Source organism: Formosa sp. S-31 (assembly GCF_051172795.1).
In the GTDB taxonomy this organism is placed as follows: domain Bacteria; phylum Bacteroidota; class Bacteroidia; order Flavobacteriales; family Flavobacteriaceae; genus Formosa.
The window spans coordinates 150,545-381,230 of record NZ_JAENDK010000008.1; the positions used below are offsets into that span (position 1 = coordinate 150,545).

203 protein-coding genes, 4 tRNA genes and 1 pseudogene (2 of these 208 cut by a window edge) are annotated in these 230,686 nt (G+C 36.9%); 78 read left to right on the forward strand and 130 right to left on the reverse strand.

Features of this window, described 5'->3' with window-relative positions; genetic code table 11:
* From I3217_RS10295 to mraZ, 5 genes are all read right to left on the reverse strand, one after another.
* Nucleotides 1-1,348, reverse strand: partial view of a UDP-N-acetylmuramoyl-L-alanyl-D-glutamate--2,6-diaminopimelate ligase gene (locus tag I3217_RS10295; protein WP_435049676.1) — the 5' portion only. 116 nt of this gene lie to the left of the window's left edge; only the first 1,348 of its 1,464 coding nucleotides appear in the window; the start codon lies at nt 1,346-1,348; its stop codon lies off the left edge, out of view.
* Nucleotides 1,345-3,297: a penicillin-binding protein gene (locus I3217_RS10300; RefSeq protein ID WP_435050301.1), complete on the reverse strand. Its 1,953-nt coding sequence runs from the start codon at nt 3,295-3,297 to the stop codon at nt 1,345-1,347. Before I3217_RS10300 ends, I3217_RS10295 begins: the two co-directional genes overlap by 4 nt.
* A 62-nt stretch (nt 3,298-3,359) precedes the next feature.
* Entirely contained in the window at nt 3,360-3,677 is a 318-nt protein-coding gene (locus I3217_RS10305) for an FtsL-like putative cell division protein (RefSeq protein WP_435049677.1), read from the reverse strand.
* The gene (gene rsmH, locus I3217_RS10310) at nt 3,674-4,570 is read right to left on the reverse strand and encodes a 16S rRNA (cytosine(1402)-N(4))-methyltransferase RsmH (protein WP_435049678.1); all 897 of its coding nucleotides are present in this window, start codon (nt 4,568-4,570) and stop codon (nt 3,674-3,676) included. The genes I3217_RS10305 and rsmH overlap by 4 nt, the downstream gene beginning before the upstream one ends.
* Entirely contained in the window at nt 4,557-5,027 is a 471-nt protein-coding gene (mraZ, locus tag I3217_RS10315) for a division/cell wall cluster transcriptional repressor MraZ (RefSeq protein ID WP_435049679.1), read from the reverse strand. The genes rsmH and mraZ overlap by 14 nt, the downstream gene beginning before the upstream one ends.
* A 293-nt stretch (nt 5,028-5,320) precedes the next feature.
* Between mraZ and I3217_RS10320 the strand changes: the two genes are divergently transcribed.
* Together I3217_RS10320 and yihA are read left to right on the forward strand one after the other, a co-directional pair.
* Nucleotides 5,321-6,085 (forward strand): alpha/beta fold hydrolase, encoded by a 765-nt coding sequence (locus I3217_RS10320; RefSeq protein WP_435049680.1) that lies wholly within the window; start codon nt 5,321-5,323, stop codon nt 6,083-6,085.
* A 6-nt stretch (nt 6,086-6,091) separates the two neighbouring features.
* Entirely contained in the window at nt 6,092-6,697 is a 606-nt protein-coding gene (gene yihA, locus I3217_RS10325; protein ID WP_435049681.1) for a ribosome biogenesis GTP-binding protein YihA/YsxC, read from the forward strand.
* Here the strand turns inward: yihA and I3217_RS10330 are convergent.
* Nucleotides 6,694-7,785 (reverse strand): ABC transporter permease, encoded by a 1,092-nt coding sequence (locus I3217_RS10330; protein WP_435049682.1) that lies wholly within the window; start codon nt 7,783-7,785, stop codon nt 6,694-6,696. The genes yihA and I3217_RS10330 overlap by 4 nt on opposite strands.
* A 6-nt stretch (nt 7,786-7,791) precedes the next feature.
* Nucleotides 7,792-9,930, reverse strand: coding sequence for a carboxy terminal-processing peptidase (locus I3217_RS10335; RefSeq protein ID WP_435049683.1), 2,139 nt, complete (start codon nt 9,928-9,930; stop codon nt 7,792-7,794).
* 154 nt (nt 9,931-10,084) lie between these two features.
* Between I3217_RS10335 and surE the strand changes: the two genes are divergently transcribed.
* The 5 genes from surE to I3217_RS10360 are packed head-to-tail and all read left to right on the forward strand — an operon-like array spanning nt 10,085 to nt 14,868.
* Complete coding sequence (gene surE / locus I3217_RS10340; protein WP_435049684.1) at nt 10,085-10,861, forward strand: 5'/3'-nucleotidase SurE; 777 nt, start codon at nt 10,085-10,087, stop codon at nt 10,859-10,861.
* On the forward strand, nt 10,854-11,138 hold the full coding sequence (locus I3217_RS10345) for a hypothetical protein (protein WP_435049685.1): 285 nt from the start codon (nt 10,854-10,856) through the stop codon (nt 11,136-11,138). The genes surE and I3217_RS10345 overlap by 8 nt, the downstream gene beginning before the upstream one ends.
* Nucleotides 11,138-12,256 carry a lipid-A-disaccharide synthase gene (gene lpxB / locus I3217_RS10350; RefSeq protein WP_435049686.1) on the forward strand — a complete coding sequence of 373 codons (1,119 nt, stop codon included), beginning with the start codon at nt 11,138-11,140 and terminating at the stop codon, nt 12,254-12,256. The genes I3217_RS10345 and lpxB overlap by 1 nt, the downstream gene beginning before the upstream one ends.
* A gap of 1 nt (nt 12,257) precedes the next feature.
* Nucleotides 12,258-12,824, forward strand: coding sequence for a C40 family peptidase (locus I3217_RS10355; protein ID WP_435049687.1), 567 nt, complete (start codon nt 12,258-12,260; stop codon nt 12,822-12,824).
* Nucleotides 12,825-12,843: 19 nt separating this feature from the next.
* Nucleotides 12,844-14,868, forward strand: coding sequence for a ComEC/Rec2 family competence protein (locus I3217_RS10360; protein ID WP_435049688.1), 2,025 nt, complete (start codon nt 12,844-12,846; stop codon nt 14,866-14,868).
* A 9-nt stretch (nt 14,869-14,877) separates the two neighbouring features.
* Here I3217_RS10360 and I3217_RS10365 read toward each other — a convergent pair whose 3' ends face one another.
* The 4 genes from I3217_RS10365 to I3217_RS10380 form a co-directional block, all read right to left on the reverse strand.
* The gene (locus I3217_RS10365) at nt 14,878-15,423 is read right to left on the reverse strand and encodes a thioredoxin family protein (protein ID WP_435049689.1); all 546 of its coding nucleotides are present in this window, start codon (nt 15,421-15,423) and stop codon (nt 14,878-14,880) included.
* An 83-nt stretch (nt 15,424-15,506) separates the two neighbouring features.
* Complete coding sequence (locus I3217_RS10370; protein ID WP_435049690.1) at nt 15,507-17,093, reverse strand: peptide MFS transporter; 1,587 nt, start codon at nt 17,091-17,093, stop codon at nt 15,507-15,509.
* Nucleotides 17,094-17,108: 15 nt separating this feature from the next.
* Nucleotides 17,109-18,518, reverse strand: coding sequence for a peptide MFS transporter (locus I3217_RS10375; RefSeq protein ID WP_435049691.1), 1,410 nt, complete (start codon nt 18,516-18,518; stop codon nt 17,109-17,111).
* Nucleotides 18,519-18,565: 47 nt separating this feature from the next.
* Nucleotides 18,566-20,731, reverse strand: coding sequence for a S9 family peptidase (locus I3217_RS10380; protein WP_435050302.1), 2,166 nt, complete (start codon nt 20,729-20,731; stop codon nt 18,566-18,568).
* Nucleotides 20,732-20,940: 209 nt separating this feature from the next.
* Here I3217_RS10380 and I3217_RS10385 point away from each other — a divergent pair, with 209 nt between their 5' ends.
* A complete protein-coding gene (locus I3217_RS10385; protein WP_435049692.1) occupies nt 20,941-22,257 on the forward strand; it encodes a hydroxymethylglutaryl-CoA reductase, degradative in 1,317 nt (438 codons plus the stop codon).
* Nucleotides 22,257-23,162 carry a GYDIA family GHMP kinase gene (locus tag I3217_RS10390; RefSeq protein WP_435049693.1) on the forward strand — a complete coding sequence of 302 codons (906 nt, stop codon included), beginning with the start codon at nt 22,257-22,259 and terminating at the stop codon, nt 23,160-23,162. Before I3217_RS10385 ends, I3217_RS10390 begins: the two co-directional genes overlap by 1 nt.
* 54 nt (nt 23,163-23,216) lie before the next feature.
* Here I3217_RS10390 and I3217_RS10395 read toward each other — a convergent pair whose 3' ends face one another.
* The 7 genes from I3217_RS10395 to I3217_RS10425 form a co-directional block, all read right to left on the reverse strand.
* Entirely contained in the window at nt 23,217-25,340 is a 2,124-nt protein-coding gene (locus I3217_RS10395; RefSeq protein WP_435049694.1) for a SurA N-terminal domain-containing protein, read from the reverse strand.
* Nucleotides 25,341-25,448: 108 nt separating this feature from the next.
* Complete coding sequence (locus I3217_RS10400) at nt 25,449-26,738, reverse strand: hemolysin family protein (protein ID WP_435049695.1); 1,290 nt, start codon at nt 26,736-26,738, stop codon at nt 25,449-25,451.
* Nucleotides 26,739-26,933 carry a hypothetical protein gene (locus tag I3217_RS10405; RefSeq protein ID WP_435049696.1) on the reverse strand — a complete coding sequence of 65 codons (195 nt, stop codon included), beginning with the start codon at nt 26,931-26,933 and terminating at the stop codon, nt 26,739-26,741.
* Between the two features lie 40 nt (nt 26,934-26,973).
* Nucleotides 26,974-27,495, reverse strand: a complete 522-nt coding sequence (gene lptC, locus I3217_RS10410; protein WP_435049697.1) for an LPS export ABC transporter periplasmic protein LptC — start codon at nt 27,493-27,495, stop codon at nt 26,974-26,976.
* 31 nt (nt 27,496-27,526) lie between these two features.
* On the reverse strand, nt 27,527-28,906 hold the full coding sequence (locus I3217_RS10415; protein WP_435049698.1) for a tetratricopeptide repeat protein: 1,380 nt from the start codon (nt 28,904-28,906) through the stop codon (nt 27,527-27,529).
* Between the two features lie 22 nt (nt 28,907-28,928).
* On the reverse strand, nt 28,929-30,245 hold the full coding sequence (locus tag I3217_RS10420; RefSeq protein WP_435049699.1) for a hypothetical protein: 1,317 nt from the start codon (nt 30,243-30,245) through the stop codon (nt 28,929-28,931).
* Complete coding sequence (locus I3217_RS10425) at nt 30,242-30,973, reverse strand: type III pantothenate kinase (RefSeq protein ID WP_435049700.1); 732 nt, start codon at nt 30,971-30,973, stop codon at nt 30,242-30,244. The genes I3217_RS10420 and I3217_RS10425 overlap by 4 nt, the downstream gene beginning before the upstream one ends.
* A gap of 100 nt (nt 30,974-31,073) precedes the next feature.
* Between I3217_RS10425 and I3217_RS10430 the strand changes: the two genes are divergently transcribed.
* Both I3217_RS10430 and I3217_RS10435 read left to right on the forward strand, forming a co-directional pair.
* Nucleotides 31,074-31,149 (forward strand) — tRNA-Phe (locus I3217_RS10430).
* Nucleotides 31,150-31,307: 158 nt separating this feature from the next.
* Nucleotides 31,308-32,831, forward strand: a complete 1,524-nt coding sequence (locus tag I3217_RS10435; protein ID WP_435049701.1) for a GH3 family domain-containing protein — start codon at nt 31,308-31,310, stop codon at nt 32,829-32,831.
* On the opposite strand, the gene I3217_RS10440 is transcribed toward I3217_RS10435, so the two are convergent.
* Both I3217_RS10440 and I3217_RS10445 read right to left on the reverse strand, forming a co-directional pair.
* The gene (locus I3217_RS10440) at nt 32,828-33,415 is read right to left on the reverse strand and encodes a hypothetical protein (RefSeq protein ID WP_435049702.1); all 588 of its coding nucleotides are present in this window, start codon (nt 33,413-33,415) and stop codon (nt 32,828-32,830) included. The two genes, I3217_RS10435 and I3217_RS10440, sit on opposite strands and share 4 nt — an antisense overlap.
* Before the next feature lie 51 nt (nt 33,416-33,466).
* A complete protein-coding gene (locus tag I3217_RS10445; RefSeq protein ID WP_435050303.1) occupies nt 33,467-34,363 on the reverse strand; it encodes a mechanosensitive ion channel family protein in 897 nt (298 codons plus the stop codon).
* A gap of 179 nt (nt 34,364-34,542) precedes the next feature.
* Between I3217_RS10445 and I3217_RS10450 the strand changes: the two genes are divergently transcribed.
* Nucleotides 34,543-36,867, forward strand: coding sequence for a patatin-like phospholipase family protein (locus I3217_RS10450; protein ID WP_435049703.1), 2,325 nt, complete (start codon nt 34,543-34,545; stop codon nt 36,865-36,867).
* Nucleotides 36,868-36,872: 5 nt separating this feature from the next.
* Here the strand turns inward: I3217_RS10450 and I3217_RS10455 are convergent, their stop codons facing one another.
* Nucleotides 36,873-38,114, reverse strand: a complete 1,242-nt coding sequence (locus tag I3217_RS10455; protein ID WP_435049704.1) for a cation:proton antiporter — start codon at nt 38,112-38,114, stop codon at nt 36,873-36,875.
* A 227-nt stretch (nt 38,115-38,341) separates the two neighbouring features.
* Here I3217_RS10455 and I3217_RS10460 point away from each other — a divergent pair, with 227 nt between their 5' ends.
* The 3 genes from I3217_RS10460 to I3217_RS10470 all read left to right on the forward strand — a co-directional run bounded on the left by I3217_RS10460 (nt 38,342) and on the right by I3217_RS10470 (nt 42,873).
* Nucleotides 38,342-39,154: a purine-nucleoside phosphorylase gene (locus I3217_RS10460; RefSeq protein WP_435049705.1), complete on the forward strand. Its 813-nt coding sequence runs from the start codon at nt 38,342-38,344 to the stop codon at nt 39,152-39,154.
* A gap of 235 nt (nt 39,155-39,389) precedes the next feature.
* The gene (locus I3217_RS10465) at nt 39,390-40,928 is read left to right on the forward strand and encodes a carboxypeptidase-like regulatory domain-containing protein (RefSeq protein WP_435049706.1); all 1,539 of its coding nucleotides are present in this window, start codon (nt 39,390-39,392) and stop codon (nt 40,926-40,928) included.
* A 448-nt stretch (nt 40,929-41,376) separates the two neighbouring features.
* Nucleotides 41,377-42,873 (forward strand): cellulose synthase family protein, encoded by a 1,497-nt coding sequence (locus tag I3217_RS10470; RefSeq protein WP_435049707.1) that lies wholly within the window; start codon nt 41,377-41,379, stop codon nt 42,871-42,873.
* 207 nt (nt 42,874-43,080) lie between these two features.
* Here the strand turns inward: I3217_RS10470 and I3217_RS10475 are convergent, their stop codons facing one another.
* The 29 genes from I3217_RS10475 to I3217_RS10615 all read right to left on the reverse strand — a co-directional run bounded on the left by I3217_RS10475 (nt 43,081) and on the right by I3217_RS10615 (nt 75,814).
* Entirely contained in the window at nt 43,081-43,860 is a 780-nt protein-coding gene (locus tag I3217_RS10475; protein WP_435049708.1) for an RMD1 family protein, read from the reverse strand.
* Nucleotides 43,861-44,005: 145 nt separating this feature from the next.
* Nucleotides 44,006-44,239: a hypothetical protein gene (locus tag I3217_RS10480; RefSeq protein ID WP_435049709.1), complete on the reverse strand. Its 234-nt coding sequence runs from the start codon at nt 44,237-44,239 to the stop codon at nt 44,006-44,008.
* A 15-nt stretch (nt 44,240-44,254) separates the two neighbouring features.
* On the reverse strand, nt 44,255-44,557 hold the full coding sequence (locus I3217_RS10485) for a hypothetical protein (protein WP_435049710.1): 303 nt from the start codon (nt 44,555-44,557) through the stop codon (nt 44,255-44,257).
* A 17-nt stretch (nt 44,558-44,574) separates the two neighbouring features.
* Complete coding sequence (locus I3217_RS10490) at nt 44,575-45,549, reverse strand: deoxyhypusine synthase family protein (RefSeq protein ID WP_435049711.1); 975 nt, start codon at nt 45,547-45,549, stop codon at nt 44,575-44,577.
* The gene (gene speB / locus I3217_RS10495; RefSeq protein ID WP_435049712.1) at nt 45,539-46,477 is read right to left on the reverse strand and encodes an agmatinase; all 939 of its coding nucleotides are present in this window, start codon (nt 46,475-46,477) and stop codon (nt 45,539-45,541) included. Before speB ends, I3217_RS10490 begins: the two co-directional genes overlap by 11 nt.
* Complete coding sequence (locus I3217_RS10500) at nt 46,467-47,867, reverse strand: arginine decarboxylase (RefSeq protein WP_435049713.1); 1,401 nt, start codon at nt 47,865-47,867, stop codon at nt 46,467-46,469. The genes speB and I3217_RS10500 overlap by 11 nt, the downstream gene beginning before the upstream one ends.
* A 347-nt stretch (nt 47,868-48,214) precedes the next feature.
* Nucleotides 48,215-49,072: a pseudouridine synthase gene (locus tag I3217_RS10505; protein WP_435049714.1), complete on the reverse strand. Its 858-nt coding sequence runs from the start codon at nt 49,070-49,072 to the stop codon at nt 48,215-48,217.
* Nucleotides 49,073-49,135: 63 nt separating this feature from the next.
* Nucleotides 49,136-50,041 carry a geranylgeranylglycerol-phosphate geranylgeranyltransferase gene (locus tag I3217_RS10510; protein WP_435049715.1) on the reverse strand — a complete coding sequence of 302 codons (906 nt, stop codon included), beginning with the start codon at nt 50,039-50,041 and terminating at the stop codon, nt 49,136-49,138.
* A 48-nt stretch (nt 50,042-50,089) separates the two neighbouring features.
* On the reverse strand, nt 50,090-51,019 hold the full coding sequence (locus I3217_RS10515) for a mevalonate kinase family protein (RefSeq protein WP_435049716.1): 930 nt from the start codon (nt 51,017-51,019) through the stop codon (nt 50,090-50,092).
* Between the two features lie 146 nt (nt 51,020-51,165).
* Nucleotides 51,166-52,266 (reverse strand): diphosphomevalonate/mevalonate 3,5-bisphosphate decarboxylase family protein, encoded by a 1,101-nt coding sequence (locus I3217_RS10520; protein ID WP_435049717.1) that lies wholly within the window; start codon nt 52,264-52,266, stop codon nt 51,166-51,168.
* 4 nt (nt 52,267-52,270) lie between these two features.
* Entirely contained in the window at nt 52,271-52,807 is a 537-nt protein-coding gene (locus I3217_RS10525) for a DUF1697 domain-containing protein (RefSeq protein ID WP_435049718.1), read from the reverse strand.
* The gene (locus tag I3217_RS10530) at nt 52,804-54,021 is read right to left on the reverse strand and encodes an NAD(P)/FAD-dependent oxidoreductase (protein WP_435049719.1); all 1,218 of its coding nucleotides are present in this window, start codon (nt 54,019-54,021) and stop codon (nt 52,804-52,806) included. The genes I3217_RS10525 and I3217_RS10530 overlap by 4 nt, the downstream gene beginning before the upstream one ends.
* A complete protein-coding gene (locus I3217_RS10535) occupies nt 54,018-54,707 on the reverse strand; it encodes a glycerophosphodiester phosphodiesterase (RefSeq protein ID WP_435049720.1) in 690 nt (229 codons plus the stop codon). The genes I3217_RS10530 and I3217_RS10535 overlap by 4 nt, the downstream gene beginning before the upstream one ends.
* 10 nt (nt 54,708-54,717) lie before the next feature.
* Nucleotides 54,718-55,584 (reverse strand): acyl-CoA thioesterase, encoded by an 867-nt coding sequence (locus I3217_RS10540; RefSeq protein ID WP_435049721.1) that lies wholly within the window; start codon nt 55,582-55,584, stop codon nt 54,718-54,720.
* Nucleotides 55,585-55,880: 296 nt separating this feature from the next.
* Nucleotides 55,881-56,222, reverse strand: coding sequence for a YtxH domain-containing protein (locus tag I3217_RS10545; RefSeq protein ID WP_435049722.1), 342 nt, complete (start codon nt 56,220-56,222; stop codon nt 55,881-55,883).
* Nucleotides 56,223-56,330: 108 nt separating this feature from the next.
* Nucleotides 56,331-57,287 (reverse strand): aldo/keto reductase, encoded by a 957-nt coding sequence (locus tag I3217_RS10550; RefSeq protein ID WP_435049723.1) that lies wholly within the window; start codon nt 57,285-57,287, stop codon nt 56,331-56,333.
* Between the two features lie 69 nt (nt 57,288-57,356).
* Entirely contained in the window at nt 57,357-58,928 is a 1,572-nt protein-coding gene (locus I3217_RS10555; protein WP_435049724.1) for a protein adenylyltransferase SelO, read from the reverse strand.
* Nucleotides 58,929-58,934: 6 nt separating this feature from the next.
* A complete protein-coding gene (msrA, locus tag I3217_RS10560) occupies nt 58,935-59,474 on the reverse strand; it encodes a peptide-methionine (S)-S-oxide reductase MsrA (RefSeq protein WP_435049725.1) in 540 nt (179 codons plus the stop codon).
* Complete coding sequence (msrB, locus tag I3217_RS10565) at nt 59,467-59,922, reverse strand: peptide-methionine (R)-S-oxide reductase MsrB (RefSeq protein ID WP_435049726.1); 456 nt, start codon at nt 59,920-59,922, stop codon at nt 59,467-59,469. The genes msrA and msrB overlap by 8 nt, the downstream gene beginning before the upstream one ends.
* Before the next feature lie 78 nt (nt 59,923-60,000).
* Nucleotides 60,001-61,524: an alpha-amylase family glycosyl hydrolase gene (locus I3217_RS10570; protein ID WP_435049727.1), complete on the reverse strand. Its 1,524-nt coding sequence runs from the start codon at nt 61,522-61,524 to the stop codon at nt 60,001-60,003.
* A 66-nt stretch (nt 61,525-61,590) separates the two neighbouring features.
* Nucleotides 61,591-63,267 (reverse strand): alpha-amylase family glycosyl hydrolase, encoded by a 1,677-nt coding sequence (locus I3217_RS10575; protein WP_435049728.1) that lies wholly within the window; start codon nt 63,265-63,267, stop codon nt 61,591-61,593.
* A 1-nt stretch (nt 63,268) separates the two neighbouring features.
* Complete coding sequence (locus I3217_RS10580) at nt 63,269-65,161, reverse strand: alpha-amylase family protein (protein WP_435049729.1); 1,893 nt, start codon at nt 65,159-65,161, stop codon at nt 63,269-63,271.
* 27 nt (nt 65,162-65,188) lie between these two features.
* Nucleotides 65,189-66,124, reverse strand: a complete 936-nt coding sequence (locus I3217_RS10585; protein WP_435049730.1) for an alpha/beta hydrolase — start codon at nt 66,122-66,124, stop codon at nt 65,189-65,191.
* Between the two features lie 3 nt (nt 66,125-66,127).
* Nucleotides 66,128-68,023: a glycoside hydrolase family 13 protein gene (locus tag I3217_RS10590; protein WP_435049731.1), complete on the reverse strand. Its 1,896-nt coding sequence runs from the start codon at nt 68,021-68,023 to the stop codon at nt 66,128-66,130.
* Between the two features lie 80 nt (nt 68,024-68,103).
* Nucleotides 68,104-70,218 carry a glycoside hydrolase family 97 protein gene (locus I3217_RS10595; protein WP_435049732.1) on the reverse strand — a complete coding sequence of 705 codons (2,115 nt, stop codon included), beginning with the start codon at nt 70,216-70,218 and terminating at the stop codon, nt 68,104-68,106.
* A gap of 42 nt (nt 70,219-70,260) precedes the next feature.
* Entirely contained in the window at nt 70,261-72,567 is a 2,307-nt protein-coding gene (locus I3217_RS10600) for a glycoside hydrolase family 65 protein (protein WP_435049733.1), read from the reverse strand.
* A 76-nt stretch (nt 72,568-72,643) separates the two neighbouring features.
* Nucleotides 72,644-73,300, reverse strand: coding sequence for a beta-phosphoglucomutase (gene pgmB / locus I3217_RS10605; protein WP_435049734.1), 657 nt, complete (start codon nt 73,298-73,300; stop codon nt 72,644-72,646).
* A complete protein-coding gene (locus I3217_RS10610; protein WP_435049735.1) occupies nt 73,293-74,642 on the reverse strand; it encodes an MFS transporter in 1,350 nt (449 codons plus the stop codon). The genes pgmB and I3217_RS10610 overlap by 8 nt, the downstream gene beginning before the upstream one ends.
* Nucleotides 74,643-74,773: 131 nt before the next feature.
* Complete coding sequence (locus tag I3217_RS10615; RefSeq protein ID WP_435049736.1) at nt 74,774-75,814, reverse strand: LacI family DNA-binding transcriptional regulator; 1,041 nt, start codon at nt 75,812-75,814, stop codon at nt 74,774-74,776.
* A gap of 238 nt (nt 75,815-76,052) precedes the next feature.
* Between I3217_RS10615 and I3217_RS10620 the strand changes: the two genes are divergently transcribed.
* The 13 genes from I3217_RS10620 to I3217_RS10680 all read left to right on the forward strand — a co-directional run bounded on the left by I3217_RS10620 (nt 76,053) and on the right by I3217_RS10680 (nt 92,273).
* Nucleotides 76,053-78,977 (forward strand): SusC/RagA family TonB-linked outer membrane protein, encoded by a 2,925-nt coding sequence (locus I3217_RS10620; protein WP_435049737.1) that lies wholly within the window; start codon nt 76,053-76,055, stop codon nt 78,975-78,977.
* Nucleotides 78,978-78,988: 11 nt separating this feature from the next.
* Nucleotides 78,989-80,566 (forward strand): RagB/SusD family nutrient uptake outer membrane protein, encoded by a 1,578-nt coding sequence (locus tag I3217_RS10625; protein ID WP_435049738.1) that lies wholly within the window; start codon nt 78,989-78,991, stop codon nt 80,564-80,566.
* A gap of 16 nt (nt 80,567-80,582) precedes the next feature.
* On the forward strand, nt 80,583-81,896 hold the full coding sequence (locus I3217_RS10630; protein ID WP_435049739.1) for a SusE domain-containing protein: 1,314 nt from the start codon (nt 80,583-80,585) through the stop codon (nt 81,894-81,896).
* A gap of 67 nt (nt 81,897-81,963) precedes the next feature.
* Nucleotides 81,964-84,819, forward strand: coding sequence for an alpha-amylase family glycosyl hydrolase (locus I3217_RS10635; protein WP_435049740.1), 2,856 nt, complete (start codon nt 81,964-81,966; stop codon nt 84,817-84,819).
* 366 nt (nt 84,820-85,185) lie between these two features.
* On the forward strand, nt 85,186-86,025 hold the full coding sequence (locus I3217_RS10640; protein ID WP_435049741.1) for a hypothetical protein: 840 nt from the start codon (nt 85,186-85,188) through the stop codon (nt 86,023-86,025).
* A 178-nt stretch (nt 86,026-86,203) separates the two neighbouring features.
* Nucleotides 86,204-86,590, forward strand: coding sequence for a hypothetical protein (locus I3217_RS10645; protein ID WP_435049742.1), 387 nt, complete (start codon nt 86,204-86,206; stop codon nt 86,588-86,590).
* A gap of 25 nt (nt 86,591-86,615) precedes the next feature.
* The gene (locus tag I3217_RS10650) at nt 86,616-87,455 is read left to right on the forward strand and encodes a helix-turn-helix transcriptional regulator (RefSeq protein ID WP_435049743.1); all 840 of its coding nucleotides are present in this window, start codon (nt 86,616-86,618) and stop codon (nt 87,453-87,455) included.
* A 96-nt stretch (nt 87,456-87,551) separates the two neighbouring features.
* Nucleotides 87,552-88,082, forward strand: coding sequence for a YceI family protein (locus tag I3217_RS10655; protein WP_435049744.1), 531 nt, complete (start codon nt 87,552-87,554; stop codon nt 88,080-88,082).
* Nucleotides 88,083-88,097: 15 nt separating this feature from the next.
* Nucleotides 88,098-88,988, forward strand: a complete 891-nt coding sequence (ygiD, locus tag I3217_RS10660) for a 4,5-DOPA dioxygenase extradiol (protein ID WP_435049745.1) — start codon at nt 88,098-88,100, stop codon at nt 88,986-88,988.
* A 40-nt stretch (nt 88,989-89,028) separates the two neighbouring features.
* Nucleotides 89,029-89,601: a YceI family protein gene (locus I3217_RS10665; protein WP_435049746.1), complete on the forward strand. Its 573-nt coding sequence runs from the start codon at nt 89,029-89,031 to the stop codon at nt 89,599-89,601.
* A gap of 182 nt (nt 89,602-89,783) precedes the next feature.
* On the forward strand, nt 89,784-90,899 hold the full coding sequence (locus I3217_RS10670; protein WP_435049747.1) for a DUF2914 domain-containing protein: 1,116 nt from the start codon (nt 89,784-89,786) through the stop codon (nt 90,897-90,899).
* 112 nt (nt 90,900-91,011) lie between these two features.
* Nucleotides 91,012-91,782, forward strand: a complete 771-nt coding sequence (locus tag I3217_RS10675; protein WP_435049748.1) for a threonine/serine ThrE exporter family protein — start codon at nt 91,012-91,014, stop codon at nt 91,780-91,782.
* A 2-nt stretch (nt 91,783-91,784) separates the two neighbouring features.
* On the forward strand, nt 91,785-92,273 hold the full coding sequence (locus I3217_RS10680; protein ID WP_435049749.1) for a threonine/serine exporter family protein: 489 nt from the start codon (nt 91,785-91,787) through the stop codon (nt 92,271-92,273).
* A gap of 305 nt (nt 92,274-92,578) precedes the next feature.
* On the opposite strand, the gene katG is transcribed toward I3217_RS10680, so the two are convergent.
* The 3 genes and pseudogenes from katG to I3217_RS10695 all read right to left on the reverse strand — a co-directional run bounded on the left by katG (nt 92,579) and on the right by I3217_RS10695 (nt 95,505).
* Complete coding sequence (gene katG, locus I3217_RS10685) at nt 92,579-94,801, reverse strand: catalase/peroxidase HPI (RefSeq protein WP_435049750.1); 2,223 nt, start codon at nt 94,799-94,801, stop codon at nt 92,579-92,581.
* Nucleotides 94,802-95,151: 350 nt separating this feature from the next.
* Nucleotides 95,152-95,295: pseudogene (locus tag I3217_RS10690) on the reverse strand (T9SS type A sorting domain-containing protein); the annotation flags it as partial.
* 128 nt (nt 95,296-95,423) lie between these two features.
* A tRNA-Leu gene (locus I3217_RS10695) sits at nt 95,424-95,505 on the reverse strand.
* A gap of 101 nt (nt 95,506-95,606) precedes the next feature.
* Here I3217_RS10695 and I3217_RS10700 point away from each other — a divergent pair.
* Nucleotides 95,607-96,995, forward strand: coding sequence for a dipeptidase (locus I3217_RS10700; RefSeq protein WP_435049751.1), 1,389 nt, complete (start codon nt 95,607-95,609; stop codon nt 96,993-96,995).
* A gap of 124 nt (nt 96,996-97,119) precedes the next feature.
* The gene (locus tag I3217_RS10705) at nt 97,120-97,980 is read left to right on the forward strand and encodes a DMT family transporter (RefSeq protein ID WP_435049752.1); all 861 of its coding nucleotides are present in this window, start codon (nt 97,120-97,122) and stop codon (nt 97,978-97,980) included.
* An 11-nt stretch (nt 97,981-97,991) separates the two neighbouring features.
* On the opposite strand, the gene I3217_RS10710 is transcribed toward I3217_RS10705, so the two are convergent.
* On the reverse strand, nt 97,992-99,362 hold the full coding sequence (locus tag I3217_RS10710; RefSeq protein ID WP_435049753.1) for a M28 family peptidase: 1,371 nt from the start codon (nt 99,360-99,362) through the stop codon (nt 97,992-97,994).
* Nucleotides 99,363-99,595: 233 nt separating this feature from the next.
* Between I3217_RS10710 and I3217_RS10715 the strand changes: the two genes are divergently transcribed.
* Nucleotides 99,596-100,696: a DUF4407 domain-containing protein gene (locus I3217_RS10715; protein WP_435049754.1), complete on the forward strand. Its 1,101-nt coding sequence runs from the start codon at nt 99,596-99,598 to the stop codon at nt 100,694-100,696.
* Between the two features lie 52 nt (nt 100,697-100,748).
* On the opposite strand, the gene I3217_RS10720 is transcribed toward I3217_RS10715, so the two are convergent.
* The 7 genes from I3217_RS10720 to I3217_RS10750 form a co-directional block, all read right to left on the reverse strand.
* Nucleotides 100,749-101,327: a PhnA domain-containing protein gene (locus I3217_RS10720; protein ID WP_435049755.1), complete on the reverse strand. Its 579-nt coding sequence runs from the start codon at nt 101,325-101,327 to the stop codon at nt 100,749-100,751.
* 148 nt (nt 101,328-101,475) lie between these two features.
* The gene (locus I3217_RS10725) at nt 101,476-102,702 is read right to left on the reverse strand and encodes a M24 family metallopeptidase (RefSeq protein WP_435049756.1); all 1,227 of its coding nucleotides are present in this window, start codon (nt 102,700-102,702) and stop codon (nt 101,476-101,478) included.
* 1 nt (nt 102,703) lies between these two features.
* Entirely contained in the window at nt 102,704-104,002 is a 1,299-nt protein-coding gene (locus I3217_RS10730) for an aminopeptidase P N-terminal domain-containing protein (protein WP_435049757.1), read from the reverse strand.
* Nucleotide 104,003: 1 nt separating this feature from the next.
* Nucleotides 104,004-105,251 (reverse strand): NAD(P)/FAD-dependent oxidoreductase, encoded by a 1,248-nt coding sequence (locus I3217_RS10735; RefSeq protein ID WP_435050304.1) that lies wholly within the window; start codon nt 105,249-105,251, stop codon nt 104,004-104,006.
* A 15-nt stretch (nt 105,252-105,266) separates the two neighbouring features.
* Nucleotides 105,267-106,277, reverse strand: a complete 1,011-nt coding sequence (locus I3217_RS10740) for a 4-hydroxyproline epimerase (RefSeq protein ID WP_435049758.1) — start codon at nt 106,275-106,277, stop codon at nt 105,267-105,269.
* A gap of 3 nt (nt 106,278-106,280) precedes the next feature.
* Nucleotides 106,281-107,861 (reverse strand): aldehyde dehydrogenase (NADP(+)), encoded by a 1,581-nt coding sequence (locus I3217_RS10745; RefSeq protein WP_435049759.1) that lies wholly within the window; start codon nt 107,859-107,861, stop codon nt 106,281-106,283.
* Nucleotides 107,862-108,146: 285 nt separating this feature from the next.
* A complete protein-coding gene (locus tag I3217_RS10750) occupies nt 108,147-109,073 on the reverse strand; it encodes a dihydrodipicolinate synthase family protein (protein ID WP_435049760.1) in 927 nt (308 codons plus the stop codon).
* Nucleotides 109,074-109,225: 152 nt separating this feature from the next.
* Here I3217_RS10750 and I3217_RS10755 point away from each other — a divergent pair, with 152 nt between their 5' ends.
* The gene (locus I3217_RS10755) at nt 109,226-110,068 is read left to right on the forward strand and encodes an AraC family transcriptional regulator (protein ID WP_435049761.1); all 843 of its coding nucleotides are present in this window, start codon (nt 109,226-109,228) and stop codon (nt 110,066-110,068) included.
* Here the strand turns inward: I3217_RS10755 and I3217_RS10760 are convergent, their stop codons facing one another.
* The 7 genes from I3217_RS10760 to I3217_RS10790 all read right to left on the reverse strand — a co-directional run bounded on the left by I3217_RS10760 (nt 110,069) and on the right by I3217_RS10790 (nt 114,948).
* Nucleotides 110,069-110,893: a hypothetical protein gene (locus tag I3217_RS10760; protein ID WP_435049762.1), complete on the reverse strand. Its 825-nt coding sequence runs from the start codon at nt 110,891-110,893 to the stop codon at nt 110,069-110,071. It lies immediately after the preceding gene.
* A gap of 156 nt (nt 110,894-111,049) precedes the next feature.
* Nucleotides 111,050-111,415, reverse strand: coding sequence for an MmcQ/YjbR family DNA-binding protein (locus I3217_RS10765; protein WP_435050305.1), 366 nt, complete (start codon nt 111,413-111,415; stop codon nt 111,050-111,052).
* The gene (locus I3217_RS10770) at nt 111,415-111,777 is read right to left on the reverse strand and encodes a DUF4260 domain-containing protein (RefSeq protein WP_435049763.1); all 363 of its coding nucleotides are present in this window, start codon (nt 111,775-111,777) and stop codon (nt 111,415-111,417) included. The genes I3217_RS10765 and I3217_RS10770 overlap by 1 nt, the downstream gene beginning before the upstream one ends.
* Nucleotides 111,778-111,793: 16 nt before the next feature.
* A complete protein-coding gene (locus tag I3217_RS10775; RefSeq protein WP_435049764.1) occupies nt 111,794-112,546 on the reverse strand; it encodes a cyclase family protein in 753 nt (250 codons plus the stop codon).
* Nucleotides 112,547-112,558: 12 nt separating this feature from the next.
* On the reverse strand, nt 112,559-113,683 hold the full coding sequence (hemW, locus tag I3217_RS10780) for a radical SAM family heme chaperone HemW (protein WP_435049765.1): 1,125 nt from the start codon (nt 113,681-113,683) through the stop codon (nt 112,559-112,561).
* A 42-nt stretch (nt 113,684-113,725) separates the two neighbouring features.
* Nucleotides 113,726-114,280, reverse strand: a complete 555-nt coding sequence (gene ruvC / locus I3217_RS10785; RefSeq protein ID WP_435049766.1) for a crossover junction endodeoxyribonuclease RuvC — start codon at nt 114,278-114,280, stop codon at nt 113,726-113,728.
* Entirely contained in the window at nt 114,280-114,948 is a 669-nt protein-coding gene (locus I3217_RS10790) for an outer membrane beta-barrel protein (RefSeq protein ID WP_435049767.1), read from the reverse strand. The genes ruvC and I3217_RS10790 overlap by 1 nt, the downstream gene beginning before the upstream one ends.
* Nucleotides 114,949-115,029: 81 nt before the next feature.
* Between I3217_RS10790 and I3217_RS10795 the strand changes: the two genes are divergently transcribed.
* Both I3217_RS10795 and I3217_RS10800 read left to right on the forward strand, forming a co-directional pair.
* Nucleotides 115,030-115,947 carry a hypothetical protein gene (locus I3217_RS10795; RefSeq protein WP_435049768.1) on the forward strand — a complete coding sequence of 306 codons (918 nt, stop codon included), beginning with the start codon at nt 115,030-115,032 and terminating at the stop codon, nt 115,945-115,947.
* A 4-nt stretch (nt 115,948-115,951) separates the two neighbouring features.
* Entirely contained in the window at nt 115,952-117,079 is a 1,128-nt protein-coding gene (locus tag I3217_RS10800) for a glycosyltransferase family 2 protein (protein WP_435049769.1), read from the forward strand.
* 3 nt (nt 117,080-117,082) lie between these two features.
* On the opposite strand, the gene I3217_RS10805 is transcribed toward I3217_RS10800, so the two are convergent.
* From I3217_RS10805 to I3217_RS10815, 3 genes are all read right to left on the reverse strand, one after another.
* On the reverse strand, nt 117,083-117,559 hold the full coding sequence (locus tag I3217_RS10805; RefSeq protein ID WP_435049770.1) for a hypothetical protein: 477 nt from the start codon (nt 117,557-117,559) through the stop codon (nt 117,083-117,085).
* A 165-nt stretch (nt 117,560-117,724) separates the two neighbouring features.
* The gene (locus tag I3217_RS10810) at nt 117,725-119,152 is read right to left on the reverse strand and encodes a M56 family metallopeptidase (RefSeq protein ID WP_435049771.1); all 1,428 of its coding nucleotides are present in this window, start codon (nt 119,150-119,152) and stop codon (nt 117,725-117,727) included.
* 2 nt (nt 119,153-119,154) lie between these two features.
* Nucleotides 119,155-119,514 (reverse strand): BlaI/MecI/CopY family transcriptional regulator, encoded by a 360-nt coding sequence (locus tag I3217_RS10815; RefSeq protein WP_435049772.1) that lies wholly within the window; start codon nt 119,512-119,514, stop codon nt 119,155-119,157.
* A gap of 121 nt (nt 119,515-119,635) precedes the next feature.
* Between I3217_RS10815 and I3217_RS10820 the strand changes: the two genes are divergently transcribed.
* Entirely contained in the window at nt 119,636-120,145 is a 510-nt protein-coding gene (locus I3217_RS10820; RefSeq protein WP_435049773.1) for a DUF456 domain-containing protein, read from the forward strand.
* Between the two features lie 217 nt (nt 120,146-120,362).
* Here the strand turns inward: I3217_RS10820 and I3217_RS10825 are convergent, their stop codons facing one another.
* The 3 genes from I3217_RS10825 to I3217_RS10835 all read right to left on the reverse strand — a co-directional run bounded on the left by I3217_RS10825 (nt 120,363) and on the right by I3217_RS10835 (nt 123,312).
* A complete protein-coding gene (locus I3217_RS10825) occupies nt 120,363-121,037 on the reverse strand; it encodes a DNA-binding response regulator (protein ID WP_435049774.1) in 675 nt (224 codons plus the stop codon).
* Between the two features lie 11 nt (nt 121,038-121,048).
* Complete coding sequence (locus I3217_RS10830; RefSeq protein WP_435049775.1) at nt 121,049-122,803, reverse strand: tetratricopeptide repeat-containing sensor histidine kinase; 1,755 nt, start codon at nt 122,801-122,803, stop codon at nt 121,049-121,051.
* A 356-nt stretch (nt 122,804-123,159) separates the two neighbouring features.
* Nucleotides 123,160-123,312, reverse strand: coding sequence for a hypothetical protein (locus I3217_RS10835; protein ID WP_435049776.1), 153 nt, complete (start codon nt 123,310-123,312; stop codon nt 123,160-123,162).
* 580 nt (nt 123,313-123,892) lie between these two features.
* Here I3217_RS10835 and I3217_RS10840 point away from each other — a divergent pair.
* The 4 genes from I3217_RS10840 (at nt 123,893) to I3217_RS10855 (ending at nt 128,761) form a co-directional block, all read left to right on the forward strand.
* Entirely contained in the window at nt 123,893-124,327 is a 435-nt protein-coding gene (locus tag I3217_RS10840; RefSeq protein ID WP_435049777.1) for a VOC family protein, read from the forward strand.
* 10 nt (nt 124,328-124,337) lie between these two features.
* Nucleotides 124,338-124,724, forward strand: coding sequence for an STAS/SEC14 domain-containing protein (locus tag I3217_RS10845; RefSeq protein ID WP_435049778.1), 387 nt, complete (start codon nt 124,338-124,340; stop codon nt 124,722-124,724).
* A gap of 199 nt (nt 124,725-124,923) precedes the next feature.
* Entirely contained in the window at nt 124,924-125,943 is a 1,020-nt protein-coding gene (locus tag I3217_RS10850; protein WP_435049779.1) for a serine hydrolase, read from the forward strand.
* The gene (locus I3217_RS10855) at nt 125,921-128,761 is read left to right on the forward strand and encodes an NTP/NDP exchange transporter (RefSeq protein WP_435049780.1); all 2,841 of its coding nucleotides are present in this window, start codon (nt 125,921-125,923) and stop codon (nt 128,759-128,761) included. Before I3217_RS10850 ends, I3217_RS10855 begins: the two co-directional genes overlap by 23 nt.
* A 3-nt stretch (nt 128,762-128,764) precedes the next feature.
* On the opposite strand, the gene I3217_RS10860 is transcribed toward I3217_RS10855, so the two are convergent.
* Both I3217_RS10860 and I3217_RS10865 read right to left on the reverse strand, forming a co-directional pair.
* Complete coding sequence (locus I3217_RS10860; RefSeq protein ID WP_435049781.1) at nt 128,765-130,021, reverse strand: serine hydrolase; 1,257 nt, start codon at nt 130,019-130,021, stop codon at nt 128,765-128,767.
* A gap of 10 nt (nt 130,022-130,031) precedes the next feature.
* Entirely contained in the window at nt 130,032-132,926 is a 2,895-nt protein-coding gene (locus tag I3217_RS10865; RefSeq protein ID WP_435049782.1) for a PEP/pyruvate-binding domain-containing protein, read from the reverse strand.
* A 215-nt stretch (nt 132,927-133,141) separates the two neighbouring features.
* On the opposite strand from I3217_RS10865, the gene I3217_RS10870 reads away from it, so the two are divergent.
* From I3217_RS10870 to I3217_RS10880, 3 genes are all read left to right on the forward strand, one after another.
* Nucleotides 133,142-133,840: a DUF2490 domain-containing protein gene (locus tag I3217_RS10870; protein ID WP_435049783.1), complete on the forward strand. Its 699-nt coding sequence runs from the start codon at nt 133,142-133,144 to the stop codon at nt 133,838-133,840.
* Between the two features lie 281 nt (nt 133,841-134,121).
* Nucleotides 134,122-139,032 carry a translocation/assembly module TamB domain-containing protein gene (locus I3217_RS10875; RefSeq protein WP_435049784.1) on the forward strand — a complete coding sequence of 1,637 codons (4,911 nt, stop codon included), beginning with the start codon at nt 134,122-134,124 and terminating at the stop codon, nt 139,030-139,032.
* Entirely contained in the window at nt 139,033-141,354 is a 2,322-nt protein-coding gene (locus tag I3217_RS10880; protein WP_435049785.1) for a BamA/TamA family outer membrane protein, read from the forward strand.
* 6 nt (nt 141,355-141,360) lie between these two features.
* Here I3217_RS10880 and I3217_RS10885 read toward each other — a convergent pair whose 3' ends face one another.
* Nucleotides 141,361-141,900, reverse strand: a complete 540-nt coding sequence (locus I3217_RS10885; protein ID WP_435049786.1) for a sigma-70 family RNA polymerase sigma factor — start codon at nt 141,898-141,900, stop codon at nt 141,361-141,363.
* A 132-nt stretch (nt 141,901-142,032) separates the two neighbouring features.
* Here I3217_RS10885 and I3217_RS10890 point away from each other — a divergent pair, with 132 nt between their 5' ends.
* The 7 genes from I3217_RS10890 to deoD all read left to right on the forward strand — a co-directional run bounded on the left by I3217_RS10890 (nt 142,033) and on the right by deoD (nt 153,878).
* Entirely contained in the window at nt 142,033-143,166 is a 1,134-nt protein-coding gene (locus I3217_RS10890; protein WP_435049787.1) for a FecR family protein, read from the forward strand.
* A 221-nt stretch (nt 143,167-143,387) separates the two neighbouring features.
* Nucleotides 143,388-146,909 carry a SusC/RagA family TonB-linked outer membrane protein gene (locus tag I3217_RS10895; RefSeq protein ID WP_435049788.1) on the forward strand — a complete coding sequence of 1,174 codons (3,522 nt, stop codon included), beginning with the start codon at nt 143,388-143,390 and terminating at the stop codon, nt 146,907-146,909.
* 12 nt (nt 146,910-146,921) lie between these two features.
* Nucleotides 146,922-148,325: a RagB/SusD family nutrient uptake outer membrane protein gene (locus I3217_RS10900; protein ID WP_435049789.1), complete on the forward strand. Its 1,404-nt coding sequence runs from the start codon at nt 146,922-146,924 to the stop codon at nt 148,323-148,325.
* Nucleotides 148,326-148,338: 13 nt separating this feature from the next.
* Nucleotides 148,339-149,337, forward strand: a complete 999-nt coding sequence (locus I3217_RS10905; RefSeq protein ID WP_435049790.1) for a hypothetical protein — start codon at nt 148,339-148,341, stop codon at nt 149,335-149,337.
* Nucleotides 149,338-149,484: 147 nt separating this feature from the next.
* A complete protein-coding gene (locus I3217_RS10910; RefSeq protein WP_435049791.1) occupies nt 149,485-152,340 on the forward strand; it encodes a M16 family metallopeptidase in 2,856 nt (951 codons plus the stop codon).
* 167 nt (nt 152,341-152,507) lie between these two features.
* The gene (gene deoC, locus I3217_RS10915; RefSeq protein WP_435049792.1) at nt 152,508-153,176 is read left to right on the forward strand and encodes a deoxyribose-phosphate aldolase; all 669 of its coding nucleotides are present in this window, start codon (nt 152,508-152,510) and stop codon (nt 153,174-153,176) included.
* Nucleotides 153,177-153,179: 3 nt separating this feature from the next.
* Nucleotides 153,180-153,878, forward strand: a complete 699-nt coding sequence (deoD, locus tag I3217_RS10920) for a purine-nucleoside phosphorylase (RefSeq protein WP_435049793.1) — start codon at nt 153,180-153,182, stop codon at nt 153,876-153,878.
* On the opposite strand, the gene I3217_RS10925 is transcribed toward deoD, so the two are convergent.
* The 11 genes from I3217_RS10925 to dnaE all read right to left on the reverse strand — a co-directional run bounded on the left by I3217_RS10925 (nt 153,870) and on the right by dnaE (nt 167,411).
* Nucleotides 153,870-154,721: a biotin-dependent carboxyltransferase family protein gene (locus I3217_RS10925; protein WP_435049794.1), complete on the reverse strand. Its 852-nt coding sequence runs from the start codon at nt 154,719-154,721 to the stop codon at nt 153,870-153,872. The two genes, deoD and I3217_RS10925, sit on opposite strands and share 9 nt — an antisense overlap.
* On the reverse strand, nt 154,714-155,445 hold the full coding sequence (pxpB, locus tag I3217_RS10930; RefSeq protein ID WP_435049795.1) for a 5-oxoprolinase subunit PxpB: 732 nt from the start codon (nt 155,443-155,445) through the stop codon (nt 154,714-154,716). Before pxpB ends, I3217_RS10925 begins: the two co-directional genes overlap by 8 nt.
* Nucleotides 155,446-155,449: 4 nt before the next feature.
* Nucleotides 155,450-156,190 (reverse strand): 5-oxoprolinase subunit PxpA, encoded by a 741-nt coding sequence (gene pxpA / locus I3217_RS10935; RefSeq protein ID WP_435049796.1) that lies wholly within the window; start codon nt 156,188-156,190, stop codon nt 155,450-155,452.
* Nucleotides 156,190-157,422, reverse strand: a complete 1,233-nt coding sequence (locus tag I3217_RS10940; RefSeq protein WP_435049797.1) for an Nramp family divalent metal transporter — start codon at nt 157,420-157,422, stop codon at nt 156,190-156,192. Before I3217_RS10940 ends, pxpA begins: the two co-directional genes overlap by 1 nt.
* Nucleotides 157,423-157,511: 89 nt before the next feature.
* Complete coding sequence (gene ppgK / locus I3217_RS10945) at nt 157,512-158,255, reverse strand: polyphosphate--glucose phosphotransferase (RefSeq protein ID WP_435049798.1); 744 nt, start codon at nt 158,253-158,255, stop codon at nt 157,512-157,514.
* Nucleotides 158,256-158,470: 215 nt separating this feature from the next.
* Nucleotides 158,471-158,544: transfer RNA gene (locus tag I3217_RS10950), tRNA-Asp, on the reverse strand.
* Between the two features lie 284 nt (nt 158,545-158,828).
* Nucleotides 158,829-158,902: transfer RNA gene (locus I3217_RS10955), tRNA-Asp, on the reverse strand.
* Between the two features lie 81 nt (nt 158,903-158,983).
* The gene (locus I3217_RS10960) at nt 158,984-159,913 is read right to left on the reverse strand and encodes a DUF58 domain-containing protein (RefSeq protein ID WP_435049799.1); all 930 of its coding nucleotides are present in this window, start codon (nt 159,911-159,913) and stop codon (nt 158,984-158,986) included.
* Nucleotides 159,910-162,483, reverse strand: coding sequence for a M1 family metallopeptidase (locus I3217_RS10965; protein WP_435049800.1), 2,574 nt, complete (start codon nt 162,481-162,483; stop codon nt 159,910-159,912). The genes I3217_RS10960 and I3217_RS10965 overlap by 4 nt, the downstream gene beginning before the upstream one ends.
* 90 nt (nt 162,484-162,573) lie before the next feature.
* Nucleotides 162,574-162,891 (reverse strand): thioredoxin, encoded by a 318-nt coding sequence (trxA, locus tag I3217_RS10970; RefSeq protein ID WP_435049801.1) that lies wholly within the window; start codon nt 162,889-162,891, stop codon nt 162,574-162,576.
* A gap of 131 nt (nt 162,892-163,022) precedes the next feature.
* Entirely contained in the window at nt 163,023-167,411 is a 4,389-nt protein-coding gene (gene dnaE, locus I3217_RS10975; RefSeq protein ID WP_435049802.1) for a DNA polymerase III subunit alpha, read from the reverse strand.
* A 266-nt stretch (nt 167,412-167,677) separates the two neighbouring features.
* Between dnaE and I3217_RS10980 the strand changes: the two genes are divergently transcribed.
* Nucleotides 167,678-170,452 (forward strand): T9SS type B sorting domain-containing protein, encoded by a 2,775-nt coding sequence (locus tag I3217_RS10980; RefSeq protein ID WP_435049803.1) that lies wholly within the window; start codon nt 167,678-167,680, stop codon nt 170,450-170,452.
* A 2-nt stretch (nt 170,453-170,454) separates the two neighbouring features.
* Here the strand turns inward: I3217_RS10980 and I3217_RS10985 are convergent, their stop codons facing one another.
* Nucleotides 170,455-170,949, reverse strand: a complete 495-nt coding sequence (locus I3217_RS10985; protein ID WP_435049804.1) for a DUF6252 family protein — start codon at nt 170,947-170,949, stop codon at nt 170,455-170,457.
* Nucleotides 170,950-171,100: 151 nt separating this feature from the next.
* Here I3217_RS10985 and I3217_RS10990 point away from each other — a divergent pair, with 151 nt between their 5' ends.
* From I3217_RS10990 to I3217_RS11015, 6 genes are all read left to right on the forward strand, one after another.
* Nucleotides 171,101-171,628 carry a 30S ribosomal protein S16 gene (locus I3217_RS10990; protein WP_435049805.1) on the forward strand — a complete coding sequence of 176 codons (528 nt, stop codon included), beginning with the start codon at nt 171,101-171,103 and terminating at the stop codon, nt 171,626-171,628.
* 63 nt (nt 171,629-171,691) lie between these two features.
* On the forward strand, nt 171,692-172,216 hold the full coding sequence (gene rimM, locus I3217_RS10995) for a ribosome maturation factor RimM (RefSeq protein WP_435049806.1): 525 nt from the start codon (nt 171,692-171,694) through the stop codon (nt 172,214-172,216).
* Between the two features lie 39 nt (nt 172,217-172,255).
* Nucleotides 172,256-172,606: a four helix bundle protein gene (locus I3217_RS11000; RefSeq protein WP_435049807.1), complete on the forward strand. Its 351-nt coding sequence runs from the start codon at nt 172,256-172,258 to the stop codon at nt 172,604-172,606.
* Between the two features lie 35 nt (nt 172,607-172,641).
* Nucleotides 172,642-173,355 carry a tRNA1(Val) (adenine(37)-N6)-methyltransferase gene (locus tag I3217_RS11005; protein ID WP_435050306.1) on the forward strand — a complete coding sequence of 238 codons (714 nt, stop codon included), beginning with the start codon at nt 172,642-172,644 and terminating at the stop codon, nt 173,353-173,355.
* An 81-nt stretch (nt 173,356-173,436) separates the two neighbouring features.
* Nucleotides 173,437-174,615 carry an acyl-CoA dehydrogenase family protein gene (locus tag I3217_RS11010; protein ID WP_435049808.1) on the forward strand — a complete coding sequence of 393 codons (1,179 nt, stop codon included), beginning with the start codon at nt 173,437-173,439 and terminating at the stop codon, nt 174,613-174,615.
* A gap of 85 nt (nt 174,616-174,700) precedes the next feature.
* Nucleotides 174,701-175,600: a serine/threonine protein phosphatase gene (locus I3217_RS11015; protein ID WP_435049809.1), complete on the forward strand. Its 900-nt coding sequence runs from the start codon at nt 174,701-174,703 to the stop codon at nt 175,598-175,600.
* On the opposite strand, the gene I3217_RS11020 is transcribed toward I3217_RS11015, so the two are convergent.
* The 7 genes from I3217_RS11020 to trmB all read right to left on the reverse strand — a co-directional run bounded on the left by I3217_RS11020 (nt 175,597) and on the right by trmB (nt 180,311).
* Nucleotides 175,597-175,929, reverse strand: a complete 333-nt coding sequence (locus I3217_RS11020) for a ferredoxin (protein ID WP_435049810.1) — start codon at nt 175,927-175,929, stop codon at nt 175,597-175,599. The genes I3217_RS11015 and I3217_RS11020 overlap by 4 nt on opposite strands.
* Before the next feature lie 6 nt (nt 175,930-175,935).
* Complete coding sequence (locus tag I3217_RS11025; RefSeq protein ID WP_435049811.1) at nt 175,936-176,997, reverse strand: NAD(P)/FAD-dependent oxidoreductase; 1,062 nt, start codon at nt 176,995-176,997, stop codon at nt 175,936-175,938.
* Nucleotides 176,998-177,031: 34 nt separating this feature from the next.
* Nucleotides 177,032-177,271, reverse strand: coding sequence for a NifU family protein (locus I3217_RS11030; protein ID WP_435049812.1), 240 nt, complete (start codon nt 177,269-177,271; stop codon nt 177,032-177,034).
* Between the two features lie 48 nt (nt 177,272-177,319).
* Complete coding sequence (locus I3217_RS11035) at nt 177,320-178,453, reverse strand: Mrp/NBP35 family ATP-binding protein (protein ID WP_435049813.1); 1,134 nt, start codon at nt 178,451-178,453, stop codon at nt 177,320-177,322.
* A gap of 213 nt (nt 178,454-178,666) precedes the next feature.
* A complete protein-coding gene (locus tag I3217_RS11040) occupies nt 178,667-178,999 on the reverse strand; it encodes an MGMT family protein (protein WP_435049814.1) in 333 nt (110 codons plus the stop codon).
* Nucleotides 178,999-179,589, reverse strand: a complete 591-nt coding sequence (locus I3217_RS11045) for a LysE family transporter (protein ID WP_435050307.1) — start codon at nt 179,587-179,589, stop codon at nt 178,999-179,001. Before I3217_RS11045 ends, I3217_RS11040 begins: the two co-directional genes overlap by 1 nt.
* 47 nt (nt 179,590-179,636) lie before the next feature.
* Nucleotides 179,637-180,311 (reverse strand): tRNA (guanosine(46)-N7)-methyltransferase TrmB, encoded by a 675-nt coding sequence (trmB, locus tag I3217_RS11050; protein WP_435049815.1) that lies wholly within the window; start codon nt 180,309-180,311, stop codon nt 179,637-179,639.
* A gap of 173 nt (nt 180,312-180,484) precedes the next feature.
* On the opposite strand from trmB, the gene I3217_RS11055 reads away from it, so the two are divergent.
* The gene (locus tag I3217_RS11055) at nt 180,485-181,531 is read left to right on the forward strand and encodes a glycosyltransferase (RefSeq protein ID WP_435049816.1); all 1,047 of its coding nucleotides are present in this window, start codon (nt 180,485-180,487) and stop codon (nt 181,529-181,531) included.
* Here the strand turns inward: I3217_RS11055 and I3217_RS11060 are convergent.
* Together I3217_RS11060 and I3217_RS11065 are read right to left on the reverse strand one after the other, a co-directional pair.
* Nucleotides 181,514-182,557 (reverse strand): sensor histidine kinase, encoded by a 1,044-nt coding sequence (locus I3217_RS11060; RefSeq protein WP_435049817.1) that lies wholly within the window; start codon nt 182,555-182,557, stop codon nt 181,514-181,516. The genes I3217_RS11055 and I3217_RS11060 overlap by 18 nt on opposite strands.
* The gene (locus tag I3217_RS11065; RefSeq protein ID WP_435049818.1) at nt 182,557-183,240 is read right to left on the reverse strand and encodes a response regulator transcription factor; all 684 of its coding nucleotides are present in this window, start codon (nt 183,238-183,240) and stop codon (nt 182,557-182,559) included. The genes I3217_RS11060 and I3217_RS11065 overlap by 1 nt, the downstream gene beginning before the upstream one ends.
* Nucleotides 183,241-183,437: 197 nt before the next feature.
* Between I3217_RS11065 and I3217_RS11070 the strand changes: the two genes are divergently transcribed.
* The 3 genes from I3217_RS11070 (at nt 183,438) to I3217_RS11080 (ending at nt 185,795) form a co-directional block, all read left to right on the forward strand.
* Nucleotides 183,438-183,770: a T9SS type A sorting domain-containing protein gene (locus tag I3217_RS11070; protein ID WP_435049819.1), complete on the forward strand. Its 333-nt coding sequence runs from the start codon at nt 183,438-183,440 to the stop codon at nt 183,768-183,770.
* Nucleotides 183,771-183,868: 98 nt separating this feature from the next.
* The gene (locus tag I3217_RS11075; protein ID WP_435049820.1) at nt 183,869-184,729 is read left to right on the forward strand and encodes a T9SS type A sorting domain-containing protein; all 861 of its coding nucleotides are present in this window, start codon (nt 183,869-183,871) and stop codon (nt 184,727-184,729) included.
* Between the two features lie 85 nt (nt 184,730-184,814).
* On the forward strand, nt 184,815-185,795 hold the full coding sequence (locus tag I3217_RS11080) for an acyl transferase (protein ID WP_435049821.1): 981 nt from the start codon (nt 184,815-184,817) through the stop codon (nt 185,793-185,795).
* A gap of 178 nt (nt 185,796-185,973) precedes the next feature.
* On the opposite strand, the gene tyrS is transcribed toward I3217_RS11080, so the two are convergent.
* Nucleotides 185,974-187,278 (reverse strand): tyrosine--tRNA ligase, encoded by a 1,305-nt coding sequence (tyrS, locus tag I3217_RS11085; RefSeq protein WP_435049822.1) that lies wholly within the window; start codon nt 187,276-187,278, stop codon nt 185,974-185,976.
* A gap of 86 nt (nt 187,279-187,364) precedes the next feature.
* Between tyrS and I3217_RS11090 the strand changes: the two genes are divergently transcribed.
* On the forward strand, nt 187,365-188,375 hold the full coding sequence (locus I3217_RS11090; protein ID WP_435049823.1) for an NAD-dependent epimerase/dehydratase family protein: 1,011 nt from the start codon (nt 187,365-187,367) through the stop codon (nt 188,373-188,375).
* A gap of 63 nt (nt 188,376-188,438) precedes the next feature.
* Here I3217_RS11090 and I3217_RS11095 read toward each other — a convergent pair whose 3' ends face one another.
* From I3217_RS11095 to I3217_RS11105, 3 genes are read right to left on the reverse strand one after another with little or no spacing between them, the layout of a single operon-like run.
* Entirely contained in the window at nt 188,439-188,909 is a 471-nt protein-coding gene (locus I3217_RS11095) for a DUF4296 domain-containing protein (protein ID WP_435049824.1), read from the reverse strand.
* Nucleotides 188,906-190,252, reverse strand: a complete 1,347-nt coding sequence (locus tag I3217_RS11100) for a dihydroorotase (RefSeq protein WP_435049825.1) — start codon at nt 190,250-190,252, stop codon at nt 188,906-188,908. Before I3217_RS11100 ends, I3217_RS11095 begins: the two co-directional genes overlap by 4 nt.
* A gap of 8 nt (nt 190,253-190,260) precedes the next feature.
* Entirely contained in the window at nt 190,261-190,983 is a 723-nt protein-coding gene (locus I3217_RS11105) for a polyprenol monophosphomannose synthase (RefSeq protein WP_435049826.1), read from the reverse strand.
* Between the two features lie 103 nt (nt 190,984-191,086).
* Here I3217_RS11105 and I3217_RS11110 point away from each other — a divergent pair, with 103 nt between their 5' ends.
* On the forward strand, nt 191,087-191,734 hold the full coding sequence (locus I3217_RS11110; protein WP_435049827.1) for a DUF4271 domain-containing protein: 648 nt from the start codon (nt 191,087-191,089) through the stop codon (nt 191,732-191,734).
* 22 nt (nt 191,735-191,756) lie between these two features.
* Entirely contained in the window at nt 191,757-192,506 is a 750-nt protein-coding gene (locus tag I3217_RS11115; protein WP_435049828.1) for a uroporphyrinogen-III synthase, read from the forward strand.
* Between the two features lie 94 nt (nt 192,507-192,600).
* Here the strand turns inward: I3217_RS11115 and pckA are convergent, their stop codons facing one another.
* Nucleotides 192,601-194,217 carry a phosphoenolpyruvate carboxykinase (ATP) gene (gene pckA / locus I3217_RS11120; protein WP_435049829.1) on the reverse strand — a complete coding sequence of 539 codons (1,617 nt, stop codon included), beginning with the start codon at nt 194,215-194,217 and terminating at the stop codon, nt 192,601-192,603.
* Nucleotides 194,218-194,270: 53 nt separating this feature from the next.
* Nucleotides 194,271-194,672: a DUF423 domain-containing protein gene (locus I3217_RS11125; protein WP_435049830.1), complete on the reverse strand. Its 402-nt coding sequence runs from the start codon at nt 194,670-194,672 to the stop codon at nt 194,271-194,273.
* A 101-nt stretch (nt 194,673-194,773) separates the two neighbouring features.
* Between I3217_RS11125 and I3217_RS11130 the strand changes: the two genes are divergently transcribed.
* Nucleotides 194,774-196,138 (forward strand): saccharopine dehydrogenase family protein, encoded by a 1,365-nt coding sequence (locus tag I3217_RS11130; RefSeq protein ID WP_435049831.1) that lies wholly within the window; start codon nt 194,774-194,776, stop codon nt 196,136-196,138.
* 64 nt (nt 196,139-196,202) lie between these two features.
* Nucleotides 196,203-196,673, forward strand: coding sequence for an Lrp/AsnC ligand binding domain-containing protein (locus I3217_RS11135; protein WP_435049832.1), 471 nt, complete (start codon nt 196,203-196,205; stop codon nt 196,671-196,673).
* Between the two features lie 55 nt (nt 196,674-196,728).
* Here I3217_RS11135 and I3217_RS11140 read toward each other — a convergent pair whose 3' ends face one another.
* From I3217_RS11140 to leuS, 4 genes are all read right to left on the reverse strand, one after another.
* Nucleotides 196,729-197,430 carry a Bax inhibitor-1/YccA family protein gene (locus tag I3217_RS11140; RefSeq protein ID WP_435049833.1) on the reverse strand — a complete coding sequence of 234 codons (702 nt, stop codon included), beginning with the start codon at nt 197,428-197,430 and terminating at the stop codon, nt 196,729-196,731.
* Between the two features lie 99 nt (nt 197,431-197,529).
* On the reverse strand, nt 197,530-198,225 hold the full coding sequence (locus tag I3217_RS11145) for a zinc metallopeptidase (RefSeq protein ID WP_435049834.1): 696 nt from the start codon (nt 198,223-198,225) through the stop codon (nt 197,530-197,532).
* Between the two features lie 67 nt (nt 198,226-198,292).
* Nucleotides 198,293-199,405, reverse strand: a complete 1,113-nt coding sequence (ald, locus tag I3217_RS11150) for an alanine dehydrogenase (RefSeq protein ID WP_435049835.1) — start codon at nt 199,403-199,405, stop codon at nt 198,293-198,295.
* Between the two features lie 179 nt (nt 199,406-199,584).
* Entirely contained in the window at nt 199,585-202,404 is a 2,820-nt protein-coding gene (leuS, locus tag I3217_RS11155) for a leucine--tRNA ligase (protein ID WP_435049836.1), read from the reverse strand.
* A 126-nt stretch (nt 202,405-202,530) separates the two neighbouring features.
* On the opposite strand from leuS, the gene I3217_RS11160 reads away from it, so the two are divergent.
* The 6 genes from I3217_RS11160 to I3217_RS11185 all read left to right on the forward strand — a co-directional run bounded on the left by I3217_RS11160 (nt 202,531) and on the right by I3217_RS11185 (nt 206,816).
* Nucleotides 202,531-203,409, forward strand: coding sequence for a cell division protein FtsX (locus tag I3217_RS11160; protein WP_435049837.1), 879 nt, complete (start codon nt 202,531-202,533; stop codon nt 203,407-203,409).
* 7 nt (nt 203,410-203,416) lie between these two features.
* A complete protein-coding gene (locus tag I3217_RS11165; RefSeq protein ID WP_435049838.1) occupies nt 203,417-204,064 on the forward strand; it encodes a hypothetical protein in 648 nt (215 codons plus the stop codon).
* A gap of 81 nt (nt 204,065-204,145) precedes the next feature.
* Nucleotides 204,146-204,400, forward strand: a complete 255-nt coding sequence (locus I3217_RS11170; protein WP_435049839.1) for a DUF3098 domain-containing protein — start codon at nt 204,146-204,148, stop codon at nt 204,398-204,400.
* Entirely contained in the window at nt 204,400-205,194 is a 795-nt protein-coding gene (locus tag I3217_RS11175) for an undecaprenyl-diphosphate phosphatase (protein WP_435049840.1), read from the forward strand. The genes I3217_RS11170 and I3217_RS11175 overlap by 1 nt, the downstream gene beginning before the upstream one ends.
* A gap of 87 nt (nt 205,195-205,281) precedes the next feature.
* Complete coding sequence (gene truB / locus I3217_RS11180; RefSeq protein WP_435049841.1) at nt 205,282-205,977, forward strand: tRNA pseudouridine(55) synthase TruB; 696 nt, start codon at nt 205,282-205,284, stop codon at nt 205,975-205,977.
* Between the two features lie 53 nt (nt 205,978-206,030).
* Nucleotides 206,031-206,816 carry a hypothetical protein gene (locus tag I3217_RS11185; RefSeq protein ID WP_435049842.1) on the forward strand — a complete coding sequence of 262 codons (786 nt, stop codon included), beginning with the start codon at nt 206,031-206,033 and terminating at the stop codon, nt 206,814-206,816.
* Here the strand turns inward: I3217_RS11185 and I3217_RS11190 are convergent.
* Nucleotides 206,813-207,433, reverse strand: coding sequence for a thioredoxin family protein (locus I3217_RS11190; protein WP_435049843.1), 621 nt, complete (start codon nt 207,431-207,433; stop codon nt 206,813-206,815). The two genes, I3217_RS11185 and I3217_RS11190, sit on opposite strands and share 4 nt — an antisense overlap.
* 97 nt (nt 207,434-207,530) lie before the next feature.
* Between I3217_RS11190 and I3217_RS11195 the strand changes: the two genes are divergently transcribed.
* The gene (locus I3217_RS11195) at nt 207,531-208,094 is read left to right on the forward strand and encodes a DNA-3-methyladenine glycosylase I (protein ID WP_435049844.1); all 564 of its coding nucleotides are present in this window, start codon (nt 207,531-207,533) and stop codon (nt 208,092-208,094) included.
* 4 nt (nt 208,095-208,098) lie between these two features.
* On the opposite strand, the gene aat is transcribed toward I3217_RS11195, so the two are convergent.
* The 3 genes from aat to I3217_RS11210 all read right to left on the reverse strand — a co-directional run bounded on the left by aat (nt 208,099) and on the right by I3217_RS11210 (nt 210,102).
* Nucleotides 208,099-208,722 carry a leucyl/phenylalanyl-tRNA--protein transferase gene (aat, locus tag I3217_RS11200; RefSeq protein ID WP_435049845.1) on the reverse strand — a complete coding sequence of 208 codons (624 nt, stop codon included), beginning with the start codon at nt 208,720-208,722 and terminating at the stop codon, nt 208,099-208,101.
* 99 nt (nt 208,723-208,821) lie between these two features.
* Nucleotides 208,822-209,196 (reverse strand): DUF3127 domain-containing protein, encoded by a 375-nt coding sequence (locus I3217_RS11205; RefSeq protein WP_435049846.1) that lies wholly within the window; start codon nt 209,194-209,196, stop codon nt 208,822-208,824.
* Between the two features lie 33 nt (nt 209,197-209,229).
* Entirely contained in the window at nt 209,230-210,102 is an 873-nt protein-coding gene (locus I3217_RS11210; RefSeq protein WP_435049847.1) for a flavin reductase family protein, read from the reverse strand.
* 121 nt (nt 210,103-210,223) lie between these two features.
* Here I3217_RS11210 and I3217_RS11215 point away from each other — a divergent pair, with 121 nt between their 5' ends.
* Nucleotides 210,224-211,372: a sensor histidine kinase gene (locus I3217_RS11215; RefSeq protein WP_435049848.1), complete on the forward strand. Its 1,149-nt coding sequence runs from the start codon at nt 210,224-210,226 to the stop codon at nt 211,370-211,372.
* 5 nt (nt 211,373-211,377) lie between these two features.
* Here the strand turns inward: I3217_RS11215 and I3217_RS11220 are convergent, their stop codons facing one another.
* Complete coding sequence (locus I3217_RS11220; protein WP_435049849.1) at nt 211,378-211,767, reverse strand: HIT family protein; 390 nt, start codon at nt 211,765-211,767, stop codon at nt 211,378-211,380.
* Nucleotides 211,768-211,880: 113 nt separating this feature from the next.
* Nucleotides 211,881-212,354 carry a transcription elongation factor GreA gene (greA, locus tag I3217_RS11225; protein WP_435049850.1) on the reverse strand — a complete coding sequence of 158 codons (474 nt, stop codon included), beginning with the start codon at nt 212,352-212,354 and terminating at the stop codon, nt 211,881-211,883.
* A 150-nt stretch (nt 212,355-212,504) separates the two neighbouring features.
* Between greA and I3217_RS11230 the strand changes: the two genes are divergently transcribed.
* On the forward strand, nt 212,505-212,948 hold the full coding sequence (locus tag I3217_RS11230; RefSeq protein ID WP_435049851.1) for a hypothetical protein: 444 nt from the start codon (nt 212,505-212,507) through the stop codon (nt 212,946-212,948).
* Nucleotides 212,949-212,981: 33 nt separating this feature from the next.
* Here the strand turns inward: I3217_RS11230 and I3217_RS11235 are convergent, their stop codons facing one another.
* From I3217_RS11235 to I3217_RS11270, 8 genes are all read right to left on the reverse strand, one after another.
* The gene (locus tag I3217_RS11235) at nt 212,982-215,171 is read right to left on the reverse strand and encodes a TonB-dependent receptor (RefSeq protein ID WP_435049852.1); all 2,190 of its coding nucleotides are present in this window, start codon (nt 215,169-215,171) and stop codon (nt 212,982-212,984) included.
* A 290-nt stretch (nt 215,172-215,461) separates the two neighbouring features.
* Nucleotides 215,462-215,866 (reverse strand): alternative ribosome rescue aminoacyl-tRNA hydrolase ArfB, encoded by a 405-nt coding sequence (gene arfB, locus I3217_RS11240; protein ID WP_435049853.1) that lies wholly within the window; start codon nt 215,864-215,866, stop codon nt 215,462-215,464.
* A 4-nt stretch (nt 215,867-215,870) separates the two neighbouring features.
* Complete coding sequence (locus I3217_RS11245; protein ID WP_435049854.1) at nt 215,871-217,424, reverse strand: DUF4301 family protein; 1,554 nt, start codon at nt 217,422-217,424, stop codon at nt 215,871-215,873.
* 2 nt (nt 217,425-217,426) lie between these two features.
* Complete coding sequence (locus I3217_RS11250) at nt 217,427-217,987, reverse strand: AAA family ATPase (protein ID WP_435049855.1); 561 nt, start codon at nt 217,985-217,987, stop codon at nt 217,427-217,429.
* A complete protein-coding gene (pnuC, locus tag I3217_RS11255) occupies nt 217,948-218,580 on the reverse strand; it encodes a nicotinamide riboside transporter PnuC (RefSeq protein ID WP_435050308.1) in 633 nt (210 codons plus the stop codon). The genes I3217_RS11250 and pnuC overlap by 40 nt, the downstream gene beginning before the upstream one ends.
* Complete coding sequence (locus I3217_RS11260) at nt 218,564-218,824, reverse strand: YkoF family thiamine/hydroxymethylpyrimidine-binding protein (protein WP_435049856.1); 261 nt, start codon at nt 218,822-218,824, stop codon at nt 218,564-218,566. Before I3217_RS11260 ends, pnuC begins: the two co-directional genes overlap by 17 nt.
* A gap of 108 nt (nt 218,825-218,932) precedes the next feature.
* Entirely contained in the window at nt 218,933-219,661 is a 729-nt protein-coding gene (locus I3217_RS11265) for a geranylgeranylglyceryl/heptaprenylglyceryl phosphate synthase (RefSeq protein ID WP_435049857.1), read from the reverse strand.
* Nucleotides 219,658-220,287 (reverse strand): 4'-phosphopantetheinyl transferase family protein, encoded by a 630-nt coding sequence (locus I3217_RS11270; protein ID WP_435049858.1) that lies wholly within the window; start codon nt 220,285-220,287, stop codon nt 219,658-219,660. The genes I3217_RS11265 and I3217_RS11270 overlap by 4 nt, the downstream gene beginning before the upstream one ends.
* Nucleotides 220,288-220,441: 154 nt before the next feature.
* Between I3217_RS11270 and ahcY the strand changes: the two genes are divergently transcribed.
* Nucleotides 220,442-221,758 carry an adenosylhomocysteinase gene (gene ahcY, locus I3217_RS11275; protein WP_435049859.1) on the forward strand — a complete coding sequence of 439 codons (1,317 nt, stop codon included), beginning with the start codon at nt 220,442-220,444 and terminating at the stop codon, nt 221,756-221,758.
* A gap of 169 nt (nt 221,759-221,927) precedes the next feature.
* Here ahcY and rpmA read toward each other — a convergent pair whose 3' ends face one another.
* The 4 genes from rpmA to I3217_RS11295 all read right to left on the reverse strand — a co-directional run bounded on the left by rpmA (nt 221,928) and on the right by I3217_RS11295 (nt 224,245).
* On the reverse strand, nt 221,928-222,188 hold the full coding sequence (rpmA, locus tag I3217_RS11280; protein ID WP_435049860.1) for a 50S ribosomal protein L27: 261 nt from the start codon (nt 222,186-222,188) through the stop codon (nt 221,928-221,930).
* Between the two features lie 23 nt (nt 222,189-222,211).
* On the reverse strand, nt 222,212-222,694 hold the full coding sequence (gene rplU / locus I3217_RS11285; protein WP_435049861.1) for a 50S ribosomal protein L21: 483 nt from the start codon (nt 222,692-222,694) through the stop codon (nt 222,212-222,214).
* Nucleotides 222,695-222,770: 76 nt separating this feature from the next.
* The gene (locus I3217_RS11290; protein ID WP_435049862.1) at nt 222,771-223,226 is read right to left on the reverse strand and encodes a DUF4199 domain-containing protein; all 456 of its coding nucleotides are present in this window, start codon (nt 223,224-223,226) and stop codon (nt 222,771-222,773) included.
* 140 nt (nt 223,227-223,366) lie between these two features.
* Nucleotides 223,367-224,245 carry a DMT family transporter gene (locus tag I3217_RS11295; RefSeq protein ID WP_435049863.1) on the reverse strand — a complete coding sequence of 293 codons (879 nt, stop codon included), beginning with the start codon at nt 224,243-224,245 and terminating at the stop codon, nt 223,367-223,369.
* A 92-nt stretch (nt 224,246-224,337) separates the two neighbouring features.
* On the opposite strand from I3217_RS11295, the gene I3217_RS11300 reads away from it, so the two are divergent.
* A complete protein-coding gene (locus I3217_RS11300; RefSeq protein WP_435049864.1) occupies nt 224,338-224,835 on the forward strand; it encodes a heavy-metal-associated domain-containing protein in 498 nt (165 codons plus the stop codon).
* A gap of 80 nt (nt 224,836-224,915) precedes the next feature.
* Here I3217_RS11300 and gldD read toward each other — a convergent pair whose 3' ends face one another.
* From gldD to mutY, 4 genes are all read right to left on the reverse strand, one after another.
* Complete coding sequence (gene gldD / locus I3217_RS11305; RefSeq protein ID WP_435049865.1) at nt 224,916-225,503, reverse strand: gliding motility lipoprotein GldD; 588 nt, start codon at nt 225,501-225,503, stop codon at nt 224,916-224,918.
* 2 nt (nt 225,504-225,505) lie between these two features.
* Nucleotides 225,506-226,810: a gliding motility-associated protein GldE gene (locus tag I3217_RS11310; RefSeq protein WP_435049866.1), complete on the reverse strand. Its 1,305-nt coding sequence runs from the start codon at nt 226,808-226,810 to the stop codon at nt 225,506-225,508.
* Nucleotides 226,811-226,833: 23 nt separating this feature from the next.
* Entirely contained in the window at nt 226,834-227,283 is a 450-nt protein-coding gene (locus I3217_RS11315) for a single-stranded DNA-binding protein (protein ID WP_435049867.1), read from the reverse strand.
* Nucleotides 227,284-227,374: 91 nt separating this feature from the next.
* Nucleotides 227,375-228,415, reverse strand: a complete 1,041-nt coding sequence (gene mutY / locus I3217_RS11320) for an A/G-specific adenine glycosylase (RefSeq protein ID WP_435049868.1) — start codon at nt 228,413-228,415, stop codon at nt 227,375-227,377.
* Nucleotides 228,416-228,550: 135 nt separating this feature from the next.
* On the opposite strand from mutY, the gene I3217_RS11325 reads away from it, so the two are divergent.
* A complete protein-coding gene (locus tag I3217_RS11325) occupies nt 228,551-228,844 on the forward strand; it encodes an HU family DNA-binding protein (RefSeq protein WP_435049869.1) in 294 nt (97 codons plus the stop codon).
* A gap of 372 nt (nt 228,845-229,216) precedes the next feature.
* Nucleotides 229,217-230,686 carry the 5' portion of an Rne/Rng family ribonuclease gene (locus tag I3217_RS11330; RefSeq protein WP_435049870.1) on the forward strand. The gene runs 75 nt beyond the window's last position, so only the first 1,470 of its 1,545 coding nucleotides appear in the window; its start codon is at nt 229,217-229,219; its stop codon lies beyond the right edge, outside the window.

Sequence of the window (230,686 nt, forward strand, 5' to 3'; positions counted from 1 at the left end):
CGTTTGAATTCGCTAACTGACAAGCTGTTTTAATTGCCTGTTTTCTATCTACTATAGACATGGTTTTCTTAAAATGCTGCGGTTCCACACCAGCTTCTATATCTTCTATAATAGCTTCAGGAACTTCACTTCTGGGATTATCGCTGGTAAAAATCACCTTTGTACTTAAAGTCGCAGCGATATTTCCCATTTTAGGACGTTTGGTTTTATCACGATCTCCACCACAGCCTACAACAGTAATTAACTCTTCATTTTTAGTGCGAATACTGTTTATGGTTTCCAATACATTTTTTAAAGCATCCGGAGTATGTGCATAATCCACTATAGCAGTAATTTTAGTCTCAGAAATCAGATACTGGAATCGGCCACTCACACTTTCCAGACTACTAATCAACCTTAAAATCTCTTGTTTTTCTAAACCAAGCAATTCGGCCACACCATAAATAGCCAGTAAATTATAAGCGTTAAAAGCACCGATTAATCGCGTCCAAACCTCACTATCATTCACTTTCAGCAATAAACCTGTAAATTGATTTTCAAGAATCTGCGCTTTATAATCAGCATAGGTTTTCAAGGCATAAGAAAATTGCTTAGCCCTGGTATTTTGTAACATCACAGCCCCATTTTTATCATCTGCATTCACCAAAGCGAAAGCCGTTTTAGGCAAGTGATCAAAGAATGATTTTTTAACGTCACGATATTCGGCGAATGTATTATGATAATCTAAATGATCGTGAGAAAGATTAGTAAACACACCACCTACAAAATGAAGCCCTTCAGTTCTTTTTTGATGAATGCCATGCGAACTCACTTCCATAAAACAATACTCCACACCCGCATCAGCCATTAAACTCAAATACTTATTTATAGCTAGCGAATCCGGCGTGGTATGCGTAGCTTTATACTCGGCATCGTCTACCAGAATTTTTACGGTAGATAACAAACCTACTTTATAGCCCGCTTTTTTAAACAACTGATACAACAACGTAGTAACAGTTGTTTTTCCATTAGTACCAGTAACACCAACCAGCTTTAAATTTTCAGAAGGATTCCCGTAAAAATTTGAAGCCATTATCGCCAGAGCCGTTTTCGTGTCGACCACCTGAACATAAGTTACACCATTGACTTTATTTTTCGGAATGCGCTCACAAACCACAACTAAAGCACCTTGCGCAACTGCCTTATCTATAAATTTATGACCATCTGCAACCGTACCACTGATAGCTACAAAAACATCGTTCAATGCCACAAGACGAGAATCGAACTGAATATGAGCCACCTGCACATTGGTATTCCCAACAACAGCATCTATTGGCACTTTATACAATATGTCTTTTAGTAAACTCACGATACTTCTAAAACAACTTTTTGATTTTTCTTAATTTTTTGCCCCTCAGGAATAGACTGACGTTTTACTTTTCCTAAACCGGAAAACTCCACATTTAAACCTAAATTCTCTAATAAAGCTATAGCGTCCATAGCCGGTAAACCAACTACTTTTGGCATTATGGTTTTATAGGTTTGTGCCGTTTTATAGAAGCCTTCGAACTCCTTATTTATAGCTTCATCTGCTACTTCCAGGCTTTCCACTTCATCTATAATAGGCGTATCTGTAAATATTTTCTGCGCTATACGTTTAAATACCGGTCCGGAAACATCCGCACCATAATAACCTTTTTTTGTACTCGGCTTATGAATAACCACAATACAGGAATACTTTGGGTGATCTGCCGGAAAATACCCCGCAAAAGAAGACACATAACGCGGCGACGATTTCCAGTCTTTCATCCAGTACTCGGTTAGAGCCGTTCCTGTTTTACCCGCCATAGAGAAATACGGATTATATAACGATTTCCCGGTTCCTCTAACCACAACATTTTTCAGTATTTCACGTATTTCTCCCAAAGTTTTGTCTGAACAGATTTTTTCGTTAATCACTGTTTTATCAAACGTTTCGATTTCCTTATTCAACTCTTTAACCTCTCTGATAAATCGAGGCTTCACCATCACACCATCATTTGCAATAGCATTATAAAAAGTCAATGTCTGCAATGGCGTTAATTCCATATTATAACCATAAGCCATAGACGGCAAAGCATTTTTACTCCATTTTGCATGCCCTGGCTCAGGAATAACCGGCTCTCCTTCACCGATAATGGAAATACCAAAAGGTTTAGTCAACCCCCACTCTTTTATATGATTTAAAAACTTGTACGGTTGCTTAGAATACCCGTCATCAATAATTGTTGCCAACCCAATATTTGAGGACACCTCTAAAGTTCTGGCCGCAGAAATTTTACCAAATCCACCATGATGAGAATCTGTTATTGTACGCCCGTAAAACCGTTTTTTTCCGCTTTTTGTATCAATAACCGTGGCTGTGTCCACCACTTTATCTTCTAAAGCTGCCATAAGCGCCATCGTCTTAAACGTAGAGCCCGGCTCATGCGACTCTCCCACCGCATAGTTTAACTTTTCGTAATAATTACCGTTTTTAGTTCTACCTAAATTCGAAATAGCACGAATTTCCCCAGTTTCCACTTCCATCACAATCACACACCCATGATCTGCTTCGTAATACTCCAGTTGCTTCAATAACGCATGATGCGCTATATCCTGAATATTTACATTTATAGTAGTATACACATCATAGCCATCTTTAGGCTCCACCTGGTTGTAATCTGCAATAGGCTTCCATTGCCCCTTACCTATATTTTGCTTTAAACGCTTACCATCTGTACCACGCAAATATTTCACTCCAAAAGCACCATCTATCCCCGGACGCGTAACATTCCCCTGATCATCTATCCGCTCATAACCAATGGTACGCTCCGCAATGCCTCCCATTGGATGCTCTCGCTTAGTATTCTGTTCTACAATTAAACCGCCTTTAAAAGCCCCAAGATTTAACAACGGAAAATTACGAAGACGGATATAATCCGAATACCCTATATTTCGAGCCAGTAAATGATATCTGTTTTTATTAGCTCTGGCCTGACGTAAGGTTTTCTGATAATAAGCAGACGATTTCTTACCGTAAACAGCAAGAGAATCGCAGAGTGGTTTTAAATATTTTTCAAATGTTTTTGAAGTAGGCGTAAGCGCATCAAATCTAATATCGTATTTAGGCACCGAAGTCGCCAGCAAACTCCCTTCCGAATCGTAAACATTTCCACGATTCGCAGGAATCACCACCGTTTTAACAGCTCTTTTTTCTGCCAGCCCTCTGTATTTCTCCCCATGAATAAATTGAATAGAAAACAATTTAAACATAACAGCTATAGCAAAAAGGAACATACATCCCGCTATAAAATACAATCGCCTAATTATGTTCTTCTCGTTAGTTGCCAAGCCAGAACTTACCTTTTAGATTTAACTTTAATTTTTCTTGGCGGAATTTCCGAAGGCTCCAAACCTTTAACCGCCATTTTATTTACTACCGAAGACTCCATTTTAAGCCGCATTAACCTGGACCGCCCATCTACAAAAGCCGACCTAAGCTCCTTAACTTCATTATTGAGTCTTGCTATTTCATGCACTTTCTTGTCCGCACGATGAGAGCTCGCAATCATTACAAATGCCAGAAAAAAACCAAAAATCAGTGCCCTCCAATTCTTATAAGAATTATCGCTTACCAAAAAGGTTCCTTTTAATATGCTATAAAACCGTTTTTTCATAGTTTTTCTGCAATTCGCAATTTCGCACTACGCGCCCTGTTATTAATTTTAATTTCTTCTCTTGTCGGAACTATTAACCCGCCTACTTTTTTTAACGGAACTTCAAAATTCCCAAAGACATCACGCTCAGGCTCCCCTTCAAACATCCCGCTTCTTATAAAGCGTTTCACCAACCTATCTTCTAAAGAGTGATACGAAATAAAACTTAACCGCCCTTTAGGCTTTAATATCTCCGGCGTTTGCAACAGAAACTCCTTCAACACTTCTATCTCCTGATTCACCTCTATTCGTATTGCCTGATAAATCTGAGCCAATATTTTATTTTCCTTTCTTGCAGGCAAAAATCGCTTCAACACTGCTTTCAACTGCTCACTGGTCACTATCGGATCCGGATTTCTACCACTTACAATTTCTCTAGCCATTGCCGGAGCAGACCGTAACTCACCATACTGCCAGAGTACATCTCTAAGCTGAGACTCTTCATACTCATTAACCACATGATACGCAGACAGCTTATTATTCTGATTCATTCGCATATCGAGATCAGACTCAAATCGCGTCGAAAAACCACGCTCTGCAACATCAAACTGATGCGAAGACACTCCAAAATCAGCAAGAACACCATCCACTTCTTTTACTCCATAAAACCTTAAAAACCGTTTTATATATCTAAAATTTTCATGGATCAACTGAAAGCGACTATCATCTATTGCATTTTCCAAGGCATCAGCATCCTGATCAAACGCATACAATCGACCTTTCGGCCCCAGTCGCCTTAAAATCTCCCTGCTGTGTCCGCCACCTCCAAAGGTTACATCCACATACACACCATCCTCTTTTATATTAAGACCATCAACAGTCTCCTTTAGTAAAACCGGGTTATGATATTCCATATTCTTCATCGTCTTGTCCCATAACCTCTTCAGCTAAATCAGCAAAATCATCAGCCGAACCACTTATGCTTTGTTCATATTTATCCTTATCCCAGATTTCAACAATATTAACAGCCGAAGCCACTACTATCTCTTTTGAAATCCCACCAAAAACCGCAAGATCTTTCGGTATCAGCAAACGCCCTGTCCCATCCACTTCAAGCAACTTTACACCCGCAGTAAACTTTCTAATAAAATCGTTGTTCTTTTTCTTGAACCTGTTAAGTTTGTTAATTTTTTGCATTAACACATTCCACTCCTGCATCGGATACAATTCCAGACAGGAATTAAACACAGAACGCTTTAACACAAACCCATCTTCCAAAACATCACTCAACTGCTTTTTCAGCGGACTAGGCAACATAAGACGCCCTTTCGCATCCACTTTGCATTCGTATGTTCCTATTAATGAGTTCAAAACAATTTCTGGGAATTAGATTCTTTGTTTTTCAAATATATTGAAAAATATACCACTTTTTACCACAATATACCACTTTGTTGATAATTTTTCGATAATCAACCTATTAGCATACACACCAACCACCTCAAAGCCCCTTTAGATCCTGATATTAAATCGCTTAAAAGTCCCCTAAGCCATAGTGTTAAAATTGTTGATATCTCTACCTGAAAACATTTTAACGGAATCGCATTAAATTGCCCATTATACAAAGGAAATACCTATATTTGTTTTTTGACGACAATGAATAATTAATGACGCATCGCTTAAAAAAAGAGAACAAATTTAGTTACATAGAAGTAGGAGAAGGTCAACCAATCATCGTACTTCATGGACTAATGGGTGGCTTAAGTAATTTTGACGCAGTTACCGATTTTTTCAGTTCAAGAGGTTATAAAATTCTAATCCCTGAACTCCCAATTTACTCCATGAGTTTATTAAAAACGAACGTAAAAAGTTTCGCTAAATATCTGCATGACTTTATCGCCTTTAAAGGTTTCGAAGAGGTTATTCTTCTTGGAAATTCTCTTGGAGGACATATAGGACTATATCACACTAAACTGTACCCGGAAAAAGTAAAAGCTTTAATTATAACCGGAAGTTCCGGATTATACGAAAGTGCTATGGGCAGCGGATACACTAAAAGAAGTGATTACGAAGTCATAAAAAAGAAAGCTCAGGATGTATTTTACGATCCAGCGGTTGCAACGAAAGACATTGTAGATGAAGTTTACGAAACCGTAAACGACAGAAACAAACTGATAAAAACATTAGCTATTGCAAAAAGTGCCATAAGACACAACATGGCTAAAGATCTCCCCAACATGAATATCCCCACCTGTATTATTTGGGGAAAAAATGATATTGTGACACCACCGGAGGTTGCCGATGAATTTAATCAACTATTACCTGATTCTGATCTGTACTGGATTGACAAATGCGGACATGCAGCCATGATGGAACATCCGGACGAATTCAACACCATTTTAAGCACTTGGTTAACCGAAAGAAAACTATAAAGCATCATGTTAATTAAATCTGCAGAATTCGTAATGAGCAATTCTGATGTCGCAAAATGTCCGAAAGACAGATTGCCGGAATATGCATTTATAGGTCGAAGTAATGTTGGCAAATCATCCCTTATAAACATGCTAACCAACAGAAAAAGTCTGGCCAAAACATCGGGGCGTCCAGGAAAGACACAGCTTATTAATCACTTTTTAATTAATAAAAACTGGTATCTGGTAGATTTACCGGGTTATGGCTATGCGCGTGTATCTAAAAGCACCAAAAAGGTTTTCCAAAAGTTTATTACAGCCTATTTCGCTAAGCGCGAACAATTAATTTCTGCTTTTGTTCTGGTAGATATCAGACACACCCCACAACCTATAGACTTAGAATTTATGCAGTGGCTTGGAGAAAATGGAATTCCTTTCTCCATTATATTCACAAAAGCCGACAAATTAAAACCCAAGGCGATAGAAAACCATATTAACGCTTATAAAGATATTTTAATGGAAACCTGGGAAGACATGCCTAATTACTTTATTACGTCATCCTCTAAAGAAATCGGAAAAGAAGAGCTTTTAAATTATATAGACAATACCAATTCTAATTTAAAGCTGGATTAAGCCTTAACATCCAAAGCATCCCTTAGGGCATTTCCAATTAGCATAAAGGCCATTACAAGACTCATTATACAAAGTCCCGGGATAAGTGCTAAATACGGTTTTCCTAATATTATATAGTTGTAATGATCTTTAATCATAGCACCCCAGCTTGCCATTGGTGGTTGCGCTCCAATTCCTAAAAAACTAAGTCCGCTTTCTATTAATATCGCTGAAGCGAAATTCGCTGCACATATAACAATTACCGGAGCCATTATATTAGGTAAAATATGCTTAAAAATAATCCTGCTATCTGTATAACCTAAAGCTCTGGCAGCCGTAACATACTGCATCTCCTTAGCACTAATAATCTGCCCGCGTACAACACGAGCCACTTCTACCCACATAGTTAAACCTACAGCAATAAATACCTGCCAGAATCCTTTACCCAAAGCCAGAGTTATTGCTATCACCAATAATAACGTTGGAATAGACCAGGTAACATTAATAATCCACATAATCATGGCATCTATTTTTCCCCCATAATATCCGGCAAGACTGCCTAAAAACACCCCTATAATTAAAGAAATAAACACCGCTACAAAACCGATAAAAAAAGAAATTCTGGCTCCAACCAATACACGACTTAACACATCCCTCCCGTATTTATCGGTGCCCAGATAAAAGGTTCGCTCCGCTATTAAGTTTGAAATTTCTTCGGAAGTATAATCAGATAAGCTCAACTCCTTTTCCTCTCCTTTTAAACCATCGGAAGCATACTCAACGTAATGCAACTGATTGTTTTCAATATTATAAGAAGACAATGGTATTTCCGTATCTGTATTTTTTACACCAAAAAATACTTTATCAAAACGAGTTTGGTTATCTTTCTGGTGAGACGGCATACTGAGCATTGCTACTTTAAAGCCCGGCTTTTTAGAATGGATAGCCAAATGCATCTGATTGGCATATTGAGAATCATCAGGAGCAAGAACATAAGCAAAAATTGCCACTAACCCGACAATCAAAACAAAAGCTAAACTAAAAACGCCCCAAAAATCGTGTTTAAATTTTTGGAGCGCTAAGTCTTTTAACGACTGTGTTTTACCCATGCACTATTAATTTTTCATTTCGGCAGATGCCATCTTCTTAATAGCGTAGGTCATTTTTAAATCTTCAAGCACATGTACTGCTTCTTCCATATACACATCCTGAGTTAGACTTTCGTGCCAGCGTGATCTGTTTTCTTTTAACACAGAATCATTTGCAAACAGCTCCTTTTCATAAGGTAACGATTCGTAAGTCAAATCAGATTTATAATCTGAAATTTTATCGAAACGCTTGGCTTCTTCGTTGTTTAACTCTAATTGCGCTTTATATTTTTCATAGTTTAAACTAAAGGTATTTTCATCCATTTTTAGTTTAATCCATTTTGCATTTTCTTCAATTAATTTCAACTGCGGATTATTACTCATACGGTCTTTGCTTTTTTGTACCGTAGATTCATAATCGAAGTAATTCCCCCATTGTGTATAGTCTGCTGCTGCGATTTTATCCCATGGCAACGGATTCTCCTGGTCCTTTTCACCTATATCGATAAAACTATAACGATCCGGCACAGTAACATCACTTTTCACTCCTTCTAACTGCGTAGAACCTCCATTGATTCGGTAAAACTTCTGAGTAGTTAATTTTAAAGCTCCTAAATCGCCACTACTGTTATTACGCACAATTCTGTTTAGATCTAAAACGTTTTGCACGGTACCTTTTCCATAAGTTTGTTTGCTACCTATTATTATAGCACGTTTATAATCCTGCATTGCAGCCGCAAGAATTTCGGATGCAGAGGCCGATAATTCGTTAACCAGAATTACCATAGGACCATCCCATTCGATAGAACGATCGGTATCCCGTAATATTTCTTTTGGCCCTCCTGTAGAACGCACCTGCACTACAGGACCTTCTTCTATAAACAATCCGGCCATATCAACTACAGTTTGCAAAGATCCTCCTCCGTTGTTTCGAAGATCGATTACAAGACCTTCCATACCGGATTCTTTTAACCTGTCTATTTCTCTTTTAATATCGGAAGCTGCATTTCTATTATTGTAGTTTTCGAAGTCCACATAAAACTTAGGCAGATTAATCACGCCATAAGTTGCGCCGTCTTTCTTTACAATAGAAGACTTGGCATAGGTTTCATCTAACTCAATAACATCTCTAACAAGCACTACCTCTTTAAAAGAACCATCTACTTTCTTAATTGTTAAGTTTACTTTGGTTCCCTTTGGGCCTTTTATATATTTAATAGCATCGTCTAAACGCATGCCTACTATATTAACCGCTTCTTTTTCGTCTTCCTGACGCACTTTTACAATAATATCGCCAACTTCAAGCTTTTTACTTCTCCATGCCGGACCTCCTGAAATAAGCTCTACGATTTTAGTATTATCCATTTTCTTTTGAAGCTTGGCTCCGATACCTTCCAGCTTTCCAGACATTTGCTGATCGAAACGATCTTTATCTTCCGGCGCAAAATAAAACGTATGCGGATCGAACTCTTCCACTATTGCGTTTACATACATCGCAAACCAGTCTTTACGCTGTAAATCATCTATATAATCGGTATAGTAGTTATCTATATTCTTTAAAGTAGATGCACGAGCTTCGGCTTCCATTTCAGCATTACTCTTTAACTTATGCTTTGGCTCCTTTTGTTTTTTAAGGTGCTCATCGGTCTGTATATCGTCGTAATTAGTAATAGTCGTAAACTTTAACTGCTTTCTCCAACGGTCTTTTAATTCCTTTTTATTCTTAGCATAAGTCGTTTCCTTATAGTCTGAATTAAATTCTTCGTCAATAGTATAATCAAAAGGTGTTGCTAAAACCTCTTTATACATAGCTTTAGACTCTTCGATACGCTTATTTAACCGTTCGTAAGTTAAATTGAAAAATGATATATCGAATTCTCTTAACTGATCATCTATAACGTCTTTATATTTCTCGAATTCTTTAATATCCGACTCATAAAAATAACGCTTTAACGGATCCAGCGCTTCCAGATAATTAGCATACACTTCTTCAGAGAACGTATCATCGATAGTTTTAGGATCGAAATGAGCCGTTTCCAATACGTGAGTTATAATCTGAATTAATAATTTATCCTTATCGGGGTTGGTAAATGTTTTGGTTGTGAAACTACAGGACGCAAACGCCAAAAGTAGTAATAAGACTAAATATTTATAATTCCTTTTCATAAGCCTATAGAGATGCATAATATATTTTTCACTAAAGTAGAGAAAAAACCATGCCAATAAAAATCAATTGCCCCTATTTTTTTGTTAAACCCTATAAAACGTAGATTTCCTTTAGATTTTATGTATTTTAGCCATGCAATTTTACACTGTAATTATGGCTAAAAAACCTCTTATTTTGGTAATTAACGACGATGGTATTACCGCACCCGGAATCAGAACTTTAATCTCTATTATGAATACTATTGGAGAAGTTGTAGTTGTGGCTCCAGACAGTCCGCAAAGCGCCATGGGACACGCCATTACCGTAAATTCAACATTATATGTTGAAAAAGTGACTATAGACGATGGCCCACAAACGGAATACAGTTGTTCCGGAACCCCTGCCGATTGTGTGAAATTAGGAGTAAAAGAAATATTAAAACGCAAACCAGACCTTTGTGTTTCCGGTATTAACCATGGTTCCAACAGCTCGATTAACGTCATTTATTCGGGTACCATGAGTGCCGCAGTTGAAGCCGGTATGGAAGGCATTCCTGCCATTGGGTTTTCACTATTGGATTACAACTGGAATGCAAATTTCGAACACACGAGAGACTTTATAAAAACCATTACAGAGAACACTTTAAAACAAGGCTTACCCAAAGGCGTCGTTTTAAATGTAAACATTCCTAATGTCTCAAAAAAAGACATAAAAGGTATTCGCATTTGTAGACAGGCCATGGCCAACTGGGAAGAAGAATTCGATAAGCGCAAAAATCCGCAAGGAAAAAATTATTACTGGCTTACCGGAAAATTTGTAAACCCAGACAAAGGAGAGGACACAGACGAATGGGCTTTAGCGAACAACTATATTTCTATTGTACCGGTGCAGTTTGATTTAACAGCCCACGAAACCATAAAACATTTAAACACCTGGAATTTTAATGATTAAAAAAGAAGTATTCATTGGATTTTTTGTTGGTATTATTGCCAATGCCATAGGATTATTTTTAGCAGCCAACTTATTAGGTCGTGGCGACGATGCTATAACCGTAATTAAAGCTGCAGATGCTGAAGGCTTTTTAGGAAAACTAGTTAGCCTGGGGGCCTTATTAAATTTAGTTGCTTTTTTTATCTTTATAAAAAAGAAAGAAGATTACAGAGCTCGCGGTGTACTATTAGCAACTGCCGCTATCGCCTTGTTAACATTTCTATATAAGTTTATATAATGAAATACTACATTATTGCAGGGGAAGCGTCCGGAGACTTACACGGTTCGAACCTCATGAAAGCGTTGCAAAAACAAGATGTTAATGCCGACTTCAGGTTCTGGGGTGGAGATCTTATGCAAAATGTAGGAGGAACATTAGTTAAACACTATAAAGAACGCGCCTTTATGGGATTTGCGGAAGTTATTATGAACCTCTCTAAAATCTTTAAAGACATTGCCTTTTGTAAAACCGATATTAGTGCATACCAACCGGATGTTATTATTTTTATAGATAATTCCGGATTTAACCTGCGTATAGCTAAATGGGCCAAACTAAATAAATTTAGAACCAACTATTACATTTCTCCGCAGGTCTGGGCATCTCGTGCCAAACGCGTTCACGCAATAAAACACGACATCGATAACATGTATGTTATACTTCCTTTTGTGAAGGACTTTTATAAAAAGTTTGATTATGATGTAACATACGTGGGTCACCCGCTTATAGACGCCATTGCCGACAGGCCTCAGATTAGCGAATATGAATTTAGAGCCCAGCACGAACTCAACGAAAAACCTATAATAGCACTTTTACCGGGAAGCAGAAAACAGGAAATTAGTAAAATGCTTACTGTTATGTTAAGTGTGGTTAACGACTATCCGGACTATCAATTTGTAATTGCAGGAGCGCCCAGTCAGGACTACAGTTTTTACGAGCAGTTTATTACCAATCCTAACGTTCATTTTGTAGCCAACAAAACCTACGATTTATTAAGCGTTTCTTTTGCTGCTCTGGTTACCTCTGGAACAGCAACTCTAGAAACTGCCTTATTTAAAATTCCACAGGTAGTATGCTATAAAGGCAACTGGATATCTTATCAGATAGGAAAACGCCTTATTACTCTAAAATACATCTCTCTGGTTAATCTGATTATGGATAAACCTGTGGTAAAAGAACTTATTCAGGACGAGCTAAACACCAGGAATCTCAAACACGAACTGGATATTATTCTGGATGAATACGAGCGCACCAAATTCTTTATTAATTACTACGAGTTAGAAAAAAAACTAGGTGGTAAAGGCGCCAGTCGGAAAGCTGCTGAACATATTTTCAAGTCCCTAAAACAAAATTTTTAACATGCGAAAATCCATTTACCTACTTAGCCTCCTACTAATTATTGCAAGTTGCAAATCAACAAAAGTTAAGAGTCCTTCTCCAACCACCTCTGTTTCGGAAGTGCAGCAGATTGAAGGCGATATTCCCACGGAACCACATGAAACCAATGCTGAACTTGCCCCGGAATCTGAAAATGATCTTGTGATACTCAGTAATGAAATTATAGATTACGCCAAACAGTTTGAAGGTGTGCGCTACAAATATGGAGGCACAACCAAATCGGGTATGGATTGCTCAGGATTAGTTTACGAATGCTTTGGAGCCTATAATATTGCTTTACCCAGAAGTTCGCGAGATATGGCCAGCAAAGGCACTAAAATAGCAATTGAAGATGTACAACCCGGCGACCTGCTCTTTTTCGAAACCAACCCTAAGCGGAAAACCATTAACCATGTCGGCCTGGTTATTTCTGCACGAACAGGAAGTATAGAATTCATTCATTCCACAACCAGCAAAGGCGTGATAACCTCCTCTCTTGCAGAAAAATACTGGTACTATTCTTTTAAAGAAGCGCGCCGTATATTATAAAAATCAGTAACTTACAATAATGAAGGTTCATCGCTTTATTATTGTAAAACTCACCTATTTCCTCATTCTTGGTATTTGCATTGGTTATTACACACAAATACCACTCTTATGGTGCTTTTCATTAAGCTTCATTGCCTTACTTACGCTGTTTATCCTTTACCTGACAGAAAGGAACAACTTCTCAAAAAGCACCTATTTTGGAATTCTAGCATTTTTGCTTACCACATCCATTGGTATAACTGCTCTTAGAATTCACAATCAACGCATATACAAACAGCATTACTCCAATTACAATAATCCCATACAAACTGTCACGTTACAGATTCAAGAAAAGCTGAAACCCAGCCGATATTACAATAGATATGAAGCCAGAGTTCTGGCTTTAAACCATGAAACCTGTTCAGGAAAAATTCTTTTAAATATTAATAAAGATAGCCTAAAAGAATCACCCCATGTTGATGACATCTACATAACCAGCTCAGCACTAAAGCCTATTTCAGAGGCTTTAAACCCTGGCCAGTTTAATTATAAAACCTATTTAGAACGCAAAAACATTTTTGCTCAGATTTCCACATATTCAAATAGTTTATACAAAATCTCCCCTGATAAAACAAGTGTTTACGGAATAGCAGACCGGCTCGTCACTTTCTTAACCTCTCAATTAAAACAAGCGCAATTTGGTCAGGAAGAATTATCAGTGATTACAGCCTTGTTATTGGGACAACGTCAGGATGTTTCGGATGTTTTATACGACAATTATGCCAAAGCAGGTGTAGTACATATTTTGGCGGTTTCCGGGCTTCATGTCGGAATATTACTCTTGCTAATCCATTTCATTTTAAGCCCACTTCACTCTTTAAAATATGGAAAACTACCAAAACTTATTACAACCTTAATTCTGCTTTGGGGCTTTGCTTTTCTAACAGGCTTATCACCTTCGGTTACCCGAGCAACTACAATGTTTAGTCTCATTGCCATCGCTTTAAACTGGAACCGAAAAACCAATATTTACAACACCATTGCAATTTCCGCTTTTATTTTACTACTATCAAACCCGATGTACCTTTTCGATGTTGGTTTCCAATTAAGTTATCTCGCAGTTCTTAGCATTGTAACCATTCAACCGAAACTTTATGCCCTCTGGATTCCTAAATATTCAATTATAAAATTTCTTTGGAGCACACTCACTGTAACGATTGCCGCCCAAATAGGAGTTTTACCTTTAAGCTTGTTTTATTTTCATCAATTTCCCGGTTTATTTTTTATTACAAACTTAATAGTTGTTCCTTTTTTAAGTCTGCTTCTCGGTCTTGGACTACTCGTTTTAATATTAGCAGGGTTTCAAATACTACCTTCAGTTCTGGGGCAGTTATACAACGGTTTAATTAAAAGTTTAAATGTATTTATTAATTGGGCAGCACAACAAAACTATTTTATTTTCGACAATATTTCTATACAATTCAACACCCTAATAGCTATGTACTTTTGTATTAGCTGTATTATCCTTTTCAGTATAAAGCCACGGTTTAAATCGGCTGTATTTCTTCTACTTAGTTTTATTGGTATTCAGACTTCTCTTATCTATAACTCCATTACAAAAGGTAAAACTGAATGGGTCATATTTCACAAAACCAGAAATACCTTAATTACCAAAAATACACACAACACGCTAGAAGTGCATAGTAATATCACTTCTGATTCATTAAAAACAGATTACAATCTTAAAAATTACAGTTTACAAAAAAACTCAAAACAACTGCTTTATTCTAAACTAGCATCAGCCTACAACATCAAGAGCCATACACTTTTTGTTATCGACAGCACCAATATTTACAATGTACAAACTATTACTCCTGAATATATTTTACTTCGGAATTCACCAAAAATCAATTTAAACCGTGTAATTGACAGTCTAAAGCCCAAGCTTATTATTGCCGATGGAAGCAACTATAAATCTTATATAAAGCGCTGGAAAGTAACGTGTGAAATCAAAAAGCTCCCTTTTCACAACACGGGTGAAAAAGGAGCCTTTATCTTCAATTAACACATTAATTTATTCTGAAAATTCTGGAACGAAAGCTTCATAATAAGTATTGAAACTATCCTGAGTTTTCATAGTCTTATAGTCGTCACTGTAAAATAATTTTAAATACAACTCCAATTGCCGTGGTTGCTGATACCCTCTAATTGGTGCAATAAATTGTCCAGCTTCATCAAAAAACACAATGGTTGGGTAGGCAGATACTCCCAATGACCTCGTAAAATTATGAACTCCATTTCTTCTATTTGCATTAGCCGGATTGTAATCGGGATTATTGTAAACTTTATCATTAAAAGTTATTTCCTCGTTCCCTTCTGCATTAAACTTTACCGCGTAATAATGTTCGTTTACATAGTTTACCACATCTTTATTATGAAACGTATTTTTATCAAGCATTTTACAAGGACCACACCAGTTTGTATACACATCCATCATAATTTTTTTTGGATGCTTTTTCTGTAAATCCAATGCTTCGCCTAATGACACCCATTTAATTTCCTGAGCCGTCACAAACGATGAACACAACAGCAGTAAACCAATAATCAGCTTATGTTTCATTTCTAATTTCTTTTAAGTTCTAAATATACAAAATAAAAAAACGCTTCAATAGAAGCGTTTTTTTATTATAGTTTAATACCGTATTATTTAATACCGTGCATTAATTTCTTAACAACTGGAGTTAAAGCCATAACCAGTAAACCAGCAACAATAGGAACAATGGTAAAGATTAAGAAAAATGTAGTCATATCGTAGGCTGCTGTAATCTTATCAATTAAACCTCCCATAGACCCTGCTGCTTTATTTCCAAGTCCGATAGCGATATACCAAAGCCCGAACATTAGCCCGATTTTAGCAGCTGGAACTAATTTACTCACATAAGATAAACCTACGGGAGATAAAGACAATTCTCCTAAGGTATGGAACAGATAGGCCAGTATTAACCAGATTATACTAACAGATGCCGTTTGTGCTCCCTGTGGAATTGTAGATGATCCATACGCCAACACACCAAAACCAACACCTAAAAGCACCAATCCCATCCCGAATTTAACGGTTGCCGGCGGGTTAAATCTGCTCTCCCAGATTTTAGAAACCAGCGGAGCAAAAGCAATGATATAAAATGAGTTTAGAATTCCAAACCATGATGCTGGTATTTCTGTAGATTCATCGGCGTACTGATTTTTAAGCATCCAGATGACGATACACCAGATAATAGTAAAACTTAACCCCAAAGCCAGGTTGGAAAACTTATATTTACTGAACGTGATTTTAAATAACTGAAGCAACACAAAAGTGATAATCATTAAAGGCACTATAGTAATCAGCGTATTGGCTATTCTAAATGCATTTGCAGCGCCGCCCTCCAGCACACGATTGGTATAATCGGATGCAAAAATAGTCATGGAACCTCCTGCCTGCTCGAAAGCTGCCCAGAAGAATATGGTGAAAAACGCCAGTATTCCAACAACAATATAACGATCGCGCTGTACATGAGAAGCCACCTCGGCTGTTTCTTCAACTTTTTCGCTCTGTGTTTCAATATTAACAGGTTCCTCAACATCAGCAGCTATTTCTTTAGGTGATAAACCTATACGCCCGAAAATATTCTGAGCCAGATAAAACTGTACCATCCCCAGGAACATAAAGATTCCTGCAAGTCCGAAACCATAATGCCAGCCTAGTTTTTCGCCTATATAGCCACAAAGAAGTATCCCCAGGAAAGACCCTGCATTTACCCCCATATAGAAAATGGTAAACGCCCCATCTTTTTTATCCTGAGCATTTTTATAAACACCATTGATTATTGATGTAATATTTGGTTTAAACAACCCGTTACCTGCAACCAGTAAAGCAATTCCCAGATATAAACTCCAAGGCGTATCAAAAGCCATCGCAGCATGCCCTAGTGTCATAATCAAGGCACCGATAGCTACAGCTTTTCTATACCCTAATAATTTATCGGCCAGATAGCCTCCCAAAATAGGAGAAAAGTATACTAACATGGTATAGGTTCCGTATAAGCCTAAAGCATCTTCTCGACTCCAGGCCCAACCGCCGTCAACCAAAGCGGAAGTTAAAAACAATACTAAAATGGCACGCATTCCATAATACGAAAAACGCTCCCACATTTCGGTAAAGAATAACACAAATAATCCCGACGGATGTCCCATCAATAATTTGCGATTCATCTCGGAACCTTCAAATCTGTATTTCACAGTACTACTCATATGCAATAATAAATTTTAGTTTTCAGCCAGTTCGTAACCTTCAGTTTCATCTTCAATAGTGCGTTCATTATCTTCGGCTCCATGAGTTAAAACTTCAAGTTTCTTTCTAAACATCATAACCAGAATTCCAAAAACAATACTAAACACAGCAATACCTGTGAAAATAGTATACTCTCCCATACTCTCTGAAGCTTCACCTAATAGTCCGGCCACTTTATTTCCGAAACCAGTCATAGCAAAATAAACCCCCATCATTAAAGACGCGTACTTTACTGGGGCTAATTTTGTAATGTAAGACAAGGCCACTGGTGAAATACATAATTCACCAACGGTATGGAACATATATGCCAACACCAACCAGTACATCGCCGAACCACCATGACCGTCTACTATAGGGCCATTAGCACTATACTGAGCAGCTGCGGCTGTCATAAAGAAAAACCCAGTTCCCATAATTATAAGTCCTACAATCATTTTAAATAATGAAGTAGACACTTTTCCCTGAAGTTTGCGCTTTGCCCAGAATCCGGCTACACCTGTACCTAATAAAATTATAAACATGGCATTTAAAGACTGAAACCAGGATGCCGGTACCTCAAAGCCCATTAACATTCTGTTGGTTTTCTCTGAAGCATAAATGTTCATTAAGCCTCCGGCCTGCTCAAATGCCCCCCAGAACACGATAACTAAAAGGAATGAAATAAATAATACAATTACCCGATCCTTTTCAATTTTAGTTAAAGGCTTATTTAAAGCCTCTTTATCTAAAGCGTTTTCCGATTCGCCAAGGAAGTTACCTACGTGTTTTAAATATCTTTGTCCGGCAACATACTGAATTAAACCTAAAGCCATACCAATACCTGCCAATCCAAATCCGTAGTGCCAGCCGTGAACTTCTCCCACGTATCCAACGATTAAACTGGATAAAAAGGCCCCAACATTAATTCCGATATAAAAAATAGTAAATCCTTTATCTCTTCTAATATCACCTTGCTTATACAAACCACCGACCATAGTAGAAATATTAGGTTTTAGCATTCCCACACCGGCAATAATTAAGGCTAGACCGGTATAAAAGGCCCACATTTCCTCTACTGCCAGAATACCGTGACCGGCAACTAAAAGTATTCCTCCATATAAAACTGATTTTTTCTGCCCTAAGAATTTATCGGCAATCCAACCTCCCGGTATAGACGCCACATAAACCAACATGGTGTACCAGCCATACAATGCCAAAGCTTCTCCGTTTGTCCATCCAAGCCCTGCATTATCACTTTTAGTTTCTGCCACTAAATACAACACTAAAATGGCACGCATTCCGTAATAGGAAAAACGTTCCCACATTTCTGTAAAAAATAATACGTAGAGTCCAATTGGATGTCCGAATAGTTCCTTTTGCTTAGGAATTGAAGCTGAGTTTGACATAAGTATTGTTATTTAATTTTTGTTATAGTTTAATTCGTTTAGAAAAATTATTTAGCATTCGACTCTAATTTATCGCCTAAAGTCTTATCGATAAAATTAGTCATTTTAGTATATAACTGTAATCTGGTATTCCCACCGTAAATCCCGTGATTTTTATCCGGGTAAATCATTAATTCAAACTGTTTATTAGCCTGTACTAAAGCTTCTACCATGCGCATGGTATTCTGTACATGCACATTATCATCGCCAGTTCCATGAATTAATAAAAAGTCACCTTTTAACTGATCTACGTAGTTAATAGGTGAATTATCGTCGTAACCAGATGCATTTTCCTGTGGAGTAGTCATGTAACGTTCGGTATAAATAGAGTCGTAAAATCTCCAGCTCGTAACCGGAGCTACGGCAATCGCCATTTTAAACACATCGTTTCCTTTAAAAATGGCATTACTACTCATGAAACCACCAAAGCTCCATCCCCAGATTCCAATGCGCTCAGCATCGATATAAGATCTGCTACCCAATTGTTTCGCTGCTTCAATCTGATCTTCCAACTCATACTTACCTAACTCCTTTTGCGTAGCCTTCTTAAATGCAGCTCCTTTAAAACCAGTTCCACGTCCATCTACACACGCTACGATATAACCTTTTTCTGCTAGCATTTGGTACCAATAATCGTTAGAATTTAACCAGCTGTTAGATACACTTTGAGATCCCGGCCCTGAATACTGGAACATGAATAACGGATAAGTTTTTGAAGCATCGAAATTCGCCGGCTTAATCATCCACATGTTTAAATCGTTTCCATTAACGCTTATCGTACTAAATTCCTTTGGAGAGATAGCGAAACCAGCCAACTTATCTTTAAGCGCTTTGTTATCTTTAATTCCTTTGATAACCTTACCTGTTTTAGCACTATTTAAAGTATATTCCGGCGGTGTTGAAGCACTTGAGAATGTATTAATGAAATATGTGAAATCTGCACTAAAAGCAGCAGAGTTTGAACCTTCCTTCTCTGTTAAACGGGTCTTCTTTTTTCCGTTTAACCCGATACTGTATACATCGCGATTTACAGAACCGTTTTCTACTGACTGATAAAAGATTTTCTTTGATTTTTTATCGTAACCGTAATAATTGGTTACTTCCCAGTTTCCTTCGGTAATCTGATTAATTAACTTACCGTCTTTTTTATAATGATAAATGTGATTATATCCATCCTTTTCACTGGTCCAGATAAAACTGTTATCGTCTAAAAACGTTAAGTTATCTGTGACATCCACATAAGCAGGATCGGTATCAGATAATACTTTTTTCGAAGTCATATCCTCAGCATTTATCATCCAAAGATCCAGTTCGTTCTGGTGTCTGTTCATGTATTGCGCACTTAAAACATCGGCTTCGTTAGTCCATTCTATTCTTGGAATATAGAAATCTGAATATTGTTTACCTAAAGTTACAGCCTTTGTTACTTTACGTTCTATATCAAAAATATGCAAAGACACTTTTGAGTTTGGTTCTCCTGCCTTTGGATATTTAAACACTTGCTTAGACGGATATAAATTGGTTCCATACACATCCATAGAGAATTCAGGAACTTCAGTTTCATCAAATTTAATGTAGGCTATTTTAGTTCCTGTAGCGTTCCAGTCGAAAGCACGAACAAAAGAGAATTCTTCTTCGTACACCCAGTCTGTAATACCGTTTATTAGTTTATTTTTAACGCCGTCTGAAGTAATCTGACGTGTTTCTCCCGATTTTAAATCTTTAACAAATAAATTATTGTTTAAACCATAAGCCACTTTAGCTCCATCTGGTGAAAAAGTAGGTTCCTGAATTTTATCTTCAGCAACTTTGGTTAGGGTATTGGTAGCAATATCTAATACATAATAGTGTCCTAAAGAAGAACGTCTGTAAATAGACTCAACATTAGTCGCTAACAACACTTTTGCTTCATCTTCACTAAATGTGTAATCAGTAAAATAATCTACTTCCGATAAGTCGCCCGAACTCACAATGGTTTTTACTTTTTCCAGAGTTTTATAATCGTAAATATCAATACTGGTGGTTCTGGCTTGTCTGTTAAAATCTAACACAGAATATTGCTGACCATTGGCCATAGAATGTAAGGACTGCATTCTTTCCGTACGAAAGGTTCCATTGTTCCAGATATCAGCTAAAGAAATTTGTTGTTTTTGGGCAGTAAGTACCCCTGTCATTAAGAAAAATGACAGTAAAAAGTGCGTATAATGCTTCACGTTTAAAAGTTTAATAATTAGTTAAAATTGGGAATTTTAAAAATGTTGTCAAGTTTACTAAAAATTAAGTAAAAAACCGCTACTATTAACAGTTTATATAGATAATACAAGCGTTAAAACCACCATTTTACTGTATTAATAGTATCTTTGTCTTGCTAAATTTAAATTACATGAGCAAAACGATTTCCGGTTTTTCAAAACTTTCAAAATCAAAAAAAATTGACTGGATTGCCAACACTTATTTTTCCAATCAGGAAAATGCGAAGTCCATTATGAAACAGTATTGGAATTCGAACGAAAAGCTACAGCAATTACACGACGAATTTATAGAAAACACCATAACTAATTACTATTTACCCCTTGGTGTTGCTCCCAATTTTTTAATCAACGACAGACTTTACACTATTCCCATGGCTATAGAAGAAAGTTCTGTGGTTGCGGCAGCAAGTAAGGCTGCAAAATTCTGGCTGGAACGTGGCGGTTTTAAAACCGAGGTTATTTCGACTACAAAAATCGGCCAGGTTCATTTTATTTACAAAGGCAAAAAATCGCATCTGGAGACCTTTTTCGATGTTGTAAAACCAGTGTTACTAAAAGAAGTAAAACTCCTTTCTAAAAACATGGAAAAACGCGGCGGAGGGATTCTGGACATCGAACTGAGAGACAAAACAGAAGACATTGCCGATTATTATCAGTTACATGTTTCTTTTGAAACGGCTGATGCTATGGGAGCCAACTTCATTAATTCGTGCTTAGAGTTATTTGCAAAAACCTTTAAGGCTGAAGCAATGAATTTTGAAGGGTTCAACTCCGAAGAAAAGCAGATTCAAATCGTGATGAGTATCCTTTCTAATTATGTACCTGATTGTCTGGTTCGTGCCGAAGTAAGTTGTAAGGTTGAAGATTTAACCGAAAACGAAAACATCTCGGCCGAAGAATTTGCCAATAAATTTGTTCAGGCTGTTAATATAGCTGAAGTTGAGCCATACCGAGCGGTAACCCATAATAAGGGTATTATGAACGGTATTGATGCTGTTGTATTAGCTACGGGAAACGACTTTAGAGCCGTAGAAGCCGGCGTGCATGCTTATGCATCTCGCAAAGGCAAATACAGTAGTTTATCTCACGCAAAAATAGAAAACGGTGTATTTTATTTCTGGACCGAACTGCCTTTAGCTCTAGGGACTGTTGGTGGACTTACGAATTTACATCCACTGGTAAAATTATCGTTAGAAATGCTGCACAAACCTTCTGCTAAAGAATTAATGCAGATTGTTGCCGTTGCAGGCCTCGCACAAAATTTTGCTGCTTTACGTTCGCTAACCACAACGGGCATTCAGCAAGGCCATATGAAAATGCACTTAATGAATATTTTAAATCAGTTTAAAGCCAGCCCTGAAGAGAAAGAAACGCTGGTTAACCACTTTAAAACACATACAGTTTCTCACAGCGCTGTTGTAGAGGCTCTGGAAAAACTACGTCAATAATGACTAAATATTACAGTAACGGCAAGCTTTTAATTACAGCTGAATATCTGGTTTTAGATGGTGCAGAAGCTCTCGCACTACCCACAACTTTAGGTCAATCCTTACAAATTGAATCTAATAAGGAACAAAAAATAAAATGGACAAGTTTAGATTACAAGAATCTACCTTGGCTTGATACAGCTTTTCATTTCGAGAATTCTAATTTAATCTGTGAGGACAAAAATGACCTAACTAAACGTTTAGCTGAAATTCTTAATACCGCTAAAACATTAAATCCGGAGTTTTTAAAAGACAATAAAGGATACGCTATTACAACCAAATTAGGCTTTCCTCAAAACTGGGGATTAGGCACGTCTTCTACCCTTATAAACAATGTTGCTAGTTGGGCCAAAGTAAACCCTTATACGCTTTTAGAACTCACTTTCGGGGGCAGTGGATATGATATTGCCTGCGCGTCGAATAACTCGCCTATTACGTTTAAATTACAAGAAGAAACACCTGCTGTTACTCCCGTAGTATTTAATCCTGATTTTAAAGATCAGCTTTATTTTGTGCATTTAAATGAAAAACAAAATAGCAGAGACGGAATAGCAGCATATCGAAAGAATACCAAAGATAAACGCCATACTATCACTAAGATAAATGAAATAACAGGGAATATAATTTCATGTGATTCTATAGATGATTTTAACTCCTTAATTAATGAACACGAAAATATAATATCTGAAATCATCCAATTAACTCCAGTAAAATCAAGACTGTTTCCTGACTTTCAAGGCAGCATAAAAAGTCTGGGGGCCTGGGGTGGCGATTTTATTCTGGTAAGTGCTAAAAACAACCCCACGCCTTATTTCAAGAACAAAGGCTATAACACCATCCTCCGTTACGACGATATGATACTATAAAAAAAATCCTCATCTATTAGATGAGGATTTTTTTTTATAGTTAATCGGTATTAATTATTGTACCGTTTCTGCTCTGTTATCTTCAATATCAGCAGCATCTTTTAATGCTTCATATAATCTAGAGTTTACAGCTCCAGCCTTTTGTTGGCCAACACGGTTAGCATAAGCCTGGTAGTTATCTAAATCATCGGCTGGAATAACTTTTGTCACTTTAACCATATACACGCCGTTATCACCAACTAATAAAGGTGAAGTCTCTCCTTCTTGTAATCCAAAAGCGGCTCCAACAATTAAAGGCTCTCTTCCTGCACCAGAAATTGTAGGGTTCTTCATATTTACAGCTGATGCTGTTCTAACTGTTTGCTTTTCTGCTGCTGCTAAAGCATCTAAATCTGTAGCATTGATACGTCCTTTAATAATTTCTGCTTTTTTCTCCTTACGGATTTCAGGTACTACAATGGCAGATGCATTTTCAACCGACATTAAACCAGCTTTGTTTTTTGCAGCTAACTGAACGATAGCATAACCTCCAGGAATATTAAAACGCTTTACATCTCCAACATTAGTTTCTTCATTAAAAGTCCAACGTACAATTTGACGCTGATTGCTTAATCCTGGAATATTTTCCTGTAAAATTTCAATACCTTTTACCGGACGAACAGTATAGTTGCTTTCTTTAGAAACGGCTTGGAAATCTTTATCAGCTACTGCGATTTCAAATTTAGAAGCATCTCTAAATACTTTATCAACCGTTGCTTCAGATGGCTCGATTTTTCTTGCTACCGTAGCTATTTTCACTGCTTTCTCTTTAGCTGTCTGATCTAAAATTTCGATAACATGATATCCGAAATCTGTTTTTACTACACCTATATCACCTTTATTGTTTTCAAAAGAAAAATCTCTGAACTCAGGAACCATCGCATTATAAGTATACCAGTCTAAGACTCCTTCTTTTTCATTACTAACACTATCAGCAGATAAATCTAATAAATCAACGAATTTAGATGGGTTAGCTTTTACAACCGCCATAACACTGTCAGCAGTTTTCTTAGCCTCTACCTGTGTTTGTGTTGTTTCGGCAGTTGCTGCACGAGATCCTAGGAAAGGAATTAAAATATGTCTTGATTTTACAGAGTCCGGCATTCTAGTCTCTGCTACTAACTTAGAAAGTTTAAAGTAACCTGCATCTTTATACGGTCCGTAAACGTCACCTACATTTTTATCGAATAAGTTTTCTGCTAACACATTTGGAGCAGCCGACTTAAACATAAAACGATCGTCGTATTTAATATCTGATTTTTCGTTTACAAATGCTGCATTGTCTTTAACATTTGCAAATCCAAGTACTGTATCGTTTGCTTTAGTAAGATCGTTGTAAACCACAGCATCTTTTAACAAGTTAGATAAACCAGCAGAAATTTCCTTTTCATCCTCTAAAGAAGCAACTTCTTTAAACTCTACATAATTGATATCTCTTGACGCTTCAACTGTGAATTCTTTTTTGTGTTCATCGATATAAGATGAAATTTCTGATTTAGATACTGTAATCGTACTGTCTGCGATTGAAGAAAAAGGCACTTGAACATATTTAATATCAACCTTGTTATTTTCTAAATCGTATTCTACTTTACCTTCAGCCAGAGTTCCGGTAACACCAGCTTTAACCATATTTACATACTCCTGTTGCATACCGCTGGTCGCAATAGAGTTTTCGTAATCGATCCATTGCTGATAAGCTTCGGCAGATGTCGCTTTTAAATTAGCAATGTATTCGTTTAATTTATTCTCGTCGAATAAACCGGCTTCATTCTGGAATTCAGGGCTGCTTGCTAAACTTGTTTTTAACAAGTCTCTCATTTGGTCGCGCTCTACACTAAACCCTAATTTTTCAAATTGAGACTCCATTACGGCTTGTCTTACTTCCTGCTCCCAAACACGGTTCATAGCCTGAGTATTGGTTACTCCTTGCCCCATTTGTCTTTGAGCATATTCTACTTTACGTAAAAAATCTTCTCTGGAGATTTCTTTACCGTTTATAGTTGCTACTACATTTTGAGCTTTAGAAGATAAAGCCCCGCTTTTTTGGAATAAACCTGAAAGCACAAAAGAGAATAATGCTAACGCAATAATTAAGATTAAGAAAAGCGAACGTTGTCTAATTTTATTTAAAACTGCCATCTGTCAATTAAGTTTTTATGAAATATCGGTCGCGAAAGTACCAATTTCTATTTAATAAAAAAAGGAGAAAATTGCAATAATTAATTTAATTTCTTGGATTTAAGAAAATTAGTCTGCTTCCACTATTTTCAAGGAAACCAGGTCTATTTTAGTATTGGAAACCTCAAGAATCGTAAACTGAAAATCGTCGATAACCACGAGTTCATCCTTAGTTGGAATCTCTTCTGTATAATTAACAATAAAGCCTCCAAGAGTTTCGTAATTTTCACTTTCTGGGATATCTAATTTATAATTTTCATTCAGATAATCTACTTCCAGTCTTGCCGAAAACGTATAGGTGTTTTCATCGGTCTTTTCCTCAACCAAAACCACTGTATCGTGCTCATCTTCAATTTCTCCAAACAATTCTTCCACAATATCTTCAACGGTCATAATACCTGAAGTCCCACCATATTCATCCAAAACAACAGCAATACTTTTTCGCTTTTTAATCAGCACACTCAACACATCTTTAATTAACATGGTTTCCGGCACGAGTTCTACCGGCATTAAAATGGATTTTATAGTCTTTGGTTTTTTAAATAATTCGAAGGAATGTACATACCCCAGAATATCATCTATAGTATCCTTAAAAACCAGAATTTTAGACAAACCGGTTTCGGTAAACATGACATTCAGATTTTTTGTAGACTCATGAAGCTCTATTGCCTTTATTTCGGTTCTGGGCACCATAACCTCTCGGGCCTTAACCTCGGAAAATTCCAAAGCATTTTGAAAAATCTGTATTTCGGTATCTACCTCATCATGCTCTTCAACTGACTGCATTTGTTCAGAAATGTAATTCCCCAATTCCACCTTCGAAAAGGCCAGTTGCACCTGATCGCCTTCGGTTTTAAAAAACTTCTTTAAAACAAAATCGGAAATCCATAATACAAATTCAGACACCAGAGAAAATAACCAGTAAAATGTATACGCCGGTATAGCCAGAGCTTTTAGAAGTGTATTGGCATAGATTTGAAAAAAAACCTTTGGCAGAAATTCTGCTGTAATTAATATTATTAAAGTAGAAATTATGGTTTGTGTCAATAAACTAAGCTCTACAAAAAGATAATTTACAAGAGTCGACCCCGAAGGCAACATAGACTGAAACCAGGCTACCAAAAGATCACCCATAAAAAAACCATAGATAACCAAAGCAATATTGTTACCGATTAACATTGTCGCAATAAACTTAGACGGTTTGGCCGTTAACTTTGTTAGCACCTTGGCTAAGAATCCTTTTTGCTTTTTCTCAATTTCTATGTGAATTTTATTGGAAGACACATAGGCAATTTCCATGCCCGAGAAAAAAGCAGAAAGAATTAAGGAGGATATGATAATGATGATTTCCTGAGTCATCTATTTTTTAGGATCTCTGTTTTCGAACTTTTTACTAAAGCGCTTTCTAAAGAAAAACATAAAAACGGCTAATCCTGCCAAAGCGAAAGAAATATAAGCTCCGTTTCTGTTTACAGGCCATTTAGTTACTCCGTCATAAATAAACAATACTGCAAATACGACATAAGCGTATTGAAAAATCTTAAACATTTTCATGTGTAAAGGGTAAATTAAATTTTAAAGTAAAGGTAACGAATTATTCTTCAAGTGTAATAATTCCGTTTATTTCTAGCACCTCTGCTTCCTTAAAGTGAATATCAGAATCGAAACCCTTTCCGTTTATAAGGTCACCGCCTGTTCTAAATGTTACTGGTAAGTTTGTAGACAACCACTGCTTGTTCTGGTCGTAATACAATTGCTCTGCAAATAGGGTATCTTTATTATAAGTTGCAAGGATAACATTGCCCTGTAGATCAATAAGACCTGTTTTATCATAAACTATGGCATAATCGGATATTACAGTGCTTTTATTTTTATCGTCGTCGTAGATATACAGATGAATACCCTCATTAAATTCTGAGAAAGAAAAATCCCTGTTGGAATAATCCAGCATTTTAGGACTTATTAAATTGGCTTTTAATCGTCCGGAATCGGTATATTTTAAATTAATATCGAGGGCTTCTCCAATGGGTTCGTTAGCCGAAAGCCCTATTTTATTAACTTCATTTAAACCTTTTCCACACGAAAAAAACATGGTCATAACAAATGCTATGACCATGATATAAACTGTATGTTGTTTTAGTAACATCTTAAATACTAGGAACCGTTACACTAGAACCGATCCAACATCCGATACTAATTTTTGAACCTGCATTACCTTCTGCGAAGATATCAGATTTTTGTGGTGCCTTAGCCTTGTAACTTGCAGCAGATTGTGCAGCATGCGATTTTAAAGTAGGATCTACACGACCAGCTTTAGCAGCTTCGTCGGCAGCTAACCAGAATACGGCACGTTTGTTAAACGCTGAGTCTCCACAGTTGTTAGCACTTGCAGCATACATAGATGCAATTTGTAAGTGCGGACGACCATTAGATGGATTTAATTTTAAAGCCTCTCTATAGTAAGTTCTCGCTTTAGGATAGTTTCCTTTTCCTTTTAATTTATCACCTATTCTGCTGTATAATTTAGCTTTCTTGTAATCGTCTGTTTCTAAGCTTAAAGCCTGCTCATAATACTTAAGGGCCTCGTTAGATTTACCTTCTTTATCTTTTAAGATACCTAAATAGTAAGCTGAATTAGCTGAAGGATTTAAATCGTGATAAGCATTTACTAACTTAAAGAATAACGGATCGCTCGTACATTCTTTCTCAGACATTTTAGCTGCAGCCCTTTGTAACCAAACAGCATCTGTTTTATGAGCTTCGAAATCTTTTGTATATAACGGAATTAAGTTTTCACAATTTGCACGCTCACCTAATTTACTATTGATACTTCCTCCAATTTTATCGTAAGCATCTAAGTAACTAGAGTAATATTTTTTATACTTCTCTTCTTTGCTTGTTAAGGCAGTTCCAGCTTCTTCCTTTTCGATTAACTCGTTTAAATCTTCTGAATAGTTAGCTACTTCTTCGTCTACTTTCTCTACAACGTCGTCGTATTTATTAAATAAATCCTGAGCCGATTTTTGGTCAGCATCGTATAAATCTACCATTAAAGAGAAGTAAGTATATAATCCTTTTGGATTTTTAAAGTTAGCTTTATCCTTAGTGAAGGCTTCATCAAAAGCATTGTAAACTTCTAAATCAGATAATCCTAATTCTTTTCTATAGTCGTACATTAACTGAGCTTTATCAGCCAACACTTCTCCTTGTTTTGCTTTAGCCGGGAAGTTAACCAGTTTTTCATCCCAAAGCTTCATTAAGTCATTAATGTAACCTGCTTGTTCTGCTCCGGTAGAATTATCTATTTTGTGTTTTAATATTTTTTCTCCGTCAATATGGATGGCGTTGTTAAACTTAGGACAGGTTGTTCTCACAAACATCCAAGGCTCATAAGCCGCATCGTAGTTTTTAGCTTTTACGTATTCATGGAATATAGACAACTTTGTTCCACATTCCGCCTCATTTTGGGCAAAGCTATTTAGCCCCAGACATAGCAGTGCTACTAATAAAGTAACTTTCGATTTCATAATTTTTATATTTGCGCAATTGTTAATCATATTTTCTTTTTACAAACCATCTATCGTTTAAAGACAAACTCAGGCTAAAGTTAAAAAAGTTTTCTTGAATAAGCCCTTGGTTAGTTGTTCCTCTTTTTCCGAACTCAAACCCCAGGTTAGCGTTCGAAAACATAGTTCCCAATGGTAAACCTGCTCCAAAAGATATGCCAAACTCTTTAATTGACTCTCCGTTAACAACTAACCCCGTACTTTCCGTTCTAAAACCAGCACGGTAAACTACGTGATTCCAGTACCCGTCAAAGGCATTGTATTTCGGAATATAAAACCCTCCTACAGACAAACCAAACGCATCTTCGTAGGCAATACTGTTACCTTGGTACAACTCATTTTTAAAACTTCCTGTTTGTAAAAACCGGGTTTCAACCCCAACAAACCAGTGTCTTGGCTGCCCAACTCCTGTACCTATAGAAAACTCTGAAGGCACATCTACAGAAGACTCCTTTAAGCCCTGATTTTCTAATGACTCATTACCGTCTATAGTTTCAACAATACCTTCTGCTCCGGTTGACGAACTAATTACTATAGTTGAAAAATAACGTTCATTTTTCGAAGTCAAGGTATTCCCAGGGTTATATGTTACGGAACTCACCCACTCAAAGCGGTCTTTAATCATGGTTTTATAAGTCGCCCCGAAATTAAAACTAACGCCACTTAAATCGGAACGATCATTTTGTCTGGTCTGGTAACGCGTTACATTTCCATCGGTATCGTAACTATATTCCACAATACTGTTTCTAACCGAACCAAAATCGTATCGCGCATCAACCCCCACACTTAATCCTTTCATTACCAAGTATCCTACAGAAAGGAATACTTTATTCAAACCACCTTCTCCTGAAAAACGGTTTTGTATATCGCCGTTTTCAAAATTGGTTTTCAACTTATATCCTACAGAAGTATATGGCATTAAACCTATACCAACACCAAACTTTTGAATTGGAATAGACAGGGCAATATAATCAAATGTAGAAGACGAAGCGTTATCTGATCCTGAATCGCTTTTAAATTTTACATTGGAGTGACTTCCGCCCACAGCGAATTTAACCGGACGGCTTTCTCCGCCGTAATAATTTAAATTTTCTGAAGCGTACGAGGCCGGGTTTCTCAGGTTCACATGAATACTATCTGTATAAACACTTAGTCCACCCATACTTTTATTTTCTACTGTTCCTTTAAACTTAAGGCTACCGATTCCGTAAAATGAATATGGCGATGCGGTTCCGCCATCCTGGGCATAACTATTAATTGCGTATATGGCAATAAAAACTAATACAAGTTTTTTAATCATTCGTGTGAATTAAATTGTAAAATTGAGTTCAATCCTTCTAAAAGAAAATTCGAGTTGGCAAATATGCTACTTTTTAATTGTTTAGACAAGAAATTAGCATCGCCACCTGTTAAAATTATTGTTAAATCTGGAAATTTACTTTGATAATTTGCAACAACTCCCTCGATTTCCTGTACCATGCCATTTACAATTCCGGAGTGAATTGAGCTTACTGTAGAATCTCCAATAAGATTAAGAGGCACTTCTTTTTCTAATAATGGTAGTTTAGCAGTATAATCGTGAAGCGCTTTATATCTCATGGTTATTCCGGGAGAAATAGCCCCACCTAAATAGGCACTGTCTTCAGATATAAAGTCGTAGGTTATACAGGTACCGGCATCCATTACCAAAACATTCCGATTTGGAAACTGGCTAGCTGCAGCACTAACCAACGCAATACGATCAATTCCCAAAGTCTTTGGAGTAGCGTATAGGTTTTTAAATGGTACTGGAGTATCGCGATCCAGAATCAACACTTGAAGTTCTTTTTTAAGGACATTCAGCAGGTCTTCATCCAGATTTACCACCGAAGAAAGGATGCATTTCTCGATTTCCGGATAGCTTTTTATTTTTTTTTTAATTTTTTTAAAAAAATCTTCAAGCAGGCATTTTTCCTTATCTAAAATTATATTCTGTTCAAAAACAGCAAGTTTCACAAACGAATTTCCGACATCTAAAATTAAATTCATGTTCAAAATTTAGAAATGCTAAAGTACAAAAGCATTTTTTATAAAAATTGTTTTGGAGAACAATAAAAAGCTCTTATATTTGCACTCGCAATTACGCACTGGTGCCTTAGCTCAGTTGGTAGAGCAAAGGACTGAAAATCCTTGTGTCCCTGGTTCGATTCCTGGAGGCACCACCAGAAAACCCTGAAAACACACTGTTTTCGGGGTTTTTGCTTTTTATACCTCTCCTGTTTCATTTAGCATTCTATCATTTCAAGTTAGTCTTTTGCGCTTTAGAGTTCATCTAAGTGGTCGGCTTTAATTAGTTTTAAAATTATTTTAAACTACAGAACTCATGGCTATTATAGGCAACATTATAAAAGGCGTAATTCAAATTAAAGACACATTAACTCCGGAACCTGACCCAATAAAGGAACAGGAACAAGTTTTACAGTCTCTGCTGGAAACAGCAAAAGATACTGCCTTTGGCAAACATTACAACTTTGATGCACTTTTAAAAAGCCCAACTCCACAAGAAAATTTTTCTAAAACAGTTCCCTATCACGATTATAATGACATGCAGGAACAATGGTGGCACAGATTATATAATGACGAATCAGATGTAACCTGGCCGGGCAATCCGGATTATTTTGCTCTAAGCTCGGGAACAACCGGAAAAAGCAGCAAACGTATTCCTGTTACTAATGCCATGCTGGACGCTATTAAAAAAGCAGGAATCGCTCAGGTTTTTGCTTTAAGCAATTTTGACCTCCCGGCTGATTTTTTTGAAAAAGAAATCATGATGCTGGGGAGTTCGACCGATCTTACCGAAAAACAGCATCATCTGGAAGGCGAAATTAGCGGCATTAGCGCCAGTAATATTCCCTTCTGGTTCCAGGGCTATTATAAACCTGGTGTTGAAATTGCAAAAATAGACGACTGGGACGAGCGCATACAACATATTGCAGAGCATGCCAAAAACTGGGATATTGGCGCTTTAAGCGGCATACCGTCCTGGCTGGAGCTTATGCTAAAAAAAGTTATTGAATATCATAACGCAGAACACATCCATGACATCTGGCCAAACCTTCAGGTTTACACTTCTGGTGGTGTTGCCTTTAAACCCTACGAAAAAAGTTTCAATGCTTTGCTTGGCAAACCCATAACGGTTATCGACACCTATCTGGCCTCCGAAGGTTTTTTGGCTTTTCAGACAAGACCGGAAACAGCTTCCATGCAATTAATTACCGATAATGGCATTTATTTTGAATTTATCCCTTTTAAACCCGAGTATATAAATGAAGATGGTTCTTTAAAGAAAGAAGCTCCCAGTCTTACTTTGGCCAATGTAAAAGAAGGAACCGATTACGTACTAATTATCAGTACTGTTTCGGGTGCCTGGCGTTATCTTATAGGAGACACCATTCAATTTACAGATGTAGATCGCGCCGAAATAAAAATTACGGGTAGAACCAAATTCTTCTTAAATACTGTTGGCTCTCAGCTTTCAGTAAATAAAATGAATGACGCCATGATGCATCTGGAAGAAAAATTCGGTGTAAAAATCCCTGAATTCACCATTTGTGCAAAACAATTTAAAGATGGATTTTATCACTGCTGGTATCTAGGCACTGAAGACACCCAGCAAGACACAAAAAAAATAATTGAAGCATTAGATACCTTTTTAAAACAAGCCAATAAAAACTATAAAGTAGCCCGGTCTAAAGCTTTAAAAGGTGTTAAAGTAACAATGATTAAACCAGATCTTTTCTACGAATGGAATGCCAAAAACAAAAAGAAAGGCGGACAGGTAAAAATGGAACGCGTTATGAATGAAGAAAAATTTAAAATCTGGGAAGATTTTGTAAGTCACTTTTAATTACTTTCTGACAGATGCAATTCCTGATTCTTTTCCTCCACTAACATCATGATTTCTTCTGGAGATAAATAATATTTCTGAATTCTTCTTTTATAAGATCTCGGAATATCGGCATGATCGAGAATAAAGTTTTTGGTTGCCAAAATATACCGATGCATACCGTTACTAATTGCAAAAGTGTCGGCAGAACGTTCTGCCGCTCTTAAAAAAGCACCAGAAAACAAATACTTTAATCCGAAAACAATCAATCCAAAACTACTTCGGTTTTGGTAATCACAAATGTGCCCTAATTCATGTCCCAGCCAACCAATAATTATATTGGAAGGAATAAATTTTGTAGAAAATTCATGCCCTGTAATCTTTACCTTCTTACTGATGTAAATTACATATCCCCTGTCTTTTTTCTGTCTTAAAACATCAGAAAACACTGGCTGAGCCTGCATGGTAGACTTTCTAATATGCTTTTTAAACCGAACATCGATATTCACATTAGCCAATTGCGGAAAATGAGACAAGGCCGTTTTAGCCTCTTCCAAAACTGATTTAGGCGCCGAATGATGTTCAGAAATATGAATAATACACATAAAATAAAGGTTTCTTTTTTGTTAAACTAGTTTTTTAATAAACAGTTGATTCTATTCTGATTCTCCCTTAACACCAAAATCCAGACTATTAAATCCTTTAGGAAAATCGAGCGTGCGAATTGGAAATGGAATAATAATATTATTCGCATCGAAAGCCTCCTTAATAGCCATTATAGCTTCCGACTTCGCTTTTGCCACCTCCAGTGCAGAAGTTGAATGAATCCAGAATCGGACTTCAAAATTTATAGAACTATCGGCAAACTCTTTATACATAAACAACACATCGCTTTCGCTGGTTACAGCTTCAAAAGTTTGCATAATCGTATCCATAACAAGCTCCTTAACCGCTCTTAAATCAGAATCGTAATGTACCCCACAATTTAAAATCACTCGGGATTGTGCCGTAGTTGAATAATTTTTAATAGGTTGCTCTACCACCATCCTGTTAGGTATATACACTAAATTATTGTCTATCTGTTTTAAAGTTACCGAACGCAAATCTATGTTTACAACTTCACCATCAAAGCCATTACTTTCCACCCAATCTCCAAACTTTACAAAATGCACATACGATAAAATTATGCCCGAATAAAAATTTGCAAGCGCTCCCTGTAATGCCAAACCTACAGCCAGACCAACGACTCCGGCACCTGCCAATATGGTATTTAAAGCCTTACTTAAATTTAAAATACCCAGCACCACAAATAAACCAAACAACACTATAACCGTTGAAGTTAACTTAGCTATTAAGTTTTTCATTGAAGCCTGCAGACTACTTCTGTTTAACACCTGTACCAACAGCTTGGTTATGTATTTTGAAATAAGCAGTACCACTAAAAAAACAAAAACAGCTAAAATTAAATTCGGCAAAGCCACAACCAGACCATCGAACCATGCATCCAGCTTGTCCAGCATTTTATCCCAGGCCTGAGAAAATTTCAAATCCATACTTATCATAATATTAGACGGTTAAATTAGTTTTAATTGACTAATCTTAAAGTTACAAATACTTTAATTGTTAACGCTATCGGAAATCTGTAAACCCATTAAAGAAAAGCTTCTTACTCCATTTTTTATTTAAAAACTAAAAATCAATATATTACCTTGCATAAAATTTCCATGACCAGATGAAATACCAGCTTGCATTAAAATCTTCGCTTTTTCTCTTAGTCTTAAACCTTTCACTCACAACATCATTAGCACAATCCACCGAAAAAAAACGTCCTAAAATAGGGATAGTATTAAGTGGCGGAGGTGCGAAAGGCATGGCTCATATTGGCGTATTAAAAGCGCTTGAGGAAGCAGGCATTTATCCCGACTACGTTACAGGAACCAGCATGGGAAGTATCGTAGGAGGACTTTACTCTATTGGCTGGTCTCCCGACGAAATAAAAAAAATGGCTTTGGGAATAGATTGGGATTTTGTGCTATCTAACAACATTCTTCTTAATAAAGTCGCTTTTGAAGAGAAAGACTTTTACGGCAGATATATGACGGAATTCCGGTTACAAGGCAAAAAAATATACCTGCCAAAAGGAGCAATAGAAGGTCAGGAGCTCACCCTGTTATTAAGCAAACTTACAAGGGAAGCCCATAATATTAAAGATTTTAATCAATTCCCGACACCTTTTGCCTGTATTGCCACGAACATAGAAAATGGAGAACCGGAAATCTTAAATTCAGGCTCCTTACCAGAAGCCTTACGCGCAAGTATGTCCATCCCCTCCATTTTCACTCCAATGGAAATTGGCGATAAATTATATGTAGACGGTGGTTTAACCCGAAATTTTCCAGTCCAGGAAGTGATTGACATGGGAGCAGATATCGTCATTGGTGTATTTGTTAGTTCTGACCTTTACAAAAAAGACAAACTTTCGTCTATGATTGATGTACTTATGCAATCGGCTTTTGTAATGAGCGCTCACGACTCAAACAAACAAAAAGAATTAGTTGATATTTATATTGAACCAGACTTAGAAGGCTATTCTACAGGAAGTTTTAAAGATACACCAGACATCATTGAAATTGGAGAAGAAACCGGAGAAAAATTCCTACCTGCATTTAAAAAGCTTGCAGATTCTTTAAAACCATTTGGCTTACGTAAAAAGCCGGAAATATTAAAAACAAGAGATTCCTATTTTATAACAGAAATTGATGTAGAAGGCAATAAAAACATACCCGTAAGTCTGATATTGGGAAAAATGGAACTAAAACCTAATACAGAAATCAGCATTGAGGAACTGGAACAAAAAATTGTTAGGCTTTACGGTTCGCAATATTTCGATAAAATTGTATACACTATAGAAGACGACAGTAAACTAATCTTAAAAGTTAAGGAGGGACCACATGGCGCTGTAAAAATTGCAGGGCATTACGACTCCGAGAATTATGCCAGCCTACTTTTTAATATGACTTTAAGAAATATGCTGCTGCCTAATTCCAGATTTGTTACAGAATTAAATTTTGCTCAAAACCCGGGAATTCGGGTAAACTATTTAAAATACACAGGACAGAATCAGAACATTGCACTCACTCTATCTACTACTGCATTCAAATCTGAAACACCATCCTATTCAGACATAACTCATGAGGACAAAATTGAAATTCAGAAAACGGGATTACTGGATCAAATAAGTTCGTCCACCTATTTTGGGCTACAAACTACCAATAACACGAATAGTACTACCGGAACAAGAATAGGATATAATTACGAACGCTTTACTCCGACAATTCAAGAAGCCTTTTCCATAGATGACAATCTGGAGTTTTATGTTAATGAAATAAAAAGTAAATCGGTGTATCTTCAGGCATTTTACACAGCGAACACCCTTAACAAATTGTATTTCCCTACTCGAGGCATATTCTTTAATGCCAATTTAAACTATTACCTCTCTTCAAAAACCAGAATTAAATTTTTTTCTTACGATAATGAAGGAGAAACTGCTGATTTTGCAGAAACCATAAATCCGGAACCCATTTGGAAGTTCGAAACTCAATTTGCAAGCGCTATACCTATTACACACAAACTTTCAGCATTAACCAATCTTAGAATTGTAATGAACGATTCAGAATCCGATTTAGAAAACTTCTCTCAAAACACGCTTATCGGAGGGTTTTCACCTTTAGGACTTTATGTACAACCCTTTTGGGGCATTGAATCTAAATACGTTTCGGCAGCCAATTTCATGTATGCATCTGCACAATTGCAATGGAATCCGCTATCGAAAATTTATTTCAACCTAGGCGTGAACTATCTGGATCTGGAACATCCTATGAAATGGATTCATGAAGACATTGTCATCGCCGACGAATCACATAAAAACCAATTTGGCGCCATGCTAACCGGAAGTTACAATTCCTTTATAGGCCCCATTTCTATCGGGATATCTAAAGGACAATACACTTCTGGGGTAAAAGGTTTTATAAGCATTGGCTTCGAACCAAAATATTAAGCTTATTAAGACATTAATTTTCTTACTAAGCCACCTACAGTAAGCCCTTGGACTATTATAGAAAACACAACGATAATATAAGTTATAACGAGAAAAAGTTCGCGATGCATTTCTGTAGTCAGGCTTAATGCCAGCGCTATGGAAATTCCACCTCGAAGACCTCCCCAGGTCATAATTTTATTGGTCTTAGGAATAAAATCCAGTCGTTTTTCAAACATACTAATGGGTCCATGTAACGACACATATCGACTAATTAAAGCTATAGGAATAGCCAGTACTCCGGCAAGAATATAACTCCACTTAAATTCTAAAACCAGCATTTCCATCCCAATTAAAACAAACAGAATCGTATTTAAAAGTATGTCTACCAGCTCCCAGAATTTATCTACATAATTTTCTGTAATTTCGGACATAGCACTTCCTCTTACGGTATCATTTCCTACTACCAAGCCCGCTGTAACCATGGCCAAAGGACCTGAAAGATGTAATTTCTGAGCAATAACTGTACCCGACATTACTGCCGCCAGCGTAATAATTACTTCAATATCATAATCGTCTATAGATTTCATTAACCGGTAAGTACAATAACCAAGTAACAAACCTAGCATTACCCCTCCAAAGACTTCTCTCCCAAAAAGTCCCAACACTTCGCCTACATGAATTGAAGCATTTCCTGTAGTTTTAGCGACTTCGTAAATGGTTAAAAACACAACCACTCCAACCCCGTCATTAAAAAGTGATTCTCCTACAATTTTTGCTTCTAAATCCTTAGGAGCTCCAACTTTTTTCAATATTCCCAAGACAGCAATTGGATCAGTAGGCGAAATAAGCGCCCCGTAAAGCAGGCAATACACAAAAGGAATATGTAGTCCCAACAGCATCAATACCAAAAACATTAATCCACCGATTAAAAATGTAGAAATTAAAGTTCCCAAGGTCGCGAACACCAGAACGGGCCAGCGTTGAATTTTAAGTTGTTCGAAATTGGTATGTAAGGCTCCAGCAAAAAGCATGAAACTTAACATCATATCCAGAAGAACCGTTTCAAAATCGATTTGAGTTATTAACTCCCTTTCTGCAAGCAACAAGGTTTTATCTATACTTGCCAAAGCAAGAACTACTAGAGTAAAAACAAGAGTAATTAGCATTAAGCCAATGGTATTCGGAAATTTTAAAATCCGAACATTTATATACCCGAACACAGCAGCAATAGAAACTAGAATGGTAATAATTACAAAATAATCCACAGGCCAAAAATTAGTTCCTTAAAATTAAACCATAATAGAACACATTAACAAGACCTTAGCAAAAAACATTTTTAAAAACCCCTAAATTAGCCTGATATTCAAAACATAGTTATTTAAAATTTCAATCCATTAAGCAACAAATCGATTTAATCCCTTGAAGAGTTAAATGATATCTATACATTTGAATATAAAATTCAAGTTTTCTTTAATACAACGTACAATTAATCATGATTAAATATATAACCGAAACTACCGAATACTTAAAAAACAAAGGTTTTAACGCTCCGGAAATAGGAATTATTCTAGGCACTGGTCTGGGCAAATTACTGGACGAAGTAAACATTTTACACGAGGTAAGTTACAACCATATACCTTATTTCCCTACAGCTACTGTCGAATTCCATAAAGGGAAATTAATTTATGGTGAACTGGCCGGAAAAAAAGTTATAATTATGCAGGGCCGTTTTCATTTATACGAAGGTTACACCTTACAAGACATTACTTATCCGGTTCGTATTATGGAAAAACTAGGCATCCACACCTTACTGGTATCTAATGCTTCTGGCGCGGTTAACCTCGATTTTAAACCCGGAGAATTAATGCTTATCGACGACCACATTAACCTGCAAGGCAGTTCCCCTTTAGCTTTTAAAGGAGTAGCCCAACTGGGCGAACGATTTGCGGACATGAGTGCCCCTTACGACAAAGCCATTAATGAAAGCTTTAAAGCCATTGCCAAAGCTCATAATATCACTTTACACGAAGGTGTTTATGCCAGTTTAATAGGTCCGCAATTAGAAACACGTGCCGAATACCGCATGCTTAAAATTATTGGGGCCGATGCCGTAGGCATGAGTACGGTACCGGAAATTATTGTAGCAAATCATTTAAAATTAAAAGCTGCTGCCGTATCGGTAATAACAGACCAGGGAGATCCGGATAACTTACACCCGGTAAATATTTCCGAAATTATAGCTATGGCTGAAAAAGCAGAACCTCATATGATTACACTTTTCAAAGAACTTATAAAAACGTTATAGATCACAAATATTTAAGTTAAAAAAGCTGCCTGAATTTCTTTCCTACATAAATTCAGGCTGCTTTTTTTATTTACACATAATTATCAAATTTAAACGTTGAGATTACTTATAAGAAACATGTAACACTTAGCTGGTGTAATCGTTTTATGTTAAAACTTATTAATTTTTACTTAATAAAGTTTTAAAGTAAACGCATCGTATTATGTAAAAATTTACTTTCACGAAAACATCCGCTATGAAACACCACTACACCAGCCTATTCATTCTTATTTTTTTTCCATTAATTATATGCGCCCAAACTGAAATTAGCGCCACGATTATCGATTCCAGTGCTTTAAAACCTATACCTTTTGCTACCATAGCGTTTAATAAAGGTTCTGGAGTTATCAGCAATGAGAACGGACAATTTCAGCTTATTATATCCAGAGATTTAACAGAAAAGGATAGTCTAAATTTTAGTTGTCTGGGATACGATTCTAAACAACTGGCTGCCCTTTCTATTTCAGACAGTCTGGTGTATTTACAACCCAAGGCTATCGAGTTAAATGAAGTCATGTTATTCAATAAAAACTACACTGTAGAAGAAATTATTGAAAAAGCTGAAGCGCAAATTAAAACCAATTATGAAACTGACTACAGTAAAAGCAAATTGTTTTTAAGAGAATCGTATTACACGACAATGATTAAAAAAGAGGTGAAAATAAAAAAATCGACCATTCCGGAATTCAATCAGCAGTTTACAGACAGTCTCTTAAATCATTTTCCCAATCAATCCGATTATTACAACGAAATTCTGGCCGAACACTACAAAAGCAAAACCAATACCGAAGATGATGAAACTGAAGACAAACTAAACATTATTAAAGCCTCTCACTTATACGATAAGGATAGTGAAATTTCATTTAACGCCTGGGAAGATAAATTTAATAATATTATAAAAAAGCGAATTAAACGCGATTCGTATTTCAAAATAAAATCGGGCATCTTTGGCACCAAAGAAGAATTAGACTCTTCATTTTATCAGGATAAAGAAAACAAAAACACAGAAGCCTATATCGAAGAGCAGAAAAAAATAGAAGCCGATAAAAAAAAGAACTTTTTAAAATACAGAAAACAATCAATTAATAATCTGGAACATAATAGTTTTTTTTCGGAAGCATCGGACCTAAACATGCTTTATAAATCCAACAGATATCATTTTAAACTTTTAGACTACTCCTTTTTAAACAACCAATATGTTTACAAAATTGCCTTTGCGCCAAAACGCAGCGAAACATATCAGGGTATTTTATATATCAACACAGAAGATTTTGCTGTAATTCGTTTAGAATACACCAATGTAAAATCCTTAAAATCGATTAAATTTCTGGGCATATCTTTCAACGACTATTTAAAAAAAGGACTTTTAATATATGTAAAAAATGCATCAGGCACTTACAGTCTGCAATATGCAGAATCTGAAAACGCGCAAAAAGCCGGCATAGACAGACCCTTAAAAATTATAGAAAAAAATAAACATGTTAAAGGCAGAAGAAAACAAAACGAAGTCGCTGCCGATATTAATTTTATCATTTCAAACAGCAGTAAAAAGCAAATGGTTGTCTTTGAAAACACAAATATTACACCATCTGAGTTTGAAAATTTTAAAGAGCAGGCGAATCAGAAACCTGTTTACTTACCTGCTTACGACCCCGAATTCTGGAATGGCTACAATATTATAGAACCCAATCAGGCTATAAAAGACTTTAAGAGCCTGGAAGCCGATAACCTATAACTCAATTCAAATAAATAGCAAAACCGTTTTCTACTTCAAATTTTATTGTATTTTTAAACACAGTTAAAGCACTCTTACCACCCAAAGGGTAACATATTGTTATCCTCAGAATACATGCAGACCCAAATAGAGGTAAGACGTTTTAAATTTATTTTACGGCTGGATTTTAATTGATTTTTCGTTTTTGAAGCTACATCCAATAATTACAGGAATGAAAATTATTAGCTTAAAAAACAATGCAATCCACTAATTTTTAACACAATATTTATAAAACCATATTTTTAATACAAAATTTAAATTAAAGTTTTTACAACATATTGCAGTTTTATCGAGGTTGTATTAAAATAACAATACAGAATTGGTCCTCAAAAGTATAAGGTAAGGTAAAAGATAGTATATTTGCCCGCATAAAATCCGAAAACAGGATTTTAAAATTTAGCTTTAAAACATGATCTTAGAAATTTTTATAATTGCCATTTATTCAACTGCTTTAGCATTGATTTTTGTTTATGCTTTGGCGCAATTAAACTTATTGCTAAACTATCTTTCTGCTCAAAAGAAAGACAACCAACTGCCCCCTTTAGATTTTTCTGAACAAGACACAGATGATTTACCTATGGTAACCATCCAACTTCCTGTTTACAACGAAATGTATGTTATGGATCGTTTGCTTGACAATATAGCAACTATAAACTATCCCAAAAACAAGCTTGAAATTCAGGTTTTAGATGATTCTACCGACGAAACAGTTAAAACTACTTGCGACCATGTAAAAAAATTACAGGCAACAGGCTTAGACATAAAACACATCACCAGAACAGACCGTAGCGGATTTAAAGCTGGTGCCTTAAAAGAAGGATTAAAAATTGCTAAAGGAAACTTTATTGCCATTTTTGATGCAGACTTTTTACCTAACCCGGACTGGTTATTAAAGACCTTACCTTATTTTCAGGATGCCGAAATTGGGGTAGTACAAACCCGCTGGGGGCATTTAAACCGCAACTACTCGCTACTTACTAAAATACAGGCTTTTGCTTTAGATGCACATTTTACTCTGGAGCAGGTTGGACGAAACAGCAAAGGACACTTTATTAATTTTAACGGTACGGCCGGGGTTTGGAGAAAGGAATGTATTATTGATGCCGGAAACTGGGAAGGCGATACTTTAACAGAAGATCTGGATCTAAGTTACCGTGCACAGTTAAAAAACTGGAAATTTAAATATCTTGAAGATGTTGAAACACCTGCCGAACTTCCTGTAGTAATAAGTGCTGCGCGTTCTCAGCAGTTCAGATGGAATAAAGGTGGCGCTGAAAACTTTAGAAAAATGCTTTGGCGTGTTTTAAAATCAGACAATATTTCCGGTAAAACAAAGCTTCATGGGGTATTACACCTATTAAACAGCACCATGTTTTTAAACGTATTTATAGTCGCTGTATTAAGTATTCCTATGCTATATATTAAGAACGAATACGCTCATTTAAAGCCTTATTTTTACGTGATGAGCTTCTTTGTGGTAAGTAGTGTAATTTTCTTTATCTGCTACTGGTTTATGTATAAAAACATTTATGGCAGCGGCATTAAAAACTTTATTCGCTACATAGGCATGTTTTTCACCTTCTTTACAGTAGCCATGGGCTTCTCGCTACATAACTCCATTGCGGTTATCGAAGGGCATTTTGGAAAGCGCAGTGAATTTGTGCGCACGCCGAAATTCAACATTAACTCTTTAACAGACAGCTGGAAAGGGAACAAATACCTAAAAAAGAATATTTCCCTAAATGTTATTTTTGAAGGACTGTTAATGCTTTACTTTGGTTTTGGAATGTATAGTGCTTTTATTGTAGGCGATCAGGGCGGTGATTTCGGGCTATTCCCATTCCACTTAATGCTCTTTTTAGGATTTGGCTACGTATTCTTTAAATCTTTAACTTCTAAAGCTTAAAAACAGCTTAATGTTATCAACCTACCATTAAAACATAAAAATAGGAAATCCTGCATTTGCAGGATTTTTTATTTTATATCATGTCCTTAAAAATTAACACACTTAACTTTTAAAAAAGAAATACACTCTTGTACAAGCCTGACTTTAAAGAAGATTTCAAATACTTATACACTCCCGTGAGTGATTTTAGAAACTGAATACTTTTTCCTAAAAAAAGAGTTTGGCGATAAACATATCTACGACCTCTACAAGAATTAAAATAATTATAATCCACTCCAGTTTATTGCTTTCGTTATGATCCATAATATCCTTAAAAAGCTCCAGATTCTCTTTTATTATTTCTATCCTGTCGTGAATTATACGGTAGCGATCTTTTAAATCGAAGGTTTGTTTTAAACCTACATTTAATCGATTTAGCTGTTCATTTTCCCAGGTACTATCAGGGGAATCAAAAATGTATAAATTTTCAGATATCTTATTTTTTATATTCAGGGTCTTTCCAATAAAGCGTTTAAGTTTGTTTCCGGAAATATCTAACTTCCCGTTATTTTCAAGAAATTGGGTATGTTTATGTGTTTCCAGAAGTAGATTTTCACTCAGCTCGGAATACATATCCAAAGCGACCGATTGCGACACATTAAGCATGATTAACCGCACCATTTCCAAATCGAGAGCAGGAAGTATAATACTTTGAAATTCCACTTTTAACAGATTTTCCTGAAGCTCCACAGTAATATCCTCAGAGATACGCTCGGTAATAGGCACCTTGAAAAAAGGCCTTACCATCTGCATATAGAGCTCTATTTCTTCTAGGGTTAGATTAAAGAAACATATAACCCCATATTGAAAAATATAGAGGAATTTGTTGGTCTTGCTTTGATAAAAGAGTTCATCGCTATCGGAAAACAGCAAAGGCAAATTTAATTGAGATTTTACATCTCGAATATTTATGGCACTTGCAACCTGATATGCTACAACATTAAACATGATTACAACATAATTTAAAGCTAAAAAACTATACCATTTTTAACCTTTTAAAAGCAGATTTTAAAAGGATGTGAAGAAGAATATTGGGTAAGCACAAAAAGATTATAATACTTACCCAATATTTTAATGTTTAAGGTTTAGAGACTTAAACGTCCAGGAGTTTTAAATTTTCTATTCTGTAAATCACTATATCGTCATCGGCAGGATCTGCAACTTCGACATAAGTAATTTTAAAGGTCTTATCGATAAAACTTTTATCGTTTTTTAAATCGAATTGTTTTAAAGCGCGAGGATGAATTTCTTCAAAGGCCATATCCTCACCCTTTTCAAACATAAATGTATAATATCCGTTCTTGTAAGATTTAAAAACAGCTTCCATGATAATTCAAACCTATTATTCGTTATCGTCGTCTTCGTCTTCAGCTTTTACTTCGTCGAAATCTACGCTGGAATCATCATCTGGAGACATATCGTCATCATCCTCAATATAGTTTTCCATAGCCTGAGCTAAACGCACACCAACTTTAACTAAGTAAATGGTATCCTCAGTTCTTACTTCTACAGCTTCTACGATTTCATTTTTGGCATTTCTGAAAGAGATGATATCTGTATCATCGTAACCATCAGGAAATTTTTCAACAAGAAGATCTAGGATATCCTCGTTTAATTTTTGGTAGTCAACAATTACTCGTTTCATAATTTTTTATACAGGGGTTACATATCTAATAAATAGGCAAAAATAAGTGGAGCGACTATCGTTGCATCACTTTCTATAATAAATTTAGGGGTATCAATATCCAGTTTTCCCCAGGTTATTTTCTCATTTGGCACTGCTCCGGAATACGATCCGTAACTTGTAGTAGAGTCACTAATCTGACAGAAATAACTCCAGAATGGCGTATCCGTACGTTCCATATCCTGATACAGCATAGGCACAACGCAAATTGGGAAATCTCCGGCTATACCTCCTCCAATCTGGAAGAATCCGATACCATTATCTGAATTATCAGTATACCAATCGGCAAGGAAAGTCATGTATTCAATTCCAGATTTCATAGTACTGGCTTTTAACTCACCCTTAAGCACGTAACTGGCAAAAATATTCCCCATAGTACTATCTTCCCATCCTGGTACAATTATAGGTAAATTCTTTTCTGCTGCAGCATACATCCATGAATCTTTTAAATCAATTTCGTAATACTCTTCCAACACACCAGATAACAGCATTTTATACATAAATTCATGCGGAAAATAACGTTCTCCCTTGTCTTCTGCATCTTTCCAGATTTTATGAATATGTGTTTGTAAACGTCTGAACGCTTCCTCCTCCGGAATACAGGTATCAGTTACACGGTTTAATCCTTTTTCCAATAAATCCCACTCTTCCTGAGGGGTTAAATCTCGATAATTTGGCACGCGCTTATAATGCGAATGCGCCACAAGATTCATAATATCCTCTTCCAGGTTTGCTCCTGTACAAGAGATAATTTGAACTTTATCCTGACGGATCATTTCAGCAAAAATCTTACCCAACTCGGCTGTACTCATGGCACCAGCCAGAGACACTAACATTTTTGCCCCTTTATTCAACTGATCTTCATAACCTTTTGCTGCATCTACTAAGGCTGCAGCGTTAAAATGAAGGTAATATTTTTCTATAAAATTTGAAATCGCTCCTTTAGTATTCATCGTCTTCAGTAAATTTTAATATGTTATTTTTTTGGCCTACTTCATCATAGGTATTATCATAATCGTCGGCCACATTTTCGTTCATAAATTTATAGCTAAGCATTTTATAATACAATTTTGCAGCTAAAAAATCTGGTGCTTTATTTAATTTATTTGGGCACAATTCCACAATATCGAACCCCACTACGTTTTTCTCGGAAAATACTTTCTTCAGGAAGTCCAAAGTTTCGTACCAAAACATACCTCCCGGTTCCGGTGTTCCTGTACTTGGCATAATTGAAGGGTCTAAAGCATCCAAATCGAATGTTATAAAAACTTGATCTGTCATTTGATCTATAACACTATCTGCCCAGAATTCATCATTAACCATCTCATGAGCAAAATACGTCTTATCGAAATCCATAACCGTATTCTCTTTAACATCCATAGAACGAATTCCTACCTGTAGCAAATTAGTTGTCTGGCTGGCTTCGTAAAGCGCACAGGCGTGATTGCAAGTCGACCCCTGATAGGTTTTACGCAAATCGGCATGTGCATCGATATGCAGAACCGTTAGATTATTAAAACACTCATTAAATGCGCGGATAGTCCCTATAGAAATGGAGTGCTCTCCTCCAAAAAGTGTCACAAACTTATTTTTCTTAATGTAGGTCTTGCTTATTTTGTGAACTGCTTCTACCATAGCTTCCGGCGAACTATTTTCCAAAACCGGATCAGCCAGATAAATGCCTTGCTTATAAACTTCTGTTCCGGTTTCTATATCGTAGGTTTCCATGTTTTCGGCAGCATGCAAAAATGCTTCAGGACCTTGATCAGCGCCTTTTTGCCAGGTACTCGTACCATCGTAAGGCACAGGAATCAACACAATTTTAGAAGTCTCTAATTTTGCGTATGCTTCTGGAATTCCGCCAAAGGTTTTACTGCTCATTATAACCTAAAATTTTAAGTAAGTCTTCACTTTTTTGTTGCTCACTAAATACACTTGTAACAAGATTTCCTTCTTCGTCCCTGTCTATTAAAATATGTTTAGGCGTTGGAATTAAACAGTGCTGCAATCCTCCAAATCCACCAATTGTTTCCTGATACGCTCCTGTATTAAAGAACCCTATATACAACGGTTTATCTCTGTTATATTTTGGAAGATAAATGGCGTTCATGTGCTGTTCGCTATTATAATAATCGTCGCTATCGCAGGTAAGACCACCTAACAATACACGCTCGTAAGTATCGTGCCAACGGTTAACCGGAAGCATTACAAATCGCTTATTAATAGCCCAGGTATCTGGTAAAGTCGTTATGAAAGATGAGTTAATCATATTCCATTTCTCACGATCGTTCTGTTGTTTTTGATATAACACTTCGTAAATGGCACCACCACTTTCTCCTACTGTAAAACTTCCGAATTCAGTAAAAATATTAGGCACATCAACGTCCTCTTCTTCACAAACAGTTTTAATCTGATTTAAGATCTCATCGACCATATATTCATAATCAAAATCGAATGCCAGTGAGTTTTTAATAGGGAATCCTCCACCAATATTTAAGCTGTCTAATGACGGACAAATCTTCTTTAATGCCGTATAAACCTTTAAACACTTTAATAATTCGTTCCAGTAATAGGCGTTATCGCGAATACCGGTATTAATAAAAAAGTGAAGCATTTTTAACTGAACCTTTTTATTATCTTTTATTTGTTTATTGTAAAACGGTACTATATTCTTGTAACCTATACCTAAACGCGAGGTATAAAATTCAAATTTTGGCTCTTCTTCCGAAGCAATTCGAATACCCACATTAAACTTACCTTCAATTTCTTCAGATAACAAATCGATTTCCTCGTAGTTATCTATAATCGGGATACAGTTTTTATGCCCGTTATTAATTAATCGTGCAATATTGGTAATGTATTGAGCACGTTTAAAACCGTTACTGATTACATAAGTCTTATCGGTAATTTTACCTTCTTTCTTTAAACTTTCTACAATATCAATATCGAATGCCGAAGACGTTTCTATATGAATGTCGTTCTTCAAAGCTTCGTTTAAAACATGTTTAAAGTGCGAACTTTTTGTACAGTAACAATAGTTGTATTTTCCCTTATAATTATTCTTTTTAATAGCCGAAGCAAACCAGCCTTTGGCTCTATTAATATTATTAGAGATTTGTGGTAAATATGTAAATTTTAATGGCGCACCGTATTCTTCTACCAGAGCCATTAAATCTATATCGTGAAATTGTAAGGTTTTATCCTTAAGTTTAAATTCGTCCTGTGGGAAATAAAAAGATTGATTGATTAAATCAATGTATTTAGTATTCATGATTGAAATTTGAAATAATAGTTAAAAATGAAAAATTAAATTACACCGAGAAATCGGGGTAGCAAAAAATAAAATGTTAACTATTTATCAAATTTGAATTTGACTTTGAGTAGTAGGTATAAAACCAAAAACATGCTGGCTTTTTACTATTGAGAAAGCGGAAGTTAGCTCTAAAATTCGGTTGCTCATCTTATGAGCGGCTTTTGAATTTGACTTCCTAATTTTCAAAAGCCCGAACGTAAAAACACTGTTCATAATGTTCAGCTAAATGCTTGTGCAAATGTGCTATAAAAATTTGAAAAAAAAAGTAATTTTATGTTTTTTTTACAAAACTTTTACTCCTTAATTTACAACATCTTAAGACCGATAATCTCTTTCTCTGTAAGGTGTTTCCAATGTCCTCTCGGGATATCCTTTTTTGTTAGGTGCCCTATACTTACACAGTCTATCTTTTCGATGTCGTATTTTAAATAATCGAAAATTGTACGAATTATTGTATTGCCGGTATTTTTAATTTTTAAACCTATTTCTTTCTTGGAAGCGCCATCAATATAACTTATTTCTTCCACCTCGATAAGTTTACCTTCTATCTTCATTCCTGCCTCAATTTTCTTAAAATCTTCATGTTTTAAGTTCTTATCCAATTCTATATGAAATAAGCGAGGCACTCCGTTTTTAGAATTAGTAAATTTCTTAACCACATCCTCATCGTTGGTAAATAAAATCAAGCCTAAAGAATTACGCCCTAATCGTCCGATAGGTTTTATTCTGGAAGGCGTTGCATTAGCAACAAGATCCATTACCGTTCTTCCCTTACCTTCACTAGTCGTTGTAGCGAATCCTTTTGGTTTATTAAGCAACACATAAGCTTTCTTTTCCGGATTAACGCGTCCGCCATCATATCTCACTTCATCATTAGGCTTCACCTTATAACCCATTTCGGTAACCACTTTTCCGTTTACAGTAACCAGTCCAGTTGCAATATGCACATCGGCTTCCCTTCTGGAACAAATTCCTGAATTTGCCAGATATTTATTTAAACGTACTTCGTCCGGATTGGAAGGCTTGGCAGCCGGCTTAACTTCGCCGGTTTGACCTTGTTTTTTTATAGGAGCATTGCCTCTTGCATAACTTTTACTTCGCGTATTATTTGAACCACGTCCTGAAGTTTTTCCTTTTCTATGACTACCTTGTTGTCTGCTCATGTGAGATAAATTTTGTACAAAGATAAACTATAATTTTTCGATTCTAGAGTTTTAATACACCTTTTAAAAAAGTCGATTTAAAACCACATCAACATCAATCAATAAGACACTAAACACCCCCGAAACAATTATAAATTTTAAAATATTATGAAGAATCAGATACTGCTTTTTTGTTTTAGAACGCCATAATAACCATACAAAAACCGCTAGCAAAACCATGGTAAAATAAAAGAACAAAGTCATATGCCCTACATCATACCTTGTAAGCAGGAAATAAGTTGGCACAAGAGTTAGTAAAGCCAAAACAGTTAACATGATTTTAGAATAATGTTCGCCGTAAACAATAGGAATGGTTTTATAATTCTGAGCCAGATCTCCCGTAATATTTTCCAGATCCTTCGTTAACTCTCTCATAGAAACGATTAATATAAGATACGTGGCATGCACAAAAATAACATGCTCAAAATTCTTATAATAAATAAAAATAGCGAAGAAAGGCACAATAGTAAGGATAGCCGAAATTACGTTTCCTACAAATGGTAATTTCTTAAGCTTATGAGAATACAACCAAATACCAAAAATATACAAAGAGAAAAACACAACGGCTTTAAACGACACATAACTTGCCATTATAACTGCGAGTAAATTCAAGACAAAATAAAACGAGAGTTTAGTATTCTGACTAATTAATCGGTCCAGCATCGACTTTTGCGGACGATTAATTAAGTCCTTTTCCGAATCGTAAAAATTATTGATTATATAACCTCCTGCTATGGTTGCAGAAGAAGCCAGCACCAGCATCAGTAAATTCTCATCAAAAATAACCTGCCTTATGGGTTTATCATGAGCCAGAATATATACCGCAGTAACATATTGTGCCACTACAACCATGAGCACATTATACCCCCGAACTACAGAAAACATACTGAAAAATTTCAACAAAATATGTTTCTGTTTTCTGTTAAACATATAAGATAAGTTATGGTATTTTAAAGAGAAAGTAAGACAAGGTAAGTATTAAAAATTATAAACAACTTCTAATTTATGGCCTTTTAAGGCGCGCTGAGCCTTGGCAAAATCTTCGGCAAAACCAAGAATATAGCCACCGCCCCCAGAACCACAAAGTTTTAAATAATAATCGTTGGTTTCCAGTCCTTTTTTCCAAAGGTCGTGAAATTGCTGTGGAATCATAGGCTTAAAATGATTAAGCACCACCTTCGACAATTGTTTTGTATTTTGGAATAAGGATTTTATATCTCCTTTTAAGAAATCTTCCACACAGGCATCGGTATGTTTAATAAACTGATCTTTTATCATATTTCTAAACCCTTCCTGCTTCATATTTTCCATGAAAATCTGAACCATAGGAGCTGTTTCTCCTACAATACCGCTATCTATTAAAAACACAGCCCCTTTCCCGTCACTTTTTTGCGAAGGAATTCCCGTGGCTTCAATATTATCTTTTGAATTTATTAAAATAGGCAGACTTAAATAACTGTTTAAAGGATCTAAACCAGATGATTTTCCATGAAAGAAAGACTCCATTTCAGAAAATATAGCCTTTAATTTTAATAATTTTTCACGGGTTAAATTTTCAAGAACCGTAATCTTATTTTCTGCATATTTATCGTAAATAGCAGCTACCAAAGCGCCACTACTCCCAACACCATAGCCCTGAGGGATGGAAGAATCGAAATACATGCCTGATTCTATATCGGCATTTAAAGCAACCAAGTCAAAAGCCACTAAATCTTTATCAATATTCGCCAGGTAAGCGGCAAAACCTTTTAAACTTTCATTCGATTTTTTAGTCGCCTCTGTTGGCGTTTTCATCATCTTTAAGGCTCCATTATAGAAGTTATACGGTATAGACAAGCCTTTGCTATCTTTAATGATACCATACTCACCGAAAAGTAAAATTTTTGAATAAAATAAAGGTCCTTTCATGTTTACCCTTTTGATAATTGACACTGCAAAGTTAACAATTATTATTTAGTAGATTTCACATTACTATGCAATTATACTGCCAACTTATGATTACTCTACAATTTATTTAAAAAACTACAAACCAACAACTTAAACAGAAGTAAAATTTATATTAATTTACACTCTGTTAATTCCTGAGCTCCAAAACCAACCTCATCGCATATAAACTGGTCATTCTGACAATATTTTGCTAATTCACTTTTTATAAAATCAAGAACGGCTTCTTGTTCATGTTTCGGATATAACACATGTACATTGGCTCCTGCATCTAAAGTAAACCCAACATGCAGGCCGGTAGTTTTTCTAAACGCCCAGATTTTATTAATTACTTCCAATGTATTGGGTTTCATTAAAATAAAATATGGCATACTAGTCATCATCATGGCATGTAATGTTAATGCTTCACTCTCTACAAGCGCAATAAAGGCATCTAAATCTCCCGATTCCAGCACAGGCTTTAACGCTTCTAAATTGGCATGAGCCTGCTTAAATCGTTCCGCAGCAAACGGATGACCATACATTAAATTATGCCCCACTGTGCTACTAACCTGTTTTTCTCCTTTATCAACCAGTAAAATAGTATCCTGATACCCTTTAAAATGTTCGTGAACAGGAAACGGATACTTCACACCAAATAAATCAGATCCATCCTGTACAGTAGTATTTGCGCCCCATACAATTAAATCCCCTTCCAGACTTCTACAGGCGGAACCTGACCCTAAACGCGCTAAAAAAGACGCCTTTGTATAAAAAAACGCTTCAGAAATTTCTTCTGAAAGCAATTGTTTTTCTATACTCATTAAACACAAGGCCAGAGCACTCATTCCACTTGCCGAAGAAGCAATTCCCGAACTATGAGGAAAGGTATTTGTAGTTTCTATTTTAAAACTATAATTCTTTAAAAACGGTAAATATTCCACCACCCGATTAAAAAAAGTTTCAATTTTTGGTTGAAAATCCGGCTTATGTTCACCATCTAAAAACACTTCAAAATCAAAATCACCGGCAGATACTTTCTTATTAAAAGTTACTGTCGTTATGGTTTTACATTTGCTTAATGTGAAACTAATTGATGGATTCTCCGGAATTTGGTTTTTCTTTTTCCCCCAATATTTCACTAAGGCGATATTACTTGGAGATTCCCAGGACACCCGGCCTTCTGAAACAGTTTTTGAATACGGCTGAGGAATAAATTGTTGTTCGGTCATGACATTATAAATCTGAGCACAAAGATAACAACTTCTGCATGGTTTTGAAATTTCTCGTAGTTGCCGAAACCTTTAATTTTCGTTCGAAAAAATTATTATTGCATTTGGCATTCCCATAACCTTTATCTGAATAAAAATAAACACAAGACTCTGTGATTATAAAAGTTTCATTATCATAAGTTTCGTCAGACACAGTATGGACTCGTTCAGCATCCGGTTTTTCCTGAAGTAAAGTGAAATAACTTTGCGGAACCTGATGCGTCTCTAAAGGATTGTTATTAAAAATATACTCTAATTCTTCCTGAGTCTTTACTAGTACAGAAACCTCAAAACCAAACTGTTTCAATATTCCTTCTTGTATTACTAATTGTAATGTTTCAACTTCCTGATTTAAGGCTTTAAAAACCACATTACCACTTTGGATGTATGTTTTTACATTTTCAAACCCTAAGTTCTGCATAAGCGTTCTTAAATCAGCCATTGGTATTTTCTTCTGGCCCGAGACATTAATACCTCGCAATAATGCAATGTATATTTTCAATATTGACCTGTTATAGATTTCGAAACAATATATCCTCCAGTCCAGGCATTTTGAAAATTAAATCCTCCGGTAACAGCATCTACATTGATAACTTCTCCTGCCAGATATAAATTTTCATGCAATTTACTCTCGAAAGTTTTAAAGTTTATTTCTTTTAAATCGACACCTCCAGCTGTTACAAACTCTTCTTTGAACGTACTTTTTCCTGAAACCTGAAACACAGCCTGAGTAAGCTGTTTAGCCAGAAGGTCCAACTGATTTTTATTGACATCTCCCCAACGCTTACTGTCATGCATATCGGAAGCCAGAACCAGTTGCTGCCAAAGACGCTTGGGCAAATCGAAAAGGGTTGACTTAAATACCGTTTTCTTTGCTGATTCCTGTTTTACTACTTTTAATTGTTCCAGAACATCCTCTAGACTTTGCCTCACAAAATTGACTTCTATACTAAAATTATAATCGCGTTTAGCGAACTCCAGGGCACCAAACGCCGATAATTTTAAAATTGCTGGTGCACTTAACCCCCAGTGGGTAACTAATAAGGGACCTTCAGAAACCAAAGATGAACCTAAAACCTTAACCTCTACATTTTGTGCAACCACACCTGGAATTGCTTTTAACCTGTCATCTTTAATATTAAATGTAAATAATGACGGTACAGGTTCCACTATAGTGTGCCCCAGCTCCTTCAACAAGTTCCACACTTTAGGACTGCTCCCTGTGGCCACCACCACTGTTTGTGCATAATATTCATCGGTATTTGTTTGTACCCGCCATGAAGTATCAGAATTATATATTCCTTTAACGGCCTGACCTGTTAACACCTCAACCTTATGCTTTTTCACTTGGTTTAAAAAACAATCGATTATGGTTTGCGAAGAATCAGATTCCGGAAATATCCGACCGTCTTCTTCTATTTTCAAACTTACACCGCGTTCTTCAAACCAGCCCATAGTATCTCCAGTCATAAACTGATGAAAAGGACCTAATAATTCCTTTGCTCCCCGAGGATAATATTTTACCAATTCCTGAGGAATAAATTCTGCATGCGTCACATTACAACGGCCTCCACCTGAAACTTTAACCTTACCAAGTACATCTTTTCCGCGCTCCAGAATAACCACACGTAATTCTGGATTTTGCTCAGCTATATTTATTGCTGCAAAAAAACCTGCTGCTCCGCCTCCTATTATTATTACATCATATTTTTTCATACTTGATCGGGCACGTCCGAAATTATGGCATCCACCCCATAATCTTTCATGCGTTCTATGGTTTCTTTATCGTTTACAGTCCACACATTAACTTTATACCCTGTACGATGCGCCAAGGCCACATTATCCCGGGTAACAATAGCAAAATTAGGATGAATAGCTTCTGCTTTAATCGTTTCTGCGAATTCCATAGCTTCAGCCATACTCGCCTTGGTGAGCACGCCCAAAGGTATATTTTCATCGCTATGAAATACAGCTTCCAACTCATGATGCTGAAAACTTGAGACTAAAAAATGGGCATACTCCCAGCCTTTATTCGCAATATAATCTTTAATTATTTCACAGGTTTTACCAGCTGTTTGCTTCCCCTTTAATTCTATATTTAGTATACAGTTTCGATCAATAAGATTCAGGACCTCCTCTAAAGTAGGTATTTCAAACTCACCGTTTACCTTTAGAGCTTTTAATTCCTCTAAACTGTATTTTGCCAGCTCGCCTTCTCCATTGGTCATCCTGTCTAAAGTAAAATCATGAAATACAACAAGCTCTCCAGTGGCACAGGCATGAACATCTATCTCTATCCCGTCAACCTTAAAATCTAAGGCCAGCTGTATAGATTCCAATGTATTTTCTGCCAGATATGCTTTAGCTCCCCGATGTCCCACAACTAAACTTCTTATTTTCATCTTTAACGTATTATTTCGCCATAGGTCGCATTAACCCTTCCTGGGCTACACTGGCAATTAATTTCCCGTCTCTGGAAAAAATATTTCCTTTGGCAAAACCGCGTGCATTCGATGCATTTGGAGTTTCTATAGAATATAACATCCAGTCGTCAAAATCGAAATCTCTGAAAAACCACATGGAATGATCCAAACTTGCCATTTGCGTATTTCCAAAATGCGCTTTACTGGCATGAGGCAATAACGCGGCTGCCAGAATATTATAATCGGAAATATAAGTAAGAATCTGTTGTTTTATGGCCAGGGTAGCATCCGTAACTGGTTGCTTTAATTTAAACCAGACATTAGAATAAGGTGGCAAATTCTCCTTTTTCAAAGGATTAACGACCTCTACGGGTTTAAAAGTAATTGGGCGCTCAATTTCCAGAAAGCGCTTGGTTAATTCAGGTAAAACATGCCCGAACTGCTCAAGCATCTCGGTCCAGCTCAATAACTCTTCCGGCTGTTTTAAACTGGTATTCATTTCAATCTGATGATTGTATCCCGATTCTTCTTTATGAAAGGACGCGGCCAGAATAAAAATGGCTTTCCCGTTTTGACTGGCCAGAACCCGACGTGTAGAAAAACTACCTCCATCTCTAACTTCATTCACACTAAATTCTATAGGAACTTTAAGATTTCCAGCCTCTAAAAAATAAGCGTGAAGCGAATGTAGTACACGCTGATTTGTTATGGTTCTGTAGGCAGCATTTACGGCCTGAGCCAGAACCTGCCCTCCAAACACATTCGGACTTCCAATAGTTTTACTCTTACCTTGAAAAGTTGTAGCGTCTATGGGTACTAAATCCAGAAGATTTAATAATTCGTTCGCTGATTTCATATCGTAGTTATTAAGAATTCAAAATTATTAAAATCATTATTAGTAAACGACCTTTTCTCAGGCTTTCGCTATAAGTTCTTATATGTTTTAACACTAAAAAAACGCCAGACCATACAACTTTGTACAGATCTGGCGTTACCAATAAACTACCAACCAATTTACTATCTTTTCTTTTTCATGTTTTTTATACTAAATCATTTTTTCAACTATTCAGAGCATAGCAAAAAAATACATCTGATTAGATTCGTTTTAATTTTCGGCAAAATCTAATGGAATACTGGTTACTTAAGTTATTTTTAAACGGTTGCCGTTGTTTTGCCGTTAGTTCTAAAATGGCGATTTTTAGTTTTTAAAACCTCTAACTTTTTCTCAAGAGCCTCTATTAAATCATCAGATTTATGACTTGTATCTGTTACAATAGATTCAATCTGATCTTCTAAAGTTCCTTTTTTAACGTTCATTTTCTTTGCTATAGCATCTATGATATCCGATGCCTGATCAGCAAACTTGTTTTTAGTGCTTTCAGCTTCTTTAAGAATGGTTTTACGAGTCTTACTTCCTTTTTCCGGTGCTAATAAAATACCCATTGCAGCTCCCAAAGCTGTTCCTGCTACTACGCCTAAAAATGTATTTCTCATAATATTTTGTTTTTATTGATTAAACTTATAGTACAAATTTAGTCGAGTTACAGCCGGATAGTTAACGCTAAACATTTAAAAATTAACGTAATTAAAATTCAATCTAATTTAGCGCCATTTTAAAGCACTACGTTCGTCCCAATACTTCTGAGATAGCACAGTTAATTGCTGCAAACGATGCACTTCCTGAGTAGACAATTGAAATGAAAGCGCTTTTAAATTATCCTGAAGCTGTCCAGACGTTAAAGCGCCGCTTAAAACAATATCCGGTCCCAGACTATCTATGATAAACCGAATAGCTACAGCATCTACTCCCACATTATATTTTTTAGCCAACCCCCTCAAAGTCTGATATGCTTCTCCATAATGCGGAAATGTTTTATTTTCGAAAACTCTGCCGTTGGCCATGGCTTCCTTAATAATAACAGTGAATCCAAAAGACAACAACGTTTTTAATTTGGAGAAAGCAGCTTGTTCAAAAACATTATAGGTTACTTGAAAACTATCAAATAACAATAAATTTTCTATTTTAATGGAAAGCGCCTTTTCTATTATTTCTACCTGATTTGCTCCACTGGTTGTTACTCCTATTTTTAAACCGGTTTCTGTTTTTATTTTGTGAAGTTGATGTAAAACATCCTCATTTTCAAAAATGCCACTTTCTAAAGTTGCAGAATGTACCTGATAAATTTGTAATGCCGGAAGTAAGGCTTTAGATACCTTCCATTGCTCTAACAATTTAGGAAGACTATGTTCTTTGATTTCGTGTTTGCCTTCATATCCCAGAGTCCAGTTAGCCATATAAGTATAGCCCCATTTTGTACTTAAAAGCACATCCAAAGGCTTTCTGCTTTTATACCATTCGATTAAAAAGGTTTCCCCTTTTCCGTAAGACGGTGCCGTATCGAACACGCGAACACCCTGAGCATAAGCCTCATCCAGAACCTGCATGGCATTAGCCTTGAATACAGTTTCTGACTGTTCAATTTCTTCAGTTTTTATATTGATATATTCCGGTCTTCCAATAGCGGCAAGCCCTAGACCTATCTGGGTATGTTTACTCATCTTCAATTATATTTTAATCGAAGTTACTAAACAAAAAATTGAATTTAAAAGTATGTAAAAATGATTTTATTAAGAACTGCAGGATAACATTGAACAGCCCACTTTATGACGTGCCCATTCCGGACGTCTCGCAAACCATTTTTCAAATTCAGGTTGCTCGGCATATGGCTGCTTTAACAATTGATACAATTCATCTATTAAACTGTAATCACCCTGGTCTGCCTGATCGATAGCCATTTGAGCCATATAATTTCGAAGTACATATTTCGGGTTTACCTGATTCATGACTTTGGAACGTGCTACATCAGAATTAGACTCCTTCTGCAGGCGTTTTGCATAGTTTTGAAACCACGCACTCCATTTATCTGCGATATCCGGAACTAATTCTTCCGGAGCATAAAAAGCATCTTGTATAATTTTTAAGCCACTCTCAGGGTCATGCATTTTAAAATCAGATAATTTCCTAAAGAAAATAGTCATATCGGTTTCAATAAGCAACAGATTATCTTCCAGATTCTGAATCAATTTTAAATCGGAGTCATCCTGTTCTACCAATCCTAATTTAGATCGCATCATTTCCAGAGATTGCTTCTCAAAATTAATTTTATAATCTTCCAGAACATCCTGTAGTCCTTCTGCCTCCTCTATTAAGGGATATAAAGCATTTGCTAATTGATATAAATTCCAAAGCCCGATATTTGGCTGATTCCCGTAACGGTATCTTTTATGCTGACTATCGGTTGTATTCGGCGTCCACCCATAATCGAAACCTTCCAGCCAGCCATAAGGCCCATAGTCTATGGTTAAACCTAAAACAGACATGTTATCGGTGTTCATTACACCGTGTACAAAACCAACGCGCTGCCAATCAATAATCATCTTTAGAGTTCGCTCGGACACAGCTTTAAAAAATGCTAAATATGTATCTTTTGAAGGCGCCCCTAAATCAGTAAAAAAATGTTTTATAGTATAATCTACCAGCGTTTTTAAAGTTTCTGTTTCTCCTCTGGCGGCAAATATTTCAAAGTTTCCGAATCGCAGAAAACTTGGTGCTACCCGACATACCACAGCGCCTTTTTCGTGAGCTGCATTACCGTTATACAACATATCCCGTAGTACCTGATCTCCTGTTAAAGCCAGTGATAGCGCTCGTGTAGTTGGAACTCCTAAATGATACATGGCTTCACTGCACAAATATTCCCGAATGGACGAACGCAGAACCGCCAGTCCGTCTGCAGTACGCGAATACGGCGTTTCTCCAGCACCCTTAAGCTGCAGTGCCCAATGTTTTTGATTATAATCTATTTCGGTTAGGTTAATGGCACGACCATCGCCCAGCTGCCCGGCCCAGTTTCCAAACTGATGCCCACCATAACACATAGCATACGGTCTGGTACCGGCAAGCACTTTATTTCCGGTAAACACATTTAAAAAGTCATCGGTTTGACTTTCCACTTCAGAAATCCCTAAGGCCTCCAGCATCGCATCTGACACGTGAAGCAATTCAGGCTTACGCGTCGTTTTAGGGGTAACATATGAAAAACAAGCCTTATGTACCTGTCGTCTGGTATTTTCATTAACCTGATCGGCAGGAAGTTCCTCTGTAAACGAATTACTAATATGTGCCTTAAAAGTTTCCAATTATAATTACGTTTTTAATTTATCGGCATGCATTTTCCTAAGTTTACTGATTTTAGGGCTAATAACCACGCTGCAATACCCTTGGTCCGGATTATTTTTATAATAGTCCTGATGGTAGTCTTCAGCTTCAAAAAAAGGACCTAAAGGACTTACCTCCGTTACGATTTTATCATCAAAATACTTCTGTGCATTTTCTATTACCTGTTCTGCTATAACTTTCTGTGCCTCGCTGTGATAGTAAATTACCGATCTATATTGGGAGCCTTGATCGGCTCCCTGTCGGTTTAAGGTAGTAGGATCATGACTGGTAAAGAAAATAATTAAAATTTCCTCGAATGAAATCACGCTAGCGTCAAAAGTAACCTGAACCACCTCGGCATGACCGGTTAATCCAGAACATACCTCTCTATAGGTTGGCGTTCCGGGAACCGTTCCTCCGGAATATCCTGAAACCACTTGCTCAACACCTTTTATCTGCTGGAATACCGCTTCCACGCACCAAAAGCAACCACCTCCCAGTGTTGCTACTTCCCATTGTTTATTCATTAGTATCCTCCTCTAAAATTATAGATTCCGAATTAACACAATACCGCAATCCGCTAGGTTCTGGTCCGTCTGGAAACACATGCCCCAAATGTGCATCGCAGGTATTACACATGATTTCTACGCGTATCATGCCGTAACTGGAATCCTTTTCGTATTTCACAGCGTTTTCTTTTATGGGCTGTGTAAAACTAGGCCACCCCGAACTGGAATTAAATTTAATCGAAGAATCAAACAGCGGATTATTACAACATACACAATTGTATTTTCCTGCATCGAAAGCTGAACATAAGGCACCAGAATGTGGCGCTTCAGTTCCCTTTTGCCTTGTAATTCTATATTGTTCCGGCGTTAATACATCTCGCCATTCGGCATTAGTCTTTTCTACTCTAATATCGGGTTCCGGATTTCCATTAACCGCGAAATCTATAATATGTTTCCATGTAAGCATACGCAAATTAATAACAATTATATGGATTAGAGTTAGTCGAAATACCATTAAAAAACTAACTCAAACAGACACAACACCTTATTTACGTAGAAGTATTTTGTACTCCCATGGTTTGAATTCAACCTTATCTGTTGGCACCACAAATTCTGTACCCGACATATAATCCAGATATGGCTTGTTAATCATTTCAAAACGTTGAGGTTGATCTGAAAAATTCCCTACAAAAGTCACGCTGTTTTTTCCTTTACTTCTGGTTAATAAGATAACATTCGGATTTCCGGTGTCAAAACTTAAAGATGATGCTTTATCCTTACCTCCATTTAAAGCGGGATTAGTTGCTTTTAACTGCCCTAGTTTTTCCAATACAGGCCACATTTTTCCCGGAGTTCTGCCAATGGAATCTTTCTCAAAAAACTTTAAACGATGATCCAGATCGTATTCCTGCCCCGAATAAATTAATGGCATTCCCGGAACAATATAACTGTACGCCAGCATCAATTCAGACGCATCTCCCATACGTTCGGTAACCGTTCCGTTCCATGAATTTTCGTCGTGATTAGTAACAAAATTCATAAAAATATCGTCAGCCTCATAATCGGCAAACAACTTGGTCTCATAACTTTCCCAATCGGTTATTTTCTTTTTACCCTGGGCAATATCATTCATCAAGGCATGGCCTTTCCAGGCATACACCATATCGAATAAATTATCTTTTAACAATTCTGGTTCTTCGGCTTCGGCGAGCATAAACAAGAGCTTTTCCTTACGTAGTTCAGGGATTGCTGTTTCCCAGAAATCAACCGGGACAGACCCCGCAACATCGCACCTAAACCCGTCTACACCTTCTTCCGTTACCCAGTATTTCATATCAGCAATCATCGCTTTACGCATGTCGGGGTTGTCGTAATTTAAGTCGGCTACATCTGCCCAACCCGCCAGGCTACCATCATTATTTAAAGCCTCTGAAATTTCTCCATCCTTATTCTTATTATAATATTCCGGATGTTCTGTAATCCACTTATGATCCCAGCCCGTATGATTAGGCACCCAATCCAGAATAACATACATGTTGTTATTGTGAGCCGTGGTGACCAGATTTTTAAAATCCTGCAGCGTTCCAAATTCCGGATTTATTCCAGTATAATCAGAAACGGCATAATAACTCCCCAGCATTTTTGCGCGTTCTTCAGGATCTTCAATTTCACTGGCAAACTGGCCCCCTGTGGCTTTTCTTTTCGTTTCAGAAATCGGAAAAACCGGCATCAACCAGATAATTTTTACACCCAGGGCTTTTAATTTTGGAATATCTGCAGTAAACGCATTAAATGTACCTTCTGAAGAATACTGCCGAATGTTAGCCTCATAAATTACGGCATTTTCCATCATGGCATCCGATACCGGAGCGATTTCGTTAGTCGACGCTACAACATAAGGCATATCATCATCGACTTTGATACCAGTCGTATCAACTTCGATTCCTGAAGCTCCAACAGGAGCTTCTTCAGGATGGATACCATCTAATTCGGGGGTAGTGTTTCGAGTTTCATTTTTACAAGCAGCTAATACCAGCATAACACCTGCTAACACATAAATTCTTTTCATTTTGGGTGATTTTAAATTAATAACTCTGTAAAATTCAAAGCAATAGCACCCTAAATTTATGCATTTTTAACGAGCTAATTCTAAAAGCACCGTATCGAATTCTGAATTTATACTAAGCTTTCCATTCTCAACAACAGAGGACTGTCCGGAGTAAGCATCGCGAACCGTATCACCTTCAGAGAAAATACTGGTAACAGGAATATCTTTAACTCCTGGCTTAAGGTCTAAAGCGATAACAACAGCATCTTTAAATGGTCCTTGCTCGTAAGTTCTAGCAAACACATATGGCATTCCGGAAAGCATTTTATGTTTACCTGCTCCAACAGCCGGATGCGCCGCTCTAAATTTTCCCAATTTTTGCCAACGGGTTAAAACCTCCTGAGTGTTTGAATCAGATTCTATGGCTTCCCAATTCATAAAAGAACGCAAATTAGCATCTCCAACCGCATCTTTAACCTCCAGGATTCTTGCCGATTCGTCTCCGTAATAAATTTGAGCAGCTCCGGGAGACAACAGTAAAAACTCTGCTGTTTCCTTAGTTTTTTCTCGTTTAGGATCAAATGGCTGACCATCGTCATGAGAGCTCAAATAATTCAAAACACTATAACCGTTTAAATTACCATGAAGCAAAGAATCGTACTTTTTAAACAAGCTTTCTTTATTTAACTGCAAGGCATCCCATTTAAATTCGAAATTGATTAAACTATGAAAAGCTTTATCGAAATAGTCTACTTTTTTATCACCAAAATCAAAAGCATGTCCTGCACTAATACCATAATTGTACACTTCTCCAACCAGATAGAACGGATTATTATCTAAAACCTTATCGGGATTATTTAATTTAAAATTTGAAAAAGCATCATCGCATACCACTTTGAATTCCTGCCACACATAAGGTTCTGTGTGTTTAACGGTATCTACACGATAACCATCTATACCGAATTCGGTGATGTAATCAGACAACCATTTCATGATATAAAACCGAGGCGCTCTGGGGTAGCCGGTTTTCTCGAAAAACGTATTTAAAGATGATATTTCCTTATCGTATCTCCCTTCCTTTTTCCACTTTTCAATAAGCTGAGGAGGCAACTCTACATTTTCGCTATTCTCTGTTTTTACATCCGGTAAATTCTCTACCAGTGTACAGGTTACCGTATTATCAAAATTCGTGTAGTCGCAGGCAGGTCCTGTTCGCACCCAGTCATCAGGCCATACAGAATCTTTATCGGTTACTGGCCCTGTATGATTTATTACAGCATCCAATACAATACGAATACCTTTGCTATGCGCAACTTCTACCAGTCGATGCAAATCTGCCTTCGTCCCATAGTTAGGGTCTAGATTCGTCCAGTCCTTTGTCCAGTAGCCATGAAAACCATAAGTCACCCCCGTGCCTTCGTCTGTCCCTCCATGGATCTGCTCGACAATTGGGGTCATCCAAATGGCATTAACTCCTAAATCGGTGAAATACCCTTCTTCTATTTTCTGAATAACGCCTTTAATATCTCCGCCTTCAAACCCGCGTAACACTCCTGTGCTTTGATCCCGACCAAAATTAACATCGTTTAGAGGGTCCCCGTTATTAAACCTGTCGGTTAATAAAAAATAAATGGTAGCTGCACCCCAGACAAAAGGTGCTTTAACTTCGTGCGCAGGGGCTTCAACAACACCTTGTTTTGAATTATTTTGACATCCTAAAAGCATAATTCCTAAAATTAAAACGGAGATAACTGTTTGCTTCATATTACTGTAATTTAAAAATAAAAGACTCCAATGGTTTTACTGCTATTTTCGCCATTGCACCATGTTCTGAAACCTCCAATTTGGTAGTGTAGTTATTGTATAACAAATCGCGAAGCTCATATTCTCCTTGCTTTAAGCCCCAGGCTTCTACAATATGAGGTGGTAATTTAAATACAAATTCTGTACCGTAGTGGGCGTCGAAATTATTAACTATCAGAAGTTTTTCGTTATCACTCCAGCGCACAAAAGAAAATTGTTTAAGGCCGTAATGCTCGGTATGATCTGTGTTATAAGAATGCGTCTCTGCGTAATGCCCCATAAGCGCTTCACTGGAAATGGTTATATTTAACAGGCGTTTATAAAAATCGCGAAGTTTTAATTCTTGTTCTGAAGACTGACCGCCATCAAACTGTTTATTATTTACCCAGCGTCGTAAAGTTGGCACACTACCGTAATCGAATATTGAAGTTCTCGAAGGATCGCCAAACCCTAGATCTTCTGCTCCGGGTTCACCCAGTTCCTGCCCAAAATAAATTAAAGTTGGCGATGTACTAATTGTTGCAGACACCACCATTCCCGGTTTAGCTGTACTTGGATGCCCTACAAATTCAGGACTTGAGATACGCTGTTCATCATGGTTTTCCAGAAAATGCAACATATGGTGTTCGATATCGCTTAATTCATTTTGAATCGGCACGATATAATCGGTTTTTCCATAGCCTTGCATAATATGCTTCAAGGTATCATAGAGCTGTACTTTATCGTACAAATAATCCATTTTTCCTTTTTTAATATAATCGCGATACAAACCGGGATTATACACTTCAGCCAGTAAAAAGGCTTTCGGATTTTTCATTTTGATAGCCGAATTCATATAACTCCAGAATTCTACAGGTACCATTTCGGCCATATCATAACGAAAGCCATCAACATCCTTATCTAGCCAGTACATTGCAATATCTTTAAACTTTTTCCAGGAATCGGGAACTGTTTTATCACTCCAAAACTCGTAGTGAGCTTTATAATCGGCATTATCGTAACCTTCCGGCAGACGATCAAAATCGTACTGTCCATCGGGAGACACACCGTAATTAATTTTAACAGTCTCATACCAATCGTTAGCATCAGGCTGAGATAAACGCGACCCATTTCCGGTCCACTTTGCCGGATTTTCTTCAAACTTCCCATCGGCCAAAGCATTTTTATCTCCTCCTAAAGGCTGATATCCATCACGCCATTCGGGTAATTTAAACGCTTCCCCCGGATTGTAATAGAAATTATTATTTACATTATAGGTTACCGATTTATCGTCATCTTCTCCAAAACTGGAAACACCTTCCGGATTCGTAATACTATGGTAGTTTCTGGCCACATGATTAGGCACTATATCTATAATAACTTTTAAACCTGCATCGTGAGTACGTGCAATTAAAGCCTCAAATTCCTCCAGTCGTTTCGATACGTCCTCTGCCAGATCAGGATTTACATTGTAATAATCCTTTACAGCATAAGGCGAACCTGCACGCCCTTTAACCACATCCGGATCGTCATTAGATATTCCAAATTCAGTATAATCTGTAATCACATCATGATGCGGCACACCCGTATACCAAATGTGAGTAACACCTAAATCTCTTATTTCCTGTAATGCTTTTCGTGTAAAATCATTAAATTTTCCGACCCCGTTTTCTTCTATGGTGCCCCAGGGCTTGTTCGTTTCGTTCGTATTCCCAAAAAGGCGAGTAAACACCTGGTAAACAACTTCTTTTTTTCGCAATGTATCTATTACTTCTGTAGTGTCTGAATTCATAGATTCTGATTTTTTAGGTTCTTTTTCACAACTTAAAAATACAAATAATATAAGCGACACAGATAGGATATGACCTTTAAACATACTCAGTTTTACTATTTTCAGTTATTATTAAGGTTTAAGCAGAAAACGCAATGGAACATCCAGACGTTTTTGCCAGGACAACTCCGAATGATCTGCTCCTTCATACTTTAAATTTTTAAAATTTGAATCATGATACCCCGCCTTTAAGAACAGTTGATTTACGGAATTCTCGAACGCAGGATAATATTTATCCAAGGTTTCTGTTCCAAAATCAAAATACAACTTATGGGTTTCAGGCACTGGCATATGAGCATTTATATACTCAAAAAATGCCTTTGGGAATCCGAGAGACTTTTCCGGATCGCCTCCCGGCCAGTGTGTCGAAATACAGGCTGCTCCGCCAAAAATTTCCGGATATTCGCAAATAGCGTACCAGGACATTAATCCGCCCATACTCGAACCAGCTACAAAAGTATTTTCCCGATCTGGAAGTGTGGAATACACTTTATCGACAAATGGCTTTATTTCTTTTACCAGATATTTTAAATAATTGTCTCCGTTAAACACTATATCCGGATTATCTGCTCTAGCATACGACCAGAATTTAGTTTTTTCTGAAGCATTTAAATAATCAATCGCTTTTTCCGGAAACAAATCGGCATAACGCGAACCCGAAATATTATGAATGGCAACAACAATAAAATCTTTTACTTTTCCTGTTTTCATTAATTGTGATGACACCTCATCGACCATCCACTCCTGATGATTCCAGGTTACTGTAGTATCAAACAACATTTGTCCGTCGTGCATATAGAGTACGGCATACTTTTTAGTCCTGGAATACCCCTCGGGCAACCAGACATCTACCGTTCTTGGCGTAATATATTCTGAAGGAAATTTAGAAACTCTAAACAGTTTTCCTGATGAAATTTGAGCATATGGCAATTCAAGTGCTTCAATGTTCTGAGCTTTTGAGTTTAAACTAAAAAGCACAAATAAAACCAGTAGCCATAAGCCTTTCATATCCTATTTTTTAGTTGTTAACAGCACCGGACCTTTAGCTTCTAACTTTAAGGTCTTAGTCCAGTGCAACGTTTTTCCTGAAATAATATCTTTTAAGGTTTTCCCGTCTAACCCCAGTTCGCTGTAATGCTCTAAATCCAGAGTCACCGATTCCGAATTTTTATTCAAAATGAACACTACAGTTTCATCACCTGCTATTCGCGCCAGCACATATACCCCATCTTCCGGAGCAAAATGCAAGGTTTTTCCGTTTTTAATCGCCTCGCTTTGTTTCCTGTAGTTCAATATCGTTTTTACAAAGCGCTGCATTCCTGCCTGATCTTCCGTAAGTCCATCTCCCGAAAACGCATCGACGGCATCCCCATTCCAACCTCCGGGAAAATCGGTTCTTATAAGACCATGATCGTGAGGTTTAGCAGTGTTCTGCATTAAAATTTCGGTACCGTAATACATTTGAGGAATCCGCGGCATAACAAAAATATAGCCCAGCGCCATTTTAGTATTTATTACGTTCTCCTTTAACTGAGTAAACACACGATCCATATCGTGATTATCTGGAAAAATCAAAATATCCTCCGGTTTAGTATATACAAAATCATTAGCAAGTCCTTCGTACATTTTAACCAAACCTGTACCCCAGGTTTCTTCTTCGTTTAAGGCATTTACTATGGCTTCCTGCATTGGGAAATCCATAGTCGATTTTAAATGCGATTCGTACCCATCCTTATTAGGCGTTCCGGTTTGCCAGTAACGCACCAATAATGGATTTACACTCCATTCTTCGCCAACAATACTAAAATTAGGATACTCGTTCATGATAGCTCCGGCCCAATCACTCATAAATGCCTTATCGGGGTACGGATAAGTATCCTGACGAATACCTCCCAGATTTAAGGTTTCTATCCACCAGATATTATTTTGAATGATGTATTTGGCCATAAAGGGATTTCTTTGATTCAAATCCGGCATAGCGGGAACAAACCACCCTTCGCTCATCTCTTTCTTATCTATTTTCGAAGCATACAAATCCTGATTGGCAGTCCTCCTGTGATTGGAGTTTTTAAGACTTCCATTTGTCTTATAAGCCTCTTGCTGATTGACCCAATCCTCGAATGGTAAATCTTTCATCCACCAGTGTTCGCTTCCGCAATGATTGGCAACCATATCCATAATCAGTTTCAGGCCTCGTTCGTACATTTCGTGAGATAATTCCTGATATTCTTCTAAAGTTCCGAAACGCGGATCGACCTGATAAAAATCGGTCATGGCATAACCGTGATAGGAAGATTCCGGCATATCGTTAGTCAACACTGGCGTTGGCCAGATTGCGGTAAATCCAAGGTCATGAATATAGTCCAGATGATTTATTATTCCGCGAATATCTCCACCATGTCTTCCATAATCGTTACTACGGTCCAGCACTTTTTCATTCATATTTACATCCACATCGTTAGATGGATTACCATTAGCAAAACGATCTGGAGTAATCAGATAAATAGCGTCGGAACTATTAAAACCGACATAATCTTTCGAAGCTTTTTCTCGAGATTTTAACTGATATGCATATACCTGATTTTTTCCTTTTTTAGATTTAAAAACAATATCAAAAGTTCCGGACTTAGCACTACTAGCTATTTTTAAATCGATAAATAAGTAGTTTTTACTTTTTGCCTGGTGCACTTTTGTAATACTAACTCCAGGGTAATTTATTTCGGGACTGGTCTCACCAATCTCTGGCCCATTGACCAGTATCTGTAATTCACTGGTTTTGAATCCCACCCACCAGTTTGGTGGTTCGACATGGTTAATCTGTGCATGCATAGCCAGATTGAACAACAAAAAAAGGACTAAAAAACCTGTTTGTTTTAATTTTAATGATACTTCAATATTTAAACTCATAACCTTTTTTTTTCCAGATTTAATTTGTTGTTTTACTTAATAACAGATATATAAATTCTATAAGAATTACCAAAAAAAATTTACTTCACTTCCATTATACTTATAGCATATCCTCCTCCTGGCGCAGACAGTTGTGAGATTTTGGTTTTATTTGTCACCTTCTTTTTAGTAATAGTATAGGCCTGCGGATTCGTTTTATAATGAGCATTTTTAGCATCGGCATAAATTATTGCTTCGTATGTTTTTCCTTTATCCAGAAAGTCTAAAGTTATTTTAGAAGTCCTTGGATCAACACCATTAACATTACCAACAAACCAGTTATCACTACCCTTTTCCTTACGAGCCACAGTAATATAGCGTCCCGGTTCAGCTTCAAGATAAACACTTTCATCCCAGTCCATTGCAACATCTTTTATAAACTGAAAAGCATCCATAAACTGATTGTAATGTTCCGGCAAATCGGCAGCCATTTGTAAGGGGCTGTACATGGTAACATATAAAGCCAGCTGATTGGCAATGGTGCTATTTACATGCGAATTATTATTTGGGTTTAACTTAGCAATATCCATCTCAAAAATACCCGGCGTATAATCCATTGGACCTCCAATTAATCGCGTAAACGGTAACAAGGTAACATGGTTAGGTTTAGATCCACCAAAGGCCTGAAACTCTGTTCCCCTTGCCGATTCATTTCCTATTAAATTAGGCCAGGTTCTGCAAATTCCAGTTGGACGAACAGCCTCGTGTGCATTAACCATAATTTTATAATCAGCCGCCTTCTCTATGGCATATTGAAAATGATTAATGGTCCATTGCCCGTAGTGATGCTCTCCTCGTGGTAAAATATCGCCAACATAGCCACTTTTTACTGCCGGATAATCGTATTTATTCATAAACTGATAAGCAGTATCCAAATGACGCTCATAGTTTCTAACTGAACTTGAGGTTTCGTGATGCATTACCATCTTCACACCTTTAGCTTTAGCATAATCGTGAATAGCTTCGACATCAAAATCGGGATAAGGTGTCACAAAATCGAACACATAATCTTTAGACTGCCCGAACCAGTCTTCCCAGCCTTCATTCCAGCCTTCTACAAGCACACCATCAAAACCATGTTTCGCTGCAAAATCTATATACGATTTTACATGAGGTGTATTGGCAGCATGTGTGCCATTAGGCGTAGCCTTGTCATAATCGGTTTCTCCTAATTTTACCGAAGGAAAATCGTTAGTGTAAGACCAGGAACTTTTTCCGGTAATCATTTCCCACCAGACACCAATATATTTCATTGGTTTTATCCAGGACGTATCTTCTATAGCGCATGGTTCATTTAAGTTTAAAGTCATTTTAGAGGCCAGAATGTCGCGGGCATCGTCGCTAACCATAACCGTACGCCAAGGACTTGTACATGGCGCCTGCAGATACCCTTTATCACCCTGTGCATCTGGCGTTAACCAGGATTCGAAAGTTAAAGTACTTTCGTTTAGGTTAAGATTCATTAAAGCATAATCGATTAAGGCTGCTTCATGAATATTAATATATAATCCGTCATCAGATTTCATCATTAATGCCGTTTGGACACCTGTTTTAGAAAACTGTTCCTGAGACGCATTATCGGTTAAAGCAGCATCAAACTTACTGCCTATTTCAGAAAGTTTAGATTCGGTATAATCGTATTCCTGAGAATCGTAATCTCCCGGAATCCAGAATGCCGTATGATTGCCAGCCATAGCAAATTGCGTATGCTCTTCTTTAATGGTGAAGTACACTAAGTTGTTTTGCATGGGAAATTCGTAGCGAAACCCTAAGCCTTCGTCAAACATACGAAATCGTATGACCATCACCCTTTCGGTTTCCTTTTGCGTAAGCGTTACTGCCAGCTCGTTATAATGGTTACGAATGGATTTTTCCTCGCCCCAAACCGGTGTCCAGCTTTCATCGAAGACTCCATTTTCTGTTTTTGAAACTGTAAAATCATCCATCAACGATTTGTCATCATTCTTCAGCTCCAGCCCTAAAGTACTGGTCTTTATTACCTGCTTATTCTTATACGTTAACTGATATGTTGGTGTACCGTTTGCATTTAATTCGAAATGCATATTTAAATCTCCATCCGGTGATTTCAGGTCCTGTGCATGAACCAGAATAATAGCTGAAAGAAAACATGTTAAGGTTAATATTACAGATCTCATAATGTATATATTTATACGTTTTACAGTAAATTTTTAATTGTTTTAAACCACCGCCGGTTTTCCTGTTTCCAGAGTTACTTTAGTGCCATTACAAACAATTTCCAGAGCGTCTCCGCTTTCTAAAGAAAAGGTCGTACCGGTTTGAGCAACGTTTATTTTTAGAATGTGATTTCTGAAATTCACTTTAAACGAGTACCCTTCCCACTGTTGTGGTATTTTAGGCTCAAAAGACAAGGTGTTTTCTATAACACGCATACCACCAAACCCTTCAACAATACTCATCCAGGTTCCTGCCATAGATGTAATATGAAGTCCCTCTTCAACTTCCTTATTATAATCGTCCAGATCTAATCTTGAAGTTCTTAAATAGAAGGTATAAGCCTGATCCATTCGATTTAATTTCGCTGCCTGAATACTGTGTACACAGGGCGATAACGAACTTTCATGAACCGTAAACGGCTCGTAAAAATCGAAATGACGTTCTAATTCCTCTGTAGTAAAATGATCTTCGAAAAAATAAAACCCTTGAAGTGTATCGGCTTGTTTTATATATGGTGAACGCAAAATGCGATCCCAAGACCATTTTTGATTGATAGGACGCTGCGATTTATCAAGATCGGCAACAGTAATTAATTCTTTATCCAGGAAGCCATCCTGCTGTAAGTATACATTGTGCGCTTCCGAAAATGGCAAATACATGTTTTCAGCAACGGCTTTCCATTGTCTTAATTCGTCTTCGCTAAGATTAACTTTATCGTGTATTCTGTCGAAATCTTCCGGATGATCTTTAGCGACTATTTTTATATTTTCTATAGCATAATCAATACACCATTTTGCAATATAGTTGGTATAGAAATTATTGTTAACATTATTTTCGTATTCATTTGGACCTGTTACCCCAAGAATAACATATTTATTTTTATCGGTAGAAAATGTAGCGCGTTGCTGCCAGAAGCGGGCAATACCAATTAACACTTCCAAGCCCTTTTCCGGAATATAACTATAATCGTTGGTGTAACGATAATAATTAAATATTGCAAAGGCAATTGCCCCGTTTCTATGAATTTCTTCGAAAGTAATTTCCCATTCGTTATGGCATTCTTCCCCGTTCATAGTTACCATAGGGTACAAGGCAGCACCGTTTTTAAACCCTAATTTTTCGGCATTTTCTATGGCGCGATCTAAATGATGGTAACGATACTCCAGCAGGTTTCTTGCCACCTTCTGATCTTTCGTTGCCATGTAAAACGGTATACAGTAAGCCTCCGTATCCCAATAGGTACTTCCTCCGTATTTTTCACCCGTAAAGCCTTTAGGTCCTATATTTAATCTGGCATCTTTACCTAAATAGGTGTGATTTAACTGCATGATATTAAAGCGAATCCCTTGCTGAGCTTTTACATCGCCGGCAATGGTAATATCGGCCATATCCCAGATTTTAGCCCAGGCTTCTTTTTGCTGATTTAATAATGCAGTATACCCGGCGGTTAAAGCTTTAGACAACACACTTTTTGCAGAAGCCACCAAATGAGTTTTATCGTGATTTCTATCTACCACATACCCACCGAATTTCTGTATCGAAAATGTTTCGTTCGCCTTTACATTAGCAGTGTACTCGTAAGCTATGCGCACATTAGTATGTGCCACCTTAGGTTCTTGCTCTAACGTCTTTCCTCCTAATAAGCACACCGATTCCATAAAGGTACAGGTGTGAAACTGTGTTTTCATGGTATGCGCTTCTATAAACGCCTGACTGCCATTTTGCGTAATAGCAGTTGTTTCCCAGAATTTATCATCCCAGTTTGTATCTTCATTAGTGATACCCGAATCCAGATACGGTTCAAAGGTAATTTCAGCATCCGTATTTAAAGGTGTAATATTATATTCTATAGCCCCGACTTCATCTAAATCCAGACTTAAAAATCGTTTGGTTTCTACTTTCACCTCTACATCATTAGGCATAGTAGCTGTAAAGGAACGCGACAACCATCCCTCTTTCATGTTTAGCTCTCGCCTGAAATCGGCCACCACTTTACACCTGAATAAATCTAAAGTATTACCATTTACAAAAACATTAATTCCAATCCAACTTGGTGCATTTAGTACTTTTGCAAAATACTCCGGATAACCGTTTTTCCACCAGCCCACACGGGTTTTATCCGGATAATACACCCCCGCGATATAACTTCCCTGAAACGTAGGTCCGGAATAATGCTCTTCAAAATTAGCACGTTGCCCCATAGCCCCGTTACCAATACTAAATAAACTCTCTGACGATTTAACGCGTTCTACATCAAATCCTTCTTCAATAATCGACCAATTGTCTGGTTTAATATAATCTTGATTCATTTTATTTTAGAGATGAAAGAATAAAGTTTTAAATCTGTGAAACCGATACTTGTTACTTTATTCTGGGTTTTAAATTCTACTTGTTAATTAATTCTGTTATAAATGCTTCTGAAATCTCGCTGAAGTCCTTAAAAATATAATCGGCTTCATGTAACACATCTTTACTACCAATACCAATGGAAATCATATTTGCCAGATTCGCGGCCTCTACTCCTGCGACAGAATCCTCGAAAACGATACAATCTTCAGGTTTACAGTTAACCGCTTTGGCGGCGATTAAAAACACTTCGGGATTGGGTTTGGCTTTACTAACATCATTCCCGTCGACAATAGCATCGAACTTCGGTAAAAGCTGTACTTTTTCTAAAATTCGCCTGGCATTCTTACTGGCCGACCCCAACGAAATCCCCTGGTCCTTGGCCTTAAGAAAATCCAGTACCCGAGGCACATCGACTAAAATTTCAGAATCGTCCATCTTATCTATATAACTCAGATACTCTGTATTTTTAAGCGTCATTAATTCCTGAAACTTATCTTCAGAAACCGAAGTATTTCCCCAGGCTAATATCTTTTTTAACGAATCTACACGACTTACTCCTTTAAGTTGTTCGTTTTGTTCTTCGGTAAAATCGAAACCTAAACTTTTTGCAAGATTTTTCCATGCCAAAAAGTGATACTTAGCAGTATCTACAATAACACCGTCTAAATCAAAAATAAATCCTTTTTTATGCATTTTTTGTTTCTATTATTTCATCTACATCTTTTACTCGTCTTACCAAGAGGGCAGCTATTAAAAAGCTAACACCACTGGTTACCAATGCCAACATGGCATTTTCATTGTAAAAATACTTTACTATAGGTCCGCCAATAAAGGCATTAATAATTTGAGGTATTACTATAAAGAAATTAAAAATCCCCATGTACACGCCCATTTTTCTGGCAGGAATGGAACCCGCTAAAATTGCGTATGGCATAGCAAGAATACTAGCCCAGGCAACTCCAATGGCTACCATTGAAAGAATTAACCAATACTGGTCTGGCGAAAAATACATAGAAATTAAACCTATACCACCTATTACCAAAGCAATGGTATGCGTTAATTTTCTACCGATTTTAGCCGCAATTACAGGCAAAAAGAATGCAAATATTGCAGACACCAGATTATACACTCCAAATAACACACCTACCCAGTCGCCTGCATTCTGATACGTTTCGCTATGGGTATCGTTTACAGGCAATCCGTAAATATGATGAGCTATGGCAGGTGTAGAAAACACCCACATTCCAAAAAGTCCAAACCAGGAAAAAAACTGTACCCAGGCCAATTGGCGCATGGTTATGGGCATTTTGGCAAAATCTGTAAAAATATCTAACAGGCTGGATTTTTCATCATCCGGAATATCGTCCGGATCTGCCATTTGAGCCAGTTCTTCGGGTGAATATTCAGTAGTTCTAAACACCGTAATTAAAACACTTACAACCAGAATTACAGCTCCGATAATAAACGACAACAATAAATTTGAAGGCACTCCGCCTGAGGCTCCGGAATTAGACACTCCGAAAAAATTAGTAAGCATATAAGGCAGCCAGGACCCCACTACAGCTCCAACACCAATTAATACCGTTTGTATACTAAAACCTAACGTACGCTGGTCTGTTCTTAAATTATCGGCAACCAATGCTCTGAAAGGTTCCATCGCCACATTAAAAGAGGCATCCATAATCATTAACATTCCAGCTCCAACCCAGATGGCTGGCATAAAGGCTGTAAACATATCGGCATTAGGCATTAAAACCAGACCTAGTGCAGATAGCAAGGCCCCAACCAGGAAATAAGGTCGGCGTCTTCCTAATTTAGTCCAGGTTTTATCACTGTAATGACCAATTATGGGTTGAACAATTAGCCCGGTTACCGGAGCAACAATCCAAAACCATGACAAATGATGAACATCTGCTCCAAAAATCTGTAAAATTCTACTGGCATTGGCATTTTGAAGGGCGAAACCCATTTGAATTCCGAGAAAACCAAAACTCATGTTCCAGATTTCCCAAAAGCCTAAAACTCGCTTTTTCATCTATAGTATTATTTAATTGATACTATTGATAAGCGGAAAATACTTATCAAAACTTATTGGTGAGAAGTAAAAATATAAGTCTTGATTATGGCCCAAATATACAAAAAGTTTTTATTGAGCGCTATATTTTTTTATTTAGTTGATTCCCTTTCAACCAATTCTGTCTCTATAACTACCGTCCGTACAGGATCTTGAACCGATTCACTTTCTATTTTTTCGATGAGTAAATCGGCTGCGACTTCCCCTATTTTCATACCGTGCTGCGACACTGTCGTCAAACTTGGAGAAGCGTGTTTAGATAAAACACCGTCTGTAAACCCTACGACCTGAAGATCTTCAGGGATGCTTTTTCCCAATTTTTTTGCCACCTTCATTACCGTTACGGCATACAACTCATTTACTGCAAAAACGCCATCTATATCAGGATTCATTAACAGCAGTGTTTTAACCTCTTCTTCCAGCACCTCAATATAATCCTCGGAAGCCAGCTTATCGTCTACCTTTAAAATAAGATTCGTTTCGGTTATAATTTCATGACTATTTAAAGCCTCGATATAGCCTTGAGTTCGCAATCTACCTACACTTACATAATCTTTCGTTGTAATTATCGCAATGTGTTTACAGCCGGTTTCTATAAGTTTATTAACCGCTTTTTTAGCCCCTTCCAGATCATCTACAATAACTTTATCGCAGCGAATATCACTAACCACACGATCAAACATCACGATAGGCATTCCCTGGTTAATGGTTTCATTAAAATGATGATAATCCTGTTGCAGCATGGTTTCCTTGGAAATTGAAAGTATAAAACCATCTATACTCCCACTGGCAAGCATCTCCATATTAATCACCTCCTTATCAAAAGACTCATTAGACACTCCTATAATTACATTATAACCTTTTCTGTTTGCTACATTTTCGATGCCCTGTATCACCTTTGCGAAGAAATGATGCACCACTTCCGGAATCAGCACTCCTATGGTTTTTGTTTTACGATTTTTTAAACTCAGCGCTATGTTATTAGGCTTGTAGTTATAGAATTTAGCAAAGGCCTGTATTTTCTCTTTGGTTTCCTCTCCAATTTCTTTACTATTCCTTAAAGCTTTAGAAACTGTTCCTATAGACACATCCAGTTCTTTGGCGATTTGCTTTAACGTAATTTTTCTTTTCATAGGTAGAATTTTCGTAAGGTAAAGGTATCGTATTATTAAATATTTACCAATTTTAACAAATTCTTATTTTAAACACAAAATATCCCGAAATCACACTAAAGTTACTAACACGCAAACGTTATCGTTAAGAATTTCGTAAATTGAAAACCAATTTTAACATAGTTTTTACATAATTTTAACCTCGAGAAGTAAAAATATATTCAAACAAACTAATACCTATTTAACTTAATTACATTGTATGAAAACAATATTACATAGTATATTACTAACACTGTTTTTTGCTCCGGCATTAGTGCTGGCACAGACTACAGTTACTGGAACAGTTTCTGAAGACGGCACCAGTTTACCCATACCCGGTGTAAATATTATTGTTAAAGGAACAACAACAGGAACAGCTACAGATTTCGATGGAAACTACAGCCTCTCGGTAAATAACGGTGATGTTTTAGTATTTTCTTTTGTAGGTTATACTACTCAGGAAATTACTTATACCGGACAATCGACGTTAAACGTTATGCTGGCTGAAGACACGGCACTCTTAGACGAAGTGGTTGTAATTGGTTATGGTGCGGTTAAAAAAGAAGATTTAACCGGAGCCGCCGATTTAGTAACCGACAAAGACTTTAACCAGGGACCTTTGGTAAACGCACCTCAGTTAATTTCGGGTAAAGTTGCCGGTGTATCGGTTACCTCATCTTCCGGAGCTCCGGGTGACGGGCAGGAAATAAGAATTAGAGGTAACAGTTCCCTTTCGTTAAACAACAACCCTTTAATTGTATTGGACGGTATTCCGTTAGATCAGGGCGGCGTTGGCGGATCTCGTAACCCGTTAAACATGGTTAACCCTAACGATATTGAGAGTATGACCGTATTAAAAGATGCATCTGCAACTTCTATTTACGGATCTCGTGCGGCAAACGGAGTAATTCTTGTTACCACAAAAAAAGGTAAAGACCGTGATTTTAAATTCAACTTTAACACGTTAACTTCTGTAGGAACACCTATTTCTAAAGTAGATGTATTAAATGCCGACGAATTCAGACAAATTGTAACGACACATCCACAGGCAAACGAAACCACTTTAGGACTTTTACAGGATTACGACACCGACTGGCAAGACGAAATTTACGGAAATGCCTACGGACAAGACCACTCCTTTAGTGCTTTAGGTGCCGCTTTTGGCGTACCAATGCGTGCTTCTGTGTCGTATACCGATTACGGCGGAATTTTAAAACGCGATAATTACAAAAGAACTACTGCTGCGTTAAGTTTAACACCTAAGTTATTCGACGATCATTTAAAAGTGGAATTAAACGCCAGAGGGAATTACACCGAAAACTTCTTCGCTAACCGCGATGCTATTGGATCGGCTAATACCTATGCCCCAACACAACCGGTTTACGATAGTAGTTTACCTTACGGAGGCTACTCCTCATGGATAGATCCTGCTACAGGTTTAGAACCTAGTTTAGCAAACACCAACCCAGTTGCTTTACTTAATTTAAGAGATGACGAATCGGAAGTAAGACGCTTTATAGGAAACGTAAAATTTGATTATCAGTTACATTTTTTTGAAGATCTTGTTGCCACAGTTAATGTTGGTATAGACAAATCTAACAGTCATGGCCGTACAATCACGTCCGATTTAATGCCTAGCACAGACCCAACATGGAATGGATCGCGATACACTTACAGAAATGAATCAACTAACAAGTTATTCGATGCGTATTTAACATATAACAAGTCGGTAAACGACCTTCACAACATCACTGCTGTAGCAGGTTACTCATACCAGTCGTTTGAATACGATAACTACAACTACGATAGCGAATTAGAAGAACAGGACAACGTTTACGAATTTATAGACAAATCCAAGAATGTTTTACTATCCTATTTCGGACGTTTTAATTACGATTACGACAGCCGTTATTTGGTAACTGCAACTTTAAGAGCCGATGCCTCTTCAAAATTGAATCCGGATAACCGTTGGGGAATCTTCCCATCGGTGGCCTTAGCATGGAACATTCATAACGAAACGTTCTTAAAAGATTCTGGTTTAAACGAATTAAAATTAAGAGTAGGTTATGGTGAAGTTGGTAACGTAAACGGATTGGGTGATTACTTATTCCTAACACGATACACCGGTAGTCAATCCGATGCCAATTATCAGTTTGGAAACAGCTTCTACCAGACGTACAGACCAGATCCTGTTAACCCGGATTTACGCTGGGAAATCGGGAACACCTTTAACGTAGGTATCGATTACAGCATTTTGGACAGACGTGTTTCCGGATCTCTTAACGGATATATAAAACAAACTAAAGATCTTATTGCTTTCGCTTCAATAGACCCATTCACAAACTTCGGTAGTAGAATAGACAAAAACATTGGAGACATGGAAAACAAGGGTATTGAATTTGCCTTAAATATAATTCCGGTAAGAACAGAAGATTTCGAATGGTCTATTAGTTACAACGTTGCTGTAAACGATAATAAAATCACTCACTTACCTTTTGACCAGGTAACTGGTGGTATTAGCGGTGGTGTTGGTAACAACATCCAATTACACACCGAAGGTGAAGCACCTTACAGTTTCTTTGTATTCGAACAGGTATACGACACCAATGGCAAACCTATTGAAGGTGCTTTTGTAGACCAGAACGGAGACAATGTTATTAACGACGACGATAAGATTTTACATCACAATCCTTACGCCGATGTTTTAATGGGACTAAATACCAACTTAAATTATAAGAAATGGGATTTAGCGGTAATTTCAAGAGCAAGTATTGGAAACTACGCCTATAACAACGTAGCCTCTGGAAACTCGTATTTAAACGGAGTCATTCCAACCACCAACAATTTCCTTTGGAACATTCACTCTGACTACTTGGATACAGGTTTTCAATACCAGACAGACAATAACTTTTTAAGTAGCCACTTCATAGAAGATGCTTCATTCTTTAAGATTGATAACATTACTTTAGGTTACACTTTAGATAATGCCATAAAAGACACCACCTTCAGAATTTACGGTTCGGTACAAAACGTACTAACCATTACTGACTACAATGGTTTAGACCCGGAAATAAACGGTGGTATAGATAACAGTTTTTATCCTAGACCAACTACTTACGTATTAGGACTTAATGTTAGCTTTTAAATAATTGACACATGAAAAATATAATAAATAAAATATTTCCTATAGTAGCGATCTCCTTAACTCTGGTGGCTTGTCACAGCGATTTGGACCAGTACCCTATAGATCCGGATAGTTTTACAGAACAAGACGTTTTTGCTAATGTAGACGAAGCTAAAGGTGCCTTAGCAAAATTATATGCCAGTTTAGCTTTAACCGGACAAGAAGGTGGAGACAGCGGCTCTGCAGATATCTCAGACATCAATCAGGGATTTTCGCAATTTACGCGTATGCTATTTAACCTTAACGAATTAACAACAGACCACGCCGTTGTAGGCTGGGGAGACTCTGGTTTACCAGACTTGCACGGCATGTACTGGGGATCAAGTAATGCATTCTCCGGAGCCATGTACTTACGTTTAGCTCAACAGGTATCGTTTTGTAATTCGTTTATCGCTAATGCCGCAAATTTAAATAGCGATGAAGCTAATCAATTTATAGCTGAGGCAAGATTCTTAAGAGCCTTTGCTTATATGAACCTTATCGATTTATTCGAAAATGTACCTTTAGTAACACAAATCACAACCGAATTACCTTCACAGGCACCAAGATCTGAAGTATTCAATTTTATCGAATCGGAACTTTTAGATATTCAGGACGACTTATTAGGTAGCCAGGCTAACGAATACGGACGTGTAGATCGCGTTGCTGCCTGGGCTTTATTATCTAAATTATACTTAAACGCTGAGGTGTGGACAGGAACAGGTCGCTATGCAGATTGTATTAATTTCTCTAACCAGGTAATCAACTCTTCATATGCTTTAAACATGAATGATGCCAATGGTAATGGTACGGCTTACGACGAATTATTCCTTGCCGATAACGACACTAACGGTGCTCAGAATGAATTTATTTTCCCGATTCTTTTCGACGGTAGACAATCTACTACTTACGGAGGATCAACCTTCCTTATTCACGCTGCTGTTGGGGGCACTATGGATCCGACCGACTTTGGTGTAAACGGTGGCTGGGGTGGTAACCGCACGACTAAAAGTCTAGTTGAAAAATTTGCAACTAACGACCGTCGCGGTATGTTCTACACAGACGGCCAGTCTTTGGAAATAACAGAAATCCCTCAATTCAGCAATGGTTATGCCATTACTAAATTTAAAAACGTTGACTCTAACGGCGAAATTGGAAACGATACGAGAGGTGAATTTACCGATACTGATTTAGCGATAATTCGTCTTCCTGAAATTTACTTAAACTATGCAGAAGCAACCTTGAGAGGTGGCGGCGGAGATTTAGGGACAGCTGTTACGTTAATTAATCGTTTAAGAGAACGCGCCTATGGAAATACCTCTGGGAATATTAACACCGGAAATATGACTCTTCAGTTTGTATTAGACGAACGTTCCAGAGAATTATATTGGGAAGGACAAAGACGTACCGACTTAATTCGTTACGATTTATTTACTACAGGAACTTATGTTTGGCCTTTTAAAGCCAACCAACCAGATGGAGCTGCGACAGACAGTTTCAGAAACATCTTCCCTATTCCAAATAATACAGTACTAACTAACCCTAACTTGGTGCAAAACCCAGGATACTAATATTAAAACATATAATATGAAAAATATAGTTTCAAAATTATTAAGTATAATGTTAGTAACACTGGCATTATATAGCTGCAGCTCGGACGATACAGTGCCGGTATTAAACGATACTGCCAGCACTGAACTTACCGCTTCTTCAAGTAATATTGTACTACTTAAAGAAAATGAAGGTACCGACGCTCTAACTTTAACCTGGACAGAACCAGATTACGGTTATAGTGCAACTCCAAGCTACGAAATCCTTTTTGATGTGGCCGGTAATAATTTTCAAAATGCAGTTACTAAAGATGCAGGAGACGAATTCCTTTATTCTGTAACTACTGAAGAATTAAATACTATTTTACAAACTTTAGAAATAGAACCTGAAATAGAAACTGCTATAGAAGTTAAAGTTGAAGCCATAGTAGGCACCTACACAGTAGCAGCCACTTCTAATATTAGCACCATTAACATTACTGGATATCCAAACATTTTAGACCTATCTTCAGACTGGGGTCTTGTTGGTAGCGCAACTACCAATGGATGGGACGGCCCAGATATGCCGTTCTACAAAACAGACGAAAATAATGTTTTTGTAGCTTATGCAACTTTGGCTGATGGAGAAATTAAAATAAGACAAAACAACAGCTGGGATGTAAATTACGGAGACGATGGCGCAGATGGCACTTTAGAAGCTGGCGGAGCCAATATTGCCGTTAGCGCAGGTACTTATAAAGTAACATTCAACGCCGAAGCACTAACCTACTCAATAGAAACGTATACCTGGGGACTTGTTGGAGATGCTACCACAAACGGGTGGGACGGTCCAGACATGCCTCTAACTTACGATCAGTACACAGACCAATGGCGAGCCATAGTGACTTTAAGCAGCGGAAAAATTAAATTCCGATTAAACAATGACTGGGGGCTTAATTATGGAGATACTGGAGTTGACGGCATATTAGATAATGGAGGCGATGATATCGCTGTAGATGCAGGAAATTACCTGGTTACTATGAATCTAAACGACCTTACCTACTCTCTGGAAGCTATAGACAAATTATGGGGTCTTGTGGGAGATGCTACAGCAAACGGTTGGGATGGCCCGGACACGGTAATGAACATCGATTACTCTAAAGAAGATGTATGGTACCTTAACGGCGTAACCTTAACTACAGGAGGATTAAAATTCAGAGCGAATAACGACTGGACGTATAATTACGGAGATACCGGAAACGATGGTATTCTGGACGATGGCGGTGACAACATTGCCATAACTGCAGGAACTTACAACATCGTTCTAGACTTATCCGACCCTTCTAAACCAACGTATTCTATAACAAATTAAATTATGAAAGAAGGGCTGTAATCTAACCATTACAGCCCTTTTTGTATTCATTTCAATCCATAGCACTATGAAAAAAATTTTACTCTTTCTATTACCACTAATAACCCTAAATAGCCTTGCTCAGGTTTCTATAGAACCCGAAACCTTTACCTCCGAAGAATCCATAACCATTACTGTTGACATAAACAGCACGGCTACCAACTGCAATTCCATTTCCAATCCTTCTAAAGTGTACATGCATTCTGGCATTGGCGACGACTCGAATGCCTGGGGATATAATGTCGTAGGGAACTGGGGACAAGACGATGGTGTCGGGGCAATGACCAGTAATGGAGACGGCACCTGGAGTATCACTATAACCCCTAAAACCTATTATAATTTAAGCGATGCACAGGCAACATCTGCAACAAAAATGGGCATGGTATTCCGAAATGCTGCAGGAAATCAGGAATTAAAAGCAACAGGGTGCAGCGATTTCTTTATCAACGTCGGGAAATTTCAGGTAACGCTGAGTGCTCCCGGAGAAAACAGCACCACCATTTTAACGTCTGGTGGCAGTCTTCAAATTTCTGCCTCAAATACCAGCGGTACAGCCAACTATACCTTAACTGCAAATGGCACGGAAATAAACTCAAAAACCGGAATAAGCAATTACGCATTTACCCATAGTAACTTGACCGAAAATCAGCAATATACCCTAACGGTTTCTCAAGGAGACAATACAATTACAAAATCTTTTGCTGCACTCGTAAATCCGGAAACGATTTCACAATCTATGCCTTCTGGTTTAGAAAACGGCATAAATTACAACCCTTCGCAACCGACAACTGCTACTTTGGTTTTGGACGCACCTTATAAGGATTTTGTTTATGTGGCCGGGAGTTTTAACAACTGGTCCCCAACTGCTTCGTATGCCATGAAAAAAGATCCGGATTCAGGTAAATTCTGGTTAGAACTTACGGGGCTGACACCTCAGAACATAGAAACGTATCAGTATTGGGTAGTTGATGAAACTCCAATAGCAAATTCACCTGTTTTAGTAAAAACAGCCGATCCGTTTTCAACTTTAGTGCTATCACCTTTTGATGATCCTTATATCCCTGAAAACAGCTATCCCAATTTACCAGCTTATCCAGAGGGACAGGAACGCGAAGTAACAGTACTCCAAACAGAACAAACAGTCTACAACTGGCAGGTAAACGAATTTGAAAAACCTAAAAAAGAAGATCTGATTATTTATGAAGTCCTGATTCGTGATTTTGATGCCAACAGAAATTTTCAGGATGTAATAGACAAAATAGATTATTTCAAAAATTTAAATGTTAACGCCATCGAATTAATGCCTGTTATGGAATTTGAAGGCAACGAAAGCTGGGGCTACAATACAGCCTTCCATATGGCTTTAGATAAATTTTATGGCACCGAAAACAAACTAAAGGAACTTGTTGATGTGTGTCACCAAAACGGCATTGCTGTTATTCTCGATCTTGCACTAAACCATGCCTATGGCAGAAACCCAATGGTACGCATGTGGATGAACGATGCCGATAATGATGGCTGGGGAGACCCAAGTAGTGAAAATCCATATTTTAACCAAACAGCCAAACACAGTTATAGCGTCGGGATGGATTTTAACCACCAGCAATCCAGAACCCAGTATTATACAGAACGTGTTATACAACATTGGATTTCTGAATTTAAAATTGATGGATTCCGCTGGGACTTAACCAAAGGTTTTACTCAAAACTGTACCGCCGGCGACGACTCCTGTACCAATGCCTACCAGCAGGATCGTGTAGATATTTTAAAACAATACGCCGATTATTCCTGGAATCTGGACGCCACACATTATGTTATTTTTGAACATTTAGGGCAAGACAACGAAGAGCAACAATGGGCTAATTATAAAACCAGTGAAGGTAAAGGCATTATGATGTGGGGAAAAATGACAGATCCTTACAACCAGTTAACTATGGGATATTCCGATAATTCCAACATAAACAGAATGGGCTATAAATCTCACGGGTTCGATTCGAAACGTTTAGTCGGTTATGCCGAAAGCCACGACGAGGAACGCTTAATGTTTAAAAACCTGCAATACGGTGCATCGTCTACAAATTATAACGTGAAAGATTTAAACACTGCATTACAGCGCATGGAAGCATTAGGGGCAGTAAGTTTAACCATTCCCGGACCAAAAATGATCTGGCATTTTGGAGATTTAGGCATGGAGAACTCTATTAATATGTGTACCGATGGTTCGTACTCGCCTGACGTTGATTGTAAACTGGCTACAAAACCACAACCGCAATGGACTAACAACTGGTTAACTACAGAAAGCAGAAGAGCCATTTACGATACCTGGTCCAGATTAAATGCTTTAAAAATTAACGAAGCCGTTTTTGAAGGCGATTACACCATTACTTCTGGCAGCTTAACACCACGAATTTATATTTTCGACAATAGTATTCCTGAAACCCAACTTAATCAGGTTATTATTGTTGCTAATTTTAATACGACGACAAGTACAGTAAATCCGGAATTTCCAACCAGCGGAACCTGGTACGATTTAATGGATGACACTGGAAACACCACCATTCAGGCTACCGAAACGCTGACTCTGGCACCTGGTACTTTTAAAATATACGGGAACCAGATAGCAAAATCACTGGGGGTTTCTGAAACCGAATTAAGAGAAAACTTACAGTTAATTCCTAATCCGGCGCATACCTCCTTTACAATAAACAAGGAGATCTCAAGCGTAAAGATTTACGACATTACAGGTAAACTAATGCAAGTATTTAAAGGCCAGTTTAAAGCAGGGCAATATTTCGATATTTCAAATCTGCCTTCAAGTTTATATCTTGTAGCTATAACGAACAATACGGGGATAACCCAAACCATTAAATTAGTTAAAAACTAATTTCACATTTATAACTTATTTTTTTAAAGCTTCAGAATTCCCTCTGAAGCTTTTTTTATATAACTAAAAGAGATAAAAAAGTGAGTCTAAAAAGAAATACTCACTACCCTATTTTTTAATTTACAGATTAAAAAATCAAAATCGAAGCACGCCTAAAACAATAAATTTTATCAAAAAAACGTTTGAACTGCATTTTTATTGAAAATAATTCAAAATTATACTAAATCATACCTTTTTTTTTAATAACTTCATAATAGAATTCAAATTAAAGGTTTAAAATATCACTTAATTTTTAATACAAAAAACCCTAAAAATTAATATCTTAGGTAAACCGAATATTTAATCAATTTAGAAAAATAACCCATTATGAAAACAAACAAAAATGTATTATGTCTTATACTGTTATTTACAAGCCTTTTTTCATATGCACAAGGCACAGCTTACGATTTAAAAGACATTGTAGACATGAGAGGAAGCTCTTCTGAAAGAGTATTGGAAGACCGTGGTTACCACTTAGAAAAAGTAGACAAATCTTCTGCCGGTATTTATCAACAATGGTGGAATAGCAGAAAAGATCAGTGCGTTACAGTAAGACTGGAAGACGGCAAGGTACGTTCTGTTGTTAAAGCACCGGATTTAGATTGTGGCAAAGGCAGCTCAAGTTCACACTCTTCTTCCCGTTATGACGATGATTTAGATTTATCAGACTTCAGAGGCATGTCTGAAGTCAGAGCCTCTACTAAATTACAAGACAAAGGATACAGAGTTAAAAAACAATATGGATCTTCCTTAATATCTACATACTGGTATAAAGAAAGAAATGACAAATGCCTTTTAATGTTGATTAAAAATGACGAAGTATCCTCACTAACAAAAGTATCGTCCAAATTATGCGATGGAGATTCAAACTATATTAGTCACAGTAGCGGAAATAGAAGTCACTCAAATCGCGGAGTAACACTTTATAAAAAGTGCGATTTTCTAGGTGATAGCAAGACTTTAGAAGTTGGCAGATATAACGACAACGAACTTGGTATTGGAAATGATAAATTATCTTCAATAGAAGTTCCAAGAGGTTACAAAATAACATTGTATAAACAAGCTAATTTCGAAGGAACAAGCAGAACTTATTACGAAGATGAAAGATGCTTAGATAAGGATGAATTTAATAATAATGTATCTAGTGTTAAAGTCTCCAGAGATTAAACCTAAAATTCAAAAAAACAAGATGTTAAAACGGTTGAACGAATAAGTCCAACCGTTTTTTATGCTTAAAAAATATTCTCCATTAACCATTATATAATTTGCAAATATTTATACTGCCTTAATCTACTACAATTAGTACAATTCAAAAAAACCGTAAATTGCATATAAAACCAGTAAAATGAAGAAACTAGCCTTACTATTAACACTACTGTTCTGCTTTTCCTGCAGCACCTCCGATGACAATGACACTGAAACCTCCCAGTCCTTTAATCCGCCAGAATGGATTCAGGGTGAATGGGAATTACCCGAAACCGATCTTACAGGCTTAAAATTCACCAACGATAATTTCTGTACTATCATTAACGGTACCGAAGCCTGCTTTAAATCAGTTGTAGATGCCTCGGAAGGTGTCATTACTGTAAATGAAAGCATATCGACTACCGAATATAAAGTCACTATAGATTACGTTACCGAAGAAAAAACCTTTCACTACAAAAAGAAATCGGACACCGAAATCGCTATGATGATTCTAAATCTGGAAACAGCCATTTATGTAAAAAAGTAAAAAACCGATAATTTACACCTGAAATATGGACAGCCTTTTTCAAATATTTAAGGTAGACACAGCCGAAGCTGAAAACATTTTAAATGCCCCTAACGAACCGCATAAACATGACTACGAAGAGCTCATGATTGGTGCAAAAGGTGCCATTGAGCATTTTATAGATTTCAACTCTGTAACCACTTTAGCTCCTTTTATAAGTTTCGTAACCAAAGGCAAGGTACACAGAGTATTTCCTAAAGTAAACAATAAGGAATGTGACATCTGGGTTTTACGCTTTAAAAGTGAATTTATTCCCGAAACCACATTTCAGCTCTATTCCCTTTACCATAATCAGGCTAATTTAAAACTTCAGGAAGGACGATGCTTTCAGCGCTTAATAACCTTATGCGAACTGATTTTTGATGAACAACAGCAGAAAACACCTAACTACGCCATAATTAAACAACTGTTAAGTTCATTATTTACTATGATTGAAGGTGAACGCGTAAAATTATACTCCAGTCAAGACGACAACAACCTGCATAAAACCCAACACATTTCCTTTAAAAACTTCCTGTCTATACTTGAAGAAAACTACCACAGACCTTTGGGTGTAGAATTTTATGCTGAAAAACTCTTTATGTCCTCCAGAAACCTTAACTTAATATGCCAGAACATTTTAGAACAAAGTGTTTCCGAAATTATAGAAACGCGAAAGCTTACTGAGGCAAAAAACCTGTTAATCAGTACGAATAAAACCATTTCAGAAATTGCCTACGAGTTGGGCTATAATGAAAACTCTTATTTTTCTAATGTGTTTAAAAAAAAGGCGGGACAATCGCCTTCAGAGTTCAGAGAAGACATGAAAAACCTGCTCATTTCCTAAATCTACAACTCTATTACCGAATAGTATAAGGGTTCTTCTGTGTAATGCTCGCATCTTTGCAGTGTAACTATTTAATAACTTAAAAAACAAAATATTATGAGTACTACAACATGGATTATAGACCCGGCACACAGCGAAATTACATTTAAAGTAAAACATTTAATGATTTCCAGCGTAAAAGGAGAATTCAGAACATTTACAGGAGAAATACACGGAGTAGACTTTACCACAGCAACAGTTTCTGCTAATGTAGAAGCCGACTCTGTTTTTACTAATAATTCCGACAGAGACACTCATTTAAAAAGTGCCGATTTTTTTGATACCGAAACCTATAAAGACATTAGTTTTAAAAGCACTGGTCTGACTAAAAAAGGGGACGACGAGTACACCTTATCTGGCTTACTAACTATAAAAGAAACCACTAAAGCCATAGATCTGGCTCTGGAATACGGCGGACAAATGAAAGACCCTTATGGGAATTTAAAAGCCGGTTTTTCAATTTCTGGTAAATTAAACAGAAAAGACTGGGGCTTAAACTGGAATGCTGCTTTAGAAGCCGGAGGCGTAATGGTTAGCGACGAAGTAAAAATTGCAGGTGAATTACAATTTGTTAAACAGACCTCATAATCTGTTTACAATATTATGAAAAGAACTGATTTCTTAAAGGCTTTAGCCGTTTTACCAACATTACATTCCCCTATGACATTACAAGCTTTACACAATATGTCTTCCAGCCTGAAAAACACCAGCAAAATGCCTGTGTTATTCCTGGGTCACGGAAGTCCGATGAATGCCATTGAAGATAATGAATTTGTGTCCTCCTTTAAAAAACTGGGAACCGAACTGGAACGTCCTAAAGCCATTCTTTGTATCTCTGCCCACTGGGAAACCAATGGTACTTATGTCACGGCCATGAGCCACCCAAAAACCATTCATGATTTTGGAGGATTTCCGCAGGCCTTGTTCGACGTGGAATATCCTGCACCCGGCAGTCCGGAACTGGCATTGGAGACAAAAGAACTCATAAGTACTACGGAAGTAGGATTAGATCATAAATGGGGGCTGGACCACGGGTCTTGGAGTGTCATTAAACACCTATATCCAAAAGCAGATATTCCCGTAATACAAATGAGCATAGACTATTCTAAACCTGCACTATACCATTACGATTTAGCAAAACAACTGGCACAGTTAAGACATAAAGGCGTACTTATTGTAGGAAGTGGAAACATTATTCACAACTTAAGACTGGTAGCCTGGAATAAATTAAATGCGCCTTATGCTTTTGACTGGGCACTGGAAGCTCGTGAAAAAATTAATCAGAGTATTTTAAACCACGATCATAAAACCCTTATCAATTACGAAGCTCAGGGGCATGCATTTAAATTATCCATTCCTACACCAGAACATTATTACCCCTTACTTTACGCCTTAGCTTTACAGGATGACAAGGACGACATCAGTTTATTTAACGATCAACCTGTAGGAGGATCATTAAGTATGACTTCGGTAAAAATATCAGCATTAAGCTAATGCAACACAAAAACACTTTAATCACCTAAAAACAAAAATTATGAAACAAGTTTTATTACTAGCGTGTATTGCCCTAAGTACTATGGCATTTACAAATCTTAAGGATTCCTGGACCAACGACGATCCACATACGCATTTAGGTTTTACCGTTACGCATTTGGGTATAAATGATGTTAGTGGAACCTTTAATGATGTAGACATAACACTGGAAGCCAGTAAAGCAGACTTTAGTGATGCTTCTTTTACTTTAGTAGCCAAAACAGCATCTATAGATACCGAAGTGGATGCCAGAAACACACATTTAAAAAGTGCCGATTTCCTTAATGTTGAAACTTATCCAACATTGAATTTTAAGAGCAATAAAATGACTAAAATAAAAGGAGATTTCTATAAATTAACGGGCAATCTCACAATGCATGGTGTAACCAAACCTGTCACCCTGGAATTAAAATTCAGAGGCACAACTGTTAACCCTATGAACCAGAAAGAAACATCAGGTTTTCAGGTTACCGGAACACTTAAAAGATCAGATTTTGGTATAGGTCCAAAATTCACTGAGGCTATTATCAGCGACGTTGTTCGCCTGAAAGCAGATGCTGAATTTGTAAAGTAAACCGAGATAAAATCCAACACAAAGACAGGATACTTATATTCCTGTCTTTTTTATTTTCAAGAAAACGGAATAAATATGACATATCTAACAGAAATCTCACCAGCCAAAAACAAAATATAATAAATTTTAAAGCCCTGTTAAACTTTTAGATAATAACTATATTTACCCTATTCCATTAGGGTATGAAAAGCACTATAGTAAAGATAAAGAACAGCGCCTTTAGCCAATACATAGAAAAACATCAAAAATATGCACCGATATTCTTTTTCATCGGTGGATTTATTTTTGACACGCTGACTTTAGGACGCATAGACAGAACTTACGATTTAACAGTACTTTGCCTGCATATGACCGCGCTTAGCATTACGTTGTATTTATACAATCTGGCGGATGATGGCAAATGGAAAAACACCTTTATTCATCAGTTTGAATCCTATTTCCCTCTTGCTATTCAATTTTTCTTCGGAGGCTTATCAAGCGCCTATGTTATTTACTTTTCAAGAAGTGTATCGCTGTCCAAAACAGCCGCGTTTTTTATAATACTGGTCGGCTTATTTTTAGCAAATGAATTCCTGAAAAAACGGATTTCAAACAAGTACCTGCAATTCAGTATCTATTTTTTCATCAATTTCACCTTTTTTGTGTTTATGATTCCTGTCTTCACAAAACTGATGAGCACTAAAATTTTCATAATTTCCGGACTGGTAAGTTTATGCTGTACTCTTAGTCTAATTTTTATCATTTATGCACGAAGTCCCAGTACCAGATTAGAAATACATTTAGGAAGATTAATAAGTTTAATTCTTAGTATCTACGCCTTTATTAATATCTTTTACTATTTCAATCTTATCCCTCCGGTTCCTCTGGCACTTCAAACCGGTTTGGTCGCACATAAAGTTGTCAAAACAAATAACGACTATTACGTGACATACGAACGTGATGATTCATTTTTATTCTGGAGAGATCACAGGACAGAATTTATCTACCTGCCTAATGAACCTGTATACGTTTACGCCTCCATATTTGCCCCTACGGCCTTAGAAAAAGGGGTTATGCACCGCTGGGAGTGGTATAATACCAAAACCAATACCTGGGAAGTTAAAGACACCATTCCTTATGCCATAACCGGTGGCCGAAATGAAGGCTATCGCGGTTACACATACAAAAACAACATGCTCCCGGGAAAATGGCGCGTAGAAGTACTTACTGAAGAAGAATTATTACTTGGTGTTATCGATTTTGAAATTATTCAAGACCCAAATCTTAAACCGAAACGATTAACCGAGAAGATTTTTTAGTTGCCAGTATTCATAAATATTATCCTTTTTTTTTATTTGATACCCTAAAAAGAATTGGTAATTTAACTGTGTTTTTTAAGTGGCAGAATTTTAAAAATTCAACAATAACACAATGAATACGCCCAACAACACAAGCATCTCTAAGGCAACCGATTGCCTTTTAAAAGTAGGTGCTCTCCTTATGGGAGCCGGCGCCAGCACCAATCGCATTAAATTAACTTTAGACCGATATGCTGAGGCTTTGGGTTACGAATGCGAGCTTCTGGTAACGCATCGCACCGTTTTTATTCTAGTCAGAGACCTCGAACACCAAACACAGTTAAATTCATTTACTAAAACCCCTCCACATGGTGCCAATTTCTATCTAGTTTCCGGGATTAGTAAATTAGGCTGGAGACTAACTCAAGAACAGCTTAGCATAGAAGACATTAACACGAAACTGGAAACTCTGCAACACAAACCACGTTATACTCTATTTACTACAATAACTTTAGTAAGTCTTGCCGATGCTGCCTTTTGCCGATTATTCGGCGCAGAATATTTCGATATGCTAATAGCCTTTGTAGCTACAGCTCTTGCCTTTTTAGTAAAACATTATGCTACCAGCTTAAGGTTTAATCCATACCTAACTGTTTCCTTTGCCTCGTTTACCGCCTGCTTAATTACTGGGGCGGCCATACATTTTGGCATTGGCACACATCCCGAACTTGCTTTTAACACCGCTGTATTATTTTTAATTCCGGGAATTCCTTTAATAAACTCTTTTACAGACCTGATAGAAGGTTTTACTTCCAACGGTATTGTAAGAGGTACTCATGCCATGCTTATTGCATTTTCTATTGCCCTGGGCATGATTGCAACCATGTATCTTTATAATTTTTAATTATGGATGTATTATACTATTTAGAAATGGCCTTATGGCTGGCAGTGGCTGCCATAGGATTTGGTATTTTATTTAATGTGCCAAAACGAACAATTGCTACCATTGCATTGCTGGCTGCCATTGGCGGTTCCTGCAAACTCATTCTGATGCATTTTGGCGTTCACATTGTATTTGCATCTTTAGTGGGTGCGAGTATTATTGGTTTCTTGAGTATTCAGGCAGCACACGGTAAGCATGCACCTCCTCTTGTGTTCTCAATTCCCGCTGTAATTCCTATGGTTCCAGGTGCCTTTGCATACCGTTCCATGCTTGGATTTATACGACTAACCGGAGACATTAACTCCACTACTTACGAGGTTGCTCTTGATGAAACCATTAATAACGGACTTAAAGCCGCATTTATAGTACTTGCCTTAACCGCTGGTGTTTCACTTCCGATGTTAATAACCAGAAAAAATTCTGCAAAACACTTAAAATACACAAAACCTTAACTACAAGCTAGTTGCCACATAATTCATGAAATTATTAATCCCTTTACGGAATACCGTAAAATTCAACTAAATAAAACCTATAATATTGCAGTGTCCGGATGACATACGGGAGAATGCATCTGAACAAACATTGATGTTGATTAATGTTAACAGAACAACCTACCTACACTGTTCTGTAATCTTATTTTGGGCCTCGATTTAAGATAAAAACCTTGCAGCTTGCTGCGAGGTTTTTTTGTATTGAACTTAACAGCATAAAAAAAGAGGACCTTAAGTCCTCTTTAAATTATTATATCATTAAATGATTAAGCTTTCAAATCGAAGCGATCTAAATTCATCACTTTAGTCCAGGCCGCCACGAAATCTTCGACAAACTTCGCTTTAGAATCCTCGCAAGCATAGACTTCTGCTAACGCTCTTAATTCCGAATTTGAACCAAAAATAAGATCAGCTCTGGAAGCCGTCCATTTTAAGGCTCCTGTATTTCGACATTTTCCTTCGAACAACTCATCATTAGACCCTGATATTTTATTCCAAACGGTATCCATGGTCAATAAATTCACAAAGAAATCATTGCTTAAAGTCCCCGGTTTATCTGTAAACACGCCTTGACTAGAGCCATCCCAATTAGTATTAAGAACTCTTAGGCCTCCTACCAGAACCGTTAGCTCAGGAGCTGTTAAAGTTAATAACTGCGCCTTATCTACTAATAAAGCTTCTGTTGAAATATCGAATGCTGTATGTCTGTAATTTCTAAATCCGTCAGCATATGGTTCCAGATACTCAAAAGCCTCCACATCTGTTTGCTCCTGCGATGCATCCATTCTACCCGGTGTAAACGGTACTGCTACACTATATCCACCTTTTTCTGCAGCTAATTCCACCGCAGCACCACCTGCCAATACAATTAAATCGGCTAACGATATTTTCTTATTGCCTGCATTAAATTCACTTTGAATACCTTCTAATACACCTAATACTTTTTGTAGTTGCGCCGGATTATTCACTTTCCAGTCCTTTTGAGGTGCCAAACGGATACGAGCGCCATTAGCTCCTCCACGTTTATCTGAACCTCTGAATGTTGAAGCTGAAGCCCAGGCCGTAGACACCAACTCCGAAATACTTAGTCCGGAATCTAAAATCTTTCCTTTTAGCATAGCAACATCTTCCGCAGTTACCAGTTCGTGATCTACTGCCGGAATCGGGTCCTGCCATAACAATTCTTCTTGTGGAACTTCAGGCCCTAGATATCGGGATATTGGTCCCATATCACGATGTGTTAACTTATACCAGGCTCGTGCAAAGGCATCGGCAAACGCATCCGGATTTTCATAAAATCGTCTGGATATTTTTTCATACTCCGGATCGAAACGCAAAGACAAATCTGTCGTTAACATTGTTGGCATGATTTTTTTAGTAGCATCAAAAGCATCAGGAACGCATGGCTCTACATCTTTCGCTACCCATTGTTTTGCTCCCGCCGGACTTTTGGTTAGTTCCCATTCGTAACCAAATAAATTTTCAAAGAAATAGTTACTCCATTGTGTTGGAGTTTGCGACCAGGTCACTTCCGGTCCACCGGTAATGGCATGAGTTCCAACTCCTGTCTTAAAACTGTTTTTCCAGCCAAACCCCTGCTCTTCTATTGGAGCTGCTTCCGGTTCCGGCCCAACATATTCTCCCGGATCGGCTGCCCCGTGAGTTTTCCCAAAGCTATGCCCCCCTGCAATTAAAGCCACGGTTTCCTCATCGTTCATGGCCATACGCTTAAAGGTTTCTCTAATATCTTTTGCGGCAGAAATCGGATCACCATTTCCGTCCGGCCCTTCAGGATCTACATAAATCAATCCCATAACTACTGCCGCCAACGGATCTTCCAGATCGCGTTCTCCCGAATAACGTTTATCCTCTAACCAGCTTGTTTCCGACCCCCAGTATACATCTTCTTCAGGTTCCCAGACATCCTCTCGACCACCTGCAAAACCAAAGGTTTTAAAACCCATCGATTCTAAAGCCACATTCCCTGAAAGCACAAATAAATCGGCCCAAGAAATCTTATTACCATATTTTTGTTTTATCGGCCATAACAAACGTCTTGCTTTATCCAGACTGGCATTATCAGGCCAGCTGTTTAAAGGGGCATAACGCTGTTGTCCTGCACCGGCTCCCCCTCTACCATCTCCTATTCTATACGTTCCTGCACTATGCCAGGCCAGTCGAATAAACAATCCGCCATAATGCCCGAAATCTGCCGGCCACCAATCCTGTGAATCTGTCATTAAATCATTTAAATCCTTTTTTAATGCTTCATAATCTAAAGACTTAAAAGCTTCCGCATAATTAAAATCTTTCCCCATCGGATTCGACAATTCCGAGTTTTGCCTCAGTATATTAACCTTTAAACGATTGGGCCACCAATCCTGATTACGAGTACCTCCTCCTGCGGCTTGTTTAGGTGCGCCACCCGAAAAAGGGCATTTGCTTTGTCCGTTAGTCTTCTGTGCATCTGAATGATTTAGATTTTCCATGGATATTTGATTTTAATTTGTAATAAAGTTAACTGATTTTAAACAACATAAGCTTACTTTTTAATTCATATTGTTTATTCAGAAATAATGAAAAATTATAGGTTTAAGTTCATATTCAGGATCGCTAGCTGTATAAATTTAACATTTTTATCCCAATTTATATGCCACAATAATTCAGTTAACAAAACATTAATAATCCTGTTTATTACAGTTTTAAAAGTCTGTGAAAATGAGGCTGAAACTGGAGTTTTATTTTTGAATCACTAACACGCATTGAAACAGCTTGGTACGACAAAAATAAAGGGTCTGCATATGCAGACCCTTTCACTAAGATTTATTTTTATTTAAAATTAGTAAGTAATTAATTTAACAGATTTTTGACCTTCTGCAGACTTCACCGTAGCAATATAAACTCCAGTTCTGAATTCAAAATTCATATCTCTGGAAACTTCCATTGTTTTTACCAATTGCCCTGTAATACTGTAGATATTTAGATTATATTTTAGGCTAGCATACTAGATAAGCGAGACTTTACATCTAACAGCAACCTACCCTAAGCCCAGATCTTATACTTTTAAGCATAAAAAAAGCCGACTTAAATAAGTCGGCTTTTCCCTTGTTGTGCGGGCGGAGAGACTCGAACTCTCACACCTTGCGGCACTAGATCCTAAGTCTAGCGTGTCTACCAATTCCACCACGCCCGCGATAGGGTGTGCAAATATATAAATTAGTTTTAATATTCAAACACTAGTTCAAAAAAAATTAATCATCTTTTGTATTTTTGTTGAAAATTCAATCTTTCCTCATGAAAAACATCACAAGTTATATCGAAGAAAACAAAGATAAATTTCTAAATGAACTCATAGAGCTTCTTAAAATTCCTTCCATTAGCGCAGACTCTGCCTATAAAAAGGATGTTTTACTTACAGCCGACATGGTTAAAACCCGATTGGAAGAAGCGGGCTGCGATAGTGTTGAAATTTGCGAAACCGATGGTAACCCTATAGTTTATGGCGAAAAAATAATTGACAAGGCCTTACCTACAGTTCTGGTTTACGGTCATTACGATGTACAACCAGCAGACCCTATGGAACTTTGGGATTCACCACCTTTCGAACCGGTTATTAAAACTACCGAGCTACACCCTGAAGGTGCTATTTTTGCCAGAGGTGCCTGCGACGACAAAGGACAAATGTACATGCACGTTAAGGCTCTGGAGTATATGACCTCGACAAACCAACTTCCTTGTAACGTAAAGTTTATGATAGAAGGCGAAGAAGAAGTTGGAAGTATAAACCTTGCCTCCTTTGTTAAAAACAACCACGAGAAATTAAAAAATGACATCATTTTAATTTCAGATACAGGAATGATCGCCAAAGATGTTCCTTCTATAACCACAGGATTAAGAGGTCTTAGTTATGTAGAAGTCGAAGTTTCCGGACCAAACCGCGATTTACACTCCGGACTTTATGGCGGAGCAGTAGCGAACCCTATTAATGTTTTAAGTAAAATGATTGCTTCGCTGCACGACGAAAACAACCATATTACCATTCCTGGCTTTTACGATAAGGTAGAGGAGCTTTCTAAAGAAGAACGTGCAGAAATGGCTAAAGCACCTTTTAACCTGGAGGCATACAAAAAATCATTAAATATAAAGAATGTTTACGGCGAAAACGGATACACCACTAATGAGCGCAATTCAATCCGTCCGACTTTAGACGTAAACGGAATCTGGGGAGGTTACATTGGAGAAGGCGCAAAAACCGTAATTGCCAGTAAAGCCTTTGCTAAGATTTCTATGCGTCTGGTACCAAATCAGGACTGGAAAGAGATTACCGAATTATTCCAGAACCATTTTGAAAGTATCGCCCCGGAAGCTGTTACCGTAAAAGTAAAACCGCATCACGGTGGGCAAGGTTATGTTACCCCTATAGACAATATTGGATATCAGGCGGCTGCAATGGCCTATGAAGATACTTTCGGAAAAGCTCCTATACCACAACGTGGTGGCGGCAGTATTCCTATTGTTGCTCTTTTTGAAGAGGAATTACAAAGTAAAACCATTTTAATGGGCTTTGGTCTGGATAGTGATGCCATTCACTCACCAAACGAACATTACGGTATCTGGAATTACCTAAAAGGTATTGAAACCATACCAATGTTTTACAAACATTTTTCAGAATTATCTAAATAAGAATTTAGGTGTTTCCCCTTTTGGTCTTCACAGATCTAAAAGGGGCTGCGCCTTATAGTAAAATCTTTTGCTTTTCTCAAAAGGATTGTCTCTTTAGTCCCCAACACGAAGTCAATAAAAAGCCATGAAAAACCAGCATTTCAACCATTTATTACAACTTACTTTAGCCACATTTTTTGTAAGTACTTCGGGCGCTTTGGGTAGATATATTGATTTACCAACACCTGTAGTTATCTGGTGGCGTTCATTCTTAGGAGCCATATTCCTGTTCGGATTCTGCTACTACAAAAAATACAATCTGAAAGTAAAATCTAAAAAAGATGCAATTACTATAATTTCCAGCGCCGTACCATTTGGCGCGCACTGGATTACCTATTTTTATGCGCTTAAATTATCGAATGTCGCCATAGGCATGCTCTCCCTGTTTACTTTTCCCATATTTACAGCCTTACTAGAGCCTCTGTTTATTAAAACAAAATTCGACCCGATGTACATCCTTTTGGGGTTTATGGTATTAACAGGCATTTATATTCTGGCTCCTGAATTCGATCTGGAAAGCACGCATACACAAGGCATACTATTCGGATTTGTTTCGGCACTATGTTACGCGCTCAGAAATATTCTTTCTAAAAAACTTACAGCTCATTACAATGGTACAACGGTAATGTTTTATCAAATAACACTATTATCCGTTTTTCTGGCCCCCGCTTTAATCCTTTTAGACACTTCAGCAATACGCACAGAATATCCATACGTTATTATCCTGGCTTTAGTCACCACGGCTATCGGACACACTATGCTTGTAAACAGCCTAAAACACTTCTCTGTAAGTACAACCAGTATTATTAACAGCACGCAACCCATTTTCGGAATCATCATTGCTTATTTCTTTCTAAATGAAGTACCGGCCTTAAACACTTTTATTGGAGGCGGTTTAATTCTTGCTACTGTTCTTATTGAAAGTTTCAGATCAAAAAGCGTATAGTTAACCCCTGTTTACTCTTTTACTACTTTAAAGACACCGCTTTTAGATTTCGATTTCAATTGTAAAAAATACATACCAGACTGCAGATTTGACAATGGTAATTCCGTTTTCTTTTCTTCAGCTACCCCAGTTAACACAACTTTACCAGAACAATCGTATAGAATAAAACTTGCATTTTTACAAACTGTACACTCCAATGTTAAAGTTTCCTGTATTGGATTAGGATACAGATACAATTCATTTTCATCAAATTGAGTTACCCCCAGAGAAGTAATCTCATAGCAATCACTATACTCTACACAGGAACCAGATGTTATTTCTACTTTATAACTCCCGTTTACCGTTGGCAAAAATATTCTGGATTGAGCACCATCTACTACAGTATTGGTTTCGCAGTTATACCATTGATACGTTGCCTCTTCCTGAATTGCCGTTAAACTGTTCCCCGTAAGCGTTACCGCATTAGAAACAGACTGTAATCCAGCTTTAGTAGCTATATAAGCCAAAGACAATTTGGTAATTTCATGAAAATACTGTTGATTAAACAAAGACACCCGATCACGCTCGGAATGGTATTCCGGATGCTCATCTTCTTCAGACCAGGCCTCTCCAACCAAAACAGCCGGATACCCCTGATTCCAAAAACTGGAATGATCGCTCAATTCTGTTCCCGGAATTACAGTATTAGCATTCAACTTAAAGGAATAAGAATTTAAAACGGTCATTATATCATTCCGCATACCTTGTGACCCCTCATCAGCTTGCCTGACATCAATATCAAAACTCTGATCTTTATCTCCATCATAGGCTATCATATCCAGGTTATAAACACCTAAAATATCGGTATTTGCTACTTTAGCTTGTTTAGCATAGTATTTAGACCCCACCAGACCAATCTCTTCTTCATCCCAGAATGCATACACGATAGTATTATCTGTACACTGGCTACTCAACACACGGGCCACTTCCAGAACGGCAGCTACTCCACTCGCATTATCATCGGCACAATAATTCGTAACAGCATCGTAATGCGCACAAATTAAATAGATCTTTTCCGGGTTGGTTTTTCCAAACTGTGTTGCAATAATATTTCGTCGACCAGCCACATCGTCTATTAATTGTGTTTCCACCGTTAGGTTTGGTCTTTTTTTAAGTGTTTCCACCAGATAATCTGCAGCCAAATCGTTTTTACTAAACACCCTGTTTAAAATGGTTACCTGATTACCTGCTACCGAGACAGGATGTTCTCCTGAAAATATTCGTGTTGTAAACATTAAAGAATCTAAACTTACAGTGTTTATTAAATCGGTAACAGACTGACTAAAACTTACAGACACCATTAAAAGCCCCATTAGAAGACTTAATTGTAATTTCTTTTTCATGCTTTTTTTACTCGAAAATCAAGATTTAAATACTCCGAAACTCAGGTCGAAGATTCCTATTCAAATATAAGTTATAAAACGGGTTTCAGCGGAGAATAAGTAAGATTATTCCAACATAGACCCTAAAACAAAAACACCTTTAAAACACTGTATAACAATTATTTTAAATAAAAATCTGTAACATTTTACAAAAAATTGCGTTCTAATAAGACTCATCAATCAAATCAATCATTATGTTAAAAACATTCTTCATTCTTTGCTCCGGAGCCGATCAGACCATTTTGAACAGTTGCAGCAATGGCGAACAAAACAAATATGCCGGAATTGGAGCTACAGTATTTTTCACTGCATTAATGGCAAGCATAGCAGCCGGATTTGCTCTTCATACTGTATTTAGCACATTATACATTGCAATAATTTTCGCTATAATCTGGGGGCTTCTAATATTTAATTTAGATCGTTTTATAGTTTCCACCTTAAAAAAAAGAAATAGTTTTTTAGACGAGTTTCTTCAAGTTATTCCCAGACTTGTTTTAGCCTTTATTATTGCTGTCGTAATATCGAAACCTTTAGAACTTAAGATATTTGAAAAGGAAATTAATCAGGTGCTGTTAGAGCAAAAAAACGACTTAACTCTGGTAAACCAAAACCAGATAGCAACACAATTTAATCCCGAAATTGAATCCTTACAAAACAAAATTTCGGACTTAAAAACAGAAATAAGCAATAAAGAAGCCGACGTTGAATCGTTATACAATACTTACATTTCTGAAGCCGAAGGCACTGCTGGCACAAAAAAACTGGGTAAAGGCCCCGTGTATAAAGAAAAAAGAGAAAAACACGATGCCGCCTTACGGGATCTTACAAACCTTAAAACTTTAAACAACACTAAAATTACTGACCTGGAACACCAAATAAGCCAGTTAAAAACTTCGTATCAAAATCAGGTTAACAACTCGCAACCTATAATAGATAACTTTGGCGGCCTAATGGCTCGGGTAAATGCCTTGAATACCCTCCCTTGGTTACCTTCTTTTTTTATATTTCTTTTATTCCTATGCATCGAAACAGCACCTATTTTTTCCAAATTATTATCTCCAAAAGGAGAATACGATTTTAAGCTGGAAGACGAGGAAACTGCTATACAAGCCTGGGTATCGCAACAGGTAAACCAGCGTCAGCTAATTGTAGACACCGATGCTACTGTTAACAACAAAGTTTATAACGACATTAGTGAAGAAGACGAATTATACCAATATAAAAAGAAAAAAGCTCGTGAATTGATGCAAATTCAGGCAGATGCCTTTTACCAAAAACAAAAGCGATTTTTGTAACAAAAAAGGCCTTCTTTATAAGAAGGCCTAAATATTTTCTTTTACTTAAAAACTACGTTTTCTTTACATATTTGGTTATTATAACAATTTGCTGACCATCTACTTTACCCTCAATATATTCAGCATTTTCATGATCTAAGCGAATGTTTCTAACGGCTGTTCCCTGTTTGGCGACCATACTGGAACCTTTTACTTTTAGATCTTTAATCAGCACTACATTATCTCCGGTTTCTAAAACGACACCATTAGAATCGCGATGAATAATTTTTGCACTTTCATCCTGATCCTCACCTGTAGCTCGCGCTAAAGCCAGGGCTTCATCGTCTAAATACATCATATCCAATAAATCCTGCGGCCAACCTTCCTTTCTTAATCGCTGCAGCATACGCCAGGCCATAATCTGCACCGCTACATACTCGCTCCACATACTGTCGTTTAAACATCTCCAGTGATTTGTATCCATGTTATCCGGATTTTCAATCTGATCTAAACAGGTTTTACAAACCAGAACACTATTATCTACATTCTCATTTAAAGATGGAGGAATTAAATATTGCTTCAACTGTTCTTTGCTTCCACATAACTCGCAACTTGAATTACTGCGTTCCTGTAAGGTTTGTAATACACTCATGGTTTTTGATTTTTAGTATCACAAAAATACACCGAAATACCAAGGCCTACAAGCCTGGCTTAAGTTTAAGGGTATAAAAATTAAACCCTAAAAAAAATGGCATTAAAGTCACACCTTTAACGCCATTTTTCTTTCACTTTTTAAACTATCAGCTTTCCTTAGAAATCCCAAACGGATCTTCTATACGATAAGCCGGTTCTGTAAACCATTTCGGGCCGTTTTCTGTCATGTAAATATGATCTTCCAAACGAATTCCAAAGGCATTAGGTACTACTAGCATTGGTTCGTTACTAAAGCACATTCCTGGCTCTAAAACAGTTTCATCTGTTCGCACTAAATAGGGCCATTCATGAATATCCAACCCAATACCATGCCCTGTTCTGTGCGGTAAACCCGGTAATTTATAATCCGGTCCCAAACCATTTTTTTCTAAAACTTCACGTACAGCCACATCTATACTACCACAGGTTTCTCCTAATTGAGCCGCCTGAAACGCAGCAAACTGAGCTTCGCGTTCTAAATTCCATATGCGACGCTGCTCATCTGTTATATCTCCAAAAACATAAGTTCGTGTTATATCTGAAATGTAATCGTGTAACATACAGCCCGTATCTACCAGTACGACATCATTTTCTTCCAAAGGTTTTGGCTGTTTTACTCCATGAGGAAAAGACGTATCCACGCCAAATAACACGATACAAAAATATGAACCTGTAGGTATTCCATAGCGCTTATGCGCTTCATGAATAAAATCGACTACAGTCTGCGCCGCTATTCCAGGCTTTAAAATTCGGGCTACAGCTTTATGCACTTCCATAGTAATATCCATAGCAGCCTGCATAATGGCAATCTCCGCTTTAGATTTTACCATACGACAACCAGCTGTAATTGGTTTCGCATTTACTAACTGATATGTAGACTGAATGTTTAAAATACCATCAACGATAAAAAACGGTGTTGCTTCGTCTACAGCAATCTTACCATTAGTAATACCATGTTGTTTTAACACCGTAACAAGTAACTCAAACGGACTCTCATGTTCTTCCCAGCCATGAACCGGACCTTCATACTCCATAAAATCCAGAATGGTACCTTCTTCAAACTGAGGCGCTATGTAATGTACCGAACCATCAGGCAACACCAAGGCTCCAACCATACGTTCGCTGGAATGCCATCTGGTACCTGTAAAATAATACAGGTTAGTCCCTGCATGTAAATACAGTGCCGAAACACCTTCTTGTTTCATAAATTGCAATGCCCGCTGAATACGTTCCGGAAAAACTTCTCCGGATACCGGAGACACCAAATGCGCTTTGGGTTGTATTGCCGCCAGTTCTGCTTCTATTGTAGAGCCTCCTATTCCTAATGTCATCATACTAATCCTGATTTTGCATTAAAGCTTCAATGTCTTCAATTTCAATTGGCATATCCGCGGTTAAATTTCTATTCCCATTTTCGGTAAGCACATAATCGTTTTCTAAACGGCATCCAATCCCCTCTTCCGGAATATAAATACCAGGCTCACAAGTTAACACCATACCAACTTCAAACGGTCTGGAATACAAGCCCACATCATGAACATCTAAACCTATATGATGTGCCGAACCATGCATGTAATACTTTTTATACAATGGCTTTTTTGGATTTTGTTTTGCTACATCTACCTCCTTTAACAACCCTAATTTAATAAGTTCAGCTTCTACCAGATCTCCCATTTGCTTTTCATAATCTGCAGATAATACGCCTGGTTTTAATAATTTACTCCCTTCTTTTAAACAATGTAATACCGAAGCATACACCGCTTTCTGGCGCTCTGAAAATTTACCATTCACGGGAAAACAACGCGTAGTATCACTGTTATAATTAGCGTAACACACCCCAAAATCCATAAGAACCATATCGCCATCCTTACAAATCGCATCGTTGGCATTATAATGCAAGGCACAGGCATTCTTACCAGAAGCTACTATAGGCTTAAACGCATGACGCGTAGCACCTGACTTGGTTAAATTATATACCAGTTCGGCTTCCAGTTCATATTCTTTTAGCCCTGGTTTTGCAGTTTTTAATACACGCTTAAAACTCTCCACGCTAATATCTGCTGCCTGTTGCATTAAATCGAGTTCGATTTGGGATTTTACCGGACGTAAATCCCGGGTAATTTTGGCTACACGGTGTAAATCGTGCAAAGGATATTTTTCTTTCACCCACAAAATCATACGATCCTGTTGGGTTTGCTGACTGTGAGTTAGGCGCTTAATATGTTCGTTGTGCCCCAGATAAATACCATCGGCTTCAAATGCCACTAACTGTAATATTTTCTCAAAATCCTGCACCCATTCTACACGTTCTATACCCGAAATATCAGTAGCCTGTTCTTTCGTTAATTTTTCACCATCCCAGATTTTAATATGTTCTGATGTTTCTTTAACAAAAAGAATTGCTCTGTTTTCAGGTTTAACAGCCTGAGGATACAGCACAAGTATAGTATCTTCCTGATCAATTCCGGAAAGATAAAACAGATCGTTATTCTGGGTAAAGCCCATCATATCGTCTGCATTATTATGTTTAATATCGTTTGATGTTAAAATGGCCAAAGTATTCTTTTCCATTTGTTCGGCAAAACGACTTCTGTTTGCTATAAAAAGCGAATTTGAAATTTGTTTATATCGCATGTTAAAATGTTCGATCCGGATGAAATGCATCCAGATTTAAAGTTGTTTTTTTCTCTGAAATTAATTCTGAAACCAGCTTTCCTGTCGCCGGCCCCAGGCTCCAGCCCATCATAGCATGTCCCGTAGCAATAGTTAAATTATTACAAACCTTAGACTTACCTATATATGGCAAACCATCGGGTGTACACGGACGCAAACCACAGTCGGCAGCAGCCATTTCTTTAGCATCAATTTCAATGCCATTATAATACGAGGCAGCCGCATTGGCAATAGCCTGTACCCGTTTCGGATTAATTTCATGATTAATACCTCCCAGCTCCATAGTTCCAGCAAATCGTGTAAACCCTTGCATTGGTGTAACTGCCACCTTGGCTTCAACCAAAATAGCAGGCATAGTAATTCCTGTAGGACGTTCTACGTTTATACGATACCCCTTTCCAGCCTGTACTGGAATTTTAAGTCCGAGTTTTTTAGTTAACAACGGACTCCAGGAGCCTGCAGCCAATACGACCTCATCGGCTTGTAATTCGCGTTTATCTGTTTTCACCGTAGAAATTCTTTTATTTTCCAAGCCAATATCCTGAACTGTTTCATTGGTGTAAAATGTAACACCATTCTGCTTTAAATAATTCAGCATAGCCGGCATAAACTCGCCCGGGGTCATATGCGCATCACTTTCATAATATACTGCACCTGCAATATTAACATCAACATTGGGTTCGTATTGCTTAACTTCCTGCTTTGTTAAATGACTTACGGTTAAACCTTCCTGAATTCCGCGAAGTCCAACCTCCCACTCTTCCTCTCCTGCTTTTTCGGTTTTATAAAACATGAGCAGGCCTTTATGGTCGTAATGAAAATTGAATTCGGAAGACGATTTAATCGATTCATATAAATCGCGCCCCAGCAAATTAATATCCTTTATTACAGGAATTGCCTTTTCTACTTTAGCTGCGGTTGCCGATTTATTAAAGGCCCAGGTCCATTGTAAAAAATCCTTATCAAGCCTCGGTTTCACATAAAACGGACTCGTCGAATTAAACATCCACTTTAAACCTTTTGAAATCATGCCCGGAGCAGCCAAGGGAATAAAATGACTTGGCGTGATATACCCCGCATTAACAAAGGATGCACCGCTACTAATATCCGATTTATCGATTACCGTAACCTGATGTCCTTCTTTAAGCAAATAATAGGCTGTACTCAATCCTATTATGCCTCCACCAATAACAATACAATTTTTCAACAGCTTTTAATTTTGAAATTAGATAACCTGAAATCCGTGTGCATACGGATCGTCCTCATCGTCTATAATAATAGTATTATATCCATATACTTTTGCCCAGCCCTGAATACTAGGGACTATGGCGGTTTTCCCATCTAAGGTAGTCTCTTCTACAATACGACCAATAAATTTACTTCCGATAAAACTTTCGTGAATAAACTCCTCTCCTGGCTTTAATAATCCCTTGGCATGTAACTGCGCCATTCTGGCCGAAGTTCCTGTACCGCAAGGCGAACGATCTATCGCCTTATCGCCATAAAACACTGCATTTCTACCGGACGACGTTGGGTCGATAGGGTTTCCTGTCCATAGCATATGCGACACATCCCTGATCGTATCGTTTTCAGGATGAATAAACATATCCGGATATTTATCGTTGATACGTTTTCTCACTTCCTGTGAATACTGAATAATTTTACTGGCTGAAAACGCATGTACCCCTTCAAAATTATCCTGAGGATCTACAATGGCATAATAATTACCTCCATAAGCCACATCAAAAGTCAACTCACCTAATTCCGGGCAATCTATAGTTAACCCTTCGGCAGCAAGATAACTTTTCACATTTGTTAAACGTACCCAATCTACCTTTTTACCGGTTTGCTGATATTCAATTTTAACCAGACCAGCAGGAGCTTCCATTAAGACCTTCCCCGGCACTTTTGGCGTAATTAAACCTTCTTCTATTGCTATGGTAATTGTACCTATAGTACCATGACCACACATGGGCAGACATCCCGAAGTTTCAATAAATAAAATTGAAAAATCATTAGCTGGATCATGAGGGGGGAATAATACACTCCCGCTCATCATGTCATGTCCTCGAGGTTCGAACATTAAGCCTTTACGAATCCAATCGTATTCTTTAAGGAAATGCTGACGCTTTTCACTCATAGTATTCCCAATTAAATTGGGACCTCCACCTGCCACGACACGCACCGGATTCCCGCAAGTATGCGCATCGACACAAAAAAAGGTTTTTCTCGCCATATATTAAATTTTATCTCGTGTTTCAACCCCGTTAACCAAACGTAGCACCCCTAACGGATTTGCATCCTGAAGTGCTTCCGGCAATAAATTTTCCGGCCAGTCCTGATAACTAAACGGACGAACCCAACGCTTAATAGACTGCGTCCCTACAGCTGTAAATCGGCTATCTGTAGATGCAGGATAAGGCCCGCCATGCACCATTGCCGGACACACTTCTACTCCTGTTGGAACACCGTTAAATATAATCCGTCCTACACGATTCTGAACAGCATTTACAATTTCAGGACAAGTTTCAGCTTCACCCTCGGCAGCTAATAAAGTACCTGTTAACTGCCCTTCCAGTTTATAAATTATATGTTCCAGCTCCTCCAGACTTTCGCATTGCACAACCATAGAAAACGGCCCGAATAATTCCTGATGTAACGTTGTGTTCTCTAAAAATGTAGCACCATCTACAGTAATCACCGTTTGTTGTGCATAATTTGGTTTTACATCACCCTCATAGTTTGCAACAACAGTAATAGCTTCCTGTTGTAAAGCACGATCTTTATTTTTATCGTACGCTCCTTTAATATTTGGGTGCAACATACAAGACGGAGCAATTTCTACTATTTCCTTTGCCAGAACATCTACAAACTGAGTTAAGGCGTCGCTTTTTACACCAAATAACAACCCCGGGTTTGTACAAAATTGACCTGTTCCTAAAGTTATAGAACTCGCATAGGTTTTCGCCCAGGCTTCACTTTTTTCTTCTAAAGCTTTAGGAAGCATGACAACAGGATTTACACTTCCCATTTCGGCGAATACAGGAATTGGTTCTTCGCGTTGCCCAGCTAAATCGTACAACGCTCGCCCGCCTCGAATACTTCCTGTAAACCCTACTGCTTTAACTCCGGGATGACTTACAAGTTGCTGACCGACTTCTATACCACTACTGTTTATATTAGAAAACACACCATCTGGCATATTTGTCTTTTTAGCTGCTTTAATGACTGCTGATGCAATAAGCTCTCCTGTTCCGGCATGCATAGGATGCGATTTTACAATTACCGGACAACCTGCTGCTAATGCTGCTGCTGTATCCCCTCCTGCCGTTGAATATGCTAACGGAAAATTACTCGCACCAAATACAACTACCGGTCCTAAACCTATATTCATTTTTCTTAAATCCGGTTTTGGCATAGGTTCTCTTGCTGGCTGCGCAGTATCTATCGTAGCTTCTACCCAGGAGCCTTCTGTAACCAGATTTGCAAAAGCTCTTAACTGACCTACTGTTCTTCCACGCTCTCCCATAGCTCTGCCTTCCGGAAGACCAGATTCTTTGCAATACGTTTCTACTAAAGTTTCCAGAGCCATAATCTCGTCTGCAATGGCATTTAAAAATGCTGCTTTATCCGTACCAGACGTTTTTGAGAACGTTTTAAACGCCTCTGTAGCCAGAGCAACAGCCTGATTTATTTCTTCGGAAGTCGCTTCGGTAAATACGTCCTCGTTTTCGACATTGGTTTGCGGATTAAAGGTTTTGTATGTTTTTGTCCCGTTTGCGGATGGCGTAAAGCCAATAAAATTTTTTCCTGTAATCATTTTTTGATTCTGTTTTTAAAACAATCTATAGCATTCAATGGCAGCTTATTTAAGATTGTTTTCTAATTTAAATGTCATGTTCCTAAAAACACGTGTTATCTAACCTTTTCAAATGCGCAGGTTATAACGAAGAAGTCATTGCCGCTAAAAATAGCATGACAATGACTTGAAATTGAATTCATGTACCGGTTTTACCGATCATGTTTTCACATATGAGAAGGAACAATTTTACACTATTGTTTTATTAATAATAAGCATTACTACAGTAAGCCTAGTTTCCTTTAATTACACTAAAGCATTTAAATTTTTATAGTCCGGTAATGTCGGACGCGTCTTTAATGCAGTCTCAATAATATTTAAAACATGCTCGCGCTCTGCACCTGCCAATGGCAAACGTGGAGCACGCACATTTTCTGTACCAATACCTGTAGCAACTTCTGCCAATTTAATATTTTGTACCAGTTTCGGGCTAATATCCAGTTCTAATAATGGCATAAACCAACGATAAATTTCTAAGGCTTCCTGAATACGCCCTGCTTTTTGAAGTTCGTAAATCGCAACTGTTTCTTTAGGGAAAGCACATACCAAACCTGCTACCCAACCTTCGGCTCCTAATAACAAACTTTCTAAAGCCAAAGTATCGACCCCGGTCATTATTTTTAAACGATCTCCAAATCGATTTTTTATTCTGGTGATATTTGTAGTATCTCGTGTTGACTCTTTTACAGCCTGAATATTTTCGCATTCCAACATTTCGGCAAACATATCCTGAGTCACCTCAATTTTATAATCTACAGGGTTATTATAAACCATAATTGGCAAAGACGTACTTTTAGCCACAGCCTTATAATAAGCCACGGTTTCTACATCGCAGGCTTTGTAACGCATAGGAGGTAACATCATTAATCCGGACGCACCATCTTCTTCTGCTTTTTGAGCCGCTAAAATTGCACCTTTTGTACTTTGCTCGGCTACGTTAATAAATACAGGCACTTGCCCCTTTACGATATCTACAGTTGTAGTTGTTAAAGCTCGTTTTTCTTCATCAATTAAAGTACTTGCCTCTCCCAGCGTTCCTCCAAGTACGATACCATGAACTCCTGCCTCCAGCTGAGCCTTAATATTAACTTCGAACATTTTAAAATCAAGTTCGTCATTATCTGTAAATTTAGTTGTAACTGCAGGCATAATGCCCTTCCATTGAATACTCATATCACTTTTATTTTTGTTCCTGTAAAAGTATATTATAAATCGAATGAGAGATTATTGGTTTTTATCCATAATTGATACTATATTGTCCAACAAACAAAAAACTGATTAAAAATCGAATATTATAAGCAAAAACCAGTCATAAACACGTCCTTATGAAAGTTTTACCTTTTAAAATACCAAAACCAGAGCAGGATAGCCTTGTATTTCAGGAAGATTTAGATTTGCTGTTTTACGACAAACTACACCAGCATGAAGAAATACAGCTCAGTTTAATTGTTTCCGGCGAAGGCTCTCTTATTGTTGGAGATACCGTTAACAACTACAAAGCCGGCGATATTTTAGTTATTGGAAGCAATGTACCCCACGTTTTTAAAAGCGATGCCCAGCATGAAACACCATCGCACATGCTCACTTTGTTTTTCACTAAATCCTCATTTGGCTCGCATTTTTTTGAACTGGAAGAATTAAGTGAACTTGAACTCTTTTTTAACCGGGCATCTCATGGCTTTAAAGTCACCTCTCATAAAGAATCTATGACTGAGGCGTTTTTAAACCTGCATAAAGCCAGTAAACTGGAACGCTTTATTACCTTATTACAACTATTACGAACCACTACACTAGCGAGCTACACGAGCTTATCTTCCTTTATATATGAAAAAAAATACACCGACAATGAAGGAAAACGCATGCGAGATGTTTTTGAATACACCATGACGCATTTTGAGGAAGACATTTCTCTGGAGACTATTGCCGAAGTTGCCGTTATGACGAAAAATGCATTTTGCAAATACTTTAAAAAACGTACCAACAAAACTTATTTTCAGTTTTTAAATGAATTACGTATTGAACATGCCTGTAAGTTAATTTCCAAATCGAACGACCTTTCCATATCGGAAATTGCTTACCAGTCTGGTTTTAAAAATATTTCCAATTTTAACAGACAGTTTAAAACTGTAAAGGGTCTAAGTCCAAGTCAGTTTAAGAAAACCGGGTAATTATTTGGAAAACTCTGGCACAACAACATATAATTTATCTCCATGTTGTCCAGAAAAAAAGGCACGGTATTCATCCTGAATTCTATTGCGTTCAGCTTCATCGGGCCAGGCCTGAGAAATTAATTCATCATTCCGTAGTAACATTCTCTCGTAATCACTAAAAGAACGGATGTAAAACGCCTCTACAAATTCTGTGTTATCAGATCCCCAGGCGTGCACATTGCCATAATACCCTTTTATAAATTCATTTTTATTGAATACATTTTCCAGAAATAACTTTTGATACTGCTGAAAGGATTCGTCTGGCCCATTGCCGCTTTTAGAAAAATGCCAGGTTCTTAAATACATAAACATTTCTCTGTTTACAGTTGCATATTCCGACACCGGTTTTATCTGCGGTAAAGTGCGATAAATTTCATCGGCATGATAGGCTGTATAATATTTAGAAATATTCCCTAAAACTTCCTTTCGCTTTTGCTCCAAAGGCCAGGCTTCCTCTTCAAGTTCCTTATTTCTATCATTAGCTTTATTAATATCCTCCCAGGAATCGTAAGAATTAATTAAAACCAGCTCGCTGCTGTCATCGGAAAACCGATGTATATAAAAGGTAGAGGATCTTAAAAATTCATTTTTACTGGTCACATTATCAAAATATTCCTTTTCTACCCTTTTCCAACCATCTATATCCAGTTTTCCATTTTCAAAATCCCAATGAAGATAGGTTACGGTTACAAATTTCGGGGCTCCCTTTTTGGCAATCTGCCCGGAGAGTAAAAAAGAAGATCCAATACAAATAATAGTAAGTAGACGTTTTAGCATTTTCATAGTGCACAGAATTAAAATTAAAAAGCAGGATTTCGTTCAATTTAAATGGCAGTAACCCTATTAAATTGTATTAATTTCAGTTCTATGAGGGAAGTCAATTACACTTCTAATGTAGATAAATTTTATCAGAATTAGTAACTGATTAACATATACTTATCATTTATTCAATGATTCCCGTAGTTTTACGGGGAGACTGTTAAACACCAACTGATAGGAATTATCTATCATTTTTAAAACCAGATCTAAATTTAAATCCCCCTGATTTAAATTCACGGTATTCCAATGCGTCTTATTCATATGGTAACCGGGTTTAATACTGGCGTAATCCGCTCTTAGATTTTCTGCCTCTACGGGATCACATTTTAAATTAACAGCCGGCTTGCCTTCTTCCCAACTTTTTAAAGAGGTAAGCAAAAACATTTTACCGAGAACCTTAAATACCAAGGTATCATTATCAAAAGGAAAATGTTCGGTTACACCTTTCTTCTGTTCACAATACTCGTACAATTGTTCAATATTTATCATGACTTAGACCGTTTACCTATTTTTCCTAAATGTGTATGATAGAAACTTTCGTTATATTTTAAACCATAGCCCAGCATACGATCGAAAGCAGCATGCCCAAACATAACAAGTCCTAATAATTGCAGCCATTCCAAATTATAAATTTCACCGAATATAAAAGCCATAACGGCAATTCCTTTATGATGTAACACATTATAACACCAGGCACCTACTTTATTATTAATAACATACCCTACAAAACCCATATCGGGAATCAAAAACAGCACTGTAAACCACCACCAGGCAAAATCTAATCTAGAAAATAAAAACACAGATAATAACAACATTCCAAATTCTTCAAGTTTTAAAAGTGTTTTCATACCGTTACGCTTTTGATTACTCCTCAATTGGCTCGTATAAAACTGGTTTACTCGGGACTGCATCATTCTCGAAAGACACAATTTGCAGATTCAGAATATAAGTACCATCCTTAACTGCATTGGGCACATAAATCAACTCTGTAATAGTCGCATTAAGCCTTAACTTTCCTTTGGTATTCCAGAAGGCATTATGTGCAAGTAATTCTCCATTATCCTTTTCTTTATCAACACTTGGCAAATCTATTAATAAATGTTCTACTCCCTTTTCCTTCAAATATTCTGCTGCATCTTCCAGAAGGTATGGCGGATTAGTGTGAGAATACTGCTTATTTAATTTCTCCAAAGTATTCGGAATGGTACGAATAACTACCGCCTTTCTTTTTTTATTTCCCAGAGCAAACTGCAATTGCTTTTTAGAAATAACAAAATCGTCTTCCTGTTTTTCCATAGCTACAGTAATGACTTCTGCTAAAAAGAAAAACCGTGTTAAATGCTTATTTATGGAATAAAAATCCTCTGTAATATGCCCCACACATTCAGTATGCGTACCATGAGCATGAGGATTAAACATAATATTATTAAAATTAACACTGGAACCTTCGCTTACTTTCGCCACCCATTTCCCCTGCTTTACCGGTTCTATTTTTGGAGCTTCTAGATACCAGGCATTTACATTATCCTTTGATGCTCTTAATGGCATGGAAATATCTAAAGGCTGATTTAAATCGATTTTATATCTTTTTGAATTAGTTTGAATTGTTGCAATCATGAAACGAAGGATTTATAACATAAACAGATGAGATGCAATGCCATCGCTTAAAAATTTACCTTTAGTGGTAACTTTTATGTTTTCATCTTCAATATACAATAATTCCTGCTGAAAATATTTATCAGACTGTTCTAAAATATAGTTTTTATATGCCATTCCAAATTCCGATGCTATCGTGTTTAACGACACACCCCAAACGGTACGCAAGCCTGTCATAACATATTCGTTATATCTGTCCTGAAGTGTTAACACTTCCTCTTCTTTTGGTAAAACACCAGCCTGTATCGACTTAATATACCTGGCATTATTTGCTATATTCCAACTTCTTGCTGTCCCATTATACGAATGCGCCGACGGCCCAATACCTATATATTTTTTCCCTTGCCAGTAGGCCGAATTATTCTTACTAAAATACCCCGATTTACCAAAATTGGACAATTCGTAATGTATAAATTCCGCATTCTGCAAAATATCTATCAGCATATGAAATTGCTCCTGAGCCATGGCCTCGTCTACATCTTCAATTTTACCTTTTCTGATAAAATTTTCAAGAGCTGTTTTAGGCTCGACTGTTAGTGCATAACTGGAAATATGCGGAATATTAAAATCAAGAACCGTTTGTATATTGGATTTCCATTGCTCGTGCGTTGCTCCCGGAATCCCATAAATTAAGTCGACAGAAATATTATCGAAATACTGCGTTGCAATTTTCAAACAGGTTTTGGCCTCCTCGGCATTATGAGCCCGATTCATCAACTTTAAATCAGCTTCAAAAAAAGACTGAATCCCTATACTTAAACGGTTTACCGGACTTTTTAAAAGCGAAATTATTTTCTCTTCAGACAAGTCATCTGGATTTGCTTCCAGCGTAATTTCAGGGTTTTCAGTCACTTTATAGTACCTGTAAACTGCCGCGATAATGGCATTTATTTCTTCTAAAGTCAATAAACTAGGGGTCCCGCCTCCAAAATAAATAGTGTTTACTATTTCATTTTCAAATTCCTCTTGCCGGATTTCCAGCTCAGAAATTAAAGCTTCTATTAGTTCTTCCTTCTTTTTTAAACTTGTCGAAAAATGAAAGTCGCAATAATAGCATGCCTGCTTACAAAACGGGATATGAATATAAATACCAGACATGATACTTGAAATTATTTACTAAACAACAATAACTAAACCGTGTTATTTCTTAACTCTGGCCTCATTTTGCTTTACGAAACTCGCCCAGCCCGAGTAACTTTTCCCAACCTCAACACGGCCCTCATTATAAAAATGACAAACAGCTGCCGCAAGTCCATCGGTGGCATCTAAATTTTTAGGTAAACTTTTTAATTTAAGAAGACTCTGCAACATTTTAGCGACCTGCTCTTTACTGGCATTACCATTGCCCGTAATAGCCATCTTAATCTTTTTAGGCGAATACTCTGTTATAGGCACTTCTCGGGACAATCCTGCCGCCATAGCAACCCCCTGAGCCCGGCCTAATTTTAGCATACTCTGAACATTTTTGCCAAAAAAAGGTGCTTCAATAGCTATTTCATCAGGATGATGTGTTTCTATGAGTTCTATGGTACGCTCGAAAATGAGTTTAAGTTTTAAATAATGATCGTCGTATTTTTTCAGATCCAATTCATTTAACTGCAAGAAAGACATGCTTTTTCCAACAACTTTTATTAACCCGAACCCCATAATCGTAGTCCCGGGGTCAATACCCAAAATAATACGTTCCTTAACCATTAATTACAAAAATAACAACCGCTCAAAGATAAGGAAACCCCAACAGTAAATGTAAAGATGCTGCCATTAAAAGCGCCCAAACCGGTTTCCGGAGCAGTATAGTCGTCGGGATTTGAGAATCCGTAAACAAAAGCCAGATCGGCAAATACTTTAGCATTTCTGCTTAACTCATAAAGTACTTCGGTACCAATCATTGCATTAAGATAGTTCTGATCGTTTCCTTTTAAAGTTCCTAAAGGTTTTGCCTTAGTATAGCCAGGTCCGGCATGCGCCACAAAAGAGACCTCTTCTGGGAACAGATTTATCAAGTATGAATAATCGTAAGCGACCTGTGCATTAATTCGTGTGTAATTTATTTTAAAATCGGGCACATCTTTAGCATTGGCCAGCCTATTGAACCCAAGATCCAATTTTGCTCCCCACCGGTTAGTGAACATATATTGCGCTCCGACATTGATAGTCGGAAAATTTATAGCATGAGCCTGAATATCTGTTAGCAAATTAGCATCCGGCTGAGGAAATCCATTTTCAAACGCATGATTAAGTCCAAAAGCCAGCTGAAATCGTAAAGCATCTTCCTCCTTTTGCGCTGATACCGTTTGAACACAAATTAATAACAGTAAAACTAAAACACATTTATAGTATTGAATATTAAAATCTGGAGCCATCGTATTATTTAATAAAAAGGGTTATTTTGCAGCATGCACACTAAGGTACTTTCTTACAAATCTAATCAATTCTTAATTTTGATGCTTAAGATAAGTATTATTAGTTGTAGTTTTTATGTTATTTATTCTAACCTAAAACAAAATCCTGCATTACATTTTAAACAGACATTAACAATACTGTTTCCTAACTCCTTTACAACGTTTATATGGCTCGCTTTAATATGTCTCTTTTCTGTATTTAACTGGGGTCTTGAAATTTTCAAATGGAAAACACTGGCAAAAACCATTAAGGCAACATCTTTTACCACTGCGGCAAAAGAAGTTCTTAGTTCGCATACCACAGCACTTTTTACTCCAAACAGAATTGGAGAATACGGAGCTAAAGCCTTATTTTATTTCTCCAAAGAAAGAGCCAAGATTATGACTTTAAATGCCATTGGTAACTTAAACCAAATGGCCGTGACTATTTGTTTTGGTAGTATTGGACTACTCTATTTCATCTCTCAATTCCCCATAGAACTGAACTTCATTTCTTCCCCCACGAACCTCTTTTTCATAGGAATTCTAGGTGTTGGATTCTTTTTTTTAATGTTTAAGTATCCGCAATTTTATAAAGGATTTACTGTAAAACTAAAAACACATCTAAACAGTCTTTCAAGTAACTTATTATTAAAAATATTTGGAATTTCTGCTTTGCGTTATTTCGTATTCTCTACTCAGTTTTACCTTGTATTACAATGGTTTCAAGTCGAGATAAGTTATATTCATTATATAACGACTATTTCCAGCATGTATCTTCTAGCGTCTATTTTACCGGGGCTTTTAATTTTTGATGTTGTTTTAAAAGGTGGTATTGCCGTATATTTATTCTCCTTTTATCATGTTAGCGACGCCACAATTTTAAGCACTACATTTATATTATGGATTTTCAATACGGTATTTCCCTGTCTTATCGGGGCTGTTTTTGTGCTTAACTACAAACTACCAGAAACTACTTAATATTATGGAAACAGGGAGTTATTTGATTATAACAGCATACTCCTGCCTAATAGGCGGGCTGTTTTACGGATGTTTCAAAATTCCGAAATTTCAGTCCACTTCCTCTCCGCCTAAATCAAAATTTTCTATTGTAATACCATTTAGAAACGAGGCCTTACATCTCCCGGATTTACTGGATTCCATACAGCGTTTAAAATATCCGGAAAGCCACTTTGAAATCCTGTTAATTAATGATGACTCTTCCGATAACTCTGAAACCATAATACATCAATTCATTGCAAAATATGGAAACTCAAACGTCAGGTTGCTTCAAAATGAACGTTACTCTAATTCGCCAAAAAAAGACGCGATTCAAACAGCTATTAGCATTGCACAATACGATTGGATTTTAACTACAGATGCCGATTGTATTGTACCCGAATTATGGCTACAGACTTTAAATGATTTTATAGCAATATGCAACCCGAACATGATAGTTGGCCCGGTAACCTACATTTCAAAAAACGGTTTCCTGAATCAATTTCAGTGGTTTGACATGATGAGTTTGCAAGGAGCTACGCTTGGGGGTTTTGGCATTAAACAGCCTTTTTTATGCAATGGTGCTAATTTAGCGTATAAAAAAGAGGTCTTTCTACAAGTCGACGGCTTTAAACACAACAATAATATAGCTAGTGGGGACGATATTTTCCTACTCGAAAAAACACTGCAACGTTACCCGGATTCGGTATTCTATTTAAAATCTTCTGAAGCCATTGTAAAAACATACGCACAGCCTAGTCTGTCAGCTTTATTAAATCAGAGAAAGCGCTGGGCGGCCAAAACCAATGCCTACCAAAACCCGTTTAGTAAATTTGTTGGATTACTTGTAATTAGTACCAACATGTTATTAATAAGTTTAATGCTGTTAATATTTTTCGATACGATTCCAGTTACTTTAGGCTTAAAATGTTTCGTCGTAAAAGCAACTGTAGACTTTCTTTTAATTTACAAAAGCGCTTCATTTTTCAAACAAAAATCGCGTTTAAACACCTACCTTTTCGCCGCACTGGTTTACCCTGTTTTTTGTTGCTGGGTGGCCTGTGCTTCCATGATGACTAACTACACCTGGAAAGGCAGAACTTTTGCGAAATAGAGCTTAGTTCACTTTAATTATTATAGGAAGTGTAAATTCGGAATTCACCTTTTGCCCGCGTTTAATTGCTGGTTCTATAACAGGTAAACTGTCTAAACTGGCATAAACCAAATCTTTAATGTTAGGAATCTCTGCCTGAGTAATCGAATCGGCTTTAAATTGAAGCACGCTAAGAATTCCGGCGTCAGAAATTTTAAATTGAATAAGCAAGGTATCCAGGACATCGTGATTTACAATAATGCGTTCATCCTGCAGATACGTTAATATCGCTGAAGATAAGGTCTGCTCGAAACACTGTTTACGATCCTGCTGGGTTTTCGTTCCTTCGCAGGACAAAAAGGTTGGATATTCATCAACTTCATCCCATTTAAACGATTGCAGCTCTTCCTGCAAAATGGTTTCTGAAGATATTTTTTTCACCTTTAAATCGTCGCAGGCGCTAACAACTATTAAAATAAGAATAAGAAATAACTGCCTCATAGTCTAAGATGAAAATCGAAAATACAACATTTTTAGTACTTAACATATTTCCGAATATTTTTCTTGATTGAAATCGGTTAAAATCGTTTTTTTCAGGTAATAGATAACTGAAAACACAAAAGCCGAAGTATAAACTTCGGCTTTTGTCACTTTTTGTTAACAGGCCTATTCGGCAACCTGAAATACTATAGGTAATGCATATGGCACAGTAACCACTTTTCCTTTTTGTTGTCCTGGTTCCATTTTAGGTAACATACTTATTACACGAATAGCTTCTGCTTCTAAGGCCTTATGCTCTGCCTTAGCAGTAACACCTACAATTTCTCCTTTACTATTAATTTTAAAAAGAACATTTATACGCTGACGGCCTTTTATGCCTAATTCGGAAGCCAAACCTGTATTAAAATTCTGTCCGATAAAACGCGATATATTGTCTGACATACATTTCTTTTGCTCTGCCTGGGGCACGCCTTCACACCCCGGATAAACCGGAATTTTTTCTACAACTCCAAAAGGCACTTCAACATCTGAAACTACATCTTGTAAATCTGGATTATCAAACCCATTTGGAGTCACTAAAACCATAAGCGATCTTAAGGCTGCATCTTCTTCATCTGACACATAGCCCTTAGCTGCTATAGACTCCTTCAAAATTTCTATATTTTGAAGCACGTCAGATCGATCTTCCTGAACTGCTACTCCTCCAGCCGTTGTATCACTATCTTTATCGCAAGACGTGTAAAATAACATTCCCAATACTACAGGAATAACTAAAACATACTTAAAAGCATAAACTTGTTTTGATTTTGTTTTTGTTAACATAATGATTCGTTTTTTGATTAATGATTGTTTAAAAAATGGATTGATGAATGAAATATGATTGACATCGAAAACCTGACTTAACAGATTTTGATAATATGACGCTTTATCCTGTTGTTTGATAACGGTTGCATCGGCAATAAATTCGTGAAGCGCTACCGCTCTGTTTTGATACAAATACACTAAAGGATTATACCAAAACACAATACGAAGCATCTCGAAAAACAACAAATCTAAGCTGTGTTTATGTTTTATATGCACACACTCATGCATTAAAATAGTTTGATATTGATTAGCAGTAATCTGATCGCCCAGAAACACATAATTAAAAAATGAATATGCTGCCGTGCTTTGTTTCATAGTAATAATTGTATACCCGTTTACACGATGTTTTTCCGATTGAACTATAGCTCTTATTAACTTAAATAGTTTCAATAAAAACAAAACAGCCGCAACGCTTATACCGGCATACACTATAAATTCCCAGGTCCAGAATGTAGTTTCGGACGAAATAAAAACCGCTGGCAAGAATTCGGTTTTCAACTGTACTTGCTCCGGATGAATAATTACCTCGGGAAGCTTTACTACATACTGTTTAGGCACAATTTCCTTAAATGCCTCTATCTGTATTAAAGGTAAAATAAGAGAAGCTAAGGGTGTTACTAACAAATAAAACCGATTCCAGTTAAAAAAGGTTTCTCGTTTTAAAAAGACATCGTAAACCAGTAGAAAAAACAGCTGAAACACCACCGTTTGTAAAATATAATGTACCATGGCTAATCGTTTTTTTGAATATCTTTAAGCACAGCTTCCATATCTTTTAAACTGATATCATTTTCCTTAACAAAAAACGACACTAAACTCTTAAAAGAGCCTTGAAAATAATTATTCACCAAGGCGTTTAACGATTGATTACTGTAGTCCTGCTTCGTTACTTTAGGAAAATAAACATGGCCTTTACCTTGCTTTTCATAATCTACAAATCCTTTACTTTCTAAAATTCTAACTATGGTCGACACAGTATTATAGGCGGGTTTCGGCTCCGGTAATTCTTCTATAATATGTTTTACATTAGCCTGCTCCAATTTCCAAAGCACCTGCATAATTTCTTCTTCTGCTTTAGTTAACGCTTTCATTCAACTAAGTTTTTAGTTTAACAATATATCAAATATAACTAAACTTTTAGTTCAAACTAATTTTTTAGTTAAAAAATAAAAACTTATTTGTGTAACTTCGTGAAAACAACTTAAAAAAACCATGGATATCGCCTTACTTCTACTCGGATTTGTATTTATGCTTATTGGCATTTTAGGAAGCGTTTTACCTGTTTTACCCGGCCCCCCAATTAGCTGGCTTGGCTTACTACTCTTATATTTTACGAAAGCCGTCCCAAACGACTGGTGGTTTTTAGGCATTACCTTTTGCATAGCACTTGGCGTTTTTATCCTCGATTATGCTATTCCTGCCATGGGGACCAAACGTTTTGGCGGCAGTAAAGCCGGAGTTATTGGCACAACTACAGGTTTAATTATATCCATTCTGTTCCCCCTTCTTGGTTTTTTCGGCATTATAATCTGGCCGTTTGTTGGCGCATTTATAGGAGAATTAATAAACAAAACCCATCATAAAGCTGCGGCAAAAGCAGCATTCGGTTCGTTTTTAGGCTTTATAACCGGCACCTTCTTAAAATTTATTATAACCGTAATTTATTTAGGATTATTTGTAAGAATATTCTGGAAGTTTAAAAACGGATTCAGCGTCTTTTAAAATTACAAAACCTCATAACGGGAGTTATGAGGTTTTAAATTGTAAGTTGCTATTATCAACAATTAATTCCGAGGGATAATGGATTAATATTTTAAAATAATGTCGTTGATACTGTTTCAAAGATAAGTTGCCTAAACCACTTTTTGCTGCGGGAAAACCGTAAATTTTAAGTTTTTTAAACTTTTTTTGAATTTTAATATTAATCCCCCCCTATAGTTTAGATAAACCCCAGTGTTCTGGCCTCATGAAGCAAGGTTTCATCCTGTCCGTCATCAACTGCAAACAAGACTTTTAACTGCTTTTTTCGCTTTTCTACAGCACTTAAAGATAAATCCACATGCTCTGCTAAATTTTTGGTCTTTATACCCTGGGATAACAGATATAATATTTTTCGGTTTTTATCGTCTAAATAAATATCACTAACTACGGTCTGCTTTAAATAACTGCTCACCGTACCACTATAAAACGGCGGATTGTTAAGAACGGCCTGAAAGGCACTGGCTAATTCACTTGAGGTTAAATCGCTTTTAATTAAAAATCCTTCCGGTTTAATCTGCTCCACTATATTATGTATTCTGTAGGTTTCATTAAACATAGTAAGAATAACAATTTTGGCATCTGGCAATATTTTACGGGCGTGCATCGCAAGATCCTCTCCACTATTAAATTTACCGTCGCCAGATGGTGGCATTTTAATATCTATAAACAAAACATTGTACGGATCGTTAGCCGAAAGACTGGACTCCATTGCCGCTATGGACTGATCGCAATTATTTGCAGTGTCAATTTTAAGTTCCTGCTCGGGCTTTTTAGTAGATAACAAAGTATTCTGATAACCTTCAATAATCATAGGATGATCGTCGGTCATTAAAATTTTAATTCGTTTTGTCATGTGTAAGGCTTTTAGTTAAGTATTGGGGTATTAATTATTAGGGTTGTTCCGGATTGCTTTTCTGATTCTACTTTTAAATCGCCATTAATTTCCTGAACTCTGGATTTCATATTCTTAAGGCCAATGCCTTTTTTCGATTTTGCTATGTCAAAACCTAAACCATTATCGGAGATTTTCAGGCAAATATTTTCGTCTTCAATATAAAATTTTATATCCACATGAGTGGCTTGCGCATGCTTAAATACGTTTTGAAGTGCCTCCTGGATAATGCGATAGAAATGAATTTTTGTTTTATTGGAAATTTCATCCCAGTTAATATTATCGTCATATTTTAAATCGCTTGTAATATTATAAGCTGCAGACTGCTTTTCGATTAAGGTTCTTACAATATCAATATATCCAGAATTTGAAATAAAATCGATATTTAGATCATGAGACACTTTTCGAATATCCTGTTCGATTAATTTCAGTTCGTCCAGATAAGCACTTCGTGTTTTAATAGCTTCATCTGATGTGCTAAAGTTAAGACTATCCAGACTCAACCGCGTACCAAACAATCGACTTAAAATGCCATCGTGTAACTCTTCGGAAATACGTCTTTTTTCCAGAGTTCTGGCTTCATCTATTTTGTCCTGTTGCGAAAGCATTAAATTATAAATCTCCTCGTTTGCTTGTTGTTGCTGTTGTTTAAATTGTAGTGACTTATTTTTGTTACGCTGACTTACAATTACCCACAATAAAAATATAGTAACCAGTAATCCGGCAGACAAAATCATAAATACAGAGCGCTCCTTAGAAATCTTTTTATTTTTTAATTCGATTTCTTTGGTCTCATAACGAATTCTGGCAAACTTATTTCTTACTGCCCGTTCACTCTTTTGAAGACTATCGTTTAAATGGATATAATCCTTATAAAAATTAACTGCAACACTATCACTTTCAATTTTAGACAATAATAAAAGTGATTTTAACAAGTCGTCGTTGTGATACTGTTCTGAAATATCCTTTGCGCGATAGGCGTAATATTTTGCAGAATCTTTCTGTTGCTTGTCATTATAGAATTCGGCCAAATGCTGATTAATAATAATCGAGTTATAAGAAGCTCCTATACTGTCACAGACTTTTAAAGCGCGTAAATACAATTTAGGAAGCTGATCTTCCTGACCTTCAAGATATAAGGCATTTGCATAATTATCGAGCACTAAGGCATAAAATGAAGGCTCTTCTTTTAACAAGTTTTTATTACTTAAAATATTCTGGTAATAACTTAAAGCTATTTTATACTCACCAGAGTTTTTATAGGCCGAACCAAGATTGTTTATCGAATTATTAATTGTTTTAACATTGCTTCCCTTTAAAGTTCTTTTAATTGAAAGAGATTTTTCGTGATAATTTACAGCATCTCCATATTCTTCCAATTGATCAAAAATAAGCCCCAAGTTATTATAAAAATAAGCCTTTTTCCTTAAAACGTTATCATTTGATTGTAGTGAATCCAATAGCTTAATACCCGCTATGGAAGACACTTCACTTCCTATAAAATCCTTTTCATTTTTTTGAATTATAGCAATATTCAATAAAGTAACAGCCGTATTAAAATTATCCTGTAAAGCTCTGTAAATTTTTTCTGCTTTATGATAGTAATGGTAAGAGCTATCAGAAGATCTGTAGTAATAAAAATTAGCTATATCACTGTAAACGTCGGCTAAAGAAATAGAATCGTTAATTTGTTCTGCAAATAGTAAATTCTTTTTATTTGTTTCCAAAAACAATTCGTTTAACCCCCTTTCCTCAAAAAGCTTAGCTAAACTTATGTTACTTTTAAGATATAAGGAATCTACTTTTTTTTGCTGTGACAATTGGCTTGCCTGCTTAGCAAATAAAAACCTACTATCATAATCGTAGACCTCATTGTTAGCCGATTTATGAAGTAGGTTTTCTATGCTATCTATATATTTATTCTGAGAAATTACCTTAGTTATATTTACACTAAGACAAATCAAAAAACAAATAATAAGTTTAAGATTCACATTCAAGATTTAAAACATATCAGTCTTCTCAAATGTATTTATAATTTTTAATATATTATAATTAGTTGTTACTAATAAGCGAATGATTAATTTTATCTTTCATCTACAACTCCACCGGTATCATAAGATGCCTCAATACCATCCTGACCTAATAATACATCATCATCTTCTAAATCCTCTTTTACACAAGATGTTAATGAAGCAAATAATAAAGCAGCGAATAAAGTAATTTTAAAAGTTTTCATAAGGAGTATTTTTTAGTTTACAAATTAATTTTTGGATTATTAAAATTTCAAAAACTAAAAACAAGTGTAAATCAAAACACGGAAATAGCACTATGCTTTTAGTGCACTAAAAAATATTGAGGAGGGAAGTGGTAAAAAATGAACCTTAATGAATTAATATCTCTAAAAATCGCTTTCGACTAAAGACAAGGCTAATATATGTTAATATTATTATAAAATCCAAATTTTTAAACGACAAAAAACCTTATTAATCGACGAAATACACAAAACATTAACATTTAACACAAATTAATCAGTAATTTCAATCCATTTCAGCCTTTTAAACAAAAAAATACAGACTGGTTATTATGCTTAACTAATAAAATATCAGGCTAAAATTCAATATTTATTCCTAGTGAAGCAGGTTTCAACCCTCAAAACAAACACACTAAAAGACAAGAAAGTAATCTAAAAAAGTCGTAACTTTAAGTTCGTGATTTTACTTTTTGCAGTTCATATAACCCGCAACATTTAGCGAATTATAGAAGATTACAATCTTAATCAAATTGAAAAACACATCTTAACGGTTAACCTTTAAGCTATGACCATTTTAAATCCTTACCTTACATTTTTAGGCAATTGCGAAGCCGCCTTTACATTTTACAAAACAATTTTTGGAGGAGAATTTACCTATCTGGGACGATTTGGAGACATGCCTCCTCAGGAAGGTGTCACCATTTCTGAAGCCGACAAAAATAAGATCATGCATATTAGTTTACCTATTAACGACACCACTACCCTTATGGGAAGTGATACCGGTGGCGATTGGGGTGCAAAAATTGTAACAGGAAACAATATTAGTCTCGCTTTAGGTGTAAACTCTAAAAGTGAGGCCGACCGACTTTTTAAAGCCCTTTCCGATGGTGGGGTGGTAACCATGCCTATGGAAGATACATTCTGGGGCGATTATTTTGGCATGTGTACCGATCAGTTTAATATTAACTGGATGATCAGCTATAACAACAACACGCCCTGAATTTAAAACCATGTTAGAACAATTAAAAACATTTTCAGATAACAGTCTGGCTATTGAAGTCATTGATGGTTTTTCTGAAACTGACGAGTCACTGTGCCAGAAATGGTTTAATGAAAAAACAGATCAAGGGCATTCTCACGTGAATATGTTAATAAAACTGGACGAAATAAAACTTTCCAAAAGTAGTACTAAAGCATTTTTTGAGGATACTGTTTTCACTTTACGCCATTTAAAAAGCATGGGGAATCTCGCTATCGTAGGGCATTCCAACATACTAAAAGCATTAGTCCCCATTGACAATTTCTTTTTTACACGAATGAGTAACGGATTTGAAGAACGATATTTCGATAAATCACAATTAAACAAAGCATTACAATTTATAACCGAATCCAATTAAATTAAAAAAATCACTAACTGTTAAATTCAAAATCAACAACAACAAAACAACCATTCAAACGTTTTCTCCGTAAATAGATAAGAACTAAACTCTTAGAGTTTCAGAAATTGACATTCAGCACATATTTTGTGTTAAAGTATTTATTTTGTAATTGAAAAAAAATTAATATTGCACTCGTATTAAATGAGTTAGAGGCCCTATGAAAAAAGAAAGTACAGCAAAATTCTCAGTAAAATATAAAATATTAGCAGTTGTTTTACTCCTAATTACATCTTCCATTTTAGGAACAAAAACCTTAGCAAAATACAAAGTAAACCCTGGAAACACTTCAAAGAAACTGGTTTACAATCCAGCTAATAATTACGGGAATTTACCTTTTTCTTTACCGGAAGAAGAATTCCAACCTTTAACCGCATTTAAAAACACGCAATTTACAACAGAACTTACTCAGGAGATTTACAAAAATCCGACGTGGAAAAATCTCATCAAAAATAAAAAAATGGCCATCGGCGTAATTGATTTAAACGAACCGGATCAGCCCCGATTTGCAGATATTAACGGTGATGAAATGATGTATGCAGCCAGTTTACCTAAAATTGCAGTATTACTGGCAGCCGAAGACGCTATCGACAAAGGAGAGTTAATCGTTACACCTGAAGTTAAAAGCGATATGCGCTTAATGATTAGTAAATCAAACAATCAGGCAACTACTCGAATGATAGATCGCGTTGGCTTTCAAAAAATCGAAAACGTTGTAACAGCCCCTGAATACAAACTTTACGACGAAGAACACGGGGGTGGTTTATGGGTAGGCAAGCGTTATGCGGCTTCCGGCCCTACCAACAGAGAGCCAATAAAAAACTTAAGCCATGCGGCTACCGCAGATCAGGTATGTCGTTTTTACTACCTTATGCTACATGGAAAACTGGTAAACCCGGAGCGCTCTAAACACATGCTTGATATGATGGAAAACCCGGAATTACACCACAAATTTGTGAACACTCTAGACCGTATTGCACCAAATGCCAGGATATTCAGAAAATCTGGAAGCTGGCGCAACTGGCATGCTGATTCTGTTTTAGTATGGGACGAAGGCAGAAAATATATTTTGGTTGCTTTAATAGAAAATGAAAATGGAGAGCAAATAATTCGTAATTTGGTTGAGCCAATAGAAAAGGCTATTAACAATAAACCAAATGCCGCGATTACCCAAAGTTAAATCCTACCTATTAGACGTTTTTGACATTAATGAAGATGAGTTGCAGAAAACCCTCTTACTGCAACTCAATATATTTTTACTTATCACTACACTTTTAGTAGTAAAACCAACTATTAATTCACTTTTTTTATCCGAATTAACAGCAAAGGCTCTGCCTCTGGCATATATTTTTACGGCTATTTCAGCAGTTATAGGTTCCTACTTTTACGATAAATTACTGGAACGTTTTCCTCTTAACACAGTTATAGAACTCACTTTAATTGGTTGTTTGTTTTTTTTAATTGTCTTTGGCTTAGCGTTCAGACTTCATATTAAATTAGGCTATTTATTATACATCCCGTACATCTGGGTAGCCATTTACGGTCTTTTAACCACCTCGCAATTCTGGATTCTAGCCAATCTGGTATACAATATTCGTGAAGCTAAAAGGGTATTTGGTTTTATTGGTGCCGGAGCCATTGCAGGAGGTATTTTTGGAGGTTACCTCACCTCATTACTGACTAACTTTATCAGCTCTGAAAGCTTACTATTTGTCGCTGCCGGTTTACTTTTTTGTTGCCTACCTATTACCAGATACATCTGGGTAAAAAACGTTATTAAAACAAATGTGGCGCATGTAGCACTGAAAACTGACCATAACGGAGAATCGCCTTTAAAGCTTATAAAACAATCCAAACTCTTGTCTAGAATGGCAGTAGTTATTGGTATTAGTGTGATTGTTGCCAAGTTAGTCGACTACCAATACAGCCATTTTGCTTCTGAAATAATTCTTAATCAGGAAGAATTAACCTCTTTCTTCGGATTCTGGTTTTCTACTTTAAGTGTTGTTTCTCTTGTCATTCAACTGTTTTTAACCAAACGTATTGTTGGAACTTTTGGTGTTGGAAAATCATTATTATGGCTTCCTGCTGGTATATTAATTGGCTCGGTAATTCTCCTGTTTGTGCCCGAATTAGGCGTGATTGTATTCATAAAAATTATAGACGGTAGCCTTAAGCAATCTGTAAACAAATCGGCTACAGAGTTATTATCCATTCCTATTCCTATCGACGTCAAGAAAAAAACAAAAACATTTATAGATGTAGTAATAGACAGTATAGCAACCGGATTGGCAGGTTTTATATTAATATTCCTTATCAACGGACTTAAAATCCATTCTATTTATGTGAGTTTGATTACCATTTTACTCATTATCGTCTGGATTGTTCTCATATTCAAACTGCGTTTTTCTTACATAAACGCCTTTAAAAACCTATTAGACCCGCCTCACCTAAATATAGATAAAGAAAAACAAAAAAAGGAAGAACGTCCGGTACGCTCTATCATCAGCAGTATTATAGAGGTATTCGATCATGGTTCTGAAAATCAGATTCTGCATATGCTTCATCGTACTCAGGAAACTCCTGATGAACGTTTATTCAGTTCCATAAAATCACTTTTAAAACATCCGTCTGTTAAGGTAAAAGCACTGGCTATTGAAAATTTATATTATTTAAAAACCGAGGACCTCTCCGACCAGATTGAACCTTTAATTTACAACCCGGATCAGGAATTAACTACCAGTGCCTTTCGCTATCTTATTCATAAACGTAAACGAAACACTTTAAACCTGTTCGAATCGTATTTAAAAAGTAAGGACGAGTCTATTAAAAATGCGACGCTTATAGGCATGTCTTTAGAGTTAAGACACAATCCTAAACTTCAGCAACGCTTTAACTTCGACAAATGGCTCCAAAAAGCCATAGACGAATGGAGTACTTCTGAAGACGCTGATTACAAAAACACTAAGATCAAGGTAATTTTAGAGGCCATAGGAAATATCCATGCCAAATCGTTCTATTACATCATTAAAAATCAGTTATTAACTAACGACACTGACATTGTTAAAGTTGCTATAGAAAATGCCACCAAAACAAAATCGACCGAATTTATAGACCCTATAGTGTCCTGGCTTTCTAAAAAAGAAACCAGAAAAACAGCCATTGACAGCCTGAATCAGTTTGGAGAACCTATTATAGACGAGCTTGTATCTAAAACTATAGATGAATATTACAATCTGGACGATGCCCATGTTATCCCGGTTGTTATAGAAACCTTTTCCTCTCAAAAAGCCATAAACGCTTTATTAAAGCTTATTGATACGACAGAACATTCTGTAACTATTGAAGCCATAGACGCATTAAAACGCTTAAAATGGAGGTACCCTGCCCTAAAAATCAGAGACCGTTTTCTTGTAGACAAAATATTAGACGAATGCCAGATTTATCAAAGTATGCTTTCGTCTATCCATTCGCAGATTATCATCAATTTTAAAGAACATGCAGAGCATAAAAACAACGAGAAAGAAGATGCTGCCAGACATGGTTTAATGCATATTTTAGAACATCGTTTAGACCGCCAGCTTCATCGCATCTTTAAATTTCTGGGCATTAAATATCCGCCAAACGATATCGATCCTATTCTGGATATTATCATTAATGGTGAAGAGGAACAGCGTATAAACGCTATCGAATTTTTAGATAACATATTAGAATACCATCTGAAACGCGAACTGATTCCAATTGCAGAATCGGCACTGTTTCACGATGAAATTTCAGAAGAAATTATTAAAAAATTGAATCTAAAAGTTTACAGCGAAGCCGAATGTTACCGTATATTATTACAACGGCACGATTTAAAAATAAAACATGCCGTATTGTATTTAATCGAACAAACCAAAAACAAAACCTTTATCCCTTTGGTTGAAATGGTTTTAAATGATCACAGTGAGACTGTAAGAAATCAGGCGCAACAAACGCTTGATGTTTTAAAAGGCTAAGGGTTAGTCCCGCTCCTCAATTATGTCGTCTATTCTGGAAGCCAGAACTAAATGGTCGTATGCTGAATTTTTGTGCAATACATTAGACATTAAACACACAGCGTAACGCACACCGTCAGGATGTTCCACTATGGCAACCGAATTCATATAGTTATAGACATTGCCCTTATACTTTCCGCAAGGCCCTTTATCTTTTGCACAGGAATATAAACTTCCCGATTTAAAATAAACAGCCGCACTATCCAGTTTTTTAGCGGCAGCATAACGTATACGACGATCGGTCATATACAGGATACGCTTCATTTCCAGACTGGATTTATAATCTATTAACTCGCCTTTTTCCAGAGCCATTACAAATTTCATTAAACCTATAGGCGTCCCCGTACTACCTCCACGGCCCGGAATATAAGCTCCGGCACCTGAGGTAAAAAATTTACCTAAACGCCACTCATCTTCGGTAATCCCCAATTCTCTTAGGGGTTCATTTACCAGATTTATGGCCATTTCAGACAATTCGCTCTTTGGTGTATTTTTAAAATAAGCCTCTCCTTCTTCGAAAGTTAAATCCGGATAGTGTCCCTGAAATACATGCATTAACACAGCTTCCCGCCAAACCACGCTGGCAGCGCCATTATTACTAACAGACACCATATGGTCCAGCCATTCGTATAAAGAAAACACATCGGAAGCCTGAACAGTACGCTTAACTAATTTTCCTGTTTCCAGATCGTAAACCGGAATGGTGTGATGATCGTGTAAAGCCCAGCTTCCTGCCTTGATCTGCTTTGTTTTTAACAAATCCCGACGTTGTTCGAAATCACCTTCCGGAAAAATCTGACACAATTGATTAAAAAATGCCGTTAACACCACAAGTTTCCCAACACTCCCCGGCTGGTATTGTGCCGACTCTCTGTGCTGCGCATATCGAATAGGACGACCTTCGGTCATATCAATAATACCTATGGAATAATTTTTATCTAAGCCTCGAAATAAACGATCTACCTTTTGCTGTAAGGTATCGTTAACCTCTGGAAGTTCCGGAATTTCGGCCTTCCGATTTACCAGGTTTAACTGAATAGAATCTAAGGGTCTGAAAGCACCCGGTGGAATTCTTGTACTTTTAATCTCGCCGCTTTTAACACGCTCCAAATACACTAACCGCTTAATTCCTGTTAAATTATAGCCGTCTATAGGATAAAAATGATTTGCTGTAAATCCGAATGAAGCCAGTAAAACGGCCAATATCAATATTTTTTTCATGGTTAAGTGTTTATAGTGAGGCTGAATTTGAAATCGTTTTATTTAAATCGACCTCAGGTGTGATAGATTCCAGATAGGCCGAACTTCTGGCGTTCTTGTTTTCTACAAAAGGCCGCACCTGAAACAGCCAGATTTTATTGTCTTTGAAACCAAGCTCCACATCATACGGACCGTGAATTCCCTTCTCACTCATATTTTTCACCAACTCCTTACTAAATGCATTAATCTCATTGATATGGTCATGACTAACAATAGGATTTTCGAAAGTGGTCGTATTTCGTTGTGTCCCCCCAGTTTCCGGTAAAGACAAATACGAAGGTTCGCGCGATGGTGAAATCAACTCATAAGTTCCGTCATTACTAATCTCATACGTTTCCGCCGCCTGTCCGTCTACAGCGCCTCCAACCCCGCGACTAAAGGCCACAGTAATAGCATCGGTACGTCCGGAACTCACGCCCTTAGTAATCATTACACCTGAAAAATCGTTATCAACTCCGGGAATAACGACTATAGACGGATATACATTCTCCGGATTTGTTAGATACTTTTGGCGCCATTTAAAACTGCGCTCAGTATAAGGCGATGCCCAAACCGTTTTAATGCCTTCGATAATTTTATTACGGTCTAACACATTAAACAGTGTAAGGTTCAAGCCGGCTCCTGTAAAGCTTTTCAAATCTTCCATATTGGTATCACTTCTTAAAAACACCGGAGTTCCGCCCAATTCTGTACCCAATACCGATTTAAATGTACCTTCCAGATCTGCTATAAATCCATCTAAAAGCGGCATATCTATAATGAGCTGTCTTAATTTAGCTAATTCGGTTAACTGATAGGCTTCAACGTCTTTAGATGATTTTCCTTCCGATTGCATTTTTCTGGCTGTATCGAAAATGCTATTTAAATACGCCCAGTAGGTAATATCCTGATTCGGAATCGTCTGTTTCATATGATTGAGGAAAATCCCGAATGGAATGACAAAACCTTCTACTACATGATCGGGGAAATTCGATTTTAACTCTCCCAGATTTGCCGCTTTAGGCCCGCAATAAATACCCGATGATTCGGCATTTACTTCCCGAAGATTTAAAATTGTAGTACGATCCAGTTTAATTTTCTCCACCGGCACTGTAATCATATCTTTATTCTGAACTGTTTTAGAAAATAAGGCATTCTCATCGGCTGTCATTTCCTGTTCCGATTTCATAATTACAGTCCCTTTATTAGACACGGCGTAAAAAACCGTTTGCCCATTGTATTTTTTAAACTCTGATACATTAGCAGAAGATATCGCCGCGTTAGGAATTCCTAGGTTACGAGCTAATAACTGCACATGCGACACCAGATTTCCTTCAGAAACGGTTAAAATTCCGGCAATAGGCTTTAAGTCGGAAGGAGGCCTTCCGAAAATATAAATATTATTAGGATCCACTTCCAGATTTTCACCAGAACCTTCAACAACCACTAATTTCCCCTTGGCATACCCCGGATTTAATCCATGAATATGACTCTGATTCGTCAGATTTAAAACCCGATTATTCAATGCTGATTCCGAGGTAATAAAAGCACCTAATTTCCCTATGCAATTCCCTAAAGCAAGTGCTACGGAACCGCGTATTCTATCGTCTAAAAACCCGTGAACCAAAGGCTCAAATTCTTCGTAGACTTCTACAACATCTCCAAATACAGCACTGTTTTTTCCTGTACCCCATTCCAGTTGTTTTCTGGCGGCTTCAAGCACTTCATTTAAAGATTCCAAAGACATCATTTCTGCATCTTGAACAACAAGGTCTCCTTTTATATCATTCCACTCCCAGATTTCGGTATATCCGGAAGCAGCAGAGGCTGTACTTAAATAACATATTTTATTTAGTAAGTCTTTTAAATTATCTTCCGGATACTCATTAATCTGCTTCGTAATTAAGAGTTCCAATTTTAAAGACAGATCCAATAATGCCAATCGTCCTTTTGGAGATTTTTCTTCCAAAATATGTGTTCTTATGTACCACATGGTTTCGGCAGCACCTTCTATTTTGGTTGCTATGTTTTCGTTTTTATAAACATTAATAGTCCCAACCAATTTATCTTTAATATCGGTATTGCTTATCGCAGGCAGAAATTCATTAAGACTCTCTATACGCACAGGCTCAAAATAATCGTTCATAGTGAGCATAAGTTCATCTAATTGCTTATTTAGTTCCGGTGTTAACTTAGCAGCCTGTTCAATTTTAAACGCATTTACTTTTGCGATATCGGATTTCTCTGGCTGACCGTGAATTTTAATTCGCAAATTCATGAACGGTTCATACTCTTCGGCCAGCACTTTAGACTGACTTCGCATTAACTGCGCCACATTACTATCGCCGGAATGCGGAATATCCTTTACCGCCTGACGTACCAGATAAAAATGCTTAACCAAATAGGCGTCATTTTTTAATAACCAGGTAAAAAAATCCTTTCCCCAGGCCTGTTCATCCTCCGCCTGAATGGCACCGCGATAAAACTGAGCCCGATGATTAATCCAGCCGTCATCTACCGATTTCAAGTACTTCTCTACGATATACTGTTTAAGTCGGGAAAAATTACGTTCCTCATCCAAAAAGTCTTCCTGAGGAGTAGAGGCAAGAATCTGACCAAAAAACACATGATTATTATCGCCTAAACGAATAACCTCATCCTTGTATCGGGCATGTTGCACACCTCCATCTTCACAAGGTTCCTTAGGCATATTTATTGTTCCATCGTCACAAAACCATCTGATATCGCGATAAGGACCTCTTACATCCTTTTTATATTTCTCAATTAAACCGGTTATGATTTCATTTGTAAATTCCGCTTCAGATTGTTGTGCGTAACCAAAATAACTCAATAATAGTCCGACAGATAAATAAAGGGCTTTTTTCATTTTAAAACTTATTGATTAGCAGCATTAAATATATAATATCTATAAGATAAACCAATGTAAATCTGAAAAAAGTAGATTAAATAAGAATTAACAAATTAAAGCACATAATTTTCTGATAATTAATCCATAAACACCTTTTATTATCTTATTTTTGAATAGCTTACAGCTACAAGAACCACCGGCTATTAAATTAAATCTAACACCAGCGGCATTTCATGAGGAGGAGCTTTAAATATCTTGTATTTCTCTTGTATGTTTTAGGAAGTCAGTTAACACTGGGACAAGTCAATGAAAAAGTTCTGGGTTCATGGCTTACTTATGCCTTTAATGCCGATTTAAACAATAGCAATTGGGGATTTCAGGGTGATTTTCAATTGAGAAACTGGAAATTAGCCACAGATCTGGAACAATTATTATTACGAAGCGGCGTGCATTACACGCCTACCAATACGCGTTTAAAATTTACACTGGGTTATGCTTATGTAAAATCCAGTTATTACGGTTCCAGCAAAACTCAAAACCAGGAAAACCGAATTTATCAGGAAATAAGATATCCTCATAAGGTCGGGGACCGCTATTATTTAAGTCACCGCTTCCGGTTCGAACAACGATTTATAGAACGTCAGGATTTCCGAACCCGGTTCAGATACGCTTTTGGTATCGACATTCCTTTAAACAAAACGTTGTTAACCTCTAAAACCTGGTTTGCAACCGCCTACGACGAAGTTTTTATAAATGGCCAACGGGATATTGGGAATGACACAGAAGTTGACTTATTAGACAGAAATCGTGTTTTTCTAGGCCTGGGTTACACCATTACCACGCAAATAAGAACTACTTTTGGCTTTTTAAGACAAAACACACAACACTGGAGTAAAAATCAGATTGTTTTAAGTTTTATTCAAAGTTTTTAAAGTTAAAATTACATCCCTTGCATTATACTTATTTACAAGTTATGTTGTATTTTCACTTTGAATTAAACAAAACATTTCCAACGAATAAGACCTAAATAAGTGTACTTATTTTAAACAAATCCCAAATCTATAGACGATTGCAGGACGACAAAAAAATCAATAAAAAAAACAATAGAAAACTTAAGATTCTAAAAATCTTAAGAACCATTTGCATTGTCCTTATTGTACTGTTTTTAATTATTGTCTTAATTATTAGAAGTCCCTGGGGCCAAAATAAAATTGTGGGTTATGTAACATCCTTTATCTCTGAAAAAACGCATACCAAAGTTGAAATCAACCGATTATTTTTAACCTTTTCGGGCGACTTAAAAGTAGATGGAGTTTATTTGGAGGACCAAAAAGGAGACACTTTAATATATTCAAAATCGCTGGAAGCAAACGCTCCGCTTTGGCCCATTATTAGAGGAAAAGGTGTAGGTGTGGAATCTTTGGAATGGGAAGGACTTCGGGCCAATATCTTTAGAACCGATTCCATAAGCGGATATAACTTTCAGTTTTTAATTGATGCATTCGTTTCAGAAGAACCTGAGCAACCTCAGCAGCCTGAACCCGATAGCGCTCCAATGGATATTATTGTTGAAAACATTCATTTAAACGATTTTAAAATTGTTTTTAATGATGCGGTTTTAGGTATAGACAGTCGTTTTAATTTAGGTGATCTAACGTTGGATATGGACACGTTCGATTTGGAAAATATGACTTTTAGAGTTTCCGAAGCTGCTATAAAAGACACAGACATAAACTACATACAAAGTCCTGTTTCTGAAAGTAAAGATACAACGACTACACCCCTCCCCTTCCTGGCAATAGATAACTTTAAACTTAAAAATGTAAAAGCAAACTATCTGTCTGTAGCTGATAGTTTAGAACTAAAAGCAGACATTAACACTTTCCAAACCCGGATACCTGAAATAGATCTTACTAACAACCACTATAAAGTGGAAGAACTTGAATTAACAGGCTCCAGCATCGTATTAAATACCAAGAGCACTAACGAGCCGGAAACAGAAACAGAAACAGAAACAGAAAACACAACACCTGCCGATTCAGGTTTTGAATGGCCAGAAATAACATTAGAGATAGCCGACATAAATTTTGAAAACAACGCTATTGGGTATTTTGTAAATGACGAAAAACCAGAGTTCAATACATTCAATGCAAACGCCATCCAAATTGATCATTTAACTCTTAACGGCGAACAGATTTATTTAAAAAATAAAACCGCAGGCTTAACTCTTAACCAGTTTCAATTTAAAGAAGCATCAGGTATTCAATTAAACAAAGCAAATTTTACGCTAAAAGTTACAGACAACAATCTCAATCTGGAAGACATATTTTTATCGTTAAACAATAATACCCTTTCCGGCGAAAGTAAAATAACATACGCTTCATTGTCTGACTTAACAACTACTCCGGAACAATCAAAAATAGCATTAAATTTAAACAACTTACAGCTCGATTTAAACGATTTATTTCGCTTTCAGCCCGAGCTAAAAACCAATCCCTATTTAGACAGTTTAAGTCAGAAGCCCGTAACCGGACATTTACATGCTTCGGGCGACTTAACCAATATCCAGTTAACAAACACCGGTTTAAACTGGGGTAAAACCACTCAGATTTCAGCCAACGGAGCCATACAAAATGTTACAGACACAGAGCAACTGGAATTACATATTAATCCGTTTTCGGCAGAAATGCTTAAAGATGATTTACTAAAATTTGCCAACGAGCAAGACCTTGGAATACAACTTCCGGATTTTATTAAACTAAACGGTACTCTGGATGGCACCTTAACAAACATTAAAACCAACGCCAGACTCGAAACCTCACAGGGCCTTGTTTCCTTAGAAGGGTATTACAACAGCTCTAAAGGCATGGCCTTCGACACCGAAATAAAAATTGACGAATATAAACTAAATGAATTGCTTCAAAACGACCAACTAGGCCCATTAAGTCTCTCGTTAAAAGCGAGCGGAAAAGGGACTTCTATTAACGATTTGGATGCTGTATTAGATGCGAAAATTTCGAGTTTCAAACTTCAAAATTATCAGATTACAGACTTACCAATTACCGGGGAACTTAATAATGGTTCCGGAGATATCTCCTCTTCCTATAAAGACGACAATATTAATTTAGAATTAAAGAGCCATCTGGTTTTAGATTCTATAGCGCCGGAGGTTATTGTAGATCTAAATCTTATAGGTATTAACCTCCAGGCTTTAGGTCTTATGCAACGCGATGTGCGCGCCGGTTTAAAATTACACGCCGATTTTAAAGGAAATGGCGATAATTTTGATTTGCAAAGCAATATAGACGACGGTGTGTTTGTATACAATAAAAAAACCTTCCTGCTTGGAGATCTGGTAGCAAACGCTCATGTTGAACCAGATACAACTTACGTCTTTGTCAATAACAAATTATTGAATCTAGAACTGGAATCGAACACGAATCCGCAGACGTTTAGTACCGCATTACAAAACCATCTTAAAAGTTATTTTTATAAAGATTCAACCTTTACAGACAGTACACAAAATGTAAAACCAGTTAATATTAAAGTTAAAGGTAAGCTGAGTCAGAGTGCACTTTTAAACGATGTATTCGTTCTAAATTTAAAAGATATAGACACTATAGATCTCAATCTGGATTTTATTCAGGATAAAAAAATTCTAAACGCCAACATCACAGCGCCTCACATAAATTACAGCGACAACGAACTGGACAGCCTGGCTTTAAGCATAGCCACGAATCCTGACAAATTCGATTTCAATTTAGGCTTTAAAGCCTTTAACTCCGGTCCTATTTCCATTAAACGCACCGCAATTACTGGAAATAAATCGGGCAAAGACATAGATCTTGGTTTTACCGCTTTTGACGACGACGACCTTTTAATGCAACTAAGAGCTACACTTTCCGCCCAAAAAGACAGCCTGAAATTAATAATGAATCCGGATTCTCTAATTATCAATAAAGAAGTATGGACTATCCCGGAAAGCAATCAAATGGTTTACACCCCAAAGGCTCTACATTTTAAAGACTTTAAAATTTCAAAAAATGAACAGGCTCTGGAACTTACCAATGCGTCTAAAACAAATAATGCTCAGGAAGAACTCACCATCAGGTACACTAGTTTCGGATTAAAAGAATTACTATCCTACTTCAATCCTGATAAAGAATTGGCTCAGGGCCAGCTAAATGGTCATTTCACTATCCATAATCCCTTTGAAGACCAGGGCTACGTGGCCGATCTGGAAATAAATCAGTTTAAAATTCTGAATGCCGATCTAGGCACACTTAGTCTCATCGGAAACTCAGGTAATAATAAAACCTACGACTTTAATATAAAGACTAAAGGCGGCGATGTCGATATTGATATTACCGGAGATTATGTTGCCTCTAAAGACAACCCGAATATAACTGTCGACATGGCTATTAACGACATAAAAATGGAGGCTGTAGAAGGACTTTCACTGGGAGAGCTCAGCAATTCCTCAGGTAGCCTGAGTGGTCATTTCAGTCTAAGTGGATCAACATCTGCCCCACAGTACAACGGAAATTTAGATTTTAACACTGCTAATTTTACCGTAACCAAACTGAACACCAATTTCGTTCTGGAAAACGAAACAATAAACATTGACAACCAAGGCATTTCAATGTCCGACTTCACCATTCTGGATAACAACAACAGCGCTTTGGTTTTTAATGGATACATTGGAACTGAAGATTTTAGCAACCCTACATTTAATTTAGACATAAGCGCCAAAGACTTTCAGGTATTAAATGCAACTCCGGAAGAAAACGACATGCTTTACGGTATTCTGTCTTTTAACACCGAAGGCACTATTACAGGAGATTTAAATGTTCCTGTAGTGAATTTAAATGCATCGGTAAACCCGGAATCGAATGTTACTTATGTGATGCCTTCCTCGGCAGTTAATATTGAAGAACGCGATGGCGTGGTAATCTTTGTAAATAGAAACAACCCCGATGCCATTCTAACCCGAGAAGTAGAAGAAGCCAGTACGGTTACCGGATTTGATGTAAAAGCTAACTTTGCCATACCGAAAGAAGCAGTTATGACGCTGGTGTTAGACGAAAATACCGGAGACAACTTTCAAACATCCGGAGATGGCGAATTTGTATTTACTATGGACACCAATGGCCGTATGAATCTTTCCGGAGTGTATACGGTAGATAGCGGACATTATGAAATGAGCTTATACCAACTAGTAAACCGCAAATTCGAACTGGTTCCCGGAAGTCGTGTATCCTGGTCGGGCAATCCGCTGGATGCGAATTTAAGTGTAAAAGCACTTTACGATATTAAAACGTCTTCTTCCCCATTAATGGCATCCCAAATTTCAGGATCCGATCCTGCGGTAAAAAACAAATACAAGCAAGTCCTGCCTTTTCAGGTGTATTTGAATATCGATGGAGAATTAATGCATCCTAAAATTTCATTTAAACTGGATATGCCCGAAGACGAACAAGGCGCTATTGGCGGACAGGTTTACGGCCGCGTGCAACAGGTAAACCAGCAGGAAGGCGAACTTAACAGGCAGGTTTTTTCCTTATTGGTTATGAGTCGATTTTATCCGGAATCCGGTAGTGATGGTAGCGATGGCGGATTTGCTTCTATTGCCAGAGATAATTTAAACGATGCACTTTCCGATCAGCTTAATATGTTTTCGGATAAATTACTTGGCAATACAGGGTTGGAATTAGATTTTGGTTTGAACAGTTTTACTGACTATCAGGGCAGCTCTCCCGAACAACGCACCCAACTGGATGTCGCGGCTCAAAAGAAATTATTTAACGATAGGGTTATTGTACGTGTAGGGAGCGCGGTAGATATTGAAGGCAGCGATCCTACCGGGGAAGAAGCACCGCTGATTGGAGATGTTAGTCTGGAATATCTGATTACACCTTCCGGAAAATACAGACTTAAAGCTTTTCAGAAAAATGAATTCGAATCGGTTATCGACGGACAAACCATAGTGAGTGGTCTGGCGTTGATATTTACTCAGGAATTTAACGAATTTCAGGAGTTATGGGCAGCCATGTTTCATTCCGACAAGGAACGCGAAGCACAAAAAGCAGAGAACGAAAAGAACAAAAAGGCTAAAGACGAATAAATGAGCGCCAACTTAAATACACGAAATACCACAGTCTTTAAGCTTCTGTTTCATTCAAACAGAATAATATACCTGGCTGTATTTATTTTATTCCTGTTACAATCCTGCAGTATTACCAAATACATTCCTGAAGACGAACTGCTTTACACCGGAGGCGATGTAAATATTGTGACAGATTCTGTAATTGAAAACCAAAGTCAACTGCAATCTGAACTGGAAAAAGTTTTAAGACCAGAACCCAATTCAAAAGTTCTAGGGCAATACTTCGGTCTGTATTATTACTACAAAACACAAAAAGAAAATCCCGGATTTTTAAACCGCTGGTTATACAAAAAGATTGGAGAAGAACCGGTTTACAAATCAGATGTTAAAACTTACGATGTTGAAGACATTCTGGTAAACAGACTGGAAAATCACGGGTTCTTTTACAGTACAGCATCGTCGACTATTGAAGACAATGACGAAAAGAAAACCGCAAAAGCTCTTTACGATGTTTCCATAAAACAACCGTATAAGCTGGCCACATATCAGCTAGACACATTGCAGGAACCAATTTTTAGTGCCATTCAAAAAAGCATAACTAAAACTGAATTCGAACCAGATTTACGATTTGATTTGGAATATCTAAAAAAAGAACGCCTGCGCATAGACAACGATCTAAAGAATGTGGGATATTACAATTTTAATCCAGATTTCCTGATTTTCGAAGCCGATACCACCCGTTATAAAGACAGAAAATTCGATTTGTATTTAAGATTAAAACAGGCGATTCCTAAAAAATCCGTCGTCCCATATAAAGTGAGTAAAATTAATGTTTATACGAATTATGACATTAAAAACGACTCCATACCTAAAGACACTATTCGATTTAACAATAAAAATTTCATCGAAACCGAATCCTTTTTTAAACCCAAAAACCTGGATCCGTTTATCACACTTAAAGAAGGAGATTATTACAACCCGAAAGAATCCAGAAATACCGCCAGAAGACTTTCAACTATAGGAACCTATAAGTATATCAATATACAATACGAAGAAAAAGACAGCCTTCTAACTGATAGCACTGGTATTTTACATGCCAATATATTTTTATCGCCATTAAACAAGCGTGCTATAAAAGCCGAATTGCAGGCCGTAACAAAATCAAACAGTTTTGCCGGCCCGGCTTTAGAGCTGACTTACAGCGACAGAAACCTTTTTAGAGGCGGCGAAATTTTTAACCTGAGCACCAATGTAGGTTACGAATTTCAGGTGGGAACTAAAAGCTCAGAAAAGCCTGCCAGCAACATTGCATTAGGGCTAAAAGCCGAATTACTATTTCCTAAAGTACTTTTTCCTGTGACTATTAGCAATAGCTTTTTTAAATATTCTATTCCGAAAACTAAAACCAGTTTAAGCATTGATTATTTAAGCCGTACAGATTTATATACACTACTGTCGGGAACAGCCGAATTTGGATATTTATGGAATGAAAACCGCTTTACTACACATCAATTTACTCCTATTTCCATTAATTATAACAACCTGATGGAAACCACACCTGAATTCGACCAGATTCTAATAGACAACCCGTATCTGGAAGAAAGTTTCGAACAGCAGTTTATAGCCGGATTAAACTATGCCTTTACGTATAACGAAATGGTAGATGTAAATAAAAAACATCAGATTTACGTCAATACAACTTTAGACTTAGCCGGTAATCTGGTAAGTTTATTTGGTAAGGATCAAGGTGAAAACCCCAAAACATTTTTAGGACTGGAATATGCCCAGTATGTAAAAGTTGATGTCGATTTCCGCTACCACTTTAACTTTAAGAAAGACCAGAAAATAGCAACCCGCCTGTTTGCTGGATATGGCATGCCCTACGGAAATTCCGAATTAATGCCCTATATAAAACAATATTCTGCCGGAGGACCTAACAGTGTGCGAGCCTTTAGAATCCGCTCGCTAGGCCCCGGAACTTATTACGACGAAACCAGTAGTGATAATTATTATGTAGATCAGACCGGAAATATCAGGCTTGAAGCCAACTTAGAATACCGGTTCCCACTGATTTCGTACTTAAAAGGCGCCTTGTTTGTAGATGCAGGTAACGTATGGAACTCTAAAGAAAATGAAGCTCAGCCGGGAAGTAAATTTTCCTCAGACTTTATGTCGGAACTGGGAATTGGAGTTGGTGCCGGTTTACGTGTAGATGTGCAGGGCTTTGTAATACGATTTGATTTTGCCGCTCCGGTGCACGATCCGGCACTCGATGAGAAGCAATTTAATTTTCAGTACAAAGAAACCGTATTTAATTTTGCTATCGGATATCCGTTTTAAGCACTTTTATTTCATAATAATGCTGAGTAAAACCAAAACCAGCATATCCTTAGAGGCATTTTCCTTTAAAAATGCATAAGCTCGTTTCATTTGAGTTTTCACCGTATTTATAGACACGCCTTTTGCCTCTGCTATCTGCGCATAAGACAAACCTTCTACTGTGTAAGCTAGAAAAATATTTCGGCGGGCTTCGGGAAGTTGCTGCAACAACTGGTTTAAAGTTAACTGCCGTCTTTTAGTATTATCCTTTTCATCAAAATCGACATGTTCTACCCTATCGGTATGTTTATGATCTTCTAATGAAATATTTTTTTTGATTTTATTTTGATGCTGTAAACTTAAATTTCGAACGGCTTTATAAGCATACCCCTGAAAGGTTGTGGAAATTACAGTCCGGTCTCTGTTTTGCCATAATTGGGTAAAAAATTCCTGGACAACATCTTTGGCAATATCCTGATCTTTAGTAATTTGAAACGCAGTTAAACACAAAAACGAATAGTTTTCGCGAAACATGGTTTCAAAAGTATTCAAGTCTATTCCAGGCATAAATTACGATATCATAGTCTCAAAAATAGACATTCGTTTGCAAAATGCAATTTTCGTTACACAAAAAAAATTTAACCTTTTTGTCACCCTATTTTAATTTTTCTTTAACATTAAATAAAAAACATCAACCAAATGAAATCTATAGACAAAATAAAACATGTTTTAACTACACTTTCCGGTAGTAACGACTATAGCATTTTAGATCGACTAGACCTAACCACTCCAGAACGCGAATTAATTAATAACATTATAGCAGACGATTTAGTTGAAGAAGCCTTAGAACTTTTAAACGCAACCAACACTTCTGCCGATTTCCTTAAATTAAAATCCGATTTAAATATACAAGACAAAACACCTAAACTATGGCAAAGTTATGTTAAATACGCAGCCATACTGGTTGTTGCCTTAACGGTTAGCTTTTTTGGTTTAAAACCACTGCTTTTTAAATCGGAAACTTTAAACATCAAATCGGAAGCTATTACATTGGAGCTTGAAGATGGCAGCATTAAAGAAATTCATTTAAATGAAACACTTCAAGTTACAGACAGCACCGGTACTCTTGTAGCCAGTCAGAACTCCGATCATATTACATATCTAAACCATGAGGACAACAAATTAAGCTATAACACCTTAAACGTCCCACATGGTAAAACATTTCAACTGGTTTTATCGGACGGAACACAAGTACATTTAAACTCCGGAACCTCAATTAAATTCCCCGTTCACTTCATAAATAAAGGCAACAGAGAAGTCTTTCTTAATGGCGAAGCCTATTTTGATGTAAGTAAAGATAAACTTCATCCCTTTATAGTAAACACCAGTACCAGTACCGTGGAAGTTTTAGGAACCGAATTTAATATTATGAATTACGATAACGAAACCAACACCAATGTGGTACTGGTAGAAGGTAGTGTAGAATTCACCGCAACACAGTCTAACAAAGCCGTGAAATTAACACCTGGCATGATGGCTTCGGTTAACAAAAACGAGCCTAATGCCGACATTGCTCTTAGCAAAGTTAACCCACTAATGCATACAGCCTGGATAAATGGTCGCCTAATATATCGTGATCTAGCCTTTAATGAAGTTATTAAAAAATTAGAACGCAAGTATAACGTATCGATAGAGAATAACAATAGTGAATTAGGAAAACAAACCTTTAGCGGGAATTTAGGAAACGAAACTATTTACGAAGTGTTAACCTATTTTAAAGAGATTTACGGTATTAAATACGAAATTAAAGACAACACCATTTACATTAACTAATCAAAAAAAACCAATATCTAAAAAAACATTGCCTATGAGATAAATCCTTACAACACACAACTTAAAGAAGAAAAAACAAAAACCGGAATGTACTGGTCCTACATCCCGGAGCATTGTTAAATGATTAAATAATAACCATTAAATTAGTATGATATAAAAGTATGAAAAATAAGTTTAATAATTATTTACGAATAATTACTTTCCCCAAACTCGATTTAAAAATGAAGCTTTTCTATGTTTTTCTATTCAGTGCCATATTCGGGCTAAAAGCCAACGATAATTACGCACAAAAAACAAAGCTAACCTTAGAGTTTAAAAACGCTACCATTAGCACTATTATCGATGAGATTGAATTGACGTCTGAGTTTAAATTCTTCTACAAATCGGATGAAATAGATTTAAACCGAAAAATTAACTTAAAAGCGAATCAGGAAAAAATTGACAACATTTTAAACAAAATGTTCATCAATACCAATGTACAGTACAACGTACACGATTCACAAATTGTTCTTAAATCGGCAGAAATACCTTTAAAAGAAAACAAACAATCTTCAGTTAATCCCCAAAATTTCATAAAAGTATCAGGAACTGTTTTAGACGAATCCGGTATGCCTTTACCAGGGGTAACAATTACTACCGGAGATGCCATTTATGGTGCTACCAGTGATATTGATGGGGTTTTCGATATTAATGTTCCTAAAACAACTACTGAAATCATCTTCAGTTATATGGGATTTCATACCGAAAAAATTATACTAGCCAACTATTCCGATTTACGTAATCTTAGCATTACTTTAAAAGAAGAAGTTAACAGTCTTGAAGAAGTAGTTGTAACAGGGTATCAGACTTTAGACAAGGAGCGCGTTACAGGTTCATTCTCTCAGGTTACAGAGGCTCAAATTCAAATGCGCCCGGCGTCTTTAAACATTTTAGAGCGTATAGAAGGTACAGTTGCCGGTTTAAGTATAAATCAGGCCGGAGAAGTAACGGTACGTGGCGGCAGCTCTATCAACCTTAATAACCAACCTCTAATTGTTGTAGACGGCTTTCCTATTCAAGACAATTCGCTGAGCTCTATTAACCCGGAAGACGTTGAATCTATAAACGTATTAAAAGATGCTTCTGCAGCTTCTATCTGGGGGGTTCGTGCCAGTAATGGTGTAATCGTTATTACTACTAAAAAAGGGAAAACAGATCAAAAACTATCCGTCAACGCTTCTGCTTTTACTACCATTACTAACAAAATTGATTACGACGATATGGGCTTACTTAACTCAAGTGATCAGATTGATATAGAATTGGAAATGTACGACAAGAACTGGGTAAACGAAAGTACTTTTAATACCTACCTAAACAATTCTAATGCATTCACTTTAGTTAACGAAGCTTTAGTATATAAATTAGGTATGGCACCTGACGGCGATGTATGGACACAATCGCAATTCGACAACTACATCAATTCCCTACGTCAACGCAGTGCAAGTAACGACTGGGAAAAATACTTATTAAGAAATGCTACGTCTACTACCTATAATGTATCCTTAGCTACCGGAAGTAAAAACAACTCAACTTATGCCTCTTTAGTGTATAACGAAAACAGAGATGCTGCTATTGGCAATGCCGATAACCGTTTAATTTTCACTATCAACGATACGTATCGTTTTAACGACAAAATTCAATTTAACGCAGCTTTAATTGCCACATTAACACATGCAACAAATAACGGTGTAGACTTCCGCTCAATGAAAAATGATGATGCCTACAATGCCTTAGTAGACGAAAATGGAAACACTATCCAATACTCTCCATATTACCACAAATGGGCCACTCAGGAACGTACAGATCTAACAGGAGTTTCAGAATTCTACAACGAATTAGATCAAATTCGTGCGAACGACAACAACCGTGAAAACGTAAATATCCGCTCAAGATTTGGCTTAAAAGCCGAACTAATTGACGGCCTGGAATTCAACTCCAATTTCCAATACGAAAAAGGATATACGCAGGTAGATGAATATCAGTCGATGGACCATTATGAACAACGCAGCCGGATTAGTAAACTGTATGTAGACGGTGTATTTCAGTTGCCTGTAGGCACGCGATACGAGTATACTAGAACCGGTTTCGATGCCTGGTATTTTAGAAATACCTTAAACTTCGATAAACAATATGGCAAACATGGAATCACACTTTTTGCCGGTGCTGATATTACCAGAAGAACCACAGATGGTGTAAAAGACCGTAAATATGGGTACGACAAACAATTAACCACATATGTACCTGTAGATGAAGTTGCTTTAGCCGGACGTGAATACAGAGACTGGAGAGGTTTTAGATACTATGAAGGTGTTGCATTTACTAACGGAAAATCAGATAACCGTGAGATGTCCTGGTATGCTAACGGCGCCTACGAATTCGACAATAAATATGTGGTAAATGGTAGTTTCCGTATCGACCAAAAAAACCTTTTTGGTAGCGACCCGAAATACCGATACAAACCTTTATGGTCTGCCGGGGTAGCCTGGAATATAGATAAAGAAGACTTTTTAACAGCAAGCTGGATAGACCGCTTAAGACTAAGAGCTACTATAGGGGTAAACGGAAATGCCAGCGAAAGTTCTTCACCTTACGCTAAAGCAAGACCATACAACTATGCTTACGGACTTAATTATGATTATTTAGACATTACTAGCCCTCCGAACCCGCAATTACGCTGGGAACAAACTTATGTAACGAATTTAGGTCTGGATTTTGGGTTATTTCAGAATCGTCTGGGAGGAACTATTGAATACTACATGAAAAACAGTACCGACCTTTTAGGGAACCGTGCTTTAGATCCTACTAACGGTTTTTCAAGTGCACAGATTAACTATGCTTCTATGACAAATAATGGTGTGGAGTTAACACTGCATTCCGATATCATCAGAGGGAAAGATTTTAACTGGGGCATAAGTGCCAATATTAGTTACAACAAGAATGAGGTAACTGCTTTAGAAATCGCTGAACAAGATACCCGAGATATTGTACGTAATGGTAAATACGAAATAGGAAAGCCATTATATAACGTTTGGAGTTATAACTATGCTGGTTTAGATAACGCGGGTAATGTTTTATTATACAATACAGACGGTACCACAAAACGCTGGGACGACGGTATCGAATCAGAGGACGAATTAATAAAACAAGGCGTATTAATAGCCCCTTGGTACGGTGGTTTATCAAATACCTTCAGATTTAAAGGCTTCGACCTTACAGCTAATTTGGTTTACAAGTTTGGTAATGTATTTAACCACAACTACGGCAGAAGTTACGATGCCAGAAACAGCCGCATGTTTAGCGTATGGAAAAACCGCTGGATGCAGCCTGGGGATGAGGAAAACACAAGAATTCCAAAATTATCTTATAACGGTGAAAACCCTTATAACGGAGAAAATGAAAGCAGAACAGGTGCTGGCGATGTGTACTGGCAATACTCTCAGGACAACATCCTTCCTGGTGGATACATAAGAGTAAGAGATTTAATTCTTGGATATACCATACCACAAGCGGTTACCGATAAAACCTTCTTTAGCAACTTAAGATTTACATTCCAAGCTACAAATCCATTTTTATGGACAGAAAATAAACGTGACTTAGATCCTGAAGCGATGATTCAAGGAATTACATCAAACGTTGAGTATGAGGACATATCTTATTATACGAACTTAAAATCCTTTACTCTAGGGTTTAGAGCTACATTTTAACACTTAAGAATTATGAAATACAAAATTTTAATATATACCCTTTTTGTAGGCATACTAAGCGCTTGTAATCCAGATGAGTTTTTAGATGTTTACCCTACAGGATCCACCATTCCTACAACTGTAGAAGATTTTGATAAATTACTGGAAAACCCGGATGTTGCAGCAGATGAAACTGCAAGAAACTTAACCTTTATGGATCCGGACGTGTCCTTACCTAATGCTTTTTATGACGGATATAATTCCGTTATACAGTTTCAATATGTTTGGGATGCACAACCGTATAATGACGTTTCTTATACCGATAGCGACTGGAATGACCGCTATAGTAAGATTATGACTTTCAACACCATTTTACAGGATGTAGATGGCGCTGATTTAGGTAACCGCTTAGAAACCGACAGAGCTCGAGTTAAAGGAGAAGCTTTAGCTCAACGTGCGTATGAGCTGTTTTCTCTGGTAACAGAATACGGTGCAGCCTACAGCGCAAACAATACAGATGCTCCGGGAATCCCTATGCCTTTAGAAGTAGACCTTACGGCTCAATTATCCAGAAAAAGTGTAGGTGAAGTGTATGCACAAATCGAAAAAGATCTGGATGCTGCGGAAAACTTATTACAGAATAACAACCCAATTAATACCGGTGCAAATTTTAGACCGGGTATGGCTTCCATTTATGGACTTCAAGCTCTGGTCGCTTTAACAAAAGGTGATTTCGGTAAAGCCAACACCTATGCCGATCGCGCTTTAAACCTGTATCATTTCCTTTACGATTACACTGGTATTACAAATAATACGGAAGGAAATGCCTGGAGTGGTTTACCTATAACGAATTTAGATTACTCCACAACTACAGAAAATGTAGTCTGGAATCGTGAACACCGCGACGATTACCAAGTCATCAATGTATTTTACGGCGAACCCTTATTACAATTATTCGATCAGGAAAATGATCAGCGTTTTATTTTATTCCACAGTACAGAATCGTATACGGGTGTATCGGTTAGTCCTAGTATCGTATATGCAAGCTACAGACGTACGGTTCAAGCAGGATTAACAACCCCTGATTTATATTTAATAAGTGCAGAAGCTAAAGTACGTACCGGAGACCGTGCGGGCGCTTTAAGTCGTTTAAATACACTTTTAGAAAATAGAATCTTAAACTTTACACCATATACCGCTGATTCATTTAGTGATGATGCAGCTGTTCTGGAATTAGTAAAAGCAGAAAGACGTAAGGAGTTCATGGCATCGGGAAAAAACTTCCTGGATCAGAAACGCTATGTAGCTTACGGAGATAATGTACCAACTTTCGAAAGAAACGTAAACGGTAACATCTTTACCTTAGAACCTGATCAGGAAAGCTATATGGTTCCTATTTCATTAAACATCCAGTCCTTAAACCCAAACTTAAATTAAAACCAGATACACTATGAAAACTTTATATTATATCCATAGAATTTTAATCGCATGTGTTCTGGCTTTGGTAGTACAATCCTGTGATGAAAACGACTTTGACGACCCTATTCCTAACGGAGAAACTGCCGATAAAATGTCATGGCAGGCCACTACAATATTAAAAGTAAGCACAGATTCAGACAGCAATGCCTTTGTCTGGCAAAAAAACCTGGTTACTCTGGAAGAATCCTGGCAAAACAACGAGGTGGTATTACACCTGGATTTAAACACTAATTTACCAGTGAACCAAATCGATAAAATTCAGTTTTATATTAATGCCGAAGAAAAAGATGGCTATAATGCTGCAGCACCATACGATAAAGCCAACTTTTTACTGGAAACTATAGATAGTTTTAATGAAGAACTAAGCTTCGATTTACATTTATCGGCCTCGAAAGTATACGACTTATTCAAAAACAAATATGAATTCGACCGCCAGACCAGTCTGGTGCGCGAAGGTGATATTTTTGAAATTAAATGGGCTATTTTCGCTAAAGACGGCACTGTTTTAGACACCAGAAATTCAACAGAAATCAATAAGCGTTTCGGATTTCAATCTAAAATAGTAGATGTTATTCCACCAGTTTGGGTAGGCGATTTTAGTTATGAAATTCTTACAGCTACTGCCAATGCACAATATTACGGCTATGTTAAACCTGGAGACTCCGGTACCATTTCTATTACAGAATCTAATACATCGGGTGTATACAATGTACAGGATTTAAGTTTCTTCTTTTACGGAGCAGCCTACAGCCCTGGAGAATTAACTTACGATTTTACAACCGGTGAAATTTCCACAAAAGATGTAGGTAGCTATCGCTATGCCGCTAAATGGGAAATCACTAAAGTAGATGGGCCGTCTATAGAAATTTTATGGTCTTATTATTACTCATCAGGTTATGACATTTACATGACAGTAAAATTAACCCGTAACGATGGTGATAACTGGCCTACAAACCTACATACAAATTAGTAATTTGAATTAGTAGTCATGTATTTTAATTGTTAAGGAGTGAGGCTTTCGCCTCACTCCTTGTTTTCCCATTTCATTATGTTAAAACAACCTTAATAATTCTACCACAATAATGGCTTCAAATTTTACAACATAAACAATACTGCAATGCAACTTATTAAAACTTCTATTACAACTATTAAGCTATTAGTTCTAACGCTTTTCCTGTTCTCGGGAAAGACACTAAAAGCCCAAAATAATTCCAAACTTTTAGACTCCACTATTACAACTGGAGTCCTTAAAAACGGAATGACCTATTACATTAAGCACAACGTAGAACCTAAAGACCGTGTGTCTTTCTATTTTGCACAAAATGTAGGTTCTGTGCTTGAAAATGAAAAGCAAAGAGGTCTGGCCCACTTTTTAGAGCATATGGCTTTTAATGGTACAGAACATTTTAAAGATAAAGGCATGTTAGATTACCTTAAAAAAAATGGTATCGCTTTCGGATCTGAAATTAACGCCTCAACCGGTTTCGACCGTACGATTTACAACATAAACCACGTACCTACAAGCAATGAAAAGCTTTTGGATTCTGTGCTTTTAATTTTGCATGACTGGTCGGGTTCTCTATTATTAAAAGACGAAGAAATAGATAAAGAACGCGGTGTGGTTAACGAAGAATGGCGTATGCGAAACACCCCTGCCCAACGTGCGGGTTTAAAGGTTTTTAAAGAAGGTGTAGTAAAAGGCTCAATCTACGAAAACCGCATGCCAATAGGTTTAATGAGCGTGATTAACAATTTTAAATATCAGGAACTAAGAGACTATTACAAAAAATGGTATCGTCCGGATTTACAATCGGTAATTGTTGTAGGCGACATAGCCCCAACTGAAATGGAACAAAAAATAATAAACACCTTTTCTTCCATTCCAATGCCTGAACATCCCGCTAAGCGTCCTGTCTTTGAAGTCCCTTTAAACGACGACTTAATTTATATTCAGTCAGTAGATAAAGAACTAACGCGAGGTACAATTCATTACCTTATAAAATTCAAAAAGGAAGATAACAATCCTGTCACTTTTATAGACGACAAATTAATATCAGGATTGGCTTTAAGTATTTATAACAGTCGTATAAGAGAGTTGTTGACAGCCGAAAACAGCCCGGCTCACTCTATAACATTAAGCTACGAAAACCATGTACGTCCTTTAGATGCGCTAACCTTGACTATTAAACCTAAAAAAGATAAAGCAGAAGCTGCCTTTGAATTTGCCCTTACCGAACTTGCTCGCTATGCGAAATACGGTCCCTTAGATACCGAACTGGAGCGTTCAAAAAAATCTAAGATCAGTAGTTATGCTATGACCTTAAGTAACCTAAACAAAGTGAGCAGCAATGCTTATGCTAAAAGAATCTACGAATATAAGTTAGAAGGCACTCCGTTTCCTAATTACGAATGGTATGGCACACAAGTGGTACAGTCCTTACCCAAGTACACGAAGGAAGATGTTTTAAACTATCTCAGCAAAAAATTTAAATACCAAAACTGTTTATTTGGTTTAACAGGAGCAACCAACACCTATTATACCACAGAAGACTCTGTAAAATCCATTATAAAAAAAGTACAAAATGCGTCTCTTGAACCGTATAAAGAAATAGAAAATAACGATCCTTTAGTTACTGATGACTTAACAGGGTCTGAAGTTGCAAATACGTTTGAAGTTCCTGGTTTAAACGCCAAAGGGTATCAATTAGAAAATGGTGCAAGAATTATTTTGTATCCAACAGATAATGCCAACGAAAACATCAGATTTAAAATATACAGTAAAGGAGGCAAATCTTTAGTTAATGCAGATTTATTACCTGATGCATCTATGGTGACTCAAATGGCGTATCAATCAGGACTTGGCGAATTTGACTCCAATGCACTAAACAAAAAACTAGCTGGTACGAACCAAAGATTTTACTACCTGTTTAATGAAACCGAAGAAGGCTTTTATGGCCGTACTGCAAAAAGAGATTTCGAAACTTTGATGAAACGTGTATACCTTGCATTTGTACACCCGCGTTTTGATGAATCTGAATTTGAAAGTAGTATAAAAAGCTGGAGACAAAACAATGCCAACAAATACAACAATAAACACACCCGATACAATGAAGCCATGTCTCTGGCAAATACAAACAACAGCGAAAGAACCATTATTTACAACGACTCAATTATAAAAAACATCACTTTACATAATATAAAGCAAATATATAAAGAGCGTTTTAGTAATGTTGGAGATTTTACCTTTGTTTTCGTAGGCGATATTGATACTGAAACCATGCTTGAACACTTAAAAACATATATTGGCAGTATTCCTTCAACCGGAAAACAAGAAACCTATAGAGATCATAATTTAATTCCTGCCGAAGGAAAAACTCAGGTGCATATTCAGGAAAAATTAGAAACACCGCAAACCTCGGTTAAAATTCTTTTTGAAGACTACGTAGATATCGATGTTCGCAAAGAACTTATTTTAAACATTGCAGGCCAATTATTAAGTTCCAGATATCTCGAAGAAATCCGTGAAAACGAAGGTGGCAGTTATAGTGTAGGGGCCTGGGGCTATGCAAGACATACGCCTAAGGAGAAATACATTTTTCAGGTAAAATTCAACTGTAACCCGGACATGACAGACAAACTGGTCGACATCGTTTACAACGAATTTAAAACTCTGGAAACTACAGTTAATGAAAACACCCTAATTGAAGCCAAAAAGTCTCTGATAAAAAAACGCATGGAGTCCGAAAATGATAATTCCTTTTGGCTAAATCAAATTGTGGAACAAGATACTTACGGTCTGGATATTGTATCCAAAAAAGACTATATCGACCTTGTAAATTCTATTTCTGCAGATGATATAAAAGCACTGATGAAAGATGTAAATAAAAATGCCCGTGTCATTCAGGCAATATTAGAACCAGATACTATAGACACTAATCAGTCCATAAATAAAATGGAAGAAATCAAACAATAACGCTTTTGACACCCCTATTTTTTTTCAAAGCAGTACAGTATGTAATAGTGTACTGCTTTTTTATTCTAAAATACTTTCGCTCGGCTATTTAAAGTAAATAATAGTTAATATCTTTGGGAAACAGGCCTTTTCAACATTAAAATTCCTGTTTTAAAAGCAGCAACACTATGGAAAATTTAAGTCAGTATATCGATCACACGATTTTAAAAGCCACAGCTACACCAAATGACATCGTTAAACTTTGCGACGAAGCTAAAACTTACAATTTCGCCTCGGTTTGTGTCAACAGTTGTTATGCTCCTTTAGCGAAATCAGAATTAAAAGACAGCACAGTAAAAGTCTGCTGTGTCGTTGGCTTTCCTTTAGGCGCCATGAGTACTATTGGTAAGGTTGAAGAAACAAAACAGGCTGTAAAAGACGGTGCAGAAGAGATTGATATGGTATTAAATGTTGGTCTGTTAAAAAGTCAAGATTTTGAAACCGTTAAAAATGATATTAAAGCAGTAAAAGCCTGTTTACCCGACTTAATTTTAAAAGTAATTTTAGAAACCTGTTATCTTGAAGATGCTGAAATTATAAAAGCCAGTGAACTGGCGATAGAAGCTGGCGCCGATTTTATAAAAACGTCAACTGGGTTTGGGACTGCAGGTGCCACACTACACGATGTAAACCTTATGCTTAATACCGCAAATGGTCGCGCCAAGGTAAAAGCTTCCGGTGGCGTAAAAGATTACAAAACGGCCATGGAATATATTAATAAAGGTGTTGCCCGTATAGGTACGTCTTCTGGAATTGCTATTGTAACAGGAGATTCTATATCAACCGAAAATTATTAACTTATGAGTGTACATATAGAAGCCAAAAAAGGAGAAATTGCCGAAACTATTTTATTACCAGGAGATCCGTTACGTGCCAAATGGATAGCCGAAACTTTTTTCGAGAATCCAAAGTGTTTTAATAAAGTAAGAGGCATGCTGGGTTACACAGGCACCTACAAAGGAAAACCTATTTCTGTAATGGGTACAGGTATGGGCATTCCTTCCATTTCTATTTACACCCACGAACTCATTAAAGATTACGGTGTAAAAAATTTAATTCGGGTAGGAAGTGCAGGATCTTACCAGCCACATATAAACCTGCGAGATATCGTAATTGCCATGTCGGCTTCTTCCAATTCCGGAGTTAACAGTTTACGCTTTAAAGGCGCCAATTTTGCTCCTACAGCAGATTTTGAACTGTTTCAACACGCCATAGATGTAGCCAAATCTAAAAACATCCCGGTAAAAGCAGGAAATATTTTTTCTTCAGACGAATTTTATACCGACGACGCTAAAGAATATAAAAAGTGGAGCAAATTTAATGTGCTTTGCGTAGAAATGGAAACCGCTGGCTTATATACTATAGCCGCCCAGCATCAGGTTAGTGCCCTAAGTATTTTAACTATTTCCGACTCTCTTGTCACCGGAGAAAGCACGTCGAGTGAAGCACGCGAGAAATCATTTAAAGATATGATTGAAATTGCAGTAGAATTAGCTTAATTCCAAGTAAAACCTAATACTTTGTCCTGCATATTTCTGCACCATGATATTTATGGCTTCTGAACTGAGTTGTAATATTCTGGGATACCCTCCAGTAGTCTGGCAATCACGCATCAAGACAATTAACTGTCCGGAAGGTGTTAACTGAACCGTTCCAGGAAGTACTGCCGAGGTTAACACAGAAGGCAAGTCATTTTCCAAAATTTCATTTAAACGATAGCCCATTCTGTTACTGTCTTTAGAGATGGAAAACGATTTGGACAAAAGCTGTTCTTGCTGTCTGGAAGACAACATATCGAACTCAGGACCTTTAAACACATTAATTCCAGATGTATCAAATAAGTCTTCTTTTACCTTAAGGGCAGCATAGTTAAAAGGGTGTTTCATTTCAGCATCAGGTATATTTAAGGTATCTCCTTTTCGCAACACAACCTGTTCTGTAATTCTACTATACATACTACGGCTATTTAAAACGACTTCTGAATTAAAACCGCCTTTAACCGCCAAATAACAGCGAAAACCCTTGTTCAAACTTCCAAAACTCAAAACGTCATCTGATTTGACTGCTATCGCCTTATTCTGTTTAACAATTTTACCGTTTATAGTGGGTCCCATATCTGCCCCCGAAATACAAATTAAAGTATCTTTTAAAAACTGTAGTGTTGCTCCAGTCATAGTCATTTCCAGTACAGCGTCCTGTTTTGAATTCCCCAGCAAACCATTAGCAATTCCCGCCGACTGACGGTCCATTACTCCGGAATAAGGCACACCAAATTCCTGAAATCCAAACCGACCCAGATCCTGAATTGTGGAATAAAACCCCGGAGTAATAACTTTAATCATGATATATTTCGTTTTCCGGCTGATAGACACCCTGTGCAACCAAAAGCTGAATATCGTTATATTCTGATTGGCTTACCGATTTAAACTTAATTTTATCTCCAGATTTTGCGAAACAAGGTTCTGCCCTGGTTTTATCGAAAAACGACACGGGAGAATTCCCTATAATATTCCAGCCTCCCGGACTTGCCATAGGGTAAATACCAGTTTGACTTCCTCCTATAGCAACGGCTCCCGTTTCAATTTTTAGTCGGGGCATATGCTTTCTCGGCACATGCAAACGCTCGTCCAGACCTCCCAAATAAAGAAACCCAGGCAAGAACCCAATAAAATAAACAGTGTATAAAGCAGCCGTATGCCGTGAAATAATCTCGGATACAGGAAGCTGTTTTAACACAGATATCTCCTTTAAATCGACACCAAAATGTTCATCATAACATACCGGAATGGTCCAGATTTTCGAAACTGATTTACGAACCTGGTAATCCTTAAGATACAGATCTTTTAGTTTTTCTGAAAGAACCGTTTGCGTCACTTGCAACGGATTAAAAATCACCAAAATTGAATTGTAGGCCAGGCGAAGTTCTAAAATACCTTCTATCTTTTCCTGCGCAATAACACTTTTAAATCGGACTATATCCTCTAATACAGCTTCTGAAATTACTGCGGGCCACTCTACTAAAACAGCCTGATCTCCAAAATTTTTGTATGTAAGACTGAAGCTCATACCACTAACATATTACAATGTCATTTTGCTCTAAAAATGACCTCAAATCTTTAATTAATTGCGCCGCATTTTCAGTATCGCCATGAATGCAAAAGGTTTCAGCCACTATTGGCAAATCATGATTATTTAAAGTTTTTACTGTCTTATTCTGCACCATCTGCAACACATGTTCGGCCATCTCGCCGGCGTTATGAATCATGGCTTTAGGATGCGACCTCGAAACCAAAGACCCGTCATCATTATAATTTCTGTCGGCAAACCCCTCATAAACCAAAGGAATTCCATGTTGGATAGCCAGTTTTGCCATTACGGATTGAAAAGGCACATATAATTTAACTTCAGCATCCAGAGTTTTAAATACCTCAACGATAACTTCGGCAAACGCCAAATCTTTAGCCGCAAGGTTGTAAAGCGCGCCATGTGGTTTTACATGATGCAATTTTAAGTGTTCATGATTTAATATAGCCAGGAGATTTTCAATCTGAGATTTTAAAGATGTTATTAAATCTGTTTTAGACAGCTCCATCGCTTGTCTTCCAAAATTTAGTTTATCCGGGAATGACGGATGCGCACCAATTTTAACACGATGAGCTTTAGCCAAAGCTACAACTTGTGTCATAGTAACTTCATCTCCCGCGTGGCCACCACAGGCAATATTACAAGACGAAATAAAAGGCATAATCTCGGCTTCATTTCCAACACCCTCACCTACATCTACATTGATATCAACAACTAATTGCTCCACTAAATCCAGTTTAATTTTAAAACATTATTTAAAGTTACTAAAGACAACAAAATACTACCAACTAAAATTATAATGGCAATAGTATTTTGTAAAAGGTTGTTTTTAAATCGGCCCATTACCGAAGGTTTATTGACAACCCATACTAAAAACCCTGCGATAAGGGGTAACAAAATCCCATTTGCTATTTGCGCAAATTTTATAATTTCTATCGGTTTTATCCCCAGGGAGGAAAATACCACGCCCATAAGCAAAACCAGCATCCAGACCGCTCTGAACTTTTTCGATTTTAAATCTGAAGGCCACCCCAGACATCCGGTTGCCACATAGGCCGCAGCCAAAGGTGCTGTTATGGCACTGGTTATACCTGCTGCGAACAAACCTATAGCTAAAAAATAAGTCGCAAACTTACCAAATAAAGGTTCCAGCCCCAGCGCTAAATCTGAAGCGTTCGTTATTTGATCTGCTTTAATGGCACTTGCCGAAATAATAATACACATAGATACCAGACCTCCCAGAATTACAGCCAAAATAGTATCTTTTCGCACATAATGTAAATCCTCCAGACGGTGCCACTTTTCTTTAACCAGCGATGCATGTAAAAATAAATTATAAGGGACTACTGTGGTACCAATTAAAGCCATAATAGTTAAAATACTTTGTTCCGGATATTCTGGCATCACAATACTTTTTACTATTGCTAATACATCTGGTTTGGTAATTACTGCCGTAATCAAAAACGCCAAACTCATTAACGTAACCAAAGCTACCAGTGCTTTTTCTATAATTTTATAATTCCCAATATATAATAAAACGAAGGCCAACACTCCAATAAGAACATTAAACAACTGAATATGTAATCCTGAAATCTGCAGTGCAGGGTTATGCAGTATGGTTTCCAGCCCCAATACGCCTCCCGAAATATTTCCTGCCTCGTAGGCTGCGTTCCCTAAAACTATAGCTGACAATATTAAAATTACCGATACATATTTTACTACTGGTGTTTTAAGTTCTGAGCGTATAATTTCACTCAAGCCTTTTTGAGAAATTAACCCCAGACGAGCAGACATACCTTGCAACACTATGGTAGCAATTATAGAAAGCACCATAGCCCACAATAAAGAAAAACCAAAATTTGCTCCGGCTAAAGTACAAACGGTAACGGTTCCCGGCCCTATAAATGCCGCAGCTACTAAAGGTCCGGGACCAACATTTTCAATAAATTTTTTAATCATATGTCCCCGAATTTAAACTATTCGGAGTTAATATAAAACGTGGTTGTACAATTAATACCAAAAAGAAGAAATAAGTATAATAAAAACACTTAAACAGGTTTGTCCTGGATAGCAGCTGCTGCGCCTACTATACCTGCATAATTACCTAAATGCGCCGGAACTACAGGCGTATCAATTTTTATATATGCTTTAAACTTATCAAAATCATCTGCTGTACCACCTCCCAGAATTATAAGATCCGGACACACTAAGAGTTCCACCAATTCCAAAAACACATTAAATCGCTTACCCCATTTTTTATAACTCAGGTTATGACGCTCCTTGATTGAAGCTGCGGCCCAGGCTTCAATTTTTTTATGTTTTTTATAAGGAATTTGTCCTAACTCAAAACTAGGAATAAGCTCGCCATTAAAAAAAGCGCCGCTACCCAGACCGGTCCCAATAGTAATCATAACAACCAAACCTTCCTCCCCTTTTCCTATACCGTATTTCATTACAGCATAACCCGCTGCATCGGCATCGTTAATAACATGTACCGGAAGCCCGCAGGCTTCAGAAAACAAAACCTCTACGTTTCGGTTTTTCCAGCTCTTATCAAGATTTCCAACCGTTTTACAAACACCGTGTTTAACTAAAGCAGGAAAACCAGCACCGACGGGACCTTTATAATTAAAATGGTCTACAATAGCTTTGAAAACCTGAGCCATTGCCTCGGGTTTACGAGAAGCCGGGGTAGGTATTCTAAAGCGCTCAGTTAATAATTCTCCTGTTACTGAATTTACAATTGCTCCTTTCATACCGGAACCACCGATGTCAATTCCTAAAACTTCCATGTATTTTTATTGCTATGATTGACTATAAAAATAAAAAAGTTAAAAGGATTTACTGTGTACCGAATACAAATATTACAGAAAAACTAACAATAAGTGGTTTACATCTTATTAGCTTTAAACTGATTCACTCTGAATACAATGAAGTCTGCTTTATTTTGAAAAGGAGAAGTATAAAAACAAAAAAGCCCCATGACTATGGAGCTTTTGTTTTATTGCGGTCTGGACGGGATTCGAACCCGCGACCCCCTGCGTGACAGGCAGATATTCTAACCAGCTGAACTACCAGACCGTTGCATTATTGCGAGTGCAAATATACACCCCTTTTTGGATTCTAATACTATAATTTGAAATATTTTTTCACTTTTTTTTATTCCCCTAAAACCGAGCAACTAACTTCAGTTAAAATCCATTTCAAAATAAAAAAGCATCCCAATTTTCAAAGATTGAAAAAAGGAAAGCCTTTCATTGGTTTAACAACTTAAACCGTAGACAAGCACAAGGCTTATCTAAACAACACAACTAAAATTATATGCAAAAAAAAGCTCCAAGTTGATGGAGCTTTTTGCAATGTTGCGGTCTGGACGGGATTCGAACCCGCGACCCCCTGCGTGACAGGCAGATATTCTAACCAGCTGAACTACCAGACCGTTGCGTTATTGCGAGTGCAAATATACACCCCTTTTTGAATTACACAAAATATTTTTTCAGAAAATTAAAAAAAGTTTTAACTACAAAAACTTCGTCCGCTCTACCATAAAGGTAGTCAATATATTATCAAAATTCTGTCTAATATCGGCTTCCACATATTTTATCTGATATTGCCCGCATTTTAGCCTTAGCGCTTTAAAATAATCTGTTACCGCTGCTTCGTAATTCTCCTTAATATTATCAGCATACACGTTTAAAAACGTCCCTGTTTCTACATCGACAAAACGTTTTGGCTGATTATCGAAATTAAATTTCAATTCTGTTTCTTTATCAAACACATGAAACAAAACGACATCGTGCTTGTTATACTTTAAATGTCTTAAAGCTTCGAATAAAGCGTCCTCACTTGCAGAGTCCTGAAACATATCGGTAAATAGAAATATTAAAGAGCGTCTGTGTAGTTTTTCGGCAATATGATGCAAATAGGTATAAGTGTCTGTTGATTTTTCTTTAGGCGTTACTCTCACCATCTGCTCCAATTCGTGTAGCAGCATATGATGGTGTCTGTCGCTACCTTTCTCTGGTGCATAATATTCGTAAGTATCACTGTAAATACTCAAGCCTACAGCATCCCGCTGACGTTTTAAAATTTGCATTACAGCTGCCGAAGCCAGAGCCGAAAAAGCAATTTTATTCAACTTATTTACAGAAAATGAATCGTATGCCGGATAATGCATTGAACTGCTATTATCGATAATTAAATGACATCTTAAGTTTGTTTCTTCGTCGTACCTCTTAGTATATAACTTATCTGTCTTTGCATACAGTTTCCAGTCTATATGTTTAGTACTTTCTCCCTGATTATAAATTTTATGCTCAGCAAATTCAGCTGAAAACCCATGAAACGGACTTTTATGCATCCCGGCAATAAACCCCTCAACCACTTGTTTGGCCAGAAGTTCCAGATTTACAAATCCGCCCGTATGATGCAATTCTTCCCTTAATTTCATTTGCTTTCTGTATTAAATACCTTTTGTGCTCTAAAAACATCATCAGCGGCCTGTAATACTTTCATTTTTAAAACCGGGCTGTAATCCGGATGACTTTCTAAAAATGTATTTACTATATCTTTTGCAGCTGCTGAATTATACATTCCTATAGTATTGTACACCCAGCCTATCGGGAAAAATATATCTCCGGTAAGCTGTACCTCTTCAAGCAAATCTAAACTTTCCTTTAAATACTTTACAGATGCTTCCTGTCGTAACGGATGATTTAAATTATATAAACCGGAAAGCACCCAGGACTCTTTCTCTCTATTCTTTTCGTCTTTTAACCCATTAAAATAAGCATCTCTATCTTCAACCGAAGCAGATAATGATGGTAACAAATACTGGAAACGCTTTAAACGATCCGGATTCGTGATTTTTGTCTGAGCTATCTCCAAAATCTCTTTAGCGTTCTTATGGTTATATAAGACCAGATTTCTTGCTATTCCTGTATAATCATTTTCGTTAAGTTTTAGATTTGGTATTTCTACATCTTTATTCCAGATACGATATAAAAATGCTTTTCCTGATTCATTATATGCGATTCCGGAATACAAACCAAATATCGTTTTTTTAACGTCTTCTGTGGTCTCACTTAAAAGCTTCTTACGTAATTTCATCTCTAAAACATCTATCTGCTTCCCACGTTCCTCTGTGGTTAAATACGTCCAGAATACACTTCGAAGTTCCCCCGAAACCAACTTCACTATAGCATCACTTTGTTCCTTAAGCACGGTATTCGTATACAACTTTAAAGCATCTACCGGAGCTATATTCCCGCTTAACACATTTTCGTATACATTTATATAAGCGTAACCTCTGGCCACCTCATCTTTAATATTTAAAATAACATTTAAATCGTCAACTCTCGGAAACACACCATAACCAAAACCATTATAATTGTAAATAAATGCCTTTGGTTTAGGCAGACCGACCAACTGACTTACAACATTTTGTTTTCCTTCTACCGAAACATTAACAACTTTAATAGCATCTGCGTAGACTAAACCTATTTCGAAAGTTTGCGGCCAGAATTTATCGCTGCCATCTTCTGCGTGTTGTGAAATGATAAATTCGGAAATTAACTGTTTATCATCGTATTTTATTTCATCTGTAAATATGGCCCGTCCCGATTTATTAACCCAGGTTTCGCTCCAGGTTTTTAAATCCAAATCTGTTTTTGCATCCAGAATACTTATTAAGTCGTTCCAGTCTGCATTGCCATTAGCGAATGTTTTTATATAAGTCTGCATTCCTGATTTAAAGGTCTCCTCTCCTAACAAAGATTCCAGCTGACGCATCATAATAGGCGCCTTATGATAAATAATATCGCCGTAAAGTGTACCGGCATCCTTAAGATTATTTAGTTGCTGACGAATGGGGTTACTTCCTTTTGTTCGATCTACACTGTAAGCACTGGAATAATGCTCCAACAAAAACTGCATTTTATGATTTACACCAGGAAAACTAGGATTTGCAATTTTATCGGCCATAAAATTGGCGAACACTTCTTTTAGCCAGACGTCGTCAAACCATTTCATGGTAACCAGATCGCCAAACCACATGTGTGCTGTTTCGTGAGCTATTAATTTTCCGCGTCTTAAACGCTCATTTTCTGTAGAAGTATCATCTAAAAACACACTGGCCTCACGATACTGAATAGCTCCTACATGTTCCATCCCGCCATATTGGAATCCTGGTATAGCCGCAAAATCCAGTTTTTTAAACGGAAAATCGTATCCTGTATAATTTTCTAAAAACGTAATAGCCTCGCGATGTAATCTGAAAATTTCAGGTACACTGGCCTGAATTTTCTTCTCATCGGTTTCCCTGTACAGAAGTCGCATTTTAAATCCATCTGCTTCGTCTTCCACAACATTAAATTCTCCAGCTACAAAAGAAAATAAATACGTGCTCATTTTATCCGAAGTATCAAAGCTGTAAACCGAAAAGTCACCGTCAGTTTCAATGGTTTTTAAAGGTCCTCCTGCCAGCACTTTCCAGTTTTTTGGTGCCGATACTTTTAAATTATATTCAGCCTTCAGATCCGGTTGATCGAAGCATGGGAATAAGGTACTGGCACGATCTGGAACGAGCAACGTGTACAGGTAATCTTCGTTCCTATTTAACGACAATTCACCGGCAATAAAAGCAATACTAATTGTATTTTTTCCCAGACTTAAATATTTTTCATCAATAAGTATATGTCCGTTTTCATGCACAATATTTATTGGTTCTTCATTAACCTCTACTTTTAAAATACTAGAGCTTTTTTCTTTAAAATCTAAAACCAACGGCGATTCTAAATTCTGAAGATGACATAAAATGGTTTCAAAAGCAGGAATACTATCACTTTTTGCTTTAGGGATATCAAATTTTAAATCGTAAGTAATATCAGAAATTTGTTTTCCCCTTGTACCTGCCAATTGCTCCGAGACACCATGTTCCAACTTAAAACTAGAATTATTTTTTTCAGATTGTCCGCAGGACCAAAGCATTATGCTACAAAGCAAAAAGAATATGTTTTTCATTAGAATTTAAATATTATAAGGGTCTAAAAATAGAAAAGGTTTGACAGTACGCCAAACCTTTTTCTATATGTTCTATGTGTAAAATGTTTATTACAATAGAGAGTCTATTGCATCTGTATAAGCCTTTTTAGGCGCTACACCAACCTGACGTCCAACAACTTCTCCGTTTTGGAACACTAATACTGTTGGAATGTTACGAACACCGTATTTAGAAGCAAAATCCTGATTTGCATCAACATCTACTTTACCCACTACAGCTTTACCTTCGTATTCTGTACTAATTTCATCAATGATTGGTCCAACCATACGACAAGGTCCACACCAAGCCGCCCAGAAATCTACTACTACAGGCTTTTCACTTTTTAAAACAGTTTCCTCGAAATTTGCGTCTGTTATTTCTAATGCCATTATATATAATTTTAAAAGTTGTTTTTATATGTAGACAAAATTAGTCAAAAATTCTGCCAAAACTTACAAGCTGACGATTTGTTTTATTTATTGACAAATTGTCTGAACTGATAGTCAATTTATTAAAGTTGCTAATTTAATTTATAATACATGTGTTGCTCGTCCAGCGCTTTTAATAACTCCTGCGAAATCGTAATTTTTTGCCGCCTGCTAAGCATTGGTAATTTCACCTGATCTTCGTTATCGTAGACTACAAAACTCAAGGTTTTGGTCCCGGAATGACTATGTAAAATAGACTTTAAAGCCAATACTTTCTGCTCGGTTAATTCACTAAGATTAAGCTGAATTGATAATTTTCTCGCATAAGCCTCCATAACATCGTGAAGCAATTGAAAACTATTAAACTGAATTCTAGGCTCACTCTTCTTTCCTGTATCCTTATTTACCCAGCCTTCACGAATAAAGGTTTTTACGTACACAAAACTATTTACAACAAAAAAGTGTCTGAATTTTAAATAATCTTCACCAAAAATTCTAAACTCATAACTATCGTTATAATCTTCTATGGTAAATAATGCCCAGCCTTTACCCTGTTTGCTCACACGATGCTGTACATCGGTTACAACACCTCCAAAAGTAAGCTCTGCATTTAAACAAGCTTCCAGATTATTAAACATGGATAAATTAGCATTACAGAAGTTGGTCATCTCCACTTTAAAGTCATCCAGCGGATGCCCTGAAATATAAATCCCAACCACTTCGCGCTCTTTAGCCAGCTTTTCCATGGTTCCCCATTCTTCTGCCGGCGGCACTGAAGGTTCTTCAATCTGTACATTACTGGCATCCCCGAATAAGCTTACCTGAGCTGAGTTTTCGTTTTCCTGATGCTTATTTCCGTATTTAACCGCCTTTTCTAAAAAGGTAATTCCATCGCCTTCATCTAAAAAGTACTGCGCACGATGCGTATCTGAAAAACAATCGAAACCTCCTGCCAGAGCCAGATTCTCGAATGCTTTTTTATTGGCAGCACGAAGGTCGATACGTTTTGCCAAATCGAATATCGACTTATACGGACCGTCTTTTCTTCTGTTCTCCACTATCGTTTTAACAGCGCCATGACCAACACCTTTAATTGCTCCCATTCCAAAACGCACTGCATAATCGTCGTTTACGGAAAACTTATAAAACGATTCGTTTACATCGGGACCAAGCACACTTAACTTCATACGCTTACACTCCTCCATAAAGAATGTTACCTGCTTGATATCATTCATATTATTAGAAAGTACCGCAGCCATATACTCAGCCGGATAATGTGCTTTTAAATAGGCTGTTTGATAAGCAATCCAGGCATAACAGGTAGAGTGCGATTTGTTGAAGGCATAACTAGCAAACGCCTCCCAGTCTTTCCAGACTTTTTCCAGAACCTTGGCATCATGACCGTTTGCACTGGCCTGCTCAATAAACTTCGGTTTCATTTTATCCAGTACGGCAATCTGCTTTTTACCCATCGCCTTACGTAAAACGTCGGCTTCACCTTTAGTAAAGTCTGCCAGTTTTTGGGACAAAAGCATTACCTGCTCCTGATATACCGTAATACCATAAGTTTCCTTAAGGTACTCTTCCATGGCTGGTAAATCGTACTCAATTTCCTCGTCACCATGCTTACGTCGCACGAAACTAGGAATATATTCCATTGGCCCCGGACGATATAAGGCGTTCATTGCAATAAGATCTTCAAACACCGTAGGCTTTAAATCGCGAAGGTGCTTTTGCATCCCGGGAGATTCGTACTGGAACACCCCTACTGTTTCTCCGCGCTGGAATAAGGCATAGGTTTCTTCATCATCCAAAGGAAAGGTTTCCGGATCCAAAGTAATATTGTGCTTAGCCTTAACAATCTTTACTGTATCTTTAATAAGGGTTAATGTTTTTAACCCCAGGAAGTCCATTTTTAACAGTCCGGCAGATTCCACAACGGAGTTATCAAACTGCGTTACATATAAATCGGAATCTTTAGCCACCGAAACAGGAACGAACTTCGTAATATCATCTGGTGTAATAATAACCCCGCAGGCATGAATTCCGGTATTTCGAACCGAACCTTCTAAAACGCGTGCCAGATTTACGGTTTCCGATTCCAGCCCTTTACCTTCTGCTATACCAAAAAGCTCCTGTACTTTTTCAATTTCTTCTGCTCTGAATTTACTTTTTAATCCCTTTTCGTCTAAACCAAAAATCTTATTCAGTTTAGTCATGTTTGGAATTAATTTCGCAATTCTATCGGCATCAAATAATGGCAAATCCAATACTCGAGCTGTATCACGAATAGACGATTTCGCCGCCATGGTACCATAGGTAATAATCTGGGCTACCTGATTGGCACCGTATTTTTCGATTACATAATCCATAACCCGACTTCGACCTTCATCATCGAAGTCAATATCGATATCGGGCATACTTACACGATCCGGGTTAAGAAAACGCTCAAAAAGCAGATCGTACTTCATCGGATCGATATTGGTAATCCACAAGCAGTAAGCTACTACCGATCCTGCTGCCGATCCACGCCCCGGCCCTACCGATACGTCCATATTCCTGGCCTCGCGAATAAAGTCTTCCACAATAAGGAAGTATCCGGGATACCCTGTATTTTCAATTACGCTTAACTCGAAATCTAAGCGCTCTATAACTTCTTCGGATAACGGATCTCCATAGCGCTTTTTAGCACCTTCGTACGTTAAGTGTCTCAAAAACGCATTTTCTCCACGTTTTCCACCATCAACTAAATCCTCTTCATGTCGAAATTGCTCGGGAATATCGAAAGCAGGTAATAATACATCACGCGCTAACTGATACGGTTCTACCTTATCTATTATCTCCTGAATATTAACAATAGCCTCTGGAATATCTTTAAACAAGCCTTTCATCTCATCGGAAGACTTAAAGTAATACTCCTGATTAGGCATACCGTAACGATACCCGCGACCACGACCAATAGGTGTTGCCTGTTTCTCACCATCTTTTACACATAGCAAAATATCGTGTGCATTGGCATCTTCTTTAGTCTGATAATAGGTATTATTTGTCGCTATAATTTTAATATCATGCTTCTGAGCAAGAGCAATCAACGTTGGGTTAACCCGATTTTCATCTTCCTGATTATGTCTCATAAGCTCGACATACAAGTCATCCCCAAATTGTTCTTTCCACCAGAGTAAGGCTTCTTCTGCCTGATTCTCTCCTACATTAAGCACCTTACTCGGCACCTCTCCGTACAAGTTTCCGGTAAGAACAATTAAATCTTCCTTATACTGCTCAATTAATTTTCTATCGATTCGGGGCACATAATAAAACCCGTTTACGAAAGCATGAGACGATAATTTTGCCAGGTTATGATAGCCGTTTTTATTCTTGGCCATAAGCACAATCTGGTATCCATTATCCTTTCTAGTTTTATCTAAATGGTCCTCACAGACAAAAAACTCACAACCTATTATTGGTTTAATTTCTTTATCTGGAATATTTTGTCCTGTTTCTTCGGCAGCCTTAAGTTTTGCCTGAACGCCACTATTATGTTTATTAACGGCGTTAACAAAGTGAAACGCCCCCATCATATTGGCATGATCTGTAAGCGCTACGGCTGGCATATTGTGTTTTGCTGCAGCATCCACCAAATCGACCACACTCATAGTCGATTGTAAAACCGAAAACTGGGAATGATTATGAAGATGTGCAAAACTTACATCTGCTAAATCGGAAATATTCTGTTTAATTTCTGCCGCAGAAAGATCGGTAGACTGTGCTTTTTGCAGACGCTCAGCTATTTTAGCACTAGCTTGTTGTAGATTAATATGCTTTAATCCTATAAGCTGTATTTCCTGAGGATTAGCCTCGCTGAAATTCTTAAAATAATCTGGTTCTACATCTAACTGCTCTACAGTATATTGCTCGCGTCTTATTAACTCGAAAAAACAACGCGTAGTAGCTTCCACATCGGCAGTCGCATTATGCGCTTCAGCGAACGGCTGACTGAACAGAAATTCATGTAATTCCGTTAAGGTTGGCAACTTAAATTTACCGCCTCGACCTCCTGGAATCTGACATAATTGCGCCGTATCTTCGGTACAGGTATCTAAAACGGGTAATTCCTGTAATACATTAGCAAGGCCTTCTCTATGGAATTCAGCTCCCATAATATTTACATCGAAGCCAACATTTTGCCCTACGATAAACTTGGTTTTACTTAAGGCTATATTGAATTTCTCTAAAACTTCCTGCAAGGTAATCCCTTGCTCATCGGCCAGCTCTGTTGAAATACCATGAATTTTTTCAGCATCATACGGAATATTAAATCCGTCTGGCTTCACCAAATAGTCCTGATGCTCGATACAGCGCCCCATTTCATCATGCAATTGCCAGGCAATTTGTATACATCTTGGCCAGTTATCGGAATCGCTAATGGGTGCATCCCACCGCTTTGGTAAACCTGTAGTTTCGGTATCGAAAATTAAATACATAAAATCTGTTCTGCTAAAAAATAGGGAGGCTAAAATTAAGAATAATTATGGGTTTCTGCCGCATACTTTTACCTTTTTATAATTTAATTTAACCTTTCCTCTCTGACCTTAATTTAGTAGTTTTACTTTTAACCAAACATTTATTTCTAACTTACTTAAAAATAATTAACAATAGAAATACATTTTACTACATCCCTTATTACTATTTATCAATATTCATTACATTTAGAGCCGCTAAAAACGTATTCCTAACACCCCTTTTACTTTTGAAAAGCATTAAAATCATTTCCATTTTTATTATTTTTATTTACTCTTTAAACGTGTTCTCGCAAAAAGAATCTGCATTCTGGTTTTTTGGGGACCATGCCGGATTAAATTTTAATACAGAACCACCTACTCCTTTAACAAATGGTCAACTTAACACAAAAGAAGGATGCTCTGCTATCTCAGATGCTAATGGAAATCTATTATTTTATTCCGATGGTGTTAGGGTTTGGGACAGAAGGCATCAATTAATGCCTAATGGAAATGATTTATTAGGTCATATATCAAGTACCGAATCTGCCATTATAATACCAAGTGGCACGAATAGAAATATTTACTACATTTTTACTATTGATGTACCTAGCGAGGAAGCTAAACCATCTGAAACCCCATATTATGGTATTAATTATTCTAAGGTTGACATGAGTTTAAACAATGGTTATGGTGACATTGATGTTAACACAAAAAATATACACCTTGTTACCTATGAAGATAGCGATTCCATTCAGAAAAAATTTAAATCTTCTGAAAAGATTACAGCTGTAACAAATGCCAGTGGAGATGGAATTTGGGTTATAACCCAATTTGTAAATAAATTTTATGCCTTTTTAGTTGACTATAGTGGAGTTAATTTAACCCCAGTTATTTCTACCGTTCCGCAAACAGTACATCCTCGGCTATTCGATTTTGGTCCTAATCCTGGCACAAACCCAACTGCTATTGGATATATTAAAGTTTCTCCCAATGGTAAAAATATTGCTATAGCTCACAGTTCAACATCCTTGGGTAGCATAAGAAGTGGAACAAAAAAATCTGGAAAAGTATTGCTATATAATTTCAACAACGCTAATGGAAAAGTTTCAAACGAGAAACTATTACTAGATGGAGAATACCCTTATGGAGTAGAATTTTCCCCTAACTCTAAAGTATTATATATAACTTCTGCTATTTACGAAGTAGAAAATGACAGGGATATATTCAAAAAAGGATTACTTTATCAATACAATTTAGGAAGTTCAGACATTAAGAATTCTCAAACAACTATTAATTCATCTAATTTATCATCTGGCGCCTTACAATTAGCCATTAACGGTAAGATTTACAGAACGGGTTACGATAATAACATCAGCATTTCTAATCTATCTGTTATTAAAAGCCCTAATGAAATAGGTCCCGCATGCAATTACTCACATAAATCTGTATCCCTAAACAACAAAAACACTTATATTGGGTTACCACCTTTTGTCCAATCTATTTTTCTTTACACATTTGATTACAAATACACGTGTTTAGGTGATTTTACCGAATTTACAATCACTTCTGAAGACCCTTACGATTCTGCCATATGGGATTTCGGAGACGGGAGCACATCAACCAATACACCAACAACAACTCACCAATATACATCACCCGGAACTTATACTGTTAAATTAACTATGTCTATTAGCGGTATTTCTTATACCCCACTAATTAAACAAGTTACCATTTCCGACATTCCAGATGTTATTACAGGAACCTATAATTTAGAAACTTGTGACGCTTACGACGATGACCCCTCTGATGGTATAGCCTCATTTAATCTAAACGAGGCAACACCTAACCTCTTAACAAACACCTCTAATTTTTTAAATGCTAATTTTTATCATTCTGTCACAGAAGCCGAAAATGACACATTAAATATCAACTATTTAAACCCCATTTATAAAAACACCTCCCCAAACGAAATTGTAGTAGCTAAAGTTTCAGGAATAAACCAAGATTGTTATGCTTTAGTTCCCATAAAATTAACAGCAACCCCATCCACTAATCTAGACCGTTATACCTTAGAGGGCTGCGATATTGACCGCAATGGAGAAAGTAATTTCGATTTAAGTCTGATTAAAACGACTATTTTAAATGATTTAGGGGACCCTAATATATCAATATCTTTACACAATTCTCTTACTGATGCCGCTGTTGGATCTAATCCCCTGCCCGACTTTTATTCTACATCAGACAGTTCTATTTTTATACGAGCGCGAAAAAACAATCAATGCTTTGGGAGTGGTGTAATTGATTTAGTTTCCAAATCTTTTCCTGCAATTTCCGATCATGATATTACAATTTGCAAATCGGAATTCCCTGTAGCTATTGATTCCGGAATATCGTCTACACTATCTTCCCTCTATAACTATTCATGGAATACGTCTGACACTACGAATACAATAATGGTAACTCAGCCCGGTGTATACAACGTTACTATAACAGACCCTACCATTAATTGCAGTATCGAGGTTAAAGTCACTGTAAATGAAATTCAATTTCCCGAAATTGCAAATATTCTAATTAATGGTTCAAACATGGAAGTTAAAATGAACCACAACCCAGAGCACTATGAATTTTCAATTTCCGATTTATACTATAGTTTTTCAGGAAATCCTTACTTCACAAACCTTCCTCCAGGCAAACACACTTTACAAGTTAAAGATATACGCAACTGTAATATCATTTCTCAAGACTTTTCCATATTAAGTTTTCCAAAATATTTCACACCCAACAACGACGGTTATCATGATTACTGGAACGTACTTGGATTAGAATCTGTCACAAGCGACATTTCTACTACTACCATTATTTTCAACAGATTTGGTAAAATAATAAAACAATTCAAGCCTTTTGAATCTAATGGATGGGATGGCACTTTTAATGGAGAACAATTACCCGCAGATGATTATTGGTACTACATTAAAATTCCTAACGGAAAGGAATACAAAGGGCATTTCACTTTAAAACGTTAACCTTATTCATCTATCAGAGTAGAAACCTCATAGAATACGCCTTGGCTAAAATTCACGGCTTGTTCTCCTAAATTATCATAAGCTCTAAACCAGAACGAGCCACTCACATAACCCTGTAAACTATTAATTTCGTCGATTACAATTTCCCCTTCGGCAGGATATATTAAACTTTCATTTTCCTCGGTTTCAGGATCATCAACCGGGTTAAATGCTGTGGAATATTCGGTTTCTCCATCATTAAAATACGCTACAGTTGTACTTTCGACTCCTAAAGGATATACCCCTTCGTAAGGCACAAGGATTTTCAAAGTAATAGTTTCATTCTCTAAATACCCTTTAATGGTTAAAATATTAGTTCCTGTTATAGCTTCTCTGGATTCAGATTTCCACAACACGTCATCTTTTCGCGCCTCCAGAGCCGGATTATTAAACTCTAATTGATCGCCACAACCCACAAAAAAAACCACAACTAAAAAAAGGGATAACTTTAGCTTCATAACTCTAAATTTCAAACATATAACTAACTTCAAAAATATAACAAATTGATTACAACATTTCACCTAAATTAATACATTGAAAATTAAAATTTTATAGTATCTTTGCAGCCTCATTAATAACAGAGGTCGAGAACCTCATTAATTAATTATTATGCCTGTAAAAATTAGATTACAAAGACACGGTAAAAAAGGAAAACCTTTTTACTGGATTGTTGCTGCTGATGCAAGAGCAAAAAGAGATGGTAAATACTTAGAAAAATTAGGTATCTACAATCCAAACACTAACCCTGCAACTATCGACTTAAACGTTGATGGCGCTGTTACATGGTTACAAAATGGAGCACAACCAACAGATACTGCGAAAGCGATTTTATCTTACAAAGGTGCTTTATTAAAAAACCACTTAGCCGGAGGTGTTAAAAAAGGTGCTTTAACTGAAGAACAAGCAGAAGAAAAATTCAACGCTTGGGTAGAAGAAAAAGCAAACAAAGTTGCATCTAAAACAGATGGTTTAGCAAAAGCACAAGCTGATGCTAAAGCTAAAGCTCTAGAAGCTGAAAAAGCTGTAAACGATGCAAGAGCTGCTGCTGCCGCTGAGGCTGAAGCAGAGGCTAAAGCTGCTGAAGAAGCTGCAAACGCAGAAGCTACAGCAGAAGAAACTTCTAACGAAGAAGAATAAAAATTTATTTTTTTATACTTTTAAACCTGACACTTGTTGTCAGGTTTTTTTATTTAAAATATCATGAAAAAAGACGACTGTTTCTTTCTTGGAAAGATTATTAAAAAATATAGTTTTAAAGGCGAACTCTTAGTAAAACTGGATACCGACGAACCTGAATTATTTGAAGATTTAGACTCTGTATTTGTAGATTTAAGAAATAACTTAGTGCCGTTTTTTATCGAATCGTCACAACTACACAAATCGGAATTATTACGCATTAAATTTGAAGATGTAGATTCTGAAGCTGATGCTGAAGCCTTATTAAAATCAGATCTGTATTTGCCATTAGAATTCCTTCCAAAATTAGAAGGCAATAAATTCTATTTTCATGAAATTATAGGGTTCACTGTAGAAGACCTTAATTACGGTACTGTGGGTATTGTAAAATCCGTTAACGATTCCACGGCTCAGGCTCTTTTTGAAATCGACAGAGACGGTATAGAAATATTAATCCCGATGAATGACGAATTTATTTCTAAGGTAGACAAACCCAATAAGACCATTTATGTTGAAACCCCTGAAGGGTTAATAGATTTATATTTATAATTAAATTACAACTGATCAAATTCCAAAAATCAACAAAAAATGTCTAATCAAAAAGTATACGATTTAGAGCAAAGAACATATTTATTTGCTAAAAATTGTAGACTCGTTGTTCATAGTCTAAACAAAACAATCTCAAACTCAGAAGACGGAAAACAGCTTATCAGATCATCAGGGTCCATTGCTGCAAATTATATTGAAGCGAATGAAAAGCTGGGTGAAAAGGATTTTTTATTCAGACTTAAAATTGCTCGAAAAGAGGCTAAAGAATCTATACTGTGGTTAAAACTTTTGAAAGATTTTAATTCTCATTCAGAAACCGATCTAAACACACTTTTAAACGAGGCAGACGAATTAAAAAAAATACTTTCTGCCATTATTAATAAATCCTAATCCTTTTGGAGTTTGGAATTTAAATTTTGAAATTTATTTTGAAACCATTCCAGTTTAAACAATTTACTGTAAATCAGGACCGCTGCGCCATGAAAATTGGAACCGATGCCGTGCTTCTAGGCGCCTGGAGTAAAATAAACCAGCAACCATTTTCTATTCTTGACATCGGAGCCGGTACTGGTGTTATAGCCTTAATGCTGGCCCAACGTAGCCACGCAGAATTAATAGATGCCATTGAAATCGATGACGAGGCTTACGAACAGTGTGTAGATAATTTTGAAAATTCGCCATGGGGAGACCGCTTGTTCTGTTACCATGCTTCTTTAGAAGAGTTTGTGGAAGAAATCGAAGACAAATACGACCTTATCGTTTCTAATCCCCCGTTTTATTCTGAAGATTATAAAACAGGAAGCACTCAGCGCGATTTAGCCCGATTTTCAGACGCCTTACCGTTTGATCATTTAATTAAAAGCGCATCACAATTATTGGCAGAAGATGGAAAACTCTGTCTCATCATTCCATTTAAAGAAGAAGAACAGGTAAAGCAGTTAGCTAATAATGCCGGACTATTTGCCAACGAAATACTTCATATAAAAGGAAATCCTGAAACTGAAATTAAAAGAAGTTTAATAGCATTTTCATTTCAAAATACAGCAGTAAACACCTCTGAACTTATTATTGAAAACGGACGCCATAATTACACTCCCGATTACATCAATCTTACAAAAGATTTCTATATAAAAATGTAAGCTTTAAAACTGTATTCGTTAAATTTGAGAGATTAAATTGAAGATTTCACAATAAACCTCAACTTTTAATTTCACTATGTAATGAAACCAGATCTATTTCAAGCTCCAGATTACTACAATTTAGACGATCTTTTATCCGAAGAACACAAACTGGTTAGAGATGCAGCACGAGAATGGGTTAAACGTGCCATTTCTCCTATTATAGAAGACTATGCCCAAAAGGCAGAATTTCCATCCCAAATTATTAGCGGACTAGCAGAAATTGGAGCGTTTGGACCTTATATTCCCGAAGAATATGGTGGAGCAGGACTAGATCAGATTTCCTACGGACTAATTATGCAGGAGATAGAACGAGGCGATTCAGGAGTGCGCAGTACCGCATCTGTACAATCCTCTCTGGTTATGTATCCAATCTGGAAATACGGCAATGAAGTCCAACGCCAAAAATACCTTCCAAAATTAGCCAGTGGGGAATGGATGGGTTGCTTCGGGCTTACTGAACCTGACCACGGATCAAACCCGGGAGGCATGGCAACCAACTTTAAAGATATAGGTGACCATTATCTTTTAAACGGGTCAAAAATGTGGATTTCTAATGCGCCTTTTGCACAGGTAGCCGTAGTATGGGCCAAAAACGAAGAAGGCCGAATTCACGGATTACTGGTAGAACGCGGCATGGAAGGTTTTTCAACCCCTGAAACTCATAATAAATGGTCACTTAGAGCATCGGCTACAGGTGAGCTTATTTTTGATAACGTTAAAGTCCCAAAAGAAAATCTGCTACCTAATAAATCCGGATTAGGAGCTCCATTAGGTTGCCTTGACTCTGCCCGTTACGGTATCGCCTGGGGAGCTATTGGTGCGGCCATGGATTGTTACGATACCGCTTTACGCTATAGTAAAGAACGTATGCAGTTTGGCAAACCCATTGGGCAATTTCAATTACAGCAAAAGAAACTGGCCGAAATGATTACAGAAATAACCAAAGCCCAGCTATTAACCTGGCGACTTGGTGTGTTACGGAATGAAAACAGAGCCACTTCTGCACAAATTTCTATGGCTAAACGTAATAATGTAGATATGGCTATAAATATTGCCCGCGAAGCCAGACAAATTCTTGGAGGCATGGGCATTACTGGCGAATACAGTATTATGCGGCACAGTATGAATCTGGAAAGTGTTATTACTTACGAAGGCACACACGACATCCATTTATTAATTACCGGACTAGACATTACCGGACTTAATGCTTTTAAATAATTTTTGAAGTGCATAATAAACTTCGCACCTTTAAAGGTCTTTCTATTTGACTTTTAAAGGTGTTTTTTTTATGTACATTTATACTATGTTTGTATCACGAAAAAGACTGGATAAAGCTTACAAAACTGCCAAGCGCATTTCGTTTGACAGCACATCAAAATTTATATTCTTCAGCGATTGTCACCGTGGCGACAATAGTTTTGCCGATGATTTTGCTAACAACAGAAACCTATATTACCACGCCCTGAAATATTACTGCAAGCACGATTTTCACTATTGCGAATTGGGAGATGGCAACGAATTATGGGAAAACCTGACTTTTAAAACTGTTTTTGAAGCCCATAAAAATGTTTATCTGCTAATAAAACAATTTCACGACAAACAAAAATTAGATCTTATCTGGGGGAATCACGATATGGTTTGCAGAAATCCTGGTTATGTTAAGCGTAATTTTTATACCTATTTTGAACCTACTACAGGATTAAACAATCCTTTATTTCCGGATATAAAATTTCATGAAGGCATTGTACTTCAAAATAAAGATACGGCTCAGGAAATTTTCTTAACTCACGGACATCAGGCAGATTCCTGGAATTATACGTTTTGGAAACTCAGCCGATTTATGGTTAGAATTCTCTGGAAACCATTAAATGTTATGGGCATTTCAGATCCCACGAGTCCAGCCAAGAATTATACGGAAACGATCAGAATTGAACGCAGAATTAAAACCTGGATTAAGGAAAACAACAACCTTATTACCATTGTTGGTCACACCCATCGTCCCAGATTTCCGGAACCCGGACACGTCGCTTTTTTTAACGATGGTAGTTGTGTACACCCGCACACCATTACAGGGCTAGAAATTGAAAACGGGCAAATATCTTTAATAAAATGGGATACAGCCACCACTGACGATGGCTATATCCGTATTGTTAGGTCGGTTTTAGAAGGACCGAAAAACCTTGAAGATTATAAAACCGATTAACTTTCTGGAGCAAGTTCTATTTCCAGCCCTTCAAGTTCAGGAGTAATAGCTATCTGACACCCAAGACGGCTGTTCTCTTTCACATAAAATGCCTCAGCTAACATAGCATCCTCGTCATCCTGCATTTCCGGTAATTCATGATCGGATAAAATATAACACTGACAAGATGCACACATAGCCATACCACCACAAACGCCTATAGTTCCCTCCGGAGCTAACTCGTAAGAGCGTACAACTTCCATTAAATTCATTGCCATATCGGTTGGCGCTACAATGTCGTGAGCAACACCTTCTCTATCTATTATTTTTATATTAACATCCTGTTCCATGTTGGTTTATTCTATTGATTTAATAACTGCTTTTGGTGATTCTTTTCGTGTGCCATCAAAACCATCGATACCACTTACGGTAGTATATTTAAGCACATATTTTTTTCCCGGATTGATAATCTGATACGCCGCCTGACACATTAAGGTTGCTTCATGAAAACCACATAAAATCAACTTTAATTTCCCCGGATATGTATTTACATCTCCTATAGCGAATACCCCAGGAATATTGGTTTGATAATCCAGTGCATTATTCACTTTAATAGCATTTTTTTCTATTTCAAGCCCCCAGTTTCCAATAGGCCCCAATTTTGGAGATAACCCAAATAAAGGAATAAAGTGATCTGTTTCTATTACAAATTCCTTTTCTATGTGATTGGATTGCGCTACAACCACACCTTCTACTTTATGATCTCCAACGATATTAATAACTTCTGCCGGAGTCACTAAATTAATCTTGCCTTTGGATTTTAATTCCTGCACTTTTTCAACAGAATCCAAGGCGCCACGGAATTCATTTCTTCTGTGAATTAAAGTCACTTCTGAAGCAACATCTGCAAGAAAAATACTCCAGTCTAAAGCCGAATCTCCTCCACCAGAAATTACAACACGCTTATCGCGATACATTTCTGGATCTTTTATAAAGTATTCTACCCCTTTATCTTCAAACGAGGAAATATTACTGATTAATGGTTTTCTAGGCTCAAAGCTGCCCAGCCCTCCTGCAATTGCAACTACAGGAGCATGATGTTTAGTCCCTTTATTAGTTGTAACTATAAAAGTACCATCTTCCTGTTTCTCCAAAGTTTCTGCACGTTCTCCTAAAGTAAATCCAGGTTCGAACTGCTTACACTGCTCCATTAAATTTTTAGTCAGATCGCCGGCTAAAACTTCCGGAAAACCCGGAATATCGTAAATGGGTTTCTTTGGATATATTTCTGAACACTGTCCCCCAATTTGAGGCAGTGCATCTATTAAGTGACATTTTAATTTTAAAAGTCCAGCTTCAAATACAGTAAATAAGCCTGTTGGACCTGCTCCTATAATCAGGATATCTGTTTTAATCATGTATACGTTAACTTTTAAGAAGTAAAGAAACTTCTTATTCTACATTAATAACTTGCTCTATTTGCGGAGCATATTTTTTAATGGTCATTTCTACCCCCGACTTTAACGTCATTTGATTTACGCTACAACCAACACATGCACCTTCTAACTGCACACGTACTAATTTATCATCTTCTATAGAAATAAGAGAAATATTACCACCATCGCTTTCTAAAAAAGGACGTATTTCTTCTAAGGCTTTCTCTACATTTAATTTTAATTCTTCACTAGTCATAACTATAGTATTGAGGCTTTATTGCAACTGAACTAATGCAACCTTAAGCTATTTTTTAACGGCTGAACACCCAGCCATGGTTGTAATTTTAATGGCTTCGGTTGGTGGTAAATTGTCATTTCTTCTAACAACTTCTGTAACCACAGCCTGTGTAAGGGTTTCAAATGATTTTTCCAGAGGCGTTGCTGTTTGTAATGCTGCAGGTCTTCCTACATCACCAGCTTCTCTGATGCTTTGTACTATAGGCAATTCTCCTAAGAACGGCACATCTAAATCTTCTGCTAAATTTTTAGCACCTTCTCTACCAAAAATATAATATTTATTGTCAGGCAATTCATCAGGAGTAAAATACGCCATGTTTTCTATTAAACCTAATACCGGTACATTAATGCTGTCCTGTTGAAACATAGCGACACCTTTTTTAGCATCGGCTAAAGCGACATTTTGCGGTGTACTAACCACCACTGCTCCTGTTATAGGTAAAGACTGCATTATGCTTAAATGAATATCTCCTGTTCCGGGAGGCAAATCGATTAATAAGAAATCCAGTTCTCCCCAATGGGCATCAAAAATCATCTGATTTAAAGCCTTGGCAGCCATTGGTCCTCTCCAGACCACAGCTTGATCAGGTTTCGTAAAAAACCCGATAGAAAGTACTTTTACGCCATAATTTTCAACAGGTTTCATTTTAGATTTCCCATCAACATTTACAGCTAAGGGTCTTTCATTCTCTACATCGAACATAATTGGCACAGATGGACCATAAATATCGGCGTCTAAAACACCAACTTTAAATCCCATTTTAGCCAGAGTAACCGCAAGATTCGAAGTTACTGTAGATTTCCCTACCCCTCCTTTACCAGAAGCGACGGCAATAATATTCTGTATGCCCGGAATTGGCTTTCCTTTTATTTCATTCTTTGGTGTTACCGGAGCATCAACCTTTACATTAACTTTTATTTTAGCCTTAGCATAGACTAAATCGTGAATGGTTTTTAATATATCGACCTCGGTCTTCTTTTTTGCCTGTAAACTAGGATTAGCAATGGTAATATCTACCACCACTTCATCACCAAACACAACTACATTTTTAACTGCACCACTCTCAACCATATTTTGTCCTTCACCAGGAACGGAAATTGTTTGCAATGCCTTTAAAACATCTTCTTTTTGTATCTTCATTATCTTTTCATGATTTATGACGAGCTCTGGCAATACCAAAATAAGGCTTTAAAAATAAGCCTCTTATAAGGTCGTCAAAAATTTATTATTTAGATTAATTCTAATACGCAAATATAGTGTGAATAGTTTAGAAATTGAAGCACTAATATTGAAATGATGCTCCCTGAGCAAGGGAACACAGATAATCTGGAAGAATTTAAATTATCTTTAACACTAAAGCGCTTCTGAAGGGTTCCAGAACACCTCTGAAAACTTCTGAACCTGATTATTTTCGACCGCTACTCCTTCACTTTCCAAAAGCTGCTGCATCAGGTTTGTACCATCAAAATGAAATTTCCCGGTAAGCAAGCCATTTCTGTTTACAACGCGATGGGCTGGTATATCCTCCATATTATGAGAAGCATTCATAGCATACCCTACAATGCGAGCACTTCTAGGAGCTCCTAAAGCCTTTGCTATCGCACCGTAGCTGGTTACCCTGCCATAAGGGATCTGCCTTACCAAAGCATACACTTTATCGAAAAACTGCAGGGTCTCAGGCTTCATTACATTTCTTTTATAACATGAATTAAAGTTACAAATGCCACTATAGCCGTAATGGAACCGATAATCCGATTCATATTTTTCTGAGATGTAAATGTTTTCCCCTGAATCTTATCAAAAAAGAACATATACACATAAAGCATAACAAAAGAACCTGTTGCAGAACCAAATACATAAGCAATAATATCTGACTGCTCGAAAGTTAACCAGCCAAAAGACGCCAGAGTTACACTCATATACGCCTGAAACGGAATCGGGAACATATTAAGTGCCGACATGAGCATACCCTGAAAAAAGCGACTCTTTTTGCTTCGAACTTCCGGAGCTTTTCTATTGGTGACGTCTCCATCGCCCTTCGCGACAAAAAAGAAATAAATTGAAATAAGAATAAAAATAACCAAAGCAACACGCTGCAATACATCTACCACATCGGGATGTTTGGTTAAATATCGGGCAAAAATTACCGCGATAAATGTTTGAATTAAAACAACCACACAGGCCCCTATAGAAAATACGATACCTCGGGTATGCCCTTCTTTCAGGCTAATTTTTGCGGCAGTCATATTTAACAACCCGGGAGGGATTACCCCCACAAGAGCAATTATTAAACCTAAAAAAAAGACCAGCGTAATCCCCAAACTTATTTTATTTTAAAACGAATAAAGGTTATCGCTTTACCTATTTCAAGATACTGAGACTCGTAAAATGTCTGTATTTCGGTAACTTCTTCAGGGCTACCTTCCTGCTTGTACACGTTATGGTTAGCATACAACACCTCATGCCCCTCGCCATGCAGTAAGCCTAAGGTATAACCATGCATAAATTCACTATCGGTTTTTAGATTTACAACGCCGTCCGGTTTCAACACATTTTTATAACGCTTTAAAAACTCAGTATTAGTCATTCTGTGTTTTGTTCGCTTGTATTTAATCTGAGGATCCGGAAAAGTAATCCAGATTTCGTCGACTTCGCCTTTGGCAAAAGCGTATTCTATTAATTCAATTTGGGTACGTAAAAAAGCAACATTAGAAATTCCTTCTTCTACAGCAGTTTTAGCACCGCGCCAGAATCTGGCACCTTTAATATCAATCCCTATAAAATTTTTGTCAGGAAACTTTTTAGCCAATCCTACAGAATATTCACCTTTACCACATCCCAGTTCCAATACCAGCGGATTGTTATTTTTAAACACTTTTTCGTTCCAATGGCCTTTTAAATCATAGGTTTCATTTACCAGATTATCTCTGCTTGGCTGAAACACATTTCCAAAAGATTCGTTTTCTCTAAATCGCTTAAGTTTATTTTTGCTTCCCACACTATTGAATTTACACTTAAAATGACTGCAAAAATACGGCACACCAAGGCTACTTTACAATTATTTTGCCTTTTGTTTTAAAAATTAATGATTTAAAGTTCATTTTATAATGTTTAATTTAAACAGGAATAAATCTTAATTAGGATATTTATTCTTTAATTGATAGATATTAAATGAATAAAAGAATTCTTGTTGCGCCTTTAAACTGGGGACTTGGTCATGCCACCAGATGCATTCCTATAATCAACCACTTACTTTTAAATAATTATACACCTGTAATTGCCAGCGATGGTGTTGCCCTGGCACTTTTACAAAAAGAATTCCCTAATGTGGAATCCACTGAACTTCCATCTTACAATATTAAGTACGCTAAAAAAGGCCAGTATTTTAAACTAAAACTATTAAAGGACTCTCCTAAACTGGTAAACGCCATTAAAGCAGAAAAAAAAGCAACTAAACGCATTATAGAATCTCATAACATTGACGGAATCATTTCAGATAACCGCTTAGGTGTTCACAGCAAAAAAATCCCCTCGGTATTTATTACACATCAACTGCAGGTTTTAAGTGGTTCGACTACCTGGTTGAGCACAAAAATGCATCAACGTATCATTAAAAAATTTAATGAATGCTGGGTACCCGATGTTGCCGATGAACCAAACTTAAGTGGAAAACTGGGACATATAAAAGATATTGAAATCCCTATAAAACATATCGGTGCTTTAAGTCGATTCAATGCAAATAAAACCGAAAGCAAATACGACATTATGATTCTGCTTTCCGGACCAGAACCTCAGCGCACACTTTTAGAAGTTAAACTGATGCAGGCTTTTAAAACAGACAACAGGAGTATTTTATTTGTAAAAGGCATTATTGAAACCGAACAAACCGTTACACGACAAAATGGTATGACCATATATAATTTTATGACCGGACAGGAATTAGAAGCTGCTATAAATGCCAGTGAGCTCGTTCTTTCGCGTTCCGGATATACTACAGTAATGGATTTATCTATTTTAGGTAAGAAAGCATTTTTCATCCCTACTCCAGGCCAGTTTGAGCAGGAATATTTAGCAGAACGGCTACAGGATTTAAAGCTGATACCGTTCTGTAAACAAAATGATTTTAAATTGGAAATGCTAAACCGTGTTTCAGAATTTGAAGGTTTACACGGCTTTAAAAACGAGACAGATTTTAAGACCTTATTTCACCTTTTCTAAAGTGAAGGAAAATTCACTACCGACACCAAAATCACTTTCAACATATATTTTCTCGTCATGCGCCTCGATAATATGCTTTACGATGGAAAGTCCTAACCCGGAGCCTCCTTCTTTACGGGACCCACTTTTATCTACACGATAAAAACGCTCGAATAATCTAGGAATGTGACTTTCCTGAATACCTTCCCCGTTATCTGTAACCCGAACAATTACCTTATTTTTTATAAGATTTTCTATACTAACCTCGGTCGTTCCTTTGTCATGACCGTATTTAATGGAATTTACTACCAGATTATTTAACACCTGCTGGATACGTTCTTTATCAGCTCTAACCAGTATAGGTTCGTTATAATCGCGATCGAAAGTTAAGGTGATGCGTTTTTTAGCAGCTTTCATTTCGAACATTTCAAATACACTCGAAATTAGCTCTACGATATCAAACTCTTCATATTGTAAACTCAAATCACCAACCTCTAACTTGGTAATCATATCCAGATCATTCACAATATAAATCAAACGCTCTACCCCTTTACTTGCCCGATCCAGATATTTCTCTCGTATATTCTTATCATTTATCGCTCCATCCAATAAGGTTAAAATATACCCCTGAACAGTAAATAGCGGCGTTTTTAATTCGTGAGATACATTACCCAAAAACTCCTTTCGGTATTCTTCTCTCACCTTTAAAGACTCAATCTCAATCTTCTTCCCTCTGGCGTACTTATCAATTTCTTCAGTAAGGGTAGCCATATCTGTAGTAATCTGCTTTTTACGCAAACTGGTAGATTCCAGTAAAGTTAAATCATCGTAAATCTGTTTAACCCTGCGATAGATAAAGCGCTCTACCCGATATTGAATAATCCCGAACGAAACACTGTAACAAACAGCAGCAAACAGCAATAAAGGAATTAATTTAATAGTGTAGAATACAAATAAAAAAACACTCAAAAAGAGCGTTAATATTAACGTAATATACAGTGAGGTCCTTAAGGCAAACTTGTATGTTTTTTTTACTTTTTCCGGCATTAATCTACAAACTTATACCCCACTCCTTTTACGGTTTTAAAACAATCGTCTCCAATTTTTTCGCGTAATTTTCTTATATGCACATCTATTGTACGACCACCAACTACAACCTCGTTACCCCAGACTTTGTCGAGAATTTCTTCGCGCTTAAATACCTTACCAGGCTTAGAAGCCAGTAATGACAATAATTCAAATTCCTTTCTTGGCAATACAATTTCCTCGTCTTTTAAGATGATTTTATATTCATCTCTGTTTATGGTTAAAGACCCAATTTCTACTACAGACTCGTTAGAAACTTCTTCCTTAACACGACGCAACAAAGCCTTTACTTTACTTACCAGAACTTTTGGCTTAATTGGTTTAGTAATATAATCGTCGGCACCAGCATCAAATCCGGCCACCTGAGAATAGTCTTCTCCTCTGGCTGTTAAAAAGGTAATAATAGTATCTTTTAATTCAGGAATATTACGGATTTGTTCACAAGCTTCGATACCATCCATTTCCGGCATCATTACATCCAGAATAATTAATTGCGGGTGTTCTTTTCTGGCTTTTTTCACAGCTTCAATTCCATTTTCAGCAGTTATAACATCGTAACCTTCAGCACTTAAATTATAACCTACAATTTCTAAAATATCCGGTTCATCATCAACCAACAAAATTTTAATATCTTTTTTTCCCATTTTAAAATTTAAGAATTTATATTCCGACGCCAAATATAAAATTAATAACAATCAGTTATTAAAAACAAATTATTAATAACAATAACGTAACCTGAATCTTACACTAAGATAATTTAAATCGAGGAAAAGATCTATTTATCAAAAATTGGAATAGATTTTGAACAGAAATTACTACCTTTAAACCAATATTACCGTATATGAAAAAAAACTACTTACTTACTTTTATTAGTTTTTCTTTGTTTTTTATCTTGACTTGCACGACTCAGGCGCAAAGTCTTGACAAAAATTTAAACCCGTCTCAGGAAGAACTTTATATTTACCCAAATCCGGTAAGTAATGGAAAAATATATATTGTTACCAAGCTCAATTTAACAAAAGAAATTGAGATTTTTAATGTTCTTGGCAAGTCTATTTACAGAACCACTTTATTTGGTAAAGAACTAAATGTATCTAAACTTACTTCTGGCATATATATTATTAAAATCAAAGAAGACAATTTTTCCTATACTCGTAAACTGGTAGTACAATAACGCAATTTTTATTAAGTTATTGTAAACAAAAACAATCGAACTTCACGTAGCGTTTTTAAATCCTATATTTGTTTTAATTAATCAATAAAAAAACAAATATGAAAAAACTTTACGCTACACTTTTATTTGGATTAACAGTTAATTTTACTTGGGCACAATCGCCGCTTATTACTACTATTGTAGATGGTGATTGTACCGGAGGAAGCCCTAAATTCGTTGAAATATACGCCAAAGGGCAGGTCGACTTCGCAAAATACGCCCTGGAAAAACAATCAAACGACAATACTGAATGGAGTAATTTACAGGACCTTTCTGCTTTAGGCGAATTAACAGACACATTTGCATATATTGTAAAAGAATCTGATGTTGATCTTTTTAAAGCTGAATTTCCATCGGCTGCATCGGCCACAATTTTAACCAGTTCAGTAGTCGATAATAACGGAGACGACCGTATAAGACTTATCGAATCCGCATCAGGCACTGTAATAGACCAATACGGAGAAACCGACAAAGACGGAACCGGGGAGACCTGGGAATACACCGATTCTTATGCCAAACGAAACAGTGGAACAACTGCAAACGGCGGAACTTTCACGACAGAAGACTGGACTATTGGAGCTGCTAAAGCATTAGACGGAAAAGGACTTTGCCAAAGCAGCGACAGCTTTGAAACCGTCATGTCTGGAATAGGAGATTACAATGCAACTTTAAACCTTAACGATTTAAACTCCGGAAACTTCAGTATATACCCGAATCCGGTAACTAATGGACGGGTTCGTATCTCCAGTAAAAATAACGGAGCATTAAACATTCATATCTACGATATTCTTGGTAAGCAGGTTTTACAAAAGACATTACAAAAACAGGAATTAAATGTTTCTAATCTGAAAAGCGGATTGTATGTTATTAAAATCACACAAAACAATTTCAGTTCCACAAAAAAACTGATAATAAAATAATAAGATCTTAGTAATTTTAAAACGCTGCCATGAGGTGGCGTTTTTTTATTTTATTTACTTTTGCTACCTATTTTTAAATGAAATTATGATTGATACTCAAGCCATTTTCAACATTAAAACCGAAACTGATTTTAATACACAGGCCTTAAAAGTATTTCAATTTCAATTTAAACACAATCGGGTTTACCGTTCTTTCTGCGATTTACTGTATAAACACCCAGGCGATATTTCACATTATAAAGACATTCCGTTTTTACCAATAGAATTTTTCAAATCCAGGGAAATATTAAGTTCAGACGATAAAATTCAGCAAATATTTTCCAGTAGTGGAACTACCGGAAGCATTACCAGCAAGCATTATGTAACCGATATCTCGGTTTACGAATCCAGTTTCAGAACAGGTTTCGAACTGGCCTATGGTAATATTAAAAACTATGTTGTTTTAGCCTTATTACCCTCGTATCTGGAGCGTGATGGCTCCTCTTTAATTTACATGGTAAATGATATGATTGCGGAATCGAACCAGCCAGAAAGCGGATTCTACTTAAACAACCTTTCCGAATTAACGCATACGTTAACTCAGCTGGATAAAGCCGATAAAAAAATTCTTTTAATTGGAGTTTCCTTCGCACTATTAGATTTGGTTGAGCAGCATAAATTTCAACTCAAAAACACCATAGTTATGGAGACCGGCGGTATGAAAGGCCGTCGTAAAGAATTAATCCGTGAAGAATTGCATTCTATTCTTAAAAAAGGCTTTGGTGTTAAGCAGATTCACAGCGAATATGGCATGACTGAATTATTAAGTCAGGGCTATTCTAAAGGCAATGGCATTTTTGATTGCCCGCCATGGATGAAAATTTTAACACGCGACCCGGAAGATGCACTCACCATACAAAACACCGGAAAAACAGGTGGGATAAATGTTATCGATCTTGCCAATATTAACTCCTGTGCTTTTATAGCCACTCAGGACTTAGGCAGAGTTAAACAAGACCACACTTTTGAGATTATAGGACGATTCGATAATTCTGATATTCGTGGCTGTAATCTTATGGCTTTATAACGTATTTACAGACATAAAACTTTAACAAAACCTTGACAAAAAGAACTGAAAGATAAGCGCTTATATAGCGACTATTTTGATACTTCCAATCTTTGAAGTTTCATCAAAGAAAGGTTAGTTTTTAATGGTTAGTTGGTTTTTGAAGCCGGGCTATGCACATACCCCGGCTTCATTATTTTTATACAAACTTAATAATATAGGTGTTTTTCTTTCCTTTATTAAGTATTACATAGGTATTGTTAATTAAATCGGTTGCCGTTAACTTATAATCCTCTTTGACCTTTTCCTTATTAACAGCCACTGCGTTTTCTTTTAATGCGCGTCTGGCTTCACTGTTTGACCCTAAGAATTGTGTTTCTGCAGCCAGAGCAGCAATCATATCTACGCCTTCTGCTAAATTCGACTTTGACAACTCAGCCATAGGCACTCCTTCGAAAACATCTAAAAATGTTTTTTCATCTAATGAATTAATATCTGTTTTAAAAGATTTTGAAAATAAAATATTCGATGCTCTTTCTGCATTTTCAAATTCAGCTTTAGAATGCACAAAAGTTGTAACCTCTTCTGCCAGTTTCTTCTGCAACAATCTTAAATGCGGCATTTCTTTATGCTCTGCTATTAAAGTGTCTATCGTTTCCTTATCTAAAAATGTAAAGATTTTAATATACTTTTCTGCATCTTCGTCTGTAGTATTAAGCCAGAATTGATAAAATTTGTAAACCGAAGTTTTATCGGCATCTAACCACACATTACCGCCTTCACTCTTCCCGAACTTAGACCCATCAGCCTTTGTAATTAACGGGCAGGTCATGGCGTATGCTTTGGCTTCTTCTCCAACATTCATACGTCTTACCAATTCGGTACCGGTAGTTATATTTCCCCACTGGTCGCTTCCTCCCATTTGAAGTAAGCAATTGTAGTTTTTATATAAATGATAAAAATCGTACCCTTGAATTAACTGATATGTAAACTCTGTAAAAGACATTCCTACTCCCGAATCTCCGGACAATCTTTTCTTTACAGAATCTTTAGCCATCATATAATTTACCGTAATACGTTTACCAACATCTCTGGCAAATTCTATAAAAGAAAAATCTTTCATCCAGTCGTAGTTATTTACTAAAACAGGAGCGTTTTTTTCTGAAGAATCAAAATTTAAAAATCGGGATAATACACCTTTAATTCCGGCAACATTCTTAGCCAGCGTAGCCTCGTCTAACAAGTTTCGCTCGTCACTTTTCCCGGAAGGATCTCCAATCATTCCAGTTGCACCTCCTACAAGAGCAATTGGTTTATGCCCGGTTTTTTCAAGATGAACCAATAATATAATAGGTACTAAACTTCCAATATGTAAAGAATCTGAAGTGGGATCGAACCCAATATAGGCCGTTGTCATTTCTTTATTTAATTGCTCTTCTGTTCCTGGCATTATATCGTGAACCAAGCCACGCCACGTTAATTCTTCAACTAAATTTTTAGTCATTATTCCTATAATTTTAATAATCTCGTGCAAAGATAAAAAGTATCGTATAATTCCCCCTATATTAAATAATTCTTTACTTTAGTTTTATGATTTTAGTTACAGGAGGCACAGGACTTGTAGGGTCGCATTTACTATATAAACTCGTAAGCCAGAACGAAACGGTAAAAGCCATTTACCGAACAGAAGATAAATTTGATATTGTAAAACGCGTGTTTTCGTACTATACAAGTAACTCGGATTATCTATTCAGTAAAATCATTTGGATGAAAGCCGATCTTTTAGATATTCCTGAGCTAACACTTGCCTTTAAAAATGTTACAAAAGTATATCACTGTGCAGCATTTGTCTCCTTCGAACCCGACAAATACACTTTATTAAGACGCACAAATATAGAAGGCACAGCTAATATTGTAAATCTGGCTTTAGCTAATAATATAGAAAAGTTATGTTATGTAAGTTCTATAGCTACATTAGGAGAGAGCTTAAACAATACTCTGATTACCGAAACCACATACTGGAATCCCGAAGCGGACAACAACATTTATGCCATTACAAAATACGGTGCCGAAATGGAAGTCTGGCGCGGTACTCAGGAGGGGCTTAATGCTGTAATTGTAAACCCTGGAGTTATATTAGGTGGAGGCATCTGGAATCACGGCTCAGGAACTTTCTTTACACAGGTACAGAAAAAACTTTCCTATTATACAAATGGAGTTACAGGATTTGTGGATGTGGATGATGTAACTGAAATTATGATTAAACTTATGGAAAGTGACATCAGTAAAGAAAGTTTCATTTTGGTTTCAGAGAACATAAGCTATAAGGCACTGTTAAGTACTATTGCGGAACAATTAAACGTAAAACCGCCTCACAAAGAAGTTTCAACACTTATGGCAAATTTAGGATGGCGACTGGATTGGCTAAACCATAAATTAACAGGCAAGCGCCGTCGATTAAGTAAACAATTAGCGAGTACCATTAACAATACATCGTATTACAGTAACACTAAAATTTCCGAACTGCTGGATTTTAAATGGACTACTGTAGAGAAAAGTATTGCCAAAACCGCAGAACAATTTAAAAAGGACAATTTGTAAAAAAAAAAAAAATAGAGGTTAGCTCTGCAATTGAGATTTTAACGTTCCAAAGTTTAATCCTAGTTACTTCTTTTGCTTCAAACTATCGGCATGAACCTTTGGGGCTACTTTTCCTTCGGAAGATTTAGGCGTTTTCATTTTTTCAGCTTTCGCTATAGAATCTTTCTTACGCTTGGCTTCAAAAACCTCATCCTGTTCAGTCTTTAAACGATCTTTCATAGCTTTAAGACTATCGTTCACAATCAAATAAATATCCTCATATTCCTGAATATGATGAGCATAATAATTATTACTCGCCGCAAACTGCAGACTGTCTATACCATACTTTTTATACACAAAATCTTCCGGCATAATACCTTTATCTTCTAAAGCTACTCTATTTACGCCTTTGGCCGCGGTTAAAATGGACATATCCAGAATAATATTAACCATTTTGTCCTTAGGTATCAGGTTTTGTGGTTTTTCCGGCCTGTTCTCTTTCTTGCAGGACACAAATAGAGAAAAGACCAGAATAAAAACTACTAACTTTTTCATCTGTTAAAAGTTAAGCGTTTAGCTGCTTTAATATCATTAAATTTAAAGTTTTGATATATCAGCTCTCCATTTAAAATGGTATGTGTTATACGCGATTTAAAGGTTGTTCCTTCAAATGGCGACCACTTACATTTATATAAAATATTCTCCTTTTTAACAGTCCAAGGGTTATTTAGGTCTACCAATACAAGATCGGCATAATGCCCTACTTTTATAAAACCACGCTTCTCAACTTCAAACAAGATTGCTGGATTATGACACATTTTTTCCACCACTTTTTCAATAGAAATTACACCTCTGTGATACATCTCTAACATGGCAGGTAAAGCGTGTTGCACTAAAGGTCCTCCAGAAGGCGCCTTGGTATACACATTTTGTTTTTCCTCTAAGGTATGTGGTGCATGGTCTGTAGCAATTACATCTATTCGATCATCCAATAAAGCTTCCCAAAGTTCTTCTCTATCTTTCTCCGTTTTTACAGCAGGATTCCATTTTATTAAAGTTCCTTTCTTTTTATAATCTTCATTATTAAACCAAAGGTGGTGTACGCAAACTTCGGCAGTTATTTTTTTATCTTTTAACGGTTTTTTATTCGAAAACAATTTAGTTTCCTTTCCTGTAGACAAATGAAAAACGTGTAATCGTGCACCGGTTTTCTTAGCTAAAGCGATGGCTCGCGATGAAGACAGATAACAGGCTTCCTCACTACGAATGTCCGGATGATGCTCGATAGGGATATCTTCTCCAAATTTTTCGGTATAGATTTCCATATTGCGTTTTATAGTATCTTCATCCTCGCAGTGAACTGCGATTAACATTTTTACTTTAGAAAATATTTCCTCCAGTACTTTTGGATTATCCACCAGCATATTACCTGTAGAAGACCCCAGGAACAATTTCAAGGCAGCAACATTTTTAGTATCCACCTTTAAAATTTCTTCTAAATTATCGTTAGTCCCGCCAAACATAAACGAATAGTTGGCATAAGAGGTCTTGGATGCAATATCAAATTTCTCTTCCAGCTTCTCGATAGTAGTGGCCTGCGGATTGGTATTTGGCATTTCTATAAAAGAAGTAATTCCTCCAGCTATAGCAGCTCTAGACTCTGTTTCGATGTTGGCCTTATGCGTTAGCCCAGGTTCTCTAAAGTGAACCTGATCATCTATAGCGCCCGGCAATACATATTTACCTTCGGCATCGATTACTTTCACATCGGAAGATTTTGCACTTATAGATTCGCTTATTTCTTTAATAAATTCTCCTTCTATTAAAATATCTCCTTCAAAAATTTCGCCTTCGTTTACAATTTTAGCGTTCTTTATCAGTACTTGTTTTGCTTGCATAATATGCCTTACTTTTTAAATATACTTTTCAATTTCATAGAAATAACTCCAAAAATGGCTTCGGAAATTATCCCCGAACTCATTTTAGATTCTCCTTTGGTTCTGTCGGTAAAAATTACCGGAACCTCTTTTATTTTAAATGCTTTTAAATAGGCTTTAAATTTCATTTCAATCTGAAATGCATAGCCTACAAATCGTATTCTTTCAAGATCTATAGTCTCCAAAACCCTGCGTTTATAACAAACAAAACCAGCTGTAGTATCGTCTATTTCCATTCCGGTTATAAACCTTACATATTTAGATGCCATATACGACAAAAGCACCCGGCTCATTGGCCAGTTAATAACATTAACACCAGTAACATATCTCGACCCAATCGATAAATCTGCCCCGTCAACAGCACAGGCATTATATAGTCTTACTAAATCTTCGGGGTTATGAGAAAAGTCTGCATCCATCTCAAAAATATACTGATAAGCCCTTTTCAAGCTCCACTTAAACCCATGAATATAAGCCGTACCCAACCCCGATTTATCTTTGCGAACTTCTAAATGCAACCGTTCAGGAAATTCCTTTTGAAGTTCCTTTACTTTTAACGCGGTTAAATCTGGTGAATTATCATCAACCACCAAAACATCGAAGGGTTTGGTCTGCGAAAACACAGCTCGAATTATGGCCTCAATATTATCTATTTCATTATATGTGGGGATAATAACTATTGAGTCTCTCACTTATTTACTATTAATTCTACAAATGTACATTTTACTCTAGTTTTTTTTCAAATATTACACATTAATTTAAGTGGGTTGTTATTATTTTAAATAATTTTGAGCCATGCTAAGAGACACTGCTTCTAACGAAATATTTACCATTTTAATTATGTGTGGCCTTCTGGCTATAAGTCTGGCTAAAGTAGCCTATACCAATAGGTTTAACGATTTTTCTGCCATTTTATTAAATTCAAAGTACTTGAATATCTACTCAAAGGATCAGAAATTTCTAGACTGGTTTGACGCTTTAATGTTTATTAACTTTATAATATCCACAGCCATTTTTATCTGTATTTGTTATAATGCTTTATTTAGCAATTTGCAATTAGATATTAATGTCATGTTCAAAATTGTATTTAGCATAGGCATATTCCTACTTGTAAAAGTACTTTTTGAACGACTTCTAGCCAGCATTTTTAACATAGACGAAGTGATGGACAACTACCTGTTCCAAAAGACAAGCTATAAAAATTTTTTTGGAATGTTGCTCATTCCGGTTAACGCCATTTTAATCTACAGCATAACCCCTTCCAAAACAATAATTTATATTACACTCAGTCTGCTAATTTTTCTAACAATAGCGGGCTTAAGCAGCTCACTAAAACGCTATAGAAGTTTAATAAAATCGAACCTTTTCTATTTTATTTTATATCTTTGCACTCTTGAAATCGCACCCTATATTATTTTGTACAAGTTCGTTACAATGTACTAGGGTCTAAAAACCTAAACTGCTTATGAAAGTGAAAACCATTTTAGTCTCTCAGCCAGAACCTAAAATTGAAAATTCCCCTTATTTTGATCTTCAAGAAAAGCAAAAAGTAAAAATTGATTTCAGACCTTTTATTCACGTAGAGGGTGTTCCAGCCAAAGAAATTAGACAGCAGAAAGTAGACTTAAACAACTATACTGCCATAATTTTAACCAGCCGAAACGCAGTAGATCATTTTTTTAGAGTTGCTGAAGAAATGCGCTTTAAAGTGCCAGACACCCTGAAATACTTCTGCCAGTCCGAAGCAGTTGCCTATTACCTGCAAAAATATGTGGTTTACAGAAAACGTAAAATTTATGTAGGAAAGCGCACTTTTGCTGAATTATCGCCTTTAATTAAAAAGTACAAAGACGAGAAGTTTTTACTTCCAACTACAGATAAATTAAAGCCTGAAGTTCCAGAAACCTTAAACGCTTTAAACATTAGCTGGAAAGAAGCTATTTTTTACAGAACAGTAATCAGCGATTTATCTGATCTTGAAAATGTTACTTACGACATTTTAGTATTTTTTAGTCCTTCAGGAATCGAATCTTTATTTCACAATTTCCCTGACTTTAAACAAAACAACACGCGCATTGCTGTTTTTGGAAACACTACAATTAAAGCAGTAGAAGAAAAAGGATTACGTGTAGATATTGCAGCTCCAACTCCGGAGACACCATCCATGACTATGGCCTTAGAAAAATACATTGAAAAAGTTAACAAGGGCAAATAAACTTTACTCTGTTTAACTAAAAAATATTAAAAAAGCGATTCAAATTTGAATCGCTTTTTTTTTGGTTTATATTATTGGTTGACTGCTTAGATTATTAGAAGGCATAACGCTGTGGTCCGCCTCGTCTTATTTCTTCACTACAGTAACTCTCAAACTTCTTAAAGTTTTCTCTAAACGCATTTGTTAGCTTAAAAGCTGTTGTGTAATACGCTTCATCGTCATTCCAGGTGGCTCTCGGACTTAAAACCTCGGTTGGTACTCCCGGGCAACTTCTTGGCTGCGCTACACCAAAAACAGAATGGATATGGTAATCGTCGTAATTATACAATCCTAAATCGCCATTAAGCACAGCATTAATCATAGCGCGGGTATATTTTAATTCCATACGCTTCCCAACACCGTAAGGTCCTCCGGTCCAACCGGTATTAACTAACCATACATTAACCCCTGCTTCTTTCATTTTTTTACTTAACATTTCTGCATATTTAGCAGGATGTAAGGGCATAAAAGGCGCTCCAAAACAGGCCGAAAACGATGGCTGAGGCTCAACAACTCCCGCTTCTGTTCCGGCAACTTTTGCAGTGTACCCCGAAATAAAATGGTAAGCCGCCTGAGCTGGTGTTAACTTTGAAATTGGAGGAATAACCCCAAAAGCATCTGCTGTTAAGAAAAATATATTCTTTGGATTTTTACCTATTGAAGGCTCCTGAATATTATCTATGTGATTTATAGGATAACTAACACGCGTATTTTGAGTGATAGACGTATCTTTAAAATTAACATGCCCTTGTTCGTCTAAAATAACATTTTCAAGGATAGCCCCTTTTTTAATAGCATTAAAAATATCCGGTTCATTTTCTTCCGACAGGTTGATTACCTTGGCATAACATCCGCCTTCAAAATTAAACACTGTATTTTCATTGGTCCAGCCATGCTCATCGTCACCGATTAATTTACGGTTTGGATCGGCCGACAATGTTGTTTTCCCTGTTCCTGATAAGCCAAAGAAAATGGCTGTATCTCCCTGTTCACCAACATTGGCACTACAGTGCATTGGCAGGGTATTTTTAAATACTGGCAAAATAAAATTAAGTGCAGAAAATATACCTTTTTTAATTTCACCTGTATAGCCGGTTCCTCCAATTAAAGCTATTTTTCTGGTAAAGTCCAGAATAGCAAAATTATGCTGACGCGTTCCATCCACTTCCGGATCGGCCATGAAGCCTGGTGCATTTACGATTACCCATTCCGGATCGAAATTTTCCAACTCCGTTTCGGTTGGTCTTAAAAACATGTTATACGCAAACATATTACTCCACGGATATTCATTAATCACACGAATATTTAACTTGTAATTTTCGTCTGCACAGGCATAACTGTCACGTACAAAGACTTCCTTATTCGACAAATAAGCTGTAACCTTATTATATAAAGCTTCAAACTTATCCGAGTCGAAAGGGATATTAATATCTCCCCACCAAACACGATCCTGAGTAATGGCATCTTTAACAATGAATCGATCTTTAGGAGAGCGTCCTGTAAATTCTCCTGTGTTAATAGCAAGTGCACCAGAAGATGCTTCCTTACCCTGTCCCTTGTTAATGGTTAAATCGTGTAATTTTTCTGGAGATAACTGATACTTAACTTTAGATTCTTTAATTCCGTATTGCTCTAACGAAATCGTTTTCGTAATTTGGGTGTTATTGACCATATTTAATGTGTTGTTTGTTGCAACAAAATTAAACATTATTTAAATACAAACATCTAATTTTTCATATTATCAGTTTTAATCTTTAAAAATGATAATATCGCAAAAATCCATCCACAAATCAACAACAGCCCACCTATAGGAGTTACAAAGCCAATAGTCTTAAAATCGAAACCGGATAAATTATTAGTCGCCAGCCCATATATAGAGCCTGAAAACAAAATAACACCGCTTAAAACCAAATAAAATATAATGGATTTGTTTTTTGAACTTATAAAAGACGTTCCTCCAACAAACAACAAAAAAAGCGCATGATACATTTGATAGCGCACTCCCGTCTCAAAAGTTTGCAGTCCTTCTGCAGACACTAATGGCTTTAAACCATGAGCAGCAAAAGCACCAATTGCCACACTTAAAAGTCCCAAAATTCCCCCTGTTAGTAAAATTTTCTTATTCATTTAATTTTTATAAGTTTAGAAGAAGAACACCTTCATTTTAGTATTTTTATATATGCGTGCCATTTAATACAGCGTTACAAAATTAGTTAACTCCCTACATTATGCGAAACATTTTAGTCATTGGTTCCGGTAAATCTACATCTTATTTATTTCAATATTTAGTTGATAAGTCTAAAGCTGAACACTTGAAAATTACCGTTGCCGATATTCAACTGGATTTAGCAAAAAAACTGCTTCAAAACCACCCGGAAGTCAACTTAATAACACTGGATATTTTCGACCAGAGTCATCGCCGAAGGCTAATACAAGCGAGCGACATTGTAATTTCCATGTTACCGGCCCGTTTCCATATTGAAATAGCAAAGGATTGTATTTTACTAAACAAACACCTTGTAACCGCATCTTATGTAAGTCCTGAAATGGAAGCCTTACAGCAGGATGTAAAACAAAAAGGATTGATTTTTATGAATGAAATTGGTGTAGATCCGGGAATAGACCATATGAGTGCGATGCAGGTTATAAATCGGATTAGAGATAAAGGCGGAAAAATGATTCTTTTCGAATCATTTACTGGTGGTTTGGTGGCTCCCGAAAGTGACACCAACTTATGGAATTATAAATTCACGTGGAATCCCAGAAATGTAGTTGTTGCCGGCCAGGGAGGTGCTGCAAAATTTATTCAGGAAAACACTTTTAAATACATTCCTTACCACCGCCTTTTCAGACGTACTGAGTTTCTCGAAGTAGAAGGTTACGGCCGATTTGAAGTGTATGCCAACAGAGATTCTCTAAAATATCAAAGCGCCTATGGTCTGGATAACATTAGCACCCTGTACCGAGGCACTATGCGCAGAGTAGGTTTCAGCCGGGCCTGGAACATGTTTGTCCAGCTGGGTATGACGGATGACAGTTATACTATTGAAGACAGTGAACAGATGAGCTATCGCGATTTTGTTAATGCCTTTTTACCTTACAGCCCTTCGGACTCGGTTGAACTTAAATTCAGACATCAATTAAAAATAGATCAGGACGATATCGTCTGGGATAAGCTGTTAGAACTCGATTTATTTAATGCAGACAAGAAAATCCCGTTAAAACAAGCCACTCCCGCCGAAATCTTACAATACATATTATCGAAAAGCTGGACTTTAAAACCCGAAGACAAAGACATGATTGTAATGTACCACAAATTCGGATATGAACTAGAAGGGAAAAAACATCAGATAGACGCTACCATGGTCACACTTGGCAATGACCAAACCTATACTGCCATGGCAAAAACCGTAGGACTACCTGTAGCCATGGCCACTTTGGCCATTTTGAATAAAAGTATAACAACTCCGGGAGTTCAAATACCGATCACGAAAGAAGTTTACACGCCCATTTTAAAAGAGCTGGAACAATATAATATCAGGTTTCAGGAAAAAGAAGTACCGTATCTGGGTTACAATCCTTTAAATATATAATCCAATCTGTTACAATTAAAAGCTTTTTATTTAATTTTATGTTTCAATCATAAATAATATCACCATGAAAGTCACAAATCAGAATATTGAAATTGATGGTATCGACAAAGAGATTCTTCGTGCCTTAATGGAAGATGCCAGAACCCCCATTCTGGAAATCGCCAGAGGTGTAGGCATATCGGGAGCCGCCATACACCAGCGCCTTCGTAAACTTGAAAAATCCGGATTAATTTCCGGATCTAAATTCACCATTAACCCTAAAATATTAGGCTATACTACTATGGCATTTATCGGCATCTACTTAGATAAAGCCATGAGCAACCCGGAAGCTGTAAAACAATTAAAGAAAATTCCTGAAGTTTTAGAGTGCCATTACACTACCGGAAACTGGAGTATTTTTATAAAGATATTATGTCGGGATAACGAACATTTAATGCATTTATTAAATAAAGAAATCCAATCCATAGAAGGCGTGTCCAGAACAGAAACTTTTATTTCCTTAGACCAGCAAATTGACCGACAGATACCTATTTAAAAGAAAAAGCCTCGGAAAACCCAAAGCTTTTAAATGTATTTAATTGTATTTTCTTTTAGTCTCTCGACATAAATATCTGTAACACATACCAGAACAGTAACATTAAGGAAGCAAACAAACCAATCGCCGCAGGTACATATTGATCTTCGGAATAGGTATTAACCAAATTAGAGGTCTGGTATAAAATTGAGCCTCCGGCCAAAACACACATACCTACAGAAAACCATAATCCAAGATCGAAACCAAATAACATACCAGCAACAATTAAGCCCATCGCAATAAAGAAACCAATGGTTAAAGCCGATCTTAAAAAAGAAAAATCTGTTTTTGTAAAAAACACAACTGCTGATAATCCAGTAAACAGTCCTAAAGTTACAATAGCCGCCTGATTTATTAAATCAAAACCTTCCGTATAGTAAATCGCGATATACAGCAAAGGCACGAAAATGAAAGCTTCCGCCAGAATATAAATGCCATACGATGTATATTGAAGCATTTTATCTTCGGCATTTAAAGCCATACGCTCGGCATAATTGGTCATAAACATAAAAGCACCAAGTAATAATAACCATTTATAACCTTGGGTTAAAGACAAAGCAAAGTTTACAATCGCTTCACTTTGTAACATCAAGTATTCAAAAATGATAAATACTAAAACACCACCGGCCACGTGGGCATAGGTCTTTTTGTAAAACGCCAGACGCTCGGCATCTGTTAGCGCGTTAAGTAACACTTTAGATTGGGGTAAATTTTCCATTAAAATAAATTTTGGTTAGCATTTAAAACTAAATATTTTAAACGAAAAAAGGTCGGATTTCTAAAGAAATTCGACCTTCTGCACAGTAAATTATATCTTTTAATTTCTATTTCCAAGTATTTGCATCGCCCAATATAACAATGAAGCCAATGCACCAATAGCTGCAACAAGGTAAGTTCTTGCCGCCCATTTTAAAGCATCTTCTGCTCCGGCATATTCATTTGGAGCTAACATATTTTTGTTTTTCAACCAGGCTAAAGCTCTGTTACTGGCATCGTATTCTACAGGTAATGTAATAAAACTAAACACAGTAGCAACGCCCATCATTAAAAGTCCGACAACCGAAACCCAGAAGCCTAAACCTGCTCCGGATGCAGCTCCCAGAACTAAACCACCAATAACCAACCACTGCGACATTTTAGACGATACACTTACAACCGGCACTAATTGCGAACGCAACGTTAACCAGCTATACGCCTGTGCATGCTGTACGGCATGGCCACATTCATGAGCCGCTACTGCTGCTGCCGAAGCATTGCGCTGTGAATATACAGGTTCACTTAAATTAACGGTTTTATTGCGCGGATCGTAATGATCGGACAAATGACCAGGGGTAGATATTACTCTTACATCGGTAATACCGTTATCCGCCAACATTTTTTCTGCAATTTCCTTCCCGCTCATTCCATTTCTTAAATGGACTTTCGAATAGGTCTTAAACTTACTTTTAAGCTGATTACTAACAATCCAGCTTACTAAAGCTATTGCTCCAATTAATATATAATATGAAAACATAATTTTATTCTTTATTATAAATATAAAACATATATAACAAAAAATAAGCCAAAGTAAGTTTAAGAAATTATGTCAGTTCGCGAGTTGAATTTACGGTCCAGTCGAAAGCATCGGCTATTTCCTTATACACGATTTCACCATTCACAATATTAACTCCTCGATTTAAAGTTAAATCGCTCTGACAGGCTTCTTTCCAGCCCAGTTCTGCAAGTTTTATCACATAAGGCAAAGTTACATTGGTAAGCGCTATTGTAGAAGTATAAGGTACGGCGCCAGGCATATTGGCCACACAATAATGTACAATATTATCTATAATATAGGTTGGATGCTCGTGTGTTGTGGCTTTAGTAGTCTCCATACACCCGCCCTGATCTACGGCAACATCTACCAATACTGTTCCGGGACGCATATCCTTTAACATATCCTTGGTGATTAACTTAGGTGCTTTCCCGCCTTTTATTAAAACACCACCAACAATAAGATCGTGCGTTTTTATATGTTTCCTGATATTGTATTCACTCGAAAATTCAGTAACAACATGATTTGGCATAACATCATTTACATAGCGCAGCCGTTTCATGTTCACATCCATAATGGTAACATGAGCTCCAAGTCCCGCTGCCATTTTCGCCGCCTGAATTCCGACAACTCCAGCTCCTAAAATAAGCACTTTCCCTGGAGACACTCCAGGTACGCCACCCAATAGCACGCCACGCCCTTTAATAGGCTTCTCTAAATATTTAGCGCCCTGCTGAATTGCCATGCGTCCAGCCACTTCAGACATTGGGGTTAACAGTGGCAAAGTGCCGTCCTCATCCTCCACGGTCTCGTAAGCAATACAGACAGCCTTACTGTCCAGCATGGCATCTGTTAACGTTTTACTGGAAGCAAAATGAAAATAGGTAAACAGAATCTGATTTGGTTTAATCAGTTTATATTCTTCCGCTATAGGCTCTTTAACCTTAACTATCATATCGCTGGCAGCATAAACTTCAGGCATCGTTTCTAAAATTACAGCCCCTACTTCTTCATAATCCTTATCGGGAAATCCACTGCCTTCGCCGGCAAGAGTCTGCACATAAACGGTATGATTGCGTTTGGTAAGTTCGAAAACTCCTGCAGGTGTCATCCCTACTCGGCTTTCGTTGTTCTTAATTTCTTTGGGTACACCTATTTTCATAACTGGAGATTTTAATACTTAAATTTGATTAAATATTTTCAGACCTCCAAATTTCACATTATTGAATATCAAATTATTACCAATAAAAAAATCACCTCCAATATTTTGAAGGTGATTCTATTTATTCAACAAATTTATCTGTCATTTATTCCGAAAACCGAAATAAACCTCTTCAAAATCTATCCTACGATATTTATAATTTTACCTGGCACAACTATTACTTTCTTAGGCGTACGTCCCTGTAATTGCTCCTGAGTTTTTTCGTGTGCCATGACTATCTTTTCAATCTCATCTTTACCAAGATCTAAAGCCAACTCCAGTTTAAATCGCATTTTTCCGTTGAAAGACACCGGATACACTTTAGAACTCTCGACTAAATGGCTCCCATCAAACTTTGGAAATGCCGCTTCCGAAATAGATTCAGCGTTTCCTAATTGCTGCCACAATTCCTCCGCAATATGCGGTGCATAAGGCGACAACAATATTAAGAATGGCTCCAACACCGCTTTGCTTACACATTTTTGCGCAGTAAACTCGTTAACCGCAATCATAAACGTTGACACCGACGTGTTAAACGAGAAATTCTCGATATCTTCTTCTACCTTTTTAATGGTTTTATGAAGTGTTTTTAGATTCTCTTTCGTCGGCTCGGCATCAGTTACATTAACACCATTTTCACTTATATATAATTTCCATAATTTTTTAAGGAAACCGTGCACACCTGTAATACCGGCCGTATTCCATGGTTTAGCCTGCTCTAACGGGCCTAAGAACATTTCATATAAACGTAAACTATCGGCTCCATATTCTTCGCAAATCTGATCCGGATTTACCACGTTGTACTTAGACTTCGACATTTTTTCAACCTCGCGACCTACTTTATAAACACCATCCTCTAATACAAATTCAGCATCTTTAAACTCTTCTCTCCAGTTTTTAAACGCTTCAACATCCAGTTCATCAGATGCATTTACGAAAGACACATCGGCGTGAATTGGTTGTACTTTTTTATCTCCAATAAGCCCTTTAGATAAGAACCTCTTGGTTCCTTCTTCTCTATACACAAACGCACTCGTTCCCAAAATCATTCCCTGGTTAATCAGCTTTTTAAAAGGCTCTTCTATACTTACAAAACCACGATCTTTTAAGAACTTCACCCAGAAACGAGAATACAACAAATGTCCCGTAGCATGCTCGCTACCACCAATATATAGATCTACACTCTCCCAATACTTTAAAGCCTCCTCACTAGCAAACGCTTCGCCGCGTTTTGCTGTTTCCTCCATATAACGGAAGAAATACCAGGAACTTCCAGCCCAACCCGGCATAGTGTTTAACTCTAAAGGAAAAACAGTTATATTATTTATGTTGTCGTTACTTACAACCGTATTAGTTTCTGTACACCAGGCCCAGACATCAGCGCGACCTAACGGCGGCTCTCCGGTTTCGGTTGGTAAATATTTTTCTACTTCAGGCAGACGAATTGGCAAATGTTCAGTAGCAATCATCTGTGGTTTACCATTCACGTAATACACAGGGAATGGCTCACCCCAATAACGCTGGCGACTAAACACAGCATCGCGCAGACGGTAATTGGTTTTCCCCTCACCTTGACCTAAAGCCTCTAATTTGGCAATAACCGTTTTAGTAGCGTCTTTATAATTTAATCCGTTTAAGAAATCACTGTTAGCAATTACGGTATTCTCCTTATCTGCATAAGCAGCTTCCGAAATATCTACACCTTCAAAAATATTCGGGATGTCTATATTAAAGTGTTTTGCAAAATCGTAATCGCGCTGATCGCCACAAGGCACCGCCATAACAGCTCCTGTCCCATAGCTTGCCAAAACATAATCTCCAATCCAGATTTGGACAGGCTGCTTAGTAAACGGATGCTCGGCATAAGCCCCGGTAAAAACACCGGAAATGGTTTTTACATCGGCCATACGCTCGCGTTCGCTGCGCTTTGCCGTTTTTTCTATATAAGCATCTACTTCGGCCTTTTGTGCATCCGTAACAATTTTAGACACTAGCTCGTGTTCCGGAGCCAAAGTCATAAAACTTACTCCAAAAATCGTATCAGGGCGCGTAGTAAATACTTCTATAACTTCGTTATGATCTTTCACATTAAAAGTTACAGAAGCCCCAACCGATTTCCCTATCCAGTTACGCTGACTTTCCTTCAACGAATCAGTCCAGTCTATACTGTCTAAGCCCTGCAATAAACGCTCGGCATAGGCAGAAATTCGCATACTCCACTGGGTCATTTTCTTACGCACTACAGGATGGCCTCCACGTTCTGAAACCCCGTTTACTATTTCATCGTTCGCCAGAACCGTTCCTAATTCCGGACACCAGTTTACTTCGGTTTCTGCCAGATATGTTAAACGGTATTGCAATAAAATATCCTGTTGAGCTTCCGAAGAAAATCCGTTCCAAGCTTCAGCTGTAAATACCTCAACAGCATCGTCGCACACCGCATTTACGTTTGCATTTCCTTCTGTTTCAAAAATTTTGATTAATTCTGAAATGTCTTCAGCCTTATGTGTATTGTTATTAAACCATGAATTAAATAACTGAATAAAAATCCACTGCGTCCATTTGTAATACTCCGGATTTGAAGTTCGTACTTCGCGAGACCAGTCGAAAGAAAACCCAATTTTATCCAACTGTCTTCTGTAAGTCGCAATATTAGTCTCCGTTGTAATCGCGGGATGCTGCCCTGTTTGAATAGCGTATTGCTCGGCCGGTAACCCAAAGCTATCATAGCCCTGCGGGTGTAACACATTAAATCCTTTATGGCGCTTGTATCGCGCATAAATATCCGAAGCAATATACCCCAGCGGATGCCCTACATGCAACCCTGCTCCGGACGGATAAGGGAACATATCTAGGACGTAATATTTTGGTTTTTCAGATTGATTTTTGGCTTGAAAGGTTTTATTTTCGGCCCAGTATTGTTGCCATTTGGCCTCTATGTCGTTGAAATTATATTTCATGGTTTTGTATTCGGCTTAATAAAGGCGCAAATTTAAGCTTATTATAACAATGTTGAAAGTTTAAACGTTGTTATCCTTAAGGAAATAGATTTCTTTTATATTTTTACAGACAAATTCAACCCTCATATGAGCTCATCGTTCGAAAAGTATCAAAAACGCCGATTAATATCTTCTTATTTTTCTGTGGTATTGAGTATTGCTTTAGTCTTATTTTTACTTGGCCTTTTAGGTATGCTGGTGTTAAACACTAAAAAGGTAGCCGACCACTTTAAAGAACAGGTCGTTCTTACCATTTACCTTAAGGATACTGCCAAAGAGGTTGAAATTAAACAGCTGGAAAAAAGCCTTACCATGGCTTCGTATGTCAAGTCTACAGAATACGTTTCTAAAGAACAAGCCGCCGAATTTATGAAGGCCGAAAACGGAGAAGACTTCATGAATTTTTTGGGCTACAATCCGCTACAAAACTCAATAGACGTTCATGTAAAAGCAGACTTTGTAACTTCGGAACATCTAAAAACCATTTCCGACGACGCCTTGACTAAGACCTTTGTAGACGAAGTCCGTTACGATAACGATCTGGTTAACTTAATGAACGACAACGTTAAACGTATTAGCTTCTGGATTTTAATTATCAGTTGCATTTTTACTGTTATTGCCGTATTACTAATAAACAGTTCTATAAGACTTTCTGTTTACTCCAAGCGTTTTACCATAAAAACCATGCAAATGGTAGGCGCTACTAAACATTTTATTAGAAAACCTTTTGTTTGGAAAAGTGTAAAATTAGGCATTATAGGTGCTATTCTTGCCCTTGCCGGTATGGCCGTGGTTTTCTTTTATTTAAACAAAACCTTCCCAGATTTACAGTTGTTAAACAATCCTGTTTTAATAGGCGGTTTGTTTTTAACCATTTTTATCCTGGGTATATTAATCACCTGGATTAGCACTTTTATAGCAACACAGCGTTTTTTAAATCTGAAAACCGATCAATTGTATTATTAAACCTTTTATGAAAATAAAACTGTTTTGCTTTTTATGTCTTACTCTTAGCATTTTAAGCTGTGGTAACGACAAGAAGAATTTACCTGAAAATTTCGATTTCGGTCAAACCGAAAACAACGTTTATTCCAATCCATATTTCGGACTTTCTATTAAATATCCCGAAAACTGGACGCCGCAATCCAAACGCAATATAAAAGCCATAACTGCTTCGGGAGAGCAGATACTAATTGAAGATAATAAGCCAATGGCGTCTGACATTAAGGCTGCTCAAATTAACACAGCGTACTTGTTCAGCTTATTTAATCAGCCGCTCGAAAAAGCGAGCAGCTACAATGCATCTTTAAATGTTGTGGCCGAAAACATTACAGCCATGCCTCATATAAAACGCGGCCGAGATTATTTATTGCATTCGAAAAACCTGTTGCTTCAGTCCAGAGTTCCGTATAAATTTGACAGTAATCTGGACACCAAAGAAATAGACGGCTATACGTTTGATATAATGAGATCGACTGCCGATTTTGGTCCGTACAGAGTAAAACAGGAATTTTTCTGTATTATTCGTTATGGCTTTAGCCTTTCTTTTGTACTATCGTATACCAACGACGTTGAAAAACAGGAGCTTTACAACGCTATCAACACCATAACATTAGATTAAATTTAAGAGGCAAAACCTCTTCCTTTTAAATAAATCCTTTAATTTGCAGTACTTTCGGGCAATTGCTATAAAAACACTACCATGGGAGAACAAAAACAAAACGGCCTAAACAAAGGCGAATTTATCTTCGGAAAGAAAAATTATAAATTTATGTTTATCGGTCTGGCGTTTATCGCTATCGGGTTTATTTTAATGTCCGGCGGTGGTAGCGACGACCCTAATGTTTTTAATCCTGATATTTTTAGTTTCAGAAGAATACGTTTAGCCCCAACTCTGGTATTAATCGGATTCGGTATTCAAATCTATGCGATACTCCTAAATCCGAATAAAAAATAATGGATACATTAGATGCTATTATCCTAGGAATCATTCAAGGGTTAACTGAATTTTTACCTGTATCGTCAAGCGGTCATTTAGAACTGGGAAAAGCAATTCTAGGTGACCATTCGGTACCTGAAGAAAGCTTGCTCTTTACCGTGGTTTTACATTTTGCCACAGCATTGAGTACCATGGTCATTTTCAGAAAAGACATTATAGACATTATAAAAGGAGCTCTAAAATTTAAATGGAATGACGATTTACAGTTTGTAGCTAAAATCGTTCTATCTATGATTCCGGCAGTCCTTATAGGATTATTTTTCGAAGAACAGTTAGAATCGCTTTTTGATGGCAATATTTTACTGGTAGGCTTTATGCTGATTATAACTGCTTTACTACTATTTCTTGCAGATAAGGCTAAAAACACAGGTAAACCTGTATCTTTTGCTAATGCCTTTGTTATTGGCGTTTCGCAGGCTATTGCCATGCTTCCTGGAATTTCGAGATCAGGAGCTACTATTTCTACATCGGTACTTTTAGGCAACGACAAAACTAAAGCAGCTCGTTTTTCGTTTTTAATGGTTGTTCCTCTTATTTTTGGTAAAATAGCCAAAGATATTTTAGGAGGAGAACTGACTTTGGAAAGCACTAATTTTACTGCACTTTCTGCAGGATTTATTGCTGCTTTCGTTTGTGGCTTATTTGCCTGTACCTGGATGATTGCATTGGTTAAAAAAAGCAAACTTTCTTATTTTGCCTTGTATTGCGCCATTGTTGGGCTAATAGCTATACTTTTTTCATTATTCAACTAGAACGGGAACACTCGGAGAACAGATTATTTTATTTTAAATGTCCAGATATACCTAAGGGTATTACATTTTATCATCATTAAAAAACACATGAATACAGTAGAGGATTTTTTAAACGGACAAGTTATTTTAATAGATAAACCATTACACTGGACCTCTTTTCAGGCAGTAAATAAATTGCGTTGGGAAATTCGTCAGGCTTTTAACATAAAGAAAATAAAAGTAGGTCACGCCGGCACTTTAGATCCTTTAGCTACAGGCTTACTGGTTATCTGCACTGGTAAAATGACTAAACAGATAGACACCTTTCAAGGGCAGATTAAAGAATACACCGGAACCATCGTTTTAGGAAGTACAACACCCTCTTACGACCTGGAAACCGAAATTAACGCAACCTTCCCGACAGACCATATAACAACCGATTTAATACACGAAACTACAAAACAGTTTATAGGAGATATAGAACAGTATCCTCCAGTATTTTCAGCCATTAAAAAAGATGGCAAACGTTTATACGAATTTGCCAGAGCCGGAGAAGCCGTTGAAGTTAAACCCAGAACGATAAACATAGCTGAATTTGAAATTAAAAAGATAGCAGGCAACACGGTAGACTTTAGAGTAGTTTGCAGCAAAGGCACGTATATCAGGTCTTTAGCACATGATTTTGGAAAGGCATTACATTCGGGAGGGCACTTATCAGTTTTAAGACGTACTCGTATTGGCGATTTTAATGTTGAGCATGCTTTAAGTCCGGAAGACTTTATCAAAACATTAAAAAACGACTAAACAATTAGATTTTACGTATATTAGATTGTAATTATCCCAAAATCTACAGGTTTTTGAAGTTTATAGATCAACATAAAGCAGCACTAATTACAGGCTTAATCGCAGGCACTGTACTACTTACTGTGTTTAATATGCACTTAACACAACGCGATAAACAAATTTCAGAAACCTATTACGAACTCGAACCTGAAACCCCAAAAACCGAAGAACAGAAACTTCAGGAACTCGCAGAAGCAGAACAACAGACAAAAGCTGAAACCAACAAAGCGTTTAATGAAAGCCAAAGCAATAAACATTTTGCTCAGGCATATAAACCTATAGCTCCGCCTAAGGAATTTGAAAGTTCTAAACGCACGCTTACAGAAGAAGTAAACGAATTAACCGAAGCTTCTGAAAGTCAACAAACCCCGGAAACCGACTCTGGTTTAGACTCAGATGAGTTATCCTCGTTTAATAATGTAAATAGTATTTTAAAGGCCAGAACGCCTAAGAAAAAAAACTCTAATGCTTCTAATGGTAATAATTCCAGCGACAAAATTGCTATGAATTCTGGTGTGAATAAAAACAGTAGCATGCACTATTCTCTGGTAGATCGTACACATAGACATTTACCAACGCCTATTTATTTATGTGAGGCCAGCGGTAAAATAGTGATTAATATTACGGTAAATGCTACCGGCGATGTTACCGATACTTATGTTAACGGCGCTTCTACATCTGATAACGAATGCCTAGTTGAGAGCGCTTTGGAATATGCTAAACAAGCGAAGTTTAATTCAAATCCGGCAAAACCCTCTCAAATAGGTTCGATTACATTTTATTTTGAAGGCAAAAATTAAGCCTGTAATAATTTTACTAAGTCGGCAATAGTACTCTGTCCTTTATCCAGATTATACCAGGTTTGTAACTGCTCCTTAAATTCTGGAGTTAAAGCCCCGTGTTCGGCTTTATAACTTGCCACCATTTGCGTTGCAACTTCCGGTCTTGGTCCAAAAGTATTTACAACGTCTCCACTAGCATTATCTATCATAATCAGCTTTGGAATAGATTTCCCACCATTGGTAAGAAATTCATTCATTAAAGCATCGTTTTCGTCTCTAAGTACAATTCTTAAAGTAATATTATCGTTTAATTCGGCTACTTTATTAATTACAGGGATAATATGTGCTGCATCGCCACACCAGCTCTCTGCAAGTACCAACCAGGTAATATCTCCATTAAAATTTTTAACAATGTCCTGGTCTTCTTCCGAAACCTTTAGGGTTTTATCCCAACGCTTCATACGGCTTTCGTTTAACTTGGTAAAATTAATCATAGCTTCGGTCTGCTCGTTTCCGGTAGTCCCACCACTAATTGATAACTCCTTTACTAATTCACGAAATGCAGGATAAGACATCGCATTATCTAAACCATTCTGAATAATATCATTCTTAACTGTGTTGTTTAATACTTCCATAAAACTCTTATTTTTTGACAGGACAAAAGTAAAGGTAATACGGTATATTTAAGGTAACAGTTGTTACATATAAGCGATAAAATTAATACCTTTAAATATGGAAAAACACAAATGCGGCTGGTGCCTTGGCGACGATTTATATGAAGCCTATCATGACCGGGAATGGGGCGTACCGGTAAAGGACGATGCTACCCTTTTTGAATTTCTAATACTTGAAACCTTTCAGGCCGGACTAAGCTGGATTACAATTTTAAGAAAGCGGGAAAATTTCAGAAAAGCTTTCGATAATTTCGATTTTAAAGTAATCGCCGAATACCCGCAATCCAAATTAGACGCCCTTGCTGAAGATCCCGGCATTATAAGAAATAAATTAAAAATTAAAGCCACGGTTAGTAATGCTAAGGCCTTTATCAAGATTCAGGAAGAATTTGGAAGTTTCAGTAATTATATCTGGGCTTTTGTAGATGGCAAGCCAATTAAAAACGCGATAACGCATTACAAAAACGCACCGGCTAATACGCCTTTGAGCGATAGTATAAGTAAGGATTTAAAAAAGCGCGGGTTTAAATTTGTAGGTTCTACCGTAATTTACGCTCATATGCAGGCCACAGGTATGGTAAACGACCATGAGGTTAACTGTTTCAGGTATCAGGAAGTTTAAACGGCTACAAATACCTTAAAAAATGTTCTCGGGGAATTTCTATCGCACCCAGACTTTCAAGGTGACCGGTATATACCTGACAGTCGATAAGTTTGTAATCAGAATTCTCTACAAATGTTATAAATGCAGCTTTACTGGCATTACTTACTTTGCTAAACATACTTTCGCCGCAAAACACACCATTACCCAAATCCACGCCATACAATCCACCAACTAAAACATCATTTTGCCAGACTTCTACCGATTTGGCAAAACCCATATTATGAAGTTCTGTATAGGCCTTTGTCATTTCGTTAGTTATCCAGGTCCCCGCCTGACCATTACGTTTAATTTCTGAACAGGCTTTTATTACTCCCGAAAAATCTGCATTTACGGTAACCGTTAAATCACAGTTTCGCAGAAATTGTTTCATACTTTTTGAAACTTTTAAATCGGCCGGATACAACACAAACCTTGGATCGGGCGACCACCATAAAATAGTATTATCATCTTCAAACCAGGGAAAAATGCCGCGCTTGTAAGCATAAAGCAAACGCTCTACAGACAAATCCCCTCCTATGGCAAGCAAACCTTCTCGGGTCGCTTCGCGGATGTCTGGAAATTCTATTTTATCTTTTAAAAACTTCATTACTCAAATTTAATAAAAGAATCTCTAAAAAGAACAAACCCCAATATCAAAAGATATTGAGGTTCGTCACACTTTGAATTAGTCATAATTTACCTTCGACTAGAAAGGTAAGTCGTCGTGATCGTCTTCATTTAAGCTAGAAGCCGGCTCAAAAGCGTCTGTTGGAGGTACTGGCGGCATACCCGCAGAACCACCATCTTGAACAGCTTCGATTCTCCAGCCTTGAATAGAGTTGAAATACTTAGTTTCTCCCTGAGGATTAACCCACTCTCTTCCTCTTAAATTAATACTCACTTTTACGTTTTGCCCTACGCTATAACTGTTTAATAAATCTGTTTTATCTTGAACAAATTCTACTAATATATGTTGAGGATACTGCTCTTCTGTTGTTACAACAATTTCTCTTTTTCTAAACCCATTGCTTCCAAAAGACTGGGTCTCTCCTACCATTTTAATTTTTCCTTGTACTTCCATTTATCTAATTTACTTTTATAATTCAATTTAATTTTAAGACAACAACACTTTCCATGCACTGTCTACATCGCCATAGCTTAAAAAGCTTTGCGCCAATATGTGTTTTGCTCTTAAAGTATTCACAGCTTTAAAGCTTGGGTATCGTTCTGCTCTATCCTTTAAAAATGCTTTAACCTCATCTTCTGTAGGTAAACTTTCTACATTAGCCAGCATACCTAAGTCGTTACCCGTTAAAATCATACTGTTTTTTATCTCTTCCGGCAAGGCATCTACGCCTATACCTAAAGTTGATAACGGTTTCGGAATTTGAAAAAACCCCATTTTAGCACGACTGTAATAACTTCCTCCTGCTCGGGCCACCACATCCAGTTTTTCCTGATTAATAGTGTTATCCTCATTCAGTATCTCTGAAGCCATGTGTAATTTAACCACTTCGCAAATCACTAAACTTCCTGCTCCGCCCTGATCTCCCAATTCGATGACCTGATTCACCTTACATTCCAACTGCACCGGTGATTCGCCCACACGAAACGGTTTAACCAAATCCGATTTCAACATCGTTAAACCTGCCTTCTCAAATTCGTTTACACCTTTCGGGTACTCCGTGCTCGACAAAGACATCTGTTGTACTAAGTCGTAATTTACAATATTAATTACAACTTCCTTGGTTGCTTTAACATTTACTAAGGTGTCCTTAACCGTGTTGTTTGAAACGCGTCTGGCCGGCGAAAATACTAAAATTGGTGGATTTGCACTAAATACATTAAAAAAACTAAAGGGAGACAGGTTGGGCTGTCCTGATTCATCCACCGTACTAGCAAACGCTATGGGGCGCGGCGCAACAGCGCTTAGTAAATACCCATGTAATTTAGCAGTTGAAAGTTCCTTCGGTTGGAATGAAATCATATTACTTAATCGTATTTCAGCAAATGTAAACAATCTAGGCAGGAACAAAAAATGATTTGAACAGATGATATCACAATATTATTAACAGATTTACATTATATTACCACAAAAAATAAATTAAATGCTTTTTACGAAACATAAGAGCCTTATCCGTTGGATAATTATCGGTATTTCATTTGTAATCATCAGCTTAATTTTATGGAACACCTTTATGTTTTTTCAAAGCTTTAAGGCCGAAGAACGCATTAAAATGCAAATTTGGTCGGCAGCACAACGCGATCTTATAAAAAGCACCAACTTAGAGGGAGATATTGGGGAATTACCACTTCAGATTTTACAAAGTAACACCACCACGCCTATGATTATGGTGGACCTCAACGGTAATATAGAACACAATAATCTTGATGAAAAAAAAGCTAAAAACACCGCCTACGTAAAAGATTTAATTCTTGAATTTGAAAAGGAAAACCAGCCTATAGAAATTATCTACGACGGCCAGGTACTCGATACGTTGTATTACGGCAATTCACCATTGCTTAACAAGTTAAAATATTACCCCATTGCCTTTTTACTTATCATAGTTCTATTTGCCGGACTGGTTTATGTGTTTTACCGCAGCACTAAAATTGCAACTCAGAATAAATTATGGTCGGGTATGGCAAAGGAAACAGCACATCAAATAGGCACTCCCCTTTCGTCTCTAATAGGTTGGACCGAAATTCTGAAAACCGAAGCAGTAAACCCCGACTATATAAAAGAAATTGAAAAAGACATCGCGAGACTGGAAACCATAACAGAACGCTTTAGTAAAATAGGATCTGTTCCTACATTACAAGAAACCGATATAGTAAAAGCAACTGTGGAGTCTTATGATTATTTAAAATCCAGATCTTCAAAATTAATCGACTTTAGTATAGATATACCAGACTACGATATTCCCGTGCAATTAAACCCGCAACTGTATAGCTGGACTATAGAAAATTTAGTTAAAAACGCCATTGATGCCATGAAAGGCAAAGGTCAACTTTCAGTAAAAATAACGCCTCACGATCAGGATGTTAGAATTCTTGTGTCTGACACAGGAAAAGGACTTTATAAGAATCAATACACACGAATATTCGAACCCGGATTTACGACTAAAAAAAGAGGTTGGGGTCTGGGCTTATCCTTAGCGAAACGTATTATTGAAGATTTTCACGACGGAAAAATAAAAGTGTTACATTCTGAAATTGGCAAAGGCACTACAATGCAAATTACTCTAAAGCGCTAAGAAAATTAAAGCTGCGCTTTAATGGCATCTGCCACCTCCTGAAATTGAGCGTCTGAAAGATTAGTTTTATGTAAAAAACGTGCATCTTCCATAGTATGCAACGGAATTAAATGTACGTGAGCATGTGGCACTTCCAAACCTATTACAGTCATACCAACACGCTTACACGGGATAGCTTTTTCAATGGCATGAGCGACTTGCTTAGAAAACGCCATTAAGCCCAAATACAGGGCATCGTCTAAATCGAAAATTTTATCAACTTCCTTTTTTGGTATACAAAGTGTATGCCCCTTAGCATTCGGATTAATATCTAAAAAAGCCAAAAAATCTTCGGTTTCTGCTACTTTGTAGGCTGGAATATCGCCTGATATAATTTTACTAAAAATGGAAGCCATAATCTTGAAAGTTTTAAATAGTAAAGATAAAAAAGATTCCTATGTAATTTTTAACAAACCAAAGCTTAATTTGGGTTAAAACCACATAGGAATAGCTTATATAAAATATTGCCTTATCGGCTTATTTCTACAATATCAAATTTAATAACGCCATTAGGCACCTGAATTTCTGCAACATCGCCTACCGACTTACCTAAAAGGCCTTTTCCGATAGGTGAATTCACAGAAATTTTTCCCGACTTTAAATCGGCTTCACCATCTGCAACCAATGTGTAATTCATTTCCATCCCATTGGTCTGGTTTTTAATTTTCACTTTAGATAATACCAGTATTTTTGAGGTATCTAACTGCGACTCGTCTATTACCCGTGCTCCCGCTAAAATTTCTTCCAGTTTAGAAATTTTCATCTCCAACATTCCCTGAGCTTCTTTAGCTGCATCGTACTCGGCATTCTCACTTAAATCCCCTTTATCTCTAGCCTCTGCAATAGCTTGTGAAGCTCGCGGACGCTCTATATCTTTTAATTGTCTTAATTCGTCTCTTAATTTTTTTAACCCTTCTGCAGTGTAATATGATACTTTGCTCATAACTTCATCGTTTTAATTTAAAAAAATATGTTTCATAAACCTTAGCTTATAAAACACAAAAAATCTCGGCTGCCGAGATTGTAACACAAATATACAAAATAAATAAAGCAATCTACTTTTTGTTGTAAATTGCATCGCTAAATTATTACTATGAGAAAGATTTTAATACTTGCCCTTGGCCTCCTATTGTTTACGAATTGCAGCTCTTCAGACGATGTTCAAAACAATCCCAATTTACCAGATTACTCATTTAACACAGGTACATTAATTAACACCAGTTTACCTCAATATAGCCAACTTAAGTTTCCTGGAAATTTTATTACTCTGAGTAATCCGTATGGCATAAATGGCCTTGTTTTATATTATTTAGGCGGTAATAACTATACTGCTTTTGAACTTAGTGACCCGAACCATGTTTTAACCGACTGCTCCCTTTTAACAGTAAACGGCATAATAGCGTCCTGCAATTGCGACGACGGAAACGCTTATAACATAGTAAACGGCTACCCGGAAGATGGCACCAACGGAGGTTACGCTTTAAAACCCTATTTTGTAGAAGTAAGCGGCTCTGTAATTCGAGTATATAACAATTAAAAAAAGCGACCAGTTGGTCGCTTTTTTTATAGTTTAAAATTTTATCGTTGCTCCTACTAAAAAGTTTCTTGTAGCCTGCGGATAATACCCTACTCCTTCAATTGTGGTAACTGCATCTGGATTACTCCAGGTATCGTCATAAGTATAGTAATACCCATTCGACACATATTTTTCACCAAAAATATTGTTTACCAAACCTGTTAGGGTAATCGACTTAAAAATACGGTCCATTTTAATTTCGTACACGATATTAAAATCGTTTACGAAATAACTGTCTAATTTAGATAGTTTAGAATCTGTATTTCCCATATACTGCTCTCCAACATATTTACTTAGCAAAGACAGCTGTAAAGCTTTAAAAGGCTGACAAACCAAAGCATTTCCAGCTACAACATCGGGAGAAAATGAAATGTTGGTCTTTCCAAAATTCTGTAATTCACCATCGAACGCCACAATAGCTTCCTTGTTTTTATTTGTACTTAATGTAATTGTCGGCTGGATTGAAAACGTCTTAGACAGCGCAATAGCGGCTTCGATTTCCAATCCTAAACGATAGCTTTCACCACTATTAGTACGTATTGGATTTCCGACATCATCAATATTACCAGACAATACCAACTGCTCGTTATATTGCATATAGTAAACATTGGCATTTAAACGATACGTTTTATTTTCGTGTCTCCATCCCAATTCAAAATCGTTTAACTGTTCCGGTTTAATATCCGGATTACTTTGAAAATCGTCTCTGTTAGGTTCTCTGTTCGCACGGGCATAAGAAAAATACATGTTATTGTTGGCGTTTACTTTATAAGTAACCCCCGCCTTAGGATTGAAAAACGTATAATTTTCGTCTATTTCCAAAGGCACTCTATCTGAATTTATTCCTGTAGTTTTATAATCGACGAAGCGCAATTGCACATCTCCAAACAGACTCCAGTTAGCATTTAATTTATAGGTAGCTTTACTAAATACACTAAAATCCTTTTTCTTACCATTACCTTCGAAATAGCGATCTCTTATTTCGCTGTCACTCGCATATTGTGCCCAGATAATTTCTCCAAAATGGTCTCCATCGTAAAAACTGTAAGATGTTCCCAAAATAGCATTTAGATGTTCATCCTTATAATTAACATTGGCGTTTACAACATAAAAATCGTTGTCCAGCCATCTGCGACGAATTAAGTCTGTTTCAGAAACCGATTCCGCACCTATAGCCACATCTTCCAGGCCATAATCGGCAAACGATTCATCTTCTTTATATTGTTCAAAATAGCCGCGTCCGTAAGTATAGTTTAATCCTACATTTGTAGACCAGTTATTGTTGTAGCGCTCGTTCCAGTGTAATTGATAATGATCCTGCGTATAGTTATCCACTTCATTATCATAAAACTGAACATTTCCATCGGCATCGATATAAATTCCTGCCGAATTAAAAGTTCTATCATTATCCAAAGTTTCTTTATCTATACCATTCCAGGCTTGATAAGTTACTTCGTGACCACCAAAGGTAATCGCCTTTATCAAGGTATTGTCATCTACATAAGACGCCTGAAGGAAATACGACTTTAAGTCGGTTGAGGCGCGATCGATATATCCATCTGACTTAATCGCAGACAAACGTCCGGCAATTTCGATATGATCGTTAATTGTACCTGTACTGAATTTAACGTTATGCTTTCTACTGTTAAAGCTTCCGAAACTATTTGAAATTTCACCAAAAGCCTCTTTCGACACAGCATCAGTAAGCACATTTATACTCGCTCCAAAAGCCCCTGATCCATTCGTGGAAGTTCCGATACCACGTTGCAACTGAAGACTCTCTACAGAACTGGCGATATCACCAAGATTTACCCAGAACGTCCCAAGAGATTCCGCATCGTTATAAGGAATTCCGTTGATTGTAATATTTGTAGATTGAGCACTAACACCACGAACACGAATACCGGTATACCCTATACCCGCACCGGCATCGGAAGTTGTAACTACAGAAGGCAAATAATTTAACAAAACAGGAATATCCTGTCCAAGATTTCGCTTTTGAAGCTCTTCATTATCAATGTTAGAGTGCGTTATGGGAGACGTCGCATTTACACGAACCGCATTAACCAAAACCTCGTCTAAAGTTTCTGTAGCCACCACACTGGAATCCTGTTGCTTTTCGTTCTGACCTAAAACCTGAAATGTAAAGCCTAAACAACACATTAAAATGTAAATATTTTTCATTCGAAAACCTATTAATCGAATAAAAAGAGGCCCTTATTCTTTTTTATAAAATTGATTATTTCCTAAGTCACCTTAGTTTCCACAAAACAACCTGTTTAAACGGGTTGTTTAATTTCCTAAACAGCATTACCTGTTCTAGGTTCAATGGGTATGATCTCAGCCGCTATTTGGCACCCCTTTTTTGAGAACGCTGCAAAGGTAGCAACATTTATCGATTCTTTGATAATTTTACACAATAATCGAAACTTTAATTCCTCAAGAGCCTCAGCTAAAGCAAATTACTTTAAATCTTAATCTAAATTGGGTTTTCGTCTGAATACCTTTTTTTCGGAAAGTATGCGTTTACTTTTCAGCCTTTTCTTAATCACCGATTTTGGAATTTTAGTAGCCACTCTTCGTTTCGGCACTTTAAGTCCTTCTTCGAGAATTGAAAAAAAACGACTTATAACAAGCGCTTTGTTTTTATGCTGACTCCTGCTTTCGCCGCACTGCAGCAATAGCATTCCATCTGTAGTTAATCTGGATTTCAGCTTATGTATAAGTCGTTCTTTTTGTATTGCATTTAGCACCGCTGAACCCGAAATATTAAAACTTAACTCAACTTTAGAAGCCACCTTGTTAACGTGTTGCCCACCTGCTCCTGAACTTCTAACAGCCTTAAATTGTATTTCGGAAATTAAACGGTCTTTATTCACTATACTAAATCTGATGTGCCGGTTTTAATAAATCGGTCACAGTTTTAACAGGGTTAAAGGTTTTAAGCGGCACTTCTACAAACACGGTATTCCAGTTTGCCATAGAACCATTCCATAAGCCCGGTAATTCCAGCGCCAGAAGTTCTTTTCCTGCCTTAGTCTTTTGCGTAATAAACCCCGTATTTGGATCTACATACTCTAATAAATCGAAAGCTTCTCCTTTATAATTTTTCGTACCACAAACCAGATCTACCGGATTAAAATGCGTTGCATTATTTAAAATATCCTTCTGCGCTTTATTTGCTTTATCTATTTGAGCAGATTCTACTATTTGAAGCGATTCGTTCCCTTTATGATTTAAAACCCAAAACGGACCTCCTCCCGGTTCGCCTTCGTTTTTAACCATACCACAAACACGAATCGGGCGGTTTAATTTTTCCTGTAAATATTCAATTTGATATTTTAAAGAGTATTTCTCGAACTCTTCCGAGATATCTACATTTAATTTTCTGTGTAAAAATTCTGCGATTTCTATAAGTTCATTTTCACTTAAATCGCCTTCTTCCAAAGCAGTTAAATATTTAAATGCTAACTCCTGACGTTCTAATAAAACACCCGCCAGCATTTTTTTATATTCAACAATACTGGTTTTAAGTCCGGAAACCACCACGTTATCTATATTCTGAATAAAAATAACATCGGCATGAATATCGTTTAAATTCTCTATAAGTGCCCCGTGCCCAGAAGGTCTGAACAACAGGCTACCATCGTCTTCTCTAAACGGTTCGTACTCCGGCGTAAGTGCAATAGTATCTGTAGATTGTTTTTGATACGAAAATGAAATATTAAACGCTGTTTTTGTCGCTGCTTCCACCAACTCTTCAATACGCGTAAATTCGGCATCGAACTTATGATTGTGCGCTTCGGATATAGTAAAATGCAGATTTGCCGTTTTATTGGTCGAAGCATACAAAGCAGACTCGAATAAATGCTCCTCGAAGGCCGTGGTTATACGCTCGTTGTATTTATGAAATGGCAACAACCCTTTTGGATAAGAACCATAATCTAAATGCTTTTCATCTAACATAGTTTTCACAAAAAGCCATTTTTGCTTATCACCATCGTATTCGTTATAATCGGGATATGATTTATGAATTTCTTCCATAACCAAATCATAAAACGGCAGTTTATCCATACCTACCAAAAACAGAGACAAGTCTAAATCCTTATGCTTATTTATGTAGGAATTAAGAGACTCATCGCTATCCGGATTATGATTAGACACGTAATTAAACAAGGTTTTAAACATACGTGTAGCCGCTCCTGATGCAGGAACAAATTTCACAACATCTAAGTCGTTACGCTTAGAATCGTATAATTTTGCATAGCTTTTTCTGTCTTCATCTGTTAATTGTAATATTCCGTGATTCACAACCGCAGCCGAAGCCAATTTCACGAATGGAATACCATTTTTAAACTGACTTATCTGACGATCTATTTTTTTCAGGGTTAGCCCCTTGTTATCAATTTGTTTTAAATCCTGTTCTGAAAAATTCATGATTAATTTTTTAATATTTTATCTATATGTTTTACCGCAAGATTAAATCGCTCTTCGAAGCTTCCTTCCAGTAAAACATAGGGTTTATTATATTCGATTAAAGCCATTTTAAAAACTTTAAACATACTTTCTCGTTCGTTTGGTTTATCTCTTACTTCATCTGCTTCCCAAGGCACGTCAATATAAGTTAAAAAATACAAATCGTAAGTATTCTTTATCGCGTAGCTTGTTAAATCTTCATTATAAAACCCATCGTAATACGCTTCTGCATAAACTTTTGTTTCCAGCAGATTTGTGTCGCATATCAATAATTTTTCGCCCTTAGCTGCCAATTCATTCTCCAATTCCATTTGCCCTCTCGCAATGGGCATAACATCTACTTCGGTTAAAACCTCCTGCAGCTCTTTTTTCATTAAGGCATATGCTCTTGAATATTCAGGCACAAAACCAGTCTTGTAATACGCCGCCAAGGCCTTAGCCAAAACAGTTTTTCCTGTTGACTCCGGCCCAAACAGTACTATTTTTACACTGTCTGATTCGATTTGCCCAAGCTCTTTTTCCATGCGAAATATCCTGAAATTGCTATAAATGTAAATCCTAAATACTGTAGACTTGTAAAGGTAAATCCTTTATAAAAATACAGCGGAACGGAAATTATATCTCCCAGAATCCACAACGTCCAGTTTTCTAATTTACGTTTTGCCATGTACCACATCGCCACAAAAAACAACGCCGTTGTAAGCATGTCGACATAAGCTATTTTACTTGTTAATTTATCGAACACCGTATACACCCCGAACACAAAAACTATAGTCGCTATAAAAATAACAGCTCCTATTAACTTTTCTTTTTTTGTGGTTCTGGTTATAGGCGTTAAATGGGTACTATCCACTTTACGTGTCCAGACATACCAACCGTAAATACTCATTATAAAATAATAAGCATTTATCATCATATCCCCCAGAAGCCCCCATTTAAGAAGTAAATACACAAAAATTAATGTACTTATCATACCTGTGGGAAAAACCAGAATATTATTTTTCTTGGAATACCATACCGACAGAAACCCAAATATTACCGCTACAATTTCCAGAATAATATCTAAGGTCTGATAGTCGGCATATTGGCCAAAAAGAAAATTAAAAATCTGGCTCATATGTACTTCTATCACTTTTTACAAGCTTCATATTTACTAAAACATGATCTAGTTGCTTAAAAGTAGCTTGAATTAATGCTGTAAGAAAAGGCATAACTTCAGCATACTCACCATATACCTGAGTACTTAACGGATTTTCCAAAACCGTAAATTCAGAAGCTCTTAATTCTTTAATGAATTCTTTGATAGGCGTTTCGAAATCGTCCTGAAGTGGTGTTAAGGTTAATTCCACTGAAATTTTCATATACACTTTATTGAAATGATTAGTTGACGGACACAGCCAAGGACTGTACCATCTTCAAAAATACTAAGGATTTTAATTTATTAGTGCTATTCCTATATATTTTTAAACTTACCAGCGTTTAAGTTCGTGTAAAAAATCCTCGTTTTCTTCTAATGCGGTACCTATAACCACCATATTAGCTCCCGCTCTGAAGGCATCGTCTAACTGAATTTTATTTTTTATTCCGCCACCAACGATTAACGGAATAGTCAACTCGTGTTTTACAGCACTAATAATTTCATGAGGAACAGGTTGCGACGCGCCACTCCCTGCCTCCAGATACATTAATCGCATTCCTAAAAGTTCACCCGCCAACGCAGTATTAACAATGGTATCTACCTTATCTTTTGCCATTGGTGGCGTATCGGTTATTTTCTGAACTGACGTTTTAATCCCGTTTTCTATTAATAAATACCCTGTTGGAATTACTTCCAATTCGGTCTCTTTTAACCTTGGTATTGCTTCCACGTGTTTTCCTATTAAATAATCAGGATTTCTACCTGACATTAAGGATAAAAACAACATGGCATTTGCCGCATCGGTTATCTGAGACACATCTCCCGGAAACAAAATTACAGGAAGTTTAGAGTGCGCTTTAATTTCTAACACCAGCGGCTCGGTAACATCTTCGGCCACATTACTCCCTCCTACAAAAATGTAATTAGCCACAGATCTATTTACCTTTTTTATAAAAGGCTTCACGTTTTCCAGTGACATTTTATCGGGATCTATTAAAACAGCTAACTGCCTTTTATTAATAAAAATATTATGAAGTATATTGTTTAATACATTTTTCATTGAGCCATAGTGTAAACACAAGTAAAATCTTCCAATTCAAAATAATGAATATCGAAGCGACACTTGCTAGTTTTATAATCAATCCAAGCGACTGTGTTTAACTCATTCAAATTAAAAGGAAGAACCAGTATATGGTCGTGAAAACTTAAACCGGGTGTAGCGTATAATTTATACAACGCTTCTTTAGCCCCCCAGATTACCGTAAGTTTTTTAACAGCTTCTGCTTCGTTCACCTTTAAATATTCAAACTCATAATCCACAAACTTATGAGCAATCACAGCAATTTTTTCTCGTTGTTTTTCTATATCTATACCGACTTTATGATCACTGATAATTACAGCCGAAAAAATAAAAGAATGTGTAATGGAAATATGTTTACCATCTTTTAAATGAGGTTTCCCGTTTTCGTCGTAAAACAAATCAAAATCGGTATATCCAAACGAAGCCAGCAAATGTCTTACACTTAAAAATCCGCGCTGATGCAATTCACTTTTCATGCCTAAAACCCGACTCAGACTTTCCGGCTTTAGTTTAACCTCCTGAAACAAATCGTCATACGATTCGGTTATCTTCCAAACTTTAACAACAGTTCCTAAATTTGGAGTAATGGTTTTATAAAGAGGCATTTAGTTTTTTGAAAGTTATTGGTTATCTTTGCACTCGTTTTAAGCAAAAACATTTAGGCTTAACAAGAAATACAATTTTTTTAAAGCGAATTTAACTAAATTAAGTTCTATTATCAAAGTTGTTAAGCCATAAACATTAAGAAAATAACAAAACATGAATACAAAAACCGTTGGTTACTTACCACATAAAGTAAAAGATCTGTCACTTGCAGACTGGGGTAGAAAAGAAATTGAACTGGCCGAAGCAGAAATGCCAGGCTTAATGAGTCTTCGTGAAGAATATAAAGAGAGTCAGCCGTTAAAAGGTGCTCGAATTGCAGGTTGTTTACATATGACGATTCAAACTGCCGTTCTTATAGAAACATTACAGGCTTTAGGCGCAGAAGTAACCTGGAGTTCTTGTAATATCTTCTCAACTCAGGATCAGGCTGCCGCTGCAATTGCTGCTGCAGGTACTGCTGTGTACGCTTGGAAAGACATGACAGAAGAAGAATTTGACTGGTGTATTGAGCAAACTTTATTCTTTGGTGAAGACCGCAAACCATTAAATATGATATTAGACGATGGTGGCGATTTAACCAATATGGTTTTTGACCGTTACCCGGAATTAATTAAAGGCATAAATGGTTTAAGTGAAGAAACCACTACCGGAGTTCACCGTTTATACGAGCGTATGCAAAAAGGCACACTTCCAATGCCGGCAATAAACGTAAACGATTCTGTTACCAAATCTAAATTCGACAATAAATACGGATGTCGTGAAAGTGCTGTAGACGCTATTCGTCGTGCAACAGATGTTATGTTAGCAGGAAAACGCGTTGTAGTTTGTGGTTATGGCGATGTTGGTAAAGGTACTGCTGCTTCATTTAGAGGCGCCGGCAGTATTGTAACTGTAACTGAAATTGACCCAATATGTGCATTACAGGCTGCTATGGATGGTTTTGAAGTTAAAAAACTTGAAACTGTAATCAGCAAAGCAGACATCGTAATTACAACAACAGGAAACAAAGATATTGTTCGCGGTGAACACTTCGAAGCTATGAAAGACAAAACCATAGTGTGTAATATTGGACACTTCGACAATGAAATTGATATGGCCTGGTTAAACAAAAACTACGGAGCTACTAAGAATGTTATCAAACCTCAGGTTGATAAATATACCATTAACGGTAAGGACGTTATTATTCTTGCTCAGGGACGTTTAGTTAACTTAGGTTGTGCTACCGGCCACCCAAGTTTTGTAATGAGTAACTCATTTACGAACCAGACATTAGCTCAAATTGAATTATGGACCAATAAAGACGCTTACGAAAATAAAGTTTATATGTTACCGAAACATCTTGATGAAAAAGTAGCCAAACTTCACTTAGAAAAAATTGGAGTAGAACTTACTGAATTAAAACAAGATCAGGCAGAATATATTGGTGTTACGGTTGAAGGCCCATTCAAACCAGAATACTACAGATACTAAGAAGCTACTGAGAACAATCTCCATATAACCGAAAAATCCCGAGTAATTTACTCGGGATTTTTTTATGTATTTCTTTAAAATCTGACATTAAATAACCAGAAACAAACAGAAACACAAAAAGTCCTCACACAATTATGTAAGGACTTTTAAATGTCTTAAGAAGCGTATCTTAAGCCTCGAAAGGTACTATAGAAACGTAAGACTTATTGTCTTTCTTCTTTGTAAATTTAACAACACCATCAACTTTAGCATGTAATGTATGGTCTTTACCAGAATATACATTTTCACCTGGGTGGTGTGTATTACCTCTTTGTCTAACGATGATGTTTCCTGCGATTGCAGCCTGACCACCAAAAATCTTAACACCTAAGCGTTTCGATTCTGACTCTCTACCGTTTTTCGAACTTCCGACTCCTTTTTTATGTGCCATTTTATTTCGATTTTATTTTGTTATTAACTTAAAGCTTCGATTAATTCAGCTTTCTTCATAGAAGAATATCCTGAAATATCTTTTGCTTTCGCCATTTCTCTTAATTCAGCAACAGTTAAAGCATTTAAATCTTGAGTCGCTTCAGCTTTAGGCGCTTCTGCTTTTTTCTCAGTTTTAGTTGCTTTCTTTGCTCCAGAAGCAGCAATACTTTCAATTACGATTTCAGTAAGAGCCTGACGGTGTCCGTTTTTAACACGGTAACCTTTACGTCTCTTTTTCTTGAAAACAATAACTTTATCACCTTTAAGGTGCTTTAAGACTTTTGCACTAACCTGTGCTCCGTCTATAGCTGGGGCGCCTACAGTTACATTGTCACCATCACCTATAAGTAATACATTATCAAATGATACTGCATCACCTTCTTCAGATGCTAAACGGTGAACAAAAACTTTTTGGTCTTTTTCAACTTTAAATTGTTGCCCTGCTATCTCTACAATTGCGTACATAGCGTAACGTTTTATTTAATTAATTTATTCAAAAATGAGTGCAAATATACACCTAATTAATTAAACTACAAACGTTTTATGTGTTTTGAAGTATTTTTGTGCTTTTTTTAAAATATTGCATGTTGGCAAGGGTAATTACTACAGACGATGAGAAGCCCTCCAGTATTAAAATAAATATTAAAATCCCTCCACCCTGATTCACATTATGAAACCAGTCTCGCAGCAACATATCTTTAAATCCCGGATCTAAATGAAACAGGTAAATAGCCATAAAAAATGAGAACAATAAAGTGGAGAAAAAACCTGTAATTAACCCTACTTTAAACCCGTTTACATAAGTAAACTCATCATAAAACTCTTCTTTATAATCTCTAATGGCTGAAAAAATCCCGAATGTTACTACAATACCATTCAACACCCTAAACCACGGATTAGTATGAAAATCTATAGTCCTTAAGGCTAAAAAATAAATAATTAATGCTATAGTTGTGTAGATACCATACCTAACAGCAACTTTTACCGAACTCTTCATTTGTGGTATGTTTTTATAATTCCTTCTTTTAAATTTCGGAAAAAAATACCACTTTAAACAATTAAACCTAAGATATTTACAATATCACAACAAAACTTAACACCTTTTAACACCGCGAATCTAAAATCCCTTAAAAAATTCTATTTAGAGCGCTTATTTGCCAGAAACACACCAAATATTATAATTAATGAAGCGCCAGCCTGTAACCAGCTAAACGATTCCCCGTCTAAAGCACCCCAGATTAAAGCCACAACAGGTATTACATAAGTAACCGAAGATGCAAACACCGGTGTCGACAATTGAATTAATTTATTAAACAGCACTTTTGCCAGAGCTGTTCCAAAAAACGACAAAATAAAAATATATCCCAAAGCAGGCCCAACTGAATCTTTTAACAAAACCTCGCGTTTAAAAAAGCCAGACCAAACCAGAACCAGCAAAGCAGGTAATACGATTACAGCAAAATTACCGGTGGCAATGGTCAACGGTTTTAAATGCTGCAAATACCGCTTAATGATATTCACATTAAATGCATACATAACCGTTGCCAAAACAATAAATCCTGCATATAAATAATTCTGTTTCGGGTTCAAATCTGCGCCCTCAAGCACCAACAACGCTGTTCCCAATAATCCCACAATAACACCCAGATATTGTCTTTTAGTCGATTTTATACTAAACACCGACGCTCCTACAACTATGGTCTGCAACGGCACTAAAGAATTTAAAATTGAAGCAATAGCACTGTCAATTTCAGTTTCTGCAACAGCAAACAAAAAAGCAGGTAACAAAGACCCGAAAATTCCAGACAAAGCCACCCATTTCCAGGCCCTTTTATCTATGCTTTTTAAGCTATTAAAACCTGCTAAAAATAAAATTAAAGCAGTAAATACACTTCTAAGCGCACCCAATTGAAATGGAGACACGCCCAAGAGTGCTTTTTTCATTAATATAAAAGAACTCCCCCATATTAAAGATAACACTAATAAATACCCCCATTTTAAAGTATTAGATTTCATCGCAACATCTTATAAATAAGCTGCAAAAATGATACAAATAGACTTAAAATGATAATTATTACTATTTTTGTTTAAACTCTTTTTTTAAACTTATGAAAAACTTAAAACTATTTTTCGCGATTACGCTTCTAGCCACTTTAGCATTTTCCTGCAAAAACGAATCTACTCCAGAAATAAAAACCGTTGAAGTAAACCAGGAGGCTAAAGAAAAAACCTTAGATCCTAATGCTACTTATGCCAAAGCCGAATTCACTATAGAAGGCATGACATGTGCAATTGGGTGCGCAAAGACTATTGAAAAGAAATTATCGAATACAGAAGGTATAAAATCCGCAACTGTAGACTTCGACAAGCGTTTGGCTATGGTTGAATACGACGAAGCTAAAGTAAACACTACCACACTAGAAGAAACTGTAGCTAAAGCAGGTGATATGTATAGTGTTAAGGACATGAAAACCGTTAATTCGTTTTCCAACACAAAAGCCTGTGCAGAAGATTGTAAAATGCCGTGTTGCGCAGAGAAAACTGAAACTGAAAAAGCAGCATGCAAAGCTGACTGCAAAATGCCGTGTTGCGCAGAGAAAGTATAAATGGAATTATTACAAGAATTCAACCTACAAAAAAGCACCTTTTAAAGGTGCTTTTTTGTATTTTATAATTGCCTCTGGAACTATTTCCAGTTTACTGTTTCCATAATATGCCTGATATCTTTTTCCAGATATTTTGCTGCCGGTAAAATGGAATCGTAATTAGGTTTGGTGTAAAAATAAAGGGAACCTGTTAGAAAATGCTGTATACTATCGGTAACATAAAACTGCGATTGCGACGCCGCATTACCTCCTACTTCATAAAACATTCCGTATACCTTACGCTCATCATTTAAATACACCTGTTCAGAAATTTCATCAGCTTTTATAGTATGTTTTTGAGTAAAATTCTGAGCGTCCTGAATAAATTTCATCAAACGCGCTTTATCTCCTCCAATACTTTTATAGGTTAAATAAATTGTCCCCTTTAAATTGGGATATTCGATATTCACCCCATAATTCTGTTCACCCGGCATTTGCCTAACACCTAAATGTTTGGCAAAATCGTTCTTTTCAAAACTAAACGGCAAATCTTCATTCACAGATTTATATTTTGCTTCCGGATAGCTCAATCTTAAAAATGCACTCGGTTTAGGCGTAATATCCTCTTTACAGGATACAACAATATTTAAAGCAATTAAAACCAATAAAAATTGTAAAGACTTAATCATATTTAGTTAATGGTAACTTTTACACGTTTTATGCGCTTTTTATCTAAAGCTTCTATAGTAAAAACGAAATTTTGAAAATTTATTTTAGCATTAAGTTTCGGAAAACTTCCTGAATGCTCCAGTACAAATCCAGCGATAGTTTCTGCTTCCCCTTTTTTCTGCTCGAATGCAGTATCATCCTCCAGTTTAATAATCTTATAAAAGTCTTTTAAAGGTGTTTTACCTTCAAACACAAAATTGCGATCATCAAGTTTTGAATAGACTAAATCCTCATCATCAAATTCATCACTGATATCTCCAACAATCTCTTCTATAATATCCTCCAGAGAAATTAATCCGGAAGTCCCTCCATATTCATCCACAACCACTGCCAGATGCACTTTTTTCTCCTGAAATTCCGCCATTAAATCGTCCAGTTTCTTGTTTTCAGGAACGAAAAAAGGTTCTCGCAATAAAGACTTCCAATCGAATTGCTTTCTATCAATAAAAGGCAATAAATCTTTAACGTAAAGTATACCTTTAATTTTATCGATATTTTCTTCGTAAACCGGAATCCTGGAATAACCATTAGACACAATTTCGGGAATAATTTCGTGATATTTTAAATCGATGTTCAAAGCAAAAATATCAATGCGCGGACGCATAACCTGCTTGGTATCTGTATTTCCAAACGACACAATACCCTGCAGTATTTTTTGCTCTTCTTTAGTCGTATCGTGCTCGCTTGTTAATTCTAATGCCTGCGACAACTGATCGACACTTAAATTAGATTTTTGTTTCCCTAACTTCTCATGAATAGCAACTGTAATACTACGCATAGGTAAACTTAATGGCGAAAATATTACATCTAAGACCTGAAGCGGAACAGCCATAAACCTGGCAAATTTCATACTGTTACGATTGGCGTAAATTTTAGGCAAAATCTCTCCAAATAACAAAATAAGAAAGGTTACCAGAACAACCTCTATTACAAACCTCAAAACTTCTGAAGTCATTCCGGAAAACAGAAAATCGCTTAAATACGCAAACAGTATTACTATTGCAATGTTTATAAAATTATTTGCAACCAATATAGTTGCCAGTAATTTTTTAGGTCGTTCTAAGAGCTTGGCAATAATCTGTATTGATTTTTCATCGTTTTGCAACCCTTCTTCTATATCTGGCCGGGTAAGAGAAAACAAAGCAACTTCGGCTCCGGAAATCAGAGCAGAGCAGGTTAACAAAACACATAATAATATAAAGCCTATAATAACAGAAATATTAAGGGCGGATAGCAGGCTTATAAAACTCGAGGGATCAGGATCCAAATTTCAAAACATTGGTTAAACAATTAAAACGGCAAATCATCATCGACATCGGTTATGTCTATTTTAACTTCCGGTTTACTTACAGTAGGTTTAGCAGGTTGCTGCGGCTTATTTTGCGCTGCAGCTTCACTTTCTTTTTTAGTGGTTAAAAAGGTAAAGTCTGTACATTGAATTTCGGTAGAGTAACGTTCCTGTCCGTTGTCGTCTGTCCATTTTCTGGTTTTAAGACGCCCTTCAACATAAATTTTATCTCCTTTACTTAAATACTTTTCGCAGATTTCGGCTCCTTTATTACGCACTACTATATTATGCCATTCTGTATTGGTAATTCGCTCGTTAGTTTGCTTACTCATATAGGTTTCGTTTGTCGCTAAAGGAAATCTCCCTACGCAACCACCACCTTCAAAATAGTGCATTTTAACATCGTCTCCCAAATGCCCGATAAGCATTACTTTATTTAACGTTCCTGACATAAATCTTATTTATACAAAGGCACAAAATTACGCTTTGCAATTCAACTTTTTTAAAATTAATAAAAAAATTATGAGATATAAACTTCTGAAGTTAAAAATTGAATTCCTCTATAAAATTACCAATTAAAACAGGAACAGGATATGTTTCAATTTCAGACACGGGAACAGGTGCATTAAACCCGTTACCTACCTCAATAATCCAAAATTGTGTATACAAATGCTGATGTGATAGTTTATGCACTATTTCTTCCTTATTATATAAGGACAACTCGAAAGCACATTCACCAAAAATCTTTTGTTTCTCGAGTTCAAGTTTAAGTTCTTCATGATCCAAAGCCTTAGCCGACTCTATTAAAGGAAACTGATACAAATTCTGCCAGATGCCTTTCCCTTGTCTTTGCTCCAGTACCGTAGTTGCCTCCGGAGTTATAATTACAAGAAAATTAAAATACTTCTTTTTAACCTTGGCGCCTTTCAATTTTACCGGTAAATCACTTATCCTTCCTTTATTATATGCCATACAACTTTCCTCTAACGGACACACAGTACAGTCCGGGCCTTTAGGCTTGCACTGTACAGCACCAAACTCCATGATAGCCTGATTAAAGGTTGCCGGATCTTTTTTATCTATCAGTTCCTGAGCCAGCAATTTAAATTCTTTTGCTCCTTTAGTTGTATTAATAGGTGTATCAATTCCAAAATAACGGGACAACACACGGTACACATTCCCGTCTACTACGGCACAAACCTCATTATAACAAATAGACGCTATAGCACTGGCAGTATAATCTCCCACACCTTTTAATTTTAAAAGGCCGTTAAAATCTTTCGGAAACTCACCTTGTAATTCTGTAGCCACATATTTCGCGGCAGCATGTAAATTTCTTGCACGCGAGTAATACCCCAAACCCTGCCAGAGTTTTAATACCTCTTCTTCATTTGCATCTGCCAGATCGAACACCGTAGGAAATGCACTAACAAAAGCTTCATAATATGGTAACCCCTGCTTAATCTGGGTTTGCTGCAAAATAATTTCGGACAACCAAATATTATATGGATTAGTTGTCTCTCTCCAAGGAAGTTGACGCTTATTTACTGAATACCAATGTGTTAATATTTTACTAAAAGACATGCTTTAAAATTAGGCCCCGCAAAAATAATCGTTTATAATCTTAAATTTTAATGATTTAGGTTTGAAATATTGAATATTAAATGCCTATATTTGCATCCCTTTATAATTAATAGATAACTTTAATACATATAAATAATGACTAAGGCTGATTTAGTAGCGAAAATTTCTGAGAAATTAGGAATTGAAAAAGGTGATGTTCAGGCAACTGTAGAAACGTTCATGGAAGAAGTTAAGACATCATTAGAAGCTGGTGATAACGTATATTTAAGAGGTTTTGGTAGTTTTATCATTAAAACTCGTGCAGAAAAAACGGGTAGAAATATTTCTAAGAACACAACTATTAAAATCCCTGCACACAACATTCCTGCATTTAAACCTGCAAAAATATTTGTAGAAGGTGTAAAAACCAATGTAGATGTTAAAGAATAACAAAAAACTAATATTAATCTAAAAAAGACAGATCTTATGCCAAGTGGTAAGAAACGTAAAAGACACAAGGTAGCAACGCATAAGCGTAAAAAACGCAGACGCGCTAATCGTCACAAAAAGAAAAAATAATCCCGAAAAGTAGTTTTATAACTACTTTTTTGGTTTTTAATTACAAATGTTCTTTGACATGAGTTTCCCGGCGTAATACCTTGCGCAAAAAACAGGAAACTCCACAGATTAAATCCTGTGAAAAATAATGTATAATCCATCTGTACATTACAGTTATAGTTTTAAAGGTTTAGGAATTCTTACATTTTGTTTGACTTAAATCTTTAAAACTTAGACTTTAAAGTATGGATAAAAATTAACGCAATGGATAAAGAATTGATCATTAGATCTAGTCCGCAACATGTTGATTTTGCCTTATTAAAAGATGGAAAACTTATTGAATTACATAAAGACGAAGGAGGTAATAACTTCTCTGTTGGCGACGTGTTTATCGCCAAAATAAGAAAAGTTGTACCCGGGTTAAATGCTGCATTTGTTAATGTAGGATACGACAAGGATGCCTTTTTACATTATCATGATTTAGGTCCTAAACTTCCTTCCCTTTTAAAATTCACAAAACGTGTAAGCACAGGTAAACTAAACGATTTCTCTTTAAAGAATTTCCCTTTTGAGAAGGAAATTGACAAGGACGGAAGCATCGTAGATGCTTTAAAATCCAATCAATCGTTACTCGTACAAATCGTAAAAGAACCTATCTCTACCAAAGGCCCGAGAATAAGCTCAGAGCTTTCTATTGCCGGTAGATATATTGTTCTGGTTCCTTTTTCCGACCGCATTTCTATTTCTCAAAAAATAGAAGACAAAGAAGAAAAAGACCGATTAAAACGACTGGTAAAAAGCATTACGCCTCCCGGTTTTGGTATTATTGTACGTACAGTAGCAGAAGGCAAAAAAGTTGCCGAATTAGATAAAGACTTACAAAATTTGTTAAGTCGTTGGACAGCAATGTGCAAGAAACTAAACAAAGCACATCACCCAAGCAAGGTGCTAGGAGAATTAAACAAAGCCTCGTCTATTTTACGAGACATTTTTAACGACACCTTTACCAGTATTCAGGTTGATGACGAAGAACTTTATCTTCAAATTAAAGATTATGTGCAACTCATTGCACCTAAAAAAGAATCAATAGTTAAATTGTATCAGTCGAATATTCCTATTTTTGAAAAATTTGGAGTAGAAAGACAAATTAAAACCTCCTTTGGCAAAACTGTCTCTATGGCAAAAGGCGCTTATCTGGTAGTAGAACATACAGAAGCCCTTCACGTTATAGATGTAAACAGTGGAAATCGTTCCAATAAAGCCAACTCTCAAGAGGATACAGCATTAGAAGTAAACATGATAGCCGCCCAGGAAATAGCGCGACAATTGCGATTACGCGATATGGGAGGTATTATAGTTGTCGATTTTATAGACATGACTAATGCCGAAAACAGAAAAACGCTATATAATTTCCTTCGTGATGAAATGAAGGATGACCGAGCGAAACATAAAATATTACCTCCAAGTAAATTTGGATTGATACAAATTACAAGACAGCGTGTTCGCCAGGAAATGAACATAAAAACCCGTGAGGAAAATCCTAACGGTGTTCAGGGCGAAGAAGTTGAAGCACCAATTGTTTTAATTGAAAAAATAACGCACGAACTTGAACAACTATTTAAGAAAGACTATAAAAAGGTGGTTTTAAACACACACCCATTTATAGCGGCCTTTTTAACTAAAGGCTTTCCATCAATTCGTTCAAAATGGTTTTTTGAACATAAAAAATGGGTT

Coding starts and splice junctions, on each gene's coding strand:
- I3217_RS10300 (WP_435050301.1), bottom strand. CDS start 3,297: ATGTTCCTTTTTGCTATAGCTGTTATGTTTAAATTGTTTTCTATTCAA.
- I3217_RS10305 (WP_435049677.1), bottom strand. CDS start 3,677: ATGAAAAAACGGTTTTATAGCATATTAAAAGGAACCTTTTTGGTAAGC.
- rsmH (WP_435049678.1), bottom strand. CDS start 4,570: ATGGAATATCATAACCCGGTTTTACTAAAGGAGACTGTTGATGGTCTT.
- I3217_RS10320 (WP_435049680.1), top strand. CDS start 5,321: ATGACGCATCGCTTAAAAAAAGAGAACAAATTTAGTTACATAGAAGTA.
- yihA (WP_435049681.1), top strand. CDS start 6,092: ATGTTAATTAAATCTGCAGAATTCGTAATGAGCAATTCTGATGTCGCA.
- I3217_RS10330 (WP_435049682.1), bottom strand. CDS start 7,785: ATGGGTAAAACACAGTCGTTAAAAGACTTAGCGCTCCAAAAATTTAAA.
- I3217_RS10335 (WP_435049683.1), bottom strand. CDS start 9,930: ATGAAAAGGAATTATAAATATTTAGTCTTATTACTACTTTTGGCGTTT.
- surE (WP_435049684.1), top strand. CDS start 10,085: ATGGCTAAAAAACCTCTTATTTTGGTAATTAACGACGATGGTATTACC.
- I3217_RS10345 (WP_435049685.1), top strand. CDS start 10,854: ATGATTAAAAAAGAAGTATTCATTGGATTTTTTGTTGGTATTATTGCC.
- lpxB (WP_435049686.1), top strand. CDS start 11,138: ATGAAATACTACATTATTGCAGGGGAAGCGTCCGGAGACTTACACGGT.
- I3217_RS10355 (WP_435049687.1), top strand. CDS start 12,258: ATGCGAAAATCCATTTACCTACTTAGCCTCCTACTAATTATTGCAAGT.
- I3217_RS10360 (WP_435049688.1), top strand. CDS start 12,844: ATGAAGGTTCATCGCTTTATTATTGTAAAACTCACCTATTTCCTCATT.
- I3217_RS10365 (WP_435049689.1), bottom strand. CDS start 15,423: ATGAAACATAAGCTGATTATTGGTTTACTGCTGTTGTGTTCATCGTTT.
- I3217_RS10370 (WP_435049690.1), bottom strand. CDS start 17,093: ATGAGTAGTACTGTGAAATACAGATTTGAAGGTTCCGAGATGAATCGC.
- I3217_RS10375 (WP_435049691.1), bottom strand. CDS start 18,518: ATGTCAAACTCAGCTTCAATTCCTAAGCAAAAGGAACTATTCGGACAT.
- I3217_RS10380 (WP_435050302.1), bottom strand. CDS start 20,731: ATGACAGGGGTACTTACTGCCCAAAAACAACAAATTTCTTTAGCTGAT.
- I3217_RS10385 (WP_435049692.1), top strand. CDS start 20,941: ATGAGCAAAACGATTTCCGGTTTTTCAAAACTTTCAAAATCAAAAAAA.
- I3217_RS10390 (WP_435049693.1), top strand. CDS start 22,257: ATGACTAAATATTACAGTAACGGCAAGCTTTTAATTACAGCTGAATAT.
- I3217_RS10395 (WP_435049694.1), bottom strand. CDS start 25,340: ATGGCAGTTTTAAATAAAATTAGACAACGTTCGCTTTTCTTAATCTTA.
- I3217_RS10400 (WP_435049695.1), bottom strand. CDS start 26,738: ATGACTCAGGAAATCATCATTATCATATCCTCCTTAATTCTTTCTGCT.
- I3217_RS10405 (WP_435049696.1), bottom strand. CDS start 26,933: ATGAAAATGTTTAAGATTTTTCAATACGCTTATGTCGTATTTGCAGTA.
- lptC (WP_435049697.1), bottom strand. CDS start 27,495: ATGGTCATAGCATTTGTTATGACCATGTTTTTTTCGTGTGGAAAAGGT.
- I3217_RS10415 (WP_435049698.1), bottom strand. CDS start 28,906: ATGAAATCGAAAGTTACTTTATTAGTAGCACTGCTATGTCTGGGGCTA.
- I3217_RS10420 (WP_435049699.1), bottom strand. CDS start 30,245: ATGATTAAAAAACTTGTATTAGTTTTTATTGCCATATACGCAATTAAT.
- I3217_RS10425 (WP_435049700.1), bottom strand. CDS start 30,973: ATGAATTTAATTTTAGATGTCGGAAATTCGTTTGTGAAACTTGCTGTT.
- I3217_RS10435 (WP_435049701.1), top strand. CDS start 31,308: ATGGCTATTATAGGCAACATTATAAAAGGCGTAATTCAAATTAAAGAC.
- I3217_RS10440 (WP_435049702.1), bottom strand. CDS start 33,415: ATGTGTATTATTCATATTTCTGAACATCATTCGGCGCCTAAATCAGTT.
- I3217_RS10445 (WP_435050303.1), bottom strand. CDS start 34,363: ATGGATTTGAAATTTTCTCAGGCCTGGGATAAAATGCTGGACAAGCTG.
- I3217_RS10450 (WP_435049703.1), top strand. CDS start 34,543: ATGAAATACCAGCTTGCATTAAAATCTTCGCTTTTTCTCTTAGTCTTA.
- I3217_RS10460 (WP_435049705.1), top strand. CDS start 38,342: ATGATTAAATATATAACCGAAACTACCGAATACTTAAAAAACAAAGGT.
- I3217_RS10465 (WP_435049706.1), top strand. CDS start 39,390: ATGAAACACCACTACACCAGCCTATTCATTCTTATTTTTTTTCCATTA.
- I3217_RS10470 (WP_435049707.1), top strand. CDS start 41,377: ATGATCTTAGAAATTTTTATAATTGCCATTTATTCAACTGCTTTAGCA.
- I3217_RS10475 (WP_435049708.1), bottom strand. CDS start 43,860: ATGTTTAATGTTGTAGCATATCAGGTTGCAAGTGCCATAAATATTCGA.
- I3217_RS10480 (WP_435049709.1), bottom strand. CDS start 44,239: ATGGAAGCTGTTTTTAAATCTTACAAGAACGGATATTATACATTTATG.
- I3217_RS10485 (WP_435049710.1), bottom strand. CDS start 44,557: ATGAAACGAGTAATTGTTGACTACCAAAAATTAAACGAGGATATCCTA.
- I3217_RS10490 (WP_435049711.1), bottom strand. CDS start 45,549: ATGAATACTAAAGGAGCGATTTCAAATTTTATAGAAAAATATTACCTT.
- speB (WP_435049712.1), bottom strand. CDS start 46,477: ATGAGCAGTAAAACCTTTGGCGGAATTCCAGAAGCATACGCAAAATTA.
- I3217_RS10500 (WP_435049713.1), bottom strand. CDS start 47,867: ATGAATACTAAATACATTGATTTAATCAATCAATCTTTTTATTTCCCA.
- I3217_RS10505 (WP_435049714.1), bottom strand. CDS start 49,072: ATGAGCAGACAACAAGGTAGTCATAGAAAAGGAAAAACTTCAGGACGT.
- I3217_RS10510 (WP_435049715.1), bottom strand. CDS start 50,041: ATGTTTAACAGAAAACAGAAACATATTTTGTTGAAATTTTTCAGTATG.
- I3217_RS10515 (WP_435049716.1), bottom strand. CDS start 51,019: ATGAAAGGACCTTTATTTTATTCAAAAATTTTACTTTTCGGTGAGTAT.
- I3217_RS10520 (WP_435049717.1), bottom strand. CDS start 52,266: ATGACCGAACAACAATTTATTCCTCAGCCGTATTCAAAAACTGTTTCA.
- I3217_RS10530 (WP_435049719.1), bottom strand. CDS start 54,021: ATGAAAAAATATGATGTAATAATAATAGGAGGCGGAGCAGCAGGTTTT.
- I3217_RS10535 (WP_435049720.1), bottom strand. CDS start 54,707: ATGAAAATAAGAAGTTTAGTTGTGGGACATCGGGGAGCTAAAGCATAT.
- I3217_RS10540 (WP_435049721.1), bottom strand. CDS start 55,584: ATGAAATCAGCGAACGAATTATTAAATCTTCTGGATTTAGTACCCATA.
- I3217_RS10545 (WP_435049722.1), bottom strand. CDS start 56,222: ATGAGAAATACATTTTTAGGCGTAGTAGCAGGAACAGCTTTGGGAGCT.
- I3217_RS10550 (WP_435049723.1), bottom strand. CDS start 57,287: ATGAGTAAACATACCCAGATAGGTCTAGGGCTTGCCGCTATTGGAAGA.
- msrA (WP_435049725.1), bottom strand. CDS start 59,474: ATGAATAAACAATGGGAAGTAGCAACACTGGGAGGTGGTTGCTTTTGG.
- msrB (WP_435049726.1), bottom strand. CDS start 59,922: ATGCTTACATGGAAACATATTATAGATTTCGCGGTTAATGGAAATCCG.
- I3217_RS10570 (WP_435049727.1), bottom strand. CDS start 61,524: ATGAAAAGAATTTATGTGTTAGCAGGTGTTATGCTGGTATTAGCTGCT.
- I3217_RS10575 (WP_435049728.1), bottom strand. CDS start 63,267: ATGAAGCAAACAGTTATCTCCGTTTTAATTTTAGGAATTATGCTTTTA.
- I3217_RS10580 (WP_435049729.1), bottom strand. CDS start 65,161: ATGTTTAAAGGTCATATCCTATCTGTGTCGCTTATATTATTTGTATTT.
- I3217_RS10585 (WP_435049730.1), bottom strand. CDS start 66,124: ATGAAAGGCTTATGGCTACTGGTTTTATTTGTGCTTTTTAGTTTAAAC.
- I3217_RS10590 (WP_435049731.1), bottom strand. CDS start 68,023: ATGAGTTTAAATATTGAAGTATCATTAAAATTAAAACAAACAGGTTTT.
- I3217_RS10595 (WP_435049732.1), bottom strand. CDS start 70,218: ATGAGATCTGTAATATTAACCTTAACATGTTTTCTTTCAGCTATTATT.
- I3217_RS10600 (WP_435049733.1), bottom strand. CDS start 72,567: ATGAATCAAGATTATATTAAACCAGACAATTGGTCGATTATTGAAGAA.
- pgmB (WP_435049734.1), bottom strand. CDS start 73,300: ATGCATAAAAAAGGATTTATTTTTGATTTAGACGGTGTTATTGTAGAT.
- I3217_RS10610 (WP_435049735.1), bottom strand. CDS start 74,642: ATGAAAAAGCGAGTTTTAGGCTTTTGGGAAATCTGGAACATGAGTTTT.
- I3217_RS10615 (WP_435049736.1), bottom strand. CDS start 75,814: ATGAAAAGAAAAATTACGTTAAAGCAAATCGCCAAAGAACTGGATGTG.
- I3217_RS10620 (WP_435049737.1), top strand. CDS start 76,053: ATGAAAACAATATTACATAGTATATTACTAACACTGTTTTTTGCTCCG.
- I3217_RS10625 (WP_435049738.1), top strand. CDS start 78,989: ATGAAAAATATAATAAATAAAATATTTCCTATAGTAGCGATCTCCTTA.
- I3217_RS10630 (WP_435049739.1), top strand. CDS start 80,583: ATGAAAAATATAGTTTCAAAATTATTAAGTATAATGTTAGTAACACTG.
- I3217_RS10635 (WP_435049740.1), top strand. CDS start 81,964: ATGAAAAAAATTTTACTCTTTCTATTACCACTAATAACCCTAAATAGC.
- I3217_RS10640 (WP_435049741.1), top strand. CDS start 85,186: ATGAAAACAAACAAAAATGTATTATGTCTTATACTGTTATTTACAAGC.
- I3217_RS10645 (WP_435049742.1), top strand. CDS start 86,204: ATGAAGAAACTAGCCTTACTATTAACACTACTGTTCTGCTTTTCCTGC.
- I3217_RS10650 (WP_435049743.1), top strand. CDS start 86,616: ATGGACAGCCTTTTTCAAATATTTAAGGTAGACACAGCCGAAGCTGAA.
- I3217_RS10655 (WP_435049744.1), top strand. CDS start 87,552: ATGAGTACTACAACATGGATTATAGACCCGGCACACAGCGAAATTACA.
- ygiD (WP_435049745.1), top strand. CDS start 88,098: ATGAAAAGAACTGATTTCTTAAAGGCTTTAGCCGTTTTACCAACATTA.
- I3217_RS10665 (WP_435049746.1), top strand. CDS start 89,029: ATGAAACAAGTTTTATTACTAGCGTGTATTGCCCTAAGTACTATGGCA.
- I3217_RS10670 (WP_435049747.1), top strand. CDS start 89,784: ATGAAAAGCACTATAGTAAAGATAAAGAACAGCGCCTTTAGCCAATAC.
- I3217_RS10675 (WP_435049748.1), top strand. CDS start 91,012: ATGAATACGCCCAACAACACAAGCATCTCTAAGGCAACCGATTGCCTT.
- I3217_RS10680 (WP_435049749.1), top strand. CDS start 91,785: ATGGATGTATTATACTATTTAGAAATGGCCTTATGGCTGGCAGTGGCT.
- katG (WP_435049750.1), bottom strand. CDS start 94,801: ATGGAAAATCTAAATCATTCAGATGCACAGAAGACTAACGGACAAAGC.
- I3217_RS10700 (WP_435049751.1), top strand. CDS start 95,607: ATGAAAAACATCACAAGTTATATCGAAGAAAACAAAGATAAATTTCTA.
- I3217_RS10705 (WP_435049752.1), top strand. CDS start 97,120: ATGAAAAACCAGCATTTCAACCATTTATTACAACTTACTTTAGCCACA.
- I3217_RS10710 (WP_435049753.1), bottom strand. CDS start 99,362: ATGAAAAAGAAATTACAATTAAGTCTTCTAATGGGGCTTTTAATGGTG.
- I3217_RS10715 (WP_435049754.1), top strand. CDS start 99,596: ATGTTAAAAACATTCTTCATTCTTTGCTCCGGAGCCGATCAGACCATT.
- I3217_RS10720 (WP_435049755.1), bottom strand. CDS start 101,327: ATGAGTGTATTACAAACCTTACAGGAACGCAGTAATTCAAGTTGCGAG.
- I3217_RS10725 (WP_435049756.1), bottom strand. CDS start 102,702: ATGATGACATTAGGAATAGGAGGCTCTACAATAGAAGCAGAACTGGCG.
- I3217_RS10730 (WP_435049757.1), bottom strand. CDS start 104,002: ATGCGATATAAACAAATTTCAAATTCGCTTTTTATAGCAAACAGAAGT.
- I3217_RS10740 (WP_435049758.1), bottom strand. CDS start 106,277: ATGGCGAGAAAAACCTTTTTTTGTGTCGATGCGCATACTTGCGGGAAT.
- I3217_RS10745 (WP_435049759.1), bottom strand. CDS start 107,861: ATGATTACAGGAAAAAATTTTATTGGCTTTACGCCATCCGCAAACGGG.
- I3217_RS10750 (WP_435049760.1), bottom strand. CDS start 109,073: ATGAGTATTCAATGGAAGGGCATTATGCCTGCAGTTACAACTAAATTT.
- I3217_RS10755 (WP_435049761.1), top strand. CDS start 109,226: ATGAAAGTTTTACCTTTTAAAATACCAAAACCAGAGCAGGATAGCCTT.
- I3217_RS10760 (WP_435049762.1), bottom strand. CDS start 110,893: ATGAAAATGCTAAAACGTCTACTTACTATTATTTGTATTGGATCTTCT.
- I3217_RS10770 (WP_435049763.1), bottom strand. CDS start 111,777: ATGAAAACACTTTTAAAACTTGAAGAATTTGGAATGTTGTTATTATCT.
- I3217_RS10775 (WP_435049764.1), bottom strand. CDS start 112,546: ATGATTGCAACAATTCAAACTAATTCAAAAAGATATAAAATCGATTTA.
- hemW (WP_435049765.1), bottom strand. CDS start 113,683: ATGTCTGGTATTTATATTCATATCCCGTTTTGTAAGCAGGCATGCTAT.
- ruvC (WP_435049766.1), bottom strand. CDS start 114,280: ATGGTTAAGGAACGTATTATTTTGGGTATTGACCCCGGGACTACGATT.
- I3217_RS10790 (WP_435049767.1), bottom strand. CDS start 114,948: ATGGCTCCAGATTTTAATATTCAATACTATAAATGTGTTTTAGTTTTA.
- I3217_RS10795 (WP_435049768.1), top strand. CDS start 115,030: ATGCTTAAGATAAGTATTATTAGTTGTAGTTTTTATGTTATTTATTCT.
- I3217_RS10800 (WP_435049769.1), top strand. CDS start 115,952: ATGGAAACAGGGAGTTATTTGATTATAACAGCATACTCCTGCCTAATA.
- I3217_RS10805 (WP_435049770.1), bottom strand. CDS start 117,559: ATGAGGCAGTTATTTCTTATTCTTATTTTAATAGTTGTTAGCGCCTGC.
- I3217_RS10810 (WP_435049771.1), bottom strand. CDS start 119,152: ATGGTACATTATATTTTACAAACGGTGGTGTTTCAGCTGTTTTTTCTA.
- I3217_RS10815 (WP_435049772.1), bottom strand. CDS start 119,514: ATGAAAGCGTTAACTAAAGCAGAAGAAGAAATTATGCAGGTGCTTTGG.
- I3217_RS10820 (WP_435049773.1), top strand. CDS start 119,636: ATGGATATCGCCTTACTTCTACTCGGATTTGTATTTATGCTTATTGGC.
- I3217_RS10825 (WP_435049774.1), bottom strand. CDS start 121,037: ATGACAAAACGAATTAAAATTTTAATGACCGACGATCATCCTATGATT.
- I3217_RS10835 (WP_435049776.1), bottom strand. CDS start 123,312: ATGAAAACTTTTAAAATTACTTTATTCGCTGCTTTATTATTTGCTTCA.
- I3217_RS10840 (WP_435049777.1), top strand. CDS start 123,893: ATGACCATTTTAAATCCTTACCTTACATTTTTAGGCAATTGCGAAGCC.
- I3217_RS10845 (WP_435049778.1), top strand. CDS start 124,338: ATGTTAGAACAATTAAAAACATTTTCAGATAACAGTCTGGCTATTGAA.
- I3217_RS10850 (WP_435049779.1), top strand. CDS start 124,924: ATGAAAAAAGAAAGTACAGCAAAATTCTCAGTAAAATATAAAATATTA.
- I3217_RS10855 (WP_435049780.1), top strand. CDS start 125,921: ATGCCGCGATTACCCAAAGTTAAATCCTACCTATTAGACGTTTTTGAC.
- I3217_RS10860 (WP_435049781.1), bottom strand. CDS start 130,021: ATGAAAAAAATATTGATATTGGCCGTTTTACTGGCTTCATTCGGATTT.
- I3217_RS10865 (WP_435049782.1), bottom strand. CDS start 132,926: ATGAAAAAAGCCCTTTATTTATCTGTCGGACTATTATTGAGTTATTTT.
- I3217_RS10870 (WP_435049783.1), top strand. CDS start 133,142: ATGAGGAGGAGCTTTAAATATCTTGTATTTCTCTTGTATGTTTTAGGA.
- I3217_RS10880 (WP_435049785.1), top strand. CDS start 139,033: ATGAGCGCCAACTTAAATACACGAAATACCACAGTCTTTAAGCTTCTG.
- I3217_RS10885 (WP_435049786.1), bottom strand. CDS start 141,900: ATGCCTGGAATAGACTTGAATACTTTTGAAACCATGTTTCGCGAAAAC.
- I3217_RS10890 (WP_435049787.1), top strand. CDS start 142,033: ATGAAATCTATAGACAAAATAAAACATGTTTTAACTACACTTTCCGGT.
- I3217_RS10895 (WP_435049788.1), top strand. CDS start 143,388: ATGAAGCTTTTCTATGTTTTTCTATTCAGTGCCATATTCGGGCTAAAA.
- I3217_RS10900 (WP_435049789.1), top strand. CDS start 146,922: ATGAAATACAAAATTTTAATATATACCCTTTTTGTAGGCATACTAAGC.
- I3217_RS10905 (WP_435049790.1), top strand. CDS start 148,339: ATGAAAACTTTATATTATATCCATAGAATTTTAATCGCATGTGTTCTG.
- I3217_RS10910 (WP_435049791.1), top strand. CDS start 149,485: ATGCAACTTATTAAAACTTCTATTACAACTATTAAGCTATTAGTTCTA.
- deoC (WP_435049792.1), top strand. CDS start 152,508: ATGGAAAATTTAAGTCAGTATATCGATCACACGATTTTAAAAGCCACA.
- deoD (WP_435049793.1), top strand. CDS start 153,180: ATGAGTGTACATATAGAAGCCAAAAAAGGAGAAATTGCCGAAACTATT.
- I3217_RS10925 (WP_435049794.1), bottom strand. CDS start 154,721: ATGATTAAAGTTATTACTCCGGGGTTTTATTCCACAATTCAGGATCTG.
- pxpB (WP_435049795.1), bottom strand. CDS start 155,445: ATGAGCTTCAGTCTTACATACAAAAATTTTGGAGATCAGGCTGTTTTA.
- I3217_RS10940 (WP_435049797.1), bottom strand. CDS start 157,422: ATGATTAAAAAATTTATTGAAAATGTTGGTCCCGGACCTTTAGTAGCT.
- ppgK (WP_435049798.1), bottom strand. CDS start 158,255: ATGGAAGTTTTAGGAATTGACATCGGTGGTTCCGGTATGAAAGGAGCA.
- I3217_RS10960 (WP_435049799.1), bottom strand. CDS start 159,913: ATGAAATTAAGGGAAGAATTGCATCATACGGGCGGATTTGTAAATCTG.
- I3217_RS10965 (WP_435049800.1), bottom strand. CDS start 162,483: ATGAAAAACATATTCTTTTTGCTTTGTAGCATAATGCTTTGGTCCTGC.
- trxA (WP_435049801.1), bottom strand. CDS start 162,891: ATGGCATTAGAAATAACAGACGCAAATTTCGAGGAAACTGTTTTAAAA.
- dnaE (WP_435049802.1), bottom strand. CDS start 167,411: ATGTATTTAATTTTCGATACCGAAACTACAGGTTTACCAAAGCGGTGG.
- I3217_RS10985 (WP_435049804.1), bottom strand. CDS start 170,949: ATGAAGCTAAAGTTATCCCTTTTTTTAGTTGTGGTTTTTTTTGTGGGT.
- I3217_RS10990 (WP_435049805.1), top strand. CDS start 171,101: ATGCCTGTAAAAATTAGATTACAAAGACACGGTAAAAAAGGAAAACCT.
- rimM (WP_435049806.1), top strand. CDS start 171,692: ATGAAAAAAGACGACTGTTTCTTTCTTGGAAAGATTATTAAAAAATAT.
- I3217_RS11000 (WP_435049807.1), top strand. CDS start 172,256: ATGTCTAATCAAAAAGTATACGATTTAGAGCAAAGAACATATTTATTT.
- I3217_RS11010 (WP_435049808.1), top strand. CDS start 173,437: ATGAAACCAGATCTATTTCAAGCTCCAGATTACTACAATTTAGACGAT.
- I3217_RS11015 (WP_435049809.1), top strand. CDS start 174,701: ATGTTTGTATCACGAAAAAGACTGGATAAAGCTTACAAAACTGCCAAG.
- I3217_RS11020 (WP_435049810.1), bottom strand. CDS start 175,929: ATGGAACAGGATGTTAATATAAAAATAATAGATAGAGAAGGTGTTGCT.
- I3217_RS11025 (WP_435049811.1), bottom strand. CDS start 176,997: ATGATTAAAACAGATATCCTGATTATAGGAGCAGGTCCAACAGGCTTA.
- I3217_RS11030 (WP_435049812.1), bottom strand. CDS start 177,271: ATGACTAGTGAAGAATTAAAATTAAATGTAGAGAAAGCCTTAGAAGAA.
- I3217_RS11035 (WP_435049813.1), bottom strand. CDS start 178,453: ATGAAGATACAAAAAGAAGATGTTTTAAAGGCATTGCAAACAATTTCC.
- I3217_RS11040 (WP_435049814.1), bottom strand. CDS start 178,999: ATGAAGCCTGAGACCCTGCAGTTTTTCGATAAAGTGTATGCTTTGGTA.
- I3217_RS11055 (WP_435049816.1), top strand. CDS start 180,485: ATGAATAAAAGAATTCTTGTTGCGCCTTTAAACTGGGGACTTGGTCAT.
- I3217_RS11060 (WP_435049817.1), bottom strand. CDS start 182,557: ATGCCGGAAAAAGTAAAAAAAACATACAAGTTTGCCTTAAGGACCTCA.
- I3217_RS11065 (WP_435049818.1), bottom strand. CDS start 183,240: ATGGGAAAAAAAGATATTAAAATTTTGTTGGTTGATGATGAACCGGAT.
- I3217_RS11070 (WP_435049819.1), top strand. CDS start 183,438: ATGAAAAAAAACTACTTACTTACTTTTATTAGTTTTTCTTTGTTTTTT.
- I3217_RS11075 (WP_435049820.1), top strand. CDS start 183,869: ATGAAAAAACTTTACGCTACACTTTTATTTGGATTAACAGTTAATTTT.
- I3217_RS11080 (WP_435049821.1), top strand. CDS start 184,815: ATGATTGATACTCAAGCCATTTTCAACATTAAAACCGAAACTGATTTT.
- tyrS (WP_435049822.1), bottom strand. CDS start 187,278: ATGACTAAAAATTTAGTTGAAGAATTAACGTGGCGTGGCTTGGTTCAC.
- I3217_RS11090 (WP_435049823.1), top strand. CDS start 187,365: ATGATTTTAGTTACAGGAGGCACAGGACTTGTAGGGTCGCATTTACTA.
- I3217_RS11095 (WP_435049824.1), bottom strand. CDS start 188,909: ATGAAAAAGTTAGTAGTTTTTATTCTGGTCTTTTCTCTATTTGTGTCC.
- I3217_RS11100 (WP_435049825.1), bottom strand. CDS start 190,252: ATGCAAGCAAAACAAGTACTGATAAAGAACGCTAAAATTGTAAACGAA.
- I3217_RS11110 (WP_435049827.1), top strand. CDS start 191,087: ATGCTAAGAGACACTGCTTCTAACGAAATATTTACCATTTTAATTATG.
- I3217_RS11115 (WP_435049828.1), top strand. CDS start 191,757: ATGAAAGTGAAAACCATTTTAGTCTCTCAGCCAGAACCTAAAATTGAA.
- pckA (WP_435049829.1), bottom strand. CDS start 194,217: ATGGTCAATAACACCCAAATTACGAAAACGATTTCGTTAGAGCAATAC.
- I3217_RS11125 (WP_435049830.1), bottom strand. CDS start 194,672: ATGAATAAGAAAATTTTACTAACAGGGGGAATTTTGGGACTTTTAAGT.
- I3217_RS11130 (WP_435049831.1), top strand. CDS start 194,774: ATGCGAAACATTTTAGTCATTGGTTCCGGTAAATCTACATCTTATTTA.
- I3217_RS11135 (WP_435049832.1), top strand. CDS start 196,203: ATGAAAGTCACAAATCAGAATATTGAAATTGATGGTATCGACAAAGAG.
- I3217_RS11140 (WP_435049833.1), bottom strand. CDS start 197,430: ATGGAAAATTTACCCCAATCTAAAGTGTTACTTAACGCGCTAACAGAT.
- I3217_RS11145 (WP_435049834.1), bottom strand. CDS start 198,225: ATGTTTTCATATTATATATTAATTGGAGCAATAGCTTTAGTAAGCTGG.
- ald (WP_435049835.1), bottom strand. CDS start 199,405: ATGAAAATAGGTGTACCCAAAGAAATTAAGAACAACGAAAGCCGAGTA.
- leuS (WP_435049836.1), bottom strand. CDS start 202,404: ATGAAATATAATTTCAACGACATAGAGGCCAAATGGCAACAATACTGG.
- I3217_RS11160 (WP_435049837.1), top strand. CDS start 202,531: ATGAGCTCATCGTTCGAAAAGTATCAAAAACGCCGATTAATATCTTCT.
- I3217_RS11165 (WP_435049838.1), top strand. CDS start 203,417: ATGAAAATAAAACTGTTTTGCTTTTTATGTCTTACTCTTAGCATTTTA.
- I3217_RS11170 (WP_435049839.1), top strand. CDS start 204,146: ATGGGAGAACAAAAACAAAACGGCCTAAACAAAGGCGAATTTATCTTC.
- I3217_RS11175 (WP_435049840.1), top strand. CDS start 204,400: ATGGATACATTAGATGCTATTATCCTAGGAATCATTCAAGGGTTAACT.
- truB (WP_435049841.1), top strand. CDS start 205,282: ATGAATACAGTAGAGGATTTTTTAAACGGACAAGTTATTTTAATAGAT.
- I3217_RS11190 (WP_435049843.1), bottom strand. CDS start 207,433: ATGGAAGTATTAAACAACACAGTTAAGAATGATATTATTCAGAATGGT.
- I3217_RS11195 (WP_435049844.1), top strand. CDS start 207,531: ATGGAAAAACACAAATGCGGCTGGTGCCTTGGCGACGATTTATATGAA.
- aat (WP_435049845.1), bottom strand. CDS start 208,722: ATGAAGTTTTTAAAAGATAAAATAGAATTTCCAGACATCCGCGAAGCG.
- I3217_RS11205 (WP_435049846.1), bottom strand. CDS start 209,196: ATGGAAGTACAAGGAAAAATTAAAATGGTAGGAGAGACCCAGTCTTTT.
- I3217_RS11210 (WP_435049847.1), bottom strand. CDS start 210,102: ATGATTTCATTCCAACCGAAGGAACTTTCAACTGCTAAATTACATGGG.
- I3217_RS11215 (WP_435049848.1), top strand. CDS start 210,224: ATGCTTTTTACGAAACATAAGAGCCTTATCCGTTGGATAATTATCGGT.
- I3217_RS11220 (WP_435049849.1), bottom strand. CDS start 211,767: ATGGCTTCCATTTTTAGTAAAATTATATCAGGCGATATTCCAGCCTAC.
- greA (WP_435049850.1), bottom strand. CDS start 212,354: ATGAGCAAAGTATCATATTACACTGCAGAAGGGTTAAAAAAATTAAGA.
- I3217_RS11230 (WP_435049851.1), top strand. CDS start 212,505: ATGAGAAAGATTTTAATACTTGCCCTTGGCCTCCTATTGTTTACGAAT.
- I3217_RS11235 (WP_435049852.1), bottom strand. CDS start 215,171: ATGAAAAATATTTACATTTTAATGTGTTGTTTAGGCTTTACATTTCAG.
- I3217_RS11245 (WP_435049854.1), bottom strand. CDS start 217,424: ATGAATTTTTCAGAACAGGATTTAAAACAAATTGATAACAAGGGGCTA.
- I3217_RS11250 (WP_435049855.1), bottom strand. CDS start 217,987: ATGGAAAAAGAGCTTGGGCAAATCGAATCAGACAGTGTAAAAATAGTA.
- pnuC (WP_435050308.1), bottom strand. CDS start 218,580: ATGAGCCAGATTTTTAATTTTCTTTTTGGCCAATATGCCGACTATCAG.
- I3217_RS11260 (WP_435049856.1), bottom strand. CDS start 218,824: ATGAAAATTTCAGTGGAATTAACCTTAACACCACTTCAGGACGATTTC.
- I3217_RS11265 (WP_435049857.1), bottom strand. CDS start 219,661: ATGAAAAATGTATTAAACAATATACTTCATAATATTTTTATTAATAAA.
- I3217_RS11270 (WP_435049858.1), bottom strand. CDS start 220,287: ATGCCTCTTTATAAAACCATTACTCCAAATTTAGGAACTGTTGTTAAA.
- ahcY (WP_435049859.1), top strand. CDS start 220,442: ATGAATACAAAAACCGTTGGTTACTTACCACATAAAGTAAAAGATCTG.
- rpmA (WP_435049860.1), bottom strand. CDS start 222,188: ATGGCACATAAAAAAGGAGTCGGAAGTTCGAAAAACGGTAGAGAGTCA.
- rplU (WP_435049861.1), bottom strand. CDS start 222,694: ATGTACGCAATTGTAGAGATAGCAGGGCAACAATTTAAAGTTGAAAAA.
- I3217_RS11290 (WP_435049862.1), bottom strand. CDS start 223,226: ATGAAGAGTTCGGTAAAAGTTGCTGTTAGGTATGGTATCTACACAACT.
- I3217_RS11295 (WP_435049863.1), bottom strand. CDS start 224,245: ATGAAATCTAATACTTTAAAATGGGGGTATTTATTAGTGTTATCTTTA.
- I3217_RS11300 (WP_435049864.1), top strand. CDS start 224,338: ATGAAAAACTTAAAACTATTTTTCGCGATTACGCTTCTAGCCACTTTA.
- gldD (WP_435049865.1), bottom strand. CDS start 225,503: ATGATTAAGTCTTTACAATTTTTATTGGTTTTAATTGCTTTAAATATT.
- I3217_RS11315 (WP_435049867.1), bottom strand. CDS start 227,283: ATGTCAGGAACGTTAAATAAAGTAATGCTTATCGGGCATTTGGGAGAC.
- mutY (WP_435049868.1), bottom strand. CDS start 228,415: ATGTCTTTTAGTAAAATATTAACACATTGGTATTCAGTAAATAAGCGT.
- I3217_RS11325 (WP_435049869.1), top strand. CDS start 228,551: ATGACTAAGGCTGATTTAGTAGCGAAAATTTCTGAGAAATTAGGAATT.